The 227,586-nt window shown below is 60.6% G+C and carries 208 protein-coding genes, 1 other RNA gene and 2 pseudogenes (2 of these 211 cut by a window edge); 103 read left to right on the top strand and 108 right to left on the bottom strand.

Annotated elements, in window-relative coordinates; genetic code table 11:
• The 4 genes from ICY20_RS07235 to ICY20_RS07250 all read right to left on the bottom strand — a co-directional run.
• Positions 1 to 552, bottom strand: partial view of a sulfonate ABC transporter substrate-binding protein gene (locus ICY20_RS07235; protein WP_194937221.1) — the 5' portion only. The gene continues 417 nt to the left of window position 1, outside the view; only the first 552 of its 969 coding nucleotides appear in the window; the start codon lies at positions 550 to 552; its stop codon lies beyond the left edge, outside the window.
• Positions 553 to 646: 94 nt separating this feature from the next.
• Positions 647 to 1,240: an NADPH-dependent FMN reductase gene (gene ssuE / locus ICY20_RS07240; RefSeq protein ID WP_159956177.1), complete on the bottom strand. Its 594-nt coding sequence runs from the start codon at positions 1,238 to 1,240 to the stop codon at positions 647 to 649.
• Between the two features lie 271 nt (positions 1,241 to 1,511).
• Entirely contained in the window at positions 1,512 to 2,150 is a 639-nt protein-coding gene (locus tag ICY20_RS07245) for a peroxiredoxin (protein WP_194937222.1), read from the bottom strand.
• Positions 2,151 to 2,439: 289 nt separating this feature from the next.
• The gene (locus ICY20_RS07250) at positions 2,440 to 3,840 is read right to left on the bottom strand and encodes an OprD family porin (protein WP_194937223.1); all 1,401 of its coding nucleotides are present in this window, start codon (positions 3,838 to 3,840) and stop codon (positions 2,440 to 2,442) included.
• Positions 3,841 to 4,210: 370 nt separating this feature from the next.
• Here ICY20_RS07250 and tauA point away from each other — a divergent pair, with 370 nt between their 5' ends.
• Positions 4,211 to 5,197: a taurine ABC transporter substrate-binding protein gene (gene tauA, locus ICY20_RS07255; protein ID WP_194937224.1), complete on the top strand. Its 987-nt coding sequence runs from the start codon at positions 4,211 to 4,213 to the stop codon at positions 5,195 to 5,197.
• Between the two features lie 129 nt (positions 5,198 to 5,326).
• On the opposite strand, the gene argA is transcribed toward tauA, so the two are convergent.
• Both argA and argE read right to left on the bottom strand, forming a co-directional pair.
• On the bottom strand, positions 5,327 to 6,628 hold the full coding sequence (gene argA / locus ICY20_RS07260) for an amino-acid N-acetyltransferase (RefSeq protein ID WP_159956185.1): 1,302 nt from the start codon (positions 6,626 to 6,628) through the stop codon (positions 5,327 to 5,329).
• 135 nt (positions 6,629 to 6,763) lie between these two features.
• Positions 6,764 to 7,912, bottom strand: a complete 1,149-nt coding sequence (argE, locus tag ICY20_RS07265; RefSeq protein ID WP_194937225.1) for an acetylornithine deacetylase — start codon at positions 7,910 to 7,912, stop codon at positions 6,764 to 6,766.
• Positions 7,913 to 8,070: 158 nt separating this feature from the next.
• Here argE and ICY20_RS07270 point away from each other — a divergent pair, with 158 nt between their 5' ends.
• A complete protein-coding gene (locus ICY20_RS07270; RefSeq protein WP_159956189.1) occupies positions 8,071 to 9,438 on the top strand; it encodes a CYTH domain-containing protein in 1,368 nt (455 codons plus the stop codon).
• Positions 9,439 to 9,562: 124 nt separating this feature from the next.
• Here ICY20_RS07270 and ICY20_RS07275 read toward each other — a convergent pair whose 3' ends face one another.
• Positions 9,563 to 10,033 (bottom strand): Lrp/AsnC family transcriptional regulator, encoded by a 471-nt coding sequence (locus ICY20_RS07275; protein WP_159956191.1) that lies wholly within the window; start codon positions 10,031 to 10,033, stop codon positions 9,563 to 9,565.
• A gap of 142 nt (positions 10,034 to 10,175) precedes the next feature.
• On the opposite strand from ICY20_RS07275, the gene ICY20_RS07280 reads away from it, so the two are divergent.
• The 7 genes from ICY20_RS07280 to ICY20_RS07310 all read left to right on the top strand — a co-directional run bounded on the left by ICY20_RS07280 (position 10,176) and on the right by ICY20_RS07310 (position 16,259).
• On the top strand, positions 10,176 to 10,514 hold the full coding sequence (locus ICY20_RS07280; RefSeq protein ID WP_194937226.1) for a hypothetical protein: 339 nt from the start codon (positions 10,176 to 10,178) through the stop codon (positions 10,512 to 10,514).
• Positions 10,515 to 10,597: 83 nt separating this feature from the next.
• Positions 10,598 to 12,277, top strand: a complete 1,680-nt coding sequence (locus ICY20_RS07285) for a GspE/PulE family protein (RefSeq protein WP_194937227.1) — start codon at positions 10,598 to 10,600, stop codon at positions 12,275 to 12,277.
• Between the two features lie 73 nt (positions 12,278 to 12,350).
• A complete protein-coding gene (locus tag ICY20_RS07290) occupies positions 12,351 to 13,271 on the top strand; it encodes an SPFH domain-containing protein (RefSeq protein ID WP_065902324.1) in 921 nt (306 codons plus the stop codon).
• A 4-nt stretch (positions 13,272 to 13,275) separates the two neighbouring features.
• The gene (locus ICY20_RS07295) at positions 13,276 to 13,722 is read left to right on the top strand and encodes an NfeD family protein (protein WP_159956197.1); all 447 of its coding nucleotides are present in this window, start codon (positions 13,276 to 13,278) and stop codon (positions 13,720 to 13,722) included.
• 69 nt (positions 13,723 to 13,791) lie between these two features.
• Positions 13,792 to 14,106, top strand: a complete 315-nt coding sequence (locus tag ICY20_RS07300; protein ID WP_159956199.1) for a DUF2388 domain-containing protein — start codon at positions 13,792 to 13,794, stop codon at positions 14,104 to 14,106.
• 184 nt (positions 14,107 to 14,290) lie between these two features.
• Positions 14,291 to 14,956 carry an outer membrane protein gene (locus ICY20_RS07305; protein WP_159956201.1) on the top strand — a complete coding sequence of 222 codons (666 nt, stop codon included), beginning with the start codon at positions 14,291 to 14,293 and terminating at the stop codon, positions 14,954 to 14,956.
• 160 nt (positions 14,957 to 15,116) lie between these two features.
• The gene (locus ICY20_RS07310) at positions 15,117 to 16,259 is read left to right on the top strand and encodes a DegT/DnrJ/EryC1/StrS family aminotransferase (protein ID WP_159956221.1); all 1,143 of its coding nucleotides are present in this window, start codon (positions 15,117 to 15,119) and stop codon (positions 16,257 to 16,259) included.
• A gap of 128 nt (positions 16,260 to 16,387) precedes the next feature.
• Here ICY20_RS07310 and gcvH read toward each other — a convergent pair whose 3' ends face one another.
• The 9 genes from gcvH to ICY20_RS07355 all read right to left on the bottom strand — a co-directional run bounded on the left by gcvH (position 16,388) and on the right by ICY20_RS07355 (position 25,805).
• A complete protein-coding gene (gcvH, locus tag ICY20_RS07315; RefSeq protein WP_159956223.1) occupies positions 16,388 to 16,774 on the bottom strand; it encodes a glycine cleavage system protein GcvH in 387 nt (128 codons plus the stop codon).
• Positions 16,775 to 16,827: 53 nt separating this feature from the next.
• Complete coding sequence (gene gcvT / locus ICY20_RS07320) at positions 16,828 to 17,910, bottom strand: glycine cleavage system aminomethyltransferase GcvT (RefSeq protein WP_194937228.1); 1,083 nt, start codon at positions 17,908 to 17,910, stop codon at positions 16,828 to 16,830.
• A gap of 156 nt (positions 17,911 to 18,066) precedes the next feature.
• Complete coding sequence (locus ICY20_RS07325; protein WP_159956227.1) at positions 18,067 to 19,683, bottom strand: ABC transporter permease; 1,617 nt, start codon at positions 19,681 to 19,683, stop codon at positions 18,067 to 18,069.
• A 151-nt stretch (positions 19,684 to 19,834) separates the two neighbouring features.
• Entirely contained in the window at positions 19,835 to 20,839 is a 1,005-nt protein-coding gene (locus tag ICY20_RS07330) for an extracellular solute-binding protein (protein WP_194937229.1), read from the bottom strand.
• Positions 20,840 to 21,015: 176 nt separating this feature from the next.
• Positions 21,016 to 22,233 (bottom strand): 2-octaprenyl-3-methyl-6-methoxy-1,4-benzoquinol hydroxylase, encoded by a 1,218-nt coding sequence (locus ICY20_RS07335; protein WP_194937321.1) that lies wholly within the window; start codon positions 22,231 to 22,233, stop codon positions 21,016 to 21,018.
• Positions 22,234 to 22,242: 9 nt separating this feature from the next.
• The gene (locus ICY20_RS07340; protein WP_159956233.1) at positions 22,243 to 22,728 is read right to left on the bottom strand and encodes a DUF4442 domain-containing protein; all 486 of its coding nucleotides are present in this window, start codon (positions 22,726 to 22,728) and stop codon (positions 22,243 to 22,245) included.
• A complete protein-coding gene (gene ubiH, locus ICY20_RS07345; RefSeq protein ID WP_159956235.1) occupies positions 22,721 to 23,908 on the bottom strand; it encodes a 2-octaprenyl-6-methoxyphenyl hydroxylase in 1,188 nt (395 codons plus the stop codon). Before ubiH ends, ICY20_RS07340 begins: the two co-directional genes overlap by 8 nt.
• On the bottom strand, positions 23,905 to 25,227 hold the full coding sequence (gene pepP / locus ICY20_RS07350; RefSeq protein WP_159956237.1) for a Xaa-Pro aminopeptidase: 1,323 nt from the start codon (positions 25,225 to 25,227) through the stop codon (positions 23,905 to 23,907). The genes ubiH and pepP overlap by 4 nt, the downstream gene beginning before the upstream one ends.
• Before the next feature lie 20 nt (positions 25,228 to 25,247).
• Complete coding sequence (locus tag ICY20_RS07355; protein ID WP_159956239.1) at positions 25,248 to 25,805, bottom strand: YecA/YgfB family protein; 558 nt, start codon at positions 25,803 to 25,805, stop codon at positions 25,248 to 25,250.
• A 139-nt stretch (positions 25,806 to 25,944) separates the two neighbouring features.
• Here ICY20_RS07355 and ICY20_RS07360 point away from each other — a divergent pair, with 139 nt between their 5' ends.
• From ICY20_RS07360 to ICY20_RS07375, 4 genes are all read left to right on the top strand, one after another.
• Positions 25,945 to 26,154 (top strand): TIGR02449 family protein, encoded by a 210-nt coding sequence (locus tag ICY20_RS07360; protein ID WP_007982902.1) that lies wholly within the window; start codon positions 25,945 to 25,947, stop codon positions 26,152 to 26,154.
• Complete coding sequence (locus ICY20_RS07365) at positions 26,151 to 26,468, top strand: cell division protein ZapA (RefSeq protein ID WP_003176812.1); 318 nt, start codon at positions 26,151 to 26,153, stop codon at positions 26,466 to 26,468. The genes ICY20_RS07360 and ICY20_RS07365 overlap by 4 nt, the downstream gene beginning before the upstream one ends.
• Before the next feature lie 30 nt (positions 26,469 to 26,498).
• A non-coding RNA gene (gene ssrS, locus ICY20_RS07370) (6S RNA) lies at positions 26,499 to 26,677 on the top strand.
• Positions 26,678 to 26,734: 57 nt separating this feature from the next.
• Positions 26,735 to 27,349, top strand: coding sequence for a 5-formyltetrahydrofolate cyclo-ligase (locus ICY20_RS07375; protein ID WP_194937230.1), 615 nt, complete (start codon positions 26,735 to 26,737; stop codon positions 27,347 to 27,349).
• A 22-nt stretch (positions 27,350 to 27,371) separates the two neighbouring features.
• On the opposite strand, the gene ICY20_RS07380 is transcribed toward ICY20_RS07375, so the two are convergent.
• Positions 27,372 to 27,521 (bottom strand): hypothetical protein, encoded by a 150-nt coding sequence (locus ICY20_RS07380; RefSeq protein WP_092355790.1) that lies wholly within the window; start codon positions 27,519 to 27,521, stop codon positions 27,372 to 27,374.
• A 195-nt stretch (positions 27,522 to 27,716) separates the two neighbouring features.
• Between ICY20_RS07380 and ICY20_RS07385 the strand changes: the two genes are divergently transcribed.
• Complete coding sequence (locus tag ICY20_RS07385) at positions 27,717 to 28,166, top strand: EVE domain-containing protein (RefSeq protein WP_159956243.1); 450 nt, start codon at positions 27,717 to 27,719, stop codon at positions 28,164 to 28,166.
• 4 nt (positions 28,167 to 28,170) lie between these two features.
• On the opposite strand, the gene ICY20_RS07390 is transcribed toward ICY20_RS07385, so the two are convergent.
• A complete protein-coding gene (locus ICY20_RS07390) occupies positions 28,171 to 28,578 on the bottom strand; it encodes a flagellar basal body-associated protein FliL (RefSeq protein ID WP_194937231.1) in 408 nt (135 codons plus the stop codon).
• A gap of 149 nt (positions 28,579 to 28,727) precedes the next feature.
• Here ICY20_RS07390 and ICY20_RS07395 point away from each other — a divergent pair, with 149 nt between their 5' ends.
• Both ICY20_RS07395 and glpT read left to right on the top strand, forming a co-directional pair.
• Complete coding sequence (locus ICY20_RS07395; protein WP_159956247.1) at positions 28,728 to 29,705, top strand: NADPH:quinone oxidoreductase family protein; 978 nt, start codon at positions 28,728 to 28,730, stop codon at positions 29,703 to 29,705.
• Positions 29,706 to 29,996: 291 nt separating this feature from the next.
• Positions 29,997 to 31,334 carry a glycerol-3-phosphate transporter gene (gene glpT, locus ICY20_RS07400; RefSeq protein WP_015886453.1) on the top strand — a complete coding sequence of 446 codons (1,338 nt, stop codon included), beginning with the start codon at positions 29,997 to 29,999 and terminating at the stop codon, positions 31,332 to 31,334.
• On the opposite strand, the gene ICY20_RS07405 is transcribed toward glpT, so the two are convergent.
• A complete protein-coding gene (locus ICY20_RS07405; RefSeq protein ID WP_159956248.1) occupies positions 31,331 to 31,987 on the bottom strand; it encodes a gamma-glutamylcyclotransferase in 657 nt (218 codons plus the stop codon). The genes glpT and ICY20_RS07405 overlap by 4 nt on opposite strands.
• Positions 31,988 to 32,256: 269 nt before the next feature.
• On the opposite strand from ICY20_RS07405, the gene ICY20_RS07410 reads away from it, so the two are divergent.
• Positions 32,257 to 32,739, top strand: coding sequence for a sn-glycerol-3-phosphate transporter (locus ICY20_RS07410; protein ID WP_194937232.1), 483 nt, complete (start codon positions 32,257 to 32,259; stop codon positions 32,737 to 32,739).
• A gap of 73 nt (positions 32,740 to 32,812) precedes the next feature.
• Here the strand turns inward: ICY20_RS07410 and ICY20_RS07415 are convergent, their stop codons facing one another.
• The 5 genes from ICY20_RS07415 to ICY20_RS07435 form a co-directional block, all read right to left on the bottom strand.
• Positions 32,813 to 33,781: a CDP-6-deoxy-delta-3,4-glucoseen reductase gene (locus ICY20_RS07415; RefSeq protein ID WP_194937233.1), complete on the bottom strand. Its 969-nt coding sequence runs from the start codon at positions 33,779 to 33,781 to the stop codon at positions 32,813 to 32,815.
• The gene (gene ubiD, locus ICY20_RS07420; RefSeq protein WP_159956254.1) at positions 33,781 to 35,247 is read right to left on the bottom strand and encodes a 4-hydroxy-3-polyprenylbenzoate decarboxylase; all 1,467 of its coding nucleotides are present in this window, start codon (positions 35,245 to 35,247) and stop codon (positions 33,781 to 33,783) included. Before ubiD ends, ICY20_RS07415 begins: the two co-directional genes overlap by 1 nt.
• A gap of 136 nt (positions 35,248 to 35,383) precedes the next feature.
• Positions 35,384 to 36,643 carry a transcription termination factor Rho gene (gene rho, locus ICY20_RS07425; RefSeq protein ID WP_016973082.1) on the bottom strand — a complete coding sequence of 420 codons (1,260 nt, stop codon included), beginning with the start codon at positions 36,641 to 36,643 and terminating at the stop codon, positions 35,384 to 35,386.
• Between the two features lie 235 nt (positions 36,644 to 36,878).
• Positions 36,879 to 37,208 carry a thioredoxin TrxA gene (trxA, locus tag ICY20_RS07430; RefSeq protein ID WP_159956256.1) on the bottom strand — a complete coding sequence of 110 codons (330 nt, stop codon included), beginning with the start codon at positions 37,206 to 37,208 and terminating at the stop codon, positions 36,879 to 36,881.
• A gap of 121 nt (positions 37,209 to 37,329) precedes the next feature.
• Complete coding sequence (locus ICY20_RS07435; RefSeq protein ID WP_159956258.1) at positions 37,330 to 38,025, bottom strand: FadR/GntR family transcriptional regulator; 696 nt, start codon at positions 38,023 to 38,025, stop codon at positions 37,330 to 37,332.
• Positions 38,026 to 38,280: 255 nt separating this feature from the next.
• Between ICY20_RS07435 and ICY20_RS07440 the strand changes: the two genes are divergently transcribed.
• The 4 genes from ICY20_RS07440 to ICY20_RS07455 are packed head-to-tail and all read left to right on the top strand — an operon-like array spanning position 38,281 to position 41,121.
• Positions 38,281 to 39,066 (top strand): transporter substrate-binding domain-containing protein, encoded by a 786-nt coding sequence (locus ICY20_RS07440; protein WP_159956260.1) that lies wholly within the window; start codon positions 38,281 to 38,283, stop codon positions 39,064 to 39,066.
• Between the two features lie 15 nt (positions 39,067 to 39,081).
• Positions 39,082 to 39,750: an amino acid ABC transporter permease gene (locus tag ICY20_RS07445; protein ID WP_017736949.1), complete on the top strand. Its 669-nt coding sequence runs from the start codon at positions 39,082 to 39,084 to the stop codon at positions 39,748 to 39,750.
• A complete protein-coding gene (locus tag ICY20_RS07450) occupies positions 39,747 to 40,397 on the top strand; it encodes an amino acid ABC transporter permease (protein ID WP_076013093.1) in 651 nt (216 codons plus the stop codon). Before ICY20_RS07445 ends, ICY20_RS07450 begins: the two co-directional genes overlap by 4 nt.
• Positions 40,384 to 41,121: an amino acid ABC transporter ATP-binding protein gene (locus ICY20_RS07455; protein WP_159956262.1), complete on the top strand. Its 738-nt coding sequence runs from the start codon at positions 40,384 to 40,386 to the stop codon at positions 41,119 to 41,121. Before ICY20_RS07450 ends, ICY20_RS07455 begins: the two co-directional genes overlap by 14 nt.
• Positions 41,122 to 41,125: 4 nt before the next feature.
• On the opposite strand, the gene ICY20_RS07460 is transcribed toward ICY20_RS07455, so the two are convergent.
• From ICY20_RS07460 to ICY20_RS07475, 4 genes are all read right to left on the bottom strand, one after another.
• Entirely contained in the window at positions 41,126 to 41,608 is a 483-nt protein-coding gene (locus ICY20_RS07460; protein ID WP_159956264.1) for a DUF1120 domain-containing protein, read from the bottom strand.
• A gap of 43 nt (positions 41,609 to 41,651) precedes the next feature.
• Positions 41,652 to 44,165 (bottom strand): fimbria/pilus outer membrane usher protein, encoded by a 2,514-nt coding sequence (locus ICY20_RS07465; RefSeq protein WP_194937234.1) that lies wholly within the window; start codon positions 44,163 to 44,165, stop codon positions 41,652 to 41,654.
• A 6-nt stretch (positions 44,166 to 44,171) separates the two neighbouring features.
• Complete coding sequence (locus ICY20_RS07470; protein ID WP_159956521.1) at positions 44,172 to 44,888, bottom strand: fimbria/pilus chaperone family protein; 717 nt, start codon at positions 44,886 to 44,888, stop codon at positions 44,172 to 44,174.
• Between the two features lie 96 nt (positions 44,889 to 44,984).
• A complete protein-coding gene (locus tag ICY20_RS07475) occupies positions 44,985 to 45,644 on the bottom strand; it encodes a DUF1120 domain-containing protein (RefSeq protein WP_159956276.1) in 660 nt (219 codons plus the stop codon).
• 501 nt (positions 45,645 to 46,145) lie between these two features.
• Here ICY20_RS07475 and ppx point away from each other — a divergent pair.
• Positions 46,146 to 47,648: an exopolyphosphatase gene (ppx, locus tag ICY20_RS07480; RefSeq protein ID WP_159956278.1), complete on the top strand. Its 1,503-nt coding sequence runs from the start codon at positions 46,146 to 46,148 to the stop codon at positions 47,646 to 47,648.
• A 93-nt stretch (positions 47,649 to 47,741) separates the two neighbouring features.
• Here ppx and ppk1 read toward each other — a convergent pair whose 3' ends face one another.
• A complete protein-coding gene (gene ppk1, locus ICY20_RS07485) occupies positions 47,742 to 49,964 on the bottom strand; it encodes a polyphosphate kinase 1 (protein WP_122485141.1) in 2,223 nt (740 codons plus the stop codon).
• A gap of 18 nt (positions 49,965 to 49,982) precedes the next feature.
• Positions 49,983 to 50,996 carry a porphobilinogen synthase gene (gene hemB, locus ICY20_RS07490; protein ID WP_159956280.1) on the bottom strand — a complete coding sequence of 338 codons (1,014 nt, stop codon included), beginning with the start codon at positions 50,994 to 50,996 and terminating at the stop codon, positions 49,983 to 49,985.
• A gap of 208 nt (positions 50,997 to 51,204) precedes the next feature.
• Between hemB and ICY20_RS07495 the strand changes: the two genes are divergently transcribed.
• Positions 51,205 to 51,840 carry a DedA family protein gene (locus tag ICY20_RS07495; protein ID WP_159956523.1) on the top strand — a complete coding sequence of 212 codons (636 nt, stop codon included), beginning with the start codon at positions 51,205 to 51,207 and terminating at the stop codon, positions 51,838 to 51,840.
• Here ICY20_RS07495 and ICY20_RS07500 read toward each other — a convergent pair.
• Positions 51,821 to 53,056, bottom strand: coding sequence for a sterol desaturase family protein (locus ICY20_RS07500; protein ID WP_159956282.1), 1,236 nt, complete (start codon positions 53,054 to 53,056; stop codon positions 51,821 to 51,823). The two genes, ICY20_RS07495 and ICY20_RS07500, sit on opposite strands and share 20 nt — an antisense overlap.
• Positions 53,057 to 53,171: 115 nt before the next feature.
• Here ICY20_RS07500 and elbB point away from each other — a divergent pair, with 115 nt between their 5' ends.
• A complete protein-coding gene (gene elbB / locus ICY20_RS07505) occupies positions 53,172 to 53,837 on the top strand; it encodes an isoprenoid biosynthesis glyoxalase ElbB (RefSeq protein WP_159956284.1) in 666 nt (221 codons plus the stop codon).
• A 116-nt stretch (positions 53,838 to 53,953) separates the two neighbouring features.
• On the opposite strand, the gene ICY20_RS07510 is transcribed toward elbB, so the two are convergent.
• Together ICY20_RS07510 and ICY20_RS07515 are read right to left on the bottom strand one after the other, a co-directional pair.
• Positions 53,954 to 54,409 carry a YaiI/YqxD family protein gene (locus ICY20_RS07510; protein WP_159956286.1) on the bottom strand — a complete coding sequence of 152 codons (456 nt, stop codon included), beginning with the start codon at positions 54,407 to 54,409 and terminating at the stop codon, positions 53,954 to 53,956.
• Between the two features lie 47 nt (positions 54,410 to 54,456).
• Positions 54,457 to 56,352, bottom strand: coding sequence for an FTR1 family protein (locus ICY20_RS07515; RefSeq protein WP_159956288.1), 1,896 nt, complete (start codon positions 56,350 to 56,352; stop codon positions 54,457 to 54,459).
• A 266-nt stretch (positions 56,353 to 56,618) separates the two neighbouring features.
• On the opposite strand from ICY20_RS07515, the gene ICY20_RS07520 reads away from it, so the two are divergent.
• Genes ICY20_RS07520 through ICY20_RS07535 form a run of 4 tightly spaced genes read left to right on the top strand, consistent with a single transcriptional unit; the run spans position 56,619 to position 59,762 of the window.
• Positions 56,619 to 58,013, top strand: coding sequence for a COG3014 family protein (locus ICY20_RS07520; RefSeq protein WP_159956290.1), 1,395 nt, complete (start codon positions 56,619 to 56,621; stop codon positions 58,011 to 58,013).
• Positions 58,014 to 58,023: 10 nt separating this feature from the next.
• Positions 58,024 to 58,395 carry a YcfL family protein gene (locus tag ICY20_RS07525; RefSeq protein WP_038844227.1) on the top strand — a complete coding sequence of 124 codons (372 nt, stop codon included), beginning with the start codon at positions 58,024 to 58,026 and terminating at the stop codon, positions 58,393 to 58,395.
• Between the two features lie 35 nt (positions 58,396 to 58,430).
• Positions 58,431 to 59,018: a penicillin-binding protein activator LpoB gene (lpoB, locus tag ICY20_RS07530; RefSeq protein ID WP_159956292.1), complete on the top strand. Its 588-nt coding sequence runs from the start codon at positions 58,431 to 58,433 to the stop codon at positions 59,016 to 59,018.
• A 3-nt stretch (positions 59,019 to 59,021) separates the two neighbouring features.
• A complete protein-coding gene (locus ICY20_RS07535; RefSeq protein WP_159956294.1) occupies positions 59,022 to 59,762 on the top strand; it encodes a penicillin-binding protein activator LpoB in 741 nt (246 codons plus the stop codon).
• Positions 59,763 to 59,902: 140 nt separating this feature from the next.
• Here the strand turns inward: ICY20_RS07535 and ICY20_RS07540 are convergent, their stop codons facing one another.
• From ICY20_RS07540 to ICY20_RS07550, 3 genes are all read right to left on the bottom strand, one after another.
• Positions 59,903 to 60,535 (bottom strand): LysE family transporter, encoded by a 633-nt coding sequence (locus tag ICY20_RS07540; RefSeq protein ID WP_159956296.1) that lies wholly within the window; start codon positions 60,533 to 60,535, stop codon positions 59,903 to 59,905.
• A gap of 71 nt (positions 60,536 to 60,606) precedes the next feature.
• Complete coding sequence (locus ICY20_RS07545; protein ID WP_159956298.1) at positions 60,607 to 61,161, bottom strand: mechanosensitive ion channel family protein; 555 nt, start codon at positions 61,159 to 61,161, stop codon at positions 60,607 to 60,609.
• Positions 61,161 to 63,071 carry an ATP-binding cassette domain-containing protein gene (locus tag ICY20_RS07550; protein WP_159956300.1) on the bottom strand — a complete coding sequence of 637 codons (1,911 nt, stop codon included), beginning with the start codon at positions 63,069 to 63,071 and terminating at the stop codon, positions 61,161 to 61,163. Before ICY20_RS07550 ends, ICY20_RS07545 begins: the two co-directional genes overlap by 1 nt.
• A 50-nt stretch (positions 63,072 to 63,121) precedes the next feature.
• Between ICY20_RS07550 and ICY20_RS07555 the strand changes: the two genes are divergently transcribed.
• On the top strand, positions 63,122 to 63,586 hold the full coding sequence (locus tag ICY20_RS07555) for a TIGR02444 family protein (protein ID WP_159956302.1): 465 nt from the start codon (positions 63,122 to 63,124) through the stop codon (positions 63,584 to 63,586).
• On the opposite strand, the gene ICY20_RS07560 is transcribed toward ICY20_RS07555, so the two are convergent.
• On the bottom strand, positions 63,583 to 64,740 hold the full coding sequence (locus ICY20_RS07560; RefSeq protein WP_194937235.1) for an AlgP family protein: 1,158 nt from the start codon (positions 64,738 to 64,740) through the stop codon (positions 63,583 to 63,585). The two genes, ICY20_RS07555 and ICY20_RS07560, sit on opposite strands and share 4 nt — an antisense overlap.
• A 193-nt stretch (positions 64,741 to 64,933) precedes the next feature.
• On the opposite strand from ICY20_RS07560, the gene ICY20_RS07565 reads away from it, so the two are divergent.
• A complete protein-coding gene (locus ICY20_RS07565; protein ID WP_159956306.1) occupies positions 64,934 to 65,611 on the top strand; it encodes an FKBP-type peptidyl-prolyl cis-trans isomerase in 678 nt (225 codons plus the stop codon).
• Between the two features lie 54 nt (positions 65,612 to 65,665).
• Here ICY20_RS07565 and rsd read toward each other — a convergent pair whose 3' ends face one another.
• The 8 genes and pseudogenes from rsd to ICY20_RS28380 all read right to left on the bottom strand — a co-directional run.
• Positions 65,666 to 66,124: a sigma D regulator gene (rsd, locus tag ICY20_RS07570; RefSeq protein ID WP_159956308.1), complete on the bottom strand. Its 459-nt coding sequence runs from the start codon at positions 66,122 to 66,124 to the stop codon at positions 65,666 to 65,668.
• 209 nt (positions 66,125 to 66,333) lie between these two features.
• Positions 66,334 to 66,855, bottom strand: a complete 522-nt coding sequence (locus tag ICY20_RS07575) for a disulfide bond formation protein B (RefSeq protein WP_159956310.1) — start codon at positions 66,853 to 66,855, stop codon at positions 66,334 to 66,336.
• A 237-nt stretch (positions 66,856 to 67,092) separates the two neighbouring features.
• Positions 67,093 to 68,334 carry a heme biosynthesis protein HemY gene (locus ICY20_RS07580; protein ID WP_159956312.1) on the bottom strand — a complete coding sequence of 414 codons (1,242 nt, stop codon included), beginning with the start codon at positions 68,332 to 68,334 and terminating at the stop codon, positions 67,093 to 67,095.
• A gap of 5 nt (positions 68,335 to 68,339) precedes the next feature.
• Complete coding sequence (locus ICY20_RS07585) at positions 68,340 to 69,464, bottom strand: uroporphyrinogen-III C-methyltransferase (RefSeq protein ID WP_159956314.1); 1,125 nt, start codon at positions 69,462 to 69,464, stop codon at positions 68,340 to 68,342.
• Between the two features lie 41 nt (positions 69,465 to 69,505).
• A complete protein-coding gene (locus ICY20_RS07590) occupies positions 69,506 to 70,255 on the bottom strand; it encodes a uroporphyrinogen-III synthase (RefSeq protein WP_194937236.1) in 750 nt (249 codons plus the stop codon).
• The gene (gene hemC / locus ICY20_RS07595) at positions 70,252 to 71,193 is read right to left on the bottom strand and encodes a hydroxymethylbilane synthase (protein WP_194937237.1); all 942 of its coding nucleotides are present in this window, start codon (positions 71,191 to 71,193) and stop codon (positions 70,252 to 70,254) included. The genes ICY20_RS07590 and hemC overlap by 4 nt, the downstream gene beginning before the upstream one ends.
• A 138-nt stretch (positions 71,194 to 71,331) precedes the next feature.
• Entirely contained in the window at positions 71,332 to 72,078 is a 747-nt protein-coding gene (locus tag ICY20_RS07600; RefSeq protein ID WP_159956320.1) for a LytR/AlgR family response regulator transcription factor, read from the bottom strand.
• Positions 72,075 to 72,191, bottom strand: a pseudogene (locus ICY20_RS28380) (sensor histidine kinase); the annotation flags it as partial. The gene ICY20_RS07600 and the pseudogene ICY20_RS28380, both read right to left, overlap by 4 nt.
• 392 nt (positions 72,192 to 72,583) lie before the next feature.
• Between ICY20_RS28380 and argH the strand changes: the two are divergent.
• The gene (argH, locus tag ICY20_RS07605) at positions 72,584 to 73,978 is read left to right on the top strand and encodes an argininosuccinate lyase (RefSeq protein ID WP_159956322.1); all 1,395 of its coding nucleotides are present in this window, start codon (positions 72,584 to 72,586) and stop codon (positions 73,976 to 73,978) included.
• A gap of 109 nt (positions 73,979 to 74,087) precedes the next feature.
• Here the strand turns inward: argH and ICY20_RS07610 are convergent, their stop codons facing one another.
• Positions 74,088 to 74,747 carry a glutathione S-transferase family protein gene (locus ICY20_RS07610; RefSeq protein WP_194937238.1) on the bottom strand — a complete coding sequence of 220 codons (660 nt, stop codon included), beginning with the start codon at positions 74,745 to 74,747 and terminating at the stop codon, positions 74,088 to 74,090.
• Positions 74,748 to 74,873: 126 nt separating this feature from the next.
• On the opposite strand from ICY20_RS07610, the gene ICY20_RS07615 reads away from it, so the two are divergent.
• The 3 genes from ICY20_RS07615 to ICY20_RS07625 all read left to right on the top strand — a co-directional run bounded on the left by ICY20_RS07615 (position 74,874) and on the right by ICY20_RS07625 (position 78,519).
• The gene (locus tag ICY20_RS07615) at positions 74,874 to 75,158 is read left to right on the top strand and encodes a hypothetical protein (RefSeq protein ID WP_159956326.1); all 285 of its coding nucleotides are present in this window, start codon (positions 74,874 to 74,876) and stop codon (positions 75,156 to 75,158) included.
• Positions 75,159 to 75,254: 96 nt separating this feature from the next.
• Positions 75,255 to 75,509, top strand: coding sequence for a TIGR02647 family protein (locus ICY20_RS07620; protein WP_003195403.1), 255 nt, complete (start codon positions 75,255 to 75,257; stop codon positions 75,507 to 75,509).
• A gap of 169 nt (positions 75,510 to 75,678) precedes the next feature.
• Positions 75,679 to 78,519 carry a class I adenylate cyclase gene (locus ICY20_RS07625; RefSeq protein WP_194937239.1) on the top strand — a complete coding sequence of 947 codons (2,841 nt, stop codon included), beginning with the start codon at positions 75,679 to 75,681 and terminating at the stop codon, positions 78,517 to 78,519.
• Here the strand turns inward: ICY20_RS07625 and rnk are convergent.
• From rnk to cyaY, 3 genes are all read right to left on the bottom strand, one after another.
• Positions 78,516 to 78,929 (bottom strand): nucleoside diphosphate kinase regulator, encoded by a 414-nt coding sequence (gene rnk / locus ICY20_RS07630; RefSeq protein WP_159956330.1) that lies wholly within the window; start codon positions 78,927 to 78,929, stop codon positions 78,516 to 78,518. The genes ICY20_RS07625 and rnk overlap by 4 nt on opposite strands.
• Positions 78,930 to 79,060: 131 nt before the next feature.
• Positions 79,061 to 79,279, bottom strand: coding sequence for a DUF1289 domain-containing protein (locus tag ICY20_RS07635; RefSeq protein ID WP_159956332.1), 219 nt, complete (start codon positions 79,277 to 79,279; stop codon positions 79,061 to 79,063).
• Between the two features lie 2 nt (positions 79,280 to 79,281).
• The gene (cyaY, locus tag ICY20_RS07640; RefSeq protein ID WP_124526887.1) at positions 79,282 to 79,614 is read right to left on the bottom strand and encodes an iron donor protein CyaY; all 333 of its coding nucleotides are present in this window, start codon (positions 79,612 to 79,614) and stop codon (positions 79,282 to 79,284) included.
• Between the two features lie 238 nt (positions 79,615 to 79,852).
• Between cyaY and lptM the strand changes: the two genes are divergently transcribed.
• Genes lptM through ICY20_RS07670 form a run of 6 tightly spaced genes read left to right on the top strand, consistent with a single transcriptional unit; the run spans position 79,853 to position 84,435 of the window.
• Entirely contained in the window at positions 79,853 to 80,020 is a 168-nt protein-coding gene (gene lptM / locus ICY20_RS07645) for an LPS translocon maturation chaperone LptM (protein WP_017845169.1), read from the top strand.
• Positions 80,021 to 80,029: 9 nt separating this feature from the next.
• Positions 80,030 to 81,277, top strand: a complete 1,248-nt coding sequence (gene lysA, locus ICY20_RS07650; RefSeq protein WP_159956334.1) for a diaminopimelate decarboxylase — start codon at positions 80,030 to 80,032, stop codon at positions 81,275 to 81,277.
• Between the two features lie 3 nt (positions 81,278 to 81,280).
• Positions 81,281 to 82,111 (top strand): diaminopimelate epimerase, encoded by an 831-nt coding sequence (dapF, locus tag ICY20_RS07655; RefSeq protein WP_194937240.1) that lies wholly within the window; start codon positions 81,281 to 81,283, stop codon positions 82,109 to 82,111.
• 13 nt (positions 82,112 to 82,124) lie between these two features.
• A complete protein-coding gene (locus ICY20_RS07660; protein WP_159956338.1) occupies positions 82,125 to 82,841 on the top strand; it encodes a DUF484 family protein in 717 nt (238 codons plus the stop codon).
• 2 nt (positions 82,842 to 82,843) lie between these two features.
• Positions 82,844 to 83,743 carry a tyrosine recombinase XerC gene (gene xerC, locus ICY20_RS07665; RefSeq protein WP_010207453.1) on the top strand — a complete coding sequence of 300 codons (900 nt, stop codon included), beginning with the start codon at positions 82,844 to 82,846 and terminating at the stop codon, positions 83,741 to 83,743.
• On the top strand, positions 83,740 to 84,435 hold the full coding sequence (locus ICY20_RS07670) for an HAD family hydrolase (RefSeq protein WP_159956340.1): 696 nt from the start codon (positions 83,740 to 83,742) through the stop codon (positions 84,433 to 84,435). Before xerC ends, ICY20_RS07670 begins: the two co-directional genes overlap by 4 nt.
• Before the next feature lie 108 nt (positions 84,436 to 84,543).
• Here the strand turns inward: ICY20_RS07670 and sutA are convergent, their stop codons facing one another.
• The 3 genes from sutA to glnK form a co-directional block, all read right to left on the bottom strand.
• Positions 84,544 to 84,879, bottom strand: a complete 336-nt coding sequence (gene sutA, locus ICY20_RS07675) for a transcriptional regulator SutA (protein WP_159956342.1) — start codon at positions 84,877 to 84,879, stop codon at positions 84,544 to 84,546.
• Between the two features lie 388 nt (positions 84,880 to 85,267).
• Positions 85,268 to 86,605, bottom strand: a complete 1,338-nt coding sequence (locus ICY20_RS07680; protein ID WP_159956344.1) for an ammonium transporter — start codon at positions 86,603 to 86,605, stop codon at positions 85,268 to 85,270.
• 34 nt (positions 86,606 to 86,639) lie between these two features.
• Positions 86,640 to 86,978, bottom strand: a complete 339-nt coding sequence (glnK, locus tag ICY20_RS07685; protein ID WP_002555808.1) for a P-II family nitrogen regulator — start codon at positions 86,976 to 86,978, stop codon at positions 86,640 to 86,642.
• A gap of 421 nt (positions 86,979 to 87,399) precedes the next feature.
• On the opposite strand from glnK, the gene ICY20_RS07690 reads away from it, so the two are divergent.
• On the top strand, positions 87,400 to 87,663 hold the full coding sequence (locus ICY20_RS07690) for an accessory factor UbiK family protein (RefSeq protein WP_159956346.1): 264 nt from the start codon (positions 87,400 to 87,402) through the stop codon (positions 87,661 to 87,663).
• Between the two features lie 153 nt (positions 87,664 to 87,816).
• Entirely contained in the window at positions 87,817 to 89,313 is a 1,497-nt protein-coding gene (locus ICY20_RS07695) for a YifB family Mg chelatase-like AAA ATPase (RefSeq protein ID WP_159956348.1), read from the top strand.
• 62 nt (positions 89,314 to 89,375) lie between these two features.
• Here ICY20_RS07695 and ICY20_RS07700 read toward each other — a convergent pair whose 3' ends face one another.
• Positions 89,376 to 91,352 carry a methyl-accepting chemotaxis protein gene (locus ICY20_RS07700; RefSeq protein ID WP_194937241.1) on the bottom strand — a complete coding sequence of 659 codons (1,977 nt, stop codon included), beginning with the start codon at positions 91,350 to 91,352 and terminating at the stop codon, positions 89,376 to 89,378.
• A 164-nt stretch (positions 91,353 to 91,516) separates the two neighbouring features.
• Positions 91,517 to 92,437 carry a LysR substrate-binding domain-containing protein gene (locus tag ICY20_RS07705; protein ID WP_159956352.1) on the bottom strand — a complete coding sequence of 307 codons (921 nt, stop codon included), beginning with the start codon at positions 92,435 to 92,437 and terminating at the stop codon, positions 91,517 to 91,519.
• A gap of 152 nt (positions 92,438 to 92,589) precedes the next feature.
• Here ICY20_RS07705 and ICY20_RS07710 point away from each other — a divergent pair, with 152 nt between their 5' ends.
• Entirely contained in the window at positions 92,590 to 93,993 is a 1,404-nt protein-coding gene (locus ICY20_RS07710) for a NorM family multidrug efflux MATE transporter (protein ID WP_194937242.1), read from the top strand.
• Positions 93,994 to 94,121: 128 nt separating this feature from the next.
• On the opposite strand, the gene ICY20_RS07715 is transcribed toward ICY20_RS07710, so the two are convergent.
• Positions 94,122 to 95,786 (bottom strand): putative bifunctional diguanylate cyclase/phosphodiesterase, encoded by a 1,665-nt coding sequence (locus tag ICY20_RS07715; RefSeq protein WP_159956356.1) that lies wholly within the window; start codon positions 95,784 to 95,786, stop codon positions 94,122 to 94,124.
• Positions 95,787 to 96,041: 255 nt separating this feature from the next.
• Between ICY20_RS07715 and rep the strand changes: the two genes are divergently transcribed.
• The gene (rep, locus tag ICY20_RS07720; RefSeq protein ID WP_159956358.1) at positions 96,042 to 98,051 is read left to right on the top strand and encodes a DNA helicase Rep; all 2,010 of its coding nucleotides are present in this window, start codon (positions 96,042 to 96,044) and stop codon (positions 98,049 to 98,051) included.
• A gap of 58 nt (positions 98,052 to 98,109) precedes the next feature.
• Positions 98,110 to 98,682 (top strand): xanthine phosphoribosyltransferase, encoded by a 573-nt coding sequence (locus ICY20_RS07725; protein ID WP_010207474.1) that lies wholly within the window; start codon positions 98,110 to 98,112, stop codon positions 98,680 to 98,682.
• 129 nt (positions 98,683 to 98,811) lie between these two features.
• Here the strand turns inward: ICY20_RS07725 and ICY20_RS07730 are convergent, their stop codons facing one another.
• The 5 genes from ICY20_RS07730 to dadA all read right to left on the bottom strand — a co-directional run bounded on the left by ICY20_RS07730 (position 98,812) and on the right by dadA (position 104,628).
• Positions 98,812 to 100,734 (bottom strand): acetyl-CoA hydrolase/transferase C-terminal domain-containing protein, encoded by a 1,923-nt coding sequence (locus tag ICY20_RS07730; protein WP_159956360.1) that lies wholly within the window; start codon positions 100,732 to 100,734, stop codon positions 98,812 to 98,814.
• A gap of 137 nt (positions 100,735 to 100,871) precedes the next feature.
• Positions 100,872 to 101,285, bottom strand: a complete 414-nt coding sequence (locus ICY20_RS07735; RefSeq protein WP_159956525.1) for a c-type cytochrome — start codon at positions 101,283 to 101,285, stop codon at positions 100,872 to 100,874.
• A gap of 181 nt (positions 101,286 to 101,466) precedes the next feature.
• A complete protein-coding gene (locus ICY20_RS07740) occupies positions 101,467 to 102,015 on the bottom strand; it encodes a cupin domain-containing protein (protein WP_003176893.1) in 549 nt (182 codons plus the stop codon).
• A 116-nt stretch (positions 102,016 to 102,131) separates the two neighbouring features.
• On the bottom strand, positions 102,132 to 103,205 hold the full coding sequence (gene alr / locus ICY20_RS07745; RefSeq protein WP_194937243.1) for an alanine racemase: 1,074 nt from the start codon (positions 103,203 to 103,205) through the stop codon (positions 102,132 to 102,134).
• Between the two features lie 121 nt (positions 103,206 to 103,326).
• Entirely contained in the window at positions 103,327 to 104,628 is a 1,302-nt protein-coding gene (dadA, locus tag ICY20_RS07750) for a D-amino acid dehydrogenase (protein WP_159956364.1), read from the bottom strand.
• Between the two features lie 156 nt (positions 104,629 to 104,784).
• On the opposite strand from dadA, the gene ICY20_RS07755 reads away from it, so the two are divergent.
• A complete protein-coding gene (locus ICY20_RS07755) occupies positions 104,785 to 105,273 on the top strand; it encodes an Lrp/AsnC ligand binding domain-containing protein (RefSeq protein WP_003176896.1) in 489 nt (162 codons plus the stop codon).
• A gap of 126 nt (positions 105,274 to 105,399) precedes the next feature.
• Here ICY20_RS07755 and ICY20_RS07760 read toward each other — a convergent pair whose 3' ends face one another.
• Positions 105,400 to 105,753, bottom strand: a complete 354-nt coding sequence (locus tag ICY20_RS07760) for a YkgJ family cysteine cluster protein (RefSeq protein ID WP_099586006.1) — start codon at positions 105,751 to 105,753, stop codon at positions 105,400 to 105,402.
• Between the two features lie 115 nt (positions 105,754 to 105,868).
• Between ICY20_RS07760 and ICY20_RS07765 the strand changes: the two genes are divergently transcribed.
• Entirely contained in the window at positions 105,869 to 107,161 is a 1,293-nt protein-coding gene (locus ICY20_RS07765; RefSeq protein ID WP_159956366.1) for an NAD(P)/FAD-dependent oxidoreductase, read from the top strand.
• Position 107,162: 1 nt separating this feature from the next.
• Here ICY20_RS07765 and ICY20_RS07770 read toward each other — a convergent pair whose 3' ends face one another.
• Positions 107,163 to 107,387 (bottom strand): DUF1127 domain-containing protein, encoded by a 225-nt coding sequence (locus ICY20_RS07770; protein WP_194937244.1) that lies wholly within the window; start codon positions 107,385 to 107,387, stop codon positions 107,163 to 107,165.
• Between the two features lie 166 nt (positions 107,388 to 107,553).
• On the opposite strand from ICY20_RS07770, the gene ICY20_RS07775 reads away from it, so the two are divergent.
• Complete coding sequence (locus ICY20_RS07775; protein WP_159956370.1) at positions 107,554 to 108,978, top strand: aminotransferase-like domain-containing protein; 1,425 nt, start codon at positions 107,554 to 107,556, stop codon at positions 108,976 to 108,978.
• 65 nt (positions 108,979 to 109,043) lie between these two features.
• A complete protein-coding gene (locus ICY20_RS07780) occupies positions 109,044 to 110,606 on the top strand; it encodes a phospholipase D family protein (RefSeq protein WP_159956527.1) in 1,563 nt (520 codons plus the stop codon).
• Between the two features lie 126 nt (positions 110,607 to 110,732).
• Here ICY20_RS07780 and ICY20_RS07785 read toward each other — a convergent pair whose 3' ends face one another.
• Entirely contained in the window at positions 110,733 to 111,875 is a 1,143-nt protein-coding gene (locus ICY20_RS07785; RefSeq protein ID WP_159956372.1) for an MFS transporter, read from the bottom strand.
• Positions 111,876 to 112,057: 182 nt separating this feature from the next.
• Positions 112,058 to 113,551 (bottom strand): aldehyde dehydrogenase, encoded by a 1,494-nt coding sequence (locus ICY20_RS07790; RefSeq protein WP_194937245.1) that lies wholly within the window; start codon positions 113,549 to 113,551, stop codon positions 112,058 to 112,060.
• A 228-nt stretch (positions 113,552 to 113,779) separates the two neighbouring features.
• On the opposite strand from ICY20_RS07790, the gene ICY20_RS07795 reads away from it, so the two are divergent.
• Positions 113,780 to 114,142 (top strand): cupin domain-containing protein, encoded by a 363-nt coding sequence (locus tag ICY20_RS07795; RefSeq protein ID WP_194937246.1) that lies wholly within the window; start codon positions 113,780 to 113,782, stop codon positions 114,140 to 114,142.
• 71 nt (positions 114,143 to 114,213) lie between these two features.
• Here the strand turns inward: ICY20_RS07795 and rpmG are convergent, their stop codons facing one another.
• Together rpmG and rpmB are read right to left on the bottom strand one after the other, a co-directional pair.
• On the bottom strand, positions 114,214 to 114,369 hold the full coding sequence (gene rpmG / locus ICY20_RS07800; RefSeq protein ID WP_003176906.1) for a 50S ribosomal protein L33: 156 nt from the start codon (positions 114,367 to 114,369) through the stop codon (positions 114,214 to 114,216).
• Between the two features lie 11 nt (positions 114,370 to 114,380).
• Entirely contained in the window at positions 114,381 to 114,614 is a 234-nt protein-coding gene (gene rpmB / locus ICY20_RS07805) for a 50S ribosomal protein L28 (RefSeq protein ID WP_003176907.1), read from the bottom strand.
• Positions 114,615 to 115,072: 458 nt separating this feature from the next.
• Here rpmB and ICY20_RS07810 point away from each other — a divergent pair, with 458 nt between their 5' ends.
• Positions 115,073 to 116,665, top strand: coding sequence for an ABC transporter substrate-binding protein (locus ICY20_RS07810; protein WP_194937247.1), 1,593 nt, complete (start codon positions 115,073 to 115,075; stop codon positions 116,663 to 116,665).
• A 28-nt stretch (positions 116,666 to 116,693) separates the two neighbouring features.
• On the opposite strand, the gene radC is transcribed toward ICY20_RS07810, so the two are convergent.
• Positions 116,694 to 117,368 (bottom strand): RadC family protein, encoded by a 675-nt coding sequence (radC, locus tag ICY20_RS07815; protein ID WP_194937248.1) that lies wholly within the window; start codon positions 117,366 to 117,368, stop codon positions 116,694 to 116,696.
• 143 nt (positions 117,369 to 117,511) lie between these two features.
• On the opposite strand from radC, the gene coaBC reads away from it, so the two are divergent.
• From coaBC to argB, 4 genes and pseudogenes are all read left to right on the top strand, one after another.
• Positions 117,512 to 118,720, top strand: a complete 1,209-nt coding sequence (gene coaBC / locus ICY20_RS07820) for a bifunctional phosphopantothenoylcysteine decarboxylase/phosphopantothenate--cysteine ligase CoaBC (protein WP_015886530.1) — start codon at positions 117,512 to 117,514, stop codon at positions 118,718 to 118,720.
• 5 nt (positions 118,721 to 118,725) lie between these two features.
• Complete coding sequence (gene dut, locus ICY20_RS07825; protein WP_122485197.1) at positions 118,726 to 119,181, top strand: dUTP diphosphatase; 456 nt, start codon at positions 118,726 to 118,728, stop codon at positions 119,179 to 119,181.
• A gap of 246 nt (positions 119,182 to 119,427) precedes the next feature.
• Positions 119,428 to 120,843: pseudogene (locus ICY20_RS07830) on the top strand (phosphomannomutase/phosphoglucomutase); the annotation flags it as partial.
• A gap of 19 nt (positions 120,844 to 120,862) precedes the next feature.
• Complete coding sequence (argB, locus tag ICY20_RS07835; protein WP_159956384.1) at positions 120,863 to 121,768, top strand: acetylglutamate kinase; 906 nt, start codon at positions 120,863 to 120,865, stop codon at positions 121,766 to 121,768.
• A gap of 199 nt (positions 121,769 to 121,967) precedes the next feature.
• Here argB and pyrE read toward each other — a convergent pair whose 3' ends face one another.
• Complete coding sequence (gene pyrE, locus ICY20_RS07840) at positions 121,968 to 122,612, bottom strand: orotate phosphoribosyltransferase (RefSeq protein ID WP_122485199.1); 645 nt, start codon at positions 122,610 to 122,612, stop codon at positions 121,968 to 121,970.
• A gap of 82 nt (positions 122,613 to 122,694) precedes the next feature.
• Here pyrE and ICY20_RS07845 point away from each other — a divergent pair, with 82 nt between their 5' ends.
• Complete coding sequence (locus ICY20_RS07845) at positions 122,695 to 123,474, top strand: exodeoxyribonuclease III (protein ID WP_003195493.1); 780 nt, start codon at positions 122,695 to 122,697, stop codon at positions 123,472 to 123,474.
• 58 nt (positions 123,475 to 123,532) lie between these two features.
• Here ICY20_RS07845 and ICY20_RS07850 read toward each other — a convergent pair whose 3' ends face one another.
• Positions 123,533 to 123,901 carry a DUF4870 domain-containing protein gene (locus tag ICY20_RS07850; protein ID WP_194937250.1) on the bottom strand — a complete coding sequence of 123 codons (369 nt, stop codon included), beginning with the start codon at positions 123,899 to 123,901 and terminating at the stop codon, positions 123,533 to 123,535.
• 22 nt (positions 123,902 to 123,923) lie between these two features.
• Positions 123,924 to 124,646, bottom strand: a complete 723-nt coding sequence (gene rph, locus ICY20_RS07855; protein WP_017735760.1) for a ribonuclease PH — start codon at positions 124,644 to 124,646, stop codon at positions 123,924 to 123,926.
• Between the two features lie 197 nt (positions 124,647 to 124,843).
• On the opposite strand from rph, the gene ICY20_RS07860 reads away from it, so the two are divergent.
• The 7 genes from ICY20_RS07860 to ICY20_RS07890 all read left to right on the top strand — a co-directional run bounded on the left by ICY20_RS07860 (position 124,844) and on the right by ICY20_RS07890 (position 130,938).
• Positions 124,844 to 125,707: a YicC/YloC family endoribonuclease gene (locus ICY20_RS07860; protein WP_159956388.1), complete on the top strand. Its 864-nt coding sequence runs from the start codon at positions 124,844 to 124,846 to the stop codon at positions 125,705 to 125,707.
• 10 nt (positions 125,708 to 125,717) lie between these two features.
• Positions 125,718 to 126,338 carry a guanylate kinase gene (gmk, locus tag ICY20_RS07865; RefSeq protein ID WP_159956390.1) on the top strand — a complete coding sequence of 207 codons (621 nt, stop codon included), beginning with the start codon at positions 125,718 to 125,720 and terminating at the stop codon, positions 126,336 to 126,338.
• 167 nt (positions 126,339 to 126,505) lie between these two features.
• The gene (gene rpoZ, locus ICY20_RS07870) at positions 126,506 to 126,769 is read left to right on the top strand and encodes a DNA-directed RNA polymerase subunit omega (protein ID WP_122594506.1); all 264 of its coding nucleotides are present in this window, start codon (positions 126,506 to 126,508) and stop codon (positions 126,767 to 126,769) included.
• Between the two features lie 60 nt (positions 126,770 to 126,829).
• A complete protein-coding gene (gene spoT, locus ICY20_RS07875) occupies positions 126,830 to 128,935 on the top strand; it encodes a bifunctional GTP diphosphokinase/guanosine-3',5'-bis pyrophosphate 3'-pyrophosphohydrolase (protein WP_122485203.1) in 2,106 nt (701 codons plus the stop codon).
• A 24-nt stretch (positions 128,936 to 128,959) separates the two neighbouring features.
• On the top strand, positions 128,960 to 129,340 hold the full coding sequence (locus tag ICY20_RS07880) for a RidA family protein (RefSeq protein ID WP_003176922.1): 381 nt from the start codon (positions 128,960 to 128,962) through the stop codon (positions 129,338 to 129,340).
• A gap of 57 nt (positions 129,341 to 129,397) precedes the next feature.
• Positions 129,398 to 130,141 (top strand): hypothetical protein, encoded by a 744-nt coding sequence (locus ICY20_RS07885; protein ID WP_159956392.1) that lies wholly within the window; start codon positions 129,398 to 129,400, stop codon positions 130,139 to 130,141.
• A 74-nt stretch (positions 130,142 to 130,215) separates the two neighbouring features.
• On the top strand, positions 130,216 to 130,938 hold the full coding sequence (locus ICY20_RS07890; RefSeq protein WP_194937251.1) for a hypothetical protein: 723 nt from the start codon (positions 130,216 to 130,218) through the stop codon (positions 130,936 to 130,938).
• A gap of 124 nt (positions 130,939 to 131,062) precedes the next feature.
• Here the strand turns inward: ICY20_RS07890 and ICY20_RS07895 are convergent, their stop codons facing one another.
• Complete coding sequence (locus ICY20_RS07895; protein WP_159956396.1) at positions 131,063 to 131,914, bottom strand: SDR family oxidoreductase; 852 nt, start codon at positions 131,912 to 131,914, stop codon at positions 131,063 to 131,065.
• A 190-nt stretch (positions 131,915 to 132,104) separates the two neighbouring features.
• Here ICY20_RS07895 and exbB point away from each other — a divergent pair, with 190 nt between their 5' ends.
• The 6 genes from exbB to ICY20_RS07925 all read left to right on the top strand — a co-directional run bounded on the left by exbB (position 132,105) and on the right by ICY20_RS07925 (position 138,954).
• A complete protein-coding gene (gene exbB, locus ICY20_RS07900; protein WP_194937252.1) occupies positions 132,105 to 133,064 on the top strand; it encodes a tonB-system energizer ExbB in 960 nt (319 codons plus the stop codon).
• Between the two features lie 6 nt (positions 133,065 to 133,070).
• Entirely contained in the window at positions 133,071 to 133,496 is a 426-nt protein-coding gene (gene exbD / locus ICY20_RS07905; protein WP_084381544.1) for a TonB system transport protein ExbD, read from the top strand.
• Positions 133,493 to 134,242, top strand: a complete 750-nt coding sequence (locus ICY20_RS07910) for a TonB family protein (protein WP_159956400.1) — start codon at positions 133,493 to 133,495, stop codon at positions 134,240 to 134,242. The genes exbD and ICY20_RS07910 overlap by 4 nt, the downstream gene beginning before the upstream one ends.
• A 229-nt stretch (positions 134,243 to 134,471) precedes the next feature.
• A complete protein-coding gene (locus ICY20_RS07915; protein ID WP_122485209.1) occupies positions 134,472 to 135,392 on the top strand; it encodes a hydrogen peroxide-inducible genes activator in 921 nt (306 codons plus the stop codon).
• An 8-nt stretch (positions 135,393 to 135,400) separates the two neighbouring features.
• Entirely contained in the window at positions 135,401 to 137,476 is a 2,076-nt protein-coding gene (gene recG / locus ICY20_RS07920; RefSeq protein WP_194937253.1) for an ATP-dependent DNA helicase RecG, read from the top strand.
• A 77-nt stretch (positions 137,477 to 137,553) separates the two neighbouring features.
• Entirely contained in the window at positions 137,554 to 138,954 is a 1,401-nt protein-coding gene (locus tag ICY20_RS07925; protein WP_194937254.1) for an aminoacyl-tRNA deacylase and HDOD domain-containing protein, read from the top strand.
• Positions 138,955 to 139,074: 120 nt separating this feature from the next.
• Here the strand turns inward: ICY20_RS07925 and ICY20_RS07930 are convergent, their stop codons facing one another.
• The 13 genes from ICY20_RS07930 to tagH all read right to left on the bottom strand — a co-directional run bounded on the left by ICY20_RS07930 (position 139,075) and on the right by tagH (position 156,534).
• Complete coding sequence (locus ICY20_RS07930) at positions 139,075 to 139,449, bottom strand: hypothetical protein (RefSeq protein ID WP_010207528.1); 375 nt, start codon at positions 139,447 to 139,449, stop codon at positions 139,075 to 139,077.
• A gap of 124 nt (positions 139,450 to 139,573) precedes the next feature.
• Entirely contained in the window at positions 139,574 to 140,497 is a 924-nt protein-coding gene (gene tagQ, locus ICY20_RS07935; protein ID WP_159956406.1) for a type VI secretion system-associated lipoprotein TagQ, read from the bottom strand.
• A gap of 84 nt (positions 140,498 to 140,581) precedes the next feature.
• Positions 140,582 to 142,291: a formylglycine-generating enzyme family protein gene (locus tag ICY20_RS07940; RefSeq protein ID WP_194937255.1), complete on the bottom strand. Its 1,710-nt coding sequence runs from the start codon at positions 142,289 to 142,291 to the stop codon at positions 140,582 to 140,584.
• The gene (locus ICY20_RS07945) at positions 142,284 to 143,468 is read right to left on the bottom strand and encodes an ABC transporter permease family protein (RefSeq protein ID WP_159956418.1); all 1,185 of its coding nucleotides are present in this window, start codon (positions 143,466 to 143,468) and stop codon (positions 142,284 to 142,286) included. The genes ICY20_RS07940 and ICY20_RS07945 overlap by 8 nt, the downstream gene beginning before the upstream one ends.
• Complete coding sequence (locus tag ICY20_RS07950; RefSeq protein ID WP_194937256.1) at positions 143,468 to 144,172, bottom strand: ABC transporter ATP-binding protein; 705 nt, start codon at positions 144,170 to 144,172, stop codon at positions 143,468 to 143,470. Before ICY20_RS07950 ends, ICY20_RS07945 begins: the two co-directional genes overlap by 1 nt.
• Positions 144,172 to 147,129 carry a serine/threonine-protein kinase gene (locus tag ICY20_RS07955; protein WP_194937257.1) on the bottom strand — a complete coding sequence of 986 codons (2,958 nt, stop codon included), beginning with the start codon at positions 147,127 to 147,129 and terminating at the stop codon, positions 144,172 to 144,174. Before ICY20_RS07955 ends, ICY20_RS07950 begins: the two co-directional genes overlap by 1 nt.
• Positions 147,126 to 147,845: a PP2C family protein-serine/threonine phosphatase gene (locus ICY20_RS07960; protein WP_159956422.1), complete on the bottom strand. Its 720-nt coding sequence runs from the start codon at positions 147,843 to 147,845 to the stop codon at positions 147,126 to 147,128. Before ICY20_RS07960 ends, ICY20_RS07955 begins: the two co-directional genes overlap by 4 nt.
• A complete protein-coding gene (tagF, locus tag ICY20_RS07965; protein ID WP_159956424.1) occupies positions 147,846 to 148,499 on the bottom strand; it encodes a type VI secretion system-associated protein TagF in 654 nt (217 codons plus the stop codon).
• Positions 148,496 to 151,996 carry a type VI secretion system membrane subunit TssM gene (tssM, locus tag ICY20_RS07970; protein ID WP_159956426.1) on the bottom strand — a complete coding sequence of 1,167 codons (3,501 nt, stop codon included), beginning with the start codon at positions 151,994 to 151,996 and terminating at the stop codon, positions 148,496 to 148,498. Before tssM ends, tagF begins: the two co-directional genes overlap by 4 nt.
• Positions 151,993 to 153,282, bottom strand: coding sequence for a DotU family type VI secretion system protein (locus ICY20_RS07975; RefSeq protein ID WP_159956428.1), 1,290 nt, complete (start codon positions 153,280 to 153,282; stop codon positions 151,993 to 151,995). Before ICY20_RS07975 ends, tssM begins: the two co-directional genes overlap by 4 nt.
• Before the next feature lie 6 nt (positions 153,283 to 153,288).
• Complete coding sequence (gene tssK / locus ICY20_RS07980; RefSeq protein WP_159956438.1) at positions 153,289 to 154,623, bottom strand: type VI secretion system baseplate subunit TssK; 1,335 nt, start codon at positions 154,621 to 154,623, stop codon at positions 153,289 to 153,291.
• A gap of 18 nt (positions 154,624 to 154,641) precedes the next feature.
• Positions 154,642 to 155,151, bottom strand: coding sequence for a type VI secretion system lipoprotein TssJ (gene tssJ, locus ICY20_RS07985; protein WP_159956440.1), 510 nt, complete (start codon positions 155,149 to 155,151; stop codon positions 154,642 to 154,644).
• 51 nt (positions 155,152 to 155,202) lie between these two features.
• Entirely contained in the window at positions 155,203 to 156,534 is a 1,332-nt protein-coding gene (gene tagH / locus ICY20_RS07990) for a type VI secretion system-associated FHA domain protein TagH (RefSeq protein WP_159956442.1), read from the bottom strand.
• Positions 156,535 to 156,927: 393 nt separating this feature from the next.
• Between tagH and tssA the strand changes: the two genes are divergently transcribed.
• From tssA to ICY20_RS08050, 12 genes are all read left to right on the top strand, one after another.
• The gene (tssA, locus tag ICY20_RS07995; RefSeq protein WP_159956444.1) at positions 156,928 to 157,947 is read left to right on the top strand and encodes a type VI secretion system protein TssA; all 1,020 of its coding nucleotides are present in this window, start codon (positions 156,928 to 156,930) and stop codon (positions 157,945 to 157,947) included.
• Positions 157,948 to 158,001: 54 nt separating this feature from the next.
• Positions 158,002 to 158,508: a type VI secretion system contractile sheath small subunit gene (gene tssB, locus ICY20_RS08000; RefSeq protein WP_010207547.1), complete on the top strand. Its 507-nt coding sequence runs from the start codon at positions 158,002 to 158,004 to the stop codon at positions 158,506 to 158,508.
• Between the two features lie 2 nt (positions 158,509 to 158,510).
• Positions 158,511 to 160,007, top strand: coding sequence for a type VI secretion system contractile sheath large subunit (gene tssC / locus ICY20_RS08005; RefSeq protein ID WP_159956446.1), 1,497 nt, complete (start codon positions 158,511 to 158,513; stop codon positions 160,005 to 160,007).
• Positions 160,008 to 160,178: 171 nt separating this feature from the next.
• Entirely contained in the window at positions 160,179 to 160,667 is a 489-nt protein-coding gene (locus tag ICY20_RS08010; protein ID WP_017735732.1) for an Hcp family type VI secretion system effector, read from the top strand.
• Between the two features lie 78 nt (positions 160,668 to 160,745).
• Positions 160,746 to 161,261: a type VI secretion system baseplate subunit TssE gene (gene tssE, locus ICY20_RS08015; protein WP_159956447.1), complete on the top strand. Its 516-nt coding sequence runs from the start codon at positions 160,746 to 160,748 to the stop codon at positions 161,259 to 161,261.
• Complete coding sequence (tssF, locus tag ICY20_RS08020) at positions 161,258 to 163,117, top strand: type VI secretion system baseplate subunit TssF (protein WP_159956449.1); 1,860 nt, start codon at positions 161,258 to 161,260, stop codon at positions 163,115 to 163,117. The genes tssE and tssF overlap by 4 nt, the downstream gene beginning before the upstream one ends.
• Complete coding sequence (gene tssG / locus ICY20_RS08025; RefSeq protein ID WP_159956531.1) at positions 163,081 to 164,124, top strand: type VI secretion system baseplate subunit TssG; 1,044 nt, start codon at positions 163,081 to 163,083, stop codon at positions 164,122 to 164,124. Before tssF ends, tssG begins: the two co-directional genes overlap by 37 nt.
• Complete coding sequence (gene tssH, locus ICY20_RS08030) at positions 164,117 to 166,780, top strand: type VI secretion system ATPase TssH (protein WP_159956451.1); 2,664 nt, start codon at positions 164,117 to 164,119, stop codon at positions 166,778 to 166,780. The genes tssG and tssH overlap by 8 nt, the downstream gene beginning before the upstream one ends.
• A gap of 158 nt (positions 166,781 to 166,938) precedes the next feature.
• Positions 166,939 to 168,879: a type VI secretion system Vgr family protein gene (locus tag ICY20_RS08035; RefSeq protein WP_194937258.1), complete on the top strand. Its 1,941-nt coding sequence runs from the start codon at positions 166,939 to 166,941 to the stop codon at positions 168,877 to 168,879.
• Positions 168,880 to 168,894: 15 nt separating this feature from the next.
• Positions 168,895 to 169,326, top strand: a complete 432-nt coding sequence (locus ICY20_RS08040; protein ID WP_159956455.1) for a DcrB-related protein — start codon at positions 168,895 to 168,897, stop codon at positions 169,324 to 169,326.
• A gap of 12 nt (positions 169,327 to 169,338) precedes the next feature.
• Positions 169,339 to 173,766: an RHS repeat-associated core domain-containing protein gene (locus ICY20_RS08045; protein WP_194937259.1), complete on the top strand. Its 4,428-nt coding sequence runs from the start codon at positions 169,339 to 169,341 to the stop codon at positions 173,764 to 173,766.
• 18 nt (positions 173,767 to 173,784) lie between these two features.
• The gene (locus tag ICY20_RS08050) at positions 173,785 to 174,105 is read left to right on the top strand and encodes a DUF7716 domain-containing protein (protein ID WP_159956459.1); all 321 of its coding nucleotides are present in this window, start codon (positions 173,785 to 173,787) and stop codon (positions 174,103 to 174,105) included.
• A 116-nt stretch (positions 174,106 to 174,221) separates the two neighbouring features.
• Here ICY20_RS08050 and ICY20_RS08055 read toward each other — a convergent pair whose 3' ends face one another.
• From ICY20_RS08055 to ICY20_RS08065, 3 genes are all read right to left on the bottom strand, one after another.
• Positions 174,222 to 174,497 carry an HU family DNA-binding protein gene (locus ICY20_RS08055; RefSeq protein WP_095014020.1) on the bottom strand — a complete coding sequence of 92 codons (276 nt, stop codon included), beginning with the start codon at positions 174,495 to 174,497 and terminating at the stop codon, positions 174,222 to 174,224.
• A gap of 191 nt (positions 174,498 to 174,688) precedes the next feature.
• Positions 174,689 to 175,837, bottom strand: a complete 1,149-nt coding sequence (locus tag ICY20_RS08060) for an NAD(P)/FAD-dependent oxidoreductase (protein ID WP_159956461.1) — start codon at positions 175,835 to 175,837, stop codon at positions 174,689 to 174,691.
• 35 nt (positions 175,838 to 175,872) lie between these two features.
• Positions 175,873 to 176,040 (bottom strand): rubredoxin, encoded by a 168-nt coding sequence (locus tag ICY20_RS08065; protein WP_065953270.1) that lies wholly within the window; start codon positions 176,038 to 176,040, stop codon positions 175,873 to 175,875.
• Between the two features lie 198 nt (positions 176,041 to 176,238).
• Here ICY20_RS08065 and ICY20_RS08070 point away from each other — a divergent pair, with 198 nt between their 5' ends.
• Together ICY20_RS08070 and ubiA are read left to right on the top strand one after the other, a co-directional pair.
• Positions 176,239 to 176,802: a chorismate--pyruvate lyase family protein gene (locus ICY20_RS08070; RefSeq protein ID WP_194937260.1), complete on the top strand. Its 564-nt coding sequence runs from the start codon at positions 176,239 to 176,241 to the stop codon at positions 176,800 to 176,802.
• Entirely contained in the window at positions 176,802 to 177,692 is an 891-nt protein-coding gene (ubiA, locus tag ICY20_RS08075) for a 4-hydroxybenzoate octaprenyltransferase (RefSeq protein ID WP_159956473.1), read from the top strand. Before ICY20_RS08070 ends, ubiA begins: the two co-directional genes overlap by 1 nt.
• A 120-nt stretch (positions 177,693 to 177,812) precedes the next feature.
• Here the strand turns inward: ubiA and ICY20_RS08080 are convergent, their stop codons facing one another.
• Positions 177,813 to 178,190, bottom strand: a complete 378-nt coding sequence (locus ICY20_RS08080; protein ID WP_194937261.1) for a COG4315 family predicted lipoprotein — start codon at positions 178,188 to 178,190, stop codon at positions 177,813 to 177,815.
• A 154-nt stretch (positions 178,191 to 178,344) separates the two neighbouring features.
• Here ICY20_RS08080 and phoB point away from each other — a divergent pair, with 154 nt between their 5' ends.
• From phoB to ICY20_RS08095, 3 genes are all read left to right on the top strand, one after another.
• Positions 178,345 to 179,034: a phosphate regulon transcriptional regulator PhoB gene (gene phoB, locus ICY20_RS08085; RefSeq protein ID WP_003231714.1), complete on the top strand. Its 690-nt coding sequence runs from the start codon at positions 178,345 to 178,347 to the stop codon at positions 179,032 to 179,034.
• A gap of 82 nt (positions 179,035 to 179,116) precedes the next feature.
• On the top strand, positions 179,117 to 180,403 hold the full coding sequence (gene phoR / locus ICY20_RS08090) for a phosphate regulon sensor histidine kinase PhoR (RefSeq protein WP_267464000.1): 1,287 nt from the start codon (positions 179,117 to 179,119) through the stop codon (positions 180,401 to 180,403).
• Between the two features lie 269 nt (positions 180,404 to 180,672).
• On the top strand, positions 180,673 to 182,013 hold the full coding sequence (locus tag ICY20_RS08095) for a hemolysin family protein (protein ID WP_194937262.1): 1,341 nt from the start codon (positions 180,673 to 180,675) through the stop codon (positions 182,011 to 182,013).
• 3 nt (positions 182,014 to 182,016) lie between these two features.
• Here the strand turns inward: ICY20_RS08095 and ICY20_RS08100 are convergent, their stop codons facing one another.
• The 8 genes from ICY20_RS08100 to ICY20_RS08135 form a co-directional block, all read right to left on the bottom strand.
• Positions 182,017 to 182,667 carry a M23 family metallopeptidase gene (locus tag ICY20_RS08100; protein WP_159956479.1) on the bottom strand — a complete coding sequence of 217 codons (651 nt, stop codon included), beginning with the start codon at positions 182,665 to 182,667 and terminating at the stop codon, positions 182,017 to 182,019.
• Positions 182,668 to 182,856: 189 nt separating this feature from the next.
• Entirely contained in the window at positions 182,857 to 183,768 is a 912-nt protein-coding gene (locus ICY20_RS08105) for a response regulator (RefSeq protein WP_159956481.1), read from the bottom strand.
• A 168-nt stretch (positions 183,769 to 183,936) separates the two neighbouring features.
• Entirely contained in the window at positions 183,937 to 184,698 is a 762-nt protein-coding gene (gene phoU / locus ICY20_RS08110; protein ID WP_135289272.1) for a phosphate signaling complex protein PhoU, read from the bottom strand.
• A gap of 70 nt (positions 184,699 to 184,768) precedes the next feature.
• Complete coding sequence (gene pstB, locus ICY20_RS08115) at positions 184,769 to 185,602, bottom strand: phosphate ABC transporter ATP-binding protein PstB (protein WP_010207582.1); 834 nt, start codon at positions 185,600 to 185,602, stop codon at positions 184,769 to 184,771.
• 187 nt (positions 185,603 to 185,789) lie between these two features.
• Positions 185,790 to 187,460 carry a phosphate ABC transporter permease PstA gene (pstA, locus tag ICY20_RS08120; protein WP_159956483.1) on the bottom strand — a complete coding sequence of 557 codons (1,671 nt, stop codon included), beginning with the start codon at positions 187,458 to 187,460 and terminating at the stop codon, positions 185,790 to 185,792.
• A 15-nt stretch (positions 187,461 to 187,475) separates the two neighbouring features.
• Positions 187,476 to 189,509, bottom strand: a complete 2,034-nt coding sequence (locus ICY20_RS08125; RefSeq protein ID WP_194937322.1) for an ABC transporter permease subunit — start codon at positions 189,507 to 189,509, stop codon at positions 187,476 to 187,478.
• Between the two features lie 484 nt (positions 189,510 to 189,993).
• On the bottom strand, positions 189,994 to 190,980 hold the full coding sequence (locus ICY20_RS08130; protein ID WP_159956487.1) for a phosphate ABC transporter substrate-binding protein PstS: 987 nt from the start codon (positions 190,978 to 190,980) through the stop codon (positions 189,994 to 189,996).
• A gap of 177 nt (positions 190,981 to 191,157) precedes the next feature.
• Positions 191,158 to 192,447 (bottom strand): MFS transporter, encoded by a 1,290-nt coding sequence (locus ICY20_RS08135; RefSeq protein ID WP_194937263.1) that lies wholly within the window; start codon positions 192,445 to 192,447, stop codon positions 191,158 to 191,160.
• A 241-nt stretch (positions 192,448 to 192,688) separates the two neighbouring features.
• Between ICY20_RS08135 and ICY20_RS08140 the strand changes: the two genes are divergently transcribed.
• Both ICY20_RS08140 and ICY20_RS08145 read left to right on the top strand, forming a co-directional pair.
• The gene (locus ICY20_RS08140; protein ID WP_003176975.1) at positions 192,689 to 193,093 is read left to right on the top strand and encodes an acyl-CoA thioesterase; all 405 of its coding nucleotides are present in this window, start codon (positions 192,689 to 192,691) and stop codon (positions 193,091 to 193,093) included.
• Between the two features lie 58 nt (positions 193,094 to 193,151).
• Complete coding sequence (locus ICY20_RS08145) at positions 193,152 to 194,051, top strand: D-hexose-6-phosphate mutarotase (protein WP_159956491.1); 900 nt, start codon at positions 193,152 to 193,154, stop codon at positions 194,049 to 194,051.
• A gap of 27 nt (positions 194,052 to 194,078) precedes the next feature.
• On the opposite strand, the gene ICY20_RS08150 is transcribed toward ICY20_RS08145, so the two are convergent.
• From ICY20_RS08150 to ICY20_RS08180, 7 genes are all read right to left on the bottom strand, one after another.
• A complete protein-coding gene (locus tag ICY20_RS08150; RefSeq protein ID WP_159956493.1) occupies positions 194,079 to 194,615 on the bottom strand; it encodes a DUF3299 domain-containing protein in 537 nt (178 codons plus the stop codon).
• An 81-nt stretch (positions 194,616 to 194,696) separates the two neighbouring features.
• Positions 194,697 to 194,942: a GlsB/YeaQ/YmgE family stress response membrane protein gene (locus ICY20_RS08155; protein ID WP_135289263.1), complete on the bottom strand. Its 246-nt coding sequence runs from the start codon at positions 194,940 to 194,942 to the stop codon at positions 194,697 to 194,699.
• Between the two features lie 104 nt (positions 194,943 to 195,046).
• On the bottom strand, positions 195,047 to 196,132 hold the full coding sequence (locus ICY20_RS08160; RefSeq protein ID WP_028618517.1) for a 5-(carboxyamino)imidazole ribonucleotide synthase: 1,086 nt from the start codon (positions 196,130 to 196,132) through the stop codon (positions 195,047 to 195,049).
• Positions 196,133 to 196,143: 11 nt separating this feature from the next.
• Complete coding sequence (purE, locus tag ICY20_RS08165; RefSeq protein ID WP_003176980.1) at positions 196,144 to 196,635, bottom strand: 5-(carboxyamino)imidazole ribonucleotide mutase; 492 nt, start codon at positions 196,633 to 196,635, stop codon at positions 196,144 to 196,146.
• Positions 196,636 to 196,831: 196 nt separating this feature from the next.
• On the bottom strand, positions 196,832 to 198,136 hold the full coding sequence (locus ICY20_RS08170) for a type II toxin-antitoxin system HipA family toxin (RefSeq protein WP_194937264.1): 1,305 nt from the start codon (positions 198,134 to 198,136) through the stop codon (positions 196,832 to 196,834).
• On the bottom strand, positions 198,133 to 198,498 hold the full coding sequence (locus ICY20_RS08175) for a helix-turn-helix domain-containing protein (protein WP_200846257.1): 366 nt from the start codon (positions 198,496 to 198,498) through the stop codon (positions 198,133 to 198,135). The genes ICY20_RS08170 and ICY20_RS08175 overlap by 4 nt, the downstream gene beginning before the upstream one ends.
• Positions 198,499 to 198,687: 189 nt before the next feature.
• Complete coding sequence (locus ICY20_RS08180; RefSeq protein ID WP_124526963.1) at positions 198,688 to 199,617, bottom strand: LysR substrate-binding domain-containing protein; 930 nt, start codon at positions 199,615 to 199,617, stop codon at positions 198,688 to 198,690.
• Between the two features lie 182 nt (positions 199,618 to 199,799).
• Here ICY20_RS08180 and aspA point away from each other — a divergent pair, with 182 nt between their 5' ends.
• From aspA to ICY20_RS08220, 8 genes are all read left to right on the top strand, one after another.
• Positions 199,800 to 201,224, top strand: a complete 1,425-nt coding sequence (gene aspA, locus ICY20_RS08185) for an aspartate ammonia-lyase (RefSeq protein ID WP_032884466.1) — start codon at positions 199,800 to 199,802, stop codon at positions 201,222 to 201,224.
• A 380-nt stretch (positions 201,225 to 201,604) separates the two neighbouring features.
• Positions 201,605 to 203,050 (top strand): alanine/glycine:cation symporter family protein, encoded by a 1,446-nt coding sequence (locus ICY20_RS08190; protein WP_159956499.1) that lies wholly within the window; start codon positions 201,605 to 201,607, stop codon positions 203,048 to 203,050.
• 76 nt (positions 203,051 to 203,126) lie between these two features.
• Positions 203,127 to 204,104 (top strand): asparaginase, encoded by a 978-nt coding sequence (locus tag ICY20_RS08195; RefSeq protein ID WP_159956501.1) that lies wholly within the window; start codon positions 203,127 to 203,129, stop codon positions 204,102 to 204,104.
• 108 nt (positions 204,105 to 204,212) lie between these two features.
• Positions 204,213 to 208,853, top strand: a complete 4,641-nt coding sequence (locus ICY20_RS08200) for a dermonecrotic toxin domain-containing protein (RefSeq protein WP_194937265.1) — start codon at positions 204,213 to 204,215, stop codon at positions 208,851 to 208,853.
• Between the two features lie 59 nt (positions 208,854 to 208,912).
• Positions 208,913 to 209,905: an AraC family transcriptional regulator gene (locus tag ICY20_RS08205; protein ID WP_159956503.1), complete on the top strand. Its 993-nt coding sequence runs from the start codon at positions 208,913 to 208,915 to the stop codon at positions 209,903 to 209,905.
• Positions 209,906 to 210,035: 130 nt separating this feature from the next.
• Positions 210,036 to 211,073 (top strand): histone deacetylase family protein, encoded by a 1,038-nt coding sequence (locus ICY20_RS08210; RefSeq protein ID WP_194937266.1) that lies wholly within the window; start codon positions 210,036 to 210,038, stop codon positions 211,071 to 211,073.
• The gene (locus ICY20_RS08215) at positions 211,070 to 212,161 is read left to right on the top strand and encodes a polyamine ABC transporter substrate-binding protein (protein ID WP_194937267.1); all 1,092 of its coding nucleotides are present in this window, start codon (positions 211,070 to 211,072) and stop codon (positions 212,159 to 212,161) included. The genes ICY20_RS08210 and ICY20_RS08215 overlap by 4 nt, the downstream gene beginning before the upstream one ends.
• Before the next feature lie 86 nt (positions 212,162 to 212,247).
• Positions 212,248 to 216,831 carry a dermonecrotic toxin domain-containing protein gene (locus ICY20_RS08220; RefSeq protein WP_194937268.1) on the top strand — a complete coding sequence of 1,528 codons (4,584 nt, stop codon included), beginning with the start codon at positions 212,248 to 212,250 and terminating at the stop codon, positions 216,829 to 216,831.
• On the opposite strand, the gene pdxR is transcribed toward ICY20_RS08220, so the two are convergent.
• Positions 216,828 to 218,366, bottom strand: coding sequence for a MocR-like pyridoxine biosynthesis transcription factor PdxR (gene pdxR, locus ICY20_RS08225; RefSeq protein ID WP_159956509.1), 1,539 nt, complete (start codon positions 218,364 to 218,366; stop codon positions 216,828 to 216,830). The genes ICY20_RS08220 and pdxR overlap by 4 nt on opposite strands.
• Positions 218,367 to 218,453: 87 nt before the next feature.
• Here pdxR and ICY20_RS08230 point away from each other — a divergent pair, with 87 nt between their 5' ends.
• The 3 genes from ICY20_RS08230 to ICY20_RS08240 are packed head-to-tail and all read left to right on the top strand — an operon-like array spanning position 218,454 to position 220,229.
• Positions 218,454 to 219,092 (top strand): FMN-binding negative transcriptional regulator, encoded by a 639-nt coding sequence (locus ICY20_RS08230; protein ID WP_159956511.1) that lies wholly within the window; start codon positions 218,454 to 218,456, stop codon positions 219,090 to 219,092.
• Positions 219,089 to 219,535, top strand: a complete 447-nt coding sequence (locus tag ICY20_RS08235; RefSeq protein ID WP_159956513.1) for a GNAT family N-acetyltransferase — start codon at positions 219,089 to 219,091, stop codon at positions 219,533 to 219,535. Before ICY20_RS08230 ends, ICY20_RS08235 begins: the two co-directional genes overlap by 4 nt.
• A gap of 10 nt (positions 219,536 to 219,545) precedes the next feature.
• Entirely contained in the window at positions 219,546 to 220,229 is a 684-nt protein-coding gene (locus tag ICY20_RS08240) for a GNAT family N-acetyltransferase (protein WP_159956515.1), read from the top strand.
• Positions 220,230 to 220,340: 111 nt separating this feature from the next.
• Here ICY20_RS08240 and ICY20_RS08245 read toward each other — a convergent pair whose 3' ends face one another.
• Positions 220,341 to 221,240, bottom strand: a complete 900-nt coding sequence (locus ICY20_RS08245; protein WP_194937269.1) for a homocysteine S-methyltransferase family protein — start codon at positions 221,238 to 221,240, stop codon at positions 220,341 to 220,343.
• 112 nt (positions 221,241 to 221,352) lie between these two features.
• On the opposite strand from ICY20_RS08245, the gene ICY20_RS08250 reads away from it, so the two are divergent.
• A complete protein-coding gene (locus ICY20_RS08250; protein ID WP_194937270.1) occupies positions 221,353 to 222,174 on the top strand; it encodes an ABC transporter substrate-binding protein in 822 nt (273 codons plus the stop codon).
• Positions 222,171 to 223,001 carry an amino acid ABC transporter permease gene (locus tag ICY20_RS08255; RefSeq protein WP_159960387.1) on the top strand — a complete coding sequence of 277 codons (831 nt, stop codon included), beginning with the start codon at positions 222,171 to 222,173 and terminating at the stop codon, positions 222,999 to 223,001. Before ICY20_RS08250 ends, ICY20_RS08255 begins: the two co-directional genes overlap by 4 nt.
• A gap of 3 nt (positions 223,002 to 223,004) precedes the next feature.
• Here ICY20_RS08255 and ICY20_RS08260 read toward each other — a convergent pair whose 3' ends face one another.
• Both ICY20_RS08260 and ICY20_RS08265 read right to left on the bottom strand, forming a co-directional pair.
• Positions 223,005 to 223,283 (bottom strand): helix-turn-helix domain-containing protein, encoded by a 279-nt coding sequence (locus ICY20_RS08260; protein ID WP_159960389.1) that lies wholly within the window; start codon positions 223,281 to 223,283, stop codon positions 223,005 to 223,007.
• Positions 223,280 to 224,593: a HipA domain-containing protein gene (locus ICY20_RS08265; RefSeq protein WP_194937323.1), complete on the bottom strand. Its 1,314-nt coding sequence runs from the start codon at positions 224,591 to 224,593 to the stop codon at positions 223,280 to 223,282. Before ICY20_RS08265 ends, ICY20_RS08260 begins: the two co-directional genes overlap by 4 nt.
• A 314-nt stretch (positions 224,594 to 224,907) precedes the next feature.
• Here ICY20_RS08265 and ICY20_RS08270 point away from each other — a divergent pair, with 314 nt between their 5' ends.
• Together ICY20_RS08270 and ICY20_RS08275 are read left to right on the top strand one after the other, a co-directional pair.
• A complete protein-coding gene (locus tag ICY20_RS08270; RefSeq protein WP_159960391.1) occupies positions 224,908 to 226,188 on the top strand; it encodes an autotransporter outer membrane beta-barrel domain-containing protein in 1,281 nt (426 codons plus the stop codon).
• A 110-nt stretch (positions 226,189 to 226,298) separates the two neighbouring features.
• A complete protein-coding gene (locus ICY20_RS08275) occupies positions 226,299 to 227,447 on the top strand; it encodes a hypothetical protein (protein WP_159960393.1) in 1,149 nt (382 codons plus the stop codon).
• 75 nt (positions 227,448 to 227,522) lie between these two features.
• On the opposite strand, the gene oadA is transcribed toward ICY20_RS08275, so the two are convergent.
• Positions 227,523 to 227,586 carry the 3' end of a sodium-extruding oxaloacetate decarboxylase subunit alpha gene (gene oadA, locus ICY20_RS08280; RefSeq protein WP_159960395.1) on the bottom strand. Its footprint extends 1,745 nt past the window's final position, so 64 of the gene's 1,809 nt are visible here — the last part of the coding sequence; the start codon falls outside the window, past its right edge; it ends in the stop codon at positions 227,523 to 227,525.

The following is a 227,586-nucleotide window of genomic DNA, read 5'->3' on the forward strand; positions in this document are numbered from 1 at the left end:
CCAGGCGTCTACGCTGCCACGTTCGAAAGCGGCACGGGCGTCGGCGGGCGGCAGGAATACGGTCTGCACGTCGGTGTATTTAAGACCGGCATCTTCCAGCGCACGTACCAGCAGGTAGTGCACGTTGGAGCCTTTGTTGAGCACGACTTTCTTGCCCTTGAGCTCGGCCACAGACTTGATCGTCGAGTCTTTGGGCACGAGGATCGCTTCGCTGGTGGGCGCAGGTGGCTCGTAGGCCACGTAGAGCAGGTCGGCACCGGCGGCCTGGGCAAAGACCGGCGGGGTTTCGCCAGTGACGCCGAAGTCGATGGAGCCGACGTTCAAGCCTTCAAGTAGCTGCGGGCCACCCGGGAACTCAGTCCACTGCACGTTCACGCCTTGGGCAGCCAGACGCTTCTCCAGCGTGCCCTTGGCCTTGAGCAGCACCAGCGTGCCGTACTTCTGATAACCGATCCGCAGGGTCTCGGCGGCGTGGGCTTGAACAATGGCGCCGAAGGACACAGCCGCAGCAAACAGTGCGACCAGACCACGACGCAAGATGACAGTGCGCATGGCGCTCTCTCCAAATATGCGATGAGGGGGTTGGCTGCACCTGCTTGGCCGTTGGCGGCTGAGTAAGGTGAGTGTTTCTATAAATCGGTAAGGCTTAGATGCTCCAGCGAGCAGTCAACAAACGGTCATTCAACACGTTGGGGTCCAGCGGTTTCGGGCGGCGGGCCATGGCGCTGTAGAGCGTCTCAAGGGCCTCGTGCAAACGGTGTTCGAGTACCGGCACCAGCTGCGCTTGGGCGCTGCCTTCGCCGTAAGCGATCTGGCTGTCTTCGGCAAAAATGCCGTGGAGCAATTCCTGAGCCTTGAGCGCCGACAACACCGGTTTCAAGGCGTAGTCCACCGCCAGCATATGGGCGATGCTGCCGCCGGTCGCCATGGGCAATACGATCTTGTGGGCCAGGGCGCGCTCGGGCAGCAAGTCGAGCACGGTTTTCAGCGCGCCGGAGAACGACGCCTTGTACACCGGCGTGGCGATCACCAGGCCATCAGCATTGGCCACCTGTTGCAGCAGGTCGATGACCTTGGGGCTGTCGAAGCGGGCGTGCAGCAAGTCTTCAGCCGGGAAGTCCCGTATCTGGTAACTCACGACCTCTACACCTTTGTCTTGCAGCCACTGACGGGTTTTTTCCAGCAAGACCCCGGAGCGGGAACGCTGACTGGGACTGCCTCCAAGTGTTACGACCAACATGCAGGAATTCCTTGAGCAAGTGCCGGCGGTTCGCTGTGTGGCGATGGCGCCAATATGTGACAGACCTTATCAGCAGATTTATATATCTTTAAATCTTATTTTTTCATGTGTTTATTCTTTAAATGCATATGCAGACGATTGATCGCCGGGCGAAAAAAAAGGCCGTCAAAACGGCCTGAAAACCCCTGCATTGTGAGCTTCGAAATGCGATCTAAATGTTGAGGAAGACTTGTGTGGGAGGGGGCAAGCCCCCTCCCACATGGGTTCTGCGTTAGCGGTTGGGTTGTGGGGTCAGCCGCAGGTACGGCTTCACCGCACGATACCCCTTGGGAAAGCGCTTCTTGATCTCTTCCTCGTCTTTAAGCGACGGCACGATCACCACCTCATCACCGTCCTGCCAGTTCGCCGGGGTGGCAACCTTGTGGCTGTCGGTCAGTTGCAACGAGTCGATGACCCGCAGGATTTCGTGAAAATTGCGCCCCGTGCTGGCCGGGTACGTAATGGTCAGGCGCACCTTTTTGTTCGGGTCGATCACGAACAGGGAGCGCACGGTGAGCGTGTCACTGGCATTCGGGTGGATCAGGTCGTACAGGTCAGACACCTTGCGATCAGCATCGGCCAGGATCGGGAAATTGACGACAGTGTTCTGGGTTTCGTTGATGTCTTCGATCCACTTGTGGTGCGAGTCCACCGGGTCGACCGACAGGGCGATGGCCTTGACGCCACGCTTGGCGAATTCGTCCTTGAGCTTGGCGGTGAAGCCCAGCTCAGTGGTGCACACCGGAGTGAAGTCCGCCGGGTGGGAAAACAACACACCCCAGCTATCGCCCAGCCATTCGTGAAAACGGATCTTGCCGGCGCTGGAATCCTGTTCGAAGTCGGGGGCGATGTCGCCCAGTCTTAGGCTCATGGTGTGGCTCCTGGTGAGTGCTTATGGAGCCCACTGTGCATGGAATATTGATTATTTAAAAAGAATAAATATCGATTTATCTAGACGATAAAGGAATATTAAAAATGTGTTCATTGGACGCCGCAACGGGCAGGGAGCACCATCCGCTTCAAGGTTCGAGAAGGCCTTGAGACGCTGTAAAAGATGGGTTCAGGAAGGGCTTGCGGGGGTTTAGCCCGACTTGAAAGCAAAGCACCTTGCCCGGCGTTGCGCCGGGCAAGGTTTTCAGGCTTACAACAGCTTCACGCTACTAGAACAGTGGCAGCGAGTAGCTGACGATCAGGCGGTTTTCGTCCTGATTGCGCTGGCCAGCGATGTCGTTGCGCCATACTGCGTTTTTCCAGGCTACACCGACGTTCTTCAGCGGGCCTTCTGGTACGACGTAGGCAACAGTGATGTCACGTTCCCACTCGTTTGCGCCGTTGGAGTTGGTAGCAACCTGCGGAGTGCCGGTGTTACCACGGGTGTCGATGTTGTCGCCACGCAGGTAAACCACACCAGCGGTCAGGCCAGGTACGCCAACCTTGGCGAAGTCGTACGCGTAGCGAGCTTGCCAGGTACGTTCGCCAGCACGGGCGAACTTGGAGATTTGCGAGTCAGTGGTCAGGTAAGCCGACGAACCGTCGCCTTGGTTCAGCCATGGGAAGTCGCTATCGCCGTTGCTGACCTGGTAACCACCACCGAAGGTGTGACCTGCCACCGAGTACAGGAACAGGCCGCTGTACAGGTTGTTGTCGACTTTACCTTTGTTGATGTTGTTACCGTTGGCCAGGCTGCCGTAGTCACCGGTGGTGTAGTAGTTAGAGTCGTTGGCGTTGGCACCATCAGCGCGGCTATTGAAGTAGCGCAGGTCGGTTTTCAACACGCCAGGACCGATTGCCCAGTTGTGCAGCAAGCCCAGGAAGTGTTGCTTGTAGAACTGGTCCAGATTGCCGTAGTAGTACTGGGCAGTCAGGTCCTTGGTGATTTTGTAGTCACCACCGGCATAGAGGAACTTGTTGCTGTCGCGGCCAGCGGCGGTACGGCCGTTGGCACCGGCGAGAGACAGGTTCTCAACGTTGCTGGAGTTACGACCCTTGGCCTTTTCGATCTGACCGGCTACCAGCGTCAGGTCCTTGATATCGTTAGTGGTGATCTGACCACCTTGGAAAGTCTGCGGCAGCAGACGACCATCGTTGGTAACGATAACCGGCAGCTTAGGCTGCAGGGTGCCCAGTTTCAGTTCGGTCTGGGAGATCTTGGCTTTGGCAGTCAGGCCCAGGCTCGAGAAGTTATCAACGGCTTCGCCGTTAGATTTGCTCGGGAAAACCGTGCCGCCGTAAGAACCCGAGTTGCCGGTCGAACGAGCGGTAGCACCGTTGGTACCGCCGCCCGAATCCAAACGCACACCCAGCAGGCCGATCACATCAAGACCGAAGCCCACGGTGCCTTGGGTGTAACCGGAAGTGAAGCGCAGGTCGAAAGCCTGACCCCATTCTTCTTGCTTGTTCTGCGCTTTGGCCGCTTTGGTCGCGTCGTCACGGTTATCAGTATTGATGTAGAAGTTACGCAGACCCAGAGTGGCCTTGCTGTCTTCGATGAAACCGGCAGCGCCTGCTTGCTGGGCGATTGCGCCCAAAGCTACAGCCAAAGCCAAGGTGGACTTCTTCATGTACCGCTCCTCTCATTTCTAATTTTTGTAGTTCTTTGGTCTCGGGTCTGACGCCCTTGATCCACAGATGCGCGATTAGCACCGGATAGTGACTGACAAGTCAATCGTAACCTTGTGTGTCTACTACCTTGGTCTAATCGCAGTTGATTTGGTCCCTGCAGGGTAATGAGTTTTTCATACACCCAAAAAGAATTATTTCATTCTTTTTCATACGATTCAGGAATAAGCGTTTTCAAGACAGGAGCCGGTCAGAATAATCGACCCGCTCTATAAGCTAATTCCTAAAGGGTATTTGTTAGCGCTTTTTTAGATCGTTTAGTGTTGACGTTCCGTTGCATACGTCACTCACGATCAAAAAGGCGACGCCATCATGGCCAAACGCATATCCTCTCGTCAATTTGTTACAGTTTTTGTGTCACTAATAGTTTCTTTTGCTGTCCAAGCCGCCGATTTAACCATCGGGTACCAAACCGGCATCGACCCGAGCAAGGTCCCTCAGGCCGACGGCCTCTATGAAAAAGCCATTGGCGAGAAGATCGCCTGGCGTCGCTTTAACAGTGGGCCGGAAGTCGTAACCGCTATCGCCTCAGGTGATGTGCAGATCGGCAACCTCGGCTCCAGCCCTCTCGCCGCAGCCGCCTCGCGCAATCTTCCAATCGTGGCGTTTATCGTATCGGCGCAGATCAACAGTTCTGAAGCCTTGGTAGTGCGCAATGGCAGCGGTATCGACAAACCCGAAGACCTGGTGGGCAAGACCATCGCCACCCCGTTCGTCTCGACCTCTCATTACAGCCTGCTGGGCGCCTTGAAGCATTGGGGCCTGGACAGCAAGAAAGTCAAAGTGGTGAACCTGCAACCGGCCGAAATCGCCGCTGCGTGGAAACGTGGCGATATCGACGGTGCGTTCGTGTGGTCACCTGCGCTGGGCGAGATCCGCAAGACCGGCAAAACCCTGACAGACGCGGCGCAGGTGGGTCAGTGGGGCGCACCGACGTTCGAGGTGTGGGTTGCGCGCAAGGATTTTGCCGAAAAACACCCTGACGTAGTGGCCAAGTTTGCCAAGGTCACGCTGGATTCGTTTGCCGACTATGCCGCTCATAAAGACAGCTGGACGGTGGAGTCGGAACCCGTGCAGAAAATCGCCAAATTGACAGGTTCAAATGCCGCGGACATTCCAGAATTACTAAGCGGCACCACGTTCCCGGATGCCCAGGCGCAACAAACCGATGCGCTGCTTAAAGGCGGCACGGCGAAGGCGATTGGGGAGACGGCGAAGTTCTTGAAGGAACAGGGCAAGGTTGAGGCAGTGCTGCCGGATTATTCGGCGTTTGTGACCGATAAATACGCTCGAGACTAAACGCAGTCCAATGTGGGAGGGGGCTTGCTCCCGATAGCGGAGTGTCAGCCAGTACATCTGATACTGATACACCGCAATCGGGAGCAAGCCCCCTCCCACATTAGATCTACATCGGCTGCACGATTGGGTTTACAGGGCCTTTTCGAAGATCTTCGAGTTACGCTGATAGTTGTACAGCGACGCCCTTGCCGACGGCAGGCGGTCCACACTACTTGGCACAAAACCCCGCTCACGGAACCAGTGTGCGGTACGCGTGGTGAGCACAAACAAGGTCTTCAACCCCTGCGCCCGCGCACGAGTCTCGATGCGTTCGAGCAACACATCGCCACGCGCGCCGTGGCGGTACTCGGGGTTCACCGCCAGGCACGCCAACTCGCCCGCGTCCGAATCCGCGATCTGATACAGCGCCGCACAGGCGATGATCATGCCTTCGCGCTCCACCACGCTGAACTGTTCGATCTCACGCTCCAGCACTTCCCGCGAACGACGCACCAGAATGCCCTGCTCTTCCAGCGGGCTGATCAGGTCGAGCAAGCCGCCCACGTCTTCAATTGCCGCTTCGCGCACCAGCTCAAATTGTTCCTGGGCCACCAGCGTACCGCCGCCGTCCCGGGTGAACAGCTCGGTAAGCAAGGCGCCGTCTTCGGCGTAGCTGACGATATGGCTGCGCCCTACGCCTCCACGGCAGGCTTCGGCGGCTGCATCGAGCAATTCGGCCTGGTAGTTGCTACTGCCCAGGCGCTGAAGGTGCGCCGGCACTTGTTGCGGGCGCAGCTCGCGCACCAGGCGACCGTTTTCGTCGATCAAGCCCATGTCGGCACCGAACAACAACAATTTGTCGGCGCCCAGGTCGATGGCGGCCCGGGTAGCGACGTCTTCGCAGGCGAGGTTGAAAATTTCACCGGTAGGCGAATAGCCCAAAGGCGACAGCAGCACGATGGAACGCTCGTCGAGTAGGCGGTTGATGCCCTTGCGGTCGACGCGACGCACTTCGCCGGTGTGGTGATAGTCCACGCCTTCGAGCACGCCAATCGGGCGTGCGGTCACCAGGTTGCCGCTGGCCACCCGCAGGCGCGAGCCCTGCATCGGCGAGGAGGCCATGTCCATCGACAGCCGCGCTTCGATAGCGATACGCAGCTGGCCGACCGCATCGATCACACACTCCAGGGTCGCCGCATCGGTGATGCGCAAGCCTTCGTGATAGGCCGGGATCAGGCCACGCGCTTCAAGGCGCGCCTCGATTTGCGGACGCGAACCGTGCACCAACACCAGCCGCACGCCCAGGCTGTGCAGCAGCACCAGGTCGTGAACGATATTGCCGAAGTTGGGGTGTTCCACACCGTCGCCGGGCAGCATGACCACAAAGGTGCAGTCCCGGTGGGCGTTGATGTAGGGCGAAGCGTGACGAAGCCAATTAACGTAGTCGGGCATAACACCTGGGCCTGTAATAAAAAGCAGCCGAAAAAGGATGAGTCGTGAAAACGCACAGCGGGCTGATGGTTATCGTCGGAACAGGCTTGGCGACACGCTCGCTCTCCTTCTATGTACGAATACGCAGGGGTTAATTTATGCAGGTTTCAGGCAGTAGTGTTCGATCAGTTCCCGCAATAGACGCACTGTAGGCGTCAAGCGTGACATTTCGAGGTACTCACCCGGCTGGTGGGCGCAGGCGATATCGCCAGGGCCAAGCACCAGGGTTTCACAACCAAGGCGCTGAAGATAAGGCGCTTCAGTGCCGAACGCTACTGCTTCGGCACGATGACCGGTCAATCGTTCCGCAACCCGCACCAGTTCAGCGTCTTCGGCTTGCTCGAATGGCGGCACTTCGGGGAACAGCGGCGCGTAGTCGATCTTGACCTTATGGCGTTCGGCCAAGGGTTGCAGCTTTTGTCGGATGGCATCGCGCAGCACCTGCGGGTCCATGCCCGGCAGAGGTCGCAAGTCGAACTCCAGGGAGCATTGGCCGCAGATGCGGTTGGGGTTGTCGCCACCGTGGATGCAACCGAAGTTCATGGTCGGCTGCGGCACGCTGAATTGCGGGTTGCGGTACTCGCGCTGCCAGGCCAGGCGCAGGCCGCGCAGTTCGCCGATGGCGTCGTGCATGGCTTCGAGGGCGCTGTGGCCCAGGCTTGGGTCCGACGAATGGCCGCTTTGGCCGAGGATATCGATGCGCTCCATCATCACGCCTTTGTGCAGGCGAATCGGCTTGAGGCCCGTGGGCTCGCCAATCACTGCCGCACGGCCCAGCGGGCGGCCCGCCTCGGCCAGCGCACGGGCGCCAGACATGGAGCTTTCTTCATCGCAGGTCGCCAATATCAGCAGCGGCTGCTTGAAGGGTTGGTCCAGCAGCGGCAGCACGGCTTCGATGGCCAGGGCGAAAAAGCCCTTCATGTCGCAACTGCCCAATCCTACCCAGCGGCCGTCGACTTCCGTCAGCTTGAGTGGGTCGGTCTTCCACAGCGCTGCGTCATACGGGACGGTATCGCTATGGCCCGCCAGCACCAGGCCGCCTGGGCCGCTGCCGAAGCTGGCGAGCAGGTTGAATTTGCCGGGGCTGACTTGCTGGATGTCGATGGCGAAACCCAAGTCCCCCAGCCAGCTGGCGAGCAAATCGATCACCGGGCGGTTGGTCTGGTCGAGAGACGCTTGAGTGCAACTGACCGACGGCGCAGCAATCAGCGCGGCGAACTGCTCTTTCATAGTGGGTAACGGCATGCGCGGTCTCTCAACTTCACGGATGAGCCCCACTATAGAGCCATCTGCACGACACAATAAACCGTTGCGGCACGTTGCCGGGCTCAGTCCTGTACACTGCACGGCCTTGGCAGCCACACTTTTCCCCGGCTGCGCTCCCGATCCTGGATTTTCCGGCCATGCAGAAAGAAACCGAAATCAAGCTCCGCGTCAGCCGCGAAACACTCGCCGCCCTGCGTGAGCACCCGCTACTGAAAAAACGCAACAAAAGTGGCTGGGAACGCCTTGAGTTGATGAACCAGTATTTCGACACCCCCGAGCGCGACCTGGCCCAAGCCAAAGTCGCCCTGCGCCTGCGCAAGGACGGTGACGCCATCATCCAGACCCTCAAGACCCGCGGCCAAAGCGTCGCCGGCTTGTCGGAACGCAATGAGTACAACTGGGACTTGCCCAAAGCCAAGCTCGACGTGAAGAAACTCGACGGCGAATGCTGGCCCGAGCAACTGGCCGAGCTGGACAAGAAGACCCTCAAGCCGATCTTCACCACCGACTTCGTGCGTGAACGCGCCGAAATCGCTTGGGGTCGTGGCAAGGCCAAAGTCGTCATCGAAGCCGCCCTGGACCTGGGCCATGTGGTGGTCGGCAAGCAGAAAGAAGAAATCTGCGAGCTGGAACTGGAACTGCGCGAAGGCGAACCTGCTGCCCTGCTGGAGCTCGCCGCTGAACTGGCCGCGACCCTGGCGTTGATGCCGTGCGATATCAGCAAGGCCGAGCGTGGCTATCGCCTGTACGACGCCAACAGCTACTCCCTGAGCCTGCCGGCGCCGCAGATCCACGCCGAAATGCCGCTGGACGACGCCTTCGCCGCGATCATGTGGCACCTGCTCGGCAGCAGCCAGCGCCTGGCCGAGCAATACCGCTTCAACGGCCACTGGCGCCTGCTACAAGACTGGGTCGACAACCTCGGCGAAATGCGTGCCCTGGTCGGTAGCCTCGGCCAAGCCGCACCGCGTCAAGCCACCAGCGAACTGCGCAGCGCACTCGATGCGCTGCTGGAAGACTGGCGCCCACTGGTGCAAGCCGGTGACGACGACGAAGACATCCGCAAGGCTGCACCCGAGCAGTTCATCGAAGAATTGGACGACGTGCGCTGGGGCCTGTTCTCACTGAACGCTTCCCGTTGGTTGCTGGCCCGCACCTGGGCCGCCGACCGCAACGTGCGAGGCAACCGCCAGGGCGCCGCGCAAATCACCAACTGGCTGCCGCGCCTGCTGGCCGACGACGCCGTCGCCCTGCAACTGCAGCGCTACCAGCAGCAACCCGAAGACCTGGCCGAGCAGCTGCCGCGTATCGAACGCATCCAGGCCTGGCTGCACCATGCCCGTCACGTGGTGGACATTGCGGAGATGGACCGTTTGTACGGTGAGCTGAACAAGCTGGCACAACTGGCTAACCAGCCGATTACCGATGAGTCGCTGGATGCGCGGATGCATCAGGCGATTGCGGTTTATCAGAACCGGGCCTGGAAGACTTTGTTGCGTCTGTAAGACCGCTTTCGCGAGCAAGTCGAATCGTCGCACCGCCGCTCCCACATTGGATTGGGTTCACAGATTTCTATGTGTGAATGCATTCAATGTGGGAGGGGGCTTGCTCCCGATGAGGCCAGCACTGTCAGCGCAACACTGGCAGGCTGGTGGTGGACTTGATCTCCGACAACGCCACAATCGAATTAACCTCCTGAATCCCCGGCACCATCGACAACTTCTCAAAGAAGAACCGCTCGTACGCCTCGATATCTGCCGTCACGATGCGCAACAGAAAATCCACCGCGCCCATCAGCACATAACACTCCAGCACCTCCGGAAACCCGCGAATCGCCTCGGTGAATTCGGTGAAGTTGGATCGGCCGTGGGCGTTGAGTTTTACCTCGGCAAAAATCTGCGTGTTAAGGCCGATCTTCTTGCGGTCCAGCAGGGTCACCTGGCCGCGAATGACGCCCTCTTCCTTGAGCCGCTGGATACGACGCCAGCACGGAGACTGAGACAGCCCGACCTGCTCGGCGATCTGCGCACTGGAGAGGGAGGCGTCCTCTTGCAGCAAGGCCAGGATGCGGCGGTCGTAGACGTCCAACTCGCTGTGCATATAAATACCTTTTTTGGTGATTATCTTGAATTAAACGATTCGTTCAATCGTAAAAAATGACCATTTTAGATAAGAAATCTCCCTTGGCGAATGTAAAACTTTCTGCCATCAAACCCTCTACCATCAAACCCGGAGAACGCCCATGCACGTCGTCGAAGCCACTGCCCCTGCCACGCGTGTTGATGCGTGGGCCGTCAACAGCACTCATTGCCAGGCGCATTACCTGATCGTCGCCGAGGCAGAACCCGATGTGCTGTGCCGGGTGCTCAACTATTTCGCCCTGCAATGCCTCACGCCTCGACAGGTCACCGTGAACCGCGAAGAGGACCTGCTGGACATCGCGATTGTGATGGACGGCCTGAGCTGGCACCGCGCTCAAGTGATCGGTGAAAAGATTCGAAACCTGATCAGCGTGCACTCGCTTGTGGTGTGGCCGGCTGACTGTGCAAGGCCTGAAGCAGTGGTGGCGGTTGCTCGGTAAAAGCCTGCAATACACCGTGGGAGGAAGATATTCAGGGCCTGGCTAGCCTGGGGTTACGTCCAACTTCCCCCAGGAACACCTTGATGCCCCTCGATCAGCGATTGGAATTGCAGCCGTTGTTGCCGGCATTGGTCGACGCGGGGTTGGTGACGCCTGAAGTGGCCAAGCACTTATCTGCGCTGCCGCAGAGTGCTACTGAGCATCCACTAGAATGCATCGCCGCCCAAGGCCCCTGCCTGGAAGCACTGACCCAATGGCTGGCCCGGCATGCAGGCCAACCTTATTTGCGCATCGACCCGCTGAAAATTGAAGTGGCGACGGTGGTGCCCTTGATGTCCCACGCGTTCGCCCAACGCCACACCATCCTCGCCGTTGCGGTAGACCCCCACACCGTCACCATCGCCAGCGCGCAACCCCACGTTACCGGCTGGGAAGCCGGGCTGGCCCAGGTGCTCAAACGTTCCATCAAACGCGTGGTGGCCAACCCGCAGGACATCCGGCGTTACATCGACGAGTTTTACCGGCTGGCGAAATCAGTCAGCGGGGCCGACCATAAAATCACGGCGCCCGGCCATTTCGAACTGCTCAACTTAGGCGCAGGCGACCAGGAGCCGGACGCCAACGACGCGCATATCGTCAATATTGTCGACTGGCTGCTGCAGTACGCGTTCAGCCAGCGGGCCAGCGACATCCATATCGAGCCGTGCCGGGAACAGGGCCGTGTACGCTTTCGCATTGATGGGCTACTGCATGATGTCTATCAATTCCCTCCCCAGGTGACGACGGCTGTGGTCAGCCGCCTGAAAAGCCTGGGGCGCATGAATGTAGCGGAAAAACGCAAACCCCAGGACGGCCGGGTCAAGACCAAGAGCCCAACGGGCGCTGAAGTAGAGTTGCGTCTTTCCACCTTGCCCACTGCCTTTGGCGAGAAGCTGGTGATGCGAATCTTCGACCCCCAGGTGCTGCTCAAGGGTTTCGACCAATTGGGCTTGTCCCCTGAAGACCAACAACTGTGGCGCACCATGACGAGCCAGACCAACGGGATCATTCTGGTCACCGGCCCGACCGGCTCAGGCAAGACCAGTACGCTCTACACCACGCTCAGGCAGTTGGCCACCCGGGAGATCAACCTGTGCACCGTTGAAGACCCTATCGAGATGGTGGAACCGGCGTTCAACCAGATGCAGGTGCAGCACAATATCGATCTGACCTTTGCCAGCGGTATCCGCGCCCTGCTGCGCCAAGACCCGGACATCATCATGATCGGCGAGATCCGCGACCAGGAAACCGCTGAAATGGCGATCCAGGCCGCACTGACCGGGCATCTGGTGCTGTCGACCCTGCATACCAACGATGCGCCGAGTGCCATCAGCCGTTTGCAAGAACTGGGGATTGCTCACTATTTGATCAAAGCAACCCTTGTAGGGGTCATGGCGCAGCGTTTGGTGAGGGTCTTGTGCCCACACTGCAAGCGCGCGACAGGCGATGCCTTTGAGGCCGTTGGTTGCGAGGAATGCCGGAGCAGCGGTTATCGGGGGCGTGCCGGGGTTTACGAGATCATGTTCATGAGCGAAAAGTTCAAGGCGCTGATCGCACCCGGTGCCGATGTGCGAGCCCTGCGCCAAGCGGCGGTGGCGCAAGGCATGCGCAGCCTGAGGATGGCTGGCCTGCATAAAGTCTACGAAGGCCAGACAACGATGGCGGAAGTATTGCGGGTAACGCCTGGGGATTCAGAAACAAATCCTTTGATTGTCGGGGCGTGAAACCGTTCTTATCCGTGACAAGATCGCTACAATCGTCTGTCGCTTTACTGACACCATCAGATAGGGAATCGTTATGCAGATCGGAACCGTACTGCTTCTTTTCGTGGGTTTGGCCGTGGCCATCCTGTTCATGGGCTTCAAAGTGGTACCCCAGGGCTACCAGTGGACCGTCGAGCGTTTCGGCCGCTACACCAACACCCTCAAGCCCGGCCTGAACATCATCATCCCGGTCATGGACCGCATCGGTCGCAAGATAAACGTGATGGAAAGCGTGCTGGACATCCCTCCGCAGGAAGTCATCACCGCCGACAACGCCACGGTGCAGATCGACGCCGTGTGCTTCTTTCAGGTGGTCAACACCGCCCAGGCAGCCTACGAGGTCAACAACCTCGAACATGCCATCCGCAACCTGCTGCAAACCAACATTCGTACCGTGCTCGGCTCCATGGAGCTCGATGCCATGCTCAGTCAACGTGACGGCATCAACGAAAAACTGCTGAAAACCGTCGACGAAGCCACCGCGCCGTGGGGCATCAAGATCACCCGTATTGAAATCAAGGACATCAGCCCGCCCGCTGACCTGATGGCGGCCATGTCTGGCCAGATGAAGGCCGAGCGGATCAAGCGTGCACAGATCCTCGAAGCCGAAGGCCTGCGGGCATCGGCGATCCTGACGGCCGAGGGCAAGAAACAGGCGCAGATCCTTGAAGCCGAGGGTAGCCGCCAGGCGGCGTTCCTTGAATCCGAAGCCCGTGAGCGCCAGGCCGAAGCCGAGGCCCGTGCAACACAGGTGGTGTCGGAAGCGATCGCGTCGGGCAACGTGCAGGCGGTCAACTATTTCGTGGCGCAGAAATACATCGACGCCCTGGGCAAACTCGCTTCGGCCAACAACAGCAAAGTAATTCTGATGCCGCTGGAAGCCAGCCAGGTGATCGGTGCGGTCGGCGGTATTGGCGAGATCGTCAAGGCCACCTTCGACAGCAAGAAAGGCTGAGGCCATGTGGGACTTCTTGCAGCACCTGTCATTTTGGGACTGGCTGGCACTGGGCACCGTGCTGCTGATTCTTGAAGTATTCGGCGCCGGCGGCTATCTGTTGTGGATGGGTATCGCCGCAGCGGCAGTGGGCGTAATCAAGTTCCTGGTGCCGCCCTTGGGCCTGGAATGGCAACTGCTGCTGTTTGCCGTGTTGTCGATACTAACGGCGGTGTACTGGTGGAAGCGCCAACGCAGCAGTGCCAAGGCCAGCGACCAGCCGGGGCTGAATGAACGGGGTTCGGAGTTGATTGGGCGCACCTTCATGGTGCACCAAGCCATTGTGGATGGCCGGGGCAAGGTAAAAGTCGGTGATGGCGTATGGATGGTGACCGGCCCGGACACCCCTGTAGGCGCTCAAGTACGGGTGGTTGGCCAAGCAGGCGTCATTCTGAAGGTTGAAACTGTTTAGTCGGTGATGGAACTCGATTGGGTTAACTACAATCATAAAGTACAGATCACCCACCCGGAGTCACCCATCATGCGTCTCAAATATGCTGTCGCTACCCTTGCTGTGCTTTCCCTCCCTGTCGGTTCAGCCATGGCCGACAGTTTCTGGCGCAATGTCATCTCGTCGGGCGCCACTACTGGCTCGACGTACCTGACGTTCAAGGACCACAAGCTGGTGGTCGCCGCACAAGACGACGCCGGCAGTTTTGTTGCCAGCGACGGCGGCATCCGTGGCCCTTACCTGGAGGCCGCCATGCAGAGGGTCCGCGCCGACAACCCTGGCCTGCAAGCCACGGATATGGAGTTGGCCAACGCGATTCTCGCGAAAAATGCAGTGACCGAGTAACTCTCACACCGCACTAAAGAATGCCGCTTTTGAGCGGCATTCTTGTTTACGCCTTACAGCCGTCGGCGCTGATCACTACACCCTTGGCCTACTTTTCCCCGTCGATCACAGATAAATCCTGTCGAGCCATCATGGGCAAGCTAACAAGCTATGAATTCCTTTTATACAAAGCGAATTACAGTCCATGCAAAAGTTTGTCTACGCGGCGCTTCTCGCTACATTCGTAGCCTCCCACGCTCAAGCAGATAACTGGTACGGGTCGGCGAAACTCAACCATGCTCGCCAGAACCTTTCCAGTGCACTGCTAACCAGCCCACGTGTAACCGAGCGCGTAGAGGCCCCTGATAGCAGCAAATCATTCGTCGCCTCCTTCGCTGTAGGTTATGCCTTTAGAGACGGTTGGCGCGTGGAGGGGGAATACACGATGCCAAACCGCTCAGCGTTCAAATCCCACTGGGCGCCCTTCAATGCCAACACCAATAACCTGCAGGTCAAGAGCGAGCGCTTGATGTTCAATGGTTACAAAGACATCCCGATCAACGATTGGCTGTCGTTCTATGGCATGGCCGGGATGGGTATTGCCCGAACGGCAAGCGAGGGTTACCAAACCGTTGAAACGCGTCGTTTCGCCAGCAATCGCCAGCATAATTTCGCCTACAGTGTGGGCATGGGGCTGGAGGCCAAGGTCAGCGAGCAAATCACCTTGGGCACGGGTTACCGATATATCTCCATGGGCGATGTAGAAACCGGCTACAACACCTTCGCCAACCGAATAAACGCCCGGGATGAACAACTCAAAGGCAAGCTGAAAGAACAGAATGTGTTTCTAGAAACTCGGCTTTCCTTCTGACTGGCCGTCGAGAACGCCACTTTCCCAAGTGGCCATTTCTTGCCCGCACGATGACGATTCATTCACGGGCGACAGGCTATATTCAGTCAAGCCGTGCAACCATGCCGGTACTGATCCATCGCTTACTCATCGCCAATCTGAAACGGGTGCCTTCGTCGTCATGAGCCAACAGAACTTCCTGCCGTTTTCCAAACCCACCATCGATGAAGCCACTATCTCGGCGGTGGGTGATGTATTGCGCTCAGGTTGGATCACCAGCGGGCCGAAAGTGCAGGCATTCGAAGCGCAGCTGTCGCAATACTTTGGCGGCCGGCCGGTGCGCACGTTCAACTCGGGCACCTGCACCATGGAGATAGCCTTGCGCATCGCCGGTATCGGGCCTGGTGACGAAGTCATCACTACGCCGATCTCTTGGGTCGCAACGGCCAACGTAATCCTGGAAGTGGGCGCTACACCGGTGTTTGCCGATATCGACCCGGTGACCCGCAATATCGACCTGGCTCAGGTGGAAGCTGCGATCACCCCGCGAACCAAGGCGATCATCCCGGTGTACCTGGCCGGTTTGCCCGTGGACATGCCGATGCTTTACGCGCTGGCTAACAAGTACAACCTGCGCATCGTCGAAGATGCCGCCCAGGCGCTGGGGTCCAGTTGGGATGGCGAGCGTATCGGCGCCACTGGGGATTTTGTCTCGTTCAGCTTCCAGGCCAACAAGAACATCACCTCTTGCGAAGGCGGTTGCCTGGTGCTGAACAACGCCGAAGAAGCGCGCCTGGCTGAAAAGTACCGCCTGCAGGGCGTGACGCGTACCGGCTTCGATGGCCTGGACGTGGATGTGCTGGGTGGCAAATTCAACATGACAGACATTGCGGCAGCGATCGGCCTGGGGCAGTTTGCCCACATAGAGAAGATCACTGCCCATCGCCAGCACCTGGCGCGTCACTATTTCAAATGCTTTGGCGCAGACTTTGAAGAACAGTACGGCGCGCAACTGCCGCCGGCAGATTTTGAAAACAGCAACTGGCACCTCTTCCAACTGGTACTGCCAGAACGCCAGGACGACCTGCCCGCCCGCGCTACCTTCATGGAGCAGATGCAGGCCCATGGCGTGGGCATTGGCTATCACTACCCGCCGATCCACTTGCTGAGCCTTTATCGGGCACAGGGGTTCAAAGAAGGCATGTTCCCGGTGGCGGAAAAAGTGGGGCGTTTGATTGTGTCGTTGCCGATGTTTACGGCGATGACCGAGGCGGATGTGGAGCGGTCGGTGGCGGCAGTCAAAGCGGTACTCAAAGCAGACTGAATACTCACGGCTGACAAACATTCAAGGTGGGAGGGGGCTTGCTCCCGATGGCGGAGTGTCAGTCTCTACATCTGGAGGCTGGTCCACTGCCATCGGGAGCAAGCCCCCTCCCACATTTCGATCTGTGTTTACTCGCCGATGGCCGCTTTGTAGCCAGCAGCATCCAGCAGCTTGGCCAGGTCAGCATTCGCATCACTTGGCTTGAGTTTGAAGATCCAAGCGCTGTACGGCTCGGAGTTCAACGACTCAGGGCTATCAGCCAGCTCTTCATTGACCGCAATCACTTCACCGGCAACCGGCGAGTAGATATCCGAAGCAGCCTTCACCGACTCAACCACACCCGCGGCATCACCAGCGGCAAATACTTTGCCCACTTCCGCCAACTCAACAAACACCACATCACCCAACGCTTCCTGGGCATGATCGGAGATACCCACAGTCACGGTGCCGTCGGCTTCCAGACGGGCCCATTCGTGACTTTCGGCAAAACGCAGGTCGGCAGGGATATTGCTCATAGTCTGTGTCCTCATGAAGTAGTGTCAGCGGCCTTTGGCCTGCCGGAAATAAGTTAGATCAAGGTTTTGCCATGGCGCACAAAGGTCGGTTTGACCACTCGAACCGGGTACCACTTGCCGCGGATTTCCACTTCGGCCCGGTCGGCAGTGGCCGTCGGTACGCGCGCCAGGGCAATGGATTTGCTCAGCGTAGGAGAGAAACTACCACTGGTGATCTCCCCTTCGCCAACATTGGCGATACGAACCACCTGATGAGCACGTAAAACCCCGCGTTCTTCCAGCACCAACCCCACCAGTTTGAACTGCACACCCGCCGCCAACTCGGCTTCCAGCGCCGCGCGGCCGATGAAATTGCGCGTGGCTGGCTCCCAAGCGATGCTCCAGGCCATGTTGGCAGCCAAGGGCGAAACATCCTGGTGGATATCCTGACCGTACAGGTTCATGCCGGCTTCCAGACGCAAGGTATCGCGTGCGCCAAGGCCGATGGGTGAAATACCGGCGCCCACCAGATCGTTGAAAAAACCCGGCGCCTGATCGGCAGGCAGGACAATTTCAAGGCCGTCTTCGCCGGTATAACCCGTGCGAGCAATAAACCAATCGCCGTCGGCCTGGCCTTCGAAAGGCTTGAGCTGGTGAATCAAAGTGCTGCGCGACTGGGTGACCAGTTCGGCAATCTTCTGTCGGGCATGGGGGCCTTGAATGGCCAGCATCGCCAACTCGGGGCGCTCTTGAAGTTGCACCTGGAAACGGCCCAACTGGGCCTGCATCCAGGCCATGTCCTGGTCGCGGGTGGCGGCGTTGACCACCAGGCGATACCCGGCGTCGGTGCGGTAGACGATCATGTCATCCACCACGCCGCCCTTGTCGTTGAGCATGGCGCTGTACAACGCACGGCCGCAGCCTTGCAGACGATCCACATCATTGGCCAGCAGGTGCTGCAACCATTCCTTGGCCTGGGGGCCGGTGATATCGATCACGGTCATATGAGATACATCGAACACCCCGCAGTCGCGTCGCACCTGGTGGTGCTCTTCAACTTGCGAGCCGTAGTGCAGAGGCATATCCCAACCGCCAAAATCGACCATTTTCGCGCCGAGGGCGAGATGCAGGTCATACAGAGGCGTACGCTGTCCCATGGGTTTCTCCTTCCGGGCTTGGCGAAGGTGCGCAGCGTTGCTGTTTGCGCTACAGGCCTTTAATTACAAGGCCTGTAGCCACTCACAGCGACCCGATCCGAAAGACGGAGCGCACCGAATGCCGCGCATTGTAGCCGCAAGCCGTAGGACTGGCACCTAACCGATTTGACGGGCAGAGCGTCGGATCAGCCCGATCACCGGCAGCAGGCCCACCAACACCAGCGTCAGCGCCGGCAGCGAGGCCCGCGCCCACTCGCCTTCGCTGGTCATTTCAAAGATGCGAACCGCCAGGGTATCCCAGCCAAATGGGCGCATCAGCAGGGTCGCGGGCATTTCCTTGAGTACATCGACAAACACCAGCAGCGCTGCACTCAACGTCCCCGGTAGCAATAACGGCAGATACACTTTGCAAAACAGTCGTGGCCCGCTCACGCCAAGGCTGCGCGCAGCTTCCGGCAATGAGGGTCGGATTCGCGCCAGGCTGTTTTCCAGCGGCCCATAGGCCACCGCCAGAAAGCGCACCAGGTACGCCAACACCAACGCCGAGAGGCTGCCCAGCAACAACGGCTTGCCCGCGCCGCCCAGCCAGCCGGACAGCGGCACCACCAGTTCACGGTCCAGATAGCTGAAGGCCAACATGATCGACACCGCCAGCACCGAGCCTGGCAAGGCGTAGCCGACGTTGGCCAGACTGATGCCTGAGCGGATCGCCCGCGTCGGGGCCAAACGGTTAGCGAACGCCAAGAGCAGCGCCACGCTGACGGTGATCAACGCTGCAATACCACCCAGGTAAAGGGTGTGGACGATCAGGCCTGAATAACGCTCATCCAGATCAAAGCGGCCGCGCTGCCAAAACCAGGCGACCAGTTGCAGCATCGGGATGACAAAGGCACAGGCGAACACCGAACCACACCAAGTACTGGCGGCAGCGGCCTTGAGCCCGCGCAGGTGATAGAGCGCTTTGCCCCGTGGCCGCTCATTGCTTGGGCGGCTGGCACCCCGTGCACGACGCTCGCCATACAGCACCACCATGACCACCAGTAACAGCAAGCTGGCCAATTGGGCGGCGCTGGAAAGGCTGAAGAAGCCGTACCAAGTCTTGTAGATCGCCGTAGTGAAGGTATCGAAGTTGAATACCGAGACCGCACCAAAATCCGCAAGGGTCTCCATCAACGCCAAGGCCACCCCGGCACCAATCGCCGGTCGAGCCATGGGCAAGGCCACGCGCCAGAACGCTTGCCACGGCGATTGCCCCAGCACCCGGGCGGCCTCCATCAGGCCTTTGCCCTGGGCCAGGAACGCGGTGCGCGCAAGCAGGTAGACGTAGGGGTAGAACACCAGCACCAAGACGATGATCACGCCGCTGGTGGAGCGCACACGTGGCAGGCGCAGGCCGGTGCCAAACCATTCGCGCAAGAGCGTTTGAACCGGACCGGCGAAGTCCAGCAGGCCCACGAACACAAAGGCCAGCACATAGGCGGGAATGGCGAAGGGCAACATCAAGGCCCAGTCGAGCCAGCGCCGGCCGGGGAATTCACAGAGGCTGGTGAGCCAGGCCAGGCTCACGCCGAGCAGGGTCACGCCGACACCGACGCCCAGTACCAGGGTCAAGGTGTTGCCCAATAGGCGCGGCATCTGGGTTTCCCACAGGTGGGACCAGATTTGCGCGTCGATGCTTTGCCAGGACAGCAACAGCACGCTCAGCGGCAGCAGCACCAGGGCGGCGACGGTGAACACCGGCAGGTACCAGCGGCGTTGGGCGGGGTGGGCCAAATTCAGTTCTCAGTGAATGGATATCTTGATGTCACCACAATCCAATGTGGGAGGGGGCTTGCCCCCGATTGCAGTGGATCAGTCACTGATGAGTAGACTGACACTCCGCTATCGGGGGCAAGCCCCCTCCCACATTTAGACTTGCAGTGTGTCAGTTCCAGCCAGCACGATCCATCAAGCGAATTGCCTCAGCCTGACGCTTGCCCGCCACTTCCACCGGCAAGGTGTCTGCCACGAACTTGCCCCAGCTTGCCACTTCGGCCGAAGGCGCCACCGCAGGGTTGGCCGGGAACTCCTGGTTCACGTCGGCGAAGATCTTCTGCGCTTCAGGGGTGGTCATCCACTCCACCAGCGCCTTGGCGGCTTCCGGGTGCGGTGCATGCTTGGTCAGGCCGATGCCCGACAGGTTCACGTGCACCCCACGGTCGCCCTGATTGGGCCAGAACAGCTTCACTGCCAGGTCCGGCTTCTGCTTGTGCAGGCGGCCATAGTAATAGGTGTTGACGATACCCACGTCGCACTGCCCGGCGTTGATCGCTTCCAGCACGGCGATGTCGTCGGAGAACACGTCGGTGGAGAGGTTATTGACCCAGCCCTTGACGATCTCTTCAGTCTTGGCCGCGCCATGGGTTTCGATGAGGGTGGCGGTCAGCGACTGGTTGTAGACCTTTTTCGCCGTGCGCAGGCACAGACGGCCTTCCCACTGTTTGTCGGCCAGGGCTTCGTACGTGGTGAGGTCACCTGGTTTTACCCGGTCGGTGGAGTAGGCGATGGTGCGCGCGCGCAAGCTCAGGCCAGTCCAGGCATGGGCGGACGAGCGGTATTGCAGGGGGATGTTCTTGTCGATCACAGGCGAGGTGAACGGTTGCAGGATGCCCATCTGCTCGGCCTGCCAGAGGTTGCCGGCATCGACGGTCAGCAGCAGGTCAGCGGTGGCGTTTTCGCCTTCGGCCTTGATGCGCTGCATCAGCGGGGCCTCTTTGTCGGTGATGAACTTGATCTGCACGCCAGTCTTTTGGGTGTAGGCGTCGAATACCGGCTTGATCAGCTCGTCGATGCGCGAGGAGTAGACCACCACTTCGTCGGCGGCCTGCACAGTGGTGCTGCCGATCAGGGTGAGTGCCAGGGCAGTCAGGAGGCGCTTGGGTGCCGACATGGGGGCGATCTCTCATTTGCAAAAAGAGGGCAAATGATAAGGACTCACATTTGGTGATGCTTGGTGGAGGCGTTACCAGATGTTGCATAACTGACATTTATAGTGGGGCTGATGGCCCCATCGGGGGCAAGTCGAATCGTCGCACCGCCCCTCCCACAGGAGCCCGTATTTCAAGGTCAGGGTTTGGCCAGGTCAGGGAGATCGCCCGTCAGGCCGAGGGCTTGGCGTACGAATACCGCTTTGGCTTCGGGCATCTGGTCGACCAGTTTCAAGCCAGCATTGCGCAGCCAGCGCAGTGGCAGTTGGTCGGCCTGGAACAACCGCTCAAAGCCTTCCATCGCCGCCATCAACGCCAGGTTGTGCGGCATGCGCCGGCGTTCATAACGGCTCAGCACCTTCACATCCGCCAGGCGTTCGCCGCGTTCAAGGGCGGCCAGCAGCACTTCGGCCAGGGTCGCTGCGTCGAGGAAGCCCAGGTTTACGCCCTGCCCTGCCAATGGGTGGATCACGTGGGCGGCATCGCCGATCAACGCCAGGCCTTCGGCCACGTAGCGTTTGGCATGACGTTGGCGCAATGGCACGCAGACACGCGGGTCGGCGCTGATCACCGTACCGAGTCGCCCTTCAAAGGCGCGCTCCAGTTCGCGGCAGAAGTTTTCGTCATCCAGCGCCATCAGGCGTTCGGACTCAGCCGGCGTGGTCGACCACACGATCGAGCACCAATCCTCCTGCCCATCGCGCACCAGCGGCAAAAACGCCAGCGGGCCGGTGTCGGTGAACCGTTGCCACGCCGTACGCTGGTGCGGCTGGCTGCTGCGTACGCTGGTGACGATGGCGTTATGCAGGTAATCCCATTCGCGGGTCGCAGTGCCCGTCAGGCGGCGCACGGCGGAATTGGCGCCATCGGCCGCCACCACCAGCGGTGCACGCAGTTTGCGGCCATCGGCCAGGGTCAGCAGCCAGTCCTCGCCAGAACGGCGCATCTGCTCCAGGCGCGCATTGGCCAGCAGGCCCAGGTCGCAGTCGTGCAGGCGGTCGAGCAAGGCATCCTGAACCACGCGGTTCTCGACGATATGCCCCAGTACCTCGGCATGCACGCTGGCGGCCGAGAAGTGGATCTGCCCGGTGCCGCTGCCATCCCACACCTGCATCTCACCGTACGGGCTGGCGCGCCGTTCGACGATGCCGTCCCATACACCCAGGCGTTCAAGGATGCGCTGGCTGGCGGCCGACAAGGCGCTCACGCGAGGTTCGAACGCCGCGTCACGGTCGAACGGCTTGACGCTCAGCGGGCTACCGTCGAGCAGCAGCACTTGCAGGCCACTGCCCTGCAACGCCAGCGCCAAGGCGCTTCCGACCATTCCGGCCCCGACAATCAGCACATCTGCGCGCATGTCCATGGTTTAAGCCTGTCTCGCTGGCGGCTTGCGCCGCACGTAAAGAGTTTTGTCGACCCGCGCCACCAAGGTGCCGGAGCCGTCATGAATGTCGACCTTGAGGTGGGGCAAGTATTTCTCGCCCCCTTCGGTCTGCCGGCGAATCTCATCGAGCAACGCGTCGTCGATGGTAAATTCGGCGTACACCGGGCCTTTGCCCGGCGAGATGAAATCGATGCTGGCGGCCTTGTCCCACACGATGTAATCGCGGCCCAGGTTCTCCATCAATAACAGCATGTAGAACGGGTCGACCATCGAATACAGGCTGCCGCCAAACTGCGTGCCGACGTAGTTGCGGTTGTACCAGCCCAGGCCCATGCGCACTTTGACGTGGCGAAAATCGGCGCTCATGTGCTGCACGCTGACACCCGCGCCCAGGTACGGCGGATACAGGGTCATGACCCAACGCAACAGCCGCGCTTTACCGATGCGCGCGATCAACCACTTACGCATCGGGGCGCGTGCCCAGGCCCATGGCCTGACGGGCGAACCAGCGTTTGGCCGGCGGCAGCAAGTCCAGACCCAGCAGGCCCATATTGCGGCCCAGTGCGACCAACGGTTGGGCGCTGCCAAACAGGCGCGTGACCTGGTCGGAGAAGCCCACGGTCAGTTTCTGGTCCAGGCGTTGGCGCTCGCGGTAGCCCTGCAACGTCGCCAGGTCGCCCGGCACTTGAGGCCCTGCCAGTAACGCTTCGGCCAAGGCATTCGCATCGCGCAGGGACAGGTTGAAACCCTGCCCGGCAATCGGATGCAGGCTGTGGGCCGCATTGCCGAGAATGGCCAGGTGGGAACGCACTTGTTCTTCGGCTTCCACCAGGGTCAGCGGGTACAGATGGCGGGCGCCGACTTGTTTGAGGGTGCCGAGGCGATAGCCGAACACGCCCTGCAATTCACTGAGAAAGGCACGCTCATCGAGGTTGGCCAGTCGCTGGGCGTCCATACCGATGCGCGTCCACACCAGCGCACAGCGGTTGTCGGGCAGCGGCAGCAGCGCCATCGGGCCCTCATCGGTGAAGCGCTCGAAGGCTTCGCCGTTGTGGGCTTCGCTTGGGGTGATATTGGCGATCAGCGCGCTCTGGTTATACGGCCGGGTTTTCACGCCGATGCCCAGTTGCTCACGCAGGCCGGAGCGGCCGCCGTCGGCCAGCACGGCGAGGTCGCATTCCAGGACGGTTTCATCGTTGAGGGTCAGGCGGTAGCCATCGGGCAACGGCTCCATGCGCGTGACTTCGGCTGGGCAACGCCAGCTGACCACGTCCTTGTCCAGCCCTTGCCACAGGCACTGGCCGAGCCAAGCGTTTTCCACCACGTAGCCCAGCGCCGGTACGCCCTCTTCCATGGCAGACAAGCGCGCAGTGGAAAAACGCCCCCGGTCCGACACATGAATCTGCTTGATCGGCTCGGCACGGCGAGAGATGTCTTGCCACAGACCCAGGCGTTGATAGATCTGCTGGGCGCCGTACGACAACGCCGATGAACGCGCATCGTAGCTCGGCTGGTAGCTGTCGCCTGGGGCGAACGGCTCGATCAGCACGATCTTCCAGCCACGGGCCTTGGCCCCGGCCTGCAACGCCAGCGCCAGGCTGGCGCCCACCAGGCCGCCGCCGATAATGGCCAGGTTGACCCGACTCATCGGGCCGCCGCCATCAGCGCTTCGATCTCGGCGACCGTCTTGGGCACGCCACCGGTCAGGATTTCACAGCCTTGCTTGGTCACTACCACGTCGTCCTCGATGCGCACGCCAATGCCACGCCACTTCTTTGCCACGGTCTGGTTGTCCGGCGCGATGTAGATGCCCGGCTCCACGGTCAAGGCCATGCCAACTTCCAGCACACGCCATTCACCGCCCACCTTGTACTCGCCCACGTCATGCACATCCATGCCCAGCCAGTGGCCGGCGCGGTGCATGTAGAAGGCTTTGTAGGCTTCGCTGGCGATCAACTCGTCGACGTCACCTTGCAGCAAGCCCAGCTTTACCAACCCGGCGGTGATGACTTGCACCGTCGCTTCGTGGGCCTGGTTCCAATGCTTGTCCGGGGCGATCTGGGCAAAGGCGGCTTCCTGGGAGGCCAGCACAATGTCGTAGATCGCCTTTTGTTCCGGCGAAAACGTGCCGTTGACCGGCCAGGTACGGGTGATGTCGCTGGCGTAGCAGTCGATCTCGCAACCGGCGTCGATCAGCACCAGGTCGCCATCCTTGAGCACGGCGTCATTCTGCTGGTAATGCAGGATGCAGCTGTTGCGCCCGGCGGCGACGATGGAGCCATAGGCCGGCATCTTCGCGCCGCCCTTGCGAAATTCGTAATCGAGCTCGGCTTCGAGGCTGAACTCATGCAACCCGGCGCGACTGGCCTGCATCGCCCGCACATGAGCTGCGCAAGAAATGCGTGCCGCTTCGCGCATCACCTTCACTTCTGCCGCCGATTTATACAGGCGCATGTCGTGAAGCAGATGATCCAGGGCAACGAATTCGTTCGGCGGCTGGGCGCCGAGGTGCGCTTTAGAGCGGATCACGTTGATCCACTCCATCAGGTGGCGGTCGAATTCGGCATTGCTGCCCATGGCCGAATACACCCGGTCACGGCCTTCGATCAGGCCGGGCAGGATGTCGTCGATATCGGTAATGGGGAACGCGTCGTCGGCGCCAAAGTCGCGGATCGCGCCTTCGGTGCCGGCGCGCAGGCCGTCCCACAGTTCGCGTTCGGCGTTGCGTTCGCGGCAAAACAGCACGTACTCGCCATGCAGGCGACCGGGCATCAGCACGATCACCGCTTCAGGCTCGGGAAAGCCGCTCAGGTACTGGAAGTCGCTGTCCTGGCGGTACACGTGCTCGACATCACGGTTGCGGATCGCCACGGCGGCGGCCGGCAGGATCGCGATGCTGTTGGGTTCCATCTGCGCCATGAGCGCCTTGCGGCGCCGGGTGTATTCCGCTCGGGGGATATGAATCATGGGCAGATGGGCTTCCTTTCTTAGTGCAGCGACGGCTTGGTTGCAGCAGGTTCAGCGGACTTTTTGGTCTCGGTGAACAGTAGCAGCGGCGCAACGCGCAGGTATTCCATCACTTCCATGTAGTCGCCTTCGCCGTCTTCAGACTCTTCCAGGGCGTCTTGCACTTGGGAGATCGCCGCCAGGTCTTGCAGCACTTCCTTGGCGTCGGTGCTCAGGTCCAGGCCGCCGGCGTTCACGCCGAAACCGTGAAGGAAGCCTTGGCACCATTGGCCCAGGGCGGCAGCACGGTCGGCGAGCGGCGCGTCGTCGGTGGGCAACAGCAGGACGACGGTAACGTCATCACCGGTCAACTCGCCCTTGACCATTTCCTGCAGGCCAATCAGCGCGTTGCGCACGTTGTCGGTCGGCTCGGTTTCCAGCAGCTCGGCCACATCGGCCAGCCAGTTGTCGGCATCAAAGCCAACGCCGGTGCAGCTGCGGCCCAACAACACGCCATGCAATTCAGCAGGCGAGCAAGGATGGCCGCTGGTGCTCAGCAGTTTGGAGAAAGCGTCGTACGGGGAGTTCTGAATAGGCATGGTGAGCTAGGCGCCAGACGGCGCAATGTCTAGAATGGAGCGCTGTATCCTAGCACCGGCAGACGTACCAAGACTATCAAGGGCGTCAGATCGTTTATCCTGCAGTTGCCATTCATCAGACAAAATCCAGTGGAACCCAATGGAAGACACCGACCTGCAAGCGCTGATGGCCAGACTCGAATTGCTAATTACTCGGGTCGAGCAACTTAAGAGTCAAAACGGACTCCTACTAGCTCAGGAAAAGACCTGGCGCGAGGAACGCGCTCACCTCATTGAAAAAAACGAAATCGCCCGGCGTAAGGTCGAATCGATGATTTCGCGCCTGAAGGCCCTGGAGCAAGACTCATGAGTTCAAGCAATAGCGTCACCGTGCAGATTCTCGACAAAGAATATTCGATCATCTGCCCCCAGGAAGAGCGCAACAACCTGGTGAGCGCCGCCCGTTACCTGGATGGCAAGATGCGTGAAATCCGCAGCAGCGGCAAAGTCATCGGCGCCGACCGTATCGCCGTGATGGCCGCGCTGAATATCACCCACGACCTGCTGCATAAGCAGGAGCGCCCTGACGTACAGGCCAGCGGCTCGACGCGCGAGCAGGTACGCGACCTGCTGGAGCGTGTTGATCTGGTGCTTTCCAGCGATTCGGACGCACCCAAGGGCTGATTGCCGTGAGTGTTTAAGGTATACTCGCCCCACTCCCTGGCGTGCTTGCCAGTCGGCGATGTCCCGGAGCCGATTCGCACTACCCTGGAAGTTGCACGTTGGGCTGGTGTGCATGTCCGCTAGACGGAAAGCCTTAAAGCCTACTGCTTCTTCCACCTTGAACTTTCGGGTTCAAGGGCTTAGTCGACAGCGGTTCTGTCGGGGAGCCTGAATTCCCAAACTCAATGCCAGTCTTCGGACTGGCATTGTTTTATGAGCCGAAAACCATGACCGAACCTGCGCCGCTTTCCCGTCCGCAACTTCGACGCATGTTGCGCAAGGCCCGACGCGCACTCACACCTTGCGCGCAACGCAAGGCCGCTGTCGGCCTGTATCGGCAACTGGCACAGCACCCGCTGTTTCGCCGGGCCAAACATATTTCCCTGTATCTACCGACGGACGGTGAAATCGATCCGCGCTTGCTGCTGCGCGCTGCCCAGCGCCGGGGCAAGGCCACTTACCTGCCGGTGCTGAGCGCCTGGCCACGCACGAAGATGGTGTTTCAGCGCGTACGCCCTGGGGAAAAGCTGAGGCCCAATCGGTTTCGCATTCTTGAACCACGGGTAAATATCAGCCGGCAACGCAAGGTCTGGGCGCTGGACCTGGTATTGCTGCCATTGGTGGGCTTCGATGAGACGGGTGGGCGCCTGGGAATGGGCGGCGGCTTCTATGATCGCAGCCTCGCCTATTTAGCCCGCCGCCAGAGCTGGCGCAAGCCGACGTTGCTGGGCCTGGCCCATGAGTGTCAGAAGGTCGATCGACTGGTGCAAGCGAGTTGGGATGTGCCGTTGGCAGGCACCGTCACTGACAAGCAGTGGTATATCGCACAGACGCCGCAGTAAAAAGCGGCGTCTTGGGGAAGGGTTAACGCTTGAACGGTTGCGGCTGTTGCTGAGTCAGTTCGACGGGAGCATCGGTCTTGTTCGACCACAAGCTTTGCGCATACCCGGTGGTCACGACGCCCAGACCAAACAAAATAACCAAAATCCATAGTAAATCCGGTTTACGTTGCATCGATTGCCCCCCTTCAGGCACCTCGTACACGATGACAACAACGTTCCAAAGTAGTCCGTTGTAGCTGCGTCAAGCTTTAAAAGCCGGCATTCTGCGGTAACGTGAACCAACACGCAAACCTTGGCGCCAACCGACTGTCGGTTTGTCATTAAATTGCCAGACAACTTGCCCAATGCCTTTTTCAGGAGCGCAAAAATGGCCTATTGGCTGATGAAATCCGAGCCCGACGAACTCTCCATCAAGGGCCTCGAAAAGCTTGGCGAAGCTCGCTGGGACGGGGTTCGCAATTACCAGGCGCGCAACTTTTTACGTGCCATGGCAGAAGGCGACGAATTCTTCTTCTACCACTCCAGTTGCCCAGAGCCGGGTATTGCTGGCATCGCAAAGATCATCAAGGCGGCTTACCCCGACCCCACGGCCCTGGAACCTGAAAGCCACTATTTCGACGCCAAGGCCAGCACGGAGAAAAACCCGTGGAGTGCGATTGATGTAGCGCACGTCAAAACCTTTCCCAAGGTGCTGGGCCTGGGCTACTTGAAGCAACAAGCGGCGCTGGCCGAATTGCCCCTGGTGCAAAAGGGCAGCCGGCTGTCCGTGATGCCGGTGACCGCCGAGCAATGGGCGGCGATCATCGGGTTGCTTTGACGGATTACTGGATGATCAGGTTGTTGAACAACAGGTCTTCCACTACCGGTTTGCCGGTTTCGTCGTTCATCACTTGCTGGGTCTGCTTCAAGGCTTCCTGGCGCAGTTTCTCTTTGCCTTCGACGGTGCTCATCGTCTCGTTGGTCTGCTGGGTGAACAGCGCCACCAACTGGTTACGAATCAAGGCGTCGTTGGCTTTAACGGCCGCGGCGGCTTCGGTGCCGGTTACGCGCAGGGCGATATCGGCCTTGAACACCTTGAGTTTCGCGGTGCCGTCCAGGCCATAGTTACCCACGAACGGCGGGCTGAGGCTGATGTAGCTGATCTTCGGCGCCTCGCCTTCTTTGGCTTCTTCGGCCTGGGCTGCCATCGGCAACGTCAGGGCCAGCATCAACAAGATCCACGCTTTCACAGTTCATTCCTCAAATTCGGTGGCCAGTAGCATAACGCTAGCAAGGCTGAGCACAAGCTTATGGCGACTTATCAGGCCGGGGCATGCTCGTTGACCCACCCGCTTACCCTCCTACACTTATCGGCCATGACACCAAAAGGAATAGCCCGATGAAAGCTGTGCTGTGCAAAGCCTTCGGCCCCGCCGAAACCCTGGTGCTGGAAGAAATCGAGCGCCCGGCGATCAAGAAGAACGAAATCCTGTTGGACGTGCATGCCGCTGGGGTCAATTTCCCGGACACCTTGATCATCGAGGGCAAGTACCAGTTCAAGCCGCCCTTCCCGTTCTCGCCCGGCGGCGAGGCGGCCGGTGTGGTCAGTGAAGTAGGTGAAAAGGTCAGCCACTTGAAAGTCGGCGACCGGGTCATGGCGCTGACTGGCTGGGGTAGTTTTGCCGAGCAAGTCGCGGTGCCGGGCTATAACGTGCTGCCGATCCCGCCCAGCATGGGCTTCAACACCGCCGCCGCCTTCAGCATGACCTACGGCACCTCCATGCATGCCCTCAAGCAACGCGCCAACCTGCAACCGGGCGAAACCCTGCTGGTACTCGGCGCCTCCGGTGGCGTGGGCCTGGCTGCGGTGGAAATCGGCAAGGCCATGGGCGCCCGAGTGATCGCAGCAGCCAGCAGCGCCGACAAACTCGCGGTGGCCAAGGCCGCCGGCGCCGATGAGTTGATCAATTACAGCGAAACCAACCTGAAGGACGAGATCAAACGACTCACCGACGGCAACGGCGCCGATGTGATCTACGACCCGGTGGGCGGCGACCTGTTTGACCAGGCTATCCGCAGCATTGCCTGGAATGGCCGCTTACTGGTGGTGGGCTTTGCCAGTGGGCGCATCCCTGAGCTGCCGGTGAACCTGGCGCTGCTAAAGGGCGCGGCGGTGGTCGGGGTGTTCTGGGGCTCGTTTGCCCAGCGCCAGCCGCAGGATAATGCGGCGAATTTCCAGCAGTTGTTTGGATGGTACGGCGAGGGCAAGTTGAAGCCGTTGGTGTCGCAGGTGTACCCGCTGGAGCAGGCCGCGCAGGCGATCAATGACCTTGGGCAGCGTCGGGCGGTGGGCAAGGTGGTGGTTCAAACCCGCTAACAGACCTGGAATGCAATCCTTGTGGGAGCTGGCTTGCCTGCGATAGCGGCGGGTCAGCCACCACATGTGCAACTGATAGACCGCCATCACAGGCAAGCCAGCTCCCACATTAGATGCTCAGTGGCCTTAAGACCTCATCCCGACCCACACTTACCCATTCGCGACATGTTCGTAAGAGAACATGCACTTGCTCTCATTTCCTGTGTTTGCAGATAAGAGGCGATGCTATTTTCGGTAACGAAACTGTAACATTCGCATCCGCAGTCAAAACAAGAAATCTGGAGCTCTTGAATGTTTGCTTTCTTTCGTCCTGCCGCACATCAGGCGCCCCTGCCTGAAGAAAAAATAGACAGCACCTACCGACGCCTGCGCTGGCAGATCTTCGCGGGTATTTTCTTCGGTTACGCCGGTTACTACCTGCTGCGCAAAAACTTCTCCCTGGCCATGCCCTACTTGATCGACGAGGGTTACACCCGCGGCGAGCTGGGCCTGGCAATGTCGGCCATCGCCATCGCCTACGGCTTGTCCAAGTTCCTCATGGGGCTGGTGTCCGACCGCTCTAACCCACGCTACTTCCTGCCCTTTGGCCTGCTGGTTTCAGCCGGAGTGATGTTCATTTTCGGTTTCGCACCTTGGGCAACCTCCAGCGTGACCATGATGTTCATTTTGCTGTTCATCAACGGCTGGGCGCAGGGCATGGGCTGGCCGCCAAGTGGGCGGACCATGGTGCACTGGTGGTCGCAGAAAGAACGCGGCGGCGTGGTATCGGTGTGGAACGTGGCGCACAACGTCGGCGGCGGCCTGATCGGCCCGCTGTTCCTGCTGGGCATGGCCTGGTTCAACGACTGGCATGCGGCGTTTTACGTACCGGCCACCGTGGCCTTGGCAGTGGCGGCATTCGCCTTCATCACCATGCGCGACACCCCGCAATCGGTAGGCCTGCCGCCTATCGAGAAGTACAAGAACGACTACCCGGAAGGCTACGACGCCAGCCACGAAGATGAATTCAGCGCCAAGGAAATCTTCGTCAAGTACGTGCTGCGCAACAAAATGCTGTGGTACATCGCCTTTGCCAACGTGTTCGTCTACCTGCTGCGCTACGGCGTGCTGGACTGGGCGCCCACCTACTTGAAAGAAGCCAAGCACTTCACGGTCGATAAATCGTCCTGGGCGTACTTCTTCTACGAGTGGGCCGGCATTCCGGGCACGCTGCTGTGCGGCTGGATGTCGGACAAGATCTTCCGAGGCAATCGCGGCCTGACCGGCATCGTGTTTATGGCATTGGTGACCGTGGCGACCCTGGTGTACTGGCTCAACCCGCCGGGGAACCCGATGGTCGACATGATCGCGCTGGTGTCGATTGGCTTCCTGATCTACGGCCCAGTGATGCTGATCGGCCTGCAGGCGCTGGAATTGGCACCGAAAAAAGCCGCCGGTACGGCTGCGGGCTTTACCGGCCTGTTTGGCTACCTCGGCGGTTCGGTCGCGGCGAGTGCAGCCATGGGCTACACCGTGGACCATTTCGGCTGGGACGGTGGTTTTGTGCTGCTGATCGGCGCCTGCGTGCTGGCGATCGCGTTCCTGATCCCAACGCTGTGGCACACCAACAGCGTCAGCTCGGCGCGTTAATCGCCGCCTGAACAGCCCTTCGCACAACGCTTGAGCCGCGCCTCCAGGTTTTTATCTGGCATGGCGTGGCTACGCAGGGCGTTGACGGTCTGCTCGACATAATCGCGAGTAGTGCCGTAACGCCCGCAAGCGCTTTGCAGCACGTGATTCAACACTTGATCGGGCAGGTTCCCTGCATAACTGGGCAAGTGCCGCTCCAACACAAACCCCAACGCCTGCACCTGGGTGCCATCTTCAAGACGGCAGCTGAGCCAGTGTGGCCGGTAGGAGGGATAAGGCATTTCGCGGCACCACAGTGCGTACAGCGAAGCTTCCAGTTGATCCTCCGGCAAGCGGTAGGCAAATCCGCTGCACGAGCCCCCGCGATCCAGGCCAAACACCAGGCCCGGCAGTTCTGGCGTGCCCCTATGCTCGTGAGACCACAGATACAGCCCCCGGTGATAACCGTGAACCCGTGCCCGCACGCGCTCGGTGGACGAACATTCGGGGCGCCAGATCAGCGATCCATACGCAAACAGCCACACCGGCCCACCCTTGTGCCGGCCCATGGTGGCCTGCATCGAGCTCATCAATTGTTCGTGAGTGAGTTGCGGCCCGAGGTCGAGTCGCGGAGGGTAAGCCAACTGCATAAGATCGGATTCAATGGCGGTCATGGCGGATCGCTGAGGTCTCCTTTGTGCCGGCGGGAAGCTGTTACAGGTTGTAAGTCACTTTAGCGTAATGGAACACACTGCTGTGCTCGAATTAAATACCTTAAAAGCATAAGTAAAAGTATATGCCCGGCGCCCGTTCGTCAGGATTGGACGCACCAATAACGCTACTTTCAGCCCTGGTTCAGCCTGGGGGCGCAACGACCCGTCAAAATGGGGCACTTATCACGACCCACCTAGCCGCCCCAAAACCGACTACCGAGGTCGCCCCCATGAAGAAATTCCGATTGTCAGGCCTGCTGTTCCTGGCCCAGGCCACTAGCGCTTTGGCCGGCGAAGCGGCGCCTACCGAAGACGACAAAGGCTTTTGGTACGCGCAGACCAGCGTCTACACCCGCCACTTCGCGCCCGACCCTGAGCACAACAACCATCAGGATCTGATTGGCCTCGAGCGCAATGAGGCCTCAGGTTTTGTGTACGGCGGGGCAACGTTTCGCAACTCGTTCAGGCAGCGCTCGTACTACGCCTATGCGGGCAAGCGCTATGAAATGACGGACTACCCGGTGTACCTGAAGCTGACCGGAGGGGCGATTCAGGGCTATCGCGGAAAGTACCGGGACAAGATTCCGTTGAACCGTTTTGGCGTGGCGCCGGTGATTATTCCGTCGGTGGGCACCCATTACGGGCCGGTAGCGGCGGAACTCGTGTTGCTGGGGTTCAATGCAGCGATGGTGACGACGGGCGTGCGGTTCTAACCCTGACACAACAAAGTCAAATGTGGGAGGGGGCTTGCTCCCTCCCACATTTTGATCGGCGTACGTCAGTGATTTATGGCCGGGGCGCGTAGGCAAACACATCGGCGCGCATCTGGTGCGCATCCATACCCGCCTCAACCAGCGCATCCAACGTGCCGTAGATCATCGCTGGCGACCCACTGGCGTACACATACACAGCCTTGAGGTCGCTGATGTCTTCGCACACCGCTTCATGCAGCAACCCGCAGCGCCCTTCCCAGCCGCACAGGTCGCTGACGACTTTGTGCAGGTACAGGTTGGGCAGCTGCTTCCACTGTTCCCAGTGCTCGATGTCGTAGAAGTCTTCCGGGCGACGTACGCCCCAGTACAAGTGCACAGGGTGCTTGAAGCCAGAAGCGCGGCAATGCTCGATCAGGCTATGCATCTGCGCCATACCGGTACCGGCGGCGATCAGCACCAATGGCCCGTCCGGCAACTCGGCCAGGTGGGTATCGCCATACGGCAGCTCGATGCGCGCCATCTGGTTACGCTGCAGTTGCTCAAGCAGGCTACGGGCGCTGTCTTCACGGGCCAGCACATGCAACTCCAGCTCACGCCCGGCATGGGGCGCCGAGGCCAGGGAAAACGCCGACTTATCGCCATTCTCCCGCTCGATCATCAGGTATTGCCCGGCGTGGTAACGCACCGCCTTGCCCGCAGGAGCCCGCAGGCGCACGCGCCACACATCGCCCCCCACTTCAACGCACTCACTCAACTGGCACGACAACTTGCGCAACGGCAACTCTCCCGGCGCCAACACGCCATCCCACATCACAATGCAATCTTCCAGCGGCTCGGCAATGCAGGTGTAGAACTCACCGTGGTCACGCACTTCACCGGCTTGCTGCACCCGGCCTTCCACCAGCAGCGCGGCACATACGTGGCACACGCCGTTGCGACAGGCCTGGGGGCACTCGTAGCCCAGGCGGCGCGCACCTTCGAGGATTCGTTCGCCAGGGACCAACTCCAGCACAGCGCCGGAAGGTTGCAGGGTTACACGCATCAATCTATTCCCAATTCTTTCCAAATCGCATCGACACGGGCTGTGACGGCTTCATCCTTGACGATCACACGGCCCCACTCGCGGGTGGTTTCACCCGGCCACTTGTGGGTGGCATCCAGGCCCATCTTCGAGCCCAGGCCCGACACCGGCGAGGCGAAGTCGAGGTAGTCGATCGGTGTGTTGTCGATCATCACCGTGTCGCGCTTGGGGTCCATGCGCGTGGTAATGGCCCAGATCACGTCGTTCCAGTCGCGGGCGTTGATGTCGTCGTCGGTGACGATAACGAACTTGGTGTACATGAACTGTCGCAAAAACGACCACACACCAAGCATTACCCGCTTGGCATGGCCCGGGTACGACTTCTTCATGGTCACGATGGCCATGCGATACGAGCAGCCTTCGGGCGGCAGGTAGAAGTCAGTGATCTCCGGGAATTGCTTTTGCAGGATCGGCACGAACACTTCGTTGAGCGCCACGCCCAGAATGGCCGGCTCATCCGGCGGCCGGCCGGTGTAGGTGCTGTGGTAGATCGGTTTGATCCGGTGGGTGATGCGCTCGACGGTGAATACCGGGAAGCTGTCGACTTCGTTGTAGTAGCCGGTGTGGTCGCCGTAAGGGCCTTCATCGGCCATTTCGCCCGGATGAATCACGCCTTCAAGGATGATTTCAGCAGTGGCTGGCACTTGCAGGTCGTTGCCACGGCATTTCACCAGCTCGGTGCGGTTACCCCGCAGCAGGCCGGCAAAGGCGTATTCGGACAGGCTGTCGGGCACCGGGGTCACGGCGCCGAGGATGGTCGCCGGGTCAGCGCCCAACGCCACGGAAACAGGGAACGGCTGGCCGGGGTGTTTTTCGCACCACTCGCGGTAATCCAGCGCACCGCCACGGTGGCTCAACCAACGCATGATCACCTTGTTGCGGCCGATCACTTGTTGGCGGTAGATGCCGAGGTTCTGGCGGTCTTTGTTCGGGCCTTTGGTGACGGTCAGGCCCCAGGTGATCAGCGGGCCGACGTCACCGGGCCAGCAGGTCTGCACCGGGAGCATGGCCAGGTCGACGTCATCGCCTTCGATGACGACCTCTTGGCACACCGCGTCCTTGACCACCTTGGGGGCCATGGCAATGATCTTGCGGAAGATCGGCAGCTTCGACCAGGCGTCCTTCAAGCCCTTGGGCGGCTCGGGCTCCTTGAGGAAGGCCAGCAGCTTGCCGATCTCGCGCAATTCGCCGACCGACTCGGCGCCCATGCCAAACGCAACGCGCTCAGGGGTGCCGAACAGGTTGCCGAGCACCGGGATATCGAAACCAGTCGGGTTCTCGAACAGCAGCGCCGGGCCCTTGTTGCGCAGGGTGCGGTCGCAAATCTCAGTCATTTCCAGCACCGGGGAAATCGGCATCTGGATACGTTTCAACTCTCCGCGCTGCTCAAGTTGCTGCACGAAATCCCGAAGATCCTTGAATTTCATTAACCATGCCACCCGTAAAATAGGCATACATCCTACCTGCTCCGAGGGGTATTTGCCTGCCAGGCGCGCTTAAAAAGCGGGCGCAAAAAAAATGGCGCCCCTGAGGGCGCCATTCTTTCGGACCTGAAACGCTGTATTACTTGCGCTTCATCGACAAGAAGAACTCGTCGTTGGTCTTGGTGGTTTTCAACTTGTCGACCAGGAACTCGATGGCTGCAACTTCATCCATCGGGTGCAGCAGCTTGCGCAGGATCCACATGCGCTGCAGTTCGTCGTCGGCCGTCAGCAACTCTTCGCGGCGGGTGCCGGAACGGTTGATGTTGATCGCCGGGAACACGCGTTTTTCCGCGATGCGACGGTCCAGGGGCAGCTCCATGTTGCCGGTACCCTTGAACTCTTCGTAGATCACTTCGTCCATCTTCGAACCGGTTTCAACCAGTGCGGTGGCGATAATGGTCAGCGAGCCGCCTTCTTCGATGTTGCGCGCAGCGCCGAAGAAACGTTTCGGTTTCTCCAGGGCGTGGGCATCGACACCACCGGTCAATACCTTGCCGGAGCTTGGGATCACGGTGTTGTAGGCACGGGCCAGACGGGTGATGGAGTCGAGCAGGATCACCACGTCCTTCTTGTGTTCGACCAGGCGCTTGGCCTTCTCGATCACCATTTCGGCAACCTGTACGTGACGGGTTGGCGGCTCATCGAACGTGGAGGCAACCACTTCGCCGCGCACGGTGCGCTGCATTTCGGTTACTTCTTCCGGACGTTCATCGATCAGCAATACGATCAGGTGAACTTCAGGATTGTTACGGGCGATGTTCGCTGCAATGTTCTGCAGCATGATGGTCTTACCGGCTTTCGGCGGTGCGACGATCAGGCCACGCTGGCCTTTGCCGATCGGGGCGCACAGGTCGATTACACGACCGGTCAAGTCTTCGGTGGAACCGTTGCCGGCTTCCATCTTCATGCGCACCGTCGGGAACAGCGGGGTCAAGTTCTCGAAGAGAATCTTGTTTTTCGCGTTCTCGGGACGATCGAAGTTGATTGTGTCGACCTTGAGCAGGGCGAAATACCGCTCGCCTTCCTTTGGAGGTCGGATCTTGCCAACGATGGTGTCACCGGTGCGCAAGTTGAAGCGACGGATCTGGCTCGGCGAGACGTAGATATCGTCTGGGCCGGCGAGATAGGAAGCGTCAGCAGAGCGCAGGAAGCCGAAGCCGTCCTGGAGAATCTCCAGCACGCCATCACCGGAGATTTCCTCGCCGCTTTTCGCGTGCTTCTTGAGCAGGGAGAAAATCACGTCCTGCTTGCGCGAACGGGCCATATTTTCTATGCCCATTTCTTCGGCCAGCTGGAGCAGGTCGGTAATCGGCTTTTGCTTGAGTTCAGTCAGATTCATATAGGAATGACGTAATCATTTATGGAGGGGGGAAATTAAGCTTTTGGCTTAATGAGGCCGCGCCGCAGAGAAGGCGACAGGATCGCGTACTAATTCGAAAAGGAGTGCGTCGGCGACGGCATGCAGGGGGCAGTGGAGAAACCAGTGCGGGGCCGAATGTACCACCTGACTTTCAGAGCGTCTAGCCCTGTTTCACGAAAAAGCCCCGCAATTTGCGGGGCTTTTTTGACGACGCTTAGATGTTCGCGTCGAGGAAAGCTTGCAGCTGGGACTTCGACAGTGCGCCAACTTTAGTGGCTGCAACGTCACCATCCTTGAACAGCATCAGCGTCGGGATACCACGCACGCCGTGCTTGGCCGGGGTTTCCTGATTGTCGTCGATGTTCAGCTTGGCAATGGTCAGTTTGCCTTCGTAAGCAGTAGCAATGTCGTCCAGAACAGGCGCGATCATTTTGCAAGGGCCGCACCATTCAGCCCAGTAGTCAACCAGCACCGGGCCTTGAGCCTTGAGTACTTCGGCCTCAAAGGTCGCGTCGGTGACGTGCTTGATAAGATCGTTGCTCATGGATGTCTCCGGATTGTAAGCAAAAAAAACGTGGCCCATCATAGCCGCCCTTCCCCCGTTCAGGAAGCCGCGTCTGATTGAGTCTTGCTATGGTGATGCATGAGTTTGGGTATCGCCTGGCTCACGGCATTACGGGGGTCACGAAGGCAATGCCGGTACGTAGCGCTGCGTTACGTACGTGTTCCTGCATGGTTTTCTGCGCCGCCGTACTGGCGCGCCGGGCCAGGGCGCGCAGGATCTTGCGATGTTCCTGCCAGGTTTCCATGGCCCGTTCCGGCCGGATGAACGGTAGTTTCTGACTCTCCAGGAACACGTCGGCACTGGCACTCAGAATGCTCACCATCGCCTGGTTACCACTGGCCAGCAGGATGCGCTGGTGAAATTCGAAGTCCAACCGGGCCGCCGCCTCGAAGTCACCGGCCTTGAGCACTTTGCGCATGGCTTCGACGTTGTCTTCGAGCAGGTCCAGCTCATCGATCGTCAACGTCACCGCCGCCAGCCCCGCCGCGAACCCCTCCAGCGCGTAGCGCAACTGGAAGATATCCAGCGGCGTGGCCTGGGCCGCAAACGGCCAGGCAAACCCTGGCGACTCCTCAGCCGCCTGCACAAACACGCCCTTACCCGGCTGCACACTCACCACACCCAAGGCACTCAAGGACGAAAGCGCCTCACGCAGCGACGCCCGGCTCACCCCCAGTTGCACCGCCAGATCACGCTGGGAGGGCAGCGCATCGCCCGGGCCAAAGCCTTGCTCCTTGATCAGTTTGCGGATGGCCTGCAGGGCCGCTTCCGGTACGGCTTGGGCGATGGAATTCATAAAAAACTCAAGGTTCCAGACAACTGAGCGGCTAGTTGTAAAGCTATTCGCGGCCGGCGGCAAGCCACGCCCCAAAGGCGCTCGCGGGGTTTTACCGACGCTCGAAAAGGGTGCGAAAAGCCAAAGAACTGTTCAGACCAGTAAGACCACTCAAGCTCAATAAACCCCTAGGTTCCAGCCAATCCTGAGGGTCATGGCATGGGCTGTGCACTGAGCAAATTCAGAAAATTCCTTCGCCCTTCTCGGAGAGTTGCCATGACCAAGCGTTACAGCGCCCTGCTCACTGCCCTGTTTGCCAGCCTGATGCTGAGCCAGGCACCCGCCCAGGCCAACGGTCTGGACGATATCGTCGCCCGTGGCACCCTCAAGGTCGCCGTGCCCCAGGACTTCCCGCCGTTCGGCTCAGTCGGCCCCGACATGAAGCCCCGCGGCCTGGACATCGACACCGCCAAGCTGCTGGCCGACCAACTGAAGGTCAAACTGGAACTCACGCCAGTCAACAGCACCAACCGTATTCCGTTCCTGACGACTGGCAAGGTCGACCTGGTGATTTCCAGCCTGGGCAAGAACGCCGAGCGTGAAAAAGTTATCGACTTCTCCAAGGCCTACGCGCCGTTCTACCTGGCCGTATTTGGCCCGCCTGACGCGGCGATCACTACCCTGGATGACCTCAAGGGCAAGACCATCAGCGTGACCCGTGGCGCCATCGAAGACATCGAGTTGAGCGCTGTAGCGCCCAAGGAAGCCACCATCAAGCGCTTCGAAGACAACAATTCCACCATCGCCGCCTACCTGGCCGGCCAGGTCGACCTGATCGCCAGCGGCAACGTGGTGATGGTTGCGATCAGCGAGCGAAGCCCCAAACGCGTCCCAGCGTTGAAAGTGAAACTCAAGGATTCGCCAGTGTACGTGGGCGTGAACAAGAACGAGCCGGCACTGTTGGAGAAGGTCAACCAGATCCTGGTCGCCGCCAAGGCCGACGGCAGCCTGGAAAAAAACGCGCTGCAATGGCTCAAAGAACCTTTGCCTGCTGACCTCTGAAAGCGGAGCTGATTCATGGCGTATCAATTTGACTTTGTGCCGGTGCTGGCCAATACCGACCTGCTGTTGCGCGGCGCGCTGTTCACCCTCGAGCTGACGGCGATCGGTGCGATCCTGGGGGTGGCCCTGGGCACGGTTGGCGCCGTGGTGCGGGCGTGGAAGATCCAGCCCTTCGCGTGGTTCTTCGGTGTGTATGTCGAGTTGATCCGCAACACGCCGTTCCTGGTGCAGCTGTTTTTCATCTTCTTCGGTTTGCCCTCACTGGGGCTGAAAATCACCGAGTGGCAAGCGGCTGTGCTGGCAATGGTGATCAACCTGGGGGCCTACTCCACCGAGATCATCCGCGCCGGCATCCAGGCCATACCCCGTGGGCAGTTGGAAGCCGCTGCGGCACTGGCGATGACGCGCTTTGAAGCGTTCCGCCATGTAGTGCTGCTGCCGGCGCTGGGCAAGGTGTGGCCGGCCCTGAGCAGCCAGATCATCATCGTGATGCTCGGCTCGGCGGTGTGCTCGCAGATCGCCACTGAAGAGCTGAGCTTTGCTGCCAACTTTATCCAGTCGCGCAACTTTCGCGCTTTTGAAACCTACGCCCTGACCACCCTGGTGTACCTATGCATGGCGCTGATGATCCGCCAGTTGCTCAACTGGATCGGCCGCCGGTTTGTGATGAGGAACAGCAGATGAGTGATTTTTCGTTCTGGGACATCGTGCGCAACCTGCTTACCGGCCTGCAATGGACCCTGCTGCTGTCGCTGGTGGCGTTTATCGGCGGTGGTGTGATCGGCTTGCTGGTGATGACGATGCGCATCAGCAGCAAGGCTTTCCCACGCAATGTCGCCCGCACCTATATCGAACTGTTCCAGGGCACGCCGCTGTTGATGCAGCTGTTTCTGGTGTTTTTCGGCATTGCCCTGCTGGGTGTGGATATCTCGCCCTGGCTCGCGGCGGCCATCGCCCTGACGCTGTTTACCAGTGCCTACCTCGCTGAAATTTGGCGCGGCTGCGTCGACTCCATCGCCCACGGGCAATGGGAAGCCTCAGCCAGCCTGGCGTTGAACCCGTTGGAGCAACTGCGCTACGTGATCCTGCCCCAGGCCCTGCGCATTGCCGTGGCGCCGACGGTGGGCTTCTCGGTGCAGGTGGTCAAAGGCACCGCCGTGACCTCGATCATTGGCTTTACCGAACTGACCAAGACCGGCGGCATGCTCGCCAACGCCACCTTCGAGCCCTTCATGGTCTACGGCCTGGTGGCCCTTGGTTACTTTTTGCTCTGCTACCCCTTGTCCCTCAGTGCGCGCTACCTGGAAAGGAGACTGCATGCCTCTGCTTAGAATTTCTGCCCTGCATAAGTATTACGGCGATCACCATGTGCTCAAGGGCATCGACCTGACTGTCGAAGAAGGTCAGGTGGTGGCGATCATCGGCCGCAGCGGCTCGGGTAAATCCACACTGCTGCGTACCCTCAATGGCCTGGAATCCATCAACGACGGGGTGATCGAGGTCGACGGCGAATACCTCGACGCCGCACGCGCCGACCTGCGCAGCTTGCGGCAGAAAGTCGGGATGGTGTTCCAGCAGTTCAACCTGTTCCCGCACCTGACCGTGGGCGAGAACGTGATGCTTGCGCCGCAGGTGGTGCAGAAAGTGCCCAAGGCCAAGGCCGCCCAATTGGCCAGGCAGATGTTGGAACGGGTCGGGCTGGGGGAGAAATTTGACGCCTTCCCCGATCGCCTTTCCGGCGGCCAGCAGCAACGCGTGGCCATTGCCCGTGCCTTGGCCATGTCACCGAAGGTGCTGCTGTGCGATGAAATCACCTCGGCCCTCGACCCCGAACTGGTCAACGAAGTGCTCAGCGTGGTGCGCCAACTGGCCAAGGACGGCATGACCCTGATCATGGTGACCCACGAAATGCGCTTTGCTCGGGAGGTGGGGGACAAGTTGGTGTTCATGCACCAGGGCAAGGTGCATGAGGTGGGAGACCCGAAGGTATTGTTCGCCGATCCGCAGACGGCAGAACTGGCCAACTTCATTCGCACTACTGAAGCACCTGCCTGACCCATCAGCCGGCCGGCACCAATTCGAACCGTCCACTGCCCTCCAGCGTGGTTTTATCGCGAACAGCGGTAGCCGCGCCCGACAGCCATGACTCAACCTGCACCTGCGCAGAAAACGTAAGCCCCCTGGCGGGCACACCCCCCGCCAACACCACCAACGACTGCCCGGGTTGCAATGTGCCTCCTCGCTCTGCGTGGTTATACAACTGCGCCAACTCCACGGGCTTACCGTCCAGCATTGGCTGATGAAGGGCCAGATTGAAATAGCCTTGCCGACCCATTCGGTAGCCTTGCACCTCGGCAGGCAACCCTTGAAATCGCAGGGCTATCACCGCGGCTTCAGCGCAGATCACATTTAATCGCACCGTGCGCGCGCCCAAGGAAACACCTCGGCCACTGGGCTGCTCGCTTTCTTTGAGCAGACCATAATCAATCAGCGGCTGACTCAAAGACAAACGACAGGCAGCACCCGCCTCATCCGCCAGCAAGAGCCCCGCCAACAGCCCCCCCACGCTGCACACAGTGCCAGCCTTAACGACAAGTTGCCGAAGCGGTTTCATAAAGTTGACCATTAAACGTTTGCTCCGGGAGGTCGAGTTGCAGTGAACAGATAGAGGAACTTGGCGAGGAGACTTTCAAGGTTTGAGACGCCTCGACATTGCTCAGGAAAATCATGCCGTCTCCCACCACGGTGGTCAGGAAGGCATTCTCGGCGCCCATCACGGCAGCCCCTTGGGGCAGCGGCTGCCCTTGTGAGTCAAAGGCTCGCAACAAGACCCGCCGCACTTTCACCACATCGAACTCGACCTTGTTGAACGAGCCTCGCCCTGCCTCCACTACCTTGGTGCCATTTTTGATATCCACCTGCCTGGGCAGTGTCTTTCCTTCCACTTCCAGCAGGCTGGTTTGATAGGCCGGCAAACCGGCGATGACGGCATTGCCCCAGGGATCGGTCCAGACCGGCCCCTGTGGTGTGGTGATCCGCGCACCTGGAATATCGCCTACCGAGGCGACGCCAAAGGTGTCCTCGACTCGGTACGGAGACAACGTGACGCCCCCGGCATGAGCCACGACGGCGCCTTGCAACTGCCCGCTGTAACTGGTGCTGGATGAGTCACGATTGATACCCACGCCCAACTGGGTATAACGGGACGTCGCATTGAGGTTCCCACCAAGCGTCTGCCCGGAGCCCACCCCCAAGTCATGATCACTGCGCACCTGATAATTCAATGCCTCATCAATTCGCTCGTCATAGGCCGCGCCGATACTGGAACGCGAGCCTTGGTGTCGGGCATATGAAGTAAGAGATCGATCGGCACCCAACGGCACACTGACTTGCAGGCGAACCCCCACACCGTCGTCATCTCTGCCCCTATCGTTCGCGTTTTGCGATTGACCGACCTGGGAGTCCACCGTCACGCCAACGGTGGCGTACAGGAAACTCCTGTTCCACGAACCATAGACATGCTGGCTTGTACGGGTATCGAACTGAGACCCGCGGGTATAGCCAATGGAAAAACCACCGAGCTGTGGGTCGGCCCAACTGAACCCCGCGGTGTATTGGTTCTTGAAGCGGGAATTTTGCGCAGTCCTTTGCCCAGGCATCAGCGTATCGAGCACATCCCGATAACCTTGGGTCTGGGTGGTGGCGCTCAATGCCATCTGAACGTCTGCCGGTAACGTAGCGCCCAGGGAAATACTATTGCGGACACCTTTAAGCTTTTGAACATTCTCGCGGGATAGATTGCTACGCATACCGACGGAAAACCGTTGAGAAAAGCTGCTATCCAACGCTACGCCGACCGAATTGTAGTTCTCCGTACCTTGCCAGCCTGCGCTGAGAGCGCTGTATTTACCCACCGCCCATGTTCCGCTACCCATCGCCAACATCGGCTCTTTGGCGCCCGCACCCTCAACGTCACGAACCTTGCCGATTGACGCCGTATACCCCGACGCAACGGGTACCGCCGCACGAAAAGATGCGGCAGGCACCACAAAGCTACGCTGCCCACCTCGCGTTTCAATGACCGTGACTTGAAGGTCGCTGGTGCCATTGAGTAACGGCAGATTGGTCAGGGCGAAAGGCCCTTCCGGCACCACCGTGGTGTAGATCAATGCGCCAGACTGCCTGACCTCAACCCGTGACTGACTCAGGGCTTGCCCTTCAACCACCACACCATTATTGGCCGCGCCACTTTGAATACCGTCGGGAAACAGCTGTGCGCCCAATAGCTGAACGCCGCCAAACACGGGGTTGGCCCCGGATATCTGACCGACCTGAAACGTAGAGGCCAGGGACGAAAAATCCCGCTGGGCGTAGGCATACAAATGTTCGGCCTTCGTGCTGCGATCATTGGAGATGTAGAGCTGGCGACTGCGGGCAATCCAATCCCCCAAGTTGAAACCCACCTCCGTCGAGGCAGACAGGTAACGATTGGTGTCCTGCCGTGAGTGGCTGTTGATGGCTTGGATATCGTAATTGAGCAGCGCAGCAGTGCCACCTCGCGCATAGCTTGCGGAACCTCGTTGAGCCTCCCGCAGCGCATCCGTTGGCACCAGCAATGCCACTTCTTCATTACCAGGGCGCAATGTCGTAACCGTCTTGGGGTAGTCGGCTCGAAAGTCATGACACGTCTGATCGGAGGGCGCCCCCTTGTTAATGACCGATGAAGGCACCTGCAAGCCTGCGCGCTCCAGCAGACTGCGGGTAAAACACAACTCACCTTCGCTGTCGAAGCGTACGTCAGTCAGACCGATGCGCTCGCCATTGACCGACAGATCCACTACCCGCACCCCCTCGCTGAAACGAGGCGCCTGGCGAAAATATTGGGCGACGGAAGGGCTGATGCCTCGGGCTTGCAAAGTGGCCAGGTCGAACCCTGCGATTGACGTCACTGGTTGTGCGAGTGCTTGCCCCGTCACGCCTGATAATATCGCCACACAGACCGACAGGCTCAGCCCATTAAATTTGAAAAGCTCTTGCGCCTTGTTGGCCTGGCGTGAGCGCTTGAGAACCGCACCGGTTTTTCTGTTGATTGTTCTCATGGTCGGTCACGGCGCATTTGCGACGAGCAGCGCATCGTAGCTGTCGACAACAAAGCCATAGACAGTAGCGGGCTCAAGAGTGACCGAAGTGCTCCCAGGCACAGGCTTTTTCAACTCAACACTCAGCGCCTCGCCAGGCAGGATGTAAGTACGAGAGAGGCTGGCTTTTACTGCTTGCGGGTTCAGCCTGACATCGGCTGCCAAACGAACCACATAGGGGCTGTCGTTGCGTACGGTCAAGGTACGGCCCTGAAGGTGCCAGGTCAGCAATTCCCAGGGTGCCTCATGCCGGGGCAACCCCTTGGGGTGCAAGATCAGCGGGAGATTCTGCCGAAGACTGATGCCGATAGTCGCACCCGACCCTGGCTGGGCCGGAAGGATGCCTTCGAAGGACACACGTTTCAACCGCTGGGTCTTGAGCGGCTCCTTGGCAATGGACAGGAACCTGACCATTTGCCTCTCACCCGCGTCTACGCGTGTCACCGGCGGGGTGACCACGATCAATGCTTCAAGATCCTCAGGAAGATCCTCAATGGCCGAATGCAGTAACGCAGGCAGTTTATCCGTGTTGGTAACGTTGATGCTGACCTCGCCGTCAGCCTCATTTAAAACGACGACTGTGGTGTCCGGCCTCATACCATCACTGAACACGGCAGCAGAAAAAAACACAGTCAAACACGCACAGACTGTAAGAGCAGAGTTAAAGCGTTTAATTGCGACCATCCACGCGCCTCTCACTTTTTTGATAAAAATAGCCAACGCAAGTCACAGCGCTGCCTGTGAGCGATGCAACTTGCATCGACTTGAATCAATTAGTACTTAGAGGTAGCGCAATTCCAGCGTTGCTTGACCATCCAAATTAATTTGACTATTCAAATCCAACGCGGATGTTTTATTGATGACGGCCTGAACTTCGATTTGCCCCGACACCGTGTTCACCGGAATGGGCGCATATACATTGCCAGCCCGCCAGGAAGTCAAGTTATTTGTATGACCTACCGCTTCGGTACTGTTCGTATGCCAGTAGCCTCCATTATTCTCCGAAGCAACAATCCCAACTGCACGACTGTCTGCTACAGAATTACGAAGATGAATGACATACCCACCCACTTTTTGCCCCTTAGCAGAGGTACCTAAGCCAAAATTATAGAAATCTTTGTAGTTCCCACCGAACTGATTAAGCATCAAACCTGGGATTTGAGAGCTCGCGCGATTATCCAGTGCTTTGATCGCGACCTTTGTCTTTACGTTGCTGCCACACCTAACAGCATAGGGGGTGCTCATCTTCGCAAGCTTGGTGTAATTCGTTGCACTCAGCGAACCTGGGTCAATCCTGCCGTAGTCTATTACTGTATTGGTAATCGTAAAACTGCAACTGGCAGGCGCGATATAGCCTTTAACCCTCAAGTCGGCTGCTTGCGCACTGACAGCAGCGATAGCCAGAAAGGCACCAGCCACTCCAACAAATTTTTTCTTCATCAGAACTTACCCTTTTTAACATTTAGAAACGGGTTCACTTCGAAGATCACGACTCCTTACAAATCAAATCCATTGCATAAAAAAACTCATCCATGACGGCCTGACCTACAAATAGATACCACCACGGCAGAAGTGCCGACCCGGAGTATTAGCTCTTCATGCAAGTTAAAAAGCCGGAAAAAAAAACAATATTCGTCAGACCGATCATCAGCTTCAACTCAACAGCAGACAACGTGACGTATGAAGAAGAACACTTTCTTAGAGGGCAAATGCAAAGTCGTGTAGGAGTTTTAGCCACACCGCGAAAAACGGCCTTTCCGGACCACTCACTAAGTACAAACATCGCTTATTAATACAGGCTAAGTAACAACCTCCTACAACCCCTATCTATATTTTCCACCACGCCACAGGCATAAATCCTCTCGCGCTGTGCGTTGATGCGTTGGCGCCAGCGGTCGATCGTGGCACGATGGTCAGGTTATCGACCGAGACCCCCTAACCATGCCGCAATCCCAAGCCAAGAATCTGTCCCTGATCGCCGCCATCGACCTGGGCTCCAACAGCTTTCACATGGTCGTGGCCAAGGCCCAGAACGGTGAGATCCGCATCCTTGAGCGGCTCGGCGAGAAAGTACAACTGGCTGCCGGGATCGACGATGAGCGCAAGCTCAATGAAGAATCCATGCAGCGCGGGCTCGATTGCCTCAAGCGTTTTGCCCAACTGATCAACGGCATGCCCCTGGGCGCCGTGCGGATCGTCGGCACCAACGCCCTGCGCGAAGCGCGCAACCGTGGCGAATTCATCCGCCGCGCCGAGGAGATCCTCGGGCACCCGGTCGAAGTCATCTCTGGCCGTGAAGAAGCGCGCCTGATCTACCTCGGCGTGTCCCACACCCTGGCCGACACCCCTGGCAAGCGCCTGGTGGCCGACATTGGCGGGGGCAGTACCGAATTCATCATCGGGCAAAGATTCGAGCCATTGTTGCGCGAAAGCCTGCAAATGGGCTGCGTCAGCTATACCCAGCGCTATTTCAAGGACGGCAAAATCACTCCGGCACGCTACGCCCAGGCTTACACAGCGGCGCGGCTGGAGATCATGAGCATCGAGCACGCCCTGCACCGCCTCACGTGGGATGAAGCCATCGGCTCGTCCGGCACCATCCGCGCCATCGGCCTGGCCCTCAAGGCCGGCGGCCATGGCACCGGCGAGGTCAATGCCGAAGGCCTGGCATGGCTCAAGCGCAAGCTGTTCAAGCTGGGCGACGCCGAGAAGATCGACTTCGACGGCATCAAGCCCGACCGCCGCACCATTTTCCCGGCGGGCCTGGCGATTCTCGAAGCGATCTTCGATGCCCTCGAACTGCAACGCATGGACCACTGTGACGGCGCCCTGCGCGAAGGCGTGCTCTACGACCTGTTGGGCCGCCATCACCATGAAGACGTGCGTGAGCGCACCCTCAGCTCGCTGATGGAGCGTTATCACGTTGACCTGGAACAAGCCGCGCGCGTAGAGCGCAAAGCCCTGCACGCGTTCGACCAAGTGGCCGCCGACTGGGACCTGGAAGACGGCGTATGGCGCGAGCTGCTGGGCTGGGCCGCCAAGGTGCATGAAGTGGGCCTGGACATCGCCCACTACCATTACCACAAGCATGGCGCCTACCTGATCGAGCACTCGGACCTCGCCGGCTTCTCCCGCGAAGACCAACAGATGCTCGCCCTGCTGGTGCGCGGCCACCGCCGCAACATCCCCAAGGACAAGTTTGCCGAGTTCGGTGATGAAGGCATCAAGCTGATTCGCCTGTGCGTGCTGCTGCGCTTTGCGATCCTGTTCCACCACATCCGTGGCACCCAGGAAATGCCCCAAGTGACGCTGCGCGCCAATGGTGAGAGCCTGGATGTGCTGTTCCCCAAAGGCTGGCTGGATGAAAACCAACTGACCCAGGCGGACTTTGCGCAGGAAGCGGAGTGGTTGACCCGAGTGGGGTTCACGCTGAACGTGCGCTAACCCACTCTAATCAACACCGCAAAAACAAATGTGGGAGGGGGCAAGTCGAATCGTCGCACCGCCCCTCCCACATTTTTAGACCTATGTCGACTGTTAGTTCACGGTCAAGATCGGGCTACCCAACCGCTCCAACAACGTCGCCTGCGCACTGCGCGGGTTCTGGTTGCCGGTTGGCGTGTTGCGCACGTAACGGCCGTCCGACTGCAGGCTCCAGCTGTGGGTGTTGTCGGTGAGGTAGCTTTCCAGCTCCTTCTTGACCCGCATGATCAGCTTCTTGCCTTCCACCGGGAAGCACGTTTCTACGCGCTTATCGAGGTTGCGCTCCATCCAGTCGGCGCTGGAGAGGAACATCTGCTCTTCGCCACCGTTGAGGAAGTAGAACACCCGCGTGTGCTCCAGGAAGCGACCGATAATCGAGCGCACATGGATGTTATGCGAGACGCCGACAATGCCCGGCCGCAGACAGCACATGCCACGTACCACCAGGTCGATACGCACGCCGGACTGGCTGGCCTTGTACAGCGCGCGGATGATCTTCGGATCAGTCAGCGAGTTGAACTTGGCGATGATGTGCGCCGGCTTGCCGTCGAGGGCGAACTGGGTCTCGCGGGCAATCATGTCGAGCATGCCCTTCTTGAGGGTAAACGGCGCGTGCAGCAGCTTCTTCATGCGCAAGGTCTTGCCCATGCCGATCAACTGGCTGAACAACTTGCCGACGTCTTCACACAAAGCGTCGTCGGAAGTCAGCAGGCTGTAGTCGGTGTAGAGCTTGGCGTTGCCGGCGTGATAGTTACCGGTGCCCAAGTGGGCGTAGCGCACGATCTCGCCGGCTTCGCGGCGCAAAATCAGCATCATCTTGGCGTGGGTCTTAAAGCCCACCACGCCGTAGATCACCACCGCGCCGGCGGCTTGCAGGCGGCTGGCCAGTTGCAGGTTGGACTCTTCGTCAAACCGTGCACGCAACTCGATCACCGCGGTGACTTCCTTGCCGTTACGCGCGGCGTCCACCAGTGCATCGACGATTTCAGAGTTGGCGCCGGAACGGTACAGGGTCTGGCGCACGGCCAATACATGCGGGTCTTTGGCGGCCTGGCGCAGCAGGTCGACCACCGGAGTGAAAGATTCGAACGGGTGCAGTAGCAGGATGTCCTGCTTGCTCACCACGCTGAAAATGTTCTCGCTGTTTTGCAGCAGTTTCGGGATCTGCGGCGTGAACGGCGTGTATTGCAGCTCCGGGTGGCTGTCCAGGCCAGTGATACTGAACAGGCGCGTCAGGTTAACCGGGCCGTTGACCTGATACAGCTCGGACTCTGCCAGGTTGAACTGCTTGAGCAGGTAGTCCGACAGGTGTTTCGGGCAGGTGTCTGCCACTTCCAGCCGCACGGCATCGCCGTAGCGTCGCGAGAACAATTCACCGCGCAGGGCACGAGCCAAGTCTTCGACGTCTTCGGAGTCCAGCGCCAGGTCGGCGTTACGGGTCAGACGGAACTGATAGCAGCCTTTAACCTTCATGCCCTGGAACAGGTCATCGGCGTGGGCGTGGATCATCGACGAGAGGAATACATAGTTGTCGCCTGCGCCCCCCACCTCTTCCGGTACCTTAATGATCCGTGGCAACAGACGCGGCGCCGGGATGATCGCCAGGCCGGAATCGCGACCGAAGGCGTCGATGCCTTCGAGCTCGACGATAAAGTTGAGGCTCTTGTTCACCAGCAACGGGAACGGGTGCGTCGGGTCGAGGCCGATAGGCGTGATGATCGGCGAAATCTCGTCACGGAAGTAGCGACGCACCCAGGTCTTGATCTTGGTGGTCCAGTGACGACGACGGATGAAGCGGACCTGATGTTTTTCCAGTTCCGGCAGCAAAATGTCGTTGAGGATCGCGTATTGGCGGTCAACGTGGCCGTGTACCAGCTCGCTGATGCGCGCCAGCGCTTGATGCGGTTGCAGGCCGTCGGCGCCGGCTTGCTCACGGGCGAAGGTGATCTGCTTCTTGAGGCCGGCGACGCGAATCTCGAAGAACTCGTCCAGGTTACTGGAGAAGATCAGCAGGAATTTCAGCCGCTCCAGCAACGGGTAGGACTCATCCAGCGCCTGCTCCAGCACGCGGATGTTGAATTGCAGTTGTGACAGCTCGCGGTGGATGTACAGGCTGCTGTCATCCAGGTTGGTCACCGCCGCCACCGGGGCCGGTACGGGCGGCTCGGCCACTACGGCAGGTGCGGCGGGCTCCAGCTCCGGCGGGGTCTCGGTGACTTGTTCTACCACCGGCTGAGCGTCTTTTACGGCAACTTCTGTGAGTCCTTCGGTATTCATCGAGTGTTCCTGTGAGGGCTATTGTTGCTCTCTAAGCAATTGGGCGGCGCGGGCGGCGAAGTAGGTCAGAATGCCATCAGCCCCAGCGCGTTTAAAGGCTGTAAGGGATTCAAGGATCACCCCTTCACTCAGCCATCCATTCTGTATTGCAGCCATGTGCATCGCGTATTCGCCACTGACCTGATAGACAAAGGTCGGCACTTTGAATTCCTCTTTGACCCGGTAAAGGATGTCGAGGTACGGCATCCCGGGTTTGACCATCACCATGTCGGCACCTTCGGCCAGGTCGGCCGCCACTTCGTGCAGGGCTTCATGGCTGTTGGCCGGGTCCATCTGATACGAGGCCTTGTTGGCCTTACCCAGGTTCAGCGCCGAGCCCACCGCATCGCGAAACGGGCCGTAGTAAGCGCTGGCGTACTTGGCCGAGTAGGCCATGATGCGCACATTGACGTGGCCGGCCAGTTCCAGGGCTTCGCGAATCGCCTGGATGCGGCCGTCCATCATGTCCGACGGCGCAACCACCTGGGCGCCCGCAGCGGCGTGTGACAAGGCTTGCTTGACCAGCGCATCAACGGTGATGTCGTTCTGAACATAGCCGTCTTCGTCGAGAATGCCATCCTGGCCGTGGGTGGTGAACGGGTCCAACGCCACGTCGGTGATCACCCCAAGCTCCGGGAAACGCTCGCGCAGGGCGCGGGTGGCACGCTGGGCAATGCCCTCCGGGTTCCAGGCTTCGGCGGCATCCAGAGACTTGAGCCCAGCAGGTGTGACGGGGAACAGCGCCAGTGCCGGAATCCCCAGCTCAACCCAGCCCGCCGCCTCGATCAACAACTGATCAATGGTCAAGCGCTCCACACCCGGCATCGACGCCACTGTTTCGCGCCGATTCTCGCCGTCGAGCACAAACACCGGCAGGATCAGATCATTCGTCGTCAGTACGTTTTCACGCACCAGGCGGCGAGAAAAATCATCACGGCGGTTGCGACGCAGGCGGGTAGCGGGGAAGAGGCGGTTGGCAGGGGTAAAGCTCACGACAGACTCCTGAGCCCGCGTAGACGGGCGAGCGTTGCAGTTATAAGCGGCCATTATGACGAAGGTATTACAGTTGTGCTTGCCGATGCGACCTGTAGGCTCATTCGTCGTTTATGTAGGAATTGTTCACTTCGTGACACATCTCGATACTTTCATGAATGTTCATGAAGGCGTAGGCTGCGCGTTCATTTCGCCAGCACCCCAGACCATGCTTCAACAATTTCTGCATGACTTCGGCTACTTTGCGCTCTTCCTGGGCACCTTCTTCGAAGGCGAGACCATTTTGGTTCTCGCAGGCTTCCTGGCATTCCGTGGGTACATGGATATCAACCTGGTGGTGGTCGTTGCCTTCTTTGGCAGCTACGCCGGCGATCAGCTTTGGTATTACATGGGCCGCAAGCACGGCCGCAAGTTGTTGGCGCGTAAGCCCCGCTGGCAATTAATGGGTGACAAGGCCCTGGGTCATATCCGCAAGCACCCGGATCTGTGGGTGTTGAGCTTCCGCTTCGTCTACGGGTTGCGCACGGTCATGCCGGTAGCGATTGGCCTTTCTGGCTACCCACCCTTGCGCTACCTCATCCTCAACGGCATCGGCGCCGCGATCTGGGCCGCAGCACTCGGCGCGGCGGCGTACCACTTCGGTGCGGTGCTCGAAGGCATGCTGGGCAGCGTCAAAAAGTACGAGCTGTGGGTGCTGGGCGCCTTGCTGGTACTGGGCTTCGGCCTGTGGCTGCGCCGTCGCATCAAGAACGCCCGCATCGCCCGCGAGGCCTGTGCCGAAGCCAAGGCCCGACTCGCAGCCGAGCCTGCCCCGGTCGAAACGACTAAGACACCAGTGGAGTAAGCCGGCTTCTGCAACAGTAGAGGCCGATCACGCTGAGCAGGCTGTAACTCACCAGGCCCAGCCAGCCCAAGTGGCTGGCCGGCCACAGCCCCACCAGTGGCGCCAGCCATACCAGCGGCACATTCAGCGCCAGGCGCGCCACTTCGGCCTTGAGTGCCCACGGGCGATTCTCCAGGGCCACGCCCAAGGTAAACAACCCCAGCGCCATCGCACTCCAGCCCAGGATCAGCGCTGCCGTGGGTAAACCCTCGCCGAAATTCATCAGATAGCTGCCAAAGCCCACATACGCCGCAAATTGCACGGCGATGTACACCTGCTGACGCACGTCCAGCGCCACCTCGAATTTACGGAACTGACTCAGGTCATGCTTGGCCAACGGGTACTTGGCCTTCACATCCGCCGGGCGCCAGCCGGTGCGCATGAACCAGATGCGCAGCTTGTCCCACCACTTTTCGGTGCGCCGCGCATCACTCCATAGCTGTGCATAGAATTGCAGGTTGGCCCACAGCGGGTTCCAACTGGCCAGCGGCGTGGTCACGCCGAAAACGACCGGTTCATTGTCGTCCTCTTCCTGGAACGTACCGAACAGCCGGTCCCAAATAATGAACACCCCGCCGTAGTTGCGATCCATGTAGAGAGCGTTCTGTGCATGGTGGGCCCGATGATTGGACGGTGTGACGAAGAACCACTCATACCAGCCAAGCTTCGGCACATGGCGGGTGTGCACCCAGAATTGATACAGCAAGTTAAGGGACGCCACGCTGATAAACACCACCAGGGGCACCCCGAGCACGGCCAGCGGCAGGTAGAAGATCCAGCTCAGCAGAAAACCGGTGCTGGTCTGACGCAGGGCGGTGCTGAGGTTGTAGTCCTCACTCTGATGGTGCACCGAGTGCGCGGCCCACAGAATGTTGCGCTCATGGCCCATGCGATGCAGCCAGTAGTAGCAGAAGTCGTAGAACACGAAGGCGAACACCCAGGTCCATACGCTCTGGGCAGAAAGCTCGATCAAGGCCAGGTGCTTGAGTGCGAAGGCGTAGGTCAAAAGCCCCACGCCCTTGGTCAACAGCCCAGTCGTGGTGGACAGCACACCGGTGCTGAGGCTGTTGATAGCGTCCGCCACCCGGTAGTTACGCTCGCCACGCCAACGGTCGGCAAGCAGCTCTACCACGATCAAGGCGATGAAAAACGGTACCGCGTAAGGCACGAAGTCCATGGTCTGGTCCGGTTTGTTTTTGTTACATCTAGAGTAGGTGTAGCGACGTAAGACCCCATTGGCAACAGGTGACAAATTAGTAGACATTTAACGCCATGACCCCAGGAGAAATGCCATGAGCAAAAAGATTGCAGTGATCCTTTCCGGCTGCGGCGTGTACGACGGCGCAGAGATCCACGAAAGCGTGATCACCCTGCTGCGCCTCGACCAGCGCGGCGCTCAGGTCCAATGCTTTGCCCCCAATATTGCGCAGCTGCATGTGATCAACCACCTCACCGGCGAAGAGATGCCCGAGTCACGCAATGTGCTGGTGGAGTCGGCGCGCATCGCCCGAGGTGACGTGAAGGACATCCGCGAAGCCAACGCCGAAGATTTCGACGCGCTAATCGTGCCTGGTGGGTTTGGCGCGGCGAAGAACCTGTCGAACTTTGCGGTGGAGGGCGCTGGTTGCAGCGTCAACCCGCAGGTTCTGGCTTTGGCGGAGGCCTTTGCCGAATCGGGCAAGCCGGTGGGGCTGATCTGCATCTCCCCTGCCCTGGCCGCAAAAATCTACGGCCCTGGCGTGATCTGCACCATCGGCACCTGCCCCGACACAGCGGCGGCCCTGGACAAAATGGGCGCCACCCACCAGGAGTGCGCCGTGGAAGATATCGTCGAAGACACGGCGCGCAAGCTGGTGAGCACGCCAGCCTATATGGTGGGCAAGAGCATCAGTGAGGTGGCTTCGGGGATCAACAAGCTGGTGGATCGGGTGCTGGAGTTGACCCACGAGAACGACTGAACACCTGTGGCGAGGGAGCTTGCTCCCGCTGGACCGGGCTGGCGCTCCAGTGCGAAGCGCTCCCAAAAGCTGGGGCCGCTACGCAGCCCAACGGGAGCAAGCGCCCTCGCCACACATCAGGATTGGCGCAACAGGCGCGTGAGGATGCGGTCCAGGGCATTGGCAAACGCCTGCTTGTCCTTCTCGCCATGGGGCGGCGGCCCGCCGCCCATCTGGCCTTGCTCGCGCAGGTCGGTGAACAGGTTGCGCACCGCCAAGCGTTCACTCATGTTCGCGGGGCTGAACTCCTTGCCCCGTGGGTCTAGCGCCGTTACGCCCTTCTTAACCAGGCGATCCGCCAGGGGCACATCACTACAGATCACCAGTTCACCGGGCACTGCGTGTTCCACCAAGTAGTCATCTGCTGCGTCCGGGCCGCTGGGCACCACGATCAGCTTTACGCAGGAAAAGCTCGGCTTGATCTGGCTTTGCCCGGCCACCAACACCACTTCGAACTGGCGCTTGAGGGCGAACTTGACCACCTGGTCCTTGGCTGCCCGGGGGCAGGCGTCGGCATCGATCCATACGCGCATAAATACTCCCCAACGCTGCAACACACCACACATCCCAATGTGCCCGCTTAAGCTGTAATTCGGCGCTTCTCGGCCAGTCGACTGCGACCATACAACACCACAATCGCCAGGATAGCCACCGCCTGCGCGCTCAGCGAGTACGCATCGGCATGAATCCCCAACCAGTCAAAATCAAAGAACGCCACCGGCCGGGTGCCGAAGATGCCGGCTTCCTGCAACGCCTTCACCCCATGCCCGGCAAACACCACCGACAACGCGCAAAGCAGCGCCGCATTGATGCCGAAGAACAACGCCAGCGGCAGCTTCGCCGAACCCCGCAGAATCACCCACGCCAGGCCCACCAACATCACTAACGCCGTAGCGCCGCCTGCCAATACCGCGTTGTGCCCGGCCGGGCCGGCTTGCAGCCACAGGGTTTCGTAGAACAGGATCACTTCGAACAGCTCGCGGTACACCGAGAAGAACGCCAGCATCGCAAAACCAAAGCGCCCGCCGCCGCCCACCAGGCTGCTCTTGATGTAGTCCTGCCAGGCTGCCGCGTGGCGACGGTCATGCATCCACACGCCGAGCCACAGCACCATTACGCTGGCAAACAATGCGGTGCAACCTTCGAGCAATTCGCGCTGGGCGCCGCTCACGTCGATCACATACGCCGCTAACGCCCAGGTCGCCAAGCCGGCCAACAACGCCAGGCCCCAACCCACGTTGACGCTGCGGACTGCCGACTGCTGACCAGTGTTACGCAGGAAGGCGAGGATCGCTGCCAGCACCAGAATCGCTTCCAGGCCTTCACGCAGCAGGATCAGCAGGCCGGAGATGTAGCTCAACGACCAGCTCAGGCCATCGCTGCCCAGCAAGCCGGCAGATTCAGTGAGCTTTGCCTTGGCCACGTCCAGGCGCTGTTGCACCTGATCGACGGGCAAGCCGTCCTGCAACGACTGCCGGTAGGCCATCAGGGCCTTCTCGGTGTCTTTACGGACATTGGCGTCGACGTTGTCCAGCGAGCTCTCTACCAGCTCAAAACCTTCCAGATAGGCGGCAACAGACAAGTCGTAGGCCTGCTCGTGATCACCGTTACGGAACGCGGCGAGGCTTTTGTCCAGCGTAGTGGCTGTGTAGTCGAGCAACTGCGCGGGGCCACGCTTGACCTGGGGCGGTTGCGCACGCTGGGCACGGAAGGTCGCAGCAGCGGATGGACCGTTGGCGGCCAGCACTTCATTGGGTGTTTGGCGGGCCAGGTCAGCGAGATTGAACGGCTGCTCGCTCTTCGCCGCAGCCGCGTCGGCGGTGAAGCCGGCGATGTAAGTGGCCAAGTCCCAACGCTGACGGTCGTCCAGTTGGTCGGCGAAAGACGGCATATCAGTGCCTTCGACGCCCAAACCCAAGGTGTTGTAGATCGCATACAGGCTCAGGCGATCGAGCCGCGTGGCATCCCGCAGGTTGGCGGGCGGCGGCGTCATGCCCATGCCGGCCGGGCCGTCCCCCATACCGGCAGCGCCGTGGCACACCGAGCAATGCTGGGCGTAGAGCGGTGCGCCGCGAGTCGGGTCGGGCGTGATGGCTGGCGCCTGGCTGACTTCATACGCCACGGCCAATTGGGCACCCAATTGGCGCGCCTGGCGGGCAACTGTGGCGCCATCCTGACGGGCAGTCACACCCGCTAACAGTTCGTCGACGCCCTTAATCAAAGCCGCGTGCTCAGGCCTCTGCGGCAAATCCGCCACCAGGCCTTGTAACACCCCGAGAAACTCCAATTGTTCACGGTATTCGGACTCATCGATAACCTTGCCCGCCTCCACCGTGGGAGGGTAGTCAGCGCCGATGTAGTCCAGCAAATGCAGGGCCTGTGGGGCGCCCTCGGCAGTCGCTGCCAACAGGTTAACGCTGCACGACATCAACGCCGGTAACAACAGCCAGGCGAGAAAACGGAAGGGGGCAGTCATGAACGAATCTCAAATGGAAACACGAAGTAACACATTGTTAAGCCTTAAAGGGTTTGACTCAAGGCGTTAGTGATTCGGCGCATTTGAGGGCAGCGATTTTTTCCGGCAGTAGTGGCATTTTTGTCGATTGCATCACATCAACAAGCCATTGTTTTGCCAGTAACGGCGTTTATAATGCCGCGCCCTGTTAGGGCGAAAGGGAATTTCATTCCTCGTTTTTATGAGGAATTACCATACCGACTGAATACTTTCAGGGAAGAAGTAGCATGGCATTTCGCGCCTTAACTCCGTTTGCGCTCGCGGCCGTCACCTTGCTCTCCGGCTGCTCGATGTTCCGCAGCTACGACACCGAGCTGCAAGCCACCAACCAGCAATTGGCCACCGGCAATGTCGACGCCGCCTTGACCCTGCTGGAAAAAAACAACACCGGCGATGACAAAGACCTGCTCTATTTCTTCGAAAAGGGCGAGTTGCTGCGAGCCAAGGGTGATCTGACCGGCAGCCAGACCGCCTGGCGCAGTGCCGACCTGCAAGTTTACAAGTGGGAAGAGTCGGTCAAGTTCGACAGCGCAAAGTACCTCGCCCAGTTCGGCAGTTTCCTGGCCAACGACAAGGTGCGTCGCTACGAAGGCTACGACTACGAAAAAGTCATGCTGACCACTCAGATGGCCTTGAACCTGTTGGCGCTCAACGACTTCGACGGCGCGCGCACCGAGATCAAGAAAACCCACGAGCGTGAAGCCGTCATCGCCGACCTGCGCGACAAGGAATACCTCAAGCGCGAGGACGAAGCCGAGCGCGAAGGTGTAACCACCCAGATAAAAGACCTGCGCGGCTACCCGATTGAAGCCCTGGACGCGCCGGAAGTCGTCGGCCTGAAAAACAGCTACCAAAGTGCGTTCAGCCATTACCTGGCCGGCTTCGTCTACGAAGCCCTGGGTGAAAAAGACCTGGCCGCCCCCGGCTACCGCAAGGCCGCCGAGTTGCGCCCAAACACCCCGTTGCTTGAGCAGGCGTTGCTGAACCTGGACAAATCCAAGGTTGGTGCCGACGAAAGTGAAGTGCTGATCGTGGTCCAGAGCGGCCTGGCACCAGCCCGCGACTCCATCCGACTGCCGCTGCCGATCCCGATCAACGGCAACCTGGTGATCACCCCACTGTCGTTCCCGGTGATCAAGGCCGACACCTCCACGGCAACCTTTGCCCAGATCGGTGTCGATGGTCAGCAACAGAATCTCACCCCGCTCAACAGCACCACCGCCATGTCCCGCCGCGCCCTGCGCGATGACATGCCAGGGATCATTCTGCGCACCACCGTGCGTGCGGTCACCCGTGGCGTGGCGCAAAACAACCTGAACAAAACCAACCCCATGGCGGGCCTGGTTCTGGGCATCGCCTCTGCTGTCACAGAAGGCGCCGACACCCGTACCTGGCGCACCCTGCCAGACATGACCCAAGTGACTCGCCTGCGCCTCAAGCACGGCGAGCATCAAGTCAGCCTGCCCAACGCCTTGGGCGGTACGCTGGTGACGGTCAAGGCCGACCAGCGCTACCAAGTGATCACCCTGCGCGTGGTCGGTAACCAGGTGTTCGCCGGCGGCTTGGCGGCCCATGTCGTACCGAGCCCCGCCACTCAAGCTATCGCCCTCAAACAACCTTAAGGAGCACGCTATGCGTCATTTTATCCTCGGCGCCCTGGCGCTGGTCCTGCTTGCTGGCTGCGCCACCCCGCCGCCGCCGGAGCCTGGCAGCGCCGCCAGCAAAATCGTGGTGATGGGCAAATTCAAAGGCATCGCCGTCGGCGCCATCCGCGTTGCACGCGAAAACGGCTTTCTCACCGCAAAGGTGCAGTTGAGCAACATCACCAGCAGTAACCAAACAATGTATTACCGCTTTGCCTGGCTGGGTGCCGATGGCTTCCCGGTGGGCGACGAAGAAACCTGGAAAGTGCTGAACCTGTACGCCAACCAGGCGACCTTCCTGCCGGCCATCGCCAACTTGCCTCAGGCGGCAGACTTCCGCCTTGAAGTGAAGACGCCTTGACGCCCACACCTATTCAGTTCTGGAGAGATTCCCCCATGTTTGCACGCTTTTCGATCCTCGCCGTGGTCGCCGTTTTGGCCAGCGGTTGCTCCAACACGTCGCCGGTACTGGGCAGCAAAAACATCAACTACGGCGATACCAAGGCCGTAGAAACGGTGACCAACGAGTTCGGCTCCACCGACCTGCAAATGATCGCCGAAAGCATGACCCGCTCCCTGGCCCAATCCGGCATCCTGCAAGGCCGCCCGGTGGTGCAGGTGTACGACGTGAAGAACAAGACCAGCGAGTACATCGATACCCGCGAAATCACCACGTCAATCAAGACCCAGCTTATGAAAACCGGTACCGCGCGCTTCGCCAGCGACAACACCGACATGCAAAGCCAGGTCGACCAGCTCAAGCTGCAAAATCAGAGCGGCCTGTACAAGAAGTCCACCGTCAGCAAGACCGGCAACATGGTCGCCGCCAAGTACCGCCTCGAAGGCTCCATCAGCTCCATCGTCAAGCGCAGCTCGGACTACAAGGACGTGTTCTACAAATTCAGCCTACAGCTGATCGACGTCGAGAGCGGCCTGGCCGAATGGATGGACGAAAAAGAAATCCGCAAGACCACGGAGCGCTAAGCAATGCGTGCATGGATCGGCATGATCGGCCTGTTGTGCGCCTTTGGCGCCTCGGCCGCCCCAAAAATCGCGGTGACCGACCTGGCCTACGAGGCGCGGGTCGAGGAATACATTCATCAGGTTTCGGCCAGCAATAACATGCAGGCAAGCGCCTACCACGCCAGCGGCGCTTCGAACTACAGCGAGTACGAAAGCCGTACAAGCTACATCGAGCAGACCGAGCTACGTAAGTTCAGCGGCGATATCAAGGGCGAGATCCTAAAGTCCCGGCAGTTCCAACTGGTGCAGGGCACGCCCTACACCGCCGATGCCAAGGGCGACGTGTATGACGTGATCAAGCGCATCAAGGCCGGTAACTTCAAGGGCGCCGACTACGTGCTGTTCGGCACCTTGTCAGATATCGACTTTACCCAGGACGTCAATGCCCTGGACAACACCAACAGCTATTCAGCCGTGCTGGGCCTGACGCTGGTGGCAGATTTCAGCCTGATCAACACCCGCACTTACGAGATCACCTCGGCGTTCACCGCCATGGGTGAAGGCCAGGACACCAAATTGGTGAACAGCCGCGACGTGCGCGTGAGCCTGAACCGGCCGCGGGTGGTGAAGGAAGTGTCGAAAGCGCTGGGTGAAGATGTGGCGCGGCAGTTGGCGGAGCAGCTGGGGGGTGGGTATCAAGAGCCGGGCCAACCGGTGCTACGCAACAACCTGCCAAGGGATGAAGCGCCGAAGATCTTGCGCTGATACTTGTTAGATCAAGCAACACAAAATCAATGTGGGAGGGGGCTTGCCCCCGATGGCGGTGTATCAGTCAGCTAATCTGTAGCTGACCCACCGCTATCGGGGGCAAGCCCCCTCCCACATTTTTAACCCCGTTTCTTCAGTTATGCCGTCGTGCGGTGCAGGCTGGCGAGAAAGCCGGCGGCCCCTACAAATAAACCCGCAAACGTGCGATTCATCCGCTTCTGCTGCTTAGGCGTGCGCAACAACCGCAGCACCTTCGACGCCAACCCCGTATACCCCGCCATCACGATCATATCCACGACGATCATCGTCGCTCCCAGGATCACATACTGGATCAGCAACGGCGCCTGCGGGTTCACGAACTGCGGCAGCACCGCCAGCATGAATACCAGGGCCTTGGGGTTGCTGGCATTGACCAGAAAGCCACGGAACATCATTGCCATAGGTTTGCCGATCGGGCGTACGGCGGCGTCGTCGGTCATGTCCATGGGCAAGGCGCGCCATTGCTTGATGGCGAGATACACCAAGTACGCCACGCCAAACCATTTGATCGCATAGAACGCGGTAGACGACGTCGCCAAAATGGCACCCAGGCCGCCTGCGACCACGGCAATCTGCATCGCCAGGCCAATTTGCAGGCCAATGGCATTCCAGTAACCGCGTACAAAACCATATTGCAGGCCGCTGGACATCGAGGCGATGGCGCCGGCACCAGGGGAAAGGGAGATGATCCAACTGGCCACGAAAAAGGCCAGCCATGTATCGAGTGCCATTACACACCTCGTTTCAAATTCGTCGTGAGCGTTAAGCTAACTCCGAGCACCGAGGCCTGGCTATAGAATTTTTACGCGGGGCTGATCCAGCGGCGCACCGAACGCTGGAAGAACAGGCTGTTGGGCACCTGCACCATTGCACTGTCGGTGCCAGCCTCTGCGACTTCGATCAACGTGGTGTACAGCAGGTTGATCGCAACTACCCTGCCCTTCACACCCGGTTTGTCGACGGTATCCACCAATTCGACAATGTCGCCGATACGGAACGGCCCGACGGTAAAGATCAAAATGGCGCACAACAGGTTGGACAACACCGACCACATGGCAAAGAACGCCACGGCAGCGACCGCCACAAACCCCGACAACGCTGTCCACAGCACCGTGGCGGAAACGCCCAGGCGACCGAGCACAAAGATCAGCGCACTGCCCATGATCAACCAGCGCAAGCCGCCGCGCAGAGGCATTAGCAGTTGTGGCGGCAACGGGTAGCGCTCGCCCAGGCGCGTCAGGCCCTTGGCAACAAAACGCTGGGCTAGGTAACCGGCCAACAGGATCAGCAGGATTTGCACGCCGATCCACACGGGCTCGACCCACTGTGCCGGCAGCGGCAACTGCAACGCTTCCATCAGGACAACGCCTCCAGCTCCGCTTGCAAGGTTTCCAGCAATTCGAGGGCCTCCATCCAGGTTTCCTCCAATTGCCCTTCGCGTACCTTGAGCTTGGCCTGTTCAGCCAGCAGGTCACGCAACTCATCCTTGCGGGCGGCCTCATACACGGCGCTGTCACCCAGGCTGGCTTCGATCTTGGCCAGGCGCTCATGCACCTTGCCCAGCTCCGCTTCCAGCTTGTCGGCTTCGCGTTTGTGCGGCGCCAATTGTTGGCGCAATGCGGCGGCGGCCTGGCGCTGGGCTTTTTTGTCAGTCTTGTCCGGATTGACCGGCGTGTTACTGGCCGGCGCGTTGCGCAGGCGGTAATCCGTCAGCCAGCGGGCATAGTCGTCGAGGTCACCGTCGAACTCTTCGACTTTGCCGTCAGCCACCAACAGGAAGTTATCGGTAGTGCTCTTGAGCAAGTGGCGATCGTGAGACACCACCAGTACCGCACCGCTGAACTCCTGCAAGGCCATGGTCAGCGCCAGGCGCATTTCCAGGTCCAGGTGGTTGGTCGGTTCGTCGAGCAGCAGCAGGTTCGGGCGGTCCCAGGCGATCAACGCCAGGGCCAGACGGGCCTTTTCGCCGCCGGAGAAATTCAGCACCGGCTCATCGATGCGTGCACCGCGAAAGTCGAAACCACCCAGGAAGTCGCGCAGCACTTGCTCGCGCTCGGTCGGCGCCAGGCGCTGCAAGTGCAGCAACGGGCTGGCCTTGGCGTCTAGGGAGTCCAACTGGTGCTGGGCGAAATAGCCCACCACCGTGTTCTCGCCACGGGTCAGGTGGCCGGCCAGGGGCGAAAGTTCGCCCGACAGGTTCTTGATCAGCGTCGACTTGCCCGCACCGTTAGGGCCGAGCAAACCAATACGCGCACCCGGCGTGAGCTGCAGCTTGACCTTCTCCAGGATGGTTTTATCGCCATAACCCAGGCGCGCATCCGAAAGGTCCAACAGCGGGCTGGAGATTTTCACCGACTCGCGGAACACAAAGTCGAACGGTGAATCGACGTGGGCCGCCGACAGCTCCTCCATGCGCTCTAACGCCTTGATCCGGCTTTGTGCCTGCCGGGCCTTAGTGGCTTGGGCCTTGAAGCGGGCGATGTAGCTTTCCATGTGCGCACGCTGCGCCTGCTGCTTCTCGAAGGCCTGTTGCTGCTGGGCCAGGCGCTCGGCGCGGGCGCGTTCGAACGCGGTGTAGCCGCCACGGTAGAGCGTGATTTTCTTCTGTTCGACGTGGGCAATGTTGTCGACCACGGCGTCGAGGAAGTCCCGGTCGTGGGAAATCAGCAGCAAGGTGCCCTGGTAGCTCTTGAGGAAGTCTTCCAGCCACAGGATCGCATCGAGGTCCAAGTGGTTGGTCGGTTCGTCGAGCAGCAGCAGGTCCGAAGGGCACATCAGCGCCTGGGCCAGGTTCAGGCGCATGCGCCAGCCGCCGGAGAAGTCGGCGACCGGGCGATCCATCTGTTCGTTGGTAAAGCCCAGGCCGGCAAGCATCTTGCGCGCGCGGGCGTCGGCGGTGTAGCCGTCGGCGCTGTCGAGTTCGGAGTGCAGGCGTGCCTGAGCGGCGCCGTCCTGGGCTTTCTCGGCCTCGGCAAGGTCGTGTTGCACCTGGCGCAGGCGCAGGTCGCCATCGAGCACGTAGTCGATCGCGATGCGGTCCAGGGTGTCGATCTCCTGGCGCATATGGGCGATGCGCCAGTCGGCCGGCAGCAAGCAGTCCCCGGAGTCCGGGGTCAGCTCACCCAGCAACAGGGCGAACAACGTGGATTTGCCGGCGCCATTGGCACCGATCAGGCCGGCTTTGTGACCGGCGTGCAGGGTCAGCTCGGCGTCTTCGAGAAGACGCTGCGGGCCACGCTGTAATGTTAGGCTTTGAAGTCGGATCATAATGGCGGCGGAGTCTACCAGCTTCGTTGCCCGCTGGCTTGGGTGTGAATATGTGCGCTGACCTGTGGAGCTTTGCCCTCTCGACTTACGCCCGTCCGGGCGTCGAAACCGCCTGCTTGCGCCTGCAGGAACAAGGCGCAGATGTGTGCCTGTTGCTGTGTGGCGCATGGCTGGAGCAACGCGGTGCAGCGTTTGAGCCCGAGCGTGCACGAGCACTGCAACAGCTTTCTCGACCGTGGCAGACGCAAGTGATCGAACCGTTGCGCCACGTTCGGGTGCAATGGCGCGCCATGGCGCAGCAGGACGAGCCGTTGGCAGGGTTACGGGAGCGGGTCAAAGCCCTTGAGCTGGATGCCGAACGACAGCTACTGACACGCTTGGAAGCGCTTGCACAGGCTTGGCCGACATGTGCGGTGGCTCAAACGCAGTGGCTGGAAGGACTGGCGGCTGAGGATGCCGCCAACCTTGACCACGACGCGCTGCAACAGCTGCGCGTCGCGGCCACCGGCACTTAGGAAGCGCTGGTTGGGGTAGTGCTTGGCGTGACCGGTGCAGGCGTGCTGCTGGTCGGCGCGGTTGGAGCGGAGGATGCTGCTGGAGTAGCTGCAGGCGTTGCTGGTTTGGCCGGGGCTGGTTTGGCAGCGACTGGCTTTGCAACTGGTTTAGCGGCAGCAGGCTTGACGGCTGGCTTAACGGCCGGTTTTGCAGCAGCAGGCTTGGCAACTGGCTTAACGGCCGGTTTCGCAGCAGCAGCTTTAACAACTGGCTTGGCGGCTGGTTTTGCAGCAGCGGCTTTAACAGCTGGCTTGGCGGCTGGTTTTGCAGCAGCGGTTTTGGCAACTGGCTTCGCGGCTGGTTTCGCAGCAGCGGTTTTAGCAACTGGCTTGGCGGCTGGTTTCGCAGCAGCAGTTTTAGCAGCTGGCTTGGCGGCTGGTTTCGCAGCAGCAGTTTTAGCAGCTGGCTTGGCGGCTGGTTTTGCAGCAGCCGTTTTAGCAACTGGCTTGGCGGCTGGTTTTGCAACAGCCGTTTTAGCCGCTGGCTTTGCGGCTGGTTTTGCGGCTGGTTTTGCAGCAGCAGTTTTAGCAGCTGGCTTGGCGGCTGGTTTTGCAGCAGCAGTTTTAGCAGCTGGCTTGGCGGCTGGTTTTGCAGCAGCAGTTTTGGCAGCTGGCTTGGCGGCTGGTTTCGCAGCAGCGGTTTTGGCAGCTGGCTTGGCGGCTGGTTTTGCAGCAGCGGTTTTGGCAGCTGGCTTGGCAACCGCTTTTGCAGGCGTACGAGCGCCCAGCACCTTGGCTACGGCTTCCTTCACACGACCAACGCCCTGAGCCAGTTTCAGGCTTTCTTGAGCGTCTTTTTTGAGTTGGGAAATGTAGGTGCGGGTTTCAGCTTGGCGATCCTTGAGGGCGTCCAGCAGGTCCTCAAGTTCTTTGACGGCGTCTTTGGCTTTGGCTTGTGCCTTGGCCTTGCCAGCAGTGGCAGCGTCTTGCAGTTTGGTGCGGGATTTGTGCAGCTTTTCTTGCGCTTTACCGCGTTGTTTTTCCAGCTTGGCGAGCAGCTTTTCTGCATCGGCCAAGGCTTGGGAACAAGCGCTTTCCAGATGTTCGAGCAAGCTGCCCGAAAGTTGTTGGAGTAAATGCAACGGGGTATTAACAGGCTTCTGTTTGGCCGACATGGTTTACCTCCTGGCTGACGTGGGTGCGGCTCATACTAGCCCTCTGCTCTTACCGCCGCTAGGGCATGTTGACAGTATCGTTTGGCTTGCGTTGCACCGTGCGAAAATTCTTATCGATATAACGAAAATACGCGGCACTTTTTACCCATTCACGCTGGCATAATCCGTCGCACTTTCGGCGGGAGAATGCCCCATGTCGCGTTACCTTTTTTTTGTGCTGGGCCTGGCGATTTCGGTGGCCAATGCGAGCGAGCAATCGCCACCAAAAACCACTGACCAGGACCAGCATGACCTCGCCTACAGCCTGGGCGCAAGCCTCGGTGAACGGCTGCGCCAGGAAGTCCCTGACCTGCAGATCCAGGCCCTGATCGACGGCCTCAAGCAAGCCTATCAAGGCAAACCGCTGACATTGGATAACGCCCGTATCGAACAACTGCTTGCCCAACACGAAGCGCAAAGCGAAGCCGACGCTCAGGTACCCCAGAGCGAAAAAGCACTGGCCGCCGAGCAACAATTTTTAAACAAAGAAAAAGCCGTCAAAGGCGTACGTGAATTGGCGGATGGAATCCTGCTCAACGAACTCACCCCCGGCACCGGCAACAAACCGATGGCCAATGACCAGGTTGAAGTGAAATACGTGGGGCGGCTACCCGATGGCACTGTGTTCGATAAAAGCAGCCAGCCGCAGTGGTTTCGTCTGGACAGTGTGATCAGCGGCTGGAGCAGTGCGCTGCAACAGATGCCCGTAGGTGCGAAATGGCGTCTGGTGATTCCATCGGCACAGGCCTATGGGGCTGATGGCGCAGGCGAATTGATCCCGCCCTATACGCCGCTGGTGTTCGAGATCGAATTGCTCGGAACCCGCCACTGAACCCATAAAAAACGGTGCGCAATGCGCACCGTTTTTTTGTACCGCGATCAAGGATCAAGCCTGGGTAGCAGGCTCTTCGCTATGGGCGGTGTGCAACACTTCGATCAGGCAGTCTTCCAACTCGAAACGCTCATGGAGCAGACCTCCGAGCTCCTTGAATTTTTCAGCAACGCATTTGCCTTCATCGCACAGATCGTTGAATGCCAGTAGCTTCTCGGTAATCACATCAATGCGCGGGTAAAGGGTCTCGGCCAGCTCAAGGCCCCGCTTATCATTGAACGCTTTCGCTTCACCGGTCAGTTGCTCGTAGATCTCGAAGTGGCCGGCAGAAACATAGTCCACCAAAGACCCGCAGAACTCTTGCAGCGGCTTGTGGTTCTCAGACAGTGCATCGGGCTTGGCGCCAAGAGCATCATAGGCCTGAATCAGTTCGTGGCGCTCCAGCAGCCATCTGTCGATGAGCTTGTGCACCCCACCCCAGCGTTCCTGAGCATTCTGACAACTTTCCAGCATGATGATCTCTCTTCCCTATAGGGGCGCTGCTGCCTGGTGCCCGCGCAACACTTCAAGGATAAGGCAGCAGCCGGACAAGGCCGCATCTGACAAACGGTTTCGATAACACGTGCGGGCCAGATTATGCCCGCATGACTATGGCTTCAAGGTACGCAGGAGAGAAAGTTCATACAAGTGTTTAATCCCGTCCTACAACTCTCGGGCTCATTTCAACGACTCGCCGGATGCAAACGCGGCATCAGCAGCAGCCTTGAAAACTGCAAGATTCCCAAAATCAGCATGCCAACGAAGAACAGCAGGCTCCATTCGGGAAGGCTCAAGTCAAACAGGGTCCAGTTGATTTCCACACAGTCGACAGTGCCTTTGACCGACGATTGCAGCGCCTGCCAAAACGATAGGTTTTCGATCATATAGTGCAGGCTTGGCCAGCAATCAGCAGCCTGATCAGGTGCGGCGTTTTGTAGCAACACCTGGCGTACGGCGGTGAGCGCACCGAGCACTGCGCTACCCATACTGACAAGACCGTAAAAATAGGCAGCGGAACGCGTGGGATTATGGAGGGTGGCGACCAGATTGATCAGCGTAAAAACAGCCAGGAAGATGCGTTGCACCTGGCACAGGAAGCACGGGCGCAGAGACACGCCGAATTCAAGGTAAAAGGACGCGCCCAACGTCAGCGCACCCGCCATGAACGCGAGAAAAAACAAGGAACGTGAAGGGGCCAAAGACATGCTTTATCCGCATCGCGAAAGACAGGCCGCTACGGTAGAGGAAAGGCCTGACCCCTTTCAATACGCACCGGAGCAGACAATTCCGCGAGAGCCTAGGGACATGCCGTCAGAGCATGGAAGACATCGAGCTATACAATGTAGGAGTTTACTGATGGCCGGCTCAGCCCCAGCATTCCCAACGCATCGAAGGGTTGGTTATCAGACACTTCTGAACCAACCCTTCGACTCTCTCCTACGTCAAACTCGGGCAGGAACCGGCAGCGGTGACGCCAACAAGCGGCTATCCAACAGGCCCAGTCCTTCCTGGAACAGCTGATTACTGCGCTCGGTATCACCCAACTGGGCCAACAAGCGCGCCAGTTCGGCACACGCCTCAGGGTTGCGCTGCACCTGCAGGCTGCTTTCCAGATAGTCCCGCGCCTTGCCCCACAGGCTGTTTTGCAGGCACAGGCGACCCAATGTCAGCAACAGGCTGGCGTCGCCTGGATGGTCCTTGAGCCAACCTTCGGCAAACTTCAATTGCCGAGCCGGGTCACTGCCACGCAGCAGGCCATAGAGGCGAATCAGGTGGCTGTCGTAATTGCGCTTGATCGCGCCACGCAACGCCTCTTCGGCCTTGGCATCGGCGCCCAGCTGTCGCAGTTGCTCGGCATAGGCCAGCACCAGTTGTGGCTCCTGGCGTTGAGCGGAAGTCAGTTGCTGCCAGGCCCGCTCCAGGGACTGCAAGCCAGCTTCGCCCAGCTCTTCACGCTGGGCCGCCAAGCCGAGGTTTTCGCCCCAGGCGCGTCGTTCAAGCTCGGCCAGTTCACTGGGAGGCAGCACTTTGTCTTTGCGCAACTCCGGCAACAGTCGAATCACCGACGACCAATCGCCGCGCTGCTGATGCAAACGCTGCAATTGACGCAGTACCTGAGCGTTATGGGGATGGCGCTCGTGCATGGCCTGCAAGGTGACCAGCGCGCCCTCGGCATCGCCACGGTCCAATTGCAGTTGCGCATGGCTCAAAGCAACCGCCAGCTCCGCCTGTGGCTGACGCTCCAAAGCGCGCTCCAGCAAACCATCTGACTCTTCATAGCGCCCCTGCTCATTGGCCGCACGGGCGGCACCGAGGTAATACAGCAGCGGCTGGCGTTCGGCTTCGGCGGCCCGGTGCAGGTGGCGTTCGGCACTGGCCCAACGCCCTTCGGCGAGGTCCATCTGGCCTTGCTCGATAGCAATTTGCACACGGCGGCTGCGGTTACGGCGCGACCATGGGTTAACCACACCACCCGACGTGGTCACCAGGCTCAGCAGCACGCGAATCAGGTAGATCGCCAGGCCAATGGCAAACACCGCCACTACGGTCGCCCACAAACTCGACTCGTAATGCAGCACATGGGGATAGGTAATCAGCACGTAGCCGGTGTGTTTCGAAATGCCCACGGCGAGTGCCAGCGCGATTGCTATCGCCAGCACCAGGATCACATAGAAACGCTTCATCGGCTTCACTCCTGCTTCGGCGACGGGGCCGTCGGCGTAGCTGCGGCCTTGGCTTCATCGGCAGACAAATGCCGACGCTCAAGGTAGGCCTGCACGGCCGCCAGGCTCGCAGCCAAGTCCGGGGTCACCACCGAGACCGCCTTGGGCTCAAGCTCGGCAATACGCGCCAACATCGCCTTGCTCTGCGGGTTGTCCTGATTGAAGTTGTCCTGCAACACGCTGCGCGCCTCGCCCAGCGAACGGCTATACACCGCCGATTCGCCATTGAGCGCCGCCCATTGCGCCTGCTCAAGGGCCAGGCTCAGCGCCAGGCGCACCTGGTTCAGGCCTTGGCCTGCCAGCAAAGGACGAATGTTGTCATCAGGGTTGAAATCGATGCGGAAGTAGCGGGAAATCTGCTCCCACCACTGGCTCCAGCGGCTGTCGGTATCAGTGGTCGGGCGCCCTTGTGACGCGGGCTCGGTCAACTGATATTCAGGGGCGATGGCTGCCAGTTGCACCACTTGGTCACGCAGTGCGGCCAATTGCAGGTACAGGCCGGTACGGTCCGGCTGCTCGGTACTGCGCAGCGCGGCCAGGCTTTTGGCCAGTTGCTCACGAGCGGCGTAGGAACCCGGGTCGCTCTGCTCGCGAAGAATCTCATCGGCGCCCTGCACCAGCGACTGGGCGCTGTTGATATCTTGCAGGGCCGACAGGCGCAGACTCGCCAGACGAATCAAATGCTCGGCCTCGGCCAAGCGCCAGTCCTGACGGCTGGCGCCCAGTACGGCTTCCAGGCGCTGGCTCAAGCGCTGCTGATCACCTTGCAACTGGGCAACCAGGCGGCGACGCTCCTCCAGCTCATCCGCCGCCGGCAACTGGGCCAGGCGCGCAGCCAGTTGTTGCTGGCTCTGCTTGAGGGACTGGGATTGATCATCGAGGGTCTGCACCTGGCCCAACTGCTGCTGGCTGCTGGCTTGCAGGGCGCGGACCTGCCAGATCCCCCAACCGCCGGCGGCGACCCCGGCAGCGCCCAGCAGCAAGGCAACGATTGCCAGGCCATTGCCACGGCGCGGCGCGGTGACCGGTGACTCAACCGGCGCATCGAGTGCGGGCTGGGTTTCATCTTTAGGCAAGGCTGTTTCGCTCACGTATCCGTCCTTTGCGTATCAGAGAGTGGCAACGGCTTTTCTTAAAAAGCACAGCTGCGTAACGCCACTAACAACGCCGCGGCACTCGCGCCGCGACAATCTACAACTTTTTCTGCGCCAGCAGCCCGCGCCATCTCCTGGACTCGCGGGCTGGGCACGAACAACGGCAACTGCGCCAACTGGGGCCAATCGGCACCGGCCAAGGCCTGCAGGTTGATAAAACCCTGCCCACTGCTGACCACCAGGCCGTTCAGGCGTTCCAACTGGATACGTTGCGTCAGCACCCCGGCGGCATAGGCCGGAAGCAAACGACGATACAACTCCAGATAGTCGACACTAGCACCTTGCTCGCGCAAACGCTGCGCCAGCAACTCCCGACCGCCCTCACCGCGCAGGATCAACACCCGTGCACCGGGCCGTGCAATAGCCTCGCGCAAGGCAGGCAATTGAAGCAAGGCTTCGCTGTCATCGCCCGTGAGCGGGTAGTGAACATCGAGGCCGTGGTCAGCCACCACCTGTGCGGTGGCGGCGCCAACAGTGAACCATGGCAGATGCGGCCAGGCTTGATCCAACTGTTGCACGGCCAGGCGCGCCGCCGGCTTGCTCACGACGATCACCGCGCAATAGCGGCCAAGGTCGTGGAACACGGCCTGCTGCTCAGGGGTGACCGGGAGCGGCTCGATGTCGAGCAAAGGCAAGCTGCTGCTGAAAATGCCCGCCTCGGACAGCGACGCCGCCAAGGCCATCGACTCCTCGGCTGGCCGCGTCAGCAGCACTCGCCATTGCGTCACTGCGGGCCGGCCTCGCCGTAGACCTTTTGCAGAATGACGCCAGCGCCCTTGTCCAGCAGCTCCTCGGCCACCTGAATACCCAGGGCCGTCGCATCACGCTGCGGCCCGCGTACTTCGGCCGTCAGCAGGGTGCCGCCGTCCGGGTCGCCTACCAGACCGCGCAGCCACAGGTTTTCACCTTCGAGCACCGCGTAGCAGGCGATGGGCACCTGGCAGCCACCGTTGAGGTGTTTGTTCAGGGCACGCTCGGCCGTGACGCGCACTTCGGTGTCGTGATGATCAAGGGGTTTGAGCAGCGCATGGATTTCACTGTCGGCGATGCGGCATTCGATGCCCACGGCGCCCTGCCCGCCTGCCGGCAAGCTGTCTTCGACGCTGATCGCCGAGGTGATGCGGGCCTCAAAGCCCAGGCGGATCAGGCCGGCAGCGGCGAGGATGATCGCGTCATATTCACCGGCATCCAGCTTGGCCAGGCGTGTGTTGACGTTGCCGCGCAGGAAGCGGATTTGCAGGTCCGGTCGACGGGTCAGCAACTGTGCCTGGCGACGCAGGCTGGAGGTGCCGACAATACTGCCCAAAGGTAGATCATCCAGCGAGGCGTAGGTGTTGGAAACGAAGGCATCGCGCGGGTCTTCACGCTCGCAGATGCAAAACAGGCCCAGGCCTTCAGGGAAGTCCATGGGCACGTCTTTCATCGAATGCACGGCAATGTCGGCTTCGTTTTCCAGCAGCGCGGTTTCCAGTTCCTTGACGAACAGCCCCTTGCCGCCAATCTTCGACAGCGGCGAGTCCAGCAGCTTGTCGCCGCGACTGACCATGGGCACCAAGGTCACCGTGAGGCCAGGATGAGCCTGCTCAAGACGTGCTTTGACGTATTCGGCCTGCCACAAGGCCAGGGCGCTTTTACGGGTGGCGATGCGGATTTCGCGAGAGGACATGGATCAATCCGTACTGAATAGATACGGCAGATAATAACAGCTCAGGCAAATACGCTTTGATTTGAATCAGCAAGTGCGGGGCCTCCCTGGCCGCGTCGCACCGAGATAAGGAATGCAGGCCCGGCCGCGGCCCTCGGGCTAAAGCTGCTGCATCATCTTGCGCACACCGGCGACATGGCGTCGGCTGACGATCAAGGCATCGCCATTGAGACCTTTGAGGAACAACTGAAAGTGCCCCAAGGGCGTGCGCTGCAAGCGTTCTATTCGCTCGCGAGCCACCAACGCGTTGCGGTGGATACGCACGAAGCGGTCGCCAAACTCATCCTCAAGGGCCTTGAGCGGCTCATCAAGCAACACTTCGCCAGCTTCGTGACGCAGGGTCACGTACTTGTGATCTGCAATAAAGTAGACCACCTGGCCCAGAGGGATCAGTTCAATGCCTTTGCGTGTGCGGGCGCTGATATGACTGCGCGGCCCGTTGCCACTTTGGGCGGCAGGCTGGGTCAGGGCAGCGAGTTGGACGCGATTGGGACGCTCAGCCTTCTTCAGCGCCTTGAGCAGCGCTTCGCCAGCGACCGGCTTGGCAACGAAGCTGGCACCGCTGGCTTCCAGGGTCTCTGTGGAAAACTCTTCCTGGGCCGCACAGAACACCACCGCCGGTGGCGATTCTCGCTCACTCAGGCGGGCGGCAACTTGCAGGCCATCAAGGCCCGGCATGCGGATATCGAGCAACACCACATCGGGCTTGAGGCTGTCGATCAGCGTCAACGCCTCTTCGCCGTTGGTGGCGCTCGGTTCAAGGACTGTATAACCCTCGAGCTCACTGACCAATCGGCTCAGTCGCTCGCGGGCTTGGGGTTCGTCATCAACGATCAGGACATTCATATTGCGCTGGATTCCTGCGTGAGTCTCGCACAAGGATAGCGTAGACAGGTGCGGTGACTTGCGTCACAGCGATCCACGCTAAGACTAGCGCGAGCGGCAAAAAGTGCCCTGGCAGCGGCACCCATATTTACCCGGACCTGTTCAATAGCGCCCAAAACCTGCTGCCTTCGGGCATCGTCGTAGGGTTTGCTGATACACAATCCGAATACCCCCCGTTTTTAAATGGATAGTCTGGGCTCTGACCGCGTCACCCGACTTTGGTGCATTCACACACTATCAGTGCAACTGTAGACGCTCACCGAGACGACATTGCTCAATCGTCAAATATCGTTTCAATTGGCCTCTGTCTCCAGTCTCGTCCCGGACGCGTTCGGCGGCAAGGCACTTAGCCATCGTTTGCATAAATAAAAATGCCGACGACCCGCAGCACCGCCTTCGCAGGCAACCCTGTTATTATCGCCGGCACACTTGCAAGCCTCTTTATTAAGCAATCACGAGCGAATCCATGAGCACCGACAAGACCAACCAGTCCTGGGGCGGCCGCTTCAGTGAACCCGTCGACGCCTTCGTCGCGCGCTTCACCGCCTCCGTCACTTTCGACCAGCGCCTGTACCGCCACGACATCATGGGTTCCATCGCCCACGCGACGATGCTGGCCAAGGTCGGCGTGCTGACCGACGCTGAGCGCGACAGCATCATCGACGGCCTGACCATCATCCGTGGCGAGATCGAAGCCGGCACGTTCGACTGGCGCGTCGACCTGGAAGACGTGCACATGAACATCGAGGCCCGCCTCACCGATCGCATCGGAGTGACCGGCAAGAAGCTGCACACCGGCCGTAGCCGTAACGACCAGGTGGCCACCGATATTCGCTTGTGGATCCGTGACGAAATCGACCTGATCCTGTCCGAAATCACTCGCCTGCAAAAAGGCCTGCTGGAGCAGGCCGAGCGTGAATCAGACACCATCATGCCCGGCTTCACCCACCTGCAGACCGCGCAGCCTGTGACCTTCGGCCACCACCTTCTGGCTTGGTTCGAAATGCTCAGCCGCGACTATGAGCGCCTGGTGGACTGCCGCAAGCGTGCCAACCGTATGCCGCTCGGCAGCGCCGCGCTGGCCGGCACCACCTACCCGATCGACCGCGAATACACTGCGCAACTGCTGGGTTTTGACGCCGTGGGCGGCAACTCGCTGGACGGCGTGTCCGACCGTGACTTCGCCATCGAATTCTGCGCCGCGGCCAGCATCGCGATGATGCACCTGTCGCGCTTCTCGGAAGAGCTGGTGCTGTGGACCAGTGCGCAATTCCAGTTCATCGACCTGCCAGACCGCTTCTGCACCGGCAGTTCGATCATGCCGCAAAAGAAAAACCCCGACGTGCCTGAGCTGGTACGTGGCAAGAGCGGCCGTGTATTCGGCGCGCTGATGGGTCTGCTGACCTTGATGAAAGGCCAACCTCTGGCCTACAACAAGGACAACCAGGAAGACAAAGAGCCGCTGTTCGACGCCGCCGACACCCTGCGCGACTCGCTGCGCGCGTTTGCCGACATGATCCCGGCGATCAAACCCAAGCACGCGATCATGCGTGAAGCAGCCCTGCGCGGGTTTTCTACTGCGACCGACCTGGCGGACTATCTGGTTCGCCGTGGCCTGCCATTCCGTGACTGCCACGAAATCGTTGGCCATGCCGTTAAATACGGCGTGGACACCGGCAAAGACCTGGCAGAAATGAGCCTGGAAGAGCTGCGCCAGTTCAGCGACCAGATCGAGCAGGACGTGTTCGCCGTGCTGACCCTGGAAGGTTCGGTGAATGCACGTAACCATGTTGGCGGCACTGCGCCGGCACAGGTGAAGGCAGCCGTTGCACGTGGCCAGGCATTGCTCGCCAGCCGCTAAAAGCATCGCAGGCAAGCCAGCTCCCACAGGGGACCGAGTACCACCAGACACCTCGGTAAACTGTGGGAGCGGGCTTGCCCGCGACGACTGCCTCCCAGGCACCAAACATCTACTTCTTGGCAGCAATCATCGCCAAAAACGCCGGCATCGCCGCTTCCCTGTCCGCCGCCACCTTTTGTGCGTTGGGCATTGCATGCAGCTTCTCCAGCAACGCCTTGGCCTGCGGCAACCCGGCCAGAAAATCCAACCCGAACAGCTTCTCGCCCACTGCACAGGCGAGGTTCACGCTGTACATGAAGTACAGATCCGCCAACGTAAAACTCTCCCCCGCCACATAGGGCGCAAACTTCCCGTGTCGACCTAAAGAGCCGACTCCCAGCAGCAGTTCAGCCTTGGATTTGTCCTTGATCGCCTCCGGCACCGACATGCCAAAAAACGCTTCGGCGAAGCACGCACGGGCGGGCAACTCGATATACAGCTCGATCTCCCGGCACAGCGCCAATACTTGGGCACGCTGGAACGGGTCGGCCGGCAGCAGCGAAGGCCCTTCCTGGGTTTGCTCGATGTACTCGAGAATCACACTGGTCTCGTTGATAAACCCCTGCTTCACCCCCAACACCGGCACCTTGCCACGCGGGCTTACAGCGAGGGCTTCGGGGGTTTGCCCGGCGTAAAAAGGCACTTCTTCGAAAGGCAGCCCTTTCTCCAGTAGCGCCAGTTTGACCATGTTGTAGTAGTTGCTGACTGAGAATCCATAGAGCTTGAGCATTGCGACTGCCTCCAGGCCGGGTGTGGGGTTGGCTGCAAGAGTTATAGATCCGAAGGCACGGCCTGACCAGCAGCATCACCTGCCTGAATGGGGGTAGACTGGCGCCCTTTCCTTGAGGAGCCTGCCATGAGCGAGCCGACCGATATCGACAACGACGAAGAAGAATTCGCCGAAAACACTTTGATCGAAGCGATCGAGAACCAGATCGAAAGCGATAATCCACCTGCCGCCAAGGCCACCTTCAACAAGCTGACCCTGGTCGGTTATGAGCGTGACGAAATCCTGCAATTGATGGCCCACGTGCTTGCCGTCGAAATCGATGCACTGCTGGAAGAGGACCGCGCGTTCAATACCGAATGGTATGAAACTGCGCTGCGTGCCCTGCCGACATTGCCGCCTGAAAAGCAATAAATCCAGTACGCGGTTACACACTGGACAGTTCGGCAAAGTGCGTTCACCTTATGGCCTGCTAGCCTCTAATAAATTCTTAGAAAGTCTGGAGTCCTTATGTCGTATACCCCTGAGTTGGTTGCCGAACTGGAAATCCTTGTACTCTTCCCATTGGACAGCACCAAGGAGGGTCTGAAAGTCCACCAGACCGCCGCGCCCACTGCTATCGCCGCTGCCAAACGCCTCCATGCCAAAGGCCTTATCGACCAGCCAGACGGGGGCTATTTGACCAGCCTTGGTCGTGACGCTGCTGAGCAGGCCCAAACCCTGCTGACCATCCTGACCACCGCCTCGACCAAAGAAGCTGCCTGACACTTGATACCGCCCATGGAGTCCGCCTCTCGCGGATTCCGAGGGCATTGCTGTGAACGGGTTAAAGTTCTGGCAGCAATAACCGATTACCCTCTAAACCTCCTACGCTACCGGCTATAAACTCCTACATGGCCGCCCACGTCGGGCCCTGCGCGCCACCGAGTTCGACATGACCCGCACCCATGAAATCCGCCCTGACCTGGACGAAGGCATCGACCGCAAGGTGCTGGCCCAACTGCGTGCGCGCTTCATGGCCCTCAATGACGGCCGCATGGCCCGCGCCATCGAAGGGCTGACGCCGCGCCAGCAAAGCGTGTTGACCCTGGTGCCGCTGTTTTTCCACGTCAACCACCCGTTGCTACCGGGTTATGTCTCCGGCAGCACGCCGGCGGGCCTGTCGAACTTCGAGCCCGACCCGCAAGCATTGACCGAAGCCCAGCGCCTGACCCGTTCTTTCTCCTACAAGCCACGCCACGGCAACCCGCCCCGGCCGATTCATGGCCTGTTCCTGATGGGCAGCCTTGGCACCCTGGCCCAGGCCGATCAAAGCGATATGGACGTGTGGGTGTGCCACGCGCCGGATCTTGGCGAAACCGAGTTGGCCGAGTTGCGCAAGAAGTGCCAACTGCTCGAAGCCTGGGCCCTGAGCATGGGCGCCGAGGCGCACTTCTTCCTGATCGAGCCGACACGCTTTGTGCTCGGCGAGCGCGACACCCAGCTCAGCTCCGATGATTGCGGCACTACCCAGCATTACCTGTTGCTGGACGAGTTCTACCGCACCGCCATCTGGCTCGCCGGGCGCACGCCGATCTGGTGGCTGGTGCCGGTGTATGAAGAAACCCGCTATGCCGAGTTCACCCACACGCTGATCTCCAAGCGCTTTATCCGCGCCGATGAAACCCTCGACCTGGGCCACCTGGCGCGCATCCCGCCAGGGGAATTCATCGGGGCCGGGCTGTGGCAACTGTTCAAGGGCATCGAGTCGCCGTACAAATCGGTGCTCAAGCTGCTGCTGACCGAGGTCTACGCCAGCGAGCACCCCAACGTGCAGTGCCTGAGCCTGCGCTTCAAGCGGGCAGTGTTCGCCAACCAGATGGACCTGGACGAGCTGGACCCATACATCGTGGTGTACCGGCGCATCGAGGAATACCTCAACGCCCGCAACGAGCCGGAACGCCTGGAGCTGGTGCGGCGCGCGCTGTACCTGAAGGTCAACCGCAAGCTCACCGCCGGTCAGCGCAGTACCAGTTGGCAGCGTTTGCTGCTGGAGCGACTGGCCCACGAATGGGGCTGGGACGCGCGCCAACTGGCCCTGCTCGACAGCCGCAGCCAGTGGAAGGTGCGCCAGGTGGCTTCCGAGCGCCGCGCCCTGGTCAATGAGCTCAACTACAGCTATCGCTTCCTGACCCAGTTCGCCCGTACCGAGCAGACCGTCAGCCTGATCAACAAGCGCGACCTCAATGTGCTGGGCCGGCGCCTCTACGCGGCCTTTGAACGCAAGGCCGGCAAGGTCGAGTTCATCAACCCCGGCATTGCCCCCGACTTGGCCGAAGACACCCTGACCCTGGTGCAATCACCCAACCGCAAGGAGCCTGGCCAACACTACTGGGGCCTGTATAACGGCAGCCTGACGGCCCAGGAATCGGAGCACTTCGCGCCGATCAAACGCAGCCGCGACCTGCTGGAAATGCTCACCTGGTGCCATCGCAATGGCGTCATCGACAGCAGCACGCGCTTGGCCCTGCACCCTGGCACCAGTGACATGACCGAATTCGAGCTGTTCAACCTGTTGGGCAGCCTGCAACAGAGCGTCGCCCTGCCCCTGGCCGGCGTCGATGAAGAGCGCCTGCTGCGTTCGGCCGTCCCGGAGGAGGTGCTGCTGCTGATCAACGTCGGCGTCGACCCGCTCAAGCACCATCGCGACTTGAATATCCTGATGACCACTGAGCGCACTGACTCCCTGAGTTATGCCGGTGTGCGTGACAACCTGGTGCTGACCCTCGACCAAGTCACTCTCAACAGCTGGAATGAGGTGATGGTCAGCCGCTATGACGGCCCCCACGCCCTGCTCGACTGCCTGCGCGACTACCTCAACCAACTGCCGCCCAATCACTTGCCGCGACTGCGGGTGCGCTGCTTCTGTCACAACCGTGCGCAGTTCATTGCCCAACGGGTGGAAGAGATTTTCGACACCGCACAGAACCTGTTGCTCGGCCAGTCCAACCACCGTTATCTGTTGCAGGTTCAGCAGCATTATCACGTGATGGAATTGATACCTGGCCAAGCCACCCACGTATCGCTCTCGACCCAGGACGCGCTGATCGCCTACCTCAGCGAAGAACTGGCCAGCTACAGCCCGCTGCATCTGGACGCCATGGCCCTGGAAGACCATGACCTGGCGCTGTTGCTGCCCATGGGCATGGCCGATTGCGTGCAGGTGTTCTACCGGGTCCACGACGGCTTCGCCGAGCTGTATGTATTGGATGAGTTCAACGCGTTATGGCAGCAGCGCCTGCCGTTTCATGATGAGCAAAGCCTGCTCGCGCCGTTGCAGCGCTTTTTGCAGTCGATCATTTACCGTCGGGAAGCGTTGTCACCGCTGGACCAGCAAGAGCCGCTGGTCGCGGTGCAAACCTTGTATTACCAACTATTGCCGTCGGGCAGCGGGCGCGCTCGCGGCATCGAGCCTCGCCCGGCACCGCAAAACCCGGCGAACAAGCCGTTTTATGACGTGCAGGCGATTATCGGCAAGGCAGCACCGGGCCAGGTGGGCATTACCCTGTACTGCAATCAGCGGGAGTTTTGCGAACTGGAATTCGGCGATCAACTCTTTGCCGTGGTCGCCCGGGAAATCGTCGGGCAGCGCCGCGAGATCGAGCGCTACCGCTGCTACATCACCGACCTGGACCTGTCGGGCCTGCTCGGCGATGTGCACAGCCCGAGCAACCTGTACCTGCGTTACAAGGCGGAGCTTGAGCTGTCGCTCAACGCCGCACTGGATCAGGTTTAGAGCGCGAAGGCGCCGCCGTCTTTAGGCTGGCCTTCAACGCTGAGCAATTCCAGCTTGAGGGTCTTGCCGCCCGGCGCAGGCCAGTCGATGTGCTGGCCCACTTGCAGGCCGAGCAAAGCGCTGCCCACCGGCGCCAGGATCGAAATTTTGCCTTCGTCTGCATTGGCGTCCTTGGGGTAGACCAGGGTCAGGTGGTAATCCTTGCCACTGCTTTCTTCACGGCAATGCACGCTGGAGTTCATGGTCACGACACCTGCCGGGACTTCATCGTGGCCAACCACGTCTTCGGCGCGGTCGAGTTCGGCTTGCAACGCTTCAACGCCGGGAAACTCATCGCCCAGGCGGTCGATCAATTGCTCCAGACGCTGCACGTCGAGGCGGGTGAGGATGATAGACGGTGCGGTGGTCATGATTCAGGCAGACTCCTTTTTTCTGCACAAAAAAGCAAAACCCCGCCAGAAAAAGGCGGGGTTCTCACGGGCCTCGATGAATTGAGGCGTAGCCGGACACTACCACAGCGTCACAAATAAACAAGACGACCTCAGGCGCGCGCCCTGCGCTGTTCGGCCTCGGTGCAGATCACCCGGCGCCGTGCATCGTCGGCGGAGCGCCATTCCCGGATGTCTTCCACATGACGAAAGCATCCGAGGCAGACTTTTTGCTCGTCCAGGCGACACAAACTGATACAAGGTGACGGCACTGCCGGGCTGACATTACTGAACAGCGGCTTGGGCGGACGTACTGGTGCAGGCTGGCTCACCATCAGATCTCGTCGAAATCCAGGTCAGCGCCGGTGTATTCGCTGACCAGGCGCGCGAGCATTTCACCGAGTAGCTCTTCGCTCTTGTCGCACTGCCATTTGCCACTTTCTTCGTCGTAGTCAAAATGCACGCCACCGGAACGCGCTGCCAGCCACAGCTGACGCAGCGGTTCCTGGCGACTGAAGATCAACTGCTGGCCGCTTTCGAACTTGACGGTCAACACGCCGGCCGAGTTTTCCAGGTCCACGTCCAAGCCGCTGTCATCGAAAATATCTTCCAGCGCTTGCTGGGTCGCATCCACCAGGTCGTGAAAACGGGCTTCGGTCAAACTCATTGTGGCAACCTCAAAAGTGTCTGGTTTTGCTCAAGCGCCGCACGATACGGGCGAGCCCGGCCGATTGCAAAGGATACCGATTTCATCACGATTGGCGGTATGAAATATCCCCAACCAGCGTAGCCCGCTTCCAGGCTGTCTCGGCAAAGCCCCGCTGGACGGGTATTCCAGCGCATAGGCAAGCTGGCGGGTGGTCGGTATACTCGGGCGCAATTAATGCATATTCAAGGATTTCGCCATGAAGCGCCTGATCTCTTCCCTTGCTGCGCTCGTCGCGGTCGCTTGCCTCGTTAGTGCCTGTGGTCAAAAAGGCCCGCTGTACCTGCCCGATGACAGCAAAGACCCGAATGAACAGGCGCAATCGTCGCAAAAGCCTGCCAAAGCGCACAAGCACGACACCTACTAAGGGAAATTCATGGACGCTTTTAACTACCGGGACGGCGAGCTGTTCGCGGAAGGCGTGGCCTTGTCCGCGATTGCCGAGCGCTTTGGCACCCCGACCTACGTGTACTCCCGTGCGCACATCGAAGCCCAATACCGCAGCTTTGCCGACGCGCTGGAAGGCACGCCGAGCCTGGTGTGCTATGCCGTCAAGGCCAACTCCAACCTGGGTGTACTCAATGTCCTGGCGCGCCTGGGCGCTGGTTTCGACATCGTCTCCCGTGGCGAGCTGGAGCGGGTACTGGCCGCTGGTGGCCAGGCTGACAAGATCGTGTTCTCCGGCGTCGGCAAGAGCCGCGAAGATATGCGCCGCGCCCTCGAAGTCGGCGTGCACTGCTTCAATGTCGAGTCCACCGACGAGTTGGAACGCCTGCAGGTAGTCGCCGCCGAGATGGGTGTTCGCGCGCCGATTTCCCTGCGCGTCAACCCGGACGTCGACGCCGGCACCCACCCGTACATTTCCACCGGTCTCAAAGAGAACAAGTTCGGCATCGCCATTGCCGACGCCGAGGACGTGTACATCCGCGCCGCCCAACTGCCAAACCTGGAAGTGCTGGGCGTCGACTGCCATATCGGCTCGCAACTGACCACCCTGCCGCCATTCCTCGATGCCCTCGACCGCCTGCTGGCGCTGATCGACCGCCTTGGCGAGTGCGGCATCTACCTGCATCACATCGACCTCGGTGGTGGTGTGGGCGTGCGTTATCGCGATGAAGAGCCGCCGCAGATCGCCGACTACATCAAAGCCGTGCGCGAGCGCATCGAAGGCCGTGGCTTGGCGCTGATGTTCGAGCCGGGCCGTTATATCGTCGCCAACGCCGGCGTACTGCTGACCCAGGTCGAGTACCTCAAGCACACCGAGCACAAGGATTTCGCCATTGTCGATGCGGCAATGAACGACCTGATCCGCCCGGCGCTGTACCAGGCCTGGATGAACGTCACCGCCGTAACACCTCGTAATAGCGAAGCCCGCGCCTACGACATCGTCGGCCCGATTTGCGAGACCGGCGACTTCCTGGCCAAGGACCGTCAGCTTGCCCTGGAAGAAGGCGATCTGCTGGCCGTGCATTCGGCCGGTGCCTATGGGTTTGTCATGAGTTCCAACTACAACACCCGCGGTCGTGCCGCCGAGGTGCTGGTGGACGGTGATCAAGCGTTTGAAGTGCGTCGCCGTGAGACGGTAGCCGAGTTGTATGCTGGCGAAAGCCTGCTGCCGGAGTAAGCCATGCTGCTGCGTTTTACCAAGATGCACGGGCTGGGCAATGATTTCATGGTCCTGGACCTGGTCAGCCAGCACGCGCACATTCTGCCCAAGCACGCCAAACAGTGGGGCGACCGACACACCGGCATTGGTTTTGACCAGTTGCTGATCGTTGAGGCGCCGAGCAACCCGGAGGTGGATTTCCGTTACAGGATCTTCAACTCCGACGGTTCGGAAGTTGAGCAGTGCGGCAACGGTGCGCGCTGCTTTGCGCGCTTTGTGCTGGACAAGCGCCTGACCGCCAAGCGCCAGATCCGCGTCGAGACCAAGAGCGGCGTGATCGAACTGGACATCCGCAACGACGGCCAGATCAGCGTCAATATGGGCGCGCCACGCCTGGTGCCGGCGGACATTCCGTTCCAGGCCACCGAGCAGGCCACCAGCTACGCAGTTGACGTTGATGGCCAGGTCATCGACCTTGCAGCCGTGTCCATGGGCAACCCCCATGCGGTGCTGCGGGTAACCGACATCAACAACGCGCCCGTGCATGAACTGGGGCCGAAAATCGAACACCACCCGCGCTTCCCGGCACGGGTCAATGTGGGTTTCCTGCAGGTGATCGACCGTTCCCGCGCACAATTGCGCGTATGGGAACGCGGCGCTGGCGAGACCCAGGCTTGCGGTACCGGCGCTTGCGCCGCTGCCGTGGCCGCGATCAGCCAAGGGTGGATGGATTCGCCGCTGCTGATCGACCTGCCCGGTGGACGCTTGTCCATCGAATGGGCAGGCCCTGGCCACCCGGTGCTGATGACCGGGCCGGCCTCGCGTGTATACGAAGGACAGGTCCGTCTATGAGTGAGCCAAGCTAATGACCGATAAGCCTCAAGTACCCGCAGAAGCGTCCCCGAGTGAAAGTCTGGAGGCCGCTGCCGTCGCGGCGTACCTTGAGGCTAATCCGGACTTCTTCGTCGAACACGAAGAACTGCTGCCGGCCCTGCGCATACCCCACCAGCGCGGCGATACCGTGTCGCTGGTGGAGCGGCAGATGAAGATCCTGCGTGAGCGCAATATCGAAATGCGCCACAAGCTCTCGCACTTGATGGACGTGGCCCGTGACAACGACCGCCTGTTTGACAAGACCCGACGCCTGATCCTGGCACTGATGGATGCCACCAGCCTGGAAGAAACGGTGATCGCCGTAGAAGACAGCCTGCGCCAGGACTTCCAGGTGCCCTTTGTGAGCCTGATCCTGTTCAGCGACAACCCGATGCCGGTGGGTCGTTGGGTCAGCGGCAGCGAGGCGCAGACCGCCATTGGCGGCCTGCTGTCCGAAGGCAAGACCATCAGCGGCACATTGCGTGAGCATGAACTGGATTTCCTGTTTGGTGCCGAACAACGCAAGCAGATCGGCTCCACCGCCGTGGTTGCCCTCAGCCATCAAGGCCTGCATGGCGTGCTGGCCATCGCCAGTCGCGACCCTGCGCATTACAAAAGCTCGGTCGGTACGCTGTTCCTGACCTACATCGCCGAAGTACTGGGCCGCGTGCTGCCGCGCTTCACCACCGCCCTGCGCGCGGTGCGCTAGCCATGGAACGGCAACTGGACGCCTATTGTGCGCACCTGCGCAATGAGCGCCAGGTGTCGCCCCATACGCTGGAAGCCTACCGGCGAGACTTGAACAAGGTTCTGGCCTACTGCGAAAAGCAACAGATCAGCAGTTGGAAAGCCCTGGATATCCAGAGCCTGCGCAGCCTGATTGCGCGCCTGCACCAGGCGGGTCAGTCGTCACGCAGCCTGTCGCGCCTGCTCTCGGCGGTGCGCGGCCTCTATCACTACCTGAACCGCGAAGGCCTGTGTGATCACGACCCGGCCAACGGCCTGTCGCCGCCCAAAGGCGAGCGGCGCCTGCCCAAGACCCTGGACACCGACCGCGCCCTGCAACTGCTGGACGGCGCCGTCGAGGACGACTTCCTGGCCCATCGCGACCAGGCGATTCTTGAGCTGTTCTACTCCTCGGGCCTGCGCCTGTCAGAACTGACCGGCCTGAACCTCGACCAACTGGATCTGGCGGACGGCCTGGTACAAGTACTCGGCAAGGGCAGCAAAACCCGCGTTCTGCCGGTGGGCAGGAAGGCTCGGGAAGCCCTGCAACTGTGGCTGCCGCTACGGCTTTTAACCAACCCGGCGGACGATGCGGTGTTTGTCAGCCAGCAAGGCCGGCGCCTGGGGCCACGGGCCATCCAGGTGCGAGTCAAGGCCGCCGGCGAGCGCGAACTGGGGCAAAACCTGCACCCGCACATGCTGCGGCACTCCTTTGCCAGCCACATGCTGGAGTCCTCCCAGGACCTGCGCGCCGTGCAAGAGCTGCTCGGTCACTCCGATATCAAGACCACGCAAATCTATACCCATCTGGATTTCCAACACCTGGCAACGGTGTACGACAGCGCCCATCCACGGGCCAAACGCATCAAGGGCGGCGACTCATGAGTATCAAGCTGATCACCTTCGACCTGGACGACACGCTCTGGGACAACGTACCCGTCATCATCAGCGCCGAAGCGTCGATGCGCGAATGGCTGACGGTTAACGCCGCCAAAGTCGGCGACTTGCCGCTGGAGCATTTCGCCAGCCTGCGCCTGCAAGTGCTGGAGCGTCATCCCGAACTCAAGCATCGCATCAGCCTCTTGCGCCACCGGGTGTTGACCCACGCGTTTGAAGAAGCGGGTTATCCACAGCCCGAAGCCACAGAAATGGCGGACGTGTGCTTCGAAGCGTTCATCCATGCGCGGCACCAACTCACGCCATTCCCTGAAGCCGAGCCGATGCTTCAAGCACTGCGCCAGCACTTTTTGCTGGGCGTGATCACCAACGGCAATGCCGATGTGCAGCGCGTTGGCCTGGCGCACTACTTCCACTTCGCCCTGCGGGCTGAAGACATCGGCATCGCCAAGCCAGACGCGCGTTTGTTTCAAGAAGCGTTGCAGCGCGGCGGGGTGGATGCCAGTGAAGCGGTGCATGTTGGCGATCATCCCGGGGACGACATTGCCGGGGCGCAGCAGGCGGGGTTGCGGGCGGTGTGGTTTAACCCGACGGGCAAGGTGTGGGATGCGGCAAAGCGCCCGGATGCCGAGGTTCAAAGCCTGACGGAGCTGCCAGAACTGCTCCGCAGCTGGCAGTAACACGATAGAGGCAACACATTTGATTGGTGGTGATCTGAAAGAATATGTCCCAGACATGAAAAAGCCCGCAGCGACGGCGGGCTTTTTCTTACAAGCAGGTGGCTGACCTCAAATAGGTCGGCTGCCGTACTTGTTATCCGGCTTCTTCGGTGGGTCTGCCACCACGTTAGCCTCGACTTCCTGCACTTTGCCGCCTTTAGCGAGGAACTCTTCCATCGCACGGGCCAGCGCATCGCGCTCTTTGTTCTTGGCTTCAACACTCGGCAGTTCGTCTACCGACACCGCAGCCTTGGCTTTGCCTTTGGCTTTGGGGGCTGCATCGTCGCCGCCACTGTCGTCGGCCTCGTCAGCACTGTCGTCAACCGCCGCTGCGTCAAGGCTATCTTCGGCCTCGTCGTCATCACCTACTTCGAGGTCGTCGTTTTCCAGATCATCGTCGCTCATGTTCTACCTCATGACTTGCGAAAAGCAGATTAGTTATAGCCCAGCTTCATCCTCTGTCGAGGCCGCCGGAAAAAAATCAACATCCACCGGATAACCAGTGGCTTATGCCCCATCACCGTGCAAGATGGTGAGGACTTCACAAGCACCCTCCTGATGAAGGTGCTCGCCCGGATAAATACAATTTTGCGCCCATCGGCGCGCATTCTAGCGCGCTCTGGGAAAAAACAAAGTGTCGAATACGCCTACATGCCTGTAAGACATTCGCAGGGTCAAAAGTGCCGCGTGCTTCCCATCACAAACCCTGGGCAAAAACCGGTACAGCTTTCAAACACTGACAAACACCAGACAAAAAAATGCCCGGCAAGCCGGGCATATTTTTTACGCGTTATTACAAGTTGTAGCCGCGTTCGTTGTGTTGCGCCAGGTCGAGGCCGACGGCTTCTTCCTCTTCGGTCACACGCAGGCCCATGACCATGTCGAGTACCTTGAGGATGACGTAGGTAACGATGGCCGTGTAGATCACGGTGAAGCCGACACCTTTGCACTGGATCCAGACTTGCGCCGCGATGTCAGTCACGGTGCCGAAGCCGCCCAATGCAGGGGCAGCAAAGACACCCGTGAGGATCGCACCAACGATACCGCCGATACCGTGCACGCCGAATGCGTCCAGGGAGTCGTCGTAGCCCAGCTTGCGCTTGAGGCTGGTTGCGCAGAAGAAGCAGATCACACCGGCCACCAGGCCGATTACCAGGGCGCCCATCGGGCCCACGGTGCCGGCGGCCGGGGTAACGGCTACCAGGCCAGCCACCACGCCCGAGGCGATGCCCAGTGCACTTGGTTTACCGTGAGTGATCCACTCGGCGAACATCCAGCCCAGCGCCGCAGCAGCTGTCGCGATCTGGGTGACCAGCATCGCCATACCGGCAGTGCCGTTGGCCGCAGCAGCGGAACCGGCGTTGAAGCCGAACCAGCCGATCCACAGCATTGCCGCGCCCATCAAGGTGTAACCCAGGTTGTGCGGGGCCATCGGGGTGGTCGGGAAGCCTTTACGCTTGCCGAGCACGATGCACGCTACCAGGCCAGCCACACCGGCGTTGATGTGCACCACGGTGCCGCCGGCGAAGTCCAGCACGCCCCAGTCCCACATCAGGCCGCCGTTGCCGCTCCAGACCATGTGCGCGATCGGCGCATAGACCAGGGTGAACCAGATAGCCATGAAGATCAGCATCGCGGAGAACTTCATGCGCTCGGCGAACGCACCGACGATCAGCGCCGGGGTAATGATGGCGAAGGTCATCTGGAAGGTGATGAACACCGCTTCCGGGAACAACGCCGCAGGCCCGGTGATGCTGGCCGGGGTCACGCCCGCCAGGAACGCCTTGCCCATGCCGCCGAAGAAGGAGTTGAAGTTGACCACACCCTGTTCCATACCGGTGGTATCGAACGCGATGCTGTAGCCGTAGACCACCCACAGGATGCTGATCAGGCCAGTGATGGCAAAGCACTGCATCATCACCGACAGAATATTTTTGGAGCGGACCATGCCGCCGTAGAACAGCGCCAGGCCTGGGATGGTCATGAACAGCACCAAAGCGGTGGCGGTCAGCATCCAGGCGGTGTCGCCGGAGTTGAGGACTGGAGCAGCCACTTCGTCTGCCGCCATGGCCAGGCTTGGCATTACGATGGACAACAGGGCTCCGAGCCCTGCGAATTTACGCAGAGTCATATTGTTTTCTCCTGGGGCGTTGGGGTTTGGCGGCTTAGATTGCGTCGGTATCGGTTTCGCCGGTACGGATGCGAATAGCCTGTTCCAGATTGACCACGAAGATCTTGCCGTCACCGATCTTGCCGGTGTTGGCGGCCTTGGTTATCGCCTCGATAACCCGATCAAGATCCTTGTCGTCAATGGCGACATCAATCTTCACCTTCGGCAGGAAATCGACTACATATTCCGCGCCGCGATACAGCTCGGTGTGACCCTTCTGCCGACCGAAGCCTTTGACCTCAGTAACGGTAATGCCCTGCACGCCGATCTCGGACAACGACTCGCGTACATCGTCCAACTTGAACGGCTTGATGATGGCAGTGACTAGCTTCATGAAAACTCTCTCCCGAATTGGTGGACTTGCCCCAGGAAAACAAACCCGTCTCAAGTCTAAGCGCAGTGCCTGGCTTTGTAACGCGTCGTCGTAAAGGCAGTGCCGTTGCGACGCCAGCGAACCACTGGTGACGAAACCTGTACCCCTGATCCGTCGGCGCACTGCATTCGTCACAGCGACTGCATCAGTGCATGGGTCATGATCGTCTAAGCAGAAACCTTGCCAGCTCCGTAAAAATCACTGAAATCAGTCCTTTGCCCACTTTTGCCCACCTGCGGGGCTTTTTGGCGAAGGCAATGCGCACAAAAACAGTGCGTCGCCGCCAGGCCGATTGCGCGAAAAGCGTGCGCTTGTGGCCGTGAAAAAGACTATAGACGCTGCGTGATACACTGCCGGCCAACAGTTTTCCGGAATATTTCCCATGCTCGCGCCCAAAGACCTCCTCGACGCCCTGAGCGGCCACGCCTCTCGCCTGTTCAGCGGCGACACCCCGCTGCCCCGCAACGAAATCGAAAGCCAGTTCAAGGCGTTGCTGCAAAGCGGCTTCAGCAAGCTCGACCTGGTGAGCCGGGAAGAGTTTGATAGCCAGATGGTGGTGTTGGCGCGTACGCGTGCGCGACTGGAGAGCCTGGAAGCGAAAGTGGCCGAGCTCGAAGCGCGCTTGACGCCGCCACCTGCTGAATAAACGCGGTCAATGTGGGAGTGGGCTTGCTCCCTCCCACATTTGCCCCGTGCTGCCCTCTGGATACGTTCTGTAAAACCTCCCCGCCTCGCTCTTCCCCACCTCGTCTACCCTTGAAAAACCCGCAGGAAGCGGACCTCATTTCAAGGAACACCCATGTCCCTCGCCATCGTCCACAGCCGCGCCCAGGTCGGCGTCGAAGCCCCCGCCGTCACGGTCGAAGTGCACATGGCCAACGGTCTACCGTCCCTGACCCTGGTGGGTTTGCCGGAGACCGCCGTCAAGGAAAGCAAAGACCGCGTACGCAGCGCCATCCTCAACTGCGCGCTGCAATACCCCGCCCGGCGCATCACCCTCAATCTCGCGCCCGCCGACCTGCCCAAGGACGGCGGGCGCTTTGATTTGGCGATTGCCCTGGGGATCCTGGCCGCCAGCGTGCAGGTGCCAGCGTTGATGCTCGATGACGTGGAATGCCTGGGTGAATTGGCCTTGTCGGGGGAAGTACGGGCGGTCAAGGGTGTGCTGCCAGCGGCTCTGGCCGCGCGCAAGGCCGGACGCACCGTGATAGTGCCTCGGGCGAATGCGGAAGAAGCGTGCCTGGCATCGGGGTTGAAGGTGATTGCGGTGGACCACCTGCTCCAGGTCGTGGCGCACCTGAATGGGCATCAGCCCATCGAGCCTTACAAGTCCGATGGCTTGCTGTATTTGAATAAGCCTTACCCAGACTTAAGCGAAGTACAGGGCCAACTCGCCGCCAAGCGCGCATTGCTGATTGCGGCAGCGGGCGCCCATAACTTGCTGTTCAGCGGGCCACCGGGAACGGGCAAGACCCTGCTCGCCAGCCGCCTGCCGGGTTTACTGCCGCCGCTGAGCGAACAGGAGGCCCTTGAGGTAGCGGCGATTCAGTCGGTGGTCAGCCTGGCGCCGCTGAGCCATTGGCCGCACCGACCTTTCCGACAGCCACATCATTCGGCATCAGGCCCCGCATTGGTGGGCGGCGGGTCAAAGCCACAGCCTGGGGAAATCACCCTGGCGCATCACGGTGTGCTGTTTTTGGACGAGTTGCCGGAGTTTGATCGCAAGGTCCTGGAGGTACTGCGTGAGCCCCTGGAGTCAGGGCATATCGTGATTTCCCGCGCCCGCGACCGGGTGAGTTTCCCGGCGCGTTTCCAATTGGTGGCGGCGATGAACCCCTGCCCTTGCGGCTACATGGGTGAACCCAGCGGGCGCTGTCGCTGTACGCCGGAGCAGATTCAACGCTACCGCAATAAACTCTCAGGGCCGCTGCTGGACCGAATCGATCTGCACCTGACCGTTGCGCGAGAGAGCACTGCACTGAGTCCGACACAGCAGCCCGGTGACAGTACCGCCACTGCATCGGCGCAGGTCGCCGATGCTCGCGAACGCCAGCAACGGCGCCAGGGTTGTGCCAATGCGTTTCTGGATCTGCCGGGCTTACGCGAGCACTGCCGGCTGTCGAAGGTCGATGAAGGCTGGCTGGAGACTGCGTGCGAGCGGCTGACGCTGTCGCTAAGGGCCGCGCATCGTCTTTTGAAGGTGGCGCGTACGTTGGCGGATCTGGAGCAGACAAACTCGATCGCTCGCCATCATCTGCAAGAGGCCCTGCAATACCGGCCGGCCGCGATCACTTGAGCCTGGTGGAGATTCAAATGTGGGAGGGGTCTTGCCCCCTCCCACATTTGAAATGCAGCGTGTCAGCGGAAGCGGTCTACCTCATGGCGCAAGCCAGACGCCAATGTCTCCAGCTCTTTGGCCGTAATCGCCAAATTCGACACCACTTCACGCTGCTCACTGTTGGCCAACGCAATGCTCTGCAAATTACTACTCAGCAAGGTCGCCGTGCTGCTCTGCTCCTGAGTCGCCGTGGTAATCGCCGCAAACTGCTGCCCCGCCGAACGGCTTTGCTCGTCGATGCTCGCCAGCGCCGAGGCCACGTCGGCGTTGCGCGACAAGCCTTCCTGCATCAACACTTTGCCGTGTTCCATGGTGGTAATGGCGTTGCCGGTTTCCTGCTGGATGCTTTGAATCATCCCGGAAATTTCGTCGGTGGCCTCTCGGGTGCGCGACGCCAGGTTACGTACTTCATCGGCGACTACGGCAAACCCGCGGCCCTGCTCACCGGCACGTGCTGCCTCGATTGCGGCGTTGAGCGCCAACAGGTTGGTCTGGTCGGCAATCGAGGTGATCACCCCAACAATGCCGCCGATTTCCTGGGAGCGTTGGCCCAAGGTGTTGATGACGGTCGCCGTGCTGTTGAGCGCGGTGGCGATATGTTCCAGCGACGATGACGCTTCTTGCATCGACGTACGACCAATCCGCGTTTGTTGGGCATTTTCTTGAGCGAGGCGCTCGGTGTTGCCCATGTTGTCGGCGATATTCAACGAGGTAGCGCTGAACTCTTCCACCGCGCCGGCCATGCTGGTGATCTCGCCGGATTGCTGCTCCATACCTTCATAAGCCCCGCCGGACAAACCGGACAACGCCTGCGCACGGCTGTTGACCTCTTCGGCCGCCTTGCGGATATGGGACACCATGGTCGACAACGCTTCACCCATCTGGTTGAAGCTGCGCGCCAGTTGACCGATTTCGTCATGGCTGGACACATTCAAGCGTGCGCTCAAATCACCCGCGCCTAGGGCTTCAGCCTGGCGCACCAAGTCACCCAGCGGCGCCAGCTTGCTGCGCAGCAGCCATACCGTGGCGCCGACTGCCAACAGCATCGCCAGCACGCTGCCGATCACCAGACGAATGCCGACGTCCCACGTCACCGAGCGAATCTCGGCCTTGGGCATGCTCGCAACCACCGCCCACGGGCCACCCTCGAAAGATACTGACACGCTGTAGAAATCTTCGTTTTTGTCAGCCCAGAAGCGGCCGGTGCCTGGCGCCTTGGCCAGGTCCAGCATCACTGGCACCGCCTGGTCCGGCGCTTGCACACCTGCCGGCGGCACCAGCCAATGCTTTTGCTCATCGAGCAACGCGAGGGAGCCGGTGCGGCCGATGCGGAAGCGTTTGAGGTTTTCGAACTGAGCGTTCTGGGCATCGGTGTAATCAAAGCCGATAAACAACACCGCAATGACTTTACCGCTGGTGTCGCGTACCGGGCTGTACTGCGTCATGTAAGAACGGTCGAACAACACGGCGCGGCCGATGTAGGTCTGCCCACTGAACACACGCGGGTAGGCCGGCCCATTGCGGTCCAGCACCGTGCCAATGGCGCGATTGCCGTCCTGCTTGGTCAGGGACGTGCTGACGCGAATAAAATCGTCGCCGCTGCGCACGAACACGGTGGCCACGCCGCCGGACATCTGCTTGAACTCGTCCACTTCCTCGAAGTTGTTGTTCAGCAGTTCGCTGCCCAAGTACAGGCTCGGGGTCTGTACCCCGGCGACCGCAACGGACTGATCCGCCCGCACGCTCAAGCCGGCACTGAACCGTTTCTCAAACAGCCCCGTCAGGCGCTGGGTACTTTCGCGCAAAGTGCCGTGAAACGTATTGAGTTGGTCGGCGAGCAAACGTGCTTCGCTGGCCAAGTGCTCTTCACGGGTATCGAGGTTGGCAGCGTCCAGCGAACGCAGGGCAAAAACAGTGCTGCCACCAATGGCGACAGCCAAAATCACGGCTAACGCGAGGCCTAACTGGGAGGCAATCCGAGCGCGAGGTTGAGACATGACAGCTCCTGGCCGAGGCCAGGATCATCCTGATCTCATAGCGCTGCTCGGCAAATTATCTAGTGGGTAGCGTTGGAGCACCATGGTTCCAACACACCTACTTCGGCGGGCGCGGGCAATACTTGAGCGAATCACAGGGGTATCGCGCAAACGATTGCAACGCTTCAGTCGAGACGTCGTACGTGAGGCAGTTCCATGGCCTTGACCTCACCCTGAAGAAACTCCGCTAAACGCCGCAACCGCTCACCGCCTGGACGGGTTTTTGGCCACACCAGGTAATAGCTTTCGCCACTGGCCACGGCGGTGGGCCATGGGAGGCTCAGCCGCCCTTGGGCGACGTCCTCGGCCACCATCAGCAAATCGCCCATGGACACGCCATAACCCCGCGCGGCAGCGATCATGCCCAATTCCAGCGTATCGAACACCTGGCCGCCTTTGAGGGATACCCGAGAGGTCAGCCCCATGCGTTCCAGCCAATTGCGCCAGTCCCGCCGGTCGGGCGTGGGGTGAAGTAACTCAGCGCCAGCCAAACGCTCAGCGTCCCATGGGCCATCCTCCAGCAAGTTCGGCGCCCCCACCGGGATCAAAAACTCGGGGAACAGGTAGCAGGCCTCCCAGTCCGCCGGAAAATGCCCGTAGCTCAACAGCACCGCACAGTCGAACGGCTCCTGGTTGAAGTCCACCTCATCCACGTTCATCCAGGCGCTGGTCAGTTGCACCTCATTGCCCGGCTGCATTGCGCGGAAGCGACTGAGCCGCGCCAGTAGCCAGCGCATGGTCAGCGTAGACGGCGCCTTCATGCGCAGGATGTCATCTTCAGCACTCAAGGTATGGCAGGCCCGCTCCAATGCGCCAAACCCCTCGCGCACGCCGGGTAATAGCAGGCGCGCCGCCTCGGTGAGTTGCAGGGTGCGACCACTGCGCTGAAACAGGCGGCAGGCGAAATGCTCCTCAAGCGTGCGGATATGTCGGCTCACCGCGCTTTGGGTAATCGACAATTCCTCCGCTGCGCGGGTGAACGAGTTGTGTCGAGACGCGGCTTCGAATGCCCGCAAAGCATAAAGAGGAGGAAGACGACGAGACATGAAGAAAACTCCGACAGCAGGACAGCGAAACCCTACCAGAATCAATCAGGCATGAGTTTTAATCATGCAGAGCATCGTTTTTATCCCTTTGTGCAATGGGCTGGGAGCGCCGAGAATCAACCCTTCCACAACCCCCTGACTAGTTGAGCGTGATGATCATGCAGCATCCTGCACGTACCGAACTCTGGGCCATCTTGCGGCTATCGGGGCCGTTGATTGCCTCACAGTTGGCGCACATGCTGATGGTGTTGACCGACACCCTGATGATGGCGCGCCTGAGCCCCGAAGCATTGGCCGGCGGCGGTCTGGGCGCAGCCAGCTATTCGTTCGTGTCGATCTTCTGCATCGGCGTGATTGCCGCCGTGGGCACCCTGGTGGCGATCCGTCACGGTGCGGGCGATATCGAAGGCGCTACCCGCCTGACCCAAGCCGGGCTATGGCTCGCCTGGCTGATGGCCCTGGCGGCCGGCTTGTTGCTGTGGAACCTCAAACCGCTGCTGCTGATGTTTGGCCAGACCGAAACCAACGTGCAGTCGGCGGGGCAATTCCTCACGATCCTGCCGTTCGCCCTGCCCGGCTACCTGAGCTTCATGGCCTTGCGCGGCTTCACCAGCGCCATCGGCAAGGCTACCCCGGTGATGGTGATCAGCCTGTGCGGCACCGTGCTCAACTACCTGCTCAACCACGCCTTGATCGAGGGCATGTTCGGCCTGCCCAAACTCGGCCTGATGGGCATCGGCCTGGTGACCGCGATCGTCGCCAATGGCATGGCGCTGGCGTTGATCTGGTACATCCGCAGTAACCGTGCGTATGCCGCTTACCCGCTGAGCAGCGGCCTGTTGCGCCTCAACACTCAGTACCTGCGCGAGCTGTGGCGCCTGGGCCTGCCGATTGGCGGCACGTATGCAGTGGAGGTCGGGCTGTTTGCCTTTGCCGCGCTGTGCATGGGCACCATGGGCAGCACGCAGTTGGCGGCGCATCAGATCGCCCTGCAGATTGTCTCGGTGGCATTCATGGTGCCGGCGGGGATGTCCTACGCAGTGACCATGCGTATCGGCCAGCATTACGGTGCCGGGCAATTACTGCACGCGCGCATGGCCGGTCGGGTCGGTATGAGCTTTGGTGCTGTGGTGATGTTGGGCTTTGCCGTCGTGTTGTGGCTGTTTTCCGACCCGCTGATAGGGCTGTTCCTGAACCACAACGACCCGGCGTTCCACGACGTGATCGTATTGGCCGTCAGCCTGTTGGCTGTAGCGGCGTGGTTCGAATTGTTCGACGGCGTGCAGACCATCGCCATGGGCTGCATTCGTGGGCTCAAAGACGCCAAGACCACCTTCCTGGTGGGCCTGGGTTGCTATTGGCTGATCGGTGCACCGTCCGCCTGGTTGATGGCGTTTACCTGGGGCTGGGGGCCAACCGGTGTGTGGTGGGGCTTGGCGCTGGGGCTGGCGTGTGCGGCGGTGAGTTTGACTTGGGCGTTTGAGGTGAAGATGAAGCGGATGATTCGGCAGGAGCCGAATGTTCAAACCTCATTTCAACCGGCACAAGCAGAGTAAGCGCCCTACTCGGTCAAAAACTGTGGGAGCGGGCTTGCTCGCGAATGCGGTAGGTCAGGTGAAGATTTATTGACTGACACACTGCATTCGCGAGCAAGCCCGCTCCCACTTTGGGTTGGGTTTGCAAGTCAGCCCAGCAGCGCTTGCTGGCCTTTGCCGAACGTCAGGTACTCCACCAACTCCGGCAGCGGCAACGGCTTGCTGATCAGATAACCCTGGGCCTGGTCACACCCAAATAGCCGCAACAACGCCAACTGCTCAGGGGTTTCTACGCCCTCGGCCACCACTTCCAGGTTGAGGTTGTGCGCCAGGTTGATCATGGCGTGCACCAGCTTGCGGTTCTCTTCGCGCTCTTCCATGCCGCCGACAAAGCTCTTGTCGATCTTCAGCAAGGCAATCGGCAGGCTGTTGAGGTGCACGAACGATGAAAAACCGGTGCCGAAGTCATCCAGGGAAAACCGCACGCCGAGGCGGCCAAGGGCGTCCATGGTCTGTTTGACCAGGTCACTACGGCGCATCACGGCGGTTTCGGTCAGTTCGAATTCCAGCCAGCGGGCGTCTACCCCTCGTTCGGCAATCAGTCGGCTGAGGGTCGAAAGCAATTGGCCGTCCTGGAACTGGCGGAACGACAGGTTAACTGCCATGTGCAGCGGCGGCAGGCCGCGCTCGCGCAGGTCTTGCATGTCTCGCAGGGCTCGGGAGATCACCCAGTAACCCAGCGGTACGATCAGCCCGCTCTGTTCGGCCAGGGGCACGAATTCGCTGGGCGGCAACAGGCCACGCTCACCATGGCGCCAACGTACCAAGGCTTCCAGGCCGACAATATGCCCATCGTCCAAGTCCAGTCGCGGCTGGTAATGCAATTCCAGCTCATCACGACGCAACGCCCGGCGTAACTCCGACTCCAGATCGGCCAGGCTTCGGGCATTGCGGTTGATACGTTCGTTGAAGATATGAAAGGTGCAGCCCTGGGTGCTCTTGGCTTGCTGCATGGCGATATGCGCGTGCCACATCAGCGGGTCGGCACCGGCACGGGCGCGCGCATGGGCGACGCCCAGGCTGCAACCGATCAACAGGCTTTCGCCGTCGACCCAGTAGGGCTCGGCCATGACTTCGGTGATGCGCTCAGCCATCCACTCGGCGCGTTGGGGCGCACGGCGGGTGTCGATCAGCAGGGCGAATTCGTCGCTGCCCAGGCGGGCCAGTTGGTCGCCGGCTTCGAGCTGGCTTTTAAGCCGCGACACCACTTGCAGGATCAACCGGTCGCCGGCCTGGTGGCCAAGAGCGTCGTTGGCATGACGGAAGTTGTCGAGGTCCAAATGACCAAGGGCCAGGCCGCGCCCCTCGTTCTCGGCCAGCCGCGCCGCCAGTAAAGTCTGAAAACCCTGACGGTTGGCGATGCCGGTAAGTGGGTCCTGTTCGGCCAAGCGTTGCAGAGTGTTCTCCAACACCCCGCGCTCGCGCACGTGGCGCAGGCAGCGGCGCACTGTATCGGCGTCCAATACATCCCGAACCAGCCAATCGCTGACACCCAAGGGTGAAACCAGCGGCTCCTGCTCCAGCAGCAACACGCACGGCAAGCTGCAACGGCCAGGGCCGGGTTGCAGGCTGGGCGTGGTCAATAGCACTGCACTGTGGTCGTCGTCGAACAAACGACTCACCGAGTCCCAATTTGGCGCGCTGATCAGCACAGCCCCCTCGCCCATCGGCGCCAGGCACTCGCGCAACAACGCTGCCCACTCAGGCGTATCGGCCAATAGCAGCAAACGCAAGGGTTCGACAGGCGTAGACAAGCTAGCTCCCTAGACTCTGCAAGATTTCGTTGGCGGCGGGCATTATGACGTGCGGCCTGATAATCACCAATGATAGGGGTTATCAAATACACGGATTACAAACAATAGTCCTAAATGCCCTCACATCCTGCGGCAAAGTATCAAAACCGGCAAATTTAGATCGAGTGGTACGTCACACTGTCGTTCTGACAGAGCAGAATCCTGCCAGCCTGTTAAAATGCCCGCCCTTTTGAATAACGACCCCTAAAATTCTGTATGTCCCGACTCAACCCCCGGCAGCAAGAAGCCGTGAACTACGTCGGCGGCCCTCTATTGGTGCTCGCCGGTGCTGGCTCCGGCAAGACCAGCGTGATCACCCGCAAGATCGCGCACCTGATCCAGAACTGTGGCATCCGCGCCCAGTACATCGTCGCCATGACCTTTACCAACAAGGCAGCGCGCGAGATGAAAGAGCGCGTCGGCACCCTGCTCAAGGGTGGCGAAGGCCGCGGCCTCACCGTGTGTACCTTCCACAACCTGGGGCTCAACATCATCCGCAAGGAGCATGTGCGGCTGGGCTACAAGCCGGGGTTCTCGATCTTCGACGAGACCGACGTGAAGTCGCTGATGACCGACATCATGCAAAAGGAGTACGCAGGCGACGACGGCGTGGATGAGATCAAGAACATGATCGGCGCCTGGAAAAACGACCTGATCCTGCCGCCCCAAGCCCTGGAAAACGCGCGCAACCCCAAGGAACAGACCGCCGCCATCGTTTACACCCACTATCAGCGCACGCTCAAGGCGTTTAACGCGGTGGATTTCGACGATCTGATCCTGCTGCCGGTAAAGCTGTTCGAAGAGCACGCCGACATTCTGGAGAAATGGCAGAACAAGGTGCGCTACCTGCTGGTGGACGAATACCAGGACACCAACGCCAGCCAATACCTGCTGGTAAAGATGCTCATCGGCAAGCGCAACCAGTTCACCGTGGTGGGCGACGACGACCAGTCGATCTACGCCTGGCGCGGCGCCCGCCCGGAAAACCTGATGCTGCTCAAGGACGACTACCCGTCCTTGAAAGTGGTGATGCTGGAGCAGAACTACCGCTCCACCAGCCGCATCCTGCGCTGCGCCAACGTGCTGATCTCCAACAACCCCCACGAGTTTGAAAAACAACTGTGGAGTGAGATGGGCCACGGCGACGAGATTCGCGTGATCCGCTGCCGCAACGAAGACGCCGAAGCCGAGCGCGTCGCCGTCGAGTTGTTGACCCTGCACTTGCGCACCGACCGGCCGTACAGCGACTTTGCGATCCTGTATCGCGGCAACTACCAGGCCAAGCTGATTGAGCTGAAGTTGCAGCATCACCAGATTCCCTATCGCCTGTCGGGCGGCAACAGCTTTTTCGGGCGCCAGGAAGTAAAAGACCTGATGGCCTACTTCCGGCTGATCGTGAACCCGGACGACGACAACGCCTTCCTGCGCGTGATCAACGTGCCGCGCCGGGAAATCGGCTCCACCACCCTGGAAAAGCTCGGCAACTACGCCACCGAACGCAAGATCTCGATGTACGCCGCCACCGACGAAATCGGCCTGGGCGAACACCTGGACACCCGCTTCACCGACCGCCTGTCGCGCTTCAAGCGCTTCATGGACAAGGTGCGCGAGCAATGCGCCGGCGAAGACCCGATCAGCGCCCTGCGCAGCATGGTCATGGACATCGACTATGAAAACTGGCTGCGCACCAACAGCTCCAGCGACAAGGCCGCGGATTACCGCATGGGCAACGTCTGGTTCCTGATCGAAGCCCTGAAGAACACCCTGGAAAAAGACGAAGACGGCGAGATGACCGTCGAAGACGCCATCGGCAAACTGGTGCTGCGCGACATGCTCGAACGCCAGCAGGAAGAAGAAGACGGCGCTGAAGGTGTACAGATGATGACCTTGCATGCCTCCAAGGGCCTGGAATTCCCCTACGTGTTCATCATGGGCATGGAAGAGGAAATCCTCCCGCACCGCTCCAGTATCGAAGCCGACACCATCGAAGAAGAACGCCGCCTGGCCTACGTGGGCATTACCCGCGCGCGCCAGACACTGGCCTTCACCTTTGCCGCCAAGCGCAAGCAATACGGCGAAATCATCGATTGTGCCCCCAGCCGGTTCCTGGATGAGCTGCCGCCGGACGACCTGGCCTGGGAAGGCACTGACGACACCCCGACCGAGGTGAAGGCCGTTCGCGGCAACACCGCCCTGGCGGACATACGCGCGATGTTAAAGCGCTAGAATCGACTACTTTTTAATCTACTTTCGGCGCACAACGCGCCATTAGAGGAAGCTTTCCGTGGAAGCACTGCACAAGAAAATTCGCGAAGAAGGCATCGTGCTTTCCGATCAGGTACTGAAGGTCGACGCCTTTTTGAACCACCAGATCGACCCGGCGCTGATGAAACTGATCGGCGACGAATTCGCCGCGCTGTTCAAGGACTCGGGCATCACCAAGATCGTCACCATCGAGGCTTCGGGCATCGCCCCGGCGATCATGACTGGCCTGAACCTGGGTGTGCCGGTGATTTTTGCGCGTAAGCAACAATCCCTGACCCTGACCGAAAACCTGCTGTCGGCGACCGTGTACTCGTTTACCAAAAAGGTCGAAAGCACCGTGGCGATCTCCCCACGCCACCTCACCAGCAGCGACCGCGTGCTGGTAATCGACGACTTTTTGGCCAATGGCAAGGCGTCCCAGGCACTGATTTCGATCATCAAACAGGCCGGCGCGACCGTTGCCGGTTTGGGGATTGTGATCGAGAAGTCGTTCCAGGGTGGCCGTGCGGAGTTGGATGCGCAGGGGTATCGGGTTGAGTCGCTGGCGCGGGTGAAGTCGCTGGCCGGTGGCGTAGTCACCTTCATCGAGTAATTCGATAACAACACCATTCAAATGTGGGAGGGGGCTTGCTCCCGATAGCGGGGTGTCAGTCACTGGTTTGTTGACTGACACTCCCTCATCGGGAGCAAGCCCCCTCCCACATTTGCCTTGTGGTGCTTGTTAGTGGGCGGTCGCCTGAAGGCCAGCCAACAGCAGCCGCTGATACAGGTCCTCCTTAAGGCCTTCTGGTTGATCCAACCCCATCCGCTCCAGATGCTTGGGAAACACCTCCGGCTCCGGCGCATCCAACGCCGCTTTGCCCAGCTCCAACATCTCCGTCAGCTTGAATTTGCTCTTGAGCCAGTTCAGCGCCCGCAACAGATCCCGCTCCTCATCCGTAAAATCACTGCCCAGCGGGTACTCCGGAAACAACCGACGATGCCGCGCCTGAATCCCCTTGAGCCGCTCCGGCGTGTTGTCGGCAAAACGCGGGGCCAGCCGGAAATCCTTGGGCAACTTGCCGGCCTTTTGCGCCCGTTCGATCAAGCCCTCCTGGAAACGTGAGTCGGTGATATTAAGCAGCGCCTCGATCACCTTGGCATCCGTCTTTCCACGCAAATCGGCAATGCCGTACTCGGTGATGACGATATCCCGCAGGTGCCGGGGAATGGTGCAATGCCCATAGTCCCAGACGATATTGGAACTGACCTCACCCGCCGATTCGCGCCAGCTGCGCAAGATCAGGATCGACCGCGCGCCTTCCAGCGCATGCCCCTGGGCCACAAAGTTGTACTGCCCACCCACGCCGCTAAGCACGCGGCCGTCTTCCAGTTGGTCGGCCACACCGGCGCCGAGCAAGGTCACCATGATTGCGCTGTTGATAAAGCGCGCATCCAGCCGTTGCAGGCGCTTGAGTTCTTCCTGGCCGTACAGCTCGTTGATGTAGCTGATGCGGGTCATGTTGAATTCAAGGCGCTTGGCGTGAGTCATTTCCTGCAAGCGCTGGTAAAAACTGCGCGGGCCAAGAAAGAAGCCGCCGTGGATCGACACGCCATCGGGCTGTGCAGCATCGTCCAAGGTGCCGGCATTTGCCTGCTGCTGGGTTGCCACATCCGGGTAGACCTTGCGCCGTACAACCCCCGCATCTGCCAATACCAGCAGGCCATTGACGAACATTTCGCTGCAGCCATAGAGGCCACGGGCGAACGGCTCGACGCCGCCTTCATGGCTGATCAGCGGCGCCCATTGGTATACATCAAGGTCGGTCAGTAGCAATCGGTAAGCTTCGTTGTCGGCCTGGCGCGCCAGCAAGGCGGCAGTCAACGCATCACCCATGGAGCCGATACCGATCTGCAAGGTGCCGCCATCGCGCACCAGCGTGCTGGCATGCAGCCCGATAAAGTGGTCCTGGAACCCCACCGGCATGTTCGGCGTGGAGAACAGCGTGGTGCTGTCTTTTTCGTCCAGCAGGTAATCGAAGGCATCCATCCCCAGTTCCGCATCGCCGGGCATGTAGGGCAAATCGGTATGAACCTGGCCGACGATCAGGATGGTTTCCCCCGCGTCACGGCGCTTGGCGATCATCGGCAGCAGGTCGAGCGAAATATCCGGGTTGCAGCTCAAGCTCAGGCGATCAGGGTGTTCCGGGCTACTGGCCACCAGCTGCGCCACCAGGTTCAAGCCGGCAGCGTTGATGTCACGGGCAGCGTGGCTGTAGTTGCTGCTGACGTAATCCTGCTGGGCTGATTCGCTGTGAAGCAGGCTGCCAGGTTGCATGAAGAACTGCTGTACATGGATGTTTTTGGGAAGGGTGGCTTTGTGCAGGTCGGCGAGAAAATCCAGCTCGGGGTAGTCGCCAAACACCCGCTCGATAAAGGGTTCAAGAAAGCGCTTCTGCAAACCATCCCCCAGCGGCGGACGGCCCAGGCTTAGTGCGGTATAGATCGTCAGCGACCGCTGCGGCAACTTGGCGATACGCCGGTACAGCGCGTTGACGAACAGGTTGGGTTTGCCCAGGCCCAGGGGCATGCCCATGTGGATATGCGCCGGCAAGCGCGCCAGTACGTCGTCAACTGCTTGCTCGATTGAACACAACTGCACCATCCGACCCTCCTGAACATTCCGTGATTAGGGATTGGACAGAGAGTGGCGGGTCTTTGCTGCAAAGAACAGCCTCGAAACACAAATTGCAGACACAAAAAAGCCGCTCGTAAGCGGCGTTTTTGACGAAGATCGGCTGGTTACAGGCCGGACATCTTCTTGATTGCACCCTTGAGCTCGTCATCCGTGCAATCAGCGCAGGTGCCTTTAGGCGGCATGGCATTGATGCCGGTGATCGCCTTGGCCAGGATGCCATCGAGGCCGCCTTGATGGTCAGCGCGCTCTTTCCAGGCGGCGGTATCGCCGATCTTCGGCGCATTCAGCAGGCCAGAGCCATGGCATGCGTTGCAATGCTTGGCGATTACCTCATCCGGTGTTTTAGCCCCACCGCCACCGCCCGCTGCCACGGCAACTTCCATCCCCTTGCATTCCTGGCCTTGGACACACACCTGGCCAACAGGCTCCAGGCGCTTGGCAATGTCGTCGTTGGTCGCAGCTTGAGCGCTGACAGCCCATAGGGCCAGTACGGTTGCTGGTGCAGCCAGCATTTTCATAATTAGGTTCACGCGTTCACCCTCAATGGTGGCTATTCACGCCTGCGGCCACGGTTTCGCAGGCGGCGAAAGTATAGCGGTTACCCCGCCCGGCCGAAACAACCCTATTAAATAAAGGGAGATTAGGCCGCACGGTTACAACGGCGGGCGTCTCTGCAACGCTGGCAGGACGCCTCTTTTCTTAAAAGTTCGCGGGTGTCGCTGCGCTGATTAGTCGCGCCGGCACATCGAACGGGTTGCGAAAACGATGGGGCTTGGTGCTTTCAAAGTAGTAGCTATCGCCAGCTTCGAGCACAAAAGTTTCAAGGCCGACCACCAATTCCAGGCGTCCTTCAACCAGGATCCCGGTTTCCTCGCCTTCGTGGGTGAGCATTTCTTCGCCTGTATCAGCGCCCGGCGGGTAGATTTCGTTGAGAAACGCAATCGCCCGGCTGGGGTGCGCCCGGCCTACCAGTTTCATGGTGACGGCGCCGTCAGAGATGTCGATCAGCTCATTGGCTTTATAGACGATCTGCGTCGGTATTTCCTGGAGGATCTCTTCGGAAAAGAACTCGACCATGGACATGGGGATGCCGCCCAGCACCTTGCGCAAGGAGCTGATCGAGGGGCTGACGCTGTTTTTTTCGATCATCGAAATGGTGCTGTTGGTGACACCCGCACGCTTGGCGAGCTCACGCTGGGAAAGACCCTTCAGTTTTCGGATGGATTGCAGTCGTTCGCCGACGTCCAATGCAGGTGCCTCCTAGGGTTCAGGCTTTGTTGTAGTTGAGCGTTATCATGGCGACAGCGTTCAGTATTTACAACACTTGGGCCTAAATCCCGGGCGGCGGCGTTCGTAGCGGGCGGTCAGTCGCCGCAATAGAGCCTTGGCACCCGGCGCAGGTTGCAAAAGATCTGGTAGGGGATGGTTTCGGCGGCGACGGCGATGTCACTGGCGAGGATGTTTTTGCCCCACAGCTCTACCGTAGAACCGAGACCGGCGTGCGGCACGTCCGTCAGGTCAATGCACAGCATGTCCATGGACACGCGGCCGAGCAATTGGCTGCGTTGCCCGGCCACCAGCACGGGCGTACCGGTCGGTGCATGACGCGGGTAGCCGTCGGCATAACCCATGGCAACCACGCCAATACGCATCGGTTTAGGTGTGATAAACCGGGCGCCATAGCCCACTGGCTCACCGGCCGGCAGTTCACGCACGCAGATGACCTTCGACTCCAGGGTCATCACCGGCTGCAAACGTGCGGCCACGGCCTGGTCTTCGCCAAAGGGCGTAGCGCCGTAGAGCATGATGCCCGGGCGCACCCAGTCGCTGCCCACATTCGGCCAGCCCATCACCGACGGCGAGTTGCGCAGGCTGACCTCGGCCGACAAGCCTTTGCGCGCCGCCTCGAACACCGCCACTTGCTCATCGCTGCGCACGCAGTCGAGCTCATCGGCGCGGGCGAAGTGGCTCATCAACACGATCCTGGCCACTTTGCCGCTGGCCAGCAGGCGCTGGTACGCCTCTTGGTAATCCTTGGGGTGCAGGCCAACGCGGTGCATGCCCGAGTCCAGCTTGAGCCAGATAGTAAGCGGCTTGTTCAGTTTGGCTTGCTCAATGGCTTCCAATTGCCACAGTGAGTGCACCACGCACCAGAAATCATTTTCGATGATCAGTGGCAGTTCGTCGGCTTCGAAAAAACCTTCCAGCAACAACACCGGCGCACAAATGCCAGCGGCACGTAGCTCCAACGCTTCTTCGATGCAGGCCACGGCAAAACCATCCGCTTCGGTTTCCAACGCCTGAGCCACGCGCACGGCGCCATGGCCGTAGGCATCGGCCTTGACCACGGCAAGCGCCTTGGCCCCCGTGACTTCACGGGCCATTTGGTAGTTGTGGCGCAGGGCTTGGAGGTCGATCAGGGCACGGGCAGGACGCATGGCGGCAGGCTTCTAGGCGGCAGAGTGAATAAAAACCGGTGCCGACCAACAATGCCGGCGCCAGGAAAGGGTTTCATTTTAAGGCAATGCAGCCACGACGGCCGATTCTACCCTCGCCGCCTCACTGATGAGCAGGCGCTGGGTTGACATGCCGTGCAGCCTCTTGCTGGTTGCCGTAACGGGAAATATCGAGGCCTGCCGCGCTGATCTGCGGGGTCTTTTTCGCCATCAAGTCAGCCAGCAAGCGGCCGGAACCACAGGCCATGGTCCAACCAAGCGTGCCGTGCCCCGTGTTCAGGAACAGGTTCTTGAACGGCGTCGCACCGACAATCGGCGTGCCGTCGGGTGTGGTTGGGCGCAAACCGGTCCAGAAACTGGCTTCGGCCAAATCCCCCCCCTGAGGATAAAGGTCGTTGACGATCATCTCCAGGGTTTCGCGCCGACGCGGGTTCAGCGACAGGTCAAAACCGGCGATTTCCGCCATGCCACCCACGCGGATGCGATTGTCGAAACGGGTGATCGCGACCTTGTAGGTTTCGTCGAGAATGGTCGAGGTCGGCGCCATCGCCGGGTTGGTGATCGGCACGGTCAGCGAGTAACCCTTGAGCGGGTACACCGGCGCCTTGATCCCCAGCGGCTTGAGCAGTTTGGGCGAGTAGCTGCCGAGGGCCAGCACGTAACGGTCGGCGGTTTCCAGCTTGCCGTCGATCCATACGCCGTTGACGCGCTCGCCCGCGTAATCGAGCCGTTGGATGTCTTGTTCAAAACGGAATTCCACGCCCAATTGTTTGCACATGTCGACCAGGCGCGTGGTGAACATCTGGCAGTCGCCAGTCTGGTCGTTTGGCAGGCGCAGGGCACCGGCGAGGATGTCGGTGACGCTCGCCAGCGCCGGTTCAACACGGGCGATACCGGCGCGATCAAGCAGTTCAAAGGGCACGCCAGACTCTTTCAGCACGGCAATGTCTTTGGCAGCCCCATCAAGCTGGGCCTGGGTGCGAAACAGCTGGGTAGTCCCCAGGCTACGGCCTTCGTAGGCAATACCGGTCTCGGCACGCAGTTCATCGAGGCAGTCACGGCTGTATTCGGACAGGCGCACCATGCGCTCTTTGTTGACCGCATAGCGGCTGGCGGTGCAGTTGCGCAGCATCTGCGCCATCCACAGGTATTGATCGATATCGGCAGTGGCCTTGATGGCCAACGGTGCGTGGCGCTGCAGCAACCACTTGATGGCCTTGAGCGGTACGCCCGGCGCGGCCCATGGTGAGGCGTAGCCTGGGGACACCTGGCCGGCGTTGGCGAAGCTGGTTTCCATGGCAGCGGCAGGCTGACGGTCGACCACGACCACTTCAAAGCCGGCCCGCGCCAAATAGTAGGCACTGGTCACACCAATGACACCGCTACCCAAGACCAGAACGCGCATTTTTAGATCCTCATCGCGGGCTTGACCGCTGACGTGTGTTATTCGAGCAATGATGAGCGCAGTGTAAAAAACTATTGCCAGTGCATTTCACTATATAAGTGCTTATATTTGGCGACAATTCTCGGCAAAAACCCTTTTTACAGAGGCGTATCCCCTATGCGTACCAACACCCAGACCAAGCGGGAGCTGGACAAAATCGACCGCAACATCCTGCGCATCCTGCAAACCGACGGGCGCATATCGTTCACGGAGCTGGGGGAAAAAGTCGGGCTGTCGACCACGCCGTGCACCGAGCGCGTGCGCCGGCTGGAGCGCGAAGGGATCATCATGGGCTACAACGCACGGCTCAACCCTCAGCATTTGAAGGGGAGTTTGCTGGTATTTGTCGAGATTAGCCTGGATTACAAGTCTGGCGACACGTTTGAGGAATTCCGCCGCGCCGTGCTGAAACTGCCCCATGTGCTGGAGTGTCACCTGGTGTCCGGGGATTTCGACTATCTGGTGAAGGCGCGTATTTCAGAGATGGCGTCGTACCGCAAATTGCTCGGGGACATTCTGCTAAAGCTGCCCCATGTGCGCGAATCCAAGAGCTATATCGTGATGGAAGAGGTGAAAGAGAGCTTGAACCTGCCTATTCCTGACTAATTGGAGAAATGAGGTCTATGTGGGAGGGGGCTTGCCTCCGATGCGGGAGTGTCAGTCACTTATGAGTCGACTGGCACACCGCCATCGGGGGCAAGCCCCCTCCCACATTTGAACTGCGTACACCTGTTAGACCAATACCTGCCGGGTACTCGCCATGTACTCATGAATCTGCTTCTCCACCCGCGGGTGAATCAGCTCCACCGGCCCTCGCCCATTGGGGCATGGCAAGGTCTTGGTCGTACCAAACAACCGGCAAATCAGCGGCCGCTCGTCGTACACCGTGCAGCCGTTGGGCCCCAGGTGCACACAATTCAGCTCATCCATGGCCGCGTCCTGCTCGGCAGCGGTCTTACGCGGTAGGCGCGACATTTCCTCGGGCGAGGTGGTCACCGGCCCACAGCAGTCGTGGCAGCCGGGGACGCACTCGAACGAAGGGATCTGACGGCGCAGCGCGCTGACTTTTTGGCTGTTGCAACTCATCGAAACAGGTACCGAACGGCGGATAGGCGTGGATTCTGCCGCAAAAGCCTGCGATGAGACAGCTTCGCCCGACCGCTGTATCCTGCGTCAAATTTTCCAAACAGGGATGCTCCCCATGACCGCCAGCGCCCGGCACACCGCTTCCTACTACGCTGCCAGCAGCGTGCCGCAACCCGATTACCCGGTGTTGAGCGGCGAAGTGGTTGCCGATGTGTGCGTGATCGGCGGCGGGTATTCGGGGCTTAACACGGCACTGGAGCTGGCTGAGCGTGGCTTCAGCGTGGTGCTGCTGGAGGCGCGCAAGGTCGGCTGGGGCGCCAGCGGGCGCAACGGCGGTCAGTTGATTCGTGGCGTGGGCCACGGCCTGGAGCAGTTCGCCAATGTGATCGGCACCGACGGCGTACGCCAGATGAAGCTGATGGGCCTGGAAGCCGTGGAGATCGTGCGCGAGCGCGTCGAACGCTTTCAGATCCCCTGCGACCTGACCTGGGGCTACTGCGACCTCGCCAACAAACCCCGCGACCTGCAAGGCCTGGCCGAAGACGCCGAAGAACTGCGCAGCCTCGGCTATCGCCATGAAGTGCGCCTGCTGCAAGCGGGCGAAATGAGCAGCGTGATCGGCTCCGACCGCTATGTAGGCGGCATGATCGACATGGGCTCCGGGCACCTGCACCCGCTGAACCTGGCCCTCGGCGAAGCCGCCGCTGCGCAGCAATTGGGCGTGAAGCTGTTCGAGCAGTCCGAAGTGACGCGTATCGACTACGGCCCCGAGGTCAAAGTGCACACCGCCCAAGGCACCGTACGCGCCAAGACCCTGGTACTGGCCTGCAACGCCTACCTCAATGGCCTGAACCCGCAACTGGGCGGCAAGGTGCTGCCCGCCGGCAGTTACATCATCGCCACCGAGCCACTGAGCGAAGCGCAAGCCAGCAGCCTGCTGCCGCAGAACATGGCCGTGTGTGATCAGCGGGTCACCGTGGACTACTTCCGTCTATCTGCCGACCGGCGCCTGCTTTTCGGCGGTGCTTGCCACTATTCTGGTCGCGATCCTCAGGATATCGGCGCCTATATGCGACCAAAGATGCTCAAGGTGTTCCCACAGCTGGCAAACGTGAAAATCGACTACCAGTGGGGCGGCATGATCGGTATCGGCGCGAACCGCCTGCCGCAGATCGGCCGTCTGGCAGATCAACCCAATGTGTATTACGCCCAGGCCTACGCCGGCCACGGCCTCAACGCCACGCACCTGGCGGGCAAGCTGCTGGCCGAGGCGATCAGCGGCCAGCAACAGGGCCGTTTCGATTTGTTTGCCCAGGTGCCGCACATCACCTTCCCTGGCGGCAAGCACCTGCGCTCGCCGCTGCTGGCGTTGGGGATGCTCTGGCACCGGCTCAAAGAGCTGGTGTGAGTCAGCTGCGCCAGAAGGGCTTCAAGCCTTCCTGGCGTGCCTGCTCGGCGGTCAAGCCCACATCCCTCAGTTGTTCGCGGGTCAGGTCCAGCAACGCTTTGCGTGTGTGCCGGCGGTGCCAGAACAGACCCCAACGGCTGTCGGTCGGCGCCGACAGTGCGCGCTCCTGCCCTGCTTGCCGTTCCTGACTGTGTAACGCCAGCCGCACATCGCTCATGCCGTTCATTTTACTGCCCCTCTTTGGCGTGTTGCCTTGAGTGACAAGAATGAGCGCCGGGCACAAACCATTACAGATTCAACTCACTTTTATTAAATCCATACAGATACTGCCTCCTGGCGCCTGAATCCTGTATTTTCCGTCTATCTGTAATGGTCCCCCGGGAGTGGCCGCCATGACCCTATACGTCAACCTCGCCGAATTACTGGGCACCCGTATCGAACAAGGCTTCTATCGCCCTGGCGACCGACTGCCCTCTGTACGCGCCTTGAGTGTCGAACATGGGGTCAGCCTGAGCACCGTGCAACAAGCCTATCGCTTGCTGGAAGACAACGGCCTGGCAATGCCCAAGCCGAAATCCGGCTACTTTGTGCCCGTTGGTCGCGAGCTGCCGGCCCTGCCGGAAATTGGCCGCCCGGCACAGCGCCCGGTGGACATTTCCCAGTGGGACCAGGTGCTGGAGCTGATACGCGCAGTACCACGCAAAGACGTCATACAGATGGGCCGCGGCATGCCGGATGTGCTGTCACCCACCCTCAAGCCCCTGCTACGCAGCCTGGCCCGCGTGAGTCGACGCCAAGACCTACCCGGCCTGTATTACGACAACATCATGGGCTGTATGGAGCTGCGCGAGCAAATCGCCCGGCTGTCATTGGATTCGGGCTGCCAACTGACCGCCGAAGACATCGTGATCACCACCGGTTGCCACGAGGCGTTGTCCGCCAGCATTCACGCCATTTGCGAGCCCGGTGATATCGTCGCGGTGGACTCCCCCAGCTTTCACGGTGCCATGCAGACCCTCAAGGGCCTGGGCATGAAAGCCCTGGAAATCCCCACCGACCCCATCACCGGCATCAGCCTCGAAGCCTTGGAACTGGCGCTGGAACAGTGGCCGATCAAGGTCATCCAACTGACCCCCAACTGCAACAACCCCCTGGGCTACATCATGCCGGAGGCACGCAAGCGGGCACTGCTCACCCTGGCCCAGCGCTTTGACGTGGCAATCATTGAAGACGACGTATACGGCGAATTGGCCTACAGCTACCCGCGCCCGCGCACCATCAAGTCGTTCGACGAAGACGGCCGTGTGTTGCTGTGCAGCTCGTTCTCGAAAACCCTGGCCCCCGGCCTGCGCATCGGCTGGGTGGCGCCAGGCCGGTACCTGGAGCGGGTGCTGCACATGAAATACATCAGCACTGGCTCCACTGCCACGCAGCCGCAGATTGCTATCGCCGAGTTTCTTAAAGGTGGTCACTTCGAGCCTCATTTGCGGCGGATGCGTACTCAATACCAGCGTAATCGCGACTTGATGCTCGACTGGGTCAGCCGCTACTTCCCGGCCGGCACCCGCGCCAGCCGACCTCAAGGCAGCTTTATGCTGTGGGTCGAACTACCGGAAGGTTTTGATACGCTCAAGCTCAACCGCATCTTGATCGAACAAGGCGTACAGGTGGCCGTGGGTAGTATCTTTTCGGCGTCCGGCAAGTACCGCAACTGCCTGCGCATGAACTACGGCGCCAAGCCATCCCCGCAGATTGAAGACGCCGTGCGCAAGGTCGGTGCTGCCGCGATCAAACTGCTGACTGAAACGGCGGACTGACCTTTCACGCAAAATAACCGTCATATGCCGACAACCGCCCTGATCTGGAAGCGACTCCCTTGAAGATGCAACGGCTATTACCGTTTTTCCTGTTGGGAGCCCTGGCCCTGGGCGGCTGCGCCACGGTGAGTACGCCGCGCGTGCCCAGCGACGCCCTGCCCGCTGCGCAGTCCTCGTTCGGCCGATCGATCCAGGCCCAGGCCGCCCCGTACCAAGGCCGCTCCGGCTTTCGCCTGCTGCCCAACAGCAGCGAAGCGTTCATGGCCCGTGCGGAACTGATCCGCAACGCCCAGACCAGCCTCGACTTGCAGTACTACATCGTCCACGACGGCATCAGCACGCGCATGCTGGTGGATGAGCTGCTCAGGGCTGCTGACCGTGGCGTGCGGGTGCGCATCCTGCTCGACGACACCACCAGCGACGGCCTCGATCAGATCATCGCCACCCTCGCCGCCCACCCCAAGATTGAAATCCGCCTGTTCAACCCGCTGCACCTGGGGCGCAGCACGGGCGTGACGCGAGCCATGGGCCGCCTGTTCAACCTGTCGCTGCAGCACCGACGCATGCACAACAAGCTATGGCTGGCAGACAACAGCGTCGCCATTGTCGGCGGGCGCAACCTGGGGGATGAGTATTTCGACGCCGAGCCCAACCTGAACTTCACCGATATCGACATGCTCAGCGTGGGGCCGGTGGCCGAGCAGCTCGGGCACAGTTTCGATCAGTACTGGAACAGCGCGCTGAGCAAGCCGATTGATGACTTTGTATCCACCAGCCCGTCCAAAGGCGACCTGGCCGCCGTGCGCGAGCGCCTGCAAGCGTCACTGGCCGAATCGCGCCAGCAGAATCATGCGCTTTACAACCGCTTGCGCACCTACCAGACCCAGCCGCGCATGGACATCTGGCGCCGTGAGCTGATCTGGGCCTGGAACCAGGCACTGTGGGACGCGCCGAGCAAGGTGCTGGCCACGGCCGAACCCGACCCTCGGTTATTGCTCACCACTCAACTGGCACCGCAGCTGGAAGGGGCCCGCCACGAGCTGATGATGATCTCGGCGTACTTCGTGCCGGGGCAGCCGGGGCTGGTGTACCTCACGGGACGTGCCGATGCAGGCGTGTCGGTCAGCCTGCTGACCAACTCCCTCGAAGCCACTGACGTACCGGCGGTGCACGGTGGCTACGCGCCGTATCGCAAGGCACTGCTGGAGCACGGGGTGAAACTCTATGAGCTGCGCCGCCAACCGGGTGATGGCGGCGGCAGTGGCCCCCACCTGTTTCGGCGCGGCACCTTTCGAGGCTCGGATTCGAGCCTGCACAGCAAGGCGATGATCTTTGATCGGGAGAAGTCGTTTATCGGCTCGTTCAACTTCGACCCACGCTCGGTGCTATGGAACACCGAAGTCGGCGTGCTGGTGGACAGCCCCGAGCTGGCCGAACACGTGCGCAACCTGGCGTTGCAGGGCATGGCACCGGCGTTGAGTTATGAGGCGAAATTGCAGGATGGCCAGGTGGTGTGGGTGACCGAGGATGACGGCCAGTTGCACACCCTGACCCGCGAGCCGGGGAGTTGGTGGCGACGGTTTAATGCCTGGTTCGCCACCTCAATCGGCCTGGAACGCATGCTTTAGGATCAACACCGCACAAAATGTGGGAGGGGGCTTGCCCCCGATAGCGGTGGATCAGCCAGCACTTCTGGCGCCTGACACACTGCCATCGGGGGCAAGCCCCCTCCCACATTTGACTGCATTTCAAGGTCAGGCAGGTTGGGTTACTCCGAAAGCACCTTGGCGCAGCAACAGCACCACCAAACCCATCGCCCCCGCCGCCATCAAGAACGGCAGCGCATGCCCGCTGATCCACTGGCTACCCGCCCCCGCCACCAAAGGCCCGATCAAGCAACCAATCCCCCACAATTGCGCCACATGGGCATTCGCCCGCACCAGCGCATCATCGCGATAACGCTCGCCGATCAAAATCAACGACAACGTAAACAAGCCACCGGCACTGGCACCGAACAGCACCCAAATCGGCCAGATCAGCAGGGTATGCAATGTCAGCGGAATCGCCAGACTGGACGCCAACAACAGCACAGCACACGCCAGAAACAACGTGCGTCGGGGCAGGTAGTCGGCCAAGGCGCCAATGGGCAATTGCAACAGTGCATCACCCACCACCACCGTACTGACCATGGCCAAGGCGATCTCAGCAGTGAAACCTTGCTGCAGGCAATACACCGGCAGCAGCGTCAGAATCATCGCTTCAAACGCGGCGAACAAAGCCACTGCCCACGCAATTGCCGGCAAGCTCAAGCAGAAGCGCCACAACGCGGCGAAGGTCACGCTGAAGGATTCGGCGGTTGGCGCACCGGAGCGTCCCAGCAACAGGAAAGGTGCAACCACCAGCAGCCCGACGCCGACCCAAAAACCATAGTCATGGTCGGTGCCGATCAAGCCCAGCAACAACGGCCCAGACAGCTGGCTCAGGGCATAACTGCAGCCATACAGCGCCACCAGTCGACCACGCCATTGCTCCACCACCAGTTGGTTGATCCAGCTTTCACCGAGGATAAACACAATGGTCAGGATCACCCCGATCATCAGCCGCAGCACCAGCCATACCGGGTAGCTGGGCAAAATCGCCAACAAGCCGATAGACACCGCACCCGCCCACAAACACAGGCGCATCAGGTTGGCAGTGCCCAGCCACGAGGCCATGCGACTGGACACCTTGGCCCCCAGCAACACGCCGAAGGCTGGCATGGCGGCCATTACGCCAATGGCAAAACTGCCATAGCCCCAGCCTTCAAGGCGCAGGGATACCAGCGGCATGCTCACGCCCAGGGCCAGGCCGACGCTGAGCACCGAGGCCAGCACGGCGAAATAAGTCGCCCAACGCATTTCCCACGCTCCTGTGGATAACTTTAAGAACACACAAAACCAAGGTGGGAGGGGGCTTGTGTGGGAGCCGGGCTTGCCCGCGATGCATGCACCTCGGTGTGTCAGTCACACCGCGGCGATGCTATCGCAGGCAAGCCAGCTCCCACACAAGCCCCCTCCCACATTTTGACCTGCGGTGTTACTTACAGCTTGATCCAGGTCGATTTCAGCTCGGTGTACTTGTCGAACGCATGCAGCGACTTGTCGCGGCCATTGCCCGACTGCTTGAAGCCACCAAACGGCGCGGTCATGTCGCCACCGTCGTACTGGTTGACCCACACGCTACCGGCGCGTAGGGCCTTGGCAGTCAGGTGCGCCTTGGAGATATCCGCCGTCCACACCGCTGCGGCCAAGCCGTAGATGGTGTCGTTGGCGATAGCGATGGCTTCTTCGGCGCTGTCGAAGGCGATCACCGACAAGACAGGGCCAAAAATCTCTTCCTGGGCGATCTTCATGGCGTTGGTCACGCCGTCGAAAATCGTCGGCTCAACGTAGGTACCGCCGGTTTCTTCCAGCGTGCGCTTGCCGCCCGCCACCAACTTGGCGCCGCCTGCGTGACCGGCTTCGATGTAGGACAGCACCGTGTTCATTTGCTGGGTGTCCACCAATGCACCGACGTTGGTGGCCGGGTCCAGTGGGTTGCCTGGCTTCCAGCCCTTGAGGGCTTCGATCACCAACGGCAGGAATTTATCCTTGATCGAGCGCTCCACCAGCAGACGCGAACCGGCGGTGCAAACTTCGCCCTGGTTGAAAGCAATTGCGCCGGCAGCGGACTCGGCAGCGGCTTGCAGGTCCGGCGCATCGGCAAACACGATGTTTGGGCTTTTGCCGCCAGCTTCCAGCCATACACGCTTCATGTTCGACTCGCCGGAGCGGATCAACAGCTGCTTGGCGATCTTGGTCGAACCGGTAAACACCAGGGTGTCGACGTCCATATGCAGCGCCAGCGCGTTGCCCACGGTATGGCCGTAGCCCGGCAGCACGTTGAACACGCCTTTTGGAATACCGGCTTCAACCGCCAGGGCAGCGATGCGGATGGCGGTCAGCGGGGATTTTTCGGACGGCTTGAGGATCACCGAGTTACCGGTCGACAGCGCAGGCCCCAGCTTCCAGCAGGCCATCATCAGCGGGAAGTTCCACGGCACGATGGCCGCTACAACGCCGACGGGCTCGCGGGTTACCAAACCCAACTGATCGTGCGGAGTCGCTGCGACTTCGTCGTAGATCTTGTCGATGGCCTCGCCACTCCAGCTCAAGGCATTGGCGGCACCGGCTACGTCAACATTGAGGGAATCGCTGATCGGCTTGCCCATGTCCAGGGTTTCGAGCAGCGCCAACTCTTCGGCATTGGCCTTGAGCAACGCGGCGAAACGGATCATGGCGGACTTGCGCTTGGCCGGCGCCAGGCGCGACCAGACACCGGAATTGAACGTGGCACGGGCGTTTTCCACGGCGCGCTGAGCGTCGGCGGCGTCGCAGCTGGCAACCTTGCCCAGCAAGCGGCCATCGACCGGGCTGATGCATTCGAAGGTGTCGCCGGAAGCCGCGGCGGTGTATTCGCCGTTGATGTAGGCGCGGCCTTCGACCTTCAGATCCTTGGCGCGTTGTTCCCAGTCGGCACGGGTCAGGGTGGTCATGCGAGTGTCCTCCTCTTATTGAATACAAGGGCCAGGCGATGTCCCCCGGCAGCCTCAAAGAATACTTGCCCGGCCAGCCTGCTTCGGCTCAAGGCAGTTGCCACCCTAAACCAGCCGCTGGGGGTGTTTCAATATATTTGACATAACGCCGGCAAACGCCCTTGCGATGTTCATTTTAATAAACATAGACTTTGGGCACTCCAACCCCAGGCCAGACGGGACACGCACATGAGCATCCAGGACATCGTCGACTTCAGCCAAACCAACACCGCCCCCGAGCGCTACCGCCCCGCGGCGGAAAAAATCCTCAAGGGCGACCCGGAGCAAACGATCTACAACCACTACAACAGCCCGTGCGGCCAAATGAGCGCCGGGGTGTGGGAAGGTGAAGTCGGGCACTGGAAGGTCAACTACACCGAACACGAGTACTGCGAGATTGTGCAGGGTGTTTCTGTGCTGCGCGATGTTGAGGGCAACGCCAAGACCTTGCGTGCTGGCGATCGCTTCGTCATCCCCGCCGGCTTCAGTGGCACCTGGGAAGTGCTGGAGCCGTGCCGCAAGATCTATGTGGTGTTCGAACAGAAGGCCTGATCAGCAAATCACAGGCAAAAAAAAGCCCGACTCGTGAGAGACGGGCTTTTTTTCACAAGGAGGAAAATCAATTACTTGATTTTGCCTTCTTTGTAGATCACGTGCTTGCGAACGCGCGGGTCGAACATTTTCTTTTCGAGCTTGTCCGGGGTAGTACGCTTGTTCTTGTCGGTAGTGTAGAAGTGACCAGTACCGGCGCTAGAGATCATTCGAATCAATTCACGCATGATAGAGCTCCTTAGATCTTGCCAGCGGCACGGATTTCGGCCAGCACGACAGTGATGCCACGCTTGTCGATGATGCGCATGCCTTTAGCAGATACACGCAGGCGAACAAAACGTTTCTCTTCTTCAACCCAGAAGCGGTGATGCTGCAGGTTCGGCAGGAAACGACGACGGGTTTTGTTATTTGCGTGGGAAATGTTATTCCCAGTCACCGGACCCTTACCGGTAACTTGACAGACTCTCGACATGCCTCAGCCCTCTAAAACCACATGCCCAACCCGGCATGGGTTGGCCGCTTAATCTCTCAGTCATTTGGCGCCAGGCGCCGCGTTTCTTTAGGGTCTTACCGGCTACACCTACAAGCGAAGGAACCGGGCCCCTAGAAAAGAGCGCTGCTTTATACCAGAAAGACCCCAGTGCAACAACAGCCCGTGTGTTTTTACCGCAGTAAATCTCGGCAAAACACGTCTGAGCCGTTGCCAGGAGGGGCCGCTGTAACAGCTGACCGCTCGTCGCACAGAATGATTTTCAGCGCCCGCACACACCGTGAAGTGCTTGGTGAAACGCGCTGAGGCGCCATCAAAACAGCATTTGAGGCAAAAGCACAGGCAAAAATGGGCTAGTCATTTATCAATCTGAGCACTACGGTAGGACTTTTCCAGACTGCACTCGCAGATGGGCCTTCGATCTGCAAAGGAAACCGAACATGCGCCTCGCTGCCCTACCGCTGTTGCTCGCCCCTTTATTTGTCGCGCCGCTGGCCTCTGCCGCCACCAACCTGAGCGTCTGCACCGAGGCCAGCCCCGAAGGGTTCGATGTGGTGCAATACAACTCGCTGACCACCACCAACGCTTCGGCCGATGTGCTGATGAACCGCTTGGTGGAGTACGACGCAGCCAGCGCCAAACTGGTGCCAAGCCTGGCGGACAGCTGGGAGGTTTCGCCGGACGGCCTGACCTACACCTTCAAGCTGCACCCGGATGTGAAATTCCATCGCACCGACTATTTCACCCCAAGCCGCAGCCTGACCGCCGAAGATGTACGCTTCAGCTTCGAACGCATGCTCGACCCGGCCAACCCGTGGCACAAGATCGCCCAGAGCGGTTTCCCCCACGCTCAGTCCCTACAATTGCCGACACTGGTCAAGAAGATCGACGCCCTCGACCCGCTGACCGTGCGTTTCACCCTGGATCACGCCGACTCCACCTTCCTGGCCGCCCTGAGCATGGGCTTTGCGTCGATCTACCCGGCCGAATACGCTGACAAACTGCTCAAGGCCGGCACGCCCGAGAAGCTCAACAGCCAACCCATCGGCACCGGGCCGTTCGTTTTCGTGCGCTTCCAGAAAGACGCCGTGGTGCGCTACAAGGCCAACCCGGACTACTTCGCCGGTAAACCGGCTGTGGATAACTTGATCTTCGCCATCACGCCGGATGCCAACGTGCGCCTGCAGAAATTGCACCGCAATGAATGCCAGATCGCCCTGTCGCCCAAGCCTCTGGATGTGGGCGAAGCCGAAAAAGACGCGGCACTCAAGGTCGAGAAAACCGCCGCTTTCATGACCGCCTTCGTGGCGATTAACAGCCAGCATCCACCTCTGGACAAGCCCGAAGTACGCCAGGCGATCAACCTGGCGTTCGACAAGGCCAGCTACCTCAAGGCCGTGTTTGAAGGCACTGCCGAAGCCGCCAATGGCCCTTACCCGCCCAATACCTGGAGCTACGCCAAGGACTTGCCGGGTTATCCACAGGACCTGGCCAAAGCTAAAGCCCTGCTGGACCGCGCCGGGTTCAAGGAAGGCTTCAAGACCACGATTTGGACACGCCCCACCGGCAGCCTGCTGAACCCCAACCCCAACCTCGGCGCGCAATTGCTGCAAGCAGACTTGGCCAAAATCGGCATCCAGGCCGAGATCCGTGTGATCGAGTGGGGCGAGCTGATCCGCCGCGCCAAGGCCGGCGAGCACGACCTGCTGTTCATGGGCTGGGCCGGCGACAACGGCGACCCGGATAACTTCCTGACCCCGCAGTTCTCTTGCGCGGCGGTGAAGTCTGGCACCAACTTCGCCCGCTACTGCGACCCCGCTCTGGACAAGCTGATCAGTGCCGGCAAGACCACCAGCGAACAAGGGGTGCGCAGCAAGCTGTATCAACAGGCCCAGGCGCAGATCCAACAGCAGGCCTTGTGGCTGCCGCTGGCGCACCCGACGGCGTTCGCACTGGCCCGCAAGAATGTCGAGGGTTACCAGGTGAGCCCGTTCGGGCGCCAGGACTTCTCGAAGGTCAGCGTCAAGCCCTGAGCACCTGCCCCGCCCCATTGGGGCGGGGTTACATCCACCCATATTCGGCCATCGATAACGGGTCACCATCGCCTACGATGATGTGGTCCAGCACCCGCACATCCACTACTTCCAGGGCTTTTTGCAGCACTTTGGTCAACCGTCGATCAGCAGCGCTGGGCTCCACACTCCCGGAAGGATGGTTGTGGCACAGAATCAACGCCGCCGCGTTGTACGCCAAGGCGCGCTTGACCACTTGTCGGGGGTACACCACTGCACCGTCGATGGTGCCCTGGAACAAAGCCTCAAACCCCAACACCCGATGCTTGGAGTCGAGAAACAGGCAGCCGAATATCTCATGGGGCTCATGCCGCAATAGCGCCTTGAGGTAATCACGCACGGCGACTGGGCTTTCCAGCACCGAATCAACACGCAAGCGCTCGGCCATATGGCGCCGAGACATTTCCAGCACCGCCTGCAACTGGGCAAACTTTGCCGGGCCCAACCCCAGATGCTGGCTGAATACCGCCTCGCTGGCCTCCAGCAACGGCCGCAAACCACCAAATTGCGCCAGCAGATGGCGCGCCAGGTCTACCGCGCTCCTGCCGGTAACCCCTGTACGCAGGAAGATCGCCAGCAGTTCGGCGTCGGACAGACTCGCCGCGCCCCACTCCAACAACTTTTCCCGTGGTCGCTCTGCCGCCGGCCAATCGCGAATACTCATGCCATCTCCCTGTGTATGTGCGCCGCTGTGGCCTGGCAGACGCTGTGTTATCGTAGGCCCTCTTTTTTGCATGCGATTTCACCTGGGGAGGGGGCATCGCAGGCGTCACTGAACTGGCATCACTGAACTGGAAAGGCAAACCAATGCAGCGTCTGTATCGGAAACGCATCGTTCTCGGCGTCGGCGGCGGCATTGCCGCCTACAAGAGCGCAGAACTGGTTCGCAGGCTCCTGGACCAAGGCGCCGAAGTGCGCGTGGTCATGACCCGCGGCGGCAGTGAGTTCATCACGCCGCTGACCATGCAGGCCCTGTCCGGCCACCCGGTTCACCTGGACCTGCTGGACCCGGCGGCCGAAGCCGCCATGGGCCATATCGAGCTGGCCAAATGGGCCGACCTGGTATTGATCGCCCCGGCCACCGCCGACTTGATCGCCCGCCTCGCCCAAGGCATCGCCGATGACCTGCTGACCACCCTGGTACTGGCCACCGACGCCACCGTCGCCATCGCCCCGGCCATGAACCAGGCCATGTGGCGCGACCCGGCGACCCAGGCAAACACTCAACTGCTGCAAAGCCGTGGCCTCAAGGTGTTCGGCCCGGCATCCGGCAGCCAGGCCTGTGGCGACGTGGGCATGGGCCGCATGCTCGAAGCCACAGACCTGGCGCTGTGCGCCGCCGAGTGCTTCCAGCACCTGGCCCTCACCGGCAAACACGTGCTGATCACCGCCGGCCCGACCCAGGAAAACATCGACCCGGTGCGCTACATCACCAACCATAGCTCAGGCAAAATGGGCTTTGCCCTGGCAGAAGCTGCGGTTGAGGCAGGCGCACGCGTCACCTTGATCACCGGCCCGGTGCATTTGCCGACCCCGGATCGGGTCACGCGAATCGACGTAGTCAGCGCCCGCGACATGCTGGCGGCCTGCGAGGCGGCCATTCCGTGCGACCTGTTTATCGCCTCGGCTGCGGTTGCGGATTACCGCCCCGAAGTCGTTGCCCCGCAAAAGCTCAAGAAAGACCCTACAAGCGGCGACGGCCTGCTCCTGCAAATGGTGCGCAACCCAGACATCCTGGCCACCATCGCCACCCGCCCGGACCGTCCGTTCAGCGTCGGCTTTGCCGCAGAGACCGAGCACTTGCTGGACTACGCCGCACGCAAATTGAAAGACAAAAATCTCGACCTGATCGTTGCCAATGATGTCGCCAACCCGAGCATCGGCTTCAACAGCGAGGAAAACGCCTGCAGCGTGATCGACCGCGAGCTGCACGCCACCCTTTTCGCCCAGACCAGCAAGGGCAAGATTGCCCGCCAACTGATCTCTTTTATCGCCCAACGGCTGAACCAGGTTTAATTTCAATGCACGCTTTGCAAGCCAAGATCCTCGACCCCCGCATCGGCACCGATTTCCCACTGCCCGCCTACGCAACTCCTGGCTCTGCCGGCCTGGACCTGCGCGCCATGCTCAAGGAAGACACCGTCCTTGAACCGGGCCAGACCATCCTCATCCCAACCGGCTTGTCGATCTATGTGGGCGACCCCGGCCTGGCGGCGCTGATCCTGCCGCGCTCGGGCCTGGGCCACAAACACGGCATCGTGCTGGGCAACCTGGTAGGCCTGATCGACTCGGACTACCAGGGCGAGCTGATGGTGTCGTGCTGGAACCGTGGCCAGACCGCCTTCAACATCGCCATCGGCGAGCGCATCGCCCAGCTTGTGCTGGTGCCCGTGGTGCAGGCGCACTTCGAGCTGGTCGAGCAATTTGATGAAACACAACGCGGCGCAGGCGGTTTTGGGCATTCCGGCAGTCACTGACTAAGCTGAATCAGGCCGGGCACCCCAAGCCCGGCCCGACGCCCCCGCAAGGCTTTCAGGATGAAGAATGCGCGCACTTAACCAGCGGGATTTCCCCTGTGAAATCAATGTATTACGCCGAAGACAGCAGCGATCCACTGCTGCGATGGCACTTTTGCACTACGAACTCTGCGCTGAAAAAACCGTCATACCCTTCAGTTTGAGCCTGCCGGTCAGCCGCTTTACGGCCAGCCTTGCCCCTTTCAGATGGAGTTTCCCCCCGCGATGACTACCGCCGCCCGAGTAGCCCCGACATTCCCCGACAGCATCTTTCGCGCCTACGACATTCGTGGCGTGGTGCCCAAGACCCTGACCGCCGAAACTGCCTACTGGATTGGCCGCGCCATCGGCTCCCAGAGCCTGGCCCAGGGCGAGCCGAATGTATCGGTTGGCCGTGACGGCCGCTTGTCCGGCCCCGAGCTGGTCGAGCAACTGATCCAGGGCCTGGCCGACAGCGGCTGCCATGTCAGCGACGTGGGCCTGGTGCCGACGCCTGCGCTGTACTACGCCGCCAACGTGCTGGCCGGTAAGTCCGGGGTAATGCTCACCGGCAGCCATAACCCGTCGGACTACAACGGCTTCAAGATCGTCATCGCTGGCGACACCCTCGCCAACGAGCAGATCCAGGCCCTGCACACCCGCCTGAAGACCAACGACCTGACCAGCGGTAAAGGCAGCATTACCAAGGTCGACATCCTGCAACGCTACTCCGACGAGATTACCCGCGACGTCAAACTCGCCCGCCGCCTCAAAGTGGTGGTCGACTGCGGCAACGGCGCGGCCGGCGTCATCGCCCCGCAACTGCTCGAAGCCCTGAACTGCGAAGTGATCCCGCTGTTCTGCGAGGTCGACGGCAACTTCCCTAACCATCACCCGGACCCAGGCAAGCCGGAAAACCTGGTAGACCTGATCGCCAAGGTCAAGGAAACCGGGGCTGACGTGGGCCTGGCCTTCGATGGCGACGGTGACCGTGTTGGCGTTGTCACCGAGACCGGCGAGATCGTGTTCCCCGACCGCCTGCTGATGCTGTTCGCCCGCGACGTGGTGGCACGCAACCCCAACGCCGAGATCATCTTCGACGTGAAGTGCACGCGCCGCCTCACCCCGCTGATCAATGAGTACGGCGGCCGCCCGCTAATGTGGAAGACCGGTCACTCGTTGATCAAAAAGAAAATGAAGGAAACCGGCGCCCTGTTGGCCGGTGAAATGAGCGGCCACGTGTTCTTCAAGGAGCGCTGGTTCGGCTTTGACGACGGTATTTACAGCGCCGCTCGTCTGCTGGAGATCCTCAGCAAGGAAAAATCCACGGCGCAAGAGCTGTTTCAGACCTTCCCGAATGATATTTCTACGCCAGAGATCAATATCCATGTGACCGAGGAGAGCAAATTCAGCATCATTGACGCACTGCACGATGCGCAATGGGGCGAAGGCGCCGACCTGACCCTCATTGATGGTGTGCGAGTCGATTACGCCAAAGGCTGGGGCCTGGTTCGCGCGTCCAACACCACACCGGTGCTGGTGCTGCGTTTCGAGGCGGATACCGAGGCTGAGTTGCAGCGCATCAAGGACGTGTTCCACGCCCAGTTGAAACGTGTTGCCCCTGATCTCCAATTACCGTTCTGATTTTTTACCGGAGCCCTGAATGACCCTCGAACGCGAAGCCGCTGCCAACACCGCCAAGGTCCTTTCCGAAGCGTTGCCCTACATTCGACGCTACGTCGGCAAGACGCTGGTGATCAAATACGGCGGCAATGCCATGGAAAGCGAAGAGCTGAAAACCGGCTTTGCCCGCGACATCGTGTTGATGAAAGCCGTGGGGATCAACCCGGTGGTGGTACACGGTGGCGGCCCGCAGATCGGCGACCTGCTCAAGCGCTTGTCGATCGAGAGTCACTTCATCGATGGCATGCGCGTCACTGACGCGCAAACCATGGACGTGGTGGAGATGGTCCTCGGCGGCCAGGTAAACAAAGACATCGTCAACCTGATCAACCGCCACGGCGGCAGTGCCATCGGCCTGACCGGCAAGGACGCGGAGCTGATACGCGCGAAAAAACTGACAGTGACCCGTCAGACGCCGGAAATGACCCAGCCAGAAATCATCGATATCGGCCAGGTTGGCGAAGTGATCGGCATCAACACCGACCTGCTGAACCTGCTGGTCAAAGGTGATTTCATCCCGGTGATCGCGCCAATCGGCGTGGGCGCCAATGGCGAGTCCTACAACATCAATGCCGACCTGGTGGCTGGCAAGGTGGCCGAGGCGCTGAAGGCTGAAAAGCTGATGCTGCTGACCAACATTGCCGGCTTGATGGACAAGGAAGGCAAGGTACTGACCGGCCTGAGCACCCAACAAGTGGACGGGCTGATTGCCGACGGCACCATCTACGGTGGCATGCTGCCGAAGATCCGTTGCGCGCTGGAAGCGGTGCAAGGCGGCGTTGGCAGCTCGTTGATCATCGACGGCCGTGTACCGAACGCGGTATTGCTGGAAATCTTCACGGATACCGGCATGGGCACGTTGATCAGTAACCGCAAGCGTCCTTAATCGCTGCAAACGAAAAAGCCCCCGCTCAATTCAATTGAGCGGGGGCTTTTTAATGCGCACTTGAAAACACTGGAGACCCAAATGTGGGAGGGGGCTTGCCCCCGATTGCAGTGGATCAGTCAGTACATCTGTTACTGATACACCGCAATCGGGAGTAAGCCCCCTCCCACACAAGCCCTCTAACACCGATAGATCTGTGTCAGACGCCAAACTGCTCGCGATAAGCCCGAACAGCAGGCAAATGCTGCTTGAGCTGCGGGTCATCTTCCAGGAACTGCAACACCTGGTTCAACGACACGATGCTCACCACCGGAATGCCGAAATCACGCTCCACTTCCTGGATCGCCGACAACTCACCGTTGCCACGCTCCTGGCGGTTCAGCGCGATCAACACACCGGCAGCCTTGGCGCCGTCCTGGGAAGCGATGATCTGCATCACTTCACGAATCGCGGTGCCAGCAGTGATCACGTCGTCGATGATCAGCACATCGCCGGTGAGCGGCGCGCCCACCAGGCTGCCGCCTTCACCATGGGCCTTGGCCTCTTTACGATTGAAGCACCACGGCAGATCCCGCTCGTGATGTTCGGCCAGGGCCACTGCTGTCGCGGCCGCCAAAGGGATACCCTTGTAGGCTGGACCGAACAGCACATCGAAGGAAATACCACTTTCAACGATGGCTGCCGCGTAGAAACGACCCAGCTGAGCCAGGGCCGAACCCGAGTTGAACAAGCCAGCATTGAAGAAGTACGGGCTGGTGCGCCCGGACTTGAGGGTGAACTCACCGAAGCGCAAAACGCCGCGATCGATGGCAAAACGAATGAAATCGCGTTGATACGCCTGCATGAAAAAAGCCTCAGATACCACGGATTTAGCTAATTAGTTAGACGGCGTGTATCATACACGCACGCGATTTTTGGGGCCATTTATGCGGATCATCAGTGTGAACGTTAATGGTATTCAGGCTGCAGTCGAGCGTGGTTTGCTCAGTTGGCTGCAAGCCCAGAATGCCGACGTTATCTGCCTGCAGGATACCCGCGCCTCCGCCTTTGAACTGGACGACCCAGCCTTCCAACTGGATGGCTACTTCCTTTATGCCTGCGATGCCGAAGTGCCCACCCAAGGTGGCGTGGCTTTGTATTCGCGGTTGCAACCCAAGGCGGTCATCAGCGGCCTCGGCTTCGAGACAGCCGACCGCTACGGGCGCTACCTGCAAGCCGATTTCGATAAGGTCAGTATCGCGACCTTGCTGCTTCCTTCGGGGCAGAACGGCGATGAAGACTTGAACCAGAAGTTCAAGCTAATGGACGATTTCGCCCGTTACCTGGATAAACAGCGACGCAAACGTCGCGAGTACATTTACTGTGGCTCGCTCTACGTTGCGCAACAGAAGCTGGATATCAAAAACTGGCGTGACAGCCAGCAATCTCCGGGTTTCCTGGCGCCTGAACGGGCCTGGATGGACGAGATTGTCGGCAACATGGGCTATGTTGACGCCCTGCGCGAAGTAAGCCGCGAAGGCGACCAGTACAGCTGGTGGCCAGACAACGAACAGGCTGAGATGCTCAACCTGGGCTGGCGTTTCGACTACCAGTTGCTGACCCCAGGTCTGCGCCGGTTCGTTCGCAGCGCCCGCTTGCCGCGCCAACCGCGCTTCTCGCAGCACGCGCCGCTGATCGTGGACTACGACTGGACACTGACCATCTAAGGTCTTTTTCCAGGCACAAAAAAACCGACATCGCTGTCGGTTTTTTTGTGGGCGCTCATTATTTGACCAACCGCCAGGTCAAGGGGTATCGGTAGGCAGCCCCCTGGTTAGCCTTGATACCACCAATGATCGTCAACACAAGGGTGGCGATCACCAGCACGATCATCAAGAAAAACCCAATCACCGCGAATGCCAGCACCATGGAAGCGATCCAGGCAATGGCCACGGTGATCTGGAAGTTCAAGGCCTCCTTGCCCTGATCATCGATGAACGCATCTTTCTCTTTCTTGAGCTGCCACAGAATCAACGGCCCGATAACGCTGCCGAAGGGGAACACAAACCCCAGAAACGCCGCGAAGTGACACAACATCGCACCCTGGCGCGCTTCGTATGAAGGCGTAGGCACAGGCAATTGGCTGTCACTCATGGCGTTTCTCCTTGAAACCGGCTCAGTCAGCCAGTGCGGCGTTCTGCAGTTCGAAGATTTCGGTCATGCCCTTCTGAGCCAAGGCCAGCATGGCGTTCAGCTCGGCCGGCTGGAATGGCGCGCCTTCGGCGGTGCCCTGCACTTCGATGAAACCACCGGTGCTGGTCATCACCACGTTCAGGTCGGTCTCGGCGGCCGAGTCTTCCAGGTAGTCCAGGTCCAGCACAGGCTCGCCCTGGTACATGCCCACCGATACAGCAGCGATCATCTGCTTGAGCGGGTCGCCGCCTTTGAGGCCGCCGCGCTTCTTGATGACTTTGAGTGCGTCAACCAGGGCCACCATCGCGCCGGTAATGGATGCGGTGCGAGTGCCGCCGTCAGCCTGGATCACATCACAGTCGACGTACAGGGTCACGTCGCCCAGCTTGGACATGTCCAGCGCGGCGCGCAGCGAACGGCCGATCAGGCGCTGGATTTCCAGGGTACGCCCGCCTTGCTTGCCACGGCTGGCTTCACGCTGGTTACGCTCGCCGGTCGCACGCGGCAGCATGCCGTACTCGGCGGTCAACCAGCCTTGGCCCTGACCCTTGAGGAAACGCGGCACGCCGTTTTCAACACTGACGGTGCAGATAACCTTGGTATCGCCAAACTCGACCAGTACAGAACCCTCGGCGTGTTTGGTGTAGTTGCGGGTGATGCGGATCGAGCGGAGCTGATCGGCAACGCGACCACTTGGACGTTTCATAGGGGATACCTGTACTGAGGACGAAAAACTGCCGAGCATTATAGAGCCGTGAGCCGATTCGGGGCACTTCTAAAAATTCGGTTACGAATGGCCGGCCTATCGCCCATTGTTTGGGCGCGCTCGCCCCACTGCGCTACAATCCTGCGCCTTCTTAACCATCAGCCCGTGTTTACTGGGCTGCAACGCGAGGTACCTCCATGGTGCACAGCATGACCGCCTTCGCCCGCGTCGAAAAAGCCGGCGTCCAAGGCACCCTGAGCTGGGAACTACGCTCGGTCAACAGCCGCTACCTGGAGCCGCACCTGCGCCTGCCGGAATCATTCCGCGACCTGGAAGGCGCCGTGCGTGAAGCGCTGCGCCAGGGCATTTCCCGTGGCAAGCTGGAATGCACCCTGCGTTTTACCGAAGAAACCACCGGCAAGGCCTTGCAGATTGACCGCGACCGCGCCGCGCAACTGGTCGCCGCCGCCGAGACCATCGCCGGCCTGATCAAGCAGCCCGCCGCGCTCAACCCCCTAGAGGTGCTGGCCTGGCCTGGCGTACTGGTGGCCGACGCCACCGACCCGCAAGCCCTCAACGCCGAAGCCCTCGCCCTGTTCAACCAGGGCTTGAAGGAGCTCAAGGCCGGCCGCGAGCGCGAAGGCGCCGAACTGGCCCGCCTGATCAGCGAACGCCTGACCTCTATCGAAGAAGACGTGGTCACCCTGCGCGAGCTGGTGCCGCAAATGCTTGCGACCCAGCGCCAGAAGGTCCTCGACCGCTTCACCGACATGAAGGCCGACCTCGACCCGACGCGCCTGGAGCAGGAAATGGTCCTGCTGGCACAAAAGAGCGACGTCGCCGAAGAGCTCGACCGCCTGAGCACTCACATCCTTGAAGTGCGCCGCGTGCTCAAGTCCGCCGGTGCCGCTGGTCGGCGCCTGGACTTCCTGATGCAGGAACTCAACCGCGAAGCCAATACACTGGGCTCCAAGGCGTTTGACCCGCGCAGCACCCAGGCTGCGGTCAACCTCAAAGTGTTGATCGAGCAGATGCGCGAACAAGTACAGAATATTGAGTAAGGCAACTTCCATGACCCACAGCACCGGCACCCTTTACATCATTTCCGCCCCTTCAGGCGCGGGCAAGAGCAGCCTGGTCAAGGCCCTCACCGACGCTGACGAGCAGATCCGCATCTCGGTCTCCCACACCACCCGCGCCATGCGCCCGGGCGAGGAGAACGGCGTGCACTATCACTTCGTCGAACGCACCGAGTTCGTCAAGATGATCGAGCACGGCGACTTCCTGGAGCGCGCCGAAGTGTTCGGCAACCTCTATGGCACCTCGCAAAGCCACCTGCAACAGACCCTGGACGAAGGCCACGACCTGATCCTGGAAATCGACTGGCAGGGCGCCGAGCAAGTGCGCAAATTGATGCCACAGGCGCGCTCGATCTTTATCCTGCCGCCGTCCCTGGAGGCATTGCACCAGCGCCTGACCAACCGCGGCCAGGACAGCGACGAGATCATTGAAGGCCGCATGCGTGAAGCCGTCAGCGAAATGAGCCACTACGTCGACTACGACTACCTGATCATCAACGACGACTTTGCCCATGCACTGGACGATTTGAAGGCGATTTTCCGCACCAATCAGCTCCAGCAGAAGCGTCAACAGCAGCGTTTTGGCAAATTGCTCGCCCAATTGCTTGGCTGATTGGCTCTTCCCAAAACCGCTGCAGGGGCTTTACATTGGCGCTTACAGCGGTTTTACGAGGGCTCGCGAAAAATCAGCGCTTCCCTAAACGCTGGTGATTTTTTAAACTGCTTAGTCCGCTCGCCCAACCGGGCAGCGCGCATCTTGCATTCGCTCCGAGGAATACCATGGCCCGCGTAACCGTTGAAGACTGCCTAGAACACGTGGATAACCGCTTTGAGCTGGTCATGCTCTCTACCAAGCGTGCCCGTCAACTGGCCACTGGCGGCAAAGAGCCCCTGGTCCAGTGGGAAAACGACAAGCCTACTGTTGTAGCCCTGCGTGAAATCGCTGAAGGCCTGATGAGCTACGAGTTCATCGCCGAACAGGAAATCGTCCACGAAGACCCTGTCTTCGCGGCGTTCGAGGACGAGTCCAACGAGGCCGTCTAAGCCTATGCCTGGTCGACGTAGCACGGCGCGGGGTCAACGCACGCGGCAGGAGTCAATCCTATGCCGAGCATAGACGCCCTCGCCGATCGCTTATCGGCCTATCTCGGCCCAGACCAGGTCAACCTGGTCCGCCGAGCGTATTTCTACGCCGAACAAGCCCACGACGGCCAACGCCGCCGCAGTGGCGAGGCGTATGTCACCCATCCTCTTGCGGTGGCCAACATTCTTGCCGACATGCACATGGACCATCAGAGCCTGATGGCCGCGATGCTGCATGACGTGATCGAAGACACCGGCATCGCCAAAGAAGCGCTCAGCGCGCAATTTGGCGAGACCGTGGCCGAACTGGTCGATGGGGTCAGCAAACTGACCCAGATGAACTTCGAAACCAAGGCCGAAGCACAGGCAGAAAACTTCCAGAAGATGGCCATGGCCATGGCCCGAGACATTCGGGTGATCCTGGTCAAGCTGGCCGACCGGCTGCACAACATGCGCACGCTGGAAGTGCTGTCCGGTGAAAAACGCCGGCGCATCGCCAAGGAAACCCTGGAAATCTACGCGCCCATCGCCAATCGGCTGGGCATGCATGCCATTCGTATCGAATTCGAAGACCTCGGCTTTAAGGCCATGCACCCGATGCGTTCGGCGCGCATCTACCAAGCCGTCAAGCGCGCCCGGGGCAACCGCAAGGAAATCGTCAACAAGATCGAAGAGTCCCTGAGCCATTGCCTGGCGATCGATGAGATCGAGGGCGAGGTCAGCGGCCGGCAGAAACACATTTACGGCATCTACAAAAAGATGCGCGGCAAGCGCCGGGCCTTCAACGAGATCATGGACGTGTACGCGTTCCGGATCATCGTCGACAAGGTCGACACCTGCTACCGCGTGCTGGGCGCTGTACATAATTTGTACAAACCTCTGCCGGGGCGTTTCAAGGACTACATCGCGATCCCCAAGGCCAACGGCTATCAATCGCTGCATACCACGCTGTTCGGTATGCACGGGGTGCCGATCGAGATCCAGATTCGTACCCGCGAGATGGAAGAGATGGCCAACAACGGCATCGCCGCCCATTGGCTGTACAAGTCCAGCGGCGACGAGCAGCCCAAAGGCACCCATGCCCGCGCCCGCCAGTGGGTCAAAGGCGTGCTGGAAATGCAGCAACGTGCCGGCAACTCCCTCGAATTTATCGAAAGCGTGAAGATCGACCTGTTTCCGGACGAGGTCTACGTGTTCACACCCAAAGGCCGCATCATGGAGCTGCCCAAAGGCTCCACGGCGGTCGACTTTGCCTACGCGGTGCACACCGACGTGGGCAACAGCTGCATCGCTTGCCGGATCAATCGCCGGCTGGCCCCGCTGTCCGAACCGCTGCAAAGCGGCTCCACGGTGGAGATCGTCAGCGCACCGGGCGCACGCCCGAACCCGGCGTGGCTCAACTTCGTGGTCACCGGCAAGGCGCGCACACACATTCGTCACGCGCTGAAGCTACAGCGCCGCTCCGAATCCATCAGCTTGGGCGAACGCCTGCTGAACAAAGTGCTCAACGGTTTCGACAGTGCCCTGGACAAGATCCCGCAAGAGCGCGTGCAAGCGATGCTCCACGAGTATCGTCAGGAAACCGTCGAAGACCTGCTGGAAGACATCGGCCTGGGTAACCGCATGGCCTACGTGGTCGCCCGCCGCCTGCTGGGCGAAGGCGAACAGTTGCCAAGTCCCGAAGGCCCGCTGGCGATTCGCGGCACCGAGGGCCTGGTGCTCAGCTACGCCAAATGCTGCACGCCGATCCCGGGCGACCCGATTGTGGGCCACTTGTCTGCCGGTAAAGGCATGGTGGTGCACCTGGACAACTGTCGCAACATCACCGAAATCCGTCACAACCCCGAAAAATGCATCCAGCTTTCGTGGGCCAAGGATGTCACCGGCGAATTCAACGTCGAGTTGCGCGTCGAGCTGGAACACCAGCGCGGCCTGATCGCCCTGCTGGCCAGCAGCGTCAACGCAGCCGACGGCAATATCGAAAAGATCAGCATGGACGAACGCGATGGTCGCATCAGCGTGGTCCAGTTGGTCGTCAGCGTACACGACCGCGTGCACCTGGCCCGCGTGATCAAGAAACTGCGCGCCTTGACCGGTGTGATCCGCATCACCCGCATGCGTGCATAGCCGATCCATTACAAGGAGTCATTCATGACCAAGACCGTTATCACCAGCGACAAGGCCCCGGCCGCCATCGGCACCTACTCCCAGGCGATCAAGGCGGGCAACACTGTCTACATGTCCGGCCAGATCCCGCTGGACCCAAAGACCATGGAACTGGTGGAAGGCTTCGAAGCGCAGACCGTACAGGTCTTCGAGAACCTCAAGTCCGTGGCCGAAGCCGCTGGCGGTTCCTTCAAAGACATCGTCAAACTGAACATCTTCCTCACCGACCTGAGCCACTTCGCCAAGGTTAACGAGATCATGGGCAAGTACTTCGAACAGCCGTACCCAGCCCGCGCCGCCATTGGCGTTGCCGCCCTGCCAAAGGGCGCGCAGGTTGAGATGGACGCGATTCTGGTCATCGAGTAAAACACCCGGCGCAGCTTTCCCCAAGCTGCGCCGACTCCGTTTCAGAAGGATTTCGTAATGCGCAAAGCGCTTGTAGCCTCATCATTGCTCACCCTGCTGCTCGGCGGCTGCGCCAGCAACCCCGCCGACCTGGATGTGAGCGGCACCTGGATCAACCAGGTCGCCATCGATGCGGCAGCCAAGGGCGGCCCTTTGCGTGAAGCCCTGCAAAGCTTTGGCCCGACCCTCGAATGGGAGGTCAACCCCAAGGCCGCGCAGGCGCGCTACTACAACGGTTTTGAAGTAGCGGAAGGCAAGTTGCTGGGTGAGCAATCCGGCGCCTGGAGCGTCGACTTCTACGGCAGCTCCGCCACCGAACTCAAACGCAAAGGCAAACAACTGCTGCAAGTGGCCAACGACAATGAGCCAGAGCAACTGTTTGCACGCCCCAAAGAGCCCGCCCCGGAAGGCGCGCCACTGGGCGCCAACTTCGAGCGCGCGCTCTATGCCGCCTATATGGGCGGCGACTGGAAGATCCTCGACGGCTTCGGCAGCGGCGCCATCGTGCAATTCCAGGCCAACGGCAAAGTCGCAGGCTTGCCCAATGTTGATCAGTACTCGCTGTGCCTGGCGGGCGATTGCGCCTCAATGAGCGGCGGCTATGACAGCATCTGGTTGCAGTTGAACGGTCAGGGCAATCCGTGGATTTTTGTGCGCAAGGATAAGCAGCTGGAGATCTTCCAGGCGATCAATACTGCCCAAACCGACGAAGTGCCGTCGTTTACCCCTGGGCCGCGTCAGTGGCTGCTGGAAAAACAGTGATACAGAACAAAGGAGCCGAAAGGCTCCTTTTTCTTTAGCCTGCGCCCGGTTTAAAACTGCCCCAGGACGGCCTCATGCGTAAATTGTTTGCCCTTGGATTGTTGTTACTGGGTGGCTGCGGCCATACACCAGCAGCCCCGAACATCGACGGTATCTGGATCAACCAGGCCCTGATCGACAGAGCTGCACAAGGCACGCCCTTGAACACCGCAGGCTCATACCACGAATGGGATATCGACACCCGTAACGGCAAGGCACAAGTCAGCAACGGCTTTGAAGCAGGAGAAGGCCTGCTGCGACAGACCGCACCCAACACCTGGATCGTCGACTACAACGGCTACGGCACCGACGAACTGCGCTTGGAGGGCGAGCAACTGATTCAACAGGCCCAAGCGGATGCCCACCAACAAGCATTTCATCGCCCCAAAGAAGCCCCCATCGCGGGAGCGGCGTGGGGGAGCACCTTCAGAAAAGCCCTGAATGCCGCCTATCTCAGCGGACAGTGGCATATCGTGGACGGCCCAGGCACCGGCAAGCCACTCGTGTTTACGGCGGATGGCGGCGTTTCGGGGCTACCTGGGGCAGACAACTATGAACTCTGCCTGGACGGTGACTGTGCCTCCCAGGGTGCGGGCCATGACACGATTTACCTAGGTGTCGGGGACGAAGGCGATTCATGGATTTTCGTGCGCAAGGGCAAGCAGCTGGAGATATTCCAGGCGGTCAACACCGCACAGCCTGATGAAATACCTCAGCTCACGCCCGGCCCTCGACAATGGCGGCTTGAAAAGCAATAGCCAGCCTCACTGAGATCCAAATGTGGGAGCGGGCTTGCTCGCGAATACAGTGGATCAGTCGACATCTTCAGTGACTGACACAACGCATTCGCGAGCAAGCCTGCTCCCACATTTTTATCGCGTTTCAGCCTTTGAGGATTGCGGCGTAACCTTCACGATAGGTCGGATAAGCCGGCACCCAACCCAATGCCTTAGCCCGCGCATTGCTACACTGCTTGCTGCCCGCACGCCGCACACTGGCGTCGTCCGCCCACTCAGTCACGCCTAGATACTCGCGCAACCAATCCACCACTTCAGCCAACGGCGCGGGCGCATCGTCAACACCGATGTAAACCTTGTCCAACTGGCCGCCCTGCTCTACATGTCGCAACAAAAAGGCCAACAACCCCGCCGCGTCATCCGCGTGAATGCGATTGCCATATAAAGGAGGGTCAATGGCCACCCGGTAACCTCGGCGCACCTGGGTCAGCAGCCACTCACGGCCAGGCCCGTAAATGCCGGTAAGGCGCACGATGCTCGCCGGGATGCCGCTGTCGAGTGCCACTTGCTCGGCCTCCAGCATCACTTGCCCGGAATAACCCTGCGCTTGCGTGTCGGACGTTTCGTCGACCCACTCGCCATTCTGCTGCCCATACACACTGCTGCTGGATACAAACAGCAGGTGCTTGGGCTCTTGCCCGTAGTCCTGCAGCCACTCCAGAACATGTTTCAGGCCCTGCACGTAAGCAGCGCGATACCCGGCTTCATCGTGGTCAGTCGCCGCCGCGCAATACACCAGGTAGTCCACCCCACCAATCGGCCAGGTGTCCGGGCAAGCCTTGTTGAACAGGTCACCGGCAATCCCGATGACGCCAGCGGGAAGGCGCGAAATATCGCGCCGCAGGCCGTGAACCTCCCATTCCGAAGCGAGCAATTGGCTAGCCAGCCGGCTCCCCACATCGCCACAGCCAGCAATCACAACAGAAGGCGCAGACATCACAAAACTCCGTACTGAAAGGTCTAGGTTAGCCCTCGCAGATGACAAACGGCCAGAAAAAGCACAAATAAAGTTACTGTATTACTTCTGTTAACAAGAATTACTTGCAATAATAACGACCCATTTGTCCTCGACCCCTCCCAGGGTCTGGTAGGACGATCACCCATTTTCCCTCTCAGGTCCGGCCAGCATGACACGTAATACAACCCCCGCTTCGCCAACCACATCCCGCGCCTGGCGCGCGATTGCAGCATTGCTGTTCAGCGTACTGCTGGCGCCGACCGCCGCCTTCGCTGATGCCACCGCCCCAGCCGCTCCGGCCGCTGCCGAGCAAGGCGCTGCTGCTCCGGCCGCCACGCCAGCCGCGACCGACCCAGTCTTGGCTGCTGACCCGGCTTCCGCTGACGAAACCGGCGTCGTACTGGAAGAAGACAATACCCTGGGCATGGCCCACGACCTGTCCCCATGGGGCATGTACCAGAACGCTGACGTCGTGGTGAAAGCCGTGATGATCGGCCTGGCCATCGCGTCGATCATCACCTGGACCATCTGGATCGCCAAAGGCTTCGAGCTGCTGGGCGCCAAGCGTCGTCTGCGCACTGAAATCGTCCACCTGAAAAAGGCCACCACCCTCAAGGAAGCGAGCGAAAGCGCAACCAAGAAGGGCACCCTGGCCAACACCCTGGTGCACGACGCGCTGGAAGAGATGCGCCTGTCGGCCAACGCCCGCGAAAAAGAAGGCATCAAGGAACGCGTGGCCTTCCGCCTGGAGCGCCTGGTTGCAGCCTGCGGCCGTAACATGAGCAGTGGCACCGGCGTATTGGCAACCATCGGTTCCACCGCGCCGTTCGTCGGCCTGTTCGGCACCGTATGGGGCATCATGAACAGCTTCATCGGCATCGCCAAAACCCAAACCACTAACCTCGCCGTCGTTGCCCCAGGCATCGCCGAAGCCCTGCTGGCAACCGCCCTGGGCCTGGTTGCTGCGATTCCTGCGGTAGTGATCTACAACGTCTTCGCCCGTTCGATTGCCGGCTACAAGGCCCAGGTATCGGACGCGTCGGCAGAAGTCCTGCTGCTGGTCAGCCGCGACCTCGATCACCTGCCTACCGAGCGCAGCTCGCAACCGCACATGGTGAAAGTGGGGTAATCGGCCATGGGCCTGCATTTGAATCAAGGCGACGACGAACTCGTCGAGAACCACGAAATCAACGTCACGCCGTTTATCGACGTGATGCTGGTGCTGCTGATCATCTTTATGGTGGCAGCACCGCTGGCGACCGTGGACATTAAAGTCGACCTGCCCGCCTCCAGCGCCAAGCCGGCGCCGCGGCCAGAGAAACCGGTGTTTCTCAGCGTCAAGGCGGACCAACGTCTGTTCCTGGGCGAAGAAGAAGTCAAATCCGAAACCCTGGGCGCGGTGCTCGACGCCAAGACCCAAGGCAAGAAAGACACGACGATCTTCTTCCAGGCCGACAAGGGCGTGGACTACGGCGACCTGATGAGCGTGATGGATGCCCTGCGGGCAGCCGGCTACCTCAAGGTAGGCCTGGTCGGACTTGAGACGGCAGCCAAGAAATGATCACGACGCGCCACAAACTGACGCGTTATGGCACCAGCCTCGCCGTCGTGCTGGGCGTGCATGCCGTCGCGATTGCTATCGCGCTCCACTGGTCAGCGCCGCACACGGTGCAGTTGCCACCGGCTGCCATGGTCATCGACCTGGCGCCGATGCCTGCGCCGCCGCCTCCGGCACCGCCCAAGGTGGTAACGCCGCCGCAACCGCCTGCGCCGGTCGAAGAGCTGCCCCTGCCGAAACTGGCCGAGGCACCCAAGCCGACCATTCAGGTGCCCAAGCCAGTCAAGCCCAAGCCGAAGCCTCAGCCGCCCAAGCCGGTGGAGAAGAAGATCGAGCCGCCCAAGGAGAAACCTTCCGAGGACCCGCCGAGCGATGCTCCACCGACCAACGCACCTGCAGAGAAGTCAGCCCAGCCCGTACCAGGCCCGTCGCCGCAGCAAGTCGCGGCCAAGGCATCCTGGGAAGGCAGCCTGTTGGCGCATTTGCAGAAGTACAAGAAGTACCCGCCAGGCGCCCAGGCCCGTGGCAAGGAAGGCCTGAACCGCCTGAAGTTCGTGGTGGATGCTGACGGCAATGTGCTGTCCTACGAATTGGTGGGCCGCTCCGGCAACGCTGACCTGGACCGCGCTACCCTGGACATGATCCGTCGTGCCCAGCCGCTGCCCAAGCCGCCGGCCGACATGCTCAAAGGTGGCAGCATCGAGATCGTTGCACCGTTTGTGTACAACATCGAGAAGCGTCGCCGCTAAAGGCATGTGGGGACCAATGTGGGAGGGGGCTTGCCCCCGATAGCGATGGACCAGTCGATATTTTCTTCGACTGACACACCGCCATCGGGGGCAAGCCCCCTCCCACATTTGGTTTCATCACACAGAAAGATCCCGCACATTCCCCACTCAATCCCCAACAAACTTCTGATAACGTGCGTCTATCGATTGCAGCCGGTATGCTTGGCCCGCAACCTCATGGACGCCCGCTATGACTCTCACAGAATTACGCTACATCGTTACCCTCGCCCAAGAGCAGCACTTCGGCCACGCGGCCGAGCGTTGCCACGTCAGCCAGCCGACGTTGTCGGTGGGCGTGAAGAAGCTTGAAGACGAACTCGGTGTGCTGATTTTCGAGCGCAGCAAGAGCGCCGTGCGCCTCACCCCCGTGGGTGAAGGCATCGTTGCCCAGGCCCAGAAGGTATTGGAGCAAGCGCAGAGCATTCGCGAGCTGGCCCAGGCCGGCAAGAACCAGTTGACCGCCCCGCTCAAAGTCGGCGCCATCTACACCGTCGGCCCGTACCTGTTCCCGCACTTGATCCCGCAACTGCACCGCGTCGCGCCGCAGATGCCGCTGTATATCGAAGAAAACTTCACCCACGTGCTGCGCGACAAACTGCGCAACGGCGAGTTGGACGCGATCATCATCGCCCTGCCGTTCAACGAGGCGGACGTACTCACCCTGCCCCTCTACGACGAGCCGTTCTACGTGCTGATGCCCGCCTCCCACCCGTGGACGCAAAAAGACACCATCGACGCCGGCCTGCTCAACGACAAGAGCCTGCTGCTGCTGGGCGAAGGCCATTGCTTCCGCGACCAGGTGCTCGAAGCCTGCCCAACCCTGACCAAGGGCAACGACGGCGCCAAGCACACCACGGTGGAATCCAGCTCCCTGGAAACCATCCGCCACATGGTCGCCTCCGGCCTGGGTATTTCGATCCTGCCGTTCTCGGCTGTAGACAGCCATCACTACGCCCCCGGCGTGATCGCAGTACGCCCACTGACGCCGCCCGTGCCGTTCCGTACCGTGGCCATCGCCTGGCGCGCCAGCTTCCCACGGCCCAAGGCCATTGAGATCCTCGCCGACTCGATCCGCTTGTGCTCGGTGGCCAAGCCGACTGCTGCGAGCTAAGCCAACGTATGAGTGAGCTGTCGCAGGTGTCGGTGACGGCACTCAAGGGTGTCGGTGAAGCCATGGCCGAGAAATTGGCCAAGGTCGGCCTGGAGAATCTCCAGGACGTGCTGTTCCATCTACCCCTGCGTTACCAGGACCGAACCCGCGTGGTGCCCATCGGCCAGTTGCGCCCTGGGCAGGACGCAGTGGTCGAAGGCACCGTGAGCGGCGCCGATGTGGTGATGGGCAAACGCCGTAGCCTCGTGGTGCGTCTGCAAGACGGCACCGGCGGCCTGAGCCTGCGCTTCTACCATTTCAGCAATGCGCAGAAGGAAGGCCTCAAGCGTGGCACCCGCGTGCGTTGCTACGGCGAAGCGCGCCCCGGCGCATCGGGCCTGGAGATCTACCACCCGGAATACCGCGCCATCACCGGCGACGAGCCGCCGCCGGTAGACACCACCCTCACGCCGATCTACCCGCTCACCGAAGGCCTGACCCAACAGCGCCTGCGCCAACTGTGCACGCAGACACTGACGATGCTCGGCCCCAAAAGCCTGCCCGACTGGCTGCCGCTCGAACTGGCCCGCGATTATCAACTGGCGCCGCTGGACGATGCGATTCGCTACCTGCATCACCCGCCGGCCGATGCCGATGTGGACGAGCTGGCCCTGGGTCATCACTGGGCCCAGCACCGCCTGGCCTTCGAAGAGTTGCTGACGCACCAGTTGTCCCAGCAACGCCTGCGCGAAAGCATGCGCTCACTGCGTGCACCCGCGATGCCCAAGGCCACGCGCCTGCCCGCGCAATACCTGGCCAACCTGGGCTTCGCACCCACCGGCGCCCAACAGCGCGTGGGTAATGAAATCGCCTACGACCTCAGCCAGAAAGAACCGATGCTGCGCCTGATCCAGGGCGACGTAGGCGCCGGCAAAACCGTAGTCGCCGCCCTCGCCGCCCTGCAAGCACTCGAAGCCGGATACCAGGTGGCGCTGATGGCCCCTACCGAGATCCTCGCCGAACAGCACTTCATCACCTTCAAGCGCTGGCTCGAACCGTTGGGCCTCGAAGTGGCGTGGTTGGCCGGCAAGCTCAAGGGTAAGAACCGCGTCTCGGCGCTGGAGCAAATCGCCGGTGGCGCCCCGATGGTGGTGGGCACCCACGCGCTGTTCCAGGACGAAGTGAGGTTCAAGAACCTGGCCTTGGTGATCATCGACGAACAACACCGTTTCGGCGTGCAACAACGCCTGGCCCTGCGCCAGAAAGGCGTGGGCGGGCGCATGAACCCGCACCAACTGATCATGACTGCAACGCCGATCCCGCGCACCTTGGCCATGAGCGCGTACGCCGACCTCGACACCTCGATCCTCGACGAACTGCCCCCCGGCCGAACCCCAGTCAATACCGTGCTGGTCACCGACACCCGGCGCGTCGAAGTGATCGAACGCGTACGCGGTGCCTGCGCCGAAGGCCGCCAGGCCTATTGGGTGTGCACGCTGATCGAAGAATCCGAAGAGTTGACCTGCCAGGCCGCCGAAACCACCTATGAAGACCTCACCAGCGCCTTGGGCGAACTCAAGGTCGGGCTGATCCACGGCCGCATGAAACCGGCCGAGAAAGCCGCCGTGATGGCCGAATTCAAGGCCGGCAACCTGCAACTGCTGGTGGCGACCACGGTGATCGAAGTGGGGGTGGACGTGCCCAACGCCAGCCTGATGATCATCGAAAACCCCGAGCGCCTGGGCCTGGCCCAATTGCACCAGTTGCGCGGCCGCGTTGGCCGGGGCAGCGCCGCCAGCCATTGCGTGCTGCTGTATCACCCGCCGCTGTCGCAGATCGGTCGTCAGCGCCTGGGGATCATGCGCGAAACCAACGACGGCTTTGTCATCGCCGAAAAAGACCTGGAGCTGCGCGGGCCCGGCGAAATGCTTGGCACCCGCCAAACCGGTCTGTTGCAGTTCAAGGTCGCCGACCTGATGCGCGATGCCGACCTGCTCCCGGCTGTACGCGACGCGGCGCAAGCGCTGCTGGAGCGCTGGCCGGAGCACGTCAGCCCACTGTTGGATCGCTGGCTCAGGCACGGGCAGCAATACGGCCAAGTGTGACGCCTGACTCACTTATACGACCAACAGATGTATCAAGCTGGTTATACTCCAACGACTGTAAGAAATTGGATCAGGCCATGTCAGAAGTAGCCCTCGCCACAGCCCCAGTGACGGTTCCGCCGGTCATTCAGGCTCTGCTCGCAAAGCTCGCCATCCCCTACACCGAAGTCACCGAACACCCCGGCCTAGACGCTGCGCGCAAGGTTCAGGCCGTGTTGCTGGAAGACGCCGTGGGCGCTCTGATGGTGCTGTTCCCGCAAAACCAATTGCTCGACCTCAACCGCCTCGCCGAACTCACCGGTCGCCGCCTCACTGCGGTGTCGCCGGATCGGGTCGAGCGCATGTTGGGCAAGCACGAACTGAGCCTGCTGCCGGGCCTGCCCGCGCTTACCAGCTCACCCTGCCTGTATGAGGGCAGCCTGCTCAACGCGCCGAGCCTGCTGGTGCATTCGGGTGAAGCCGGGCTGCTGCTGGAGATCTCCAGCGCCGACTTCAAGACCATGCTCAACAAGGCCAGCGCCGCTCAGTTTGGCGAGCCGCTGAGCAATATCCGCCCCAACCTCGACCGCCCCAATGATGACCGCGAGGAAATCACCCAGGCGATGCAGGCGTTCACCGCCCGCCGCATCCAGCAACGCCTGGAAGCGACCATCGAGATACCACCGCTGGCTGACACCGCGCAAAAGATCATCAAGCTGCGGGTCGACCCCAACGCCACCATCGATGACATTACCGGCGTGGTAGAAACCGACCCGGCCCTGGCCGCCCAAGTGGTGAGCTGGGCCGCATCGCCGTACTACGCGTCGCCGGGCAAGATCCGCTCGGTGGAAGATGCCATCGTGCGTGTACTGGGCTTCGATCTGGTGATCAACCTGGCCTTGGGCCTGGCCTTGGGCAAGACCCTGAGTCTGCCTAAAGACCACCCGCACCAGGCCACGCCGTACTGGCACCAGTCGATCTACACCGCAGCCGTAATCGAAGGCCTCACCCGTGCCATGCCACGCGCCCAGCGCCCGGAAGCCGGGTTGACCTACCTGGCCGGCCTGCTGCACAACTTCGGTTACCTGCTGCTGGCCCACGTGTTTCCGCCGCACTTCTCGCTCATCTGCCGCCACCTGGAAGTCAACCCGCACCTGTGCCACAGCTATGTGGAACAGCACCTGCTGGGGATCAGCCGCGAGCAGATCGGTGCGTGGTTAATGCGTTACTGGGACATGCCGGATGAACTGTCCACAGCCCTGCGCTTTCAGCACGACCCGACGTATGACGGTCAGTACGCTGAATACCCGAACCTGGTGTGTTTGGCGGTGCGTTTGTTGCGTAGCCGCGGCATCGGGTCTGGGCCGGATGAAGCGATTCCTGACGAACTGCTTGAGCGTCTGGGGCTGAGCCGGGACAAGGCTGAGGAAGTGGTCGGCAAGGTGTTGGATGCTGAGGTGCTGTTGCGGGAATTGGCGTCCCAGTTCAGCCAGAACTGAATCTGTAGACCTTTAGATTGCTATCGGGGGCAAGCCCCCTCCCACATTTGACGGTGTTCACCAATCAAAGTGTGGGAGGGGGCTTGCTCCCGATGAATCCACCTCGGTCTACCTGAAAGCCTACTTCTTTTTCTTCGGCTTCAAATACTTGGTCAACCCCTGGAACCAGATCACCAGCGCCGGGTTGCCCTTGATCTGGATCGACTTGTCCTGAATCCCCGTCATGAACGCCAGTTGCTTGTTCTTCGCCTGCATCGTGGCGAAGCCGTAGGCGGCATCCTTGAACGCAATCGCAAACGCCGGCGACGGGTGAACACCCGAACGGCTGGTGATGCGTTGGTCTTTGACGATGAAGTGACGGGCGACTTTGCCGTCGAGGGTCTGCAACTGGAAGGCCAGGTCTTTGTCACCCAGCTGTTGCTGGAAGGCAGGGTTGGTGCGGCTGGCTTTGCCCATCATCAGGCCCAGCACCCAGAGGAGAAGACGAAATTTCATGCACACGGCCTCGGTGTAATTATTGAGTGGCCGCAGCAGTGTAACGATTTGCAAAAAGAACGCCACCGATCTAGCGCATTAGCGGCAGATCGGCTGGCGTTTGACGCTTATAGCAGCATGTTACTTAAACGTTTGGGCAAGGAACCGGCGCCCAGTCGGCCAGGTTTGGATCGCGGCACGAGCCTTCGAGCTGCGCTTTACCGGCGCTGGCGACCTGCTTGCTTTCAGCTTGCTTGGCCTGCACGGTCTGGATGCTCTTCTCGGTGGTCACCGCTTCTTGTGGCACCGCTGGCAGCACCTTCTTCTTCGGCGGCTTGACGACTTTCTTGCCTTTGGCCGGCGGCGTCACCGATGTGGTGTCAGCGGTGGCGACGGTGACCACGTCGGTACGTTGCACGCCCACTTGTTGCAGGTCTTTTTCGTAGGCCTGGGTGTAGTTATTCAGGTCTTCGCTGGCTTTGCCGTTGACCGCGACAATCAGGTCATTGGACTCCTTCAGGCCTGCCACGATTTCCGCCAAGCGCTTGCGGCCTTCGGTATCGTTGACGGTCTTGGCCTTGCGGTCAGCCACCAGCTTGGTGAACGAGCTCTGATAGCACTGCTGCGACGCCTTGGCGTAGGCGGTGCTGCGGTCGATGTCGGAGGCGCTTTTGTTGAAGTCGGTGGAGTACGACGCGATGCGCTGGTTGTCATCGCTGATCTGCTTCTGACGCTCGGTGTAGTAACCCGCCGCGCCGCCGGCCAGTGCGCCGCCCGCTGCGCCGATCGCCGCGTTGCGGCCGCGCTTTTCCTTGTCGCCGGTCAGGGCGCCCAGCAGTGCACCGCCGGCCGCGCCGATGGCAGCACCGGTCACTACCGATTTGGTCATGTCCGAATCGGTGGCACGCAGGTGCTGCACCGGCTCGTAGCAGTTGGGGTAGTACTCAACCTTGGTGCTCGACGCAACCTTGGAGGTCGGCGAGGTGGCGCAACCGGTCAGCACAGTGCTGAAGCCAGCTGCGATCAATAACAAGTGACGCTTGGAAACCGTCTTACGGGAAAAAAGCATAGGTCTGTTCTCTGTTTAGTTTGACTTGCCCAGCACGGCTCACCACCGCCTGAGTCCCTTCCAAGCTCGCCATACAGCCAGCGCTCATCGCTGACCGCTCGCTGCGAGCAATTCCTTCAAGATCGTCGCCGGGTCGGCCCGCTGTTGCTTGCGGTAGTTGCCGACATGGCGCACGAACAGTGTTGCGCGCGTCACCAGGCTCTTGCCGAGCACGGGCTTGCGGTCCAACTCTTCCTTGATACGTTGAAACTGCGCCTGGATCACCGCGTCGGTGTAACGCGTGCCGGTGGCCAGGTTGTCGATATAAATCGCCACGGCGCCGTCGAGGGCGCTGCGGCCATTGGCGATGGCCATATCAAACAGTTGCGCGCTGGCCTCGTCTTTTTTGTCGAGGGCCTGCTGGCGGCTCTTTTGCAGGTTGGCCAGGCGGATGTTGTAGTTGCCAATGGTTTCAGCCACCAACGCGGCGGACTGGATCAAGTTGCCCGCCGCCTCTTCGCGTTGCTGGGCGATCAGCGAGACATTGCGCTTGAGCTCTTCGTTGACCAGCCCCAGCTCGGCTTGCAGCTTGGGGTCAACGCTGGCGGCGATGATGCTGTCCAGGCGCTTGGTCGGGTCCTGGGCGTCATCAATAGCATCGGTCAGCGACGCCAGGCGGCCTTCTTTCTGCCACTGGGCAAACAGTTCCTTGTAGCGCGAGCGCGGCGCCGACAGCGCGCCAATCGCCACGCGAAAACCGGTGGTCTCGTTGCTTTGCTCGGTGCCATCGGCGGCGAACAGCGGGTACTCGCGGCGCATGCCGGTAAACAGCGTGCCCTCGCCTTCGACGTAGTTACCGCCCTTGACCACAAAGCCGCCATAGGTGCCCTGACGACGCCCGGCGTGTACCAGCTGGAACGACTCCTGGACCATTTCGGCAGCGTTGCCGATGACGTCGAACATGCCAATGGGGTTAGGCAGCTTGGTGCCGATGGGCATCAAGCGTGCGGCCTGGCCGGTGCCGCCAGCGACCTGGTTGAACACTGCGTAATCCCCCAGCGGGCCGTCGCTGTCGCTGCCTTCGACCCGGCGCGGGAACAGCCGCCCTTCCAAATCCTGTCGGCTCACCGCCTGGCCGCCACGGGCGGCGAATTCCCATTCCACTTCGGTGGGCAGGCGCACGAAACCGAGGCCGCCATCCTCCGCCGAGCTGCCGCGACCGCTGACTGGCAGCAGCTCGCGGTGGTATTTCATCAGCCAGGCGCTGTACACCGCCGAGAAACGTTCAGCTTCAAAGCGCGACAGTTTCACCTTGGGCAACCGCCCCGCCATGCCGTCGGGTACATCGCAGGCCGGGGCCGGCTCGCCACTGGCCAGGGACTGCGCCTGGGCCATCACCTGGGCATACTGGCGGGCGGTCACTTCGTACTTGCCGATGAAGTACAGCATGGGCTTGAGCGGGGTCTTGGCGTCGGTCTTCGGCATCAGCGGCGCGATGACTTTGTTCCATTGCTTGGGCAAGTCCTTCAGTGTGAACTGGCCGTTGATATAGTCGCGGCGGTAGCCGGAAATAAACGACTGCTGATAGCCCGCCTCGCCTTCGGCAAAGGGGTAGCCGAGGCTGACTTCGCGGTCATCCAGGGTGCCCTGGGCCAACACGTAGGCGTAGCGGAACACCATGTTGCCTTCGCACGGCAGCGGCAGGCTGACGTCACCTTCCAAGGGTTTTGGATTATCGATTTTATCGCTCGCCTCATCGGCCCAAGCCATCGAGGCCAGGCTCAGCGCCACACAGGCGCCCAGTAACTTATACATCTCTGATTCCTTCAGAAGCCTGGATACGAGCCACTCGCCAACCGCCACAGGCCGCCGCCACGGCGCTGACGCCCATGACTGCAACCAGGGCCAGGCCGTAATGACGCGCCAGCAGGTGACTGGCGTGTTCGCCCGGCACCTGCACGAATAATTGATTCAACGCCGCTTCGGCCAGGCCATACAAGCCGGCACTGAGTGCGGCGGCAAAGCCTGCGCTGTAGAGCGCCTGCAACACCACGAACAGCAACAGCCCACCGGTGGAAAACCCCAACAGGCGCAACACCGACAATTCCCGACGCTTACGCGCCACAGCGGCCAACGCCCCGGCGAAGATCGCCGCAAACGCCCCAGCCAACGCCAACCCGGCAATCACCCAAAACACGATCGACAAGTTGCGGCTCAATGACTGCACCTGGGCGATGGCCTGCGCCTGGGTCGACACCAACAGTTGCTGCCCGGCAAAAAACACCCGCAGCGGTTCCACATCGGCGAGGTTGCGGGCGTACAAGCGAAACGCCGGGTAGACCCGCTGCTCACTCACACCCACCGCGTCACCGTCCCATCCCAGCGCCGGCACTGCACGGCCGTCGCGGTAATCTTCCGCCGCTTCCAGCAGGCCCAGGTCGGCAAACAAGCCGTCACGGGCGAAGGCTTCGAGCGGCAACACCGCCAGCACCTGCAAGCGCGTGTGCTGGGCCTCGACGCGCCCCGCCACTTGCCGGGCAAAGCTGGTTTGCAACCAATCGCCGGGCCGCGCCGCGAGCTTTTCGGCGGCGGTGTGGCTGAGCACGATCTGGTCGAGGCCTTTGGGCATCGGCAAACCGCTGAGCAACGGGTCTCGCGGTGCGGTGGGCAGCATCTCCAGGGTCAGCGCGCCGACCTGCGCCGTCGCTGCAATCTGTCGTGTACGCGGTACGGCAAACGCCACATCCGCGCGCTCGCCAAGCTGTTGGATAAATGCGCTGCTGAATCGACCACCGCCCAGCGGAATAATTTCACGGGTGGCGGGGTCGGTCTGCAAACGGTCGGTCAAACTGCTAACCAGTCCAAATTTCAGGCCAAATAACACCAGCAACGGCGCGATCACCGCCACCAACGCCAGCACCGCGCAGGCCGACAGCCACGCGTCGTTGCGATAGTCCTGCCATGCCAGCGAGGCCACCAGACCGAGGCGCATCAGCACGCCTCCCCGAGGGTGGCAGTCACGCCGCCATCGGCATCGCGACGGCAACTGATTCGCCGCACCTGCAAGCCACTGGTGCGGGCCAGAGGCTCGTCATGGGTGGCGATCACGCAGGCAGCACGGTGTTCGCGGGCTTGCGCCAGCAGCGCCTGCATCACGCGCTCGGCATTCAAGGGGTCAAGGGACGCGGTGGGTTCGTCGGCCAGCACCAACTGGGGCGCATGGGCCAAGGCGCGAGCGCAACTGACGCGTTGGCGTTGGCCCACCGACAATGCCGCCGGTTTCTTCGCCAACTGATCGCTGATTCCCAACTGCTCGGCCAGGCGCGTCACGCTGCCATCGTCCTTCAAGCCCAGCAGTTGCCGGGACAGCGCGATATTGCCGCGCACGTCGAGAAAGCCCAGCAGGCCGCCGGTTTGCAGCACGTAACCCAGGTGTTCGCTGCGTATCGATGCCAACGCGGATTGCTGATCAGCCCGCCACAGCCCGCCGATATCAACGTGGTTAAACTCAAACGCCCCGACCTGATCCGGCACCAACACCAGCGCCAGCAAATCCAGCAGCGTGCTTTTGCCACAACCGCTGGGCCCGACAATCGCCACCTGCTCACCCGCCCGCAGCGCCAGCGCCGGGATCACCAAGCTATAGCGCTGGCTACCGACACCCCGGCTCTTGTGCACTGCGCTCAGGTTCAGCATCACGGCAGCGTCGACAACGGCACGCGGTACAACGCGTCACCCGGCTCGGCATCGCCGAAACGGACCCAGTTGGCCACATCGTTGTGGAAGGTTTCGTAGAGGCGGATTTTCGAATCCAGCTCGTCGATAAAGTCTTCCTGCTCGGCCACGCTCAACGACAACCACAAGTCTTGGGTCATGTTCAGCGACTTGCTGCGGTATGGCAGGCCTTCGAGGTACTCGCCGAGGATGCCGCCGTCGGCCAGGTTGCCGCCCTTGCGCAGGGCTTGCGGGTCGCGGCTCATGTAGGCCGAGGCGCTGGCGATTTCCTGGAAGAAATCCTTGGGTGAAGTCTGGGTTTTGCGCGCCGCATCAACGATGAGTTTCAGCGACTGCTGCAAGTCGTTGAGCTGCAACTTGGTGAGCATTACGCACACCTGAAATGCTGGCAACGCCGGGTTGGTGAGGTCGCGGTCGGCGGTCCAGGCGCTGACCAGTTGCGGCGCCTGGCTCGCGGTTTTGCGCCCGAGGAAGTCCATATGCATGGCGTAGCCGACGGCGGCGGATTTGTCCGCGAGACTCGGTGCGCTGCTCAGCAACGGCACCGGCTGCGGCGTGTTGCTGCGTACCTGGTGCACCAGGTTGGCGAACACACTGCCGATCTCGTCCACGCGCTCACCCAACTTGCGCACGTCGCCACCGGGCACCGGCGTATACAGATCGCCGATCTGTGGGTTGGCGTCGGCGGTAAGAATGCGGTATTGGCTTTCGGCGCCGGCGTGGGTCTTCTTGCCGGCGTCGGTGCGCAGGTGCAGGGCGTAGATCTTGATCTGCTTGCCCAGCGCGGCCTGGCGCACTTCGGCTTCGTTCATCTGGGTGGCGGCAAACGGGTCGTTCTTGCGCAGCGCACCGGCATCGGTGACCAGCAGGATGATGCGCCCGCCGTAGCCGGACCAGTCCATGCCATCCACCGCCTGCATCACCCCGGCGAAGGCATCTTCGTTGAAGGAATGGCTGGACACGGTGGACGCCTTGACCTGGCGCGCCAGGTCGAGGAAGCGTTGCGGGTCGCGGCCTTGATCCAGGGTGATCAGGGTTTTGGACACGTACTCCAGGCCTGGCGTCTTCTTGGTGCTGCTACGGAAACCCACCATGCCGAAACTGACGCTGTCCAACTCGCCCCGCTCGGCGATGCGGGTTTGCAGCTCGTGTACCACATCGCGAATCTGGTCAATGTAGGGCTGCATCGACACGGTAGTGTCCACCACCAGCACCACGGCAGTACGGAAGGCATCGGCGTTGGCGTTGATCACCGGCGTCGCAGGCTTTGCTACAGCGCTGCTGCCAGGATCGATAGAGGCCACATTGAGCAACTGCACAGGTGTGCCGTTTTCGTCGAAGCTCTCTTTGGAATCGAAGATCGGCAGCAGGTAGAACTGGTTCTGCGGCACGGCGCTGGCAGTCGGCTCCAGGGCCAGGATCTGGCTGTTGTCTTCGCTGTTTTTCTGCGCCTTGGCCAACACGCCTTTGGCGGCGGTGGGGTCGGCCAGCAGTTTTTCCACTTCACCAGGTTGGCGCAGGAACATCACCGGCGCGCGGCCCGAGCGCTCGGTGAATTTAAGCACCAGGCTCTGCTTCCAATCGCTGACCTGGGACGCCGGCAACCAACCGTCGCTGCGCCCGTCTGTAGCGGTGCCGACACGTACCCACGGGCTGCCATCGATGTCTTTGCGCTGGTAAACGTAAAGCACGGAGAACGCCGGCAACGCCTTGCCCGGCGCACTGCCGGCCTCGGTTGAAAGCTTGGCGCCGGGCTTGCTGAGCACGCGCTGGAACAGGGTCTTCTTACCTGCCATCAGCAATGGACGCTGACCGCCATCCACTTCGGCCACAGGCGGCGCCACTGTGGGCACTACCGCAGCCGGCGGTTTTGCAACAGGCTCATCACTACCGCTCAACCACCAATAACTCGCACCACCAATCGCCAAGGCAACCGCCACCGCAACGCCCGCCAACGCCAACACTGGCCCGCGACGTTGCTCGCTGTTCTGCGTCGGCGGCACCACCGGTTGGCGCGAAGGCTGAGGTTTCTCGGTAGGAATCTCGATGGACTCCGGGGTAATGCCCCCCAGGTCAAAACTCACGGGGATCGGCAACGGCCGCACCAGCGTGGCCTCCGGCGAGTCCACCGGCAGCTCATCCAGCGCCCGCAGCAACGCGGCTGCATCCGGATAACGCTCCGCCGGGTCCTTGGCCAACAGCTTGCGCAACACCTGCTGGTAACGGCCGTGGTGCACCGGCAATTCCGGCAGCGGCTCAGTCAGGTGCGCCAGCGCCGTGGACAGCGCATCGGTGCCGCTGTACGGCAGCTTGCCAACAAGGATTTCGTAGAGCACCACCCCCAAGGCATACAGGTCGGCGCGGCCATCGATTTCCTGGCCCCGCGCCTGTTCCGGGCTCATATAGCTCGGCGTACCCACGGCAAAACCGGCCTGGGTAAATTGGGTGCGGTCGTCCAGGGACTTGGCGATGCCGAAGTCCGACAGCACCGCCGTGCCATCGGCGCGAAACAGAATGTTGGCGGGTTTGACGTCGCGGTGCACCAGGCCTTGGGCATGGGCATAACCCAAGGCCGAGGCGATCTGACGGATCAGCGTCACCCCCTGCTCCGGCGTCATGCCCGCGGCGATGCGCTCCTTGAGCGTGCCGTTGGGCAGGTATTCCATGGCCATGTAATACAGCTCACCGACATTGCCGATGTCATGGATGGTCACCGTGTGCGGGTGCGACAGGCGCGCCAGGGTCTTGCCCTCACGCAGGAAGCGCTCGCAAAAACTCGGGTCGGCTGCCAGCGCCGCCGCCATCACCTTCAACGCGACCTTGCGCTCCAGCGAGCGCTGGGTCGCCAGGTACACGCTGGCCATGGCGCCTTCGCCGATCTCGCCTTCGATGTCGTAGCCAGGGATCAGGATATTCATGCCGAGACCTTCACGACGAGGGTGGTGATGTTGTCCGGCGCGCCCCGGTTGAGCCCCAGGTGCACCAGGCTGCGCACGATCTCGTCCGGCGCGTCGTGGCTGAGCACCTCGCGAATTTCATGGTCTTCGACGGTCTTGTTCAGGCCGTCGCTGCACAGCAGGTAGCTGTCGCCGGGGGCGATCAGCAGGTCGACCGCCGACAACTCAAGCTGGGCCTCCACGCCAATGGCACGGGTGACGATGTTGGCGCGTGGGTGAATGCGTGCGTCGGCTTCGCTGAGCAGGCCGCTGTCTTGCAGGTCTTGCACGTAGCTGTGGTCACGGGAAATACGCTCCAGCACGCCATCGCGCAGGCGATACAGGCGACTGTCGCCGGCCCACAGGCACACGCCGCGCAAACCGCGTGCGGCCAACACCACCACGGTGCTGCCCATCAAGGTCACGCCACGGTTGGCGGTTTCTTCGCGCACGGCGGCGTTGATGCGCAGCAGGTCATTGCGCAGCGCTGCGCTGTATTCCTCAAGGGAACGGCCCAGCGGCACATTGCGCAGGCTGTCGACGATCAGGCTGCTGACGTAGTCCCCGGCCGCATGCCCGCCCATGCCATCGGCCACCACCCACAGGCGGTTTTCCGGCAGGTCCAAACACGCGTCTTCGTTGACGTGGCGCACCATGCCCACATGGCTTTTGCTCGCGGATTTGTACGTCGACCCCATCTACACCACACCTTCTTGTCCGAGCAAAAACTGCGCAAAATCGTCGGCGGCAGGCAGGCCCTGGCACCGCAATAAACCTGGGGAAATCCGTTCCGAACCCCGCCCCCACCACAGGCTTGCGCCGGCGCAGGCCTGTTCGGCGAGCGCGGTCATGCGGCTGTAGGGCACGGTGGCAGATACGCGTTGCAGGCCAGCGAAACGGCTGTCCACCGCACGCGGCTCGGTTGCCGGCGCGCCGAGCGTGTCGAGGTCAGCGTTGAAACCTTCGAACGTGGCACCAGCCTCCAAGGTGCTGAGCAACAACGCTTCGGCCTGCTCGAACCAGGCATCCGGGCCGCCCACCAAGGCTGCGGGATTGGTGTCGTGATCGAGCAACGCCACCACCGCCAGCGGGAAATAACGCCCGACCCGATCAATGCTCGGCATCACCACGCCCGCCGCCGCGTCCGGCCCGCACACACCCGGCGCCAGCACAAAACGCCACAGCGGGCTGACCAGGTAGACGTTGAGCCATTCACCACCGAGGCTGTTCTGACTGGCGAGCAAACCCGCTGCCAGCCAGCTGTCCCACGGGCCGATAAAGCTCTGGGGCAAGGCGCGGCTGACAAAGTCCCCGCGACTGGCCAACTTGCCGTAGAAACCCAGCGTCGTCATAGCCGCTCCGGCAGGCTGAAACCGCTGAGCACGCGGCTCTTGAACGGGTTGAACGCGCTGTTGGCGCGCAGCTCGTAGGCGATGCTCGCACCGTCCACCCGCAGGCGCAGGTTGAAGCGGTCCGGCGAGTTGCCGGCGGTGAGGTCCGATTGCTCCAGCAGGCGGAACCACGCCCATGGCCCGTCCAGGGTCACGCCCGAACGGCCACTGGCGGCGGGCGGCATGATCGAGATTCGCACCACGCCGATGCTGCCGGGGTTAGGCCATTGCATCGCGACCGGGCGGCTTGGGCCGTGGTCGTAGCTCAGTTGCTGGCCGTCGAGGTCGAGCAAAAACTGGGTGATGGTCGGGTCCATCGACACGGGCTTGAGCTCGAACCGCACGATGGGTTGAGTGCCACCGGCGCGGAAGAACGCATCACGAATCGTCGCTGCGCGCTGGAAAGTTTGCAGCACGCCCGGGCTGATCCCAAGCTTCTGCGCCGCGCCCGGCTGCCAGCGCCAGGTCTGTGCGGACGTATCCACGTAAGGCTGCAGGTATTTGCGGAAGTAGTTATCCATCACCCCGCCTACCCCGAAGAACATGCCGAAGTCATCCAGGGTCGCGTCCCGCGCGCTGCCCGGCGACATCGGGTAACGCCCGGCCAGCGACTGGCGGTACACGTTGACCACTTCGCTCATCCAGGCCGCATTCAGTTGGTTACGCACCCCGCCCATCATGCTGTTGGTGGTGGAGTTGACCACTGACTTGACCATGCCCTGCACCAGCGGCGGCTGGCGTTCGGCATTCAGGCTGACCCGGGTGGCCGCAGCGGCCGCCTGGTTCTTCGCCTCGCCCAGCAAGGCATCGCCGCTGGCACCGACCATGGCGCTGACCTGCACATACAGCGCGTTCATGTCCGACAGCAGGCCATCGATGGCCGCTGGCTCGCCTTCGTTTTTGCTGACGATGCTGTTGAGCTCGGCAAAGTGTGCGGTCACCGGGTCATCGGCCGCTTGCGGTGCATTGGCGGTCGGTTGCTCCTGGCCCAACAAGCTACCGAGGCGCTCCTTGAGCTTGTCGACGCCGCCTTCTACCGGCACGCCTTTGGCGGCCAATTGGCGTTCTTCGGCTTGCAGGTCGGTTTCCTTGGCCACCGCCACCAGCAGTTTTTTCAGCGGCGAAGTAGGCCCGGAAATCACCCGCAGCACATCGGCCGCCTGGGCCACGCTGGTGATGGGCACAAAGTCGATATCGGCGAGCAAGGCATCCCACTGGCGCTGATAGTCCTGGAAGTAAAGGCGGCGTACATCGGCGGCCAGGCTCACCACGTTTTGTTGATCGGCTTGTGCGTGACCCAGCACCCATTGCTCTTCGGCCAGGGTGCCGGTCTGGTTCAGGCTGCTCAGCAGGAACGCCTGGCGATAGCCTTGGGCGGTGAAAAACCCACTCAACGGCTCGCCCAATGGCTTGCCACTTTTGCGGCTGAACACCAACGCGGCGTCACGGCCAGCGGCTTCGTTGATACGAAAATCCGGAATGCCTTCGGGCAGTTTCTGACGCTTGACCCGGTCGTACACGCGCTGGGCCACCGGCAGTTGTTGCAGCTGGCGGCGCAGGTCGTCGATCAAGCGGGGATCAAGGCGCGCACTCGGCGGATGGCGTTCAAACAACGCCTGCAAGTGCCCGGCCAGGGCCTGGCGCTGATCGGCCGGCAGGTCGCGGGGCAGGTTGCGGTCCCAGTCGAGGGCGATCCAGGCCTTGATGAATTCCGGGTCGTAATGCTCGCTGTCGGCGAGCATCAGGTAGGCCTTGAGGCCTTCGTAAAGGAAGTCGGAGCTGCCGCCGCTGTGCAATTGCTCTTCGATGCGCGTCACCAAACGTGGCGCGAACACGGCGATCAGCAGCTTGCGGTAAACGCTGGCAGACTCGGCTTCGAGCATGTCGCCCTGATACAACCCCAGGCCTTCGGACCAACTCGGCGAATCCCCCGCGAGGTTCTTCACCGCGTTAAGCAAGGGCAGCACCGCCAACACCTCACGCTGCGCCGGGCTCAGGTTCTGCACAGTCTGGCCCAGCGGCGCGACCTTCTGGTCGACCTGGGCGATATGCGCCTGATTGGCGCGATAACTCACCCACCACAAGCCACTGACCACCACCACCGTCGCCACGGTCGCCGCGAGTACACCGCGAGCGATCCACTTGCGTCGACGCTCGACCTTGGGGTTCACACCGACCAATCCACGCTCGGCGAACGCGACGGCGGTGAAGAGTTTTTCGATGAAATAGCTGCGCCCGGTACCGCTCTGGCGCGCCAGGTGCTGGCGGTCCAGGTTCATGCTTTGGGCCATCGCACCGATCAGGCGATCGATCGGGCTGCCCTCTTGGGTGCCGCTGGTGAAGTACACACCGCGCAGCAATACGCGCTCTTCAAACGCGTTGGGTTTGAACACGCCTTCGAGGAAGCTTTGCAGGCAGTCCTTCAAGGCGCCGAACTGCTGCGGGAAGCCGTAGATCAGGTCGCGTCGTGCCGGGTCGCGCTCTTGTTGCAGGCGTTCGACCAAGCGCTCGTTGAGACGCTGCTCCAGGCCGGCAAATTCGCTTTGCAAATGGGCCAGTGGGCTGTCGCTGTTCTTGCCATCGTCCAAAGCGAAAGTCATGCCCCACACCTGGGCGCGTTCTTCCTTGCTCAGGTTGTCGAAGAACTCCATGAAGCCCGGCACCAGGTCGAGCTTGGTGAGCATCAGGTAGATCGGGAAGCGCACGCCCAGTTGGGTGTAAAGCTCCTGGATGCGCAGGCGGATCGCGGCGGCATGGGCGGCGCGCTCGGCGTCGGTGCCGAGCAGCAAATCCGACAGGCTGATGGCGATGAACGCACCATCGATAGGGCGGCGCGAACGCTGCTTTTTCAGCAGGTCGAGAAAGCCCAGCCACGCGGCTTTATCCACCGTGGAGTTGCTGTCCTGGGTGGTGTAGCGGCCAGCGGTGTCGAGCAATACGGCTTGGTCGGTGAACCACCAATCGCAGTTGCGCGTACCGCCAACACCACGCACGGCACCGGCGCCCAATTGGGCAGCCAACGGAAAATGCAGGCCCGAATTGACCAGCGCGGTGGTCTTGCCCGAACCCGGCGGGCCGATGATCACGTACCACGGCAGCTCATAGAGGTTGCGGCGCTCATCGCCACCGAGCTTGGCCTTTTTCAGCAACGCCAAGGCCTCGTCCATGCGCTGGCGCAGGGTGGTGAGTTCTTCGGCGGTGGCAACGCTATTGGGGTCGGCCGGGGTTTCGGCGGCCAGGCTGCGCATCACTTCGGCAGCCTGGCGCCGGGCCTGGATGATGCGGAACACGCGGTAGGCGAGCCACAGCGCAAACACCAGAATGATCAGCGCCCAACGGCGCCCTTCGGGTACCAACACGTCGAGCAACGGCCCGACAAACCAGATGATCAGGCTCAGGGCGATCAGCCCCAGCACGGGAATCACCCAGCGAATCATGAAACTGAAAAACGCCTTCACTCGACGCCCTCCGCCAATACGGTGATTTCAACCCGACGATTGCGGGCGCGGCCTTCGGCTGTGCTGTTGGTGGCTACCGGCTCGGTGTCGCTGCGCCCTTCGGCCGTGAAGCGATCGGCCTGGCCTGTCTTGGCCGCCAAAATCTCCAGCACCGACTTGGCCCGCGCTTCAGACAACGCCCAGTTGGACGGGAAGCGCAGCGTGGCAATCGGCCGATTATCGCTATGCCCGGTGACGCGCACCTGGCCCTTCACTTTGCGCACGGCGTCGGCGATGCGCAGCATCAGCGGCTGGTAGTCATCGACGATGCTGGAGCTGGCCGAAGCGAACAGCTCATCGCCACGAATGGTCACGACCGAACGGTCCACCGCATCTTCAACGGCCACGCGCCCAGCCTTGATGTCCTCGACAAGGAAGCCCGCCAGACGCGGCCGCTCGATGACTTTAGGCTGCGCCACCGGACGGTCGATGGCCTGCACCGGGATCTCGCCCAATGCATGAATGTTCTTGAACACCGGCTCCGCATCCGACGCCAGCTTGAGCCGCAAGCCAAACAGCAGCGCCAGCAGCAGCGCCACGCCAATGGCCACGGCGATCCACGGCGGCATGAATTGCGCCAAACGATCACGCGCCACCGTCACGCCGCGCCAGTGCGGCGACAGCTCGCGCTCGTGTTCGCCACGGGCACTGCGAATCGCCGCGGCGGTGCGCTCGCGCAAGGCTTCCAACTGGCTGCGGCCGTCGTTCATCACGCGGTAGCGGCCTTCAAAACCCAGGCACATGCACAGGTACAACAGCTCCAGCAGGTACAGGCGTTCCCGTGGGCTTTGCAGGCAATGATCGAGCAACTGGAAGACTTTTTCGCCGCCCCAGGCTTCGTTGTGCACGGTGATCAGCAGGCTCTGCTTGCCCCAATCGCTGGTGCTGCCCCACGGCGTGCTTAACACGGCCTCATCGAGGGCGGTGCACAGCGCGTAACGCGCTAACAGCACTTCGTTGCGGGCGATACCGGCGGCTTCGGCGCGTTCTTCGAACTGGCGCAGATACGCCAGCAATTGCGCACGCAGGCTGGCTGGCGCGGGGTGAGCAATGGTGTTGCGCAGGCGCGTCAGCAACGCCAACAGCGGGCCGGCGGCGCTTTCGAGCGGGTTGAGGCCCTGGCTCTTGCCGGTGAGCATCGGCGCGGCCGGCATCGACAAGGGCGCGGGCTCTGCACGCGCAGGTTCAGGCGCACGGCCACCTGGGCGCGGCATGAACTGGGTGCGGTCGTCATCATTGGGATGCATCGCGGTTTATCCTCGGATCGCCCAGAAGGCCAGGTTCAAGCCCGGGAACTGCCCGGCGATGTGGAAGGCGAAACCGCCGGAGTTTTGCAATTGCTGCCAGTGCTCGCTGCCCCGGTCCAGCTCGTAGTAGGTGCTGCCGGTGTGGTACGGAAGCTGGCGTGGCGCCACTGGCAAAGGTTGCAGGGTGATGCCCGGCAGTTGCAGGTTGACCATGTCGCGAATGTGCTCCACCGAGCCAACTTTGCTCTGCTGGCCGAAGCGCGCACGCAGGGTTTCGCCCGGCACGTCGGCGCGCACCACGAGGATGAAGCTGGCGCTGTCGAGCAGGGTCTTGTCGGCCAGCATCGCCACGTGGATGCCGTAGGCCTTCTCCACAATCGGGATCGGCGTGGCCTTGCTGTCGATCAACATCGACAAGGCTTCACGCAGCGCCGCCATGACCGGGGCGAAGCTCAGGGCCAGGTCGTCGTGCTGGTATTGCGGGTATTCCTGCGGGCGGCGGCCGGTGGTCGAAAAGGTCGAGAACTCGCCGGCCAGGCTGACCAGTTCGCTGAAAAAGCGCTCCGGGTGCAGTGGGCTCAACTGGCTCAAATGCTGGATCAGCGGCTGTGCGCGGTTGACCAGTTGCAGCAGCATAAAGTCGGCTATCTCCGACGCACCACCGGCGCCCGAAGCGACCACACGCCCGGCCAGGGCTTCGCCACGCTGATGCAACAGGCCCAGGAGTTCGCTGCGGAACGCCGTCAACGGTTTGCTCGCGGCCACGTCCAGCACGGGTGGGATGTACGTGTCGTCGAGCACCAGGGCGCGGTCGGCGCGTTTTTCCTTGATGCGCACCAGGCCGATGGCGGCGTAGTCGCTGATGCCGTCTTGCGCGGTCAACAGGCGCAGGGCGCGGGAGCCCACGGCCACCGGCGCACGGTTTTCGAACGGGGCGTTGTCGTCGCGCACTTCGCGCACCTGGCTCACGTAGCGCGCCGCTTCCAGGGCTTCGCCCTCGTCCACGGTGTCACGGGCACCCGCACGTTTGAGCGGCAAGGCGAGATACACCAGGCCGTCGCGCAGATGGTCGTCGATGTTCAGCGGGCTCGGTGCCAGGTCATCCTGGGGGATATTGAACGGTGTGCCATCAGGCAACAGGCCCCGCGCCGAGACAATCGCCAGCTTGCCCTGGGCCAGCAGACCCTGGTCGATCAGCAACTCGGAAAAACCCCAGCTGCCTGCGGACAACGGGCGGCTGCGGGCGTCGATCAGGTTTTCGAGGTAACGGTCATGCTGCTGGAAGTGCTGCGTTCCAATGAACATGCCTTCCGACCAGACCACGCGATTGTTCCAGGACATGGGGGCTCCGATTGCTTCTTATTGGGCAGGGCTGGATGGGGGTGCCACGACGTCGGCACGCACGGCGCGCACATCGAGGCTGATCTGGTATTCGGTGTACTCACGCGCCGGCACCGTGAGCACCGTGCGCCATTGGGCGCGGTCCAATTCTCGGTAGCCGACCAATAGCCCGATCTGGCGGGTGGACGGGTCGAGGTCGCGCTGGATGCTCAGTTGCTGGCCGGGTTGTATCGTCACTTCGTCCTGGTCCAGCAGGTCCAGGCCAAGGGTGGATTGGGCACGATCAGCCAGGGCGAAGTAGTCGGAGCGGGCGAAGGTGGCGGCGTTTTTCAGCTCGAAAATGCGCACGCGCACCGGGGCGGCCTGGCCATTGGCGCCGGGGTTGAGCCCGTTGATGGCGTGAAAGTGCAACTCAATGGCGGCGGTGTCCGCTTCGGCTTCGGCCGGCGCTTCGGGCCTGGCCGGGTCGCTGGCACACGCCGTCAGCAGAAGCAGTGTGGCAACTGCGAGTAAAAACCTGGGAATCATCCTGCGTCCTCAATGACGTACTTAGCTATCCGTTAATCCATGTATTGCAGGTCAGTGCCGCTGTCGGGCGCTGTGGTCTTCGTAAGCTCGGCTGAATTCGCGGCCGAACAGGTCCTGGAAGTCTTCCTGGGCCTCGCGGGAAATATTGCTGTAGAGCTCGGTGAACTGCTGCCAGTACTGGGCCTGGCGCGAACCATTGAAAATACTCGATAGCCCGCCGGGCTTGCCCATGCGCTCTTCCAACTGCGACGGTTCAAAGCGTGTGAGCAGGTGTTTGATGGCGGCTTCCACGCCCGCCATCACGGCCAGCTGGTGGGCGCGCAGGTCGTTGAAACTGTCGCGCACCGCAGCGTCAGGCGCCATAAACGCCTGGTTACCGTGACGCAGTAAAAGCAGTAACGCTTCGTCAGCATTGGGGGCGAATTTCAACGGATTGTTTTCAGCCGGCTGGATCATCGTTTGCTGCATGCGGAACTCGCCCTTGAGACTGGCGCGGGCGCGCAACACGTCGATCAGGCCTTCGACCATCAGGCGGTAGCTGCGGCCAATGCTTTCCATCTGGGCCTCTGCCTGGGCTTTGTCCAGGCTCAATTGGTCGAGGCCGGCGCCACGCAGGAAGGCTTGCAGCAGGTCGGGTTGCTCGCTGTATGCCACGGGGAGCTCAGGCTCGACCACGGGTGGCGGCTGGATGACGGGGGCTGGCGGTGGTGCAATCGGTGCGGCCGCAACGGGGGCTGGCGCGTCGGCAAACAGGTCCCAATCCTCAGGAATAACCGCGCCAGACACCACGGGCTTTTCGACTGCAACTGGGGTCGGCGGGCGAAAGTCATGCTGCTCGGACGGCACGTGATCAGCCACAGTGGGCGGCGGCACGGCGGTAGGGCTGAGGAAGTCGAATAAGTCCGGCAGCGTGTCCATCGACGAGGCGCCCTGGAACTGCGGGGCGATCACCGGCGCGGGCATCGGCGTGCTCAGTGGCGGGCTCGCCACAGCGCCCATCAGCGCTTCGAAGCTGTTCGGCGAATCACCGGCAAACGCCTGGCTGTCGACGGCCTGTACGCTGAAGTCGATGCGCGCCTGGATCTCGTAGTCGCCGATGCGGATGAGCTCGCCATCCTGCAGCAACTCGCTGTTACCCCGTCGCATGCGAATACCGGCATTAACCAACTCCACACCGTTGGTGCTGTTATCGGTTAAATAATAACGACCATCTTTGTATTGAATAACGCAATGTTGCGAGGAGACCAGGCGCTCTGGGTCCGGCAATACCCAGTCATTATCAGAACTGCGCCCAATCGCCATCGAGCCCTGATTCATGGACTTTTCGGGGCATTGCCCAGGGGTAATCTTGTGATAACTAGTGATAGTCAAACACAGCGACATCTTGCCTCCTTGCTGATACTTCGCGCGCGGTCGATTCACGGGGCAGCGGTTCCCGGGAGATCCCCATCAGGTCGTGCAATCGACCCTCTACAGCCTGTTTTTCCAGCATGATCGCTGATCTTAACTGGGCTCCATGACAAAAATCCTGTCCCGGTGCGTCGTTCGACCCACCAGTCGCGCAGGTTGTTAAGCACCGCACATCTGTCACAGAGGGCGAATAGCTTACCTTGACAAGGCGTAAGTACTACACCAAAAATGCACAACTTCGCATACATCAGTGATGGCACATTAGTGGCGTCCTGCTTATATGACCGAAAAAGCATGCAAAGTTCAACGCGCAACTAATGCATGAATTGCCCGCCATCTAACGGGCTGATAGGGAGATCAATTTCAGTGGATGTGCCGTTGCTGCTCACCGCCGTTTCCGCGACTTCGCCGTGTGGTGAAGACATGGAATATGACGCGGACTTTCTCCAACTTGAGCGTGCCGCCAAGGGCCAGCCTGAGCGCAGCATGGGCGACTCCATCCTGCCCGCCGAGCCGCCGGAATGGCGCAGCATCCAGCAGCAAAGCCTCGACCTGTTGCAGCGCAGCAAAGACCTGCGTATCACCCATTTTCTGGTGCAAAGCTCACTGGCCTTGCAAGGCGTTGCGGGGTTTGCCCAAGCCCTCACCCTGATCAATGCACTGCTGCGCGATTACTGGGCCGAGCTGCACCCGCGCCTGGACGCCGACGACGATAACGACCCCACCGTACGCATCAATGCCCTCACCGGCCTGACTTGCGACACGAACATTCGCCTGCTGCGCGAAAGCATCCTCACGCGCTCGCGCACCTTCGGCCCCGTGAGCCTGCGCGCGGCGCTCAACGCCAGTGGCTTGCAGAGCTTCGCCGATGAACAACTGGGCGCCCAGCAGCTCAATGCGGCGTTCCTCGACAGCGACCCCGAGCAACTGCAAGCCACCCGCGACGCCTTGAGCGCAGCGCGTGCAGCCTGCGAAGCCATCGAACAACAGGTCAACGACCAGGTCGGTTCGGCCCAGGGCGTAGACCTCAGTGCCTTGAAGCAACCGCTCAAACAGGCGCTGCAAATACTCAATCAAGCGGTGCCTGGCACCGAAGGCAGCAGCGAGCCCGAGGCCGTCAGTGACGACAATGCCCCCTCGGTCGAATACGCCGCTGCCCCCGCAGCACCGCGCCCGGTGGGCGATATCGCCAACCGCGACGACGTGCTGCGCAGCCTCGACAAGATCCTTGCGTACTACACCCGACACGAGCCTTCGAGCCCGCTGCCGGTGCTGTTGAACCGGGCGAAGAATCTGGTGCACGCCGACTTCGCGGCCATCGTGCGCAACCTGATTCCCGATGGCATGTCCCAATTTGAAAACCTGCGCGGCCCGGACGACGAGTAAGGCGTCCGGCAGTCCAGTAACAACACCGTCGCTCAAGCGACCAGGAGCAGCAACGTGGCGAAGCAAAGTTCTCAGAAATTCATCGCGCGCAACCGTGCGCCTCGAGTGCAGATCGAGTACGACGTCGAGCTTTACGGCGCCGAGAAAAAGGTCCAGCTGCCCTTCGTGATGGGTGTGATGGCCGACCTCGCCGGCAAGCCCGCCGAGCCTCTGGCGCCTGTGGCCGACCGCAAGTTCCTTGAAGTGGACGTCGACAATTTCGACTCGCGCCTCAAGGCCATGCAGCCGCGCGTGGCCTTCCACGTTCCGAACGAGCTGACCGGCGAAGGCAACCTGAGCCTGGACATCACCTTCGAAAGCATGGACGACTTCAGCCCTGCCGCCGTGGCGCGCAAGGTCGACTCGCTGAACCAACTGCTCGAAGCCCGCACCCAGCTGGCCAACCTGCTGACCTACATGGACGGCAAGACCGGCGCTGAAGAAATCATCATGAAGGCAATCAAGGACCCGGCACTGCTGCAAGCACTTGCCAGCGCGCCCAAGCCTGCAGGGGATCAGTAATCATGACGGACAATACCGCCCGCGAAGGCGCACCGATCCTGGGTGCCACCGAAGAAGCCAGCGAATTCGCGAACCTGCTGCTGCAAGAGTTCAAGCCCAAGACCGAGCGTGCCCGCGAAGCCGTGGAAACCGCCGTGCGCACCTTGGCCGAACAGGCTCTGGCGCAAACCGACCTGGTCTCCAATGACGCGATCAAGTCGATTGAATCGATCATCGCCGCCATCGACGCCAAGCTCACCGCCCAGGTCAACCAGATCATCCATCACCAGGACTTCCAACAACTGGAAAGCGCCTGGCGTGGCCTGCACTACCTGGTCAACAACACCGAGAGCGATGAGCAGCTCAAGATCCGCGTGCTCAACATCTCCAAGCCAGACCTGCACAAGACCCTGAAGAAATTCAAGGGCACCGCGTGGGACCAGAGCCCGATCTTCAAGAAGATGTACGAAGAAGAATACGGCCAGTTTGGCGGCGAACCGTACGGCTGCCTGGTGGGCGACTACTACTTCGACCAGTCGCCACCGGATGTGGAACTGCTGGGCGAGTTGTCCAAAGTCTGCGCCGCCATGCACGCCCCATTCATCGCTGCGGCATCGCCGACCGTGATGGGCATGGGCTCGTGGCAAGAGCTGTCGAACCCGCGCGACCTGACCAAGATCTTCACCACCCCGGAATACGCCGGCTGGCGCTCCCTGCGTGAGTCCGAAGATGCGCGCTACATCGGCCTGACCATGCCGCGCTTCCTGGCGCGCCTGCCGTACGGCGCCAAGACCGACCCGGTGGAAGCCTTCGCCTTCGAAGAAAACACCGACGGCGCCGACAGCTCCAAGTACACCTGGGCCAACGCCGCCTACGCGATGGCGGTGAACATCAACCGTTCGTTCAAGCACTACGGCTGGTGCTCGCGCATCCGTGGCGTGGAGTCCGGCGGTGAAGTGGAAAACCTGCCGGCCCACACGTTCCCTACCGATGACGGTGGCGTGGACATGAAGTGCCCGACCGAAATCGCCATCAGCGACCGCCGTGAAGCGGAACTCGCGAAGAACGGTTTCATGCCGCTGCTGCATAAGAAAAACACCGACTTTGCCGCCTTCATCGGCGCCCAGTCGTTGCAGAAACCGGCCGAATACGACGACCCGGACGCCACTGCCAACGCCAACCTGGCCGCACGCCTGCCGTACCTGTTCGCAACCTGCCGTTTCGCTCACTACTTGAAGTGCATCGTGCGCGACAAGATCGGTTCCTTCAAAGAGAAGGACGAGATGCAGCGCTGGTTGCAGGACTGGATCTTGAACTACGTGGACGGTGATCCGGCGCACTCCACCGAAACCACCAAGGCCCAGCACCCATTGGCTGCCGCTGAAGTGATCGTGGAAGAAGTCGAAGGCAACCCGGGGTACTACAACTCCAAGTTCTACCTGCGCCCGCACTATCAGCTGGAAGGGCTGACCGTGTCGCTGCGTTTGGTATCGAAGCTGCCTTCGGCCAAAAGCGCCTAACCAACGGTTGAACGTGCTCTTCTGTGGAAGGGGGCTTGCCCCCGATGGCATCACCTTGGTGTAACTGACACACCGAGGTGCCTGCATCGCAGGCAAGCCAGCTCCCACAGAAAAGCACAGCCCTACGGGGCTAAATCAAATTCAGTGGCTTGGGCCACACAGGGAGAAAACATGGCTGTTGATATTTTCATCAAGATCGGCGACATCAAGGGCGAGTCCATGGACAAGGCCCACAAGGACGAAATCGACGTGTTGAACTGGAGCTGGGGCATGGCCCAGTCCGGCAACATGCACGTGGGCGGTGGCGGCGGTGCAGGCAAGGTGAATATCCAGGACCTGTCGCTGACCAAGTACGTCGACAAAGCCTCGCCGAACCTGATGATGCACTGCGCCAGCGGCAAGCACATCGACAAGGTCAAGCTCACCGTGCGCAAGGCCGGTGGTGAAAGCCAGGTCGAGTACATGGTGATCAACCTGGAAGAAGTGCTGGTCACCTCGCTGAGCACCGGCGGTTCGGGTTCCGATGACCGCCTGACCGAGAACGTCACCCTGAACTTCGCCCAAGTGATGGTTGACTACCAGCCGCAGAAAGCCGACGGCACCAAAGACGGCGGCGCGATCAAGTTTGGCTGGAATATCCGTTCCAACACCAAGCGCTGATAGCCTTGGCGGCCTTGGTTCTGCGCCACGGCCGCCTGCATTTTGTCCCTCTCGCAACCCGTCCGTGGAGCTGCTTTGGTGGTCACTGAAATCGCTTCCCGCGACCGTCTGCAACCGTCCCTGCTGGATCGGTTGACCGACGACGATCCAACCAACCCGAAGGAAAGCGCCGACAAACGCGTGCTGTCCCTGACCCAATTAAAAGCCTCGGTGCTGCGTGACCTGGCGTGGCTGCTCAACACCACGTCGTTGCTGAATGCCGATGCCACGCTGCACACGCCAGCCGGCACTTCGGTGGTCAATTACGGCCTGCCGGCGCTGGCGGGCAATAGCGTTTCCAGTGTCGATATCAAGGCGCTCGAAGCGTTGATCTACCAGGCCATCGCCACCTTTGAGCCACGCATCTTGCGCCACACCCTGCGCGTCAAAGCCCGCGTCGGTCACGGCGAGATGAACCACAATGCGCTGAGTTTCGAGATCGAGGGCGACCTGTGGGCGCAGCCGGTGCCGTTGCGCCTGTTGCTGCAAACCGACCTTGATTTGGAATCCGGCCATGTACGCGTGGTGAATGCCGACCAGCGGAGACGCCCATGAACCCGCGCCTGCTGGAGCTGTACAACCAGGAACTGCACCACGTGCGCGAAAGCGCCGCCGAGTTCGCCAAGGAATACCCGAAGATCGCCAGTCGGCTGACCCTGTCCGGTATGGACTGCGCCGACCCGTACGTCGAACGCTTGCTCGAAGGTTTCGCCTACCTCACGGCCCGCGTGCAGCTCAAGCTCGACGCCGAGTACCCGACCTTCACCCACAACCTGCTGGAAATCGCCTACCCGCACTACCTGGCGCCAACACCGTCGATGACCGTGGTGCAGTTGCAGACCGACCCGGATGAGGGCTCGCTGGCCAGCGGTTTCCCCCTGCCCCGCGACACCGTGTTGCGTGCCGCCCTAGGCCGCGAAACCCAGACCTGCTGCGAGTACCGCACCGCGCACCCGGTGACGTTGTGGCCGTTGCAGGTGAGCAACGCTGAATACTTCGGCAACCCCGGGGCCGTTCTCGGGCGCCTGGCCGCCAGCGAGCCAAAAGCCAAGGCGGGCCTGCGCCTGACCCTGCGCACCGGCGCCGAATTGCCGTTCAACAGCCTAGACCTGAACAACTTGCCGCTGTACTTAAGCGGCGCCGATGAGCAACCGTTCCGCCTCTACGAACAGCTGCTGGGCAACGCCTGTGCGGTGTTTGCGCGTAAGCCCGGTGGCGATTGGGTCGAGCGGTTGCCCCAGGACGCGTTGCGCTCCCGAGGCTTTGACGACGCCGACGCCGCCATGCCGGTGGTGGCGCGGGCGTTCCAAGGCTATCGGTTGTTGCAGGAATACTTCGCCCTGCCCCACCGCTATTTGTTCGTCGAATTCGCCGAGCTGAGCCGTGCGGTCAAGCGCTGCGATGGCCAGGAGCTGGAGCTGATCGTGCTGTTTGATCGCCACGAACCGAGCCTGGAAGGCAGCGTCGGCGCAGCGCAGTTTTTGCCGTTCTGCACGCCGGCGATCAACCTGTTTCCCAAGCGCGTGGACCGTATCCACCTGTCTGATAGGGTCAACGAACACCATGTGATCGCCGACCGCACGCGGCCGATGGATTTCGAGATTCATTCCTTGAGCGGCCTGACCGGCCACGGCACCGGGCCGGAGCAGCCGTTTTTGCCGTTCTATGCGGTACGCGATCCATCACGTTATGGCCGCGATCAGGCCTACTACACGGTGCGCCGCGAGCCACGGGTGCTGTCCAGCGACCAGCGCCGCAACGGCCCGCGCTCCACCTATGTGGGCAGCGAAACCTTCGTCAGCCTGGTGGACAGCCGCCAAGCGCCGTACGGCCACGACTTGCGCCAACTCGGCGTCACCGCGCTGTGCACCAACCGCGATCTGCCGTTGTTCATGAGCGTGGGCAATGGCAAGACCGACTTCACCCTAGCCGACAGTGCCCCGGTGTTGTCGGTGCGTTGCGTGGCTGGCCCCAGCCGCCCGCGCGCCAGCCATGCCCATGACGCCAAGGCCTGGCGCCTGATCAGCCAGCTGTCGCTCAACTACCTGTCGCTGAGCGAACAGGGCCAGGGCGCCGGCGCTTTGCGTGAACTGCTGCGCCTGTATGGCGACAGCAACGATGCTGCGCTGCAATTGCAGATCGAAGGCCTGCGCGAAGTCAGCAGCAAAGCCGTGACCCGCCGCCTGCCGATGCCCGGCCCGATTGTGTTTGGGCGTGGTTTGGAGATCACCCTGGAATTCGATGAAAACGCGTTTCGCGGCACTGGCGTATTCCTGCTCGGTGCGGTGCTGGAACGCTTTTTAGCGCGCTACGTGTCGATTAACAGCTTTACCGAAACGGTGATCCGCACCACCGAGCGCGGCGAGATCATGCGCTGGAAAGCCAAGCCCGGACGGCGGCCAACCCTGTGAAGACCCTGGATGCGATGCATCAGGAGCCCTGGGAATACGATTTCTTCCAGGCATTGCGGCGGATCGAGTGCGAATCGCCGGACCTGCCGCGTTTGGGTCATTCCCTGCGCCTGGCGGACGACCCGCTGCGCCTGGGGCAGCAGGCCGATTGCACCTTCGCCCCGGCCACGCTGGCCTCGGTCGATCCCGGCGGCGACGGCAAACCAGCGCGCCTGGAGCAGTTCTTCTTCGGTCTCGGCGGCCCCAACGGCCCGCTGCCGCTGCACATCACCGAGTACGTGCGCGAGCGCCAGCGCAACAACGCCGACAGCACCAGCAAACAGTTTTTGGATGTGTTCCACCATCGCCTGCTCAGCCTGTTTTACCGGGCCTGGGCCGAGGCGCGGCCAACGGTCAGCCACGACCGCCCGGACGACGATTACTGGTCCGCACGCCTCGCCGCCTTGAGTGGCCGTGGCATGCCAAGCCTGCTCAATCAGGGCTTGATTCCTGACACGGCCAAGCTGCATTACAGCGGCCACCTGTCGGCGCAAACCCGCTACCCGGACGGCCTGAAGGCGATCCTCGGCGAGTATTTCGGCCTGCCGGTGGCCATCGAAGAATACGTCGGCCAATGGCTGGAACTGCCCGAGCGCAGCCGCGTCGGTGTCAGCGCCTACCAACTGGGCGTGGATTTTTGCCTGGGCAGCCACGTGTGGGACCGCCAGCATAAATTTCGCATCCGCCTGGGCCCGCTCACGCTGGACGACTACATGGGCATGCTGCCCGGCCAACAGCCGTTCAACGAGCTGGTGGCCTGGGTGGCCGAGTACCTGGGCCATGAATTGGACTGGGACCTGAACCTGGTTTTGCAACAACCCGAAGTCCCTGCGCTGCAACTCAACGGCCAGTTCCGCCTGGGCTTCAACACCTGGCTCGGCAAGCCCGAGCGAGACGCCAACGACCTAATCCTGGCCCGGCATTACGCCGATCACGCCACCACCTCAAGGAATCCAGAGCATGGGTGAAATCAGTCGCGCCGCACTGTTCGGCAAACTCAACAGCGTGGCCTACAAGGCCATCGAAGCCGCCACGGTGTTCTGCAAGTTGCGGGGCAACCCGTATGTGGAACTGGCCCACTGGTTTCACCAGTTGCTGCAACTGCAGGACTCGGACCTGCACCGCATCATCCGCCAGTTCAACGTGGAGCCCGCGCGCCTGGCCCGTGACCTGACCGAAGCGCTGGACCGCCTGCCACGCGGCTCGACGTCGATCACCGACCTGTCCTCCCATGTGGAAGAAGCCGTCGAGCGTGGCTGGGTCTACGGCAGCCTGATGTTTGGCGAAAGCCAGGTGCGCACCGGTTACCTGGTGCTGGGCATTCTGAAGACGCCGAGCCTGCGCCATGCGCTGCTGGGGTTGTCGGCGGAGTTCGACAAGATCAAGGCCGAAGCCTTGAGCGAGCGTTTTGATGAATACGTCGACGACTCGCCGGAAAACGCCCTGAGCGCCAGCGACGGTTTTAATGCCGGTGCAGTGCCGGGCGAAGCCAGCGGCGCGATGGCGCCGAGTGCCATGGGCAAGCAGGAAGCCCTCAAGCGCTTCACCGTCGACCTGACCGAACAGGCGCGCAGCGGCAAGCTCGACCCGATTGTCGGCCGCGACGAAGAGATCCGCCAACTGGTGGATATCCTGATGCGTCGCCGCCAGAACAACCCGATCCTCACCGGCGAAGCGGGCGTGGGCAAGACCGCTGTGGTCGAAGGTTTCGCCCTGCGCATCGTTGCCGGTGACGTACCGCCAGCGCTCAAAGACGTGGAGCTGCGCAGCCTCGACGTAGGCCTGCTGCAAGCCGGCGCGAGCATGAAAGGCGAGTTCGAACAGCGCCTGCGCCAGGTCATCGAAGACGTGCAGGCCTCGCCCAAGCCGATCATTCTGTTTATCGACGAAGCCCACACGCTGGTAGGTGCCGGCGGAGCTGCCGGGACTGGCGATGCGGCCAACTTGCTCAAGCCTGCATTGGCGCGCGGCACCTTGCGCACCGTGGCCGCGACCACCTGGGCCGAGTACAAGAAACACATCGAGAAAGACCCGGCGCTGACCCGCCGCTTCCAAGTCGTCCAAGTCGCTGAGCCTTCGGAAGACAAGGCGCTGCTGATGATGCGCGGCGTGGCCTCGACCATGGAGAAACACCACCAGGTGCAGATCCTCGACGAAGCCCTGGAAGCCTCGGTGAAGCTGTCCCACCGCTACATCCCGGCGCGCCAATTGCCAGACAAATCCGTGAGCCTGCTGGACACCGCCTGCGCCCGCGTCGCCATCAGCCTGCACGCGGTGCCCGCCGAAGTGGACGACAGCCGCCGCCGTATCGAAGCGCTGGAAACCGAGCTGCAAATCATCGCCCGCGAGCATGCCATCGGCATTGCCATTGGTGCGCGTCAAACCAACAGCGAAGCGCTACTGACCGCTGAACGTGAACGCCTGGCAACCCTGGAAAGCCGCTGGGCCGAAGAGAAAGCCCTGGTGGACGAACTGCTCACCACCCGCGCGACCCTGCGTGAAACCGCTGGCGTGGTCGACAGCGGCAACGATGCATTGCGCGCCCAACTGGTAGATCTGCAACAACGCCTCAGCGCCCTGCAAGGCGAAACCCCGCTGATCCTGCCGACCGTGGATTACCAGGCCGTGGCTTCGGTAGTCGCCGACTGGACCGGCATCCCGGTGGGCCGCATGGCGCGCAATGAGCTGGAGACGGTGCTCAACCTCGACCAGCACCTGAAAAAACGCATCATCGGCCAGGACCATGCCTTGCAGATGATCGCCAAGCGCATCCAGACCTCCCGCGCCGGCCTCGATAACCCGAGCAAGCCGATTGGGGTGTTCATGCTGGCCGGCACCTCGGGTGTGGGCAAGACCGAAACCGCCCTGGCCCTGGCCGAAGCCATGTATGGCGGCGAGCAGAACGTGATCACCATCAACATGAGCGAGTTCCAGGAAGCCCACACGGTGTCGACCCTCAAGGGCGCGCCACCGGGTTATATCGGCTACGGCGAAGGCGGTGTGCTGACCGAAGCGGTACGGCGCAAACCCTACAGCGTGGTGCTGCTGGACGAGGTGGAAAAAGCCCACCCGGACGTGCATGAGATCTTCTTCCAGGTGTTCGACAAGGGCGTGATGGAAGACGGCGAAGGCCGGGTGATCGACTTCAAGAACACCCTGATCCTGCTGACCACCAACGCCGGTACCGAGCTGATCTCCCGGGTGTGCAAAGACCCGGCGAACGTGCCGGAGCCAGAAGAAATCGCCAAGGCCCTGCGCCAGCCGCTGCTGGAGATTTTTCCGCCCGCCTTGCTGGGGCGTTTGGTGACGATCCCTTACTACCCGTTGAGCGACGAAATGCTTAAGGCGATCACACGCCTGCAACTGGGCCGCATCAAGAAGCGCGTGGAGAGTACCCACAAGGTGGCCTTCGACTACGACGACGCGGTGGTGGACTTGATTGTTTCGCGCTGCACCGAGACCGAGAGCGGCGGACGCATGATCGACACCATCCTCACCAACAGCCTGCTGCCGGACATGAGCCGTGAATTCCTCACGCGCATGTTGGAGGGCAAGGCGTTGGCGGGGGTGCGGATCAGTAGTCGGGATAATGAATTGCACTACGCCTTCAGCGACGCCGATTGACCTGACGGAACGCAGTTCAAATTGTGGGAGGGGGCTTGCCCCCCGATGAGGGAGTATCAGTTGATGCATCCGGTGGCTGATTCACCGCTATCGGGGGCAAGCCCCCTCCCACATTTGATCCAGTTTCTTCAGTTACTACGCAATTTACGGGACAACCGATGCTTTTTAACCAAGCCTCACGCCTGGCCAGGATCACCAGCCCCCTCGGGCCGGATGTACTGCTGCTCAACCAAATGGGCGGCGGTGAAGAGCTGGGCAGGCTGTTCACTTATGAGCTGCAACTGACGTCACTGGACGCCAACATCGACCTCAACCAGCTGCTCGGCAAACCCATGAGCGTGGGCGTGCAACTGGCGGACGGTGGCGAGCGGCACTTCCATGGCATCGTCGCCCGTTGCAGCCAGAACATCGACCAGGGCCAGTTTGCCAGTTACCAGGTGACGCTACGCCCCTGGTTCTGGCTGCTGAGCCGCACCTCCGATTGCCGGATTTTCCAGAACCTGAGCATCCCGCAGATCATCAAGCAGGTGTTCCGCGACCTGGGTTTCTCTGACTTCGAAGACGCCCTGAGCCGGCCGTACCGCGAGTGGGAATACTGCGTGCAGTATCGCGAGACCAGCTTCGATTTCGTCAGCCGCCTGATGGAACAGGAAGGCATCTACTACTTCTTCCGCCACGAACAAGACCGCCATGTGCTGGTGCTGGCCGACGCGTATGGCGCCCACACCACCGTGCCCGGCTACGCGTCGATCCCGTACTACCCCAAGGACGAGCAGCAGCGCGAGCGCGACCACATGCACGACTGGCACCTGGCGCACGAAGTGCAGCCAGGTTCGCTGGAGCTCAACGACTACGACTTCCAGCGCCCCAGCGCCAGCATCAACGTACGCTCGGCCATGCCGCGCCCGCACACTGCCGGCGACTACCCGCTGTACGACTACCCCGGCACCTACGTGCAAAGCGAAGACGGTGAACACTACGCGCGCACCCGCATCGAAGCCCTGCAAACCCAGCATCAACAAGTGGACTTCAGCGGCAATGCCAGGGGCCTGGGCTCCGGCCACTTGTTCAGCCTTACCGGCTTTAGCCGCCAGGACCAGAACCGCGAATACCTGATCGTCGGCATTCGCTACTACATCACCCAGGAAAGCCTCGAAAGCGGCGGCGGGTCAGGCTCGGCGCAGTTTGAAAGCAGCCTTAACTGCATTGACGCCCAACAAAGCTTCCGCCCGCTGGCCAGCACCCACCGGCCTATCGTCAAAGGCCCGCAGACCGCGCTAGTGGTCGGCCCCAAAGGCGAAGAAATCTGGACCGACCAATACGGCCGCGTGAAGGTGCACTTCCACTGGGACCGTCACGACCAATCCAACGAGAACAGCTCGTGCTGGATTCGCGTGTCGCAGTCCTGGGCGGGTAAAAACTGGGGTTCGATGCAAATTCCCCGGATCGGCCAGGAAGTCATCGTGAGCTTCCTTGAGGGCGACCCCGACCGGCCCATCATCACCGGGCGGGTATACAACGCCGAGCAGACCGTGCCCTACGACCTGCCGGAAAACGCCACGCAAAGCGGTATGAAAAGCCGCTCGAGCAAGGGCGGCACGCCGGCCAACTTCAATGAAATCCGCATGGAGGACAAGAAGGGGTTGGAGCAGTTGTATATCCATGCCGAGCGCAATCAGGACATCGTGGTGGAGGTGGATGAGAGCCATTCGGTGGGGCATGACCGTAATAAGAGTATTGGGCACAACGAGACGGTAACCATCGGCAACAACCGCCTGCGCATCGTCAAGCAGGAAGACATTCTCTCGGTGGGCCAGAAAAAGACCGACAGCATCAGCCAGAGCTACGTCATCGAAGTGGGTGAAAACCTGCGCCTGGTGTGCGGCGAAAGCATCCTGGAATTGAATGCCAGCGGGCAGATCAACCTCACCGGCGTACAAATCAGCTTCTACGCCAGCGGCGACGCCGAGTTCAACACCGGCGGCGTGCTGCACCTGAACAACGGCGGCGGCGCCGGTGCCACACCCGATGGCCAGGGCGTGAAAGCCAGTATCGACGCCAACATCAAAGCCGCGTTCCCCGCGCCTAAAAGTTCCTGACGAGACCTGTTTGCGATGACGTACCGAATCAATGAATTCCAGCTGCAACTGCCGGCCGCCGAGCTGCAGGACGCGACGATCAATATCCTCAAGTTCCCGGAACTGGGCACCTCCCTGATCATCAGCCGCAGCTTGCTGGCCGAAGGCGAAACCCTGCACAGCAACTTCGACGACCAACTCAAGCGACTGGAAAAGCAGGTGCAGGATTTGCGTTATCAACCAGGCGTTGATGTGCGGTTAGGAGCCGCTCAGGAGATTGCAGGGATTGAGCTGCGCAGCCAGTTCCACAAGGGCAATGACAAGGTGTTCCAGTACCAGCTGGCGCTGGTGTTGCCGGGAACGCGCAAGATGCTTGCCTTGAGTTATGTCAAGGCGGACAAGCTTGGGGATGTCGAGGCCGCACACTGGGCCTTGATCAAGAACTCACTGTCATTCGACGCACTTTGATGAGCTGCCTGCATGTCTGATGCGCTTTGGGCGGCCCGTATGGGCGATGCGCTGACCCACACATCCATGATGGCCGATATCCTTGGCGGTGTGCTGGAGGTGGCGGCTAACGTGGCGATTACGGCGCTGGCGACTGCTGCGGTAGCGGCGGCGGTGGGCGTGACGATTGCCACTGCCGGTATTGGCGGCTGCATCCTGGGTGCAGTGGTGGGCATCATCGTAGGGATGGCGATGAGCAAGACCGGGGCCGACAAGGGCCTCAGTAAAATGTGCGAGGACTTCAGCAACGCGTTATTCCCGCCCACGGTCGAAGCCACTATTGCCGTGGGCTCCACCAATACCTTGGTCAACGGCATTCCGGCTGCCCGCGCCGCGGGCTCCATTCCCTCACATGTGGCACCGGCCGGTACGGAGCTTGAACAGATACCGCCTGAACCCGACCCCATGCCGCAGCCCGAACCTGGCTTCCTGGATATGGCCGAGGGATTTTTCTCCCAGCTGTGGCGGCCGACCGTCGCCACGCCCGCTCCGGGCGTCGTTCCCGCCCTCACCGATATGGTTCTGTGCGCACGCCACCCGCCGATGCCGCCGCAGCTTCTGGCGGAAGGGTCGGACAAAGTCACCATCAACGGTCAACCTGCCGTACGAAGCGGCGACCGGAGCATGTGCGATGCGACCGTAGTGTCATCGGGGCTGATCTCACCGAACGTCACCATTGGCGGCGGTACGGTGGTGGTACAGGAGATTCGTAGCGGGAAAACGCCGGGCGTTGGGTTGGCAATTGAAGCCTTGATGATGCTCAAGGGGGCAAAGGGGAAAACCCTGAGCAATCTGCCGTGCATGCTGCTCAGCGGAGTCACCTCCTATGCAGTCAGCCAGGCAATGGGCGCTGCGGCGAATGCGGCGATAGGGTCGCCCAATCCGGTGCATGCGGCAACCGGAGCGAAGGTCCTGGGCGGAAACGATGAGCTGGACTTTGTCATGCCGGGGCTACTGCCAATCAGTTGGCAGCGTTTCTACAATAGTCGCGATGAACGCAGCGATGGCTTGTTTGGCACTGGCTGGAGTGTGCCTTATGAAATAAAGGTCGAAATCCAACCCCATCCCGAGGGTGGGGAGCAGTTGGTCTATACCGACGAGCAAGGACGCCAGATCAATCTAGGGACCGTGGCCTTGGGCAGCGCAATGTTCAGCCCCGCAGAAGGGTTGAGTATCCGACGTCATCGCAATGGGCAATTGCTCATCGAGAGTGCGAATGGGCTGTACCGCCTGTTTGAAGAAACACCCGGAACGCCCTCGCGACTGCGCCTGACTCAACTGGGTGATCGAAACGACAACAGAATCTACCTCGACTACGAACACGATGGACGCCTTTGCCGCCTACGTGACACGTATGACCTCGTACAGGTCGAGCTAACGTACGAACTCGCGCGAGTCTGTCGGGTCGATCGAGTCTATGACGACCAAACTCGAGAAGTACTGGCCACATATGGCTTCGATAGTGAGGGCGACTTAGCTGAAACTCGCGATGCGGGAGGGCAAGTTCAACGCCGCTTTGTCTACGACACCGGTCGACGCATGAGCGAACACCTGTTGCCCACAGGTCTTCGATGTTTCTATGAGTGGGGGCTGGTCGATGGCTTGGAGTGGCGTGTTGTTCGCCATTGGACTGACGAGGGCGACGAATATCGGTACGACTATGATCTGGTTGCCGGGAAAACCCAGATCACCGACGGACTTAGACGCATCAGTGTTCGATATTGGAATGATCAGCATCAGGTCGTCGAATACACCGATGCTCTCGAACAAACCTGGCAGTTTGAATGGAACGATGAACGCCAATTACTCAGCGCCACCGACCCTCAGGGTGGTCGATATGAATACAGTTATGACGAGCAAGGCAACCTGATCGGAACCAAGGACCCTTTAGGTCGCATCAGCTCTACCTTATGGCTACAGCATTGGGCTCTTCCAGTTGTGCAAACCAATGCCGACGGCAGTTGCTGGCGTTACCGTTATGACGCCCGGGGCAATTGCACCTGCGAAACAGACCCGCTCGGGTATACCACCCACTATCAATACGACAGCAGTGGACAGGTCGTGCAGATCGTCGACGCCAGCGGAAAAAACAAGACATTGCGCTGGAACCCGCTCGGACAACTTACTGAGTATTTGGATTGTTCCGGTTATCCGACGCGATTCAGCTACGACCGACGCGGCTACCTGCACCTCATCACCAACGCGTTAGGCGAACGCACGCAGTTACATTACGACGTGCAAGGACGCCTGCTGAGCAATCAGTTGCCCGACGGGCGCACAGAGTATTTCCGACGAAACCTGAGCGGGCGGATCATCGGCTACACAGACCCTTCAGGCTATACGACACACTATCAGCACAATCGCCGTGGCCAAGTGCATCAACGCACTGATGCTCAAGGGCGTAAGGTCCAGTTTGCCTATGACAACTATGGACGCTTACAAGCACTCACCAATGAGAACGGCGAACAGTATCAGTTCGCATGGGACGCCTGTGATCGACTAAAACAGCAGCGAGACCTCGACGGTAGTGCAAGACATTTCATTTATGACGCATTGAATAGAGTTTCACTGATCGAATCGGTACCTGCGCCTTACGGAAGCGGATTCGCACCGGTATCAACGGTACACCTCGCCTCCATTGTGCACCGACTGGAGCGAGACGCCGTCGGCCGTCTAGTCGCCAAAGTCACAGATGACGGACGGACCGAGTATCACTATGACGCGCTCGACAGATTGATTGCTGTCTCCTCTAAAGACACCGACGGCAACGAACAGGTATTGAAGTTTTCCTACACCGCACGGGGAGAGCTTCTCGAAGAACGGAGCTCAACAGGGACGCTTCGCCATCAATACGACGAACTCGGCAACCTTCAGCAGACTGGATTACCAGACGGCAGACATATTTCTCGCCTCTACTACGGTAGCGGTCATTTGCACCAGATCAACGTGGACGGCCAAGTCGTCAGCGACTTCGAGCGAGACCGGCTGCATCGGGAAGTGATCCGGACCCAAGGCGCTATCTGCACTCGCAGCGAATATGATCGCAGCGGACGGGTGCGTTCTCGTTCAAGACTGCTCGTCCATCAGCCCCATCAGCGGCACACCAACGTTCAAAAGCAATTTGAGTATGACCCGAGTGACAATCTTATCGGTCGTCTGGACCAGCAAGTAGACACTCACCATAGTCAACTGCTGCACTACGATGCCACCGGCAGAATCATGGCCCATCAGGATAACGCCATCGGACAAAACGAGACGTTTGCTTACGACGCCGCTGCGAACCTGCTGGACGGTCTAACGCCGGGTACAGGCTTGGTAGAGCACAACAGACTGCTGACCTACCAAGACAAACGATACCGATACGACGCGTTTGGCCGGATGATCGAAAAACGTAGCAGCAAACATGGCGTCCAACGCTTCAGGTATGACGCACTCCACCGCTTGGTTGAAGTGCATAAACAGACCAGCAACGGCGCAACTGTGGTCAAAATGACATATGACCCCTTGGACCGCCGTATCGAAAAAACCGAACACACTGCAAGTGGTTATCGCATTGGTCACACGCGTTTTATGTGGAGTGGCTTGCAGTTATTGCAAGAGCAAAAAAATAACCAAACCAGCCTTTATATCTATGTAGACGAGGGCAATGAACCGCTGGCACGTGTTGACGGAGAGGGTTCGCTGCAAAAAATCCGCTACTACCACAACGATCTCAATGGATTGCCAGAGCAACTCTCGGAATTCGACGGTCAGACCGTGTGGCAGGCCAGGTATCGCGTCTGGGGAAGTGTGGTCGAAGAAATCAGAGAGCCCTATTACCTGGAAGAACAAAACCTTAGATTCCAAGGGCAGTATCTCGACCGTGAGACAGGGCTTCACTACAACACTTTCCGCTTCTATGACCCGGATATAGGGCGTTTTACTACACCTGACCCTATCGGGTTAGCCGGTGGTTTGAACCTGTATACCTATGCCCCCAATCCCCTGACCTGGATAGATCCTTTCGGGCTGACACTTGAGGGTAATGACGCGACTGGTAGGCCGTTATCCAGTCCGCACTACAGTGTTTGGTACCAGACGGATATCCCGGCGGACTTACACTCTGGGACCCGTCCCCAGCACAACCGTGATGCCAACAAGCAATTGCATGAGGCAATTCAAAAGAACCCGCACATGGCGAAATCATTACCACCTGAGGTAATCGAACACGTGAAGCCCGGCAAGTATGGAGGCCATAAAGACACCAGCCCACCCGGTCAGTCGTGGCATCATAATGCTCAGGATCCAACGAAAATCGAACTGGTCCCCAGGCCACAACACAGAGCTAAAGGGCCCGTTCAAGCGAGTCTGCACCCCGACCAGAAGGGTGGTTTCAAAAAACTTGGTGGAAAGTGCACTTAGCCCATATGAGGAAGTGATATGAAATTAATCTCTATTCGCGATGTTCTGACTTCACCTGAGAACAACCCGCAAGGTTGGTTCTACCTGCCTCCCGACTCGGCACAGTGGAGTCCTGAGACCTTGGGCGTGTTCTCACTCGACAGTTCGGATTTCCCACCTGACTCAGACGACTACTTGCCCAAACAGGCGAAAGAAGATGGCTGGATTGCGACGTTGGAGACTTCAGCAATCGAGGACGTAGTCGACAACGCAAAAGACCAGTTGCCAGCAGCGAGTGCCGTGGATCTGTTCAACGCATTTTTGTTCTATTTCGAGAACGACGCGTTCATCGAATACTAAGTCCAACTCATTGAGCGCAAGCAACGATCAAGACAGTCACAAAAAATGGGCACCCGATCTAATCGGCGTGCCCATTTTTTCTACCGCCCCGCCCCCTTTCGAGACGGTACAACCGGTTACTCGTTAACAGTATCTTTGAGCGATTTGCCCGGTTTGAACGCAACGGTGTTGCTCGCCTTGATTTTAACCGGCTCGCCGGTTTGCGGGTTTTTGCCGGTGCGGGCGCCGCGGTGGCGTTGCAGGAAGGTGCCGAAGCCAACCAGGGTGACGCTGTCCTTGCGGTGCAGGGCGCCGGTGATTTCTTCGAGAACGGCGTTGAGGACGCGGTTGGCCTGTTCTTTGGTGAGATCCGCTTTTTCAGCGATGGCGGCTGCGAGTTCTGGTTTACGCATGTGTGAAGCCTCTTTGACGGTTTTTTGTTGTTATGTCCGTGCTGCTCTCTTCTGGAGCAGCGCCCAAAGCGCCGCAGGCTCTACTCTGCGGCAGACGGAAGTGAGAATGGCATGCCCTCAGACGCTGCGCCAGTCTCGCAGCGACCTTTCTGGGGGTAGGAGCGTGCTGATTCCGACAGAACGACCCGTATTTACGCCAGCAACGGCGGAAGTTCTTTATTGAGGGCCAGTTTTTCCATCACGGCAGTGCCGGTCAGCGCGTAACCCAGCAAGCGGCCGCTGGCATCGCGGCACAGGGCCTTGATGTCGGCGCCTTGGCCTTCGACGTTCCACACGCCTTCAGTGCCCCGTGGCGGTGGCGAAACCACCAGCGGGCAGATGGGGGTTTTGACCGTCACCGGCATCGCGCCGTAGCTGACGGCTGTGGCGTTACCGGCCAGGGTCTGGGCCAGGGCGCGGGCGCAGGTCATGAGGGGCATCACGTACAGCAGGTTCAGGCCATCGACCTCAGCGCAGTCGCCCAGGGCGTAGATGTTGGCGTGGGAGGTCTTGAGGTGGCGGTCCACCATGACGCCACGGTTGGTCTGCAGGCCCGCGGCGGCAGCCAGGTCGACGCGCGGACGCAGGCCGATGGCCGAGACCACCAGGTCGCAGTGGATCACTTCACCGTCCGACAGGTGGGCTTCCAGGCCGTCGGCGGTGCGTTGCAGGCGGTTAAGCACAGGGCCCAGGTGGAAGCGTGCACCGAGGCCTTCAAGCCCGGCCTGTACCGCTGCGGCCGCTGCCGGGTGCAGCAGTGTCGGCATGACTTGCTCGCACGGCGCCACCAGGTCGATTTCATAGCCGCCCAGGATCAGGTCGTTGGCGAATTCGCAGCCGATCAGGCCGGCGCCCAGCAGCAGCACACGGCGCTTGCCGGCGGCAGCGGTGCGAAAGCGTGCATAGTCTTCGAGGTCGTTGATGGGGAAAATCAGCTCGGCCGCGTCACCTTCGACCGGTACGCGTACGGTTTCTGCGCCCCAGGCCAGGATCAGGTCGCGGTAGGCCACCGCCTCTTCGCCGATCCACAGGCGCTTGTGGCCCGGGTCGATGCCACTGACGCGAGTGTGAGTGCGCACCTCGGCCTTGAGTTGCTCGGCCATGGCGCCGGGTTCGGCCATGCTCAGGCCATCGGCTTCCTTGTTTTTGCCAAAGCCGGTGGAGAGCATGGGCTTGGAGTAGGAGCGCCCGTCATCTGCGGTGATCAGCAGCAAGGGGGTCTCGCTGTCGAGCTTGCGAAACTCCCGGGCTACGTTGTAACCGGCCAGTCCTGTGCCGATGATCACGACAGGTGCGTTCATTCCTTTCTCCTTGTAGTACGGTTCTTAAATTCAGATCAGCCGATTTCGATCATTTCGAAATCCATTTTGCCAACGCCGCAGTCTGGGCACAGCCAGTCTTCAGGGACGTCTTCCCAACGGGTGCCGGGCACAATTCCGTCATCCGGCCAGCCGTCTGCTTCGTTGTAGATCAGGCCACAGACGATACATTGCCACTTCTTCATTACGTGTTTCCTCAGGAATTCCAGGCATCTTGGCCGACGGTCGATGGATCCAGCGTTGCCGTACGGCTCAGGGCGTTTTGTACTGATCAGGGCGCGCAGATGCAAGCACGATCGGCGCAAACGGCGGGTTTGGCCCGGCAAAAGTTCAGGGCGCCATGGTAAGCTCGCCGCCTCTTTTGCTGCCAATACTGACTCACCGTGCCGCACTCAATCGCCCCGCCCGATGCTTGCCAATGGCTGACCCAGAGCCTTCTGACCCCATTACCAGCGCCCCTGACCCTCGACTGGCTGTTCGACGAAGGCTCGCTCACGCGGCGGCTGACTTCGTTGTCCAACGACGGTTTCAGTGTGACGCCGCTGTTCGAAGGCTGGCAGCCGCTGCGGGATGACGAATGCGCCGCCCTGAACCTGGCGCCGGCCACTGTCGGCTGGGTACGCGAGGTGTATCTGCGTGGGCATGGCCAGCCGTGGGTGTTCGCCCGCAGCGTGGCGGCGCGCAGCGCGTTGCAGGGCGATGGCTTGCACATGGATGAACTGGGCAGCCGCTCCTTGGGCGAGTTGCTGTTCTGCGACCGGGCATTCACCCGCCAGGTCATAGAGGTGTGCCATTACCCACGGCAGTGGCTGCCGACAGCAGATGAGGCCGACGGGCTGTGGGGCCGCCGCTCACGCTTTGATCGCGGCGCGCTGAGCATCCTGGTGGCGGAAATTTTCTTACCGAGCTTCTGGCACGCCCTGCATGCCCATCCGGAGAACTGCTGATGTATCAACGTCTGCTCAAGTCCTTGAATCGCCTGAACCCCAGGGCCTGGGATTTCATTCAGTTGACGCGCATGGACAAGCCCATCGGCATCTACCTGTTGTTGTGGCCGACGCTGTGGGCGCTGTGGATTGCCGGCAAGGGCTCGCCTTCCTTGATCAATATCGTGATTTTCGTACTGGGCGTGGTGCTGACCCGCGCTGGCGGCTGTGTGATCAACGACTGGGCCGACCGCAAGGTCGACGGCCATGTGAAGCGCACCGAGCAACGCCCACTGGTGAGCGGCAAGATCAGCTCAAAAGAGGCGCTGGTGTTTTTTGCGGTGCTGATGGGCATCAGTTTCTTGCTGGTGCTGCTGACCAACGCGACCACCATCCTGCTGTCCTTGGGGGGCTTGGCGCTGGCGGCGAGCTACCCGTTCATGAAGCGCTACACCTATTACCCGCAGGTGGTGCTGGGCGCGGCGTTTTCCTGGGGCATGCCGATGGCGTTTACCGCCGAGACCGGCAGCCTGCCTGCTGCGGCGTGGCTGCTGTATATCGCCAACCTGTTATGGACAGTGGGGTATGACACTTATTACGCCATGACCGACCGCGACGACGACTTGAAGATTGGCGTGAAGTCCACGGCGATTCTGTTTGGCGATGCGGACCGCGTGATTATCCTGACCCTGCAGGGCCTGGCGTTGGTGTGCCTGTTGCTGGCGGGTTCGCGGTTTGAGCTGGGGGGGTGGTTCCACTTGGGGCTGCTGGCCGCGGCGGGCTGTTTTGCGTGGGAGTTCTGGTATACGCGGGACAGGGATCGGATGAAGTGCTTCAAGGCGTTTTTGCATAACCATTGGGCGGGGTTGGCGATATTTGTGGGGATTGTGGCGGATTACGCGTTTCGCTGAAGGTTTGATGGTGGCTGTACCGGCGCCATCGGGGGCAAGCCCCCTCCCACATTTTGATTTGTGAACACAGTCAAATGTGGGAGCGGGCTTGCTCGCGAAGGTCTCAGCGGCGCCTCGGGCTCAAGGCTTGATGACGTGCCACACCCCACCCTTGCCATCACCAGTCTTGTCCCCGGCCTTCGCGTCATCCTTATAGGTGTACACCGGCTTGCCCTTGTAGGCCCATTGGCTAGTCTGGTCATCGCGGGTGATGACGGTCCAGTCACCCGTCGGTTTGTCGGTGGACTCCGCCTTCAACGGCGGCCAGTTGGTCGCGCACTGGTCCTTGCACACCGACTTGCCGTCGGCGTCCTTGTCGAAGGTGTAGAGGGTCAGGCCTTTGTGATCCACCAGCAGGCCGTCCTTGGTCATGGCGGGCTCCGCCGCGTACGCCAGGGCTGGCAGGGTCAACGCCGCCGTCACCAGCAGGGCTTTCCAGGAAACAGTGCTGTAAGTCATCGGAACCTTCTTTTTTGGTTGTCAGGATTCGGACCCAAAGCGTAGCCCAGAGAGGCACGAATTGCCCAAGCGGCTAAATTACTGTCACACGACTGCAATAATTCCGTTATCTAATGCGGCGCAAGACAGTTAAATGACAAGAGGATTTTTGAGCATGGTAGGCAGGAGCATTCTGATCGTTGACGACGAAGCGCCCATCCGCGAGATGATCGCCGTCGCGTTGGAAATGGCCGGCTATGACTGCCTGGAGGCGGAGAACTCCCAGCAGGCCCATGCCATTATCGTCGACCGCAAGCCGGACCTGATCCTGCTGGACTGGATGCTGCCCGGCACCTCCGGCATCGAACTGGCCCGCCGTCTCAAGCGTGACGAGCTGACCGGGGATATCCCGATCATCATGCTCACCGCCAAGGGCGAGGAGGACAACAAGATCCAGGGCCTGGAAGTCGGCGCCGACGACTACATCACCAAGCCGTTTTCCCCACGTGAACTGGTCGCACGCCTCAAAGCCGTTCTGCGCCGTGCCGGGCCTACCGATGGCGAAGCACCGATTGAAGTCGGCGGCCTGATCCTCGACCCCATCAGCCACCGCGTGACCATCGACGGCACCCCAGCCGAGATGGGCCCTACCGAATACCGCCTGCTGCAATTCTTCATGACCCATCAAGAGCGCGCCTACACCCGTGGCCAGTTGCTGGACCAGGTGTGGGGCGGCAATGTGTATGTAGAAGAACGCACCGTAGACGTGCATATTCGTCGCCTGCGCAAAGCCTTGGGCGATGCCTACGAGAATCTGGTACAAACCGTGCGCGGCACGGGTTATAGGTTCTCAACCAAAGGCTGAGCCCGCCCCTCTCCTCTCTTAACAGCTGACAAGGACGCATGTTTAAGTGAACCAGAACTGGCATGGCACCCTGATCCGCCACATGCTTTTGCTGATCACCGGCTGCCTGCTCGTAGGCCTGGTCAGCGGCTATTACGGCTGGAGCCTGGCCATCGGTATCGGCCTGTACCTGGGCTGGACGCTCAAGCAACTGCTGCGCCTGCATGAATGGCTGCGCCAACACAAACCCGACGAAGCACCACCCGACGGCTATGGCCTGTGGGGCGAGGTGTTCGACAGCATCTACCACCTGCAACGCCGCGACCAACGGGTACGCGGGCGCCTGCAGGCGGTGATCGACCGGGTGCAGGAATCTACTGCCGCACTCAAAGACGCGGTGATCATGCTCGACAGCGACGGCAACCTGGAATGGTGGAACCGCGCCGCCGAGACCCTGCTGGGCCTCAAGACGCCCCAGGACAGCGGCCAGCCAGTGACCAACCTGGTACGCCACCCGCGCTTCAAGGAATACTTCGAGCAGGACAACTACGAAGAAGCCCTGGAAATACCATCGCCCACCAATGACCGCGTGCGCATCCAGCTGTACCTGACGCGCTATGGCAACAATGAGCACCTGATGCTGGTGCGCGACGTCACGCGCATCCACCAGTTGGAACAGATGCGCAAAGACTTCGTCGCCAACGTCTCCCACGAGCTGCGCACGCCGTTGACGGTGATCTGCGGCTACCTGGAGACGCTGCTCGACAACGTCGACGACATCAACCCGCGCTGGAGCCGTGCCCTGCAACAGATGCAGCAACAGGGCTCGCGCATGCAGACCCTGCTCAACGACCTGCTGTTGCTGGCCAAGCTGGAAGCCACGGATTACCCGTCGGACAACCACCCAGTGGCGGTGCAAAGCCTGTTGAAGACCATCAAGAACGATGCCCTGGCCCTCTCGGGCGAGCGCGGCCAGCAGATCAGCCTGGAAGCCGACCCGGCCGTGCTGCTCAAAGGCAGCGAAGGCGAGTTACGCAGCGCATTCTCCAACCTGGTGTTCAACGCCGTGAAGTACACCCAGGACAAGGGCACTATTCGCATCCGCTGGTGGGCCGACGAGCACGGCGCGCACCTGAGCGTGCAGGACTCCGGCATCGGCATCGACGCCAAGCACCTGCCGCGCCTGACCGAGCGTTTCTACCGTGTCGATTCCAGCCGTAACTCCAATACGGGTGGCACCGGGCTGGGCCTGGCGATCGTCAAGCATGTGCTGTTGCGTCATCGGGCACGCCTGGAAATCAGCAGTGTACTGGGGCATGGCAGTACGTTTACTTGCCATTTTCCAACGGCCCAAGTGGCCCGCGCGCAGGCGCTCAGCACAGACGAATAACCCAAAAACAACACAGGACAAAATGTGGGAGGGGGCTTGCCCCCGATTGCGGTGGGTCAGTCAACACATCCATATCTGACCCACCGCCATCGGGGGCAAGCCCCCTCCCACAGGGGATCCGTGTGACGCTGATAGCTGTACTTCAACCCCCGCCCGGCAGCGGGCACTAGGCAAGCGCCCCGCCAGCCGCTACATTGGCCGACTTGCGTCCGCGTTTGCGGCCCACCTGCCACCCCTTATTGAACACACGGAACCTGCAAAACCCCATCATGGACCCTTCCCCTGGTATCACCCTCGCGACACTCTTCGCCGACTTCGGCATGATTCTTTTTGCACTGATCCTGGTACTGCTCAACGGTTTCTTCGTTGCGGCGGAGTTCGCCATGGTCAAACTGCGCTCCACCCGGGTCGAGGCCATCGCCGACACCAACGGCTGGCGCGGGCAGATCCTGCGCACCGTACACAGCCAGCTCGACGCCTACCTGTCGGCCTGCCAACTGGGTATCACCCTTGCCTCCCTAGGCCTGGGCTGGGTCGGTGAGCCGGCCTTTGCGCATATCCTGGAGCCGTTGCTGGGCGCCGTGGGCGTCGAGTCGCCTGAGGTGATCAAGGGCGTGTCGTTCTTCGCCGCGTTCTTCGTGATTTCCTACCTGCACATCGTGGTCGGTGAACTGGCGCCCAAGTCCTGGGCCATTCGCAAACCCGAGCTGCTGTCGCTGTGGACCGCCGTGCCGCTGTACCTGTTCTACTGGGCCATGTACCCGGCGATCTACTTGCTCAACGCCAGCGCCAACGCGATCCTGCGTATCGCCGGCCAAGGCGAGCCTGGCCCCCATCACGAACACCATTACAGCCGCGAAGAACTCAAGCTGATCCTGCACTCCAGCCGTGGCCAGGACCCAAGCGACCAAGGCATGCGCGTGCTGGCCTCGGCCGTGGAAATGGGCGAGCTGGAAGTGGTGGACTGGGCCAACTCCCGGGAAGACCTGGTGACCCTGGACTTCAACGCCCCGCTCAAGGAAATCCTCGCGCTGTTTCGCCGCCATAAATTCAGCCGTTACCCGGTGTATGACGCGGTGCGCAAGGAGTTCGTGGGCCTGTTGCACATCAAGGACCTGCTGCTGGAGCTGGCGGCGCTGGACCACATCCCCGAGTCGTTCAACCTGGCCGAGCTGACTCGCCCGCTGGAGCGCGTGTCGCGGCATATGCCGCTGTCGCAGCTGCTGGAACAGTTCCGCAAAGGGGGCGCGCACTTTGCCTTGGTGGAAGAAGCCGACGGCAAGATCATCGGCTACCTGACCATGGAAGACGTGTTGGAAGTGCTGGTGGGCGATATCCAGGACGAACACCGCAAGGCCGAGCGCGGTATCCTGGCCTACCAGCCGGGCAAGCTGCTGGTACGCGGCGACACCCCGCTGTTCAAGGTAGAACGCCTGCTGGGTGTCGACCTGGACCACATCGAAGCCGAAACCCTGGCCGGCCTGATCTACGACACCCTCAAGCGGGTGCCGGAAGAAGAAGAAGTGCTGGAAGTGGAAGGCCTGCGCATCATCATCAAGAAGATGAAAGGGCCGAAGATTGTGTTGGCCAAGGTCCTGCTGCTGGACTGACCCTCAATTGCCCAACGCAAAGTTGGGCAATGCACCCAGCGGCTGGTTGAACTCATACGGGATCGACACCAGCCCCGCCTCGGTGGCGCGCTGTACCACAAAGTGCAAATGCGGCCCGCTGCTGTTACCGGTATTGCCCGACAGCGCCAGCGGGCTGCCCACTGCCACACGCTGCCCTGTTCTGACACTGACTGAGCCTTGCTTGAGGTGCAGGTACACGCCCTCGGTGCCGTCATCGTGGCGCACCCGTACGAAATTCCCTGACGCATCGCTGCCACGGCCAATCTGCTCGTTTTCGGTTCTCACCACCATACCGCTGCGTGCCGCAATGATCGGCGTGCCTTCGGGCATGGCGATGTCCATGGCGTAGCGGCTTTTGGCGTCGGTGTGGCTGAAGTTGCCGTTGGGGCCTTGGGTCAGGCGAAACGGGCCACCGCGCCAGGGCAACGGGTAGCGGTAGGCTTGTTGAGAATAAGTGGGCCTTGGCCTTTCGAGCACCGGTCGCTGCTGAATCACGAACGCCTGGGCGCCTGGCGTTTGCCGGTCGCTGTAAAACACGTTGCCGCTGGCATCAACGGATTTGTAGACGGTCATGGCCAAGGCCGAAGGAGCGACCGTGACCAATCCGCAACACAGCAATAAACGCATGAGCATGGCGTGAACCTGCCGGGATGACTGAACGGCAGGCTAACAAGGGATCATGACAACTTTGTATGCAGCAATGAGTTTCAAATGTGGGAGGGGGCTTGCCCCCGATGAGGGAGTGTCAGTTGATACATCTGTAACTGGCCTACCGCAATCGGGGGCAAGCCCCCTCCCACATGGGTCTGTGGTGAACTAAGGTTACGCACCCGGCACAAAATGCTTCTGCGCCGTGCCCCGTGCAATCAGTCGGGAGATGTAGTCGAGTTTCTGCGCATCCTGGTCGATAAACCGGAAGGTCAGTTGCAGCCAGTCGCTGTCGGGCTTTGGTTCGTGGGCGACGATGGCATGCAGGTAGCCGTTGAGGCGTGCCACTTCGGCGTTGTCGCCTTGCTCCAGGTCGAGCACGGCGCTTTCCAGTACCTGAGGCAGGACTTCACCGCGACGCACCACCAGTAGCGCCTCCTTGATGCTCAAGCCTTTGATCACGCATTGCTGGGTGCCGCTGGACAACCGCAATTGGCCCTGGCCACGACCGGCCGCCGGCGCTGCTGCCGCAGGTGCCTGTACCGGCGGGCTGTTGAGCAGGCCTTTGCTCGGCGCAGGCGCAGCTACCGCAACCGGCGCCGCGCGCGCGGCTTCAGGCTTGCCGCCGGTCAGGGCGCTCAGGGAGTCGTTGCCGAAAGCCGAATTCATCTTGGTCGGCGCACTGGCCACCAAGGCGTCGAGACGGCCGACCTTGTGCAAGGCCTGCTTGACCTTGTTCAGCAACTGCTCGTTGGTGAACGGCTTGCTGACGTAGCCGGAAACGCCGGCCTGAATCGCCTGCACCACGTTTTCCTTGTCGCCACGGCTGGTCACCATCACAAACGGCATGGCCTTGAGGTGAGGTTGCTCACGGCACCAGGTCAACAGCTCAAGGCCGGACATCTCGGGCATTTCCCAGTCGCACAGCACCAGGTCGAAGGTCTCGCGCATCAGGATGGCCTGGGCCTTTTTGCCGTTTACCGCATCTTCCAGCTTGATCCCGGGGAAGTAGTTGCGCAGGCACTTCTTCACCAGGTCGCGGATAAACGAGGCGTCATCCACCACCAATACACTGACTTTACTCATCGACCCTTCATCCTATAAAAACTTCGGCACGCAAGACGCCTGACTGGTGGCATTTTGCCAAAACTCGGTAGTCACAGTCGGACTTTATTGCTTCCGCTGCGCAAAATATTCGGAGGCCACAAACGAAAACGCCCGACCAAAGGCCGGGCGTTAATTTCTCGGGCAATCCTACTTATCGTCAGATTCGCCCGGAACATTAGGGATAAGATCGGCCGAACCTTCAACTTCAGCCTTCATGCGCTTAAGCCCCATGTGCCGCACGTCGGTGCCGCGAACCAGGTAGATCACCAGTTCCGAGATGTTACGGGCGTGGTCGCCGATTCGCTCCAGGGAACGCAGCACCCAGATAATGCTCAAGACCCGCGAGATAGAGCGCGGGTCTTCCATCATGTAGGTGGCCAGTTCACGCAGGGCGGTCTTGTATTCGCGGTCGATGATCTTGTCGTACTGAGCCACCGACAACGCCAGGTCGGCGTCGAAACGCGCAAAGGCGTCGAGGGCGTCACGCACCATGTTGCGCACCTGGTCGCCGATGTGGCGCACTTCCACGTAGCCACGCGGCGCTTCGCCCTCTTCGCACAGCTGGATGGCGCGGCGAGCGATCTTGGTGGCTTCGTCGCCGATGCGCTCCAGGTCGATCACCGACTTGGAGATGCTGATAATCAAACGCAGGTCAGAAGCCGCCGGCTGGCGACGGGCCAGAATGCGCAGGCATTCTTCATCGATGTTGCGTTCCATCTGGTTGATCTGGTCATCGATCTCACGCACTTGCTGGGCCAAGCCCGAGTCGGCCTCGATCAGCGCGGTGACGGCGTCGTTGACTTGCTTCTCCACCAAGCCGCCCATCGCCAGGAGGTGGCTGCGCACTTCCTCAAGCTCGGCGTTGAACTGCGCGGAGATGTGATGGGTAAGGCCTTCTTTGCTAATCATGTTGGCGTCCTTGGAGCGTCCGGTAAGGTGCGGAGAACCGCAGCGTCAGTGCGATGAGAACTACAGCATCCTAGCCGTAGCGACCGGTGATGTAGTCTTCGGTCTGCTTCTTCGCCGGATTGGTGAACAGGGTATCGGTGTCGCCGAACTCTACCAACTTGCCCATGTACATGAACGCGGTGTAGTCAGAAACCCGCGCCGCCTGTTGCATGTTGTGGGTCACGATCACGATGGTGAACTTGGATTTGAGCTCGTAGATCAGCTCTTCGACCTTAAGCGTGGAGATCGGGTCGAGTGCCGAGCAGGGTTCGTCGAGCAGCAGCACTTCAGGCTCTACGGCAATGGTGCGGGCGATCACCAGACGTTGCTGCTGGCCGCCGGACAAACCGAGTGCCGACTCATGCAGACGGTCCTTGACCTCATCCCACAATGCCGCGCCCTTGAGCGCCCACTCCACCGCTTCGTCGAGGATGCGTTTTTTGTTGATGCCCTGGATGCGCAAACCGTAAACCACGTTTTCGTAGATGGTCTTGGGGAACGGGTTGGGCTTCTGGAACACCATGCCCACCCGGCGACGCAGCTCGGCCACGTCTTCGCCCTTGCGGTAGATGTTGGTGCCGTAGAGGTTGATGGCGCCGTCGACGCGGCAGCCGTCCACCAAGTCATTCATGCGGTTGAAGGTACGCAGCAGCGTGGACTTGCCACAGCCCGACGGGCCGATAAAGGCGGTCACGCGCTGCTTGGGGATGTTCATGCTGACGTCGAACAGCGCCTGTTTTTCACCGTAGTACAGGCTCAGGCCTGGTACTTCGATGGCCACGGTTTCCTGGGCCAGGCTCAGGCTCTGCTTGTCGCGACCCAGGGCAGACATGTTGATGCCGTGGGTGTGGGTGTCTTGCTGCATGGGATGCTCCCTGTGCTACCAATTCGTTTCGTTGAACCGCCTGTGGCGGTCTACTCAAATTCTGTGTCTGACGCGGTCCAGTGTGGGAGCTGGCTTGCCTGCGATAGCATCACCGCGGTGTACCTGCTCAACCGAGTCGCCTGTATCGCAGGCAAGCCAGCTCCCACATTGACCGTGTCCAGCCCGCTTAACTATCCAACGCTTTGTATTTTTCGCGCAGGTGGTTACGTATCCACACCGCCGACAAGTTGAGCGTGGCGATCACCAGCACCAGCAGCAAGGCAGTGGCGTACACCAGCGGCCGTGCGGCTTCGACGTTGGGGCTCTGGAAGCCGACGTCATAAATATGGAAGCCCAAGTGCATGATCTTCTGGTCAAGGTGCAGGTACGGGTAGTTGCCGTCCAGCGGCAGCGACGGCGCCAGTTTCACCACACCTACCAGCATCAGCGGCGCCACTTCACCGGCGGCGCGGGCCACGGCGAGGATCATGCCGGTCATCATCGCCGGGCTGGCCATGGGCAGCACGATCTTCCACAGCGTTTCGGCCTTGGTCGCACCCAGTGCTAGGGAGCCCTCACGCACAGTGCGCGGGATGCGCGCCAAGCCTTCTTCGGTGGCCACGATCACCACCGGCACCGCCAGCAGCGCCAGGGTCAACGAGGCCCACAACAGGCCCGGCGTACCGAAGGTCGGCGCCGGCAGGGCTTCGGCGAAGAACAGGCGGTCTACCGAGCCACCCAGTACATACACAAAGAAGCCCAGGCCGAACACGCCGTAGACGATGGCCGGTACGCCCGCCAGGTTGTTCACCGCAATGCGGATGATGCGCGTCAGGGTGTTTTGCTTGGCGTATTCACGCAGGTACACCGCCGCCAGCACGCCGAACGGGGTCACGATCATGGCCATGATCAGGGTCATCATCACGGTGCCGAAGATGGCCGGGAAAATCCCGCCTTCGGTGTTGGCTTCCCGTGGGTCGTCGCTGAGGAATTCCCAAACCTTGCTGAAATAGAAACCGATCTTGGTAAACGTGCCCATGGCGTTCGGCTGGTAAGCGTGCACCACTTTGCCGATACCGATTTCGACTTCCTTGCCGTTGCCATCGCGGGCGGTCAACGCGTCGCGGTTGAATTGGGCGTGCAGGTCGGCCAGGCGCGCTTCGATGTCCTGGTAACGGGCATTCAGCTCGGCACGGCCTGAGTCCATATCAGCCTGGGCGGCAGCATCGAGCTTGCCCTCCAACTCCAACTTGCGGCTGTGCAGGCGGATGCGTTCGAGACCTGCGTTGATCGCGCCGATGTCGGACTTCTCCAGCGTCTTGAGTTGGGCGGCCAGCTTGTTGACGCGCTCGACACGGGCTTGCAGCTCCGGCCAGGCGGCCGCGCCTTCGGCGATGACCTTGCCGTCCTGCTTGACGTTGACCAGGGTGCCGTAGAAGTTGCCCCACTCACGGCGCTCGATGGCCATCAGGTCTACGGGCGTGGTCTGGTCCTTCAGCCACTCGCCGACGACCCACGTAAAGTCGTTGCCATTCAAATCGCGGTTGCCGACCTTGATCAGCTCGCGGGTCATGAACTCCGGGCCTTGGTCCGGCACCGGCAGGCCAGCGCTTTTGAGGCGCTCGCGCGGTACTTCTTCTTTCTGCACCACTTCGCCGATGACGATATGGTTTTCCTGTCCCGGCACGCTGTAGTTGGCCTGGATCAGGTCGGCCGGCCAAAAGTGGCCCAGGCCACGCACGGCAATCACAGCCAGCAAACCGATGGTCATGATGACCGCGATGGACACCGCGCCACCGCTGATCCAGACGCCGGGAGCGCCGCTCTTGAACCATCCATTCAGGGAGTTCTGTTTCACAGACTTCTACCTTTCTTAAAGCGACGAGTATTTCTTGCGCAGACGCTGACGGATCAGCTCGGCGAGGGTGTTCATGATGAAGGTGAACAGCAGCAGCACCAGCGCCGAGAGGAACAGCACGCGGTAGTGACTGCCGCCTACTTCCGACTCGGGCATTTCTACCGCGACGTTGGCCGCAAGCGTTCGCAGGCCTTCAAACAGGTTCATCTCCATCACCGGCGTGTTACCGGTGGCCATCAGCACGATCATGGTCTCGCCGACGGCGCGGCCCATGCCGATCATCAGCGCCGAGAAGATGCCCGGGCTGGCGGTGAGGATGACCACGCGAGTCATGGTCTGCCACGGCGTGGCACCCAGGGCCAGCGAGCCCAGCGTCAAGCCACGGGGCACGCTGAACACGGCGTCTTCGGCGATGGAGTAGATGTTCGGGATCACCGCAAAACCCATGGCCAAGCCAACCACCAGGGCGTTGCGCTGGTCGTAGGTAATGCCCAGGTCATGGGAGATCCACATGCGCATGTCGCCGCCGAAGAACCAGGTTTCCAGGTAAGGGCTCATGTAGAGCGAGAGCCAACCCACGAACAGGATCACCGGGATCAAGATCGCGCTTTCCCAGCCATCAGGAACCCGCAGGCGGATCGACTCAGGCAACCGGCTGAAGATGAAACCGGCCACCAGGATGCCAATCGGCAGCAGCATCAACAGACTGAAAATGCCCGGCAGATGCCCTTCCACATACGGCGCCAGGAACAGGCCGGCGAAGAAGCCGAGGATCACCGTCGGCATCGCTTCCATCAACTCAATCACCGGTTTGACCTTGCGGCGCAGGCTCGGGGCCATGAAGTAGGCGGTGTAGATTGCAGCAGCAACGGCCAGTGGCGCGGCCAGCAGCATGGCGTAGAACGCGGCCTTCAAGGTGCCGAAGGTCAGCGGAGCCAGGCTCATCTTGGGTTCGAAGTCAGTGTTGGCGGCGGTGGATTGCCAGACGTACTTAGGCTCGTCGTAGTTCTCGTACCAGACTTTGCTCCACAACGCGCTCCAGGAGACTTCCGGGTGCGGGTTGTCCAGCAGCAGCGGTTGCAGCTTGCCGCCGGCTTCGACGATCACATGGTTGGCCCGTGGCGATAGACCGAACACGCCCTGGCCGTCAACCACGGGGTCTACCAGCAACGTGCGGTGGGCAGTGCTGTGGAACACACCGAATTTGCCGGTAGCGTCGAGGGCGGTGAAACCCTTGCGACGCTGTTCAGCAGTGATCTCAACGATGGGCGCAGTGCCCATCTGGAAGGTACGGATCTGCTTGAGGTGCTGCTCGCCATCCGGGTCGCGGGCCATGAACCACTGGGCCAGGCCGCCCTTGGAGTTACCGATGATCAGCGAAATACCGCCCACCAACTGGGTGCTTGCGGTGATTTCGGCGTTGCCATCTTCAAGCAGTTTGTAGCGACCGTTGAGGCTGTTGTCGCGCAGGTTGAACACATCGGCCAGGGCTCGGCCGTTGATCACGTACAGCCACTGCTGGCGCGGGTCGATGAAGATCGCCTTCACCGGCTCGGTCATTTGCGGCAGCTCGATACGCTTCTGCTCGCTGGTGACTTCGCCGGTCATCATGTTTTCTTCGCGGCTCAGGGACAGCACGTTCAAGTGCGAACCGGCGGAACCGGCGACCACCAGCGTCGAGTCGGTGGCATTCAGGGAAACGTGTTCCAACGGGCGGCCAGCTTCGTCGAGCACGATCGGCGTTTCACCGTAGGGGTATTCAATCGCAGGCGAAATGGTCTTCTTGCCATCCGGGTACGACACCTTATAGGTGTGGCGGAACACCAGGGACTGGCCATTGGACAAACCGAGGATCACCAGCGGAGTGCCCGGCTGGTCTTGACCGATAGACACCACGTTGGCGCCAGCCGGCAGCGGCAGGTCGACACGCTTGAGTTCGGCGCCGCTATCAACGGCAAAGAACAGCGCCTGGCCCTTGTCGGAAACCCGCATGGCAACCTGGTTCTGTTCTTCGAGGGAGATCATCAGCGGCTTGCCCGCGTCCTGGATCCAGGCCGGGGTCAGCGCGTCTGCCTTGGTCAGCGAAGCACCCTGGAACAGGGGCGCGACTACATAGGCGAGGAAAAAGAAGATCAGGGTGATAGCGCCGAGGACGGCCAGGCCACCAACGAGCACGTACCAACGTGTCAGGCGGTCTTTCAGCGCGCGAATGCGGCGCTTGCGTTGCAGCTCAGGCGTATTGAAATCAATGCGCTTGGGGGGAGAAGTCGTCGTCATGGTGGAATTGGCCAGATCATTCATGCGCACACCCTAGCGATCCTGTATGACAGAAAGATGACAAAGCAGTGACGCAACAAAGCCGCCGCGTAGCAGAGCTGGCAGCGGATCGAAAATTGAGGGTGTCACCGGTCAAGTGTGGGAGCGTGCTTGCTCGCGAAGGCGGTATGTCAGCTATAGATGAGCTGACTGATCCACCGCATTCGCGAGCAAGCCCGCTCCCACAGGGTCCAGCGTTACACCGGGTACCGCAGGCTTAGTTGCCTTCTTTCAGACCCAGATCAGCCAGGGCCTTGGCGGCAACTTTGGCTGGCAGTGGGATGTAGCCGTCTTTCACCACAACTTCCTGGCCCTGTTTGGACAGAACCAGTTTCACGAACTCAGCTTCCAGCGGGGCCAGCGGCTTGTTCGGGGCTTTGTTGACGTAAACGTAGAGGAAGCGCGACAGCGGGTACTTGCCGTTCAGGGCGTTTTCTTCGGTGTCTTCGATGAAGTCAGTGCTGCCTTTCTTGGCCAGGGCCACAGTCTTCACGCTGGCGGTCTTGTAGCCGATGCCCGAGTAACCGATGCCGTTCAGCGAGGAGCTGATGGACTGCACGACCGAAGCCGAGCCTGGTTGTTCGTTCACGTTTGGCTTGTAGTCGCCTTTGCACAGGGCTTCTTCTTTGAAGTAGCCGTAGGTGCCGGATACCGAGTTACGACCGAACAATTGCACTGGCTTGTTGGCCAGGTCGCCGGTCACGCCCAGATCGCCCCAGGTTTTCACGTCGGCTTTGCCACCGCACAGGCGCGTCGACGAGAACACCGCGTCGACTTGCTCCATGGTCAGGTGCTGGATCGGGTTGTCCTTGTGCACGAACACGGCCAGGGCATCCACGGCAACCGGGATAGCGGTTGGCTTGTAGCCGTACTTCTGCTCGAAGGCAGCCAGCTCGGTGTCCTTCATCTTGCGGCTCATCGGGCCCAGGTTGGAGGTGCCTTCAGTCAGCGCAGGAGGTGCGGTGGCGGAGCCGGCAGCTTGAATCTGGATGTTGACGTTCGGGTATTCCTTTTTGTAACCCTCGGCCCACAGGGTCATCAGGTTAGCCAGGGTATCGGAACCAACGCTGGACAGGTTGCCCGACACACCAGTGGTCTTAACGTAAGCCGGGATTGCCGGATCAACACCAGCGGCCACCGCGTTGGCGGTCGCAACGCCAGCAGCGACAAAAGTCATTGCCGCCATCAAACGTTTCAGTTTCATGCCTTGCTCCTAGCAGATAGGGATAGTTGGATCGGGGCCAAGTATCGGCAGGCCGTGTGAACACTCTATGTCTGCAATGTGACAGTTAGATGAAAGGCCACTATCAGCAGGAGAGAGGTAACGCGAGGAGTTGCCATCACTCCCACGCAGGGCGCGGGAGTGATCTTCAGCAAAGGCTTAGCGCGAACGCTTCCACAGATACCCACCCACCAGCATCCCCATCACACACAGGGCGGCGACGTAGTAGGACGGGCCCATCGGGCTTTCCTTCATTAACAGCGACACCGCCAGCGGCGTCAAACCGCCAAAGATGGCGTAGGCAACGTTGTAGGAGAACGACAACCCACTGAAGCGCACCACCGGTGGGAAGGCCTTCACCATTACATACGGCACGACACCGATGGTGCCTACAAACAAACCGGTCAGGGCGTACAGCGGGAACAGCCAGTCAGGGTGATTGATCAGGCTGTGGTAAAGCGTCCAGGACGTCGCCAGCAACAGCGCGCAGCCGGCAACCAGCACGCGGCCGGCACCGAAGCGGTCAGCCAATGCACCGGAGGCGATGCAACCCAGGCTCAGGGTCACGATGGCCAGGCTATTGGCCTGCAGCGCAACGGTCGCACTGAAGTGATAGACGGTCTGCAATACAGTCGGGGTCATCAGGATAACGACGACGATACCGGCCGACAGCAACCAGGTCAGCAACATCGACAGCACGATGGCGCCACGGTGGTCGCGCAGTACGGCGCGCAATGGCAGTTCGGCGGCCAGGGTCTTGCGCTGCTGCATCTCGGCGAAGATCGGCGTTTCATGCAACCAGCGGCGCAGGTACACCGACAGCAGGCCAAACACGCCGCCCAGCAGGAATGGGATACGCCAGGCGTAGTCCGAAACCTCTACGGGGGTGTACAGCGTGTTGATGGCAGTGGCCACCAGCGAACCCAGCAGGATGCCTGCGGTGAGGCCGCTGGTCAGCGTGCCGCAGGCGTAGCCGATGTGACGCGCTGGCACGTGCTCAGACACGAACACCCAGGCGCCCGGGACTTCGCCGCCAATCGCCGCGCCCTGGATGACGCGCATCAGCAGTAGCAGGATCGGCGCCCACAGGCCGATCTGCGCGTAGGTCGGCAGCAGGCCCATGATCAGGGTCGGCACGGCCATCATGAAGATGCTCAGGGTGAACATCTTCTTACGGCCCAGCAGGTCACCGAAGTGCGCCATGATGATGCCGCCCAGCGGGCGTGCCAGGTAACCGGCGGCGAAGATGCCGAAGGTCTGCATCATGCGCAGCCATTCAGGCATGTCGAGGGGGAAAAAGAGTTTTCCGACCACGGTGGCGAAAAACACGAAAATGATGAAATCATAAAATTCCAGCGCCCCGCCCAAGGCAGACAGCGACAGGGTTTTGTAGTCGTTGCGGGTCAGCGGGCGCGACGGTTGCGCACTGCTTGCGGGCACGGAGGACATGGCAAGGCTTCTCTTATTAGTCAGGACGGCAGATCCGGTGTGCTGGCTGAGCCAGGACGGGTTGGGCAAGATAGCAAATCGCTTGCAAAAGCACATCACAAGCACAGTTGCCGCAAAAAGCCGCGATACAGCGGCCAATTGCCGACCAAATCAACCTCAGACGGTCGTCGCGGCGCGAGGGTGTCGATATACTCGGCCCACGCACGCGCAAGAACCCGCAGTCTTGAGAGGCATCTCCGGCATGATCGAACTCGAACAAGAAGACCCTATCCCGCAAGGCGACCTCGCCCTGCAAATTACCGCGCTCCCGCGTGAAACCAACGGCTTTGGCGATATTTTCGGCGGCTGGCTGGTCGCGCAGATGGACCTGGCCGGCACGGCCATGGCCAGCAAGGTCGCGGGCGGGCGTGTTGCCACAGTTGCCATTGATCGCATGGCGTTCCTGGTACCGGTCGCGGTAGGCGCTCAGCTTTCCTTTTATACCCAGGCGCTGGAAATCGGCCGCAGCTCGATCCAGATGATGGTTGAAGTGTGGAGCGACGACCCACTGTCCAGTGAATGGCGCAAGGTCACCGAGGCGGTGTTTGTGTTTGTCGCCATCGACGGCAGCGGCCGCACGCGTTCGGTTCCGTCGCGCGCACGTTAAACCTCACCGGGTTTTGACGGTCAATTGCCCCATTGCCTGCCATGAAGAGTGCTTTGTAATGCCGACGCCCCACGTTGAAACCGTGAAAATCGACGAGCTGGACTGCTGGCGCATCCGCCACAACGGCGCTGAATTGATGGTGGCCCAACAGGGCGCGCATATATTCAGTTACGGCCGCGATGGCGAAAAGCCGTTGATTTGGCCGAATCCTGAAGCGGTGTTCAAGCAAGGCAAAGGCATTCGCACCGGTGTGCCGGTGTGCTGGCCGTGGTTTGGTGTGTTTGACCGCAACCCGCAAAGCGTCAAGGCGATGCGCCAGAGCGAGCAGCCGGCCGGGGCTCACGGCTTTGTGCGTACCGCGTTGTGGGAATTGGCCGCGAGCGAGCTTGAGGGTGAGGCGCTGCGTATTGATCTGGTGCTGCCTGTACCTGCCGGCGGGTTCCCTGGCTGGCCCCATCAGGTCGACCTGACCCTGAGCCTGCTGCTGGATGACCAGTTGCATATCCGCCTGACCAGTCACAACCGTGGCAGCGACACCGTGACCCTCAGCCAGGCGCTGCACACCTACTTCGCCGTGAGCGACGTGCGTAACGTGCAGGTCGAAGGGCTGGACGGTGGCGCCTATATCGACACCGCCGACGGCTGGATGACCAAGCAACAGGCTGGGCTGCTGAGCTTCACTGCCGAGACTGATCGCATCTACCTCGACACTCCAGCGCAATTGAACATCGTCGATCATGACTGGCAGCGCCGCATCCAACTCACCAGCCAGGGCTCGAAGTCCACAGTGATCTGGAACCCGTGGACCGAACGCGCGAAAGCATTTGATGACATGGCCGATGACGGCTGGACGGGCATGCTGTGCATCGAGACGGCGAATGTGCTGGATGATGTGGTGACCTTGGCACCAGGCCAACACCACACCCTAGGCGTGAGCATCGCCAATATCGCCTTGTAAACCCAATCAAAAATGTGGGAGCGGGCTTTAGAGATCCGACTCCTTCACCACCCGCACTTTCCCCGCATCCAGTGCATAAGCGGCGTCCGCCAAATCGTTATTCACCGTTTCCACCTTGAGCGTGCCCGTCACCCACAACGGCGTGTAAATATCATCCAGCTTCAACCCCTTGGGATAGCGCACCAGCACCAACTGGTTAGGCGGCGGTGGCGGCACATGGATACACGCGCCTGGGTACGGCACCAGGAAAAACAGCGTACTGCGCCCCTTGGCGTCGGTTTCCAGCGGCACCGGGTAGCCGCCGATGCGGATGTTCTTGCCGTTCATGGCGCCCACGGTCTTGGTGGAGTACATAACTGCCGGCAGGCCCTTGCTCTGCTTCAAACCACCTTTATCGGTAAAGGTGCCTTGGGCTTCGGGGGAGTTGTGGTCGATCTCGGGCATGGCTTCGAGGGCTTTCTGGTCAGAAAGCGGCATAAGGTCGAGCCAATCGGTTTCCGGCAGTTCACCGGCGTGCGCCAGGCCTGAGCCCAGCAGAAGAAGAGTCAACAGAAGACGGCGCATGAAAAGAAGCTCGGCAAGGTAAACAGTGCCGGCATTCTAGCCCTCTGCGCCTGCGCAGCGCAGAGGGCTTTGTCGCTTAGATCATTTCTTTTTGATCAGGCCGTAGATCACCAGCAGCACGATGGCGCCTACCAGGGCACCGAGGAAGCCCGCGCCTTGACCGGCCTCGTAGATGCCCAATGCCTGACCACCGTAGGTCGCGGCCAGGGAGCCAGCGATACCCAGCAGGATGGTCATGATCCAGCCCATGCTGTCGTCGCCAGGCTTGAGGAAACGCGCCAGCAGGCCGACGATCAGGCCGATAAAGATGGTTCCGATGATACCCATGGCATTTCCCTCTGAATGAAGTGAATACACCAAAGCCTAGTCAGACTTTGGCGTCCTGCAATCAGAGAGGCGGCGGCAACCAATGGTTCCCGCCGCCGCCAGGCTTATTGCTCCGCGATCAGCGCTTCGACCTTGAGGATCTGCGCTTCAAGCGTTGCACGGTCCTTGCAGCGCAGGTTGGCATGCCCCACCTTGCGCCCGGCCTTGAAGGCCTTGCCATAGTGATGCAGGTGGCAGTCATCGATGGCGATGACTTTCTCTACCGCCGGCACCGTGCCGATGAAGTTGAGCATGGCGCTCTCACCGACCTTGGCCGTGGAGCCCAGCGGCAAGCCCGCCACCGCCCGCAGGTGGTTTTCGAACTGGCTGCACTCGGCGCCTTCGGTGGTCCAGTGCCCGGAGTTGTGCACACGCGGGGCGATTTCGTTGGCCTTGAGGCCACCGTCGACTTCAAAGAACTCGAACGCCATCACGCCAACATAATCCAGCTGCTTGAGCACGCGGCTGGAATAGTCTTCGGCCAACGCCTGCAACGGATGATCGGTGCTGGCCACGGACAGCTTGAGGATGCCGCTGTCGTGGGTGTTATGCACCAGCGGGTAGAAGCGGGTCTCGCCATCACGGGCACGCACGGCGATCAGCGAGACTTCACCGGTGAACGGCACGAAGCCTTCCAGCAGGCAAGCAACGCTGCCCAGCTCGGCGAAGGTGCCGACCACATCGGCCGCAGTGCGCAGGACTTTCTGACCCTTGCCGTCGTAACCCAGGGTACGGGTTTTCAGCACCGCCGGCAGGCCGATGCTGGCGACGGCGGCGTCCAGGTCCGCCTGGGACTGGATATCGGCGAAGGCCGGGGTCGGGATGCCCAGGTCCTTGAACATGCTTTTCTCAAACCAGCGGTCACGGGCAATGCGCAAAGCTTCTGCGCTCGGATACACCGGCACGAACTGCGAAAGGAAGGCCACGGTTTCGGCTGGGACGCTTTCGAACTCGAAGGTCACCAGGTCGACTTCGTCGGCCAGCTGGCGCAGGTGGTCCGGGTCGCTGTAGTCAGCCCGCAGGTGTTCACCCAACGCGGCCGCGCAAGCATCTGGCGCCGGGTCCAGGAAAGCGAAGTTCATCCCCAGCGGGGTTCCCGCCAGGGCCAGCATGCGGCCCAGTTGGCCGCCACCGATTACACCGATTTTCATCGTCAACAACCTCAGGCGATACGTGGGTCTGGATTGTCCAGCACGCTGTCTGTCTGTTCAGCACGGAATTTTTTCAGCACCGCATGGAACTGCGGGTGCTTGGCGCCCAGGATGCTGGCCGACAGCAAGGCGGCGTTGATCGCCCCGGCCTTGCCGATTGCCAGGGTCGCCACCGGAATGCCAGCTGGCATCTGCACGATGGACAACAGCGAATCCACGCCCGAGAGCATCGCCGACTGCACCGGCACGCCGAGTACCGGCAGGTGGGTCTTGGCTGCACACATGCCTGGCAGGTGCGCTGCGCCGCCGGCACCGGCGATGATCACCTCGATGCCACGGGATTCTGCTTCATCGGCATACTGGAACAGCAAGTCCGGGGTGCGATGGGCAGAGACCACTTTCACTTCATACGGAATGCCGAGTTTTTCCAGCATATCGGCGGTGTGGCTAAGGGTGGACCAATCGGACTTGGAGCCCATGATCACGCCAACCAATGCACTCATCGTCGTGCCTCTTCTCTCTGGGCGCCCGCAGGCGCGTCAAAAAACAACAAGCCACGCGGGAAATCCGGCGTGGCTTGTTGTACGAATTAAGGCCGGTTGGACCGGCCGAAGGCCGCGCAGTATACCGTAATAATCCAGATAAACAGCCCCTTGGATGACCATCTGTCTAGCGGGGCAAAGTGGCGGTTTTATTGACTCAAGAGTCAGTAGCAAGGTCTAGGCGGTGGGTCTTGGCGATGGCATCAATCATGGCCTGCGAGACACCTGTCTTGTCAGCGATAACAGGCCATTGAACGACTGCCTCATGCACTTCGCGGATAATCTGGCGCGCCTTGAGCCCGTTGATCTGACTTGCAACACTGAGCAGATCCTCCAGCACAAAATTGTCGCGCTTGCCGTTAATGCTCATTTGATGGCTATCGACCCAGAAATTACCGGGCATATAGGACCACGTCACGTCATAGGCAGGTGACAGGTACCAAGTGCCGTCCGTATCCAAGAGAAAGCTGATGTTCTTGGTGTGATCGTCCTGGTTTCGGGCAATAACGTTGAACACCATCCGCCGGAAAAACTGCTCTGCCTCTCGACGGCTCAACTTCAATGCCCTGAACACGCTCAACGCCTCAACGTACGAGTACTCACCGGGTTTTTTATAGTCGGCATGATCCAGCGCGCACAGCGTAGCGGTATGAATTTTCTCGCCATCATCCGTGCGATCGAATCGTTTGGTCATGAAATGGGCGCGCCCGCCTTCTTCGAGCAGACGGCATTCGGTCATCACCACACCGGCCTGCCTGGCCATCAGGTGATACGCGTACTCGACCCGGCCAAATCCTTGGCTATCAGCAAGTACATCGGTGTTTTTTGCAACGTCGAACTTGAGAAGCCAGTAGCTATACCCCTGTGGCGCCGTCACTTGGCCCGACCTGACATGCCCTTCGTCATTGATCGCAATGATCGCCTTGGCACGCGCACCGCCTGCACTGGTGCCGACCTGGATCAAGCGCTGCAACGCGGCATCATCCACCGTGGGGTCGTTGGACGTCAGGCGATCCTCAAGACTCTCGCGCCCCGCAAGGACTTCGCCAGCCAACTGGACCAGAGCCTCGATCTCGATACTCTCGGCCTCGTTGGCCTCTGTCTTCATGGCCGGCCGGTATTCCAGGGCGCCCATGCCGCGATTACCTTGATACAACAACCTATCGACCGGCGTGAAGGAACGCTTGTCGCGACCTTGCTGGGCCAACCAGGCGTCAATCAAAGCATTGCCGAAATCGTCCGGAAGCGAGTCGGCCAAGATCGCCGGAAGCGCTTTATAGGTTTCCCGGTTCAGGCTTGTGAATGCGTAGGTGTAACCAACACGGGCAGGCATATGGATGGGCGAAATTTCCAACCCGGTTGCGACGAACTCGGCAGAAAACTCGAACTCGCCAACCTGGCTCGCCTCATCCCAGTTGAGCGCGCCAACGTACAGGCCCCATAAGTAGATTTGTGCGATCACCAACTCGTGTCCTTATCAGATGCGTCGGGAACGATGAGCTTCTTCTGGCCCGTCACCAACGCGGCTGCGGAGGGTGGCCTGCGGGTGGTGTATGCGCGTTCGCGTTTCTTCCCGGCCATTTTCGCCATCTGGATGGGGCTTGAACGCACCTCCTCGACCAGCGAACTCAACCGATCCAATTCTCCGATCACGCGCAACACCGCAATCAGGTTGAGCAAGGTGCCCTTGCCCGCCATCAACTGGCGTAACGTGGTGCGGGATATGCCCGCCTCATCGGCCACTGTTTGCTGATTGATGTTCTTTTTCACCCTCAAAGCTTCAAGGCGCGAGCCAATCACTTCTGCGATGGCTTGCTCACTCATCGTAGTCATCCGCATTTTGTCTGGCTTCCTGATCGATAGGTGAACTTCTACCACTTATTGATCAGTATCCTAGCCAATAATCCGGCGACATGTAAGCGGATCTATGGAGCCTGATTTTTTGGATAGAAAAATGATCAAAATATGACTTAATTCCACTTATTGATCATAAAACTATCCAATTTCAAATAATCACGTTAAACCACGCTCACCCACAGGGCTCTGCGCCGCCCCACCCTCCAACTTGCGCCACAACAACCGCACGTTGGCCTTGCGTACCAACGCACAGCGATACAGGCGGATCTCCAGCGGCACATGCCATTGCGGGCCGCCACACACCACCAGCTCACCACGGGCCAATTCCGCCCGCACGCTCAACTGCGGCACCCAGGCGATGCCCAGGCCTTCCAGGGCCATGCTCTTGAGGCTGTCGGCCATGGCGGTTTCATATACGGTGGTAAAGCGCAGCGCGCGTTGGCGCAGCAGCAAATGCACCGAGCGCCCCAGGAATGCACCCGCGCTATAGGCAAGCAGAGGCACACTGCCCTCGCCTTCCAAGTCAAACAACGGCTTGCCATCGGCATCAGCAGCACACACCGGGAGCATTTCGGTGTTGCCCAGGTGCAGCGACGGGAAGATTTCCGCGTCCATTTGCATGGCCGCGTCCGGGTCGTAGAACGCCAGCATCAAGTCGCAGCCGCCTTCACGCAGGGCATGCACGGCATCGCCGACGTTGGTGGCCACCAGCCGCGTGGCGATGTTCAGGCCTTCGTTGCGCAGTTGCGCGATCCAACGTGGGAAGAAGCCCAGCGCCAGGGAGTGGGCGGCGGCCACTTGCATGACTTCACCCTGCCCACCTTCCAGATGATGCAAATGGCGCAGCACTTCGCCGAGCTGCTCGACCACGGTACGTGCGGTGACCAGAAACAGCTGCCCCGCCGCCGTGAGCTCCACGGGGGTGCGCGAGCGATTGACCAAGGTCAAACCCAGGGCGGCCTCAAGGCTGCGGATGCGTCGGCTGAACGCCGGCTGGGTCACGAAGCGCCGCTCTGCCGCCTGGGAAAAGCTGCGGGTGGCCGCCAAGGCGCTAAAGTCTTCCAGCCATTTGCTCTCTAGGTTCATCACTTCCCTCCACGGGTACGCACCATTTTGGCACACACGCCCGCCATGATAGCCGGGTCACACCTGCATTATGCCGTTTATGCATAGGCCAGTGCTTAACAGCATTGGCCGAAAAACCTGCACAAGCCTAGCATTCGCAGCGTTCCGGCCAGTTCCGGGTCCATATCGAGATGATTTCCGTCATGTCCTCCGCTGCATCTTTCCGTACCGAAAAAGACCTGCTTGGCGTACTCGAAGTACCGGCTCAAGCGTATTACGGCATCCAGACCCTGCGAGCGGTGAATAACTTCCGCCTCTCGGGCGTTCCGATTTCGCATTACCCGAAATTGGTGGTCGGTCTGGCAATGGTCAAGCAAGCGGCGGCGGATGCCAACCGCGAGCTGGGTCAGCTCAGTGAAGCCAAGCACGCTGCCATCAGCGAAGCCTGTGCCCGTCTGATCCGCGGCGATTTCCACGAAGAGTTCGTGGTGGACATGATTCAAGGCGGCGCTGGCACTTCAACCAACATGAATGCCAACGAAGTGATCGCCAACATCGCGCTGGAGGCCATGGGCCACCAGAAGGGCGAATACCAGTACCTGCACCCGAACAACGACGTGAACATGGCGCAGTCGACCAACGACGCCTACCCCACCGCGATCCGCCTGGGTCTGCTGCTGGGCCATGACGCGTTGCTGGCCAGCCTCGACAGCCTGATCCAGGCGTTCGCCGCCAAGGGCGTCGAGTTCGGCCATGTGTTGAAAATGGGCCGCACCCAGCTGCAAGACGCCGTGCCGATGACCCTCGGCCAGGAGTTCCGCGCCTTCGCCACCACGTTGAGCGAAGACCTGGCGCGCCTGAAAACCCTGGCTCCGGAGCTGTTGACCGAAGTGAACCTGGGCGGCACCGCCATTGGCACCGGCATCAACGCCGACCCGCGTTACCAGGCCCTGGCTGTACAACGCCTGGCCACCATCAGCGGCCAGCCGCTGGTACCGGCAGCCGACCTGATCGAAGCCACCTCCGACATGGGCGCCTTCGTACTGTTCTCCGGCATGCTCAAGCGTACCGCCGTGAAGCTGTCGAAGATCTGCAACGACCTGCGCCTGCTGTCCAGCGGCCCACGTACCGGCATCAACGAAATCAACCTGCCGGCCCGCCAGCCAGGCAGCTCGATCATGCCCGGCAAGGTCAACCCGGTCATCCCGGAAGCCGTGAACCAGGTAGCGTTCCAAGTGATCGGCAACGATCTGGCGCTGACCATGGCAGCCGAAGGCGGCCAATTGCAGCTGAACGTGATGGAGCCGTTGATCGCCTTCAAGATCTTCGACTCGATCCGCCTGCTGCAACGCGCCATGGACATGCTGCGCGAACACTGCATCGTCGGCATCACCGCCAACGAAGCGCGCTGCCGCGAGCTGGTGGAGCACTCCATCGGCCTGGTCACCGCACTGAACCCCTACATCGGCTATGAAAACGCCACCCGCATCGCCCGTATCGCCCTTGAAAGCGGCCGTGGCGTGCTGGAACTGGTGCGCGAAGAAGGCTTGCTCGACGACGCCATGCTCGACGACATCCTGCGCCCGGAAAACATGATTGCCCCACGTTTGGTCCCGCTGAAGGCCTAAGCGTTTGTTGCACCGCTCACCAGGTTGAGGGACTAGACACCTCTCACCTTTTGAGGGCCTGAAGGCTCGTTCTTCAGGCCCTTTTTTTTGCCTCAAGGTTGTGAAATGAAGCCCATAAAAAATCCAATATCGCCCTGCAAGCCCACCACCCTGCTGAAACCTTTAATCGCCCCGTGCAGACGGATCACGCGCTCCTAGGTATAGTGCCGCCCCTCTTCGCGCTGCGGCCGTCGGTAACGAGGCCCGGATACACACGCGAAACCGCATGAATAACAACCCGCAAAAGGATTGGGGTCGAACTGTCGCGCACTGCCTGGTGCTTAGCGACGGCGTCGCACCGTCCTGCGTTTGCCATTAGAAAAATCAGCGAGGAACACTCCATGCTCGAAGTCATCAACGACTTCCTCTCAGGGAAAGTACTGATCGTGCTCATTGTCGGGCTCGGCGGTTATTTCACGATCCGCTCGCGTTTCGTACAGCTGCGTCACTTTTTCCACATGTTCTCGGTGTTTAAAGACAGCCTCAAGAGCAGCTCCGACCAACTCAGCTCGTTCCAGGCGCTGATGCTCAGCCTGGCCGGCCGTGTGGGTGCCGGTAACATCGCCGGTGTCGGCATTGCCGTAACCCTGGGTGGCCCGGGCGCCGTGTTCTGGATGTGGGTCACCGCACTGGTAGGCATGTCGTCGAGCTTTATCGAGTGCTCCCTCGGCCAGCTCTACAAACGCACCGACGCTGAAGGCACCTACCGTGGCGGCCCGGCGTATTACATCCAGCACGGCCTGCACAAGCGCTGGCTGGGCATGGTCATGGCGTTCCTGCTGCTGGTGACCTTCGGTTTCGCGTTCAACGGCCTGCAAGCCCACGCCGTAACTCACTCGCTGAACAACGCCTTTGGCCTGGACACCACCTACACAGGTCTGGCCCTGGCTGCATTGCTGGGCCTGGTATTTATTGGCGGGATCAAGCGCATCGCGTCGATTGCCGACCTGCTGGTGCCGGTCAAGACCCTGGTCTACATCGCCGTAACCCTGTACGTGATCGTGCTGCAATTCGACCACGTACCGGCCATGCTCGCGACCATCGTCAAGAGCGCCTTTGGCCTGGACCAAGCCTTCGGTGGCCTGGTAGGCAGCGCAATCATCATGGGTGTGAAGCGCGGCGTATTCGCCAACGAAGCCGGTTTGGGCAGCGCGCCTAACGTGGCGGCGGTGGCTTCGGTAGAACACCCGATCGCCCAAGGCGTGGTGCAAGCGTTCAGCGTGTTCCTCGACACCTTCGTGATCTGCACCTGCACCGCGTTGCTGATCCTGCTGTCCGGCTTCTACACCCCAGGCTTTGAAGGCGACGGCATTGCCCTGACCCAGAACTCCCTGGCCGCTGTAGTGGGCGACTGGGGCCGCATGTTTATCTCCGTGGCCCTGGCGTTGTTCGTGTTCACGTCGATCATGTACAACTACTACCTGGGCGAGAGCAACCTGCGCTTTTTGGTGGGCAACAACCGCAAGGTGCTGATGGGTTATCGCGCCCTGGTGTTGGCGTTGATCTTCTGGGGCTCCATCGAGAACCTGAGCACGGTGTTCGCCTTTGCCGACATCACCATGACGATGCTGGCGTTCGTTAACCTGTTCGCCCTGGCGTTCCTGTTCAAGATTGCCATGCGCATCCTGAACGACTACGACAACCAGCGCGCTGCGGGTATCAAGACGCCGGTGTTTGACTCCAGCCAGTTCCCTGACCTGGACTTGGACCGCAAGGCCTGGCCGGCCAATCCGGTAAAACCGGATGCAGTGCCATCGGCTGAGCTGAGCGCCCAAGCGCAACGCTAAACCGAGATAGATGACACGCCGCCTGGCCTTGGGCATGCTCTGGGCCCGGCGGCGTTTTTCGTTCAGGAGAATCTCAATGTCAGCATCCAACAACGTCATGGTGCTCTACACCGGCGGCACCATCGGCATGCAGGCCAGCGCCAACGGCTTGGCCCCCGCATCAGGCTTCGAAGCCCGTATGCGCGAACAGTTGGCCAGCGAGCCACTGCCCGCGTGGCGCTTTCGCGAGATGGCGCCGCTGATCGACAGCGCCAATATGACCCCCGATTACTGGCAGCGCTTGCGCACGGCCGTGGTAGAAGCCGTCGATGAAGGCTGCGATGGCGTGCTGATCCTGCACGGTACCGACACCCTGGCCTACAGCGCAGCGGCCATGAGCTTTCAGTTACTGGGCCTGCCTGCTCCGGTGCTGTTTACCGGCTCGATGCTGCCCGCCGGCGTGCCCGACAGCGATGCCTGGGAAAATGTCAGCGGCGCACTGCAGGCCTTGGGTGAAGGCCTGGCACCGGGCGTGCAGTTGTACTTCCACGGCAAGCTGATGGCTCCGACGCGCTGCGCGAAGATCCGCAGCTTCGGGCGCAATCCGTTTGCTGCACTGCAACGTAACGGTGGCGCGGCCAAAGCCGGGCAGCTTCCGGCCGCGCTGGATTATCGCCAGGCCAAGGCCCTGGCCAATGTCGGCGTGCTGCCGTTGGTACCGGGCATTGCCGCACCACAACTGGACGCGCTGATCGACAGCGGCATTCAGGCGCTGCTGCTGGAATGCTTCGGCAGCGGCACGGCGCCGAGCGACAACCCGGCGTTTCTTGCCAGCCTCAAGCGCGCGCAAGCGCTGGGCATCGTTGTGGTCGCCATCACCCAATGCCACGAAGGCGGTGTTGAGCTGGATGTGTACGAGGCCGGCAGCCGCCTGCGCGGTGTGGGCGTGCTGTCTGGCGGCGGCATGACCCGCGAAGCGGCATTTGGCAAATTACACGCCTTGCTCGGCGCGGGGCTTTGCGCCGATGAGGTCCGACGCCTGGTGGAACTTGACCTGTGCGGTGAACTGGCCTGAGCCCCCGCCGTTAGAGCTACATAGTTACCCTCTCGCCTGACTTGCCACTTTCTAGCATGCCGAAGCTGTTCTTCCGGCAGCGTCCATGAAATGGCAAGGCAGGAACCCATGAGCCCACAATCTTCACGTTACAACCCCACCCACACGTTGCTCACTCAGCTCTGCGTGGGCCCCGCATTCAGGGAAGTCGCCGGCGTGCTGTTACGCCGGTCGCTGCAAGAGCGCTACCCCGAACTGGACATCGACCCGGACATTGCCATGGTCGGCACACCCGCCTGGAACCTCATCGACAATGAGATCGTCGCTGGCCCTCCCCAGTACCAACACCTCTGCGACATCCTCGCCCACCAGGCAATGCAAGGTATACCCAAGCTATACATCGAAGGCGTGCATTTCCTTATCCAGCAAAAAAACACCCACCCCATTACCCACCTGCCGGTCAGCATCAGCGAGATCGCCAACCAGATCAACCTGCTGGCGCCTGTGATGCTCACTGCCTTCAAGGAACAGCAGGTGGATTACTGGAATGCCAGCAATGGACACTCCAAGCCACACTGGCGCTCCCTGGCAGAAACGTTGCGCTCAATCTGGAACGTGACGTCCGTCGAAGGATGGGATGAGGATGACTGCAAAATGGCCACCGGTCTATTCGCCTCGCCCGAACAGATCAGCCACAACACCTATAGCAGCTTCGATAGCCGGGCCTTCCTGATTGATGTTGACTGGAACGACCACGAAGCCGTCAAACACTGGGGCCTGCTGTCGATCGCCGTGCTGATCGGCACTCATGAAGGCAGCACCAGGATCCTCACTTACTCATTGCTCAACGGCTTTCAAAAATTCGCCTCGGTGGACGCGTTGGGCGAGAGTTTGCCCGACTACCTGAAGATCCATGCACCGACGAAAATCCAGTGGCGCCTGTTCGAACCCAAGGGGCATTTTTTTGAAAACCAGGCCTGCGCGTTAATTGCCCAACAGCTCGCCTTCATCGGGCAACTCGGCGTTTTTCACCAGCGTAACCCCGAGCCGTTTGAATCCCCACTCAATATCCCACCGGCCACCGATGAGCTGGCCGGCGAGCGCCAGCCGGGCCTCAAGCTGTACGTTGACGCGCTGCCGGATTGGCTGACTACGGGCTCTTTCACTGACCAAAGTCTCTACGCACGCTACTTGAAGGATCTCGCCGCCCTGCACACCCTGAATCAAGGCCAGTCCTATGACGATGGCATCCCGCAGATCCACAAATACACAGAGGGTCTGCTGCGTGCAGAGCTTGTCAAAAAAGAGATTGAGGAAGAGGGCAAGAGCAAGGGGCAGGCCAGGAAGCACACTGCTGCCGCAAGCCTGAGCCTGGATAAAATCGAGATCCAGGTACGTAGCCCGGTTGTCTGGGGCAGCTTTACCTTGCCGGGCAAGTTCGAAGACACCACCTTCACCCTCATCGAGCTGACCCTGCAAAACCTGATCAGCCTGCCCATCGGCAATAAAAGCATTCGCCTGCACAGTAGTGGCACCCTGCCAGATTGGCTGACCGTAGAGTACGTCGAAACCTTGGTTCGCAAGCTGGACATCGGCCAACATTACCCAGCCTTGGCCAAAAACAAATTGCTCGACGATCCCGTTGAATCAAACCGCAGGAAAGCCCTGTTCAGCAGCCACTTGCGTATCCAGCTGCCACTGCTGGCCTTGCAATACAAGATGAGCCGAAAAGGCGGGGTTGACGAACTGGGGTACCGCTACGTTGCCGCGGTGCTGGCTCCCGAGGCAGCGGACAGAAACATCGACGGGCTAGCCATCGTCCTGCGGCCTCTGGCCTTTGTACCACGTAACCGCAGCAACGATTCGCCAGACGTGGTGGCCAACATGTTTGTGATTGGCTCCCAAGACTTGAGTGCCGGCCCTTGCCTGCTGTATCGCCCGATGGCGGAGCAACAACTGTTGCAATACCCATCGCCAGCGGACCTGCTGTACGCGGTCCGGCAATCGCGACAGCTGCGTGACTCGGTTCTCGCCTGGCTACCAGAAGACGTTCGCTCTGACTATGCCCGCTACGCGTTTCCTGGCGAATTGCCCTCACCCTGGGCGGCTGTGGACCTGCTAGTGGACCCAGTCAAGCTTCTGCAGATGAGCGGCCCCATGAACCTGGGCACGCAAGTGCTCGAAGGAGACCTGCCCGGCGAGTTATTCATGGCCAATGCCAATGCCCTGGTGACGCTCGCAGACCGCCAATCGGTGTCCACTGTCGAGGCTCGTTGGGCCTCGATCAAACAGATAGGCTGGCAGATCTTCAACGTAGCACTGCCATTTCTGGGTCGGACGGTGAACGCCACCGCCTGGATCTGGCAGATTCTGGATCAGTTGCAAGAGTTGGTCGACGTGCACGAGCAGCAAGACGAATCTGCCGAATGGTCCGCACTGGCAGCGTTACTGCTCAATCTGGGCATGGCGCTGACCTTGCACATCGCCACGGCTAGCGCACCCCGTCGCCCACCCTTGACTGACGAGGAGATGCAACTGCATCAACTCCCCAGGGCGACCGAGGTCAAAAAGCCCGCCGAGATCAAACAACTTGATAACCTGGTGACGCCCACCCTGCCAAGCGACCACCCGCATGCCCTGCACACCCTCGGCGCGCTCACCGAAGGTCGCGTCGACCTGACACGCTTACTAAACAGTTTCGAGGTCGACGACCCACAAATCAAAAGCCCGGCCTTGACGCGCACCGGCGTCAAACGCCACCTCTACCCGATGCTCGACAAGTTGTATGCAGCGGTAGGGGAACGCTGGTTCGAGGTAACGGTAGACGAAGATGACGTGGTCCAGATCACCGACGCGGCACAACCCTCGCGCAAGGGCCCCTTTCTGATCAACAACCTCAAGGGCGAGTGGTTCATCGATACACGGCTGCGACTTCGCGGCGGCGGCGCCAAGAGCAAGGTTAGAGCAGCCAGAGCCATGGCCGAACTTGAAGCCATCAAGCTGCGCCAACGGATTGCAGACTTCGAGCAAAAAAAGCAACCCAGCCTGGAACAGTTGCAACAAACCAGCGCCCAACTAGCAGACACTCCCTCCACGTCAGCCAAGGCAAACAGTGATGCCTACCTCAGCGCGCTGGACAGCCAACGCGACGGTTACGAAACAGCCTTGCAGCAGCTCAAGACATTGAATGTTTTTGCCCCGACACCTGACTTCCTGCACAAGACCATCGGCTACCTCAAGGCTCAGTTGACGTTAGGCCAGGCAGCCTTGGACGAGGTGCAAAAAGTCTTCGCCCCCAAACTCCGGGATACCCTGGCTAACATCGGGCGCCAGACGGTCGACCCGCAAAAACGCGAAATCACCGCCGCTCGCGAGATGACTGAAATACTGCACCGGGTCATCGCACGCCTGGATTATTTTCAGACGCGTTTCAGCGAACTACGCCAACTGTTCAGTGACGGGCTGCTCCAGATAAAGATCGCGAAGGCCCTGCTCCCCAGCTACACCAGCGAAGACCTCAAGCAGTTGCAAGTCACGCTGGCACGCAACCTGTGCCTGGATGAAAAAACCACCCTCAGCACCCCGCTGGCATGGACAGCCATCGATCATATTGTCGACGCCAGCGACATCGCGATTCAGGCGCTGCGCGATACGTTGAACGAGCGCAGCAATCGGCGGGTCGACGAGTGCATCGAAAGCCTGAGCAGCCTGCTCGAACAATTCAAGATACTGGACGAACGCTTGCAGGACCTTCCCGTTGATTACCCTGGGATCACACAGCAGACCCAACTGACCGCCTTGCGTGGCCAGCTCAAGCAGTACGCTACAACGGCGTCCAACCACCTCGCACGCTTGACTAGCGAGCGCAGCGCGCTGAGAGCGTTACCCCGACTGCCGCAAACACCCCCGCGCGCGGAGAAGAAATTCATCAGGACCCGCTACAACGGCATGGTGGTCGGCGAGCCCCGGTTGTCCCCGGTGGGTCTGGACACCGGCTTGGTGGATGTTCGCTCGCCGCTGTCTCACAAAGTAGTCGCGACGTTTCATGAAAAGCAGCCTGGCGTGTGGGTCCAGCAACACCAGAGCGTGGCAGTCGCCAGTCCTACCCTCGACTTGCCCACCAGTATCAGCGTAGGCAACGACCTGCTCGACAACCTGCCCGAGTTCAAGCAAAAGGCAACCTTGCTTGCCGAGCACCCCCAACGTACCCCTATTGGCATTGAGTACTTGTACCACCAGCATGCTCAGCGCCTGGAGCAAGCCGCTCGCAACATCGAGAAAGCCCTGACCCAGAAAGACCTCAAGCCCAACAATGTCACCCTGGCCAACACCGCGAAACAGTCACTCAGCGAAGCTGCCACCGCCCTCTATAAACAAGGCAACGAGCATGTGCTCAGAATGACCAAGCAACAACCGCCTACGCCGTCCGCCGTGCAGTGGCTAAAAAACCGCAACGCGATCAGCATCAAGAAAACCGTGAGTCGACGTCGCATCAAGTCCATCGCGCCAGACTACCTGGACGAGTACACCATCAGCGACATCAACACCCGCGCGGTACTCTGGTATGCGCACTTTCACTACTCAACCTCCTGGACCACACCAAGGTCGTTTCTCAGTGCTCGTCTCAAAACACCTGCCGAGCACTTCCTCGGCGCGCTAGCCGACACCACCAAGGGCTTGAACAGCGCTCAACGTGCGACGTTCCATCGCAGCGAGATCAACGAGGAACAGGCCGGATCATTGTTCTTCCCACGACCAGACCCAACCTGACGTACCGTTGACGGCACACAACTTGCTCCAACCCGGTACCTGCTACGTTGGAGCCGTCGATGCTGCACGCTCACCTCACCACCCTCAATGCCGTCTCGCTGGTGCTCAACACCTTCAAGGCCGAAGGTCTGCCCAGCGAGGCCTTGCTGGTGGGCAGCGGCATCTGCGCAGCGGATTTGAGCCGTGCCGACACACGCATCACCACCAACCAGGAGATGCGCGTGTGCGCCAATGCCGTAGCCCTGCGTCGGGAAGTCGGCTTGGAACTGGGCCGGCAGATGCACGTTTCGGCCTACGGCATGCTCGGTTATGCCTTGCTCACCAGTGCCACCTTTGGTGACGCTTTGCGCCTGGCGCTGCGGTATCCGGCGCTGCTGGGAACACTGTTTGAGCTGAGCCTTGAAGAAGACGGTGAGCGCATCTGGTTTACCGCCGCTGACTACCGGGAAAATCCGACACTTGAGGTGTTCAACGTAGAGCTTTGTCTGACTTCGCTGAAGGTCATCTGCGACGATTTACTCGGCCAGCCCCTGGCGTTGCTCGGGGCGCGCTTTGAACACAGCGCGCCGGATTATCGGGCGCGCTATGCCGAATGCTTCCCCTGCCCGCTGCAATTTGAAGCCGGTACCAACGCGTTTTCCTTCGATAAACGTTGGCTGGAGCAGCCCCTGCCGCTGGCCGACACGGTCACTCACCAGACCATGGCCGAACGTTGCCGCAAACAGAACCTGGAATTCACCGGCCGCCAGGCATGGCTGGGCAGAATCCGCCAGTTGCTCGCCAGCCAACTCGGCGCCGCACCGGGCATTGAAGGCCTGGCCACGCAGATGAACTGCTCGGCGCGCACGCTGCGCCGGCACCTGCATGACTTGGGTTGCAGTTATCAGGAACTGCTCGACGAACTACGCTTCGAGCGAGCCAAGCAATGGCTGGCAGAGGGTCAACTGCCCATCTACCGAATCGCCGAACAACTAGGCTTCAGCGAAACCGCGAGCTTTCGCCATGCGTTTGTGCGCTGGAGCGGCGTAGCGCCCAGCCAATTCCGAACGTGAGCCATTTTGGGGCGAATTACGGACAAACACTTTGGCCATATTTATCCCCTTTTGGCCGCTCTTGCCGTTCCCACCCGGCGGGCCTGCCGCAACACTGCATGGCACCGATACCGCCTGCGGAGAACAACAAATGCTGACGATCTACTCGGACGATCACCACCTGCACCACGGCCGTTGTGAACTGATGGACGGGCAACTCATGCCCTGCTTCGAAATGCCCTCGCGCGCCGACCATGTGCTGCAACGCGTCAAAGATCGCGAACTGGGCCCGGTCCATGCCCCGCAGGACTTTGGCTTGGCGCCGCTGCAACGTGTCCACAACCACGACTATCTCGACTTCTTCAAAGGTGCCTGGCAACGCTGGACCGCCTACGGCCAGGAGGGCGATCTGTTGCCCTACACCTGGCCCGCACGCACCTTGCGCCGGGTGTTACCCACCAGTCTGCATGGTCAACTCGGTTATTACAGCTTCGACGGCGGCGCCCCCATTACCGCCGGCACCTGGCAAGCCGCCTACAGCGCGGCGCAAGTGGCCCTCACGGCGCAACAGGCGATAGCGCAAGGCGCACACAGTGCATTCGCCCTGTGTCGCCCGCCGGGGCATCACGCCGCCAGCGACTTGATGGGCGGTTATTGCTACCTCAACAACGCCGCCATCGCGGCCCAGGCCTTTCTCGACCAGGGCTACCAGAAGGTCGCGATCCTCGACGTCGACTACCACCACGGCAACGGCACGCAGTCGATTTTCTATGCGCGCAGCGACGTGCTGTTCACCTCGATCCACGGTCACCCGGAAGCGGAGTTTCCGTTTTTTCTCGGTTATGCCGATGAGCTGGGCGAAGGCGCAGGTGAAGGCTTCAACTTCAATTACCCGCTGCCGGCAGGGTCCGACTGGGAGCGGTGGAGTGCAGCGCTTGAAGAGGCTTGCGCCGAGATCAAACGCTTCGGCGCCGACATCGTCGTCGTGTCCCTGGGCGTGGACACCTTCAAGGACGACCCCATTTCACAGTTCAAGCTCGACAGCCCCGACTACCTGGCGATGGGCGCGCGTATCGCCGGCCTGGGCAAACCCACGTTGTTTGTGATGGAAGGCGGCTACGCCGTCGAAGCAATCGGCATCAACGCCGTCAACGTCCTCGAAGGTTTCGAACAAGGATCCGCCCAATGAAAATGCTCAAGTACGTTGCCCTCTGCGCTGCCGTTCTCGGCGGCGCGGCCCACGCCGAAGAAAAAACCCTGCGGGTCTACAACTGGTTCGACTACATCACGCCCAAGGCGCTGGAGGATTTCAAGGCGCAAAACCCCACGGTCAAACTGGTGTACGACATCTTTGACACCAACGAAGCCCTGGAAGCCAAGCTGCTCACCGGCAATTCCGGATATGACGTGGTGGTGCCGTCCAATGTGTTCCTGGCCAAGCAGATCGAAGCGGGCGTGTTCCAGCCCCTGGACCGTAGTCAATTGCCCAACTGGAACCACCTCGACCCCAAACTGATGAAGCTCATCGAGGCCAATGACCCCGGCAACAAATTCGCCGTGCCCTACATGTACGGCACCATCCTGATCGGCTTCAACCCCGACAAGGTCAAGGCCGCGCTGGGTGCCAACGCACCGGTCGACAGCTGGGACCTGATTTTCAAGGAAGAGAACATCAGCAAGCTCAAACAATGTGGCGTCGCCCTGCTGGACTCGCCCTCGGAGATCCTGCCCCTGGCCCTGCAACACCTGGGCCTGGACCCCAACAGCAGCAACCCCAAGGACTACGTAAAGGCTGAAGCGCTGCTGATGAAGATTCGCCCGTACATCACCTATTTCCACTCGTCCAAATACATGGCCGATATCGCCAACGGTGACATCTGCGTGGCGGTGGGTTACTCCGGTAGCTTCTCCCAGGCCGCCAACCGCGCCAAGGAGGCCAAGAACGGCGTGACCGTAGACATGCGCCTACCCAAGGAGGGCGCGCCGATCTGGTTCGACATGCTCGCCATCCCCAAAGGTGCGAAAAACCCACAGGACGCCTACACCTTTATCAACTACCTGCTGCAACCGCAGGTCATCGCACCGATCAGTGATTTTGTCGGCTACCCGAACCCCAACAAGGACGCCACGCAACAGGTTGACCCGGCGATTCGCAATAACCCCAACCTGTACCCCACAGAGGCGGCGATGGCCACGCTGTATACCTTGAAGCCATTGGGCCGTGACGCTGAGCGCGCCAGGACGCGGGCCTGGACCAAGATCAAATCGGGTACCTGAGTACCACCACCGAATGGGCGGGCGCCCTAACGTGGTCGAGGTCTTGAGCTGCATCCGGCAGCCATCACCACGTCCAGGAGCGCCCCGTGCCCTCGTTATCTCCCACGCCCAATGGCAACGATCTACTGACCCAACTGACCACCGGCCCCTCCTTGCGCGAAGTCGCGGCAACCACACTGCGTAAGAGCCTGCGCGAGCTGTACCCAGACCTCGACATCGATCCCGACCTGGCCATCCTGGCCACGCCAAGTTGGCGTATTACCGCCGACGGCATCTTGCCTGAAGCACCTGGCTTTCAGTCACTGACCGGTTCGCTCTACCACGCGACAAAGTTCGGCACCCCGTTGACCTGGATCGACGGCGAGCACTACCTGGTCTATCAATCCATCGCCGGGCCGAACATTCACCTGCCGGTCAAGATCGATGCCATCGGCCGCCTGATCAATGAGTTGGCACCACTGCTCATGGTTGCGTACCAGGAGCAACAACTCGCGTTCTGGAACCAGAGCGTCAACCAAAGCGGCCCGCGTTGGCGCACGCTGGCCAGCTCCCTGCGCGCGATCTGGAATGTGCAAAGTGTCGAAGGCTGGGATGAGGACCAGTGCGCACTCGCCAGAACGGTTTTTCACTACCCCGATTACGCCCAACGCCTGCCCCATGACAAATATGACACCAAGGTCTACTTGATCGATATCGACATTGAACGCGGCGCACAGGTCAAACACTTCAACTTGTCAGCGCTGACCGTGCTGGTGGGGCGCATCGGCGAGCGTGACATCATCCTCAGCTATTCGATTATCGACGGTTACGCGTCCTTCCGAACCCTGCAAGCATTCGGTGATGCCCTCAGCCTGCAGATTGGCATTACGCCACCCGCAGCTGTTCACTGGCGCTTGTTCGAGCCCTCTGGTGATGTTTTCGAACAACAGGCCTGCTCATTCATCTCGTTACAGATTCAGGCGCTTGGCGCGGTGTCGTTTGAGGGCGGTGAACTGGTTAGCCGAGTGGAACTGGAGCCGCCAAGCGACGAAGTTGATTCTTTCGAGCTGATGAACCCCGCCAGGGTCGACTGGGTGCGTGATGCCTTGCCCACCTGGATGCTCAACGCTTTGCCAGCCGATCAATCGGCCTATGGGCGTTACATGATGGACCTGGCCGCCCTGCACGTTCAGGACGCCGGTAAAAAGTTTGACGATGGCATCAAACCCATCGGCGAATTTGCCCTGGATGCCATTCACACGCTTATGGTCAGGGACCATCCCGGCGCTGCCCGCTCGACGCTCAGTAACGTACGGATCAGCGTTACCAGCCTGGTGGCCTGGGGCAGCACCCTGGTGGTGCCGGGAGAGACCCAGACCCAAACCTTTACCCTGGCCGAACTGGCCCTGGAAAACCTGGTCGCCTTGCCTCTGGGCAACAAAACCGTCAGTTATCAAAACGGTAACGGCGTGCCTGCCTGGATGACGGCGGCCTATCTGGAAGGGTTGATCACCCGGGCAAATGTCGGTGAACGGTACCCGGCCCAGGTCAAACGTACCTTGCTGGACGACTCGGCCGAGTCGTTACGTCGCCAAAATCTGTACAGCGCCCAATTACGCCTGCAACTGCCGCTGCTTGCGTTGCAATACAAGGTTCGCAATGTCTGTGGGCTGACTGAACAAGGCTATCGGTATGTGTGCGCCGCCATGAACGCAGACAATACGGCCCGTGAAGTCGACGGCACACCGATCGTCATACGCCCGTTATCACTGCACCCCAAGCGTCGCCTGACCAGCGCCGTCGACGTGGTCGACAACATGTTCATCATTGGCCCCCGAGACCGAAAAAAGGGCCCTTGCCTGCTCTATCGCCCGATGAGCAAAGAACAACTGATGGAGTTCCCGTCGCCGGCCAACCTGCTGTACGCCATCAAACAACAAACCTCGTTGCGCCAATCGGTCCTGGCCTGGCTGCCTGATCGAGTGCGCACGGCTTACGCGCAGTTCGTGTTTCCGGGCAACCTGCCTTCACCCTGGGTATTCACCAGTGTGATAAACGACCCGCTGGACGCGCTGGTGATGACCGGGCCTATCGACCTGGGGGGCGAGGTGCTGCATGACGACGACTTCGCGGCGCTGTTCAAGGCCAACGCCAACGCGCTGGTCACCCTGGCCGACCGCCAATCGGTATCCAACGCCGAGGCACGCTGGGAAAGCTTCAAGCACGCCGGGTGGCTGATCTTCAATAACGTACTGCCGTTCATGGGCGGCGCCGTGGGCGCCGCGACCTGGATCTGGCAACTGATGGATGACCTGCAACAACTGGTCGATGCCGAAGAGATCGGCGACCGCTCCACCGGGCTCTCCGCCGTGGTGGATATCCTCCTGACGCTGGGCGTGGTGCTGGCGACGCATGCTGCCACGCGGTATCGGCCTGAATCGCCGGTCGAGAAACCGGCCACGCAGGCAGAGTTGCCACCGGCTGCGGTCAACGTCGAGGTCATTCAAAAACCGGCTGTCGACGCTGCCGAACTGCCAGTAGGCCACGAACATACCCTACATATCAGCGGTGCCCTCAGCCGAAACGCGCTGAGCCTGGAAGCTTTCCTGGACGGTTTCACGCTGCCAAAGCCGGATCAGCTGGGCGAGCAACACAAGGTCGACGGCCCTCATCTGAACCTCTATGCCAAAGGCGAACACTGGTACGCCCCGGTCGGCGCGAGATGGTTTGAGGTGGTGGTAGACGAAAATGACGAAGTGCTGGTCGTTGATCCAAAACAACCGGCCCGACGTGGCCCGCCACTGGTCGGCAACCGATTGGGCCAATGGTTTGTCGACACACGCTTGCGTCTACGCGGGGGCGGCCTGCGTGCCCGGCGTAAAAAGGGCGAAGCCCTGCGGCCACCGAAAATCGCTGATTTGCGTGAGCAACTGTCGACGTTTGACCAGGAGCATCCCCAGCGGCATCGAGAGCTTGAATCCTTGCATGAAACTATCGGTAAAACCGCTGACGGCACCGCAAAAGAAGCGGCCCGGAACACTTTTATCGAGCGAGTGGACGAGCAGCTCAAAACGCTGGACGTGCCGATTTCACAGCTTAAATCCTTGAACATTCTCGACACGGTTCCCAACTATCAGGAGGCCATGACCGGCTATCTGAACCACCAGATATTGCTGGCGCGCTCGGCTGCAGCCGAACAGCAGATACCTTTCCGCGAGGACCTGAGCACTCTCCACGATCACCTCGACATCGAGGATGCTGACGAGGACGCCTTGCCTGAAGCCAGGTTTCGCAGCACGTACGCCGGGGCGCAGGGCATGATCGACCGGCTGGAGTATATGCAGGCACGCTTCAAGGACGCCCGCGGTCTGGGCGCACCGGGGGTAAAGCTGATCCAACTCCATGACCCCCACTTGCCACAATATGAAATGAATGACCTCAAGGCTTACAAAATTACCCTGGGTCACTTCCTGTGCGTCAAGGCAAGCGAATCGGCAACCCGTACCGACGCCAAAGAGGCCGTGAGCGGCATCATCGAGGCTGCGGAACTGGCGGTACAAACGCTGAGGGAAGCCCTGCACCCAGCCAACTTCGTCCCCCAGGAGCAATTGATCGAAACCCTGGACAGCCTGCAGGAGCAATTTGCCAGGGTTGACCAGAATCTGGTGGACCTGCCGGCGGAGTTCCCCAGCGACCTCAACAAGCCCGACCTGGAAAACCTGCGCAAACAAATCAACGAATTTGCCCAGCAGGCAGAAAAACGACTGACCGAAGAGCTTCGTTCGCGCAAAGCCCTGGCGCCCACCCCTGGCCCGTCTCGCCCCTCCCCCAAGGCAAAAAGGAAGTACATCAAAACACGCTACCAAGGGATGCTCGTCGGCGAAGAACGTGAAGGCCTCGCCGAGGACGGCAAGTCGTTGGTCGACGTGAAGGGGCCGCTTACCGGCAAGGTGATTGCCACTTTCCATGAGAAAGAGCCAGGGGTCTGGGTTGAACGAGCGCGCGCGCACAAACCTGCAACCCGGGCCCAAACCCGTGACCTGGCAATGAGCATCAACGCTGGCCAAAATCTGGTCGACGGCATCGGCGCCTTTATCGCCGACAAGGAAGCCTGGGCCAAAGAAACCAGTCAGTTGCCGGTGGAAATTGAAGAGCGCTTCCATCGCAGGGCGGCCAAACTGGAGCAGGCCAGCCAGGACATCGAAGCGGCTTTGACGGCCATTAACCAGACCGAAAGCAGCACACCCTCAGCGGCACTGACCAACCGCAATCTTGAAGAGGCTGTCAAAAAGCTCTACCGGGAAGGCAAACGCGTCAAGATCGACGTGCTCAAGCGCCGCCCACCGCAAGCGGCGCATTTGGAGTTACTGCTGCGCGAAGGTGAAGTGACGGTCAACCCACCCGCTGGTGCTCGCATCAAACTCAGCGGGCGTGACAAGGGTTTCCTGCAGGAATACGCGGTGGTAGACACCAAGACCAGACGCCCTTTGTGGTACGCGCACTTTCACTACACCACGCTGACCGGTGCGGAAGAAGCCTATACCGCGGCCCACCTAAAAACCCGGTCGCAACGGCTCATGAAAGGCAAGTTCGAACCCTTGAGCGACATCGCCATCTACCGCAGTGAAATCGGCCCACAACTGGCCCGATCGTTGTTCCTCAAAGCCAAACCTATTCGGCTCATCGGCTAGCCGCCCCAGGCCTTTCGCAAACGGCGCAACGCCTGGCTGATCGCCGCCTCGGGCACAGCGGAAAACCCCAGCACAAGCCCGGCACGTTGATCGGGCGGTGTGCTGGAGTCGGGTAGCCAGTAGCTGCTCAGACCATTGACCTCCACCTCGACCGCACGTGCCTGTTCCACCAATTGCCGTTCTCGGGCAAGGCTCTGCACAGGCACGGTGAGGTGCAGGCCTGCGGCCGTGTTTGGCAAGCTACCCACGCCTGGCAAGTCGCTGGGCCAGCCGCTCAGCAGCGCGTTACGCCGACTCAGCGCAGCCCGCCGCATACGGCGAATATGCCGCTGGAAATGCCCAGCCGCCATGAACTCGGCCATCACCGCCTGGGTACTCACTTCGGAGTGGCGCATGTCCACCGCGCGCCGCCGGGAAAATGGGGCCACCAGGCCCGGCGGCAAAACCAGATAACCCAGGCGCAACGCGGGAAACGCCACCTTGCCGAACGTACCGACGTACAGCACCCGCCCGCTACGGTCCAGGGCGGCCAAGGGCGACAATGGTGCACCGCTGTAACGGTACTCTCCGTCGTAGTCATCCTCGATGATCCAGCCCCCCGTGCGCTCGGCCCAGGCTAGCAATTGCAGGCGCCGCGCCAGGCTCATCACCACGCCCAACGGGTACTGATGGGACGGCGTTACGTAAGCCACGCGGCAGTTATCCAGGGTGTTGAGCACCTGGCAATCAATGCCCTCGCCGTCCACCGGCACGCCCTGGAGTTTTCCGCCCGCCAGGGCGAAGGCATGCCCGGCTGCGCGATAGCCGGGGTTTTCCACCGCCACACCATCCCCAGGCGCCACCAGCAACTGTGCACAAAGGCTGATCGCCTGCTGCGCACCACTGGTGATCACTATTTGCTCAGATGAGCACTGCATGCCCCGTGAGCTACGCAGGTAAGCCGCGATCAAGCCGCGCAGACGGCCGTCACCCGCCGGGTCGCCGTAGCAGAGCAGCTCCAGGTCCGGCTTGCGCCAGAACGCCGCATTCAGCTTGGCCCACACGTCAAACGGGAATAGATCGAACGCCGGTACGCCAACACGGAACGCCCTTGGCGGCCCTGCTGGAGGCTGTGGCAGGTGGTTGGTTTTTATCCGCTCCAAGCTACCGCTGTGGATAACTTCACTGTCCAGATCTTCCGGTATATTTGCCCATTTTGTGGATAAGGCTGGGGATAAGCCTGTTGGTAACCCTGTGGATACTTTTGTGGATAGTTTTGCTGCGGTGGGTAGTTGAGCGACGTAGGTACCATCACCGACACGACTCTCAATAAACCCCTCTGCATACAGCTGGTCGTAGGCGCGCACCACGCTATTGCGGGAAATCGACAGCGCCGCCGCCAAATCACGTGTAGCCGGCAAGCGCGTGCCGCTGACCAGACGACCGTCCAGCACGCGCTGGCGCAGTGATTCATACAGCTGACGCGTCAGCCCTTGGCGGCGATCCAAGTCGATACCGGCGGGGTTGAATGACAGTGGCGGCGAGACAGGCGGCATATTGGACCTACGAAATAGGGACCAGATGGATCTTTCAACGAACCATTAGCCTGCCTAGGATGCAGGCATTCGCCAAGGAATATTTGCATGTACACACCGCGCGCCTTTGCCCTCGATGATTTGCCCGAAATCCAGCAATTGATCCAGCACACTCGCCTGGCGCAACTGGTGACCTTTGGTGAGCAAGGCTTGCAAGCCAGCCATTTGCCGCTGCTGCTCAACCCCGATGAGGGCCCGAAAGGCACGCTTTACGGGCACCTGGCCAGGGCCAATCCGCAGTGGAAAGACCTGCAGAACGGCAGCGAAGCCCTGGTCATTTTCGCCGGTGCCGAGGCCTACATCAGCCCGGCGTTTTACCCGGCCAAGGCCGAGCACGGCAAAGTGGTGCCCACCTGGAACTACATCGCGGTGCACGCCTATGGCACGCCTGAGGTGTTCAGCGACGCCGAGCGCTTGCTCGGCGTGGTCACGGCGCTGACGGATCGCCATGAAGCAGGCCGCGCCCAGCCCTGGCAAGTCAGCGACGCTCCGGCCGACTACATTGAAGGCATGCTCAAGGCCATCGTCGGCTTCGCCCTGCCGGTGGAGCGCCTGATCGGCAAACGCAAGCTCAGCCAGAACCGCAGCCCGGCCGACATTGCCGGCGTACGCGAAGGCCTGGCTGCCAGCGTGGACATGCGCGATCAGGCCCTCGCACGCTTTATTCCCCCAGGAGTTTCAGAATGAGCCAGATCGACATCCGCCCCGTCACCGCCGCCGACCACGCTGCTTGGTTGCCGCTGTGGCAAGCGTACTTGAAGTTTTACGACACCGAGCTGCCGGATGCGGTCAGCCAGAGCACCTGGCAACGCCTGATCGACGCCAACGAGCCGACCCACTCGGCCCTGGCCTGGCAGGATGGCAAGGCGGTGGGCATGGTTAATTTCATCTACCACCGCTCCAACTGGAGCATCGAAAATTCCTGCTACCTGCAAGACTTGCTGGTAGATCCAGCCCAACGCGGCACCGGCGTGGGCCGCAAACTGATCGAATTTGTCTACGCCACTGCCAAGGCCGATAGCTGCGCCAAGGTACATTGGCTGACCCACGAGACCAACGCCACCGCGATCCAGCTGTACGAACGCATCGCCGAACGCCCGGGTTTCATTCAATTTCGCAAAGGTCTTTAAGGAGCGCAGCATGTCCACCTCCCTCGCCGACTGGAAAGGCGCCCCAGCGCCCACGGCTCAACTGCTTGAAGGGCGCTTTATACACCTGGAAAAACTCGACCCGGCGCGCCATGGCGACGATCTGTTCCACGCCCTCCAAGGCCCAGGCGCTGATCCAAAACTCTGGGACTACTTGCCCTACGGGCCGTTTCCCGAGCGCAGCGCGTTCGATACCTGGCTGAACAACCACGCCGCCCACAGCGACCCGTACTTTTTCAGCGTGATCGACCGCGCCACTGGCCAGGTGCAGGGCATCCTCAGCTTGATGTCCATCGTGCCTGCACAAGGCCGTATCGAAATTGGCCACGTCACCTTCGGCGCGCCGATGCAGCGCTCACCCAAAAGCACCGAGGCGGTGTACTTGCTCGGCAAATATGCGTTCGAGCAGGGCTATCGCCGGTTGGAATGGAAGTGCAACAACGGCAATGCTCGCTCCAAATATGCGGCCGAACGCCTGGGGTTCAGTTTTGAAGGGGTGTTCCGCCAGCACATGGTGGTGAAGGGTCAGAACCGGGATACCGCGTGGTATTCGATTCTCGACGGGGAGTGGCCAGCGGTTGGGGCGGGGTTTGAGCAATGGTTGTCAGAGGCGAATCAGGCAGGTTCGGGCCAGTTGAAAACCTTGGCCGAATGCCGACTCCCAAACAACATATAACCCTTGTGGGAGGGGGCTTGCTCCCGATGGCGGTGTATCAGCCAGCCTATCAATGACTGACACACCGCCATCGGGAGCAAGCCCCCTCCCACATTTGGATTTGCGTTGGGGTCAGCTACCCAGCTTCTGCGCCAACACCGCAATATGCTCTGGCCCAATCCCGCAGCACCCGCCCAAATGGCTGGCGCCGCGTGCCTGCCAATCCGTAGCCCAGTGCAGGTAACCCGGTGGGTCGAGGTCGTCGCGCAGTGGGTCCAGGCCATCGTTGGCCGTGGCTTCCTTAGGCTGCGGCGGGAAGGCGTTGGCGTAGGCACCCACCTCAATCTGCACGCCCAACCGCTCGAAGGTCTGGCGCGCTGCATCAATCGCGTCGCCGATCACTTCTGGCTGGCTGCAATTGAACAACAGCACCTGCACACCCAACTGCGCCGCCGCTTCGGCCGCGTCCGCCACCGGCTCGCCGGAGCGCAGGCGCGGGACATCGTCGGTGTCTTCGTCCTTGAGCGTAAACGACAGCCAGAACGGCTTGCCGTCCTCAGGCAGCCCGGCCTGGATGGCGCGCGCTTCGGCGATAGAGCTCTGGGTCTCCGCCAGCCACAGGTCTACATAAGGCGCCAGGCCCTGCACCAGTGGCGTCAGTAATTCGGACACGCGCTGCGGCTCGAACAGATCGGGGCGATACGAGCCGAACAAGGGTGGCAACGAACCCGCCACTCGCACGGCCTGGCCAGACGCTTCCACCGCACGCCGCGCCAGCGTGCCGGCCAGTGCTGCCAAGGCTTGGCCCTCAGCGGCAAAACGCTCCTCGCCAATGTGAAACGGCACTACCGCATAACTGTTGCTGGTAATCACGTTGGCACCGCTCTGGATGTAAGCCGCATGCACCGCTTCAACCGCCTGCGGTGCTTCGCTCAAGGCCAGCGCTGACCACTCCGGCTGCCGAAACGGCGCGCCGCGACGCTGCAGTTCACGGCCCATGCCGCCATCGAGAATTACTGTTGCTGTGGCCATATGCTTTTTACTCATAAGCTTATGAAAATAACTCACTATGAGAGTCGTTCTTATAACTATTTAATACGTTCAATTCAGTACATAACAACTCTTTTTTCTAACGGTGTTCTTCATGAAACTTAAATCGCTGCTGGCCTTGGGCCTGACTCTTCTGGCTGCCTCGACTCAAGCCTTCGGCGGTGCAACGCTCGATCGCGTTGAGAAGAACAAAGAGCTGGTGGGCGTGCTGATGGAGAGCTACCCACCGTTCTCGTTCTTGAACGATCAAAACCAACTGGATGGTTTCGACGTTGATGTGGCCAAGGCCGTTGCGCAAAAACTCGGCGTCAAACTGCGCCTGGAAACGCCGTCCTGGGACGTGATCGCCGCTGGCCGCTGGAGCGGGCGTTACGACATCTGCATCTGCTCCATGACCCCGAGCAAGGCCCGCGCCGAAGTGTTCGACTTCCCGGTGGAGTACTACGCGTCGCCGGCGGTGATCGTGGTCAACGCCAAGGATGATCGCATCCATAGCGCCAAGGACCTGAGCGGCAAGAAAGTCGGCCTCACCAGTGCCTCCAGCTACGAGAGCTACCTCAATAAAAACCTGGTGATCGAAGGCGCCGAGGACACCCAGCTGCAATACCCGTTCGAGAATGTGCAGATCGCCCCGTATGACACCGACAACGTGGCCTTCCAAGATCTAGGCCTGGGCGCCGGCAAGCGCCTGGATGCGATCCTCACCAACCTGGTCACCGCCCAGCCGCGCCTGAGCGAAGACAAGCGCTTCAAACTCGCCGGCGAGCCGCTGTATTCGGAGCCCAATTCGGTGGCCATCGAAAAAGGCGACCCGCAGTGGGACAGCAAGGTGCGTGAAGTCTTCGCCCAGCTGAAACAGGACGGCACCCTGAGCAAGCTGTCGCAAAAATGGATCGGCGCCGATATCAGCCAATGACTGCGTTTCCTACACCTCCCAAGCCACCGGTCAGTGAGTCGCGCTGGCAGCGGCTCTTGGGTTTTCGCACCCGTCTGTACCTGACCTGGGCCGCGCTGCTTTGCCTGTTCGCCAGCTTCTTCCTGAGCTTTGACCTGAAGTTCTCGATCATTCTCGACAAACTGCCGAACCTGGTGGGTGTGCATCTGGCGCCCAACGGCTTCTTGCAAGGTGCGGCGCTTACCCTGTTTTTATGCCTGTGTTCGATGCTTGCTTCGTCGGTACTCGGCTTTGTCACCGCGCTGGGGCGCTTGTCGAAAAGCGCCGTGGCGTTTGGCATTGCGAGTTTTTATGCGTCGTTCTTTCGCGGTACGCCGCTGCTGATCCAGATTTTGCTGATCTACCTTGGCTTGCCCCAACTGGGTCTGGTGCCAGGCGCTATCGTTGCAGGGATCATCGCGTTGTCGCTGAACTATGGCGCTTACTTAAGCGAAATCTTCCGCGCTGGCATCCTGGGCGTCGCCCACGGCCAGCGGGAAGCCGCCCTGGCCCTGGGCATGCGCGACAGTGCGATTTTCTGGCACGTGACCCTGCCCCAAGCCATGCGCACCATCATTCCGCCGGCCACCAACCAGTTCATCTCGATGCTCAAGGACTCGTCCCTGATCTCGGTGATGGGCGTGTGGGAAGTGATGTTCCTGGCGCAGTCCTACGGCCGTTCAAGCTATCGCTACATTGAGATGCTGACCACGGCAGCGATTATCTACTGGGTATTGTCCCTGGGGCTGGAGCTGATCCAGGCGCGTCTGGAGCGTCATTACGGCAAGGGGTACGTGCGGCGCAGTTGAGGCTCAGCCCCACTGACGGCGCAGCTTGACCACGCCCATTTGCAGGCCGAACGGCCTGAACACGGCATTCAGGGATTTGAGCGTCTGATTGCCCTCGCCATGTTCGATATGCACCAAGGTACGCACCGAGATTTTGCACATCTTGGCGAACTGGCTTTGGTGCAGGCCGGTGACTTCGGTGCGCAGGCGGCGAACGGCGTCGCCGATCTCAAGCGAACCGTCAGCCAAACCTTGTTCAATGCTCTCGATCATCAACGCACGGGCATCAAGGGTAATCGTCATCTCAGCCCCCATTGTTTCAACCGTAGGTCCAATTTCCCTAATGGGATACTGGGGTGGTTCAAGGTTGCCGTTGGCAAGCCGCTGGCAGCCAGGATGTCCGGCAACGCGCGTAAGTGTTCGGCATCGTGTCGTAACCGCTCAAAACTGAGTTCGGGGTCTACCACCTCGGTCAACGCATCGCACACACCCCGCCAGTTGATATCACCGGCCACTTCTAGTGCTTTGGGCCACTTGGTCGTTCGGGTAATACCTTCGGCATCCATCACCATGGGAGCCAAGTCATAAATGGGTGCCAGACGCAGAGAGTCGAGCCCACGGATGATCGATGTGTTTCGCCCGTGATTATCCGCGTTGCCCAACACCTTATTAAGTAAGTCTCGGCGCAGATACTCCGCAACCAGATCGCCCACCTGTGCCGATTGCCCCACCGCATGCCATTGACCCACCAACAGCTTGATCACCTCCAGATGGTCCATATAGCTACCCGGTGTCGTCACTCCCGCCAGAGAGTAAATCGATTCGACAGCCAATCGCTCAACACCCGTCTCACTGATTCGGCGATCAAAGCGGTGCATCCACAAACTGGGCTTGGCCGCCTCTTCCAATGCCAGCCCTTCTTGGGCAACCGTCTCGATTCCCAGTGTTTGCAGTGCCCTGTAGTAGTGGTATTCACTTCTCAGGATGTCTTGATCGGTCTGCGTGGCCTGGTTGCGAGCAAATTTGATAAACCAATGCTGAGTAACATCAGCATCATCCAGGATGGCGTCCGGGTACAGCAGGCCATCAACTCCCTGCGTCAATAACAGCTTCGGGGCCTCGCCGCCGGCGCCAGTAGCACCGCCAATCGCAGCACCTTGTTCATAGGCATATTCCAGGAAGCTGTTATCGCGACTGATGACTTCATGGCGTGGAAAACCAATGGACGCCCCATCGCCCAGCGCTTGAACTGACTCCTTGATTCGCATGTTGCCAATAGGCGCAGGTGTACTGCGCCCCAGTAAATACAAATCAGCACTGATGTCCTCTGGCTTCTCGTGCCCAATACGTTTCATCAACGAACGCTTGGCCGCCCCCGCCGGGGCAATATCGTGCAAAAAAGCAGGCGCCGACTTGAGAGTCGCTACATCCCACTCCAGTGGAAACCGCGCACTGACGGATTTGGAGAAAGGTAGTTGGATGTCCTCAAGATTGTCGACGAGGTAGTCCTGTCGGTAATGAAACCGACAGGGCCCATCAAAGCCCTTTTGAGGTTCAGAGAACTCCAGGCGCATAGCATCATGCCACTGGCCATCAGTGAAAATTTGCAGCATCAAACGATAGGGGGTTTCCGTCTGCAATTTAGTGCACCTGTTACCGGCTTTTTGAGGCTCAGATTGCAATATAGTGCATTTAAGCTTGATCTGCGCACTGAATTTACGCATTAAAATGCACTTTAAGTGTTAAAAGCCTTGTAAAAATGCAATTTAATGCAAAAGCACCTACACCATGATCGGCCAACGGCAGACGCGTTTTTAATCGCACCGTACTAGAGACAACTCCCGCAAACCACGGGTCGGTAGCCTGACAGTTATCGCCCCGCCATCCCGCTAAATTCCCGGCCTCATTCATCAGAGGTTGGGAATACATGCACTTCACACATCACAGACTTGTACTGGTCATGGCCTTTGCTCTCAGCGCAGCCAACGTTCAAACCGCGCATGCGCGAGGCGATATGGCTGAGCTTGCATCCTATGAAGCGCTTGACAGTGAGCAGCACGACTCAGCTCCGATCAAAGCCCCCCTCGTCGACGACTACCTTACCCGGCACGCCACTTCACGCAATGGCCTGCAGGTCGCCAAAGTACTGGAGCCCGCGATTAATCGACTGTTGCAATCCGGCGAGTTGTCCCCGGAAGAGATCAAAGAACTGGAAAAAATCGCGGATGCCCTGACACAGCAGCCCGGGGGGATGGGTGCGGTCCTTGAACAACTGGCCGGCAGCCAAAACGCCAACCTCGCCGCCGCGACGCAAAACACCACACAGCAACTCAGCAACCAACTGCTCTCGGTACTGCGCAAACTGCCCACCGACGACGACGGCCACTTTTGGGTACAAGGCCTGGGCAACAGCGCCACCCTCGACAAACAAGGTGGCAGTGCCGGCCTCAAACACGGCACCCAAGGTCTGTCTCTGGGCGCCGACTGGGCGCTCGACCACGCCTGGCGGGTCGGTGTGATGGGGGCAAAAACCACAACCAACCTCGATGCACAACGCTTCTCCGCCGACCTCGACAGCTGGCACCTGGGCGGTTACGCCGTGCATCAGGACGGCCCGCTGGCCGTGCGCCTGGGGGCGATCTACAGCGACCATGCCGGTCAGAACAAACGCAGCATTCATCTACTCGACTACAAAGAGCAAGTCAGGGGCGACTACTCCGCCCAAAGCCAGACCGTGTTCTCTGAGCTGGGGTATCAGTTGGGCAGTGGGGACCTCAGCATCGAGCCGTTCGCCGGTCTCGGTTACCAGCGCTATCACCGCGACGGTTTCAAAGAAAAGGGCGGTTTGAGCGCGCTGAACGTCGGCTCACAAACCCAACAAAACCTGAACAGCACTTTTGGCCTGCGTCTGGCGACGGTGTATCGATTCGATAACAGGATGAGCCTCACGCCGCACCTCAGCACCGGTTGGAAACACCTCTACGGCGACGTCGACAGCCGTGTGCGCCAATCCTATCGGGTCGCCCCAGGGCTCATCGACACCTTCACCATCAACGGCACCGCGCTGGACCGCGATAGCCTGAACATGTCGGCAGGGCTGGATCTGGCCCTGTCACCGCAACACACGGTGGGCCTGACCTACAACGGTGAAGCCGGCACAAACAGCCGCAGCCAGGGCCTGATGGGGCAGTGGCAAATGAGGTTTTAACCTCACCAAACTAAAGACGCTTCTCTCATACCAATGGCTGCTGTCCTGACAGCCACCCCCTGCACTTACTGGCTACATTCCGGTCTCCTACACACCTGAGGCCGGAAACCATGTCATCGATACTCCCGTTCATGCCTTCCCCCGACACCCTGATGGGGAATGGCATTCGCGCAATGTCGCAATCCGTACCACCGACACCCACACTCAGCCCCAACGAAACGCCAGCCACCCAAAAGTCTGCGACCCGGGCAGACATCGCCTCCGCCCTGGCGAGCGTGCTCAGCGATCAACCTGCCATTAAGTCCAATGCCCGTTTCAGTTCTTTCAGCATCACACTCAACAACGGCAAAAGGCCGGACATCGACAACGCTGCCAGACTGATCTCCCCTAAACCTATCGATGGCCCAGCGACCTCCCTGCGTGGGATCGAAATCACCAACAGCGCAACCGCCAAAACCGTCGGCGAGCGCGATGGTCTTGTCGGCTCCGGCCTGGCGCCAGTCTGGCTGGAAAACTACGGCAGCATCACCGGTAGAAATGGTGCAGGCGTAAAACTGGGCGGCGAGCAGGATGACGAAGTGCTCAATGCAGGCCTGATTGGTGGCAGCAAAGGAACGGCACTGGACATGGGAGGCGGTAACGACATGTTGCTCGTCAAACACGGCAGCCGCTTCGAAGGCGAGGTTGACGGTGGCACCGGCACCAACCAAGTTCAACTGGAGGACGCCAAAGGCGGCCTATTCGAAGGTGCGACGCGGATGCAACACCTGTGGGTCAAAGAAGGCACGTGGACCCTTACCGGTAATGTGGAGGCCAACCAGCTAGGCACCGTCGTTAGAGGCGCCGCGCTGATCAATCAGAGCAGCATCGGCGGTTTGATGACCGTCGAGCCCGGCGCTACCTATTCTGGCGGGACGGTGGGCAACCTTAACGTCGCAGGCACGCTACAGCTTGGGCCTTCCACGCGCATCGAGCATGACCTGCGCATGCAAGCCGGTTCGACCTTGGCTTTCAACCCAGGCTCCGATAACACCCTGAGCGTTGGCAACACCGCCAACCTGAACGGCGCCACGCTGAACCTCCACGTGGCGGATGAAAATGATCTGCCCTCACACCCCGTGCGCCTCATCAATGCACAACGGGTAGAAGGCCAATTTGCCAATATCACCAGCAACCTGAAAAACGTGACCCCGGAGCTAACCTACAAAGCGCACGACGTGTTCGTGACCTTCAGACGCAACGATCCTACTGTCGTCTGACCGCCAAATCCCAGGCAAAAAAAAGGGGAGCACCTGCCCCCCCGAGGATTAAACGGTAGTGTCGAAGGCTAGGGATCAGCCTTCGATTTCAATCAGGATTTCGCCCGGGTTGACCCGGTCGCCCTTGGCCACATGAACG

The organism is Pseudomonas pisciculturae, assembly GCF_015461805.1.
GTDB lineage: Bacteria > Pseudomonadota > Gammaproteobacteria > Pseudomonadales > Pseudomonadaceae > Aquipseudomonas > Aquipseudomonas pisciculturae.

What these genes read in the sequence shown, in the direction of transcription:
- ssuE (WP_159956177.1), bottom strand. Translation starts at nt 1,240, where the DNA reads ATGTTGGTCGTAACACTTGGAGGCAGTCCCAGTCAGCGTTCCCGCTCC.
- ICY20_RS07245 (WP_194937222.1), bottom strand. Translation starts at nt 2,150, where the DNA reads ATGAGCCTAAGACTGGGCGACATCGCCCCCGACTTCGAACAGGATTCC.
- ICY20_RS07250 (WP_194937223.1), bottom strand. Translation starts at nt 3,840, where the DNA reads ATGAAGAAGTCCACCTTGGCTTTGGCTGTAGCTTTGGGCGCAATCGCC.
- tauA (WP_194937224.1), top strand. Translation starts at nt 4,211, where the DNA reads ATGGCCAAACGCATATCCTCTCGTCAATTTGTTACAGTTTTTGTGTCA.
- argA (WP_159956185.1), bottom strand. Translation starts at nt 6,628, where the DNA reads ATGCCCGACTACGTTAATTGGCTTCGTCACGCTTCGCCCTACATCAAC.
- argE (WP_194937225.1), bottom strand. Translation starts at nt 7,912, where the DNA reads ATGCCGTTACCCACTATGAAAGAGCAGTTCGCCGCGCTGATTGCTGCG.
- ICY20_RS07270 (WP_159956189.1), top strand. Translation starts at nt 8,071, where the DNA reads ATGCAGAAAGAAACCGAAATCAAGCTCCGCGTCAGCCGCGAAACACTC.
- ICY20_RS07275 (WP_159956191.1), bottom strand. Translation starts at nt 10,033, where the DNA reads ATGCACAGCGAGTTGGACGTCTACGACCGCCGCATCCTGGCCTTGCTG.
- ICY20_RS07280 (WP_194937226.1), top strand. Translation starts at nt 10,176, where the DNA reads ATGCACGTCGTCGAAGCCACTGCCCCTGCCACGCGTGTTGATGCGTGG.
- ICY20_RS07285 (WP_194937227.1), top strand. Translation starts at nt 10,598, where the DNA reads ATGCCCCTCGATCAGCGATTGGAATTGCAGCCGTTGTTGCCGGCATTG.
- ICY20_RS07290 (WP_065902324.1), top strand. Translation starts at nt 12,351, where the DNA reads ATGCAGATCGGAACCGTACTGCTTCTTTTCGTGGGTTTGGCCGTGGCC.
- ICY20_RS07295 (WP_159956197.1), top strand. Translation starts at nt 13,276, where the DNA reads ATGTGGGACTTCTTGCAGCACCTGTCATTTTGGGACTGGCTGGCACTG.
- ICY20_RS07300 (WP_159956199.1), top strand. Translation starts at nt 13,792, where the DNA reads ATGCGTCTCAAATATGCTGTCGCTACCCTTGCTGTGCTTTCCCTCCCT.
- ICY20_RS07305 (WP_159956201.1), top strand. Translation starts at nt 14,291, where the DNA reads ATGCAAAAGTTTGTCTACGCGGCGCTTCTCGCTACATTCGTAGCCTCC.
- ICY20_RS07310 (WP_159956221.1), top strand. Translation starts at nt 15,117, where the DNA reads ATGAGCCAACAGAACTTCCTGCCGTTTTCCAAACCCACCATCGATGAA.
- gcvH (WP_159956223.1), bottom strand. Translation starts at nt 16,774, where the DNA reads ATGAGCAATATCCCTGCCGACCTGCGTTTTGCCGAAAGTCACGAATGG.
- gcvT (WP_194937228.1), bottom strand. Translation starts at nt 17,910, where the DNA reads ATGGGACAGCGTACGCCTCTGTATGACCTGCATCTCGCCCTCGGCGCG.
- ICY20_RS07330 (WP_194937229.1), bottom strand. Translation starts at nt 20,839, where the DNA reads ATGTCGGCACCCAAGCGCCTCCTGACTGCCCTGGCACTCACCCTGATC.
- ICY20_RS07335 (WP_194937321.1), bottom strand. Translation starts at nt 22,233, where the DNA reads ATGCGCGCAGATGTGCTGATTGTCGGGGCCGGAATGGTCGGAAGCGCC.
- ICY20_RS07340 (WP_159956233.1), bottom strand. Translation starts at nt 22,728, where the DNA reads ATGCGTAAGTGGTTGATCGCGCGCATCGGTAAAGCGCGGCTGTTGCGT.
- ubiH (WP_159956235.1), bottom strand. Translation starts at nt 23,908, where the DNA reads ATGAGTCGGGTCAACCTGGCCATTATCGGCGGCGGCCTGGTGGGCGCC.
- pepP (WP_159956237.1), bottom strand. Translation starts at nt 25,227, where the DNA reads ATGATTCATATCCCCCGAGCGGAATACACCCGGCGCCGCAAGGCGCTC.
- ICY20_RS07355 (WP_159956239.1), bottom strand. Translation starts at nt 25,805, where the DNA reads ATGCCTATTCAGAACTCCCCGTACGACGCTTTCTCCAAACTGCTGAGC.
- ICY20_RS07360 (WP_007982902.1), top strand. Translation starts at nt 25,945, where the DNA reads ATGGAAGACACCGACCTGCAAGCGCTGATGGCCAGACTCGAATTGCTA.
- ICY20_RS07365 (WP_003176812.1), top strand. Translation starts at nt 26,151, where the DNA reads ATGAGTTCAAGCAATAGCGTCACCGTGCAGATTCTCGACAAAGAATAT.
- ICY20_RS07375 (WP_194937230.1), top strand. Translation starts at nt 26,735, where the DNA reads ATGACCGAACCTGCGCCGCTTTCCCGTCCGCAACTTCGACGCATGTTG.
- ICY20_RS07380 (WP_092355790.1), bottom strand. Translation starts at nt 27,521, where the DNA reads ATGCAACGTAAACCGGATTTACTATGGATTTTGGTTATTTTGTTTGGT.
- ICY20_RS07385 (WP_159956243.1), top strand. Translation starts at nt 27,717, where the DNA reads ATGGCCTATTGGCTGATGAAATCCGAGCCCGACGAACTCTCCATCAAG.
- ICY20_RS07395 (WP_159956247.1), top strand. Translation starts at nt 28,728, where the DNA reads ATGAAAGCTGTGCTGTGCAAAGCCTTCGGCCCCGCCGAAACCCTGGTG.
- glpT (WP_015886453.1), top strand. Translation starts at nt 29,997, where the DNA reads ATGTTTGCTTTCTTTCGTCCTGCCGCACATCAGGCGCCCCTGCCTGAA.
- ICY20_RS07405 (WP_159956248.1), bottom strand. Translation starts at nt 31,987, where the DNA reads ATGACCGCCATTGAATCCGATCTTATGCAGTTGGCTTACCCTCCGCGA.
- ICY20_RS07410 (WP_194937232.1), top strand. Translation starts at nt 32,257, where the DNA reads ATGAAGAAATTCCGATTGTCAGGCCTGCTGTTCCTGGCCCAGGCCACT.
- ICY20_RS07415 (WP_194937233.1), bottom strand. Translation starts at nt 33,781, where the DNA reads ATGCGTGTAACCCTGCAACCTTCCGGCGCTGTGCTGGAGTTGGTCCCT.
- ubiD (WP_159956254.1), bottom strand. Translation starts at nt 35,247, where the DNA reads ATGAAATTCAAGGATCTTCGGGATTTCGTGCAGCAACTTGAGCAGCGC.
- rho (WP_016973082.1), bottom strand. Translation starts at nt 36,643, where the DNA reads ATGAATCTGACTGAACTCAAGCAAAAGCCGATTACCGACCTGCTCCAG.
- trxA (WP_159956256.1), bottom strand. Translation starts at nt 37,208, where the DNA reads ATGAGCAACGATCTTATCAAGCACGTCACCGACGCGACCTTTGAGGCC.
- ICY20_RS07435 (WP_159956258.1), bottom strand. Translation starts at nt 38,025, where the DNA reads ATGAATTCCATCGCCCAAGCCGTACCGGAAGCGGCCCTGCAGGCCATC.
- ICY20_RS07440 (WP_159956260.1), top strand. Translation starts at nt 38,281, where the DNA reads ATGACCAAGCGTTACAGCGCCCTGCTCACTGCCCTGTTTGCCAGCCTG.
- ICY20_RS07445 (WP_017736949.1), top strand. Translation starts at nt 39,082, where the DNA reads ATGGCGTATCAATTTGACTTTGTGCCGGTGCTGGCCAATACCGACCTG.
- ICY20_RS07450 (WP_076013093.1), top strand. Translation starts at nt 39,747, where the DNA reads ATGAGTGATTTTTCGTTCTGGGACATCGTGCGCAACCTGCTTACCGGC.
- ICY20_RS07455 (WP_159956262.1), top strand. Translation starts at nt 40,384, where the DNA reads ATGCCTCTGCTTAGAATTTCTGCCCTGCATAAGTATTACGGCGATCAC.
- ICY20_RS07465 (WP_194937234.1), bottom strand. Translation starts at nt 44,165, where the DNA reads ATGAGAACAATCAACAGAAAAACCGGTGCGGTTCTCAAGCGCTCACGC.
- ICY20_RS07470 (WP_159956521.1), bottom strand. Translation starts at nt 44,888, where the DNA reads ATGGTCGCAATTAAACGCTTTAACTCTGCTCTTACAGTCTGTGCGTGT.
- ICY20_RS07475 (WP_159956276.1), bottom strand. Translation starts at nt 45,644, where the DNA reads ATGAAGAAAAAATTTGTTGGAGTGGCTGGTGCCTTTCTGGCTATCGCT.
- ppx (WP_159956278.1), top strand. Translation starts at nt 46,146, where the DNA reads ATGCCGCAATCCCAAGCCAAGAATCTGTCCCTGATCGCCGCCATCGAC.
- ppk1 (WP_122485141.1), bottom strand. Translation starts at nt 49,964, where the DNA reads ATGAATACCGAAGGACTCACAGAAGTTGCCGTAAAAGACGCTCAGCCG.
- ICY20_RS07495 (WP_159956523.1), top strand. Translation starts at nt 51,205, where the DNA reads ATGCTTCAACAATTTCTGCATGACTTCGGCTACTTTGCGCTCTTCCTG.
- ICY20_RS07500 (WP_159956282.1), bottom strand. Translation starts at nt 53,056, where the DNA reads ATGGACTTCGTGCCTTACGCGGTACCGTTTTTCATCGCCTTGATCGTG.
- elbB (WP_159956284.1), top strand. Translation starts at nt 53,172, where the DNA reads ATGAGCAAAAAGATTGCAGTGATCCTTTCCGGCTGCGGCGTGTACGAC.
- ICY20_RS07510 (WP_159956286.1), bottom strand. Translation starts at nt 54,409, where the DNA reads ATGCGCGTATGGATCGATGCCGACGCCTGCCCCCGGGCAGCCAAGGAC.
- ICY20_RS07515 (WP_159956288.1), bottom strand. Translation starts at nt 56,352, where the DNA reads ATGACTGCCCCCTTCCGTTTTCTCGCCTGGCTGTTGTTACCGGCGTTG.
- ICY20_RS07520 (WP_159956290.1), top strand. Translation starts at nt 56,619, where the DNA reads ATGGCATTTCGCGCCTTAACTCCGTTTGCGCTCGCGGCCGTCACCTTG.
- ICY20_RS07525 (WP_038844227.1), top strand. Translation starts at nt 58,024, where the DNA reads ATGCGTCATTTTATCCTCGGCGCCCTGGCGCTGGTCCTGCTTGCTGGC.
- lpoB (WP_159956292.1), top strand. Translation starts at nt 58,431, where the DNA reads ATGTTTGCACGCTTTTCGATCCTCGCCGTGGTCGCCGTTTTGGCCAGC.
- ICY20_RS07535 (WP_159956294.1), top strand. Translation starts at nt 59,022, where the DNA reads ATGCGTGCATGGATCGGCATGATCGGCCTGTTGTGCGCCTTTGGCGCC.
- ICY20_RS07540 (WP_159956296.1), bottom strand. Translation starts at nt 60,535, where the DNA reads ATGGCACTCGATACATGGCTGGCCTTTTTCGTGGCCAGTTGGATCATC.
- ICY20_RS07545 (WP_159956298.1), bottom strand. Translation starts at nt 61,161, where the DNA reads ATGGAAGCGTTGCAGTTGCCGCTGCCGGCACAGTGGGTCGAGCCCGTG.
- ICY20_RS07550 (WP_159956300.1), bottom strand. Translation starts at nt 63,071, where the DNA reads ATGATCCGACTTCAAAGCCTAACATTACAGCGTGGCCCGCAGCGTCTT.
- ICY20_RS07555 (WP_159956302.1), top strand. Translation starts at nt 63,122, where the DNA reads ATGTGCGCTGACCTGTGGAGCTTTGCCCTCTCGACTTACGCCCGTCCG.
- ICY20_RS07560 (WP_194937235.1), bottom strand. Translation starts at nt 64,740, where the DNA reads ATGTCGGCCAAACAGAAGCCTGTTAATACCCCGTTGCATTTACTCCAA.
- ICY20_RS07565 (WP_159956306.1), top strand. Translation starts at nt 64,934, where the DNA reads ATGTCGCGTTACCTTTTTTTTGTGCTGGGCCTGGCGATTTCGGTGGCC.
- rsd (WP_159956308.1), bottom strand. Translation starts at nt 66,124, where the DNA reads ATGCTGGAAAGTTGTCAGAATGCTCAGGAACGCTGGGGTGGGGTGCAC.
- ICY20_RS07575 (WP_159956310.1), bottom strand. Translation starts at nt 66,855, where the DNA reads ATGTCTTTGGCCCCTTCACGTTCCTTGTTTTTTCTCGCGTTCATGGCG.
- ICY20_RS07580 (WP_159956312.1), bottom strand. Translation starts at nt 68,334, where the DNA reads ATGAAGCGTTTCTATGTGATCCTGGTGCTGGCGATAGCAATCGCGCTG.
- hemC (WP_194937237.1), bottom strand. Translation starts at nt 71,193, where the DNA reads ATGTCCTCTCGCGAAATCCGCATCGCCACCCGTAAAAGCGCCCTGGCC.
- ICY20_RS07600 (WP_159956320.1), bottom strand. Translation starts at nt 72,078, where the DNA reads ATGAATGTCCTGATCGTTGATGACGAACCCCAAGCCCGCGAGCGACTG.
- argH (WP_159956322.1), top strand. Translation starts at nt 72,584, where the DNA reads ATGAGCACCGACAAGACCAACCAGTCCTGGGGCGGCCGCTTCAGTGAA.
- ICY20_RS07610 (WP_194937238.1), bottom strand. Translation starts at nt 74,747, where the DNA reads ATGCTCAAGCTCTATGGATTCTCAGTCAGCAACTACTACAACATGGTC.
- ICY20_RS07615 (WP_159956326.1), top strand. Translation starts at nt 74,874, where the DNA reads ATGAGCGAGCCGACCGATATCGACAACGACGAAGAAGAATTCGCCGAA.
- ICY20_RS07620 (WP_003195403.1), top strand. Translation starts at nt 75,255, where the DNA reads ATGTCGTATACCCCTGAGTTGGTTGCCGAACTGGAAATCCTTGTACTC.
- ICY20_RS07625 (WP_194937239.1), top strand. Translation starts at nt 75,679, where the DNA reads ATGACCCGCACCCATGAAATCCGCCCTGACCTGGACGAAGGCATCGAC.
- rnk (WP_159956330.1), bottom strand. Translation starts at nt 78,929, where the DNA reads ATGACCACCGCACCGTCTATCATCCTCACCCGCCTCGACGTGCAGCGT.
- cyaY (WP_124526887.1), bottom strand. Translation starts at nt 79,614, where the DNA reads ATGAGTTTGACCGAAGCCCGTTTTCACGACCTGGTGGATGCGACCCAG.
- lptM (WP_017845169.1), top strand. Translation starts at nt 79,853, where the DNA reads ATGAAGCGCCTGATCTCTTCCCTTGCTGCGCTCGTCGCGGTCGCTTGC.
- lysA (WP_159956334.1), top strand. Translation starts at nt 80,030, where the DNA reads ATGGACGCTTTTAACTACCGGGACGGCGAGCTGTTCGCGGAAGGCGTG.
- dapF (WP_194937240.1), top strand. Translation starts at nt 81,281, where the DNA reads ATGCTGCTGCGTTTTACCAAGATGCACGGGCTGGGCAATGATTTCATG.
- ICY20_RS07660 (WP_159956338.1), top strand. Translation starts at nt 82,125, where the DNA reads ATGACCGATAAGCCTCAAGTACCCGCAGAAGCGTCCCCGAGTGAAAGT.
- xerC (WP_010207453.1), top strand. Translation starts at nt 82,844, where the DNA reads ATGGAACGGCAACTGGACGCCTATTGTGCGCACCTGCGCAATGAGCGC.
- ICY20_RS07670 (WP_159956340.1), top strand. Translation starts at nt 83,740, where the DNA reads ATGAGTATCAAGCTGATCACCTTCGACCTGGACGACACGCTCTGGGAC.
- sutA (WP_159956342.1), bottom strand. Translation starts at nt 84,879, where the DNA reads ATGAGCGACGATGATCTGGAAAACGACGACCTCGAAGTAGGTGATGAC.
- ICY20_RS07680 (WP_159956344.1), bottom strand. Translation starts at nt 86,605, where the DNA reads ATGACTCTGCGTAAATTCGCAGGGCTCGGAGCCCTGTTGTCCATCGTA.
- glnK (WP_002555808.1), bottom strand. Translation starts at nt 86,978, where the DNA reads ATGAAGCTAGTCACTGCCATCATCAAGCCGTTCAAGTTGGACGATGTA.
- ICY20_RS07690 (WP_159956346.1), top strand. Translation starts at nt 87,400, where the DNA reads ATGCTCGCGCCCAAAGACCTCCTCGACGCCCTGAGCGGCCACGCCTCT.
- ICY20_RS07695 (WP_159956348.1), top strand. Translation starts at nt 87,817, where the DNA reads ATGTCCCTCGCCATCGTCCACAGCCGCGCCCAGGTCGGCGTCGAAGCC.
- ICY20_RS07700 (WP_194937241.1), bottom strand. Translation starts at nt 91,352, where the DNA reads ATGTCTCAACCTCGCGCTCGGATTGCCTCCCAGTTAGGCCTCGCGTTA.
- ICY20_RS07705 (WP_159956352.1), bottom strand. Translation starts at nt 92,437, where the DNA reads ATGTCTCGTCGTCTTCCTCCTCTTTATGCTTTGCGGGCATTCGAAGCC.
- ICY20_RS07710 (WP_194937242.1), top strand. Translation starts at nt 92,590, where the DNA reads ATGATCATGCAGCATCCTGCACGTACCGAACTCTGGGCCATCTTGCGG.
- rep (WP_159956358.1), top strand. Translation starts at nt 96,042, where the DNA reads ATGTCCCGACTCAACCCCCGGCAGCAAGAAGCCGTGAACTACGTCGGC.
- ICY20_RS07730 (WP_159956360.1), bottom strand. Translation starts at nt 100,734, where the DNA reads ATGGTGCAGTTGTGTTCAATCGAGCAAGCAGTTGACGACGTACTGGCG.
- ICY20_RS07735 (WP_159956525.1), bottom strand. Translation starts at nt 101,285, where the DNA reads ATGAAAATGCTGGCTGCACCAGCAACCGTACTGGCCCTATGGGCTGTC.
- alr (WP_194937243.1), bottom strand. Translation starts at nt 103,205, where the DNA reads ATGCGTCCTGCCCGTGCCCTGATCGACCTCCAAGCCCTGCGCCACAAC.
- dadA (WP_159956364.1), bottom strand. Translation starts at nt 104,628, where the DNA reads ATGCGCGTTCTGGTCTTGGGTAGCGGTGTCATTGGTGTGACCAGTGCC.
- ICY20_RS07755 (WP_003176896.1), top strand. Translation starts at nt 104,785, where the DNA reads ATGCGTACCAACACCCAGACCAAGCGGGAGCTGGACAAAATCGACCGC.
- ICY20_RS07760 (WP_099586006.1), bottom strand. Translation starts at nt 105,753, where the DNA reads ATGAGTTGCAACAGCCAAAAAGTCAGCGCGCTGCGCCGTCAGATCCCT.
- ICY20_RS07765 (WP_159956366.1), top strand. Translation starts at nt 105,869, where the DNA reads ATGACCGCCAGCGCCCGGCACACCGCTTCCTACTACGCTGCCAGCAGC.
- ICY20_RS07770 (WP_194937244.1), bottom strand. Translation starts at nt 107,387, where the DNA reads ATGAACGGCATGAGCGATGTGCGGCTGGCGTTACACAGTCAGGAACGG.
- ICY20_RS07775 (WP_159956370.1), top strand. Translation starts at nt 107,554, where the DNA reads ATGACCCTATACGTCAACCTCGCCGAATTACTGGGCACCCGTATCGAA.
- ICY20_RS07780 (WP_159956527.1), top strand. Translation starts at nt 109,044, where the DNA reads ATGCAACGGCTATTACCGTTTTTCCTGTTGGGAGCCCTGGCCCTGGGC.
- ICY20_RS07785 (WP_159956372.1), bottom strand. Translation starts at nt 111,875, where the DNA reads ATGCGTTGGGCGACTTATTTCGCCGTGCTGGCCTCGGTGCTCAGCGTC.
- ICY20_RS07790 (WP_194937245.1), bottom strand. Translation starts at nt 113,551, where the DNA reads ATGACCACCCTGACCCGTGCCGACTGGGAACAACGCGCCAAGGATCTG.
- ICY20_RS07795 (WP_194937246.1), top strand. Translation starts at nt 113,780, where the DNA reads ATGAGCATCCAGGACATCGTCGACTTCAGCCAAACCAACACCGCCCCC.
- rpmG (WP_003176906.1), bottom strand. Translation starts at nt 114,369, where the DNA reads ATGCGTGAATTGATTCGAATGATCTCTAGCGCCGGTACTGGTCACTTC.
- rpmB (WP_003176907.1), bottom strand. Translation starts at nt 114,614, where the DNA reads ATGTCGAGAGTCTGTCAAGTTACCGGTAAGGGTCCGGTGACTGGGAAT.
- ICY20_RS07810 (WP_194937247.1), top strand. Translation starts at nt 115,073, where the DNA reads ATGCGCCTCGCTGCCCTACCGCTGTTGCTCGCCCCTTTATTTGTCGCG.
- radC (WP_194937248.1), bottom strand. Translation starts at nt 117,368, where the DNA reads ATGAGTATTCGCGATTGGCCGGCGGCAGAGCGACCACGGGAAAAGTTG.
- coaBC (WP_015886530.1), top strand. Translation starts at nt 117,512, where the DNA reads ATGCAGCGTCTGTATCGGAAACGCATCGTTCTCGGCGTCGGCGGCGGC.
- dut (WP_122485197.1), top strand. Translation starts at nt 118,726, where the DNA reads ATGCACGCTTTGCAAGCCAAGATCCTCGACCCCCGCATCGGCACCGAT.
- argB (WP_159956384.1), top strand. Translation starts at nt 120,863, where the DNA reads ATGACCCTCGAACGCGAAGCCGCTGCCAACACCGCCAAGGTCCTTTCC.
- pyrE (WP_122485199.1), bottom strand. Translation starts at nt 122,612, where the DNA reads ATGCAGGCGTATCAACGCGATTTCATTCGTTTTGCCATCGATCGCGGC.
- ICY20_RS07845 (WP_003195493.1), top strand. Translation starts at nt 122,695, where the DNA reads ATGCGGATCATCAGTGTGAACGTTAATGGTATTCAGGCTGCAGTCGAG.
- ICY20_RS07850 (WP_194937250.1), bottom strand. Translation starts at nt 123,901, where the DNA reads ATGAGTGACAGCCAATTGCCTGTGCCTACGCCTTCATACGAAGCGCGC.
- rph (WP_017735760.1), bottom strand. Translation starts at nt 124,646, where the DNA reads ATGAAACGTCCAAGTGGTCGCGTTGCCGATCAGCTCCGCTCGATCCGC.
- ICY20_RS07860 (WP_159956388.1), top strand. Translation starts at nt 124,844, where the DNA reads ATGGTGCACAGCATGACCGCCTTCGCCCGCGTCGAAAAAGCCGGCGTC.
- gmk (WP_159956390.1), top strand. Translation starts at nt 125,718, where the DNA reads ATGACCCACAGCACCGGCACCCTTTACATCATTTCCGCCCCTTCAGGC.
- rpoZ (WP_122594506.1), top strand. Translation starts at nt 126,506, where the DNA reads ATGGCCCGCGTAACCGTTGAAGACTGCCTAGAACACGTGGATAACCGC.
- spoT (WP_122485203.1), top strand. Translation starts at nt 126,830, where the DNA reads ATGCCGAGCATAGACGCCCTCGCCGATCGCTTATCGGCCTATCTCGGC.
- ICY20_RS07880 (WP_003176922.1), top strand. Translation starts at nt 128,960, where the DNA reads ATGACCAAGACCGTTATCACCAGCGACAAGGCCCCGGCCGCCATCGGC.
- ICY20_RS07885 (WP_159956392.1), top strand. Translation starts at nt 129,398, where the DNA reads ATGCGCAAAGCGCTTGTAGCCTCATCATTGCTCACCCTGCTGCTCGGC.
- ICY20_RS07890 (WP_194937251.1), top strand. Translation starts at nt 130,216, where the DNA reads ATGCGTAAATTGTTTGCCCTTGGATTGTTGTTACTGGGTGGCTGCGGC.
- ICY20_RS07895 (WP_159956396.1), bottom strand. Translation starts at nt 131,914, where the DNA reads ATGTCTGCGCCTTCTGTTGTGATTGCTGGCTGTGGCGATGTGGGGAGC.
- exbB (WP_194937252.1), top strand. Translation starts at nt 132,105, where the DNA reads ATGACACGTAATACAACCCCCGCTTCGCCAACCACATCCCGCGCCTGG.
- exbD (WP_084381544.1), top strand. Translation starts at nt 133,071, where the DNA reads ATGGGCCTGCATTTGAATCAAGGCGACGACGAACTCGTCGAGAACCAC.
- ICY20_RS07910 (WP_159956400.1), top strand. Translation starts at nt 133,493, where the DNA reads ATGATCACGACGCGCCACAAACTGACGCGTTATGGCACCAGCCTCGCC.
- ICY20_RS07915 (WP_122485209.1), top strand. Translation starts at nt 134,472, where the DNA reads ATGACTCTCACAGAATTACGCTACATCGTTACCCTCGCCCAAGAGCAG.
- recG (WP_194937253.1), top strand. Translation starts at nt 135,401, where the DNA reads ATGAGTGAGCTGTCGCAGGTGTCGGTGACGGCACTCAAGGGTGTCGGT.
- ICY20_RS07925 (WP_194937254.1), top strand. Translation starts at nt 137,554, where the DNA reads ATGTCAGAAGTAGCCCTCGCCACAGCCCCAGTGACGGTTCCGCCGGTC.
- ICY20_RS07930 (WP_010207528.1), bottom strand. Translation starts at nt 139,449, where the DNA reads ATGAAATTTCGTCTTCTCCTCTGGGTGCTGGGCCTGATGATGGGCAAA.
- tagQ (WP_159956406.1), bottom strand. Translation starts at nt 140,497, where the DNA reads ATGCTTTTTTCCCGTAAGACGGTTTCCAAGCGTCACTTGTTATTGATC.
- ICY20_RS07940 (WP_194937255.1), bottom strand. Translation starts at nt 142,291, where the DNA reads ATGTATAAGTTACTGGGCGCCTGTGTGGCGCTGAGCCTGGCCTCGATG.
- ICY20_RS07945 (WP_159956418.1), bottom strand. Translation starts at nt 143,468, where the DNA reads ATGCGCCTCGGTCTGGTGGCCTCGCTGGCATGGCAGGACTATCGCAAC.
- ICY20_RS07950 (WP_194937256.1), bottom strand. Translation starts at nt 144,172, where the DNA reads ATGCTGAACCTGAGCGCAGTGCACAAGAGCCGGGGTGTCGGTAGCCAG.
- ICY20_RS07955 (WP_194937257.1), bottom strand. Translation starts at nt 147,129, where the DNA reads ATGAATATCCTGATCCCTGGCTACGACATCGAAGGCGAGATCGGCGAA.
- ICY20_RS07960 (WP_159956422.1), bottom strand. Translation starts at nt 147,845, where the DNA reads ATGGGGTCGACGTACAAATCCGCGAGCAAAAGCCATGTGGGCATGGTG.
- tagF (WP_159956424.1), bottom strand. Translation starts at nt 148,499, where the DNA reads ATGACGACGCTGGGTTTCTACGGCAAGTTGGCCAGTCGCGGGGACTTT.
- ICY20_RS07975 (WP_159956428.1), bottom strand. Translation starts at nt 153,282, where the DNA reads ATGCATCCCAATGATGACGACCGCACCCAGTTCATGCCGCGCCCAGGT.
- tssK (WP_159956438.1), bottom strand. Translation starts at nt 154,623, where the DNA reads ATGTCCTGGAACAATCGCGTGGTCTGGTCGGAAGGCATGTTCATTGGA.
- tssJ (WP_159956440.1), bottom strand. Translation starts at nt 155,151, where the DNA reads ATGATTCCCAGGTTTTTACTCGCAGTTGCCACACTGCTTCTGCTGACG.
- tagH (WP_159956442.1), bottom strand. Translation starts at nt 156,534, where the DNA reads ATGTCGCTGTGTTTGACTATCACTAGTTATCACAAGATTACCCCTGGG.
- tssC (WP_159956446.1), top strand. Translation starts at nt 158,511, where the DNA reads ATGACGGACAATACCGCCCGCGAAGGCGCACCGATCCTGGGTGCCACC.
- ICY20_RS08010 (WP_017735732.1), top strand. Translation starts at nt 160,179, where the DNA reads ATGGCTGTTGATATTTTCATCAAGATCGGCGACATCAAGGGCGAGTCC.
- tssF (WP_159956449.1), top strand. Translation starts at nt 161,258, where the DNA reads ATGAACCCGCGCCTGCTGGAGCTGTACAACCAGGAACTGCACCACGTG.
- tssH (WP_159956451.1), top strand. Translation starts at nt 164,117, where the DNA reads ATGGGTGAAATCAGTCGCGCCGCACTGTTCGGCAAACTCAACAGCGTG.
- ICY20_RS08035 (WP_194937258.1), top strand. Translation starts at nt 166,939, where the DNA reads ATGCTTTTTAACCAAGCCTCACGCCTGGCCAGGATCACCAGCCCCCTC.
- ICY20_RS08040 (WP_159956455.1), top strand. Translation starts at nt 168,895, where the DNA reads ATGACGTACCGAATCAATGAATTCCAGCTGCAACTGCCGGCCGCCGAG.
- ICY20_RS08045 (WP_194937259.1), top strand. Translation starts at nt 169,339, where the DNA reads ATGTCTGATGCGCTTTGGGCGGCCCGTATGGGCGATGCGCTGACCCAC.
- ICY20_RS08050 (WP_159956459.1), top strand. Translation starts at nt 173,785, where the DNA reads ATGAAATTAATCTCTATTCGCGATGTTCTGACTTCACCTGAGAACAAC.
- ICY20_RS08055 (WP_095014020.1), bottom strand. Translation starts at nt 174,497, where the DNA reads ATGCGTAAACCAGAACTCGCAGCCGCCATCGCTGAAAAAGCGGATCTC.
- ICY20_RS08060 (WP_159956461.1), bottom strand. Translation starts at nt 175,837, where the DNA reads ATGAACGCACCTGTCGTGATCATCGGCACAGGACTGGCCGGTTACAAC.
- ICY20_RS08065 (WP_065953270.1), bottom strand. Translation starts at nt 176,040, where the DNA reads ATGAAGAAGTGGCAATGTATCGTCTGTGGCCTGATCTACAACGAAGCA.
- ubiA (WP_159956473.1), top strand. Translation starts at nt 176,802, where the DNA reads ATGTATCAACGTCTGCTCAAGTCCTTGAATCGCCTGAACCCCAGGGCC.
- ICY20_RS08080 (WP_194937261.1), bottom strand. Translation starts at nt 178,190, where the DNA reads ATGACTTACAGCACTGTTTCCTGGAAAGCCCTGCTGGTGACGGCGGCG.
- phoB (WP_003231714.1), top strand. Translation starts at nt 178,345, where the DNA reads ATGGTAGGCAGGAGCATTCTGATCGTTGACGACGAAGCGCCCATCCGC.
- phoR (WP_267464000.1), top strand. Translation starts at nt 179,117, where the DNA reads ATGCTTTTGCTGATCACCGGCTGCCTGCTCGTAGGCCTGGTCAGCGGC.
- ICY20_RS08095 (WP_194937262.1), top strand. Translation starts at nt 180,673, where the DNA reads ATGGACCCTTCCCCTGGTATCACCCTCGCGACACTCTTCGCCGACTTC.
- ICY20_RS08100 (WP_159956479.1), bottom strand. Translation starts at nt 182,667, where the DNA reads ATGCTCATGCGTTTATTGCTGTGTTGCGGATTGGTCACGGTCGCTCCT.
- ICY20_RS08105 (WP_159956481.1), bottom strand. Translation starts at nt 183,768, where the DNA reads ATGAGTAAAGTCAGTGTATTGGTGGTGGATGACGCCTCGTTTATCCGC.
- phoU (WP_135289272.1), bottom strand. Translation starts at nt 184,698, where the DNA reads ATGATTAGCAAAGAAGGCCTTACCCATCACATCTCCGCGCAGTTCAAC.
- pstB (WP_010207582.1), bottom strand. Translation starts at nt 185,602, where the DNA reads ATGCAGCAAGACACCCACACCCACGGCATCAACATGTCTGCCCTGGGT.
- ICY20_RS08130 (WP_159956487.1), bottom strand. Translation starts at nt 190,980, where the DNA reads ATGAAACTGAAACGTTTGATGGCGGCAATGACTTTTGTCGCTGCTGGC.
- ICY20_RS08135 (WP_194937263.1), bottom strand. Translation starts at nt 192,447, where the DNA reads ATGTCCTCCGTGCCCGCAAGCAGTGCGCAACCGTCGCGCCCGCTGACC.
- ICY20_RS08140 (WP_003176975.1), top strand. Translation starts at nt 192,689, where the DNA reads ATGATCGAACTCGAACAAGAAGACCCTATCCCGCAAGGCGACCTCGCC.
- ICY20_RS08145 (WP_159956491.1), top strand. Translation starts at nt 193,152, where the DNA reads ATGCCGACGCCCCACGTTGAAACCGTGAAAATCGACGAGCTGGACTGC.
- ICY20_RS08150 (WP_159956493.1), bottom strand. Translation starts at nt 194,615, where the DNA reads ATGCGCCGTCTTCTGTTGACTCTTCTTCTGCTGGGCTCAGGCCTGGCG.
- ICY20_RS08155 (WP_135289263.1), bottom strand. Translation starts at nt 194,942, where the DNA reads ATGGGTATCATCGGAACCATCTTTATCGGCCTGATCGTCGGCCTGCTG.
- ICY20_RS08160 (WP_028618517.1), bottom strand. Translation starts at nt 196,132, where the DNA reads ATGAAAATCGGTGTAATCGGTGGCGGCCAACTGGGCCGCATGCTGGCC.
- purE (WP_003176980.1), bottom strand. Translation starts at nt 196,635, where the DNA reads ATGAGTGCATTGGTTGGCGTGATCATGGGCTCCAAGTCCGATTGGTCC.
- ICY20_RS08175 (WP_200846257.1), bottom strand. Translation starts at nt 198,498, where the DNA reads ATGAGTGAGCAAGCCATCGCAGAAGTGATTGGCTCGCGCCTTGAAGCT.
- ICY20_RS08180 (WP_124526963.1), bottom strand. Translation starts at nt 199,617, where the DNA reads ATGAACCTAGAGAGCAAATGGCTGGAAGACTTTAGCGCCTTGGCGGCC.
- aspA (WP_032884466.1), top strand. Translation starts at nt 199,800, where the DNA reads ATGTCCTCCGCTGCATCTTTCCGTACCGAAAAAGACCTGCTTGGCGTA.
- ICY20_RS08190 (WP_159956499.1), top strand. Translation starts at nt 201,605, where the DNA reads ATGCTCGAAGTCATCAACGACTTCCTCTCAGGGAAAGTACTGATCGTG.
- ICY20_RS08195 (WP_159956501.1), top strand. Translation starts at nt 203,127, where the DNA reads ATGTCAGCATCCAACAACGTCATGGTGCTCTACACCGGCGGCACCATC.
- ICY20_RS08200 (WP_194937265.1), top strand. Translation starts at nt 204,213, where the DNA reads ATGAGCCCACAATCTTCACGTTACAACCCCACCCACACGTTGCTCACT.
- ICY20_RS08205 (WP_159956503.1), top strand. Translation starts at nt 208,913, where the DNA reads ATGCTGCACGCTCACCTCACCACCCTCAATGCCGTCTCGCTGGTGCTC.
- ICY20_RS08210 (WP_194937266.1), top strand. Translation starts at nt 210,036, where the DNA reads ATGCTGACGATCTACTCGGACGATCACCACCTGCACCACGGCCGTTGT.
- ICY20_RS08215 (WP_194937267.1), top strand. Translation starts at nt 211,070, where the DNA reads ATGAAAATGCTCAAGTACGTTGCCCTCTGCGCTGCCGTTCTCGGCGGC.
- pdxR (WP_159956509.1), bottom strand. Translation starts at nt 218,366, where the DNA reads ATGCCGCCTGTCTCGCCGCCACTGTCATTCAACCCCGCCGGTATCGAC.
- ICY20_RS08230 (WP_159956511.1), top strand. Translation starts at nt 218,454, where the DNA reads ATGTACACACCGCGCGCCTTTGCCCTCGATGATTTGCCCGAAATCCAG.
- ICY20_RS08235 (WP_159956513.1), top strand. Translation starts at nt 219,089, where the DNA reads ATGAGCCAGATCGACATCCGCCCCGTCACCGCCGCCGACCACGCTGCT.
- ICY20_RS08240 (WP_159956515.1), top strand. Translation starts at nt 219,546, where the DNA reads ATGTCCACCTCCCTCGCCGACTGGAAAGGCGCCCCAGCGCCCACGGCT.
- ICY20_RS08245 (WP_194937269.1), bottom strand. Translation starts at nt 221,240, where the DNA reads ATGGCCACAGCAACAGTAATTCTCGATGGCGGCATGGGCCGTGAACTG.
- ICY20_RS08250 (WP_194937270.1), top strand. Translation starts at nt 221,353, where the DNA reads ATGAAACTTAAATCGCTGCTGGCCTTGGGCCTGACTCTTCTGGCTGCC.
- ICY20_RS08255 (WP_159960387.1), top strand. Translation starts at nt 222,171, where the DNA reads ATGACTGCGTTTCCTACACCTCCCAAGCCACCGGTCAGTGAGTCGCGC.
- ICY20_RS08260 (WP_159960389.1), bottom strand. Translation starts at nt 223,283, where the DNA reads ATGACGATTACCCTTGATGCCCGTGCGTTGATGATCGAGAGCATTGAA.
- ICY20_RS08265 (WP_194937323.1), bottom strand. Translation starts at nt 224,593, where the DNA reads ATGCTGCAAATTTTCACTGATGGCCAGTGGCATGATGCTATGCGCCTG.
- ICY20_RS08270 (WP_159960391.1), top strand. Translation starts at nt 224,908, where the DNA reads ATGCACTTCACACATCACAGACTTGTACTGGTCATGGCCTTTGCTCTC.
- ICY20_RS08275 (WP_159960393.1), top strand. Translation starts at nt 226,299, where the DNA reads ATGTCATCGATACTCCCGTTCATGCCTTCCCCCGACACCCTGATGGGG.